Origin of the sequence: Salinigranum halophilum (genome assembly GCF_007004735.1) — an archaeon.
Lineage (GTDB): Archaea > Halobacteriota > Halobacteria > Halobacteriales > Haloferacaceae > Salinigranum > Salinigranum halophilum.
The window spans coordinates 52,660-272,863 of sequence record NZ_SSNL01000003.1; the positions used below are offsets into that span (position 1 = coordinate 52,660).

The following is a 220,204-nucleotide window of genomic DNA, read 5'->3' on the forward strand; positions in this document are numbered from 1 at the left end:
GCTGTACCGGTTCGACGGGTGATTACTTTCGCTCTACGGGTTTATTTCACATACTGTTCACCACTTGCGGGCGCATGGACTCTGTATTTGATCCTAAATCGAAAGGAGAACGCATTGAGGCTGTTATACTTGCAGAACTCGTCCACAGAGGACTAACTGTACTGACTCCATTTGGCGAAAACCACCGATACGATTTCGTAATCGAAACAAGCCAAGGCTTCAATAGGCTCCAGTGCAAGTCCGCTCGCGACGAAGGAGAAGTTATCCGATTTAGCACTAGAAGCACTCGGCCAAGAGCTAACGGATACGATACTGCTGATTACGACCGAGACATCGATTATTTTATCACGACTGTTGGACTTGGGTCGGATGTGTATCTCGTTCCTATCGAGGACGCCTCGAAGAACGAGATGGTGCTTCGCAAAGAGCCACCAGCAAACAACCAGTCAAAGGGTATAAACTGGGCTGATGAATATCGGCTGGATGCGCACATTGACCGGCTTCGAGGGCACGTAGCTCAGCCTGGATAGAGCGTCGGACTTCTATCTCCGTCGGTACTCCGTCGGAGGAAGACATCCGATGGTCGTGGGTTCAAATCCCATCGTGCTCGTCACTTCTCCGCGAACGACAGCGAGTAGTAGTGACGAGTCCACGTGGGAGTTGAATCAGGGAGCGGGCGGTGAGCGAGCGAACGGGGGTCGCGTGTACAGAGGGCGATGGGTCCGCGCCCGCGCTCGCGTCTCGACGCCGACTACCCGTCCGCCGCCGGGAGTCGCACCGTGAGCATCGACGCCCCGTCCCCGTCGGCCAACTGGACGTCACCCCCGAGGCGAGTGACCACCCACTCGACGAGCCACGTGTTGAGTCCCGAAGCGTGTTCCAGCGGCGTCTCGCGCCCCGTTCTGACCGGGGTCCACTCGTTCGTCACCGTCTCCTCGAGACGGAACCGCAGTTCGACCTCGTCCTCCGTGTTCCGAATCGTCACCGTCGGGCCCGCCCGGTCGTCCGCGGAGCCGACCGCCGCATCGAGGAGTTCTCGGAGGGCGACGGCGAGCGTCGCGTCGGCGGCGACCGGGGCGGTGTCGGGGCCGTCGATGTCGAGCCCGTGCACCCCATCGTCGACGACCCGCGTCCACTGCTGGTCGAGGAGTTCTCGGAGGTCGACGACCCACCGGTCGGCTTCGGCGGGTTCGAGCGTGAACTCCGCGTCCGTCGCTCGCTCGCTGAGGTCGTGGAGTTCCGTCGTCGCTCGCTGGATCGCTTCGGCCGAAGCCACGCCTCTGTCGTCGCCTCGTTCGGACAGTCGCCTGCACAGTTCGTCCGCGTGGCCCGCGATGACGTTCAGCTCGTTCCGAAGGTTGTGCCGGAGGACGCGGTGGAGTACTTGCAGTACCTGCTGTTGAATCCGCTCGTCGGTCACGTCCTCCTGGATGGCGACGAACCCATCGACACGGTCCTCGTCGTAGATGGGCGCGATGGTCTGTCTGGCGTGGTAGAGTTCGCCGTTCGCTCGGCGGTCGACGATGGCCTCCCGCCACACCTCGCCCCCGTTGATGGTTCGGTACATCTCGTCGTAGTAGGCGTCGGACATCCGCCCCGAGTTGAGGAGGATGGGTTTCTCTCCGATCACCTCCGTGACGGAGTGTCCGGTAATCCGCTCGAACGACGGGTTGGCGTAGGTGATGGTTCCCGTGACGTCGGTGACGTAGATCGCCGGGGCAGCGTGTTCGACGGCCCGTGAGAGGTGTCTGACCTCTCGCTCGCGACGCTCTCGCTCGGTCACGTCGAGGAGGACGCCGGCGATGGCCACACCGCCGTCGACCCTGACGCCGCTCCCGCTGGTTTCGACCTCGATTCGCGTCCCATCGGCGCACAACCCGCTGAAGACGTAGTGTGCCCGCTCTCGATGTCCCTGTTCTCGGACCTCGAGGTACCGACGGACCCTGCTGCGGTCCTCGGGCGCGACGAACGACATGACGGGCCGCCCTTCCATGGCCGCCGGCGTCGTCCGGAAGACGTCGGCCAGCCGGGGGCTGACGTAGCTGAACGCCCGGTCCTCGATGACGTATATCCCGACGATGTTCTGTTCGACGAGTCGCTGGTACCAGCGGCTGTGGAGTGTGTTCCCGTCGTCGAGCGGGACTCGCTCGGTGGCTCTGTTTCTCGCTTCGACGCCGCGGTTCCCGTCGACGAGCGCGTCGACGCTCCGTGCGAGTAGTTCGTCCGCGAGGGCGTCCGACGTCCGGGGCCGAACGTCGGCCACGTCGTACGCCGCGACGGCCTCGCTGACCGCCGCGAGGTCGGCGTCGGTGAACAGCACGACAGGAACCGACGGCCGCCGCGCTCTGAGCGCCGCGAGAAACGAGTCGCCCGAGTCGCTCGCCTCGTCCGTGTCCGTCCACGGGGCGACGACGCAGACGACCGCATCGTCTTCGACCGCCGAGAGCGCCACCGCATTCGCCTCCCTGGTCGAGACGGAGACGCCCGGCAGCGCCCGCTCGACGGCACGTCCCGCTCGCACCGTCCGCGCGTCGTCACCCACGAACAGGACGACCGAGTCGCGGTCCGGGTCGTTCACGGCCGTCCTCCACGTCTCACGTAGACGAGGCTGTCGGTCTCACGCCCCGGCGACCGTCGAGACGACTTCATGCACCCGACACCCGTCCCCGACATATACGTCTATCTCCGGGAGATTCGACGGTGAGAATCCGGGCACGCGGTCTCTTCAGTGCCTCGCGGGTGCTGTTGTTCGCGGTCGGCAAAAGAACGGAGCAGTGTCGGTCGAACGGCGGTGCAACGGGTCAGGGGGATGGGTGAGTGAGTCCACCCGAGGGGCTCACTCTCGCGGGTGGCGTACTGCGCTCACGGGGAGCGAGGCTCCCCGTTCGCTTCGAGGCTTCCCTTCGGTCAGCCTCGCTCGCTCCCCGCTCGTTCCAGAGGTTCTTACAGAACCTCGCTTACATCGCGCCGCCCATACCGCCCATGCCGCCCATGCCGCCCATGCCGCCCATGCCACCGCCGCCCGGCGGCATCTCGTCGTCGCCGTCGTCGTCGGTGGAGCCACCCTTGAGGTCGCCCGCGGCGATGACGTCGTCGATGCGGAGGATCATGACGGCCGCCTCGGTGGCCGACTCGATGGCCTGCGTCTTGACGCGGAGCGGCTCGACGACGCCCTCGGCCTCCATGTCGATGACCTCGCCCGTGTAGGCGTCGAGACCAGCGGAGAACTGGCCGGCGTCGTGCTTCGAGCGCAGGTCGACGAGCGAGTCGATGGGGTCGAGCCCGGCGTTCTCGGCGAGCGTGCGCGGGACGATGTCGAGCGCGTCGGCGAACGCCTCGATGGCGAGCTGCTCGCGGCCGCCGACGGAGCCAGCGAAGTCGCGCAGCTGCAGCGAGAGCTCGGTCTCGGGGGCACCGCCACCGGGCAGGACCTTCCCGTCCTCGAGGGTCGTGCGGACGACACCGAGGGAGTCCTCGATGGCGCGCTCGACCTCGTCGACGACGTGCTCGGTCCCACCGCGGAGGACGAGCGTCACGGACTTGGCGTCCTCGACGTCCTCGACGAAGAGGCGCTCGTCGCCGCCGATGTCCTTCTGGGCGATGGAGCCGGCGAAGCCGATGTCGTCCTCGTCGAGGTCGTCGACGCTGCCGACGACCTTGCCGCCCGTCGAGCGGGCGATGCGCTTGAGGTCCGAGGACTTCACGCGACGGGCGGCGATGATGCCGGCCTTCGCGAGGTAGTGCTGGGCCATGTCGTCGATGCCGTCACCGACGAAGACGGCGTCGACGCCGGCGTCGACGAGCTTGTCGACCATCTGCTTCAGCTCTTCTTCCTCGCGGTCGAGGAACTGCTGAAGCTGGTCGGGGTCCGTGACGTTGACCTCGGCGTCGATCTCCGTCTCGCGCACCTCGAGCGCCCCGTCGATGACCGCCACGTTGGCGTCCTCGACCATGTAGGGCATGTTCTCGTCGACGCGCTCCTTGTCGACGACGACGCCCTCGATGAGCTCGGAGTTGTCGATGGAGCCACCGACGACCTTCTCGACGCTGACGTTGTCCGTGTCGATGCTGTCCTCGTCCTGGACTGCGAGGACCGCGTCGACGACGAGTTCGGCGAGGAGGTCCTTCGCGGACTCCGCGCCCTTGCCCGTCATCGCCGTCGAGGCGATCTTGATGAGCGTCTCGCGGTCGTCCGCGGAGACATCGATTGCGTTGTCCTCCAGCACTTCCTTGGCCTTCTCGGCGGCCTGTCGGAAGCCCTGCGCGATGGTGGTGGCGTGGACGTCCTGCTCGATGAGTTCCTCGGCCTGGTCGAGGAGTTCACCGGCGATGACGACGGCCGTCGTGGTGCCGTCGCCGACCTCGTCTTCCTGGGTCTCGGAGACCTCGACGATCATGTTGGCCGCGGGGTGGTCGATGTCCATCTCCTTGAGGATGGTGACGCCGTCGTTCGTGACGACGACTCCACCCGAGGAGTCGACGAGCATCTTGTCCATCCCTTTCGGGCCGAGCGTCGTGCGTACGGACTCGGCCACGGCCTTGCCGGCCGTGATGTTCATCGACTGCGCATCTTTCCCCTGTGTGCGCTGGGAGTCTTCGCCGAGAATGATCATCGGCTGTCCCTGCTGCATGCGCTGACTCATAGTACACCAGCGGATTGTTTGTGATTCTATATAAACGTTTCGTTAGTGGTGCTGCCGAATCGCCACACGGGGACGAGATGTGTCACGTGAAGTGTTAGCATGCTACGGCCGTTTTTATACGAACCGCTCGCGGCTCGAATCGAGTGACTGCCGTCCGAGACGGGGGTGACCGTCGAGTCGCCGTCCTCGCTCTCATCGACGTGTAACGGGCCGAAGAAGCCGGTTCCCGAGTGACACACCGACCCACCTCGGCCGGCGGTCCCGGACTCGACGCCGCTTACGACTTGACGTCGAACCCGCGGGTGAGTTCGTTGTGCTTCCGTTCGAGGAAAGAGTAGACGGCCCCGTGGGGAGCCCCGTCGAGGATCATCTTCGTCGCCCGGCGAACGGCCTCGACCTCTTCGGGTTGGCCGATGATACCCAGTGTGGAGCCGTAGATGACGACCTCCGCGCCGGTGAGTTCCTCCATCAGCTCCCTCGTCCGCCCGTTCTCGCCGATGAGCCGGCCCTTCTGGCGCTGGAGGTCGTTCTTGTTTCTGGTGTACTCTGCGAGGTCGATGAGTTCGAACATGCGCAGGTCGTCGTCGAGAAGCGACAGCGCGGCGTCGGGCTTGAACCCTCTCCCGACGGCGCGGACGATGTCGGGTGCCACCATCCCGGAGACGGGGTCGCCGACGGAGTCGACGGCGACGCTGCCGCTCTCGGAGTCGATGTCGAGACGGACCTCCGCGCGACGTTCGATCTCGCGCATGGTCTCGCCTCCTTCACCGATGAGGACACCGATGCGGTCCTGCGGCACCTTCACGTGCTGCATGGTCCAGGATATCCGACGGAGCGGTTTAAGCGTTCCTTCGTGGCCGTACGTCCGTGTCACCTGTCGACGTCGACCGTCCGGTCGGGCGCGGACAGGGGCCGAGCCGACAGCTGGTCGCGGAGCCACCGACGGTCATCCCCCATTCCCGTCGCGACGATGCGGCCCGCGGCGAGCTCGTGGACGAACGTCCAGCGAGCCTCGACCCGCCGGCCGCTCGGTTCGATGCCCTCGAACGGCGCGCGGTGACAGCCCGTCATGACCGCGCGGACGACGACACGGTCGCCTTCTGCCACCACGTCCCGGACGCTGACGCGGAGGTCGGGGAACGCGTCCCGGTAGGACTGGACGAACGCGACGTACTCGTCGCGTCCCTCGACGTCGTCGCCAGTCCGACGGAAGACGTGGTCGGGAGCGACGAGTTCGCGCGCGACGGCGGCGGTCCGGCGGTCGTCGCCCCAGAGCTGTTCGGCGTGGCGGACAGCAACCTCCCGCGCCTCCGCCGCACTGTCCATGTCGGAGACGACGGGTGTCGCTGTCGCCGCCGGCGTCGCGGGACCGTCGGTCGTGTCGGCCACCGACCGCAGCCCGCCGTCGTCCACCGTGAGCCACGACTCGGCGACGACCGGGTCGCCGTCACGCTCGACGACGCGGGCGATTTCGACGCCACGAATCGTGACGTCCTCGTCCGAGGGCTCTCGTCCGAAGAGCCGCCCCGTGTGACGGCCACGTGCGACCCACACCAGTGCCACCCGGTCGCCTTCGGCCAGGTCCGTCTCGACGTCGAGTTCGAGCCCATCGAGTGCGCTCTTGACTCGTTCGACGTACGCCTCGTACGCCGCCGGCCCCCGGCCGGTCCCGGCTTCGGTGGCGTGGAGCTCGAAGTCGTCGGCGAGGTAGACTCCCGCGGCGGGACTCTCGGTGTTCCACAGCGCCTCGACGGTGCCGCGGACGAGCCGCCGGTTCCGCTCGGCGTCGAGGAAGGCGGTGGCTGCGCGCCCCCCCTCGCGGCGCAACCCGTCGAGGAACGCCGGTCGGCAGTCGAGCTTCGAGGCTGCCGTCAACGGCGCGTCCGCGAGTCGGTCCTCGTCGAGGCCGATGCACCGGACAGCGACCTGCTGGTAGGGCGCCGAGAGCGCGCCCTCCGCGACCCACTCGTTGACCCGCCTGATGAACGCCAACTCCTGGTTGACGGAGAGGTTCCCACCCAGTTCGTTTCGCCGGTCGGCGATGGACGTCAGCGTGGTCGGGACCCCCTCGCGGCGCTGTGGATTGATCCGTACCAGCCAGATTTCCTCGGGCTTCCGCTCCGTCGACACCCCCGCCAGGAGGTCGCGAACGGGTGGGTTCTGTGAGAACAGGCCGTCCCAGTACCGTCGCTCTTCACTCTCGCCTTCGACGCTGACGGCGCTGAACAGTGTCGGGACGGCCGCCGACGCGAGCACCGCATCGATGGTGACCTCCCGCTCGGTGAACGTCCGGAACGTCCCTCGCTCGACGTCGACGGCACCGAGGTGGAGCGTCGGTGCCGTCTCGGGCAGCGTCGCGACGACCCGTGCCAGTTCCTCGGGCGGCACCGCCCGCTCGAGCGCCCGCCGGAGGTACCACGACGTCCACACGGATACTGCCGAGTCGTCGGGGCTCACCACCGGCAGCGGCAGGCCGCCGTCCCGGGCGTGTGCCCACCACACACCGACCCGGTTCGTCGCCGCCACCATCGGGTCCGTCGCCGCGATGTCGTCCCACACCTGTGCGAGGAGGGCCCGTGCCCGTTCGCGACCCGCTTCCTCGCTCGCCTCGCTCACCAGCCCGTACCACGCGAGGAACGCACAGATTCCACCGCCGGACGTCCCCGTCAGCCCCACGATTTCGGCGGCGTCCGGTTCGGTTAGCAGGCGGTCGAGGACCCCCGCGGTGAACGCGGTGTGACTTCCTCCACCCTGACAGGCGACGGCGACACGCCGCCGACTCTCCTCGGTCATGTCTGCTGAGGAAGGTTTCCGAACGGATAGCCCTATCTACGGCCCGTGAGACAGTCTCGGCGGCTGAGACGACGGGGACCTCTCGGAACCGGAACGAGATTCACGACCGCTCGCCCGTCACGTAGTCGTACAGGTCGTCGGGGCTCGTCTCGAGCCCCTGCCGCGTGAAGAAGTTCGCCACGTTTCGGCAGTCGCGTCTGAGGAACTCGTCGGCGTTGCGGTGGTGGACCGTCACGGCCTGGCCGAGGTCGATGACGACGAGTTCGCCGTCGTGGATGATGAGGTTGTACTCCGAGAGGTCGCCGTGGACGAGCCCCGCGGTGTGGAGCCGTCGCATGTACTCGCTCACCACCTCGTACGCCGTCTCGGGGTTCTCGACGTTGACCTCGGCGAGCCGTCGCGCACGGTCTTCGACCAGCCCCACGAGTTCCATGACGAGGACGTTCCGCTCGACGGCGATGGGTTTCGGCACGCGGACGCCGGCCTTCCGGGCGCGTTCGAGGTTCGCGAACTCCTTGCGCGTCCACGCGAGGACGATCTTCGACTTGTCGTTCCCGATGCCCTCGAAGCGTGGGTCGCCGTCGAGGTAGTCGCGCATGTGCTGAAAGTCCGAGGCGTTGATGCGGTAGATCTTGACCGCGATATCGCCGTCTTCGCCGAGCGCCTCGTAGACGTTCGCTTCCTTGCCGGTGGAGATGGGCCCGCCGAAGGCATCGATGTGGCCGTCCTGGACGAGTTTGTAGATGGCGGCGAAGGTGGCGTCGTCGAACACCGACTGCTCGACCTTGAACTGGTCGGCGTCCTTCAGCCGCTTGCGAAACTCGTCGAACTCGCGGTCCCGTTTGCGGGCGATGCGGTCGGCGTCGGTGTCGGAGACGTCGATCTCCTCCCACTCGTCGCCGAACCCCTCCCCCTCGCCCTCCTCGGGTGCGATCAGGCCGAACTCCTCTGTCATCTCCTTCGAGATAGGAGGAGGAACGTGAAAAGCGTGGGTATCGGCGTCAGGGATACCATCGCGCTTCGACGGCGAAACGCACCGCTCCTCGGCGGTGGTCGTCCCGAAAAGCAGCCGTCGACTACTGGATGTGGCCTTCTTCGCGCAACTGGTCCGCCTCGCTCTTCTCGTAGCGCCAGGCGATGTCGCCCTTCTCGTCCTGCCAGTCCCACGGCTCGACGAGCACGACGTCGTCTTCGCGGATCCAGATGCGCTTTTGCATCCGGCCCGGGATGCGAGCGGTGCGCTCGACGCCGTCGGCACAGCGGACCTTCACGCGGTTGGCTCCGAGCATGTCCGTCACGACGGCGAACACCTCGTCCTCGTCGGGCATCCGGAGGTCGCGTCGCGTCTCGTCTCCGTCTTTCGCCATATTTCCGAGTTGGTGAGCATTCGGTTTAAACCCGCCGTTCGCCCGTCAGGTCGGGTGTGGACGCCGCTCACGAAACCGATAGGCAGCGCCGGCCCGGCTGGGTCCGGTCACGACGGCGGTCCAGGTCGGTCCTCAGCGCTGTGTCTCCAGCACCTCGCGGCCGGGCGCGATGAGCTCGTCGAGGTAGTCCGCGAGCGCGCCCTTCGCGTCGGCCGGGTGGAGTTCACCCGACTCGAGGTCCGCCTCCAGCGCCTCGTAGCTCTCGTACGTGAGATTCCCGCCGTACTTCTCGGGTCGCTCGACCACGACTTCGGTGAACCGGGGGAAGACGTGGTACTGGAATATCTGTAAGACGGGGTTCTCGCGCTCGTTCCCCTCGTCGTCGGGGTCGGGAGTCGCCGTCTGTGGGCAGTACGCGCTGTTGACCTTGTCGACGAGGTCCGCGGCGGAGTCTTCCATCGAGATGGTGACGCCCTCCGACGAGGACATCTTGCCGACGCCGGTCGTCAGGTCGGCGAGGATGGGGGTGTGCAGCGCCGGTCGCGACTCGTACCCCACCGAGGGGAGTTCCTCGCGGGCGAGCATGTGGACCTTCCGCTGGTCTAACCCCCCGACGGCGAGGTCGAGGTCGAGGTACTCGATGTCGAGCGCCTGCATCAGCGGGTAGACCATCTGCGACACCTTCGCGTGCTCGCCCCGCTGGATCTCCGCCATCGCCCGCTGGGCCCGTGCAACCGTCGTCTCCAGTTCGAGCGCGTGCAGGTCGAGGACGTACTCCTCGTCGAGCTGGTACTCCGAGCCGAGGACGAACTCCGTCTGCGCCTCGTCGAGGCCGTACGCGATGAACTGCTGTTTCATCTTCTCCGCCGTGGCGCGGATCTCCTCGAACGTCCCCTTGTCGTTGAGGTACGCGTGGACGTCGGCGAGCAGGATGACGACCTCGAAGCCTTCCTCCTGGAGGTCGATGAGTTTGTTCGCCGTCAGCATGTGGCCGATGTGGAGGACGCCGGAGGGTTCGTATCCGACGTACGCCCGCTTTCCGTCGGGGTCATCGCTCAGCGCACGTACCTCCTCCTCGGTGACCACCTCGGACGTGTTCCGGGTGATCCGTTCGTAGGCGTCCATACGCGTGGGGAATCGACGATACGGGATATGACTTCTGGAACCGCTCGCACGCGGCGCTCCTCCACGTTCGCTCCGTGACCGCCGCAACCGACAGTCTGATTCGCGCTCCGCCGTACCTCATCACGAGACGATGGCTTCGCTCCGCTCCCCCCTCGCCCTGTTCGTCGGCTTCTTCGTCTTCGTCAGCATCCCGCTCGTCGCCATGTGGGTCTCCGTCGGCGACCCGGCCCTCCTCCTCCCGCTGCTCGGTTTCGTCGTCTACTTCCTCGTCGCGCACGTCGTCGTCCCCGGGTGGGTCTACCTCGACGCCAAGAGCGCGAGGAACGACTACGCCGTCGCCTGGACCGTCCTGAGCTTCTTCGTCCCGCTCGTCGGGGCACTGGTCTACCTGTTGCTCGTGCGCAGCCGCCGGGACGTGGCGTCGAGCGGCTAGCCGAACCACGGCCTGACGCATCGTGTACGCTCCGCACTGTCCGTTCCTCCTGTAGATATCTTCATCATCGTTCGTGTCGTTCGAAGTATCGGTGAACTACACTATGACAACGAAAGCTGCAGAGAGTGGCGACGCGCTCGCACGGTACTTCGGCCTCCGCGGCAAGTATCTAGCGCAGTTGAGCGAACACGGCTTCCTCGCCCAGAACGGGCGGATCAGCGCCGCAGTGCTCGGGAGCGTCTTCCAGCCGGCCCCGGGCGGGGAAGCGGAGTGGGAGAAACACTGCCGCGAACACCCGCGCGACCCGCTCTGTCTCCTCGGCGCCCGTGCCGATATCCGACTCGACGAACTGTTCGAGATACGTGACGACTACCTCAACGCCATCACGGAAGCCGGACTGACCGACGTCCAGCGCGGCGTCTCGGACATGGTCGCGAGCGGCGTCGGTGTCGGCGTCGCCGTCGGCGGGAACGCCGGACTCGTCTCCCCCGACCAGCCGAACGCCGACGACATCATCAACAACCCGATAATCGGGCCGCGGGCGCGCGAGTTCGCCGTCCGGATGATGTTCTGATACCGTCGGCTGTAAGCTGGCGAACGGGTTCGGCACCCCGGGTGCCCGACGGGTTTTTCGACGATGTCACGACCGACAGTGTGGGCGTCGCTCTCGGCCGACGCCGGATTTCATTGTCGTGTCGGGGCGTATCGCGCCACCGACCCACGCGTTACTCTCTGCTTTCCGCCCGGGACTCCGCGCGGTGTTCGGAGATGATCTGGTCGACCATGCTCGACTTCTGCTCCTTCCGCCGCTCCTCCGCCCGTACTTCCCAGTCGTCGATGGCCGCCCCGACCTCCGACTCGCGGGCGACGGCCAACTCGTCCACCTCCTGGATGGTCACGTCCTCTACGGGCGCGACGGGGACACCGTGGTCGAACAACACCTGGTCGGCCACCTGCGAGAGGCCCCCTCGGCGAATGACGACGCGGGGTTCGAGGTCGGCGAGTCGCTCGGCCGTCGACCGGCCCGCGCCGGAGGCGTCTCTCAGGTAGACCACGTCGCCCGCGGCGATGCCGTACTGCTCGACCGTCTGCTCGATGGCGTCGCGGGTGAACTGCTCGACCACCTTCACGGGGACGAGGTTCTTCTCCGTGTTGACGTCCGCGAAGTTCGAGTGGTCGAGCTTCCACAGCGCCTTCAGCCGCTCGAGCTTCCCGTCGAGTTCCTCGCTCCGCGCTCGCTCCTGTGAGAGTTCGCGTTCGAGCCGGCTCTTCTCGCGCTCCAGCCGGGAGACCTCCTGGCGCTCGCGCGCCTTCCGCCGCTCCTCGCGTCGCGCATCCGAGAGTTCCTCGCGGTACTCCTCGATGGTGGCCTCCTTCTCTTCGACGGTCGCTTCGAGGTCTTCGACCTGCGACTCCAGCCGTGCGGCCCGGTCGCGCAGTCGGCGGAGCTCTCTTTCCTCCTCCGTGAGTTCGCGCTCTTGATGCTCGTGGGTCTCTTCTTCTTCGTTCTCGTCTTCGGTGAGGTCGCGCAGGACGCTCTCGACGCTCTCGTCGTTGCCGAGGACGCGCGAGATGACGAGCCCTCGCTCGACGTTCGGTGGGACCTTCCGTGAGATGCGCTCGAACTGGTCCTCGTGGTCGTCGAACGCGAACAGTGCCGCCGCCAGCGCGTCCCGCTCGTGGTCGTTGTCGTACTCGACCGCTCGGGTGCGGTGGAGCTTCTCGTCGACCGGGAGGTCTTTCGGTGGTGTCCACCCGGCGGCGTCGAAGCTCCGCCGGAACTTCTCGACGGTCTCGGGAATCGGCGTCACGTCCGCCGCGACGAGCAGCGGCCGGCCCCGCTCGATGAGCCACTCGATGACGCCCGCGGTGTCTTCGGTCCGTGTGGAGAAGACGTCAAGGACCGAGCCGTCCAGCCCCACGACCGCGGCGGCCGTCGTCGTCCCCGGGTCGATGCCGACGATGACGTAGTCGCGGCGCTTCACCAGCGGTTCGAACTCGATGCCGTCGCGCCGTTCTCGTTCGACTTCGACCCTGGTGTCGCCCGAGCGTCGCGAGGAGACCGGAATGTCACCGGGGGGAGCCTCGACGGTGAAGACGGCGTTGGCGTAGCCGCCGTACTTCTCGGTGACGTCCCGTTCGTACGCCAGCCCCGCCTCTTTCAGCTTGGACTCGACCTGCCGCGTGGTTCGCTTCACCGAGCCGTGGATACGCCGCGTGTAGCGGTCGGCGCTCCATCCGCCCTTCCCCGTCGAGCGTCCGCGCGAGACTTTGACAGTGGTGGTGTTCTCGAACGCCGACACCTCGTAGCCGACGTTCGCCGCGGCCAGTCGAGCCGCCGCTTCGGCCTCCTTCATCGGCTTCTTCCCGTAGGGGACGCCGTGTCTCGACGCCACCCGTGAGAGGGGCTCGGGGCGCTCGGCACCGGTCACCTGGACGAGCTTCGTCCCGGACGGGAGTGCCCGCAGGAACCGGACCAGGTCGTCCTTGTCGGCCGCGAGCTCGTACATGTTGTCGGTGGCGACGATGGCGGGGGTCTCCCGCTCGATGAGCCGCCGGAGCTTGCGGTGCGACACGACATCGCGGTCGACCTGCTCGCCGTCGAAGGCGACGACGGCGTACGACGGCGTGTCCCCACGGACGTCACCGCTCTGGATGTCGACGCCGAACACGAGCGAGTCGAGCGCGCTCGTCCTGTCGTTCACACCCGCGATAGGGACGGTACGAATATATACTCCACGCCGCGGCCGGAATCGACACCAGCGACGCTGACTTTCACGACCGAAGTTTCTATACTATCGAATTCGAAGCCAGAGACGAAACGGAGGCTCATCAGATGACAACGTGTTCACGAAGCCGCTGTGTCTGTCCCGACGGTGACCTGATGGACGTGCTCGCGAGCCGGTACACGATGCAGCTCGTCTGTATCGTCGACGCCCACGGCACCGTCCGATTCTCCGAACTCGAGTCACACCTGCCCGACGCGAGTACGTCGACGCTGTCCACTCGACTGACTCGTCTCGTCGAGGCGGGGATTCTCGACCGACAGAAGTACGACGAGGTGCCGCCGCGCGTCGAGTACGAACTCACGCGTGACGGCCGCGGCCTCGCCCGCCGCACCCGTTCGCTCCTCTCGTGGGTCGACCGTCACGACTGAACCGCGCTCACTCGTCGGGGTAAGTGACCTCGACCTCGAGGCCGTCGTGGGCGACGAACGACTCACCGTCGAACGCCCGTGCGGCCTCCGAGGCGATTTCGGAGGCGTCACCCGCATAGCGCGAGGAGATGTGGGTCAGTGCGAGGCGTCGCACCCCCACCTGCTGGGCGAGTTCGCCCGCCTCTCTCCCGGTCGTGTGGCCCGTCGAACGGGCCCGGGCGGCCTCGTCGCTCGCGAAGGTCGCCTCGTGGATGAGGAGGTCGGCGTCCTGGGCGACCTCGGCCGTCGAGTTCACCGGCCGCGTGTCGCCGGTGTACACCAGCTTCCGTCCGGGTCGTGGCTCGCCGACGACCTGTTCGGGTTCGACGACGCGCCCGTCGTCGAGTTCGACGGCCTCCCCATCGTGGAGTCGGCCGAACTTCGGGCCGACAGGCACCCCGAGTTCCTCGGCGCGCTCGCGGTCGAACCGCCCGCGACGGTCGTCTTCGACCAGCGCCCAGCCCACAGAGCGTGTGCGGTGTTCGGTTCTGAACGCCCGTACTTCGAAGTCCTCGCCGTCGAGGGCGACGTTCCCCGGTGAGACCTCGTTCACCCGAATCGGGAACCCGGGCTGGTGCCCACCGGCGTGCAGCAACGACTCGACGTGTTTGCGTGACCCCGGCGGCGCGTGGATCGCCAGCGGCTCCTCCCGGTCGTTGAAATCCCACGTCTGGACCAGTCCTGGAATCCCGAGGACGTGGTCGCCGTGGAGGTGCGTGACGAAGAGGTGTGAGACCGAAAAGCCGGTCCCGAAGCGCATCATCTGGCGTTGGGTGCCCTCACCGCAGTCGAAGAGGTACCGCTCGCCCTCTCGGTTGCAGAAGACGGCCGAGGGGGCTCGCTCGGTCGTCGGCACGGCCCCGCTCGTCCCGAGAAACGTCACGCGCATCGACATTCACTCTCTCTCATTCAGGCGGCGGTAAACGGCTGTCGAATCGCTACGCTCGTCTGTGCCCTCGCTCGCGTCGGTACTCGACCTCGTTCACCCGCCCGCGCCACGCGTGGAGGTCACCGTCGTCGAGATGCCACACGACCTCACCTTCTGTTGGCACGCGCCTCCCGTCTCGCTCCTCGTACTCGCGCCACAGGCCCGTCCACGGCGTCGGCTCGAACCCATCTCCCACTGCTCGATATCGGCGCTCCGTATGAACGCGTTCGACGACCGTCTCGCCCCCGTCGCCGTCGGCAGTCGAGAAGTGAAAGGTCAACGACGCCGTCGTTTTGCCGGCCTCGAGGGTCGCTCTGGCGGTCTGCTCGTCGATTCCCTCCCACGACACGCCGTTCTCGGGGCGGAGCGCCGCCGGGTACCAGACCGCCTCCGCGAGATACCGCTGGAGGGCGGCTTCGGTCAGTTCTGGACTTCCCGTCTCGCCACCGAGCGAGAGCGCGCCGAACAGCGCGACGCGAGCCGACCCCTCCCCACCGACGAAGGCGTCGCGGACGCGAACCGACACGAAGGGCGCGAACGTCACCGTCGCGTTCCAGACGAACCCCGGGGAGTGGACCGTCGCGTGGTGCGTCGCGGTAAACGGCTTCCACGGACTCTCGCGACCGCCGACGCGAAGTGTTCCCTCCTGTTCGATACGAACTGACCGCGGTCGGTGTGGGTCGCCGGAGAACGCTGTCTCGAAGTACTGCTGAACGGGCTCTGGGAGGTCGACACGGGCGTCCGTCCCGTCTCGTCTCTGCTCATTCGCGGCTCCCTCATCGAGCAGTCGGTCGACGACCCGTTCTGTCGCTCGTGTCTCTCGGTGTCTCGCCAGACCGACGAGGCCCAGAACGGTGACGAGGACAGCGAGCAGCAGCGAGCGACGCGTGAGAACACGGTCGAGCATACCCATATCAGGGGTTCTCTCTCGCCGCGGGCATCAAACTCAGTATTTCGCATCACTGCCTCAATCCTTTTCTCGCTCGCAGTCGCCCTCTTCGTATGCGTCCTCTTCGGTCCCGGCACCGCAACCGGGCGACGGGCATCGCCTCGTTGCTCGTCCTCGGGGTCGGTCTCACCGCGCTGTTCCTCGGATTCGACTGGTTCTGGGTCGTGTTCGCCGTCGGCTTCGCTGTCGTCGTTCCCATCGTGAGCATACTCGCGGGTGAGGACGAATCGGAGACCGACGAGTTCCCGACCCCTCCGTCGGAACCAACCACCGACGACCCGCTCGAGACCCTCCGTCGGCGGTACGCCGCGGGTGAACTCACGGAAGAACAGTTCGAGCGCAAACTCGAGGCGCTCTTAGAGACCGAGACCATGGAGGCCGTCGAAGACCGCGCTCGGCGTCGCGGTCGGACTCCCGCAGACGACTCCGTGGACGACCCGGAAACGGAGCGCGAGACGAGCTGACTGCGGACCCCTTGACCGACCGATTCTTAGCCCCTGACCGACACGTACGGGGTATGGACGCGCCGCTCTGGACAGAGACACACGCGCCGGCGCTCTCGGAACTCCCCCAACCGGAGGTCCGCGACCGACTCCGGCGGACCGTCGACGAACCTATGAACCTCGTGCTACAGGGGCCGCCGGGCGTCGGTAAGACGGCTGCCGTTCGGGCACTCGCACGCGAGACACACGACGACCCCGACACCGACCTCGTCGAACTCAACGTCGCCGACTTCTTCGACCGCTCGAAGAAACAGATTCGCGAGGACCCGCGCTTCGAACACTTCCTGCAGGGACAGACGGAGTTCTCGAAGCAGTACCGCCGGGGGAGCGGGTCGAACAAGTACAAGCGCGACTGGTCGAAACGCGACATGCTCCGGCACGTCATCCAGGAGTACGCGGGCTACTCACCGACCAGCGGTGAGTACAAGACCATCTTGCTCGATAACGCCGAAGCCATCCGCGAGGACTTCCAGCACGCGCTCCGTCGCGTGATGGAACGGAACCACCAGACGACGCAGTTCGTCATCGCCACCCGCCAGCCCTCCCGACTCATCCCGCCCATCCGCTCGCGCTGTTTCGTCGTCCCCGTCCGCAAGCCGACGACGGACGAACTCCGCGACGTGCTGGAACACGTCGTCGAGGCCGAGGACGTCGCGTACGACGCCGCCGGCTTAGAGTTCATCGCGGGCTACGCCAACGGGAACGTCCGTCGCGCCGTGCTGAGCGCACAGACGACGGCCACCGAGGCTGGAGAGATAACCATGGACGCCGCCCACCGCGCTATCAAGGAGGCCGGCCGCGACGACGAACTCAAGGAGATCCTCGCAGACGCACGCGCCGGCGACTACCGCGACGCCCGGAAAGCCCTCGGGACGCTCCTCGACGACGAGGGGTACGAGGGCGGCGACCTGCTCCAGGCGCTCCTCAGCGTGGCCCGTCGGAGCGACATCGGCGGCGACGACCTCGCCCGCCTCCACCGCATCGCCGGCGAGGTCGACCACGACCTCGTCACCGGGACGGACGACCGCCTCCATCTGACGCATCTCCTCACCGCCTGGGGAGCGGAGGCCCACGCGTGAACTTCGCACCCGGCGCCCGCAAGTGGGCGCTCCCGCCGCTCGTCGGCGCGATGATTTTCGCGTTCCTCCTCCCACCGCTGGCCGTCGTCCTCCTCGGGTTCGGCCTGTTCGCCCTCTGGAACTTCCGCGACCCCGAACGCTACCCACCGACCGTGGGTATCGTCGCGCCCGCCGACGGGACGGTGTCGGTCGTGCGCGAAGAGGACGACCAGTTCCGCGTCGGCGTCTACATGAGCCCACTCGACGTCCACGTCGTCCGCGCGCCGAAGAAGGGCTACGTCGACGGCGTCGACCACTCCCCGGGCGCGAACAAGCCGGCGTTCTCGAAGGACTCCGAGAAGAACGAGCGCGTCGACGTCGACTTCGGGCTCTTCGAGGTGTCGCTCATCGCGGGCTGGTTCGCCCGTCGCATCGCGCCGTACGTCCACGACGGCGACTCGGTCGCCAAGGGCGACCGCCTCGGTCACATCGCGTTCGGCTCCCGCGCGGACGTCCTCCTCCCACCCTCCATCGACCGCGACCACCTCCTCGTCGAGGAGGGTGATTCGGTCAGAGCCGGCGAGACGGTCATCGCCGAGGTCCCGGACGACGACGACGTCTGAGCGGGCTGAGCTTCCTCTCTCGAACTCGACCACACGCTCGCTGGGCTCTCTCCCCCCGGCCGGGCTCACTTCCGCAGGACGTGAACGTGCCGCGTCAACGACCCGTGGACGTACCGCTCGAACCGGTCGTCGACCGTCCAGCCCACCGCTTCGGCTTCCGTCTCCCACGAGCGGTCGGCGACGACGACCGCTCGCGGCGCGATGCGGGCCGCCTCGGACAGTGCGCCCGAGACCAGTTCGGACAGCGTGTGCGTCGCCACCTTCGACTGCCGTCCGTAGGGGACGTCGACGACGACGCCGTCGGCGCTGTCGTCTCTCAGCGGGAGCGCGGTCGCATCTCCCCTGAGGACCTCGAACTCGTCGTCGAGGTAGGCTGTGAGGTTCTCTCTCGACCCCCGGGTCATTTTCCACTGTGCGTCGAGACCGACCACCTCGCTCCCGACGAGGCCGGCCTCGATGAGGAAGCCGCCGGTCCCACACATCGGGTCGACGAGTCTCGTCCCCTCCCCCGCGCCGGCGACGTTGACGGCCCAGCGGGCGTCGAGGGGGTCCATGCTCCCCGGCTGGAAAAAGGGTCGATCAGTCGGCTGTCTGGTCGAGAAGTCGCGGACGCTTTCGGCCACCTGCCACCCGAGCAGGCAGCGAGTACCGGAGAACCACGCACAGAGGACGTGGTCTGGGTCGTCGAGGTCGACCGAGAACCCGCGCTCTGTGAGGACGCTTCCGAGTTCGACTTCGGCCTCCCGCGTCGAGACGCCGGTCGCCGACCGGACGTCGCGCGCCCGGACGGCGACGCTTCCCGTCCGGTCGATGCCGGCCGCCGCGAGGAGCGCCTTCGCGCTCTCGACACTCGCGTCGGTTCGGCCGACGAGTTCGGCCGCCCGGTGGGTGTACGCCAGGTTCCGAACGCGTGCGGTGTCGACGCCACGGGCGACGGCTAGCCCCGGGGCCTCGACGGTCACGTCGCTCGCGGCCACCCGTGCCTCGCACGCCGCGTAGGCGTCGTCGGTCCCGGCGAGTTCCAGCCCGTACACGCAATCGACTCCACGCTGCCGGCGAAAGAGCGTGTCGGTCCGGTCTCTCCCTTCCTTTCGCGGTGCCGACCGCTGCACCAACCTTTTTAAATCGTACAGACGAGGTTCAACCCGATATATGAGGGACCCAAAGGAGACCATCAACATCGAGAACGTGGTCGCGTCGACGGGCATCGGGCAGGAACTCGACCTGCAGAGCGTCGCGATGGACCTCGAAGGTGCCGACTACGACCCCGAGCAGTTCCCCGGTCTCGTCTATCGGACACAGAACCCCAAATCTGCGGCGCTCATCTTCCGCTCCGGCAAGATCGTCTGCACCGGTGCCAAGAGCACCGACGCGGTCCACGAGAGTCTCGAGATCGTCTTCGACAAGCTCCGCGAACTGGAGATTCCTGTCGAGGACGCCCCCGAGATTACCGTCCAGAATATCGTCACCTCCGCGGACCTCGGTGTGAGCCTTAACCTCAACGCCATCGCCATCGGCCTCGGGCTGGAGAACATCGAGTACGAACCCGAGCAGTTCCCCGGCCTCGTCTACCGCATCTCCGACCCGAGCGTCGTCGCGTTGCTCTTCGGCTCCGGTAAACTCGTCATCACCGGCGGGAAGGAACCCTCGGACGCCGAGGAAGCCGTCGACAACATCGTCTCCCGGCTCGACGAACTCGGTCTCCTCGCCGAATAGCCCGCCGTTCTCGCACCTCGTCCCTCCACCGGCCGCTGCGCTCGACCCCCGTCCGTGACGGCTGTCACAGCCACGACCGCGCGAGATAGTCGGACCTAAGGCCCTCTCGCCCGACGAGTCCGGTATGGTCGTTCTCCAGACCGTACCCTCTGGCAGCCCGGCACAGGTGGCCGGCACATTCGCCCTCTTCGCGCTCTTTTTCACCGTCACGGCGCACCTCGCCGCCAGGAACGTCCTCGGCGACGTCGAGGTCAAGCGGGCGTTCGCCGTCGGGCCGGCCATCCCGGCGATCAGCTTCGTCTTCGTCGCGCTCTCGTGGCCGGCCGCGCTCGCCTTGCCGCTCGCGCTCGCGGCCGACTTCGGCCTCTTCCGGTACGTCTACGGCCGGTCGAACCGACTCACGGCGTATCTGACGCTCATCCACGTCGTCGTGAGCATCATCCTCGGGGTCATCGTCTTCGGGCTGTTGGCGCTCGTTCAGAGCGCGCCCGGGTGACGACCCGAACTCGCCCTGTCTCGGTCCGCGCGCCGCGACTCCACGGCGGCAGACGACGAAACCCTCCCGACTGGTTTCTCGCGACGGCACCGCTCGGCCGAGCGGACACGAGCGCGGCACACGGGCGCGTCGCCTCCCACTCGTCTCGGCCGCCTGCGTCTCTCGGGCCTCCGTGCCCGTTCGCCCCTGCGACCGAGCACCGACACGACGCCCCTGTCGCCCGAGACCGTGTACTGAAGTGACTGTCGGACACACCGTCGAGACGATGGGTTCCCCTCTCGCCCTCGTGAGACGGCTCCTCTGGAACGCCGACGAGCGCCGCCCACGCGCACCGTGGCGACTCCTCGCCGGCGTCGTCGTCATCGTCCTCTCGCTCGTCGGGACGGCGCTCGCTCTCCGGCCGCTCCGCCCGATGCTCTCGCCGCTTCTCGTCGAGAGCCTCTCTGCCGTCGCGGTCGTCACCATCGTCACCAGCGTGGTGAGTGCCGGCGCGATCGCGTTCGTCGGGTGGTTCGTCGACCGCCGCCGGCTCTCGGACTTCGGTCTCGGTCTCGACCGCGACTGGTGGCTCGACCTCGGATTCGGGCTCGCGCTCGGCGCGGGCCTCATGACGCTCGTCTTCGCCCTCGAACTCGCGCTCGGCTGGGTCGTCGTCACCGGGACGTTCACCGCGTCGGGGAGCTTCGCCTCGGCCTTTACCGCCGTCGTCGTCCTCTTCCTCGTCGTCGGCGTCCAGGAGGAACTCCTCGCGCGAGGCTACCTCCTGACCAACGTCTGCGAGGGGCTCGCGGGCTGGCTCGGTGACCGCGGCGCGACGGCCGTCGCCGTCTTTTCGTCCTCGGTCGTGTTCGGCGCGCTCCACCTCGGCAACCCGAACGCGACGCTCGTCTCGGCGCTCTCTATCTCCTTCGCGGGCGTGATGCTCGCGCTCGGCTACGTCCTCACCGACGAACTTGCCATCCCCATCGGGCTTCACATCACGTGGAACCTCTTTCAGGGCGGCGTCTACGGCTTTCCCGTCTCGGGCCTGGGCCTCGACGCCGCGGTCATCGCCGTCTCCCAGCGCGGTCCTGCGGTGTGGACCGGCGGCGCGTTCGGCCCCGAGGCCGGCCTGCTGGGTGTCGGTGCTATCGCGCTCGGCACGCTCGCCATCGTCGGCTACGTCCGCTTCCGATACCAGTTCCTCGCGGTCCACCCGTCACTCACCGTCCCCGACCTGCGGTGGCGCGACTGACCGCCCGGGCGACGAGGCGGCCTACTCGACCAGCCGCTCGATTTCGGTGACGAGGATGCCGCTCGCGCCGACGTTCTTCAGTTCGTTCACGACCTCGTACACCTCCCGCTCGTTCACGACCACGTGGACCGCCACCCGGTCGTCACCCGCGATGTCCATCACGGTCGGGCCGCCCAGTCCAGGGATGACCTCGCGGACCTCGTCGAGGCGCTCTCGCGGCGCGTTCATCATGAGGTAGCGTTTGCCCTCCGCGGAGAGCACCGAGCGGAGCGCCATCACCAGCTGCTGGACCTTCTCGTCGTCGGCGTGGTCGGGGTGGGCGAACAGCCGCGCCGACGACGAGAGCACCTCGTCCACGACGGCGAGGCGGTTGACCGCGAGCGTCGTCCCCGTGGAGGTGATGTCGATGATGGCGTCGGCCATGTCCACGTGCGGGGTGAGCTCCGTCGCGCCCGTCACCTCCACCACCTCGGCGTCGATACCCTCCCGCCGGAAGTAGTCGCGGGCGATGGTCGGAAACTCCGTGGCGACCGTCCGCCCGGAGACGTCTGCGGCCGTCTCGATGTCGCCGTCCTCGGGGGCCGCGAGGACGAGCCGGCACTTCCCGAACTCGAGGTCGACCAGTTCGGTCAGGTCGTGACCGGACTCGCGCACCTGGTCGTAGCCGGTGACGCCAACCGCGGCAGCGCCGTCCCACACGTACTCGGGGATGTCGGCGGCGCGGGCGAACAGTACCGTCACGTCGGGGTCGACCGTTCCGGCGTACAGTTTGCGGTCCGCGCCGTTGTCGAGGTGGAGCCCGGCGCGTTCGAGCAGGTTCAGCGTCGGGTCGTGGAGACGACCCTTGTTGGGAACGGCGATGCGCATACTCACCCCTGACGCCGTCGGGTGAACTGCCTTTCGCCCCACGCGGTGGCGGGTCGAAGATAACGCTTTTAGCTCTCTCGGTACTGGTGCGACCTACTGTGGCTGGAAACCGTATCAGCGGACGGCGACGCTTCCTCGGCACGGTCGGTGCGGCCGCTGTCACGGGGCTCGCCGGGTGTGCCGGTGGCGGGGGGAGTGGTGACACGTCCGGTGGTAGCTCCGGCGACGGCACCGTCGAGGGCGACGGGAGCACGTCGCCGACGACCGACGCCGGCGCTGGCTCTGGCTCTGGCTCCGGCTCTGCCGACGCCTCCATCGGCGTCCTCCTCCCGTTCACCGGCGAGTACGACTGGGTCGGCGGGAACGTCCTGCCCGTCGTCGAGATGCTGGTCGACGCGCTCAACAGTTCGGGCGGTATCGACGGCACCCAGGTCCGGGTCGTCCAGGCGGACACCGAAGCGACCGTCGACGCGAGCGTCTCGGCCGCCCAGAAGCTCATCAACGTCGACAGCGTCGACCTGATCGTCGGGCCGACGAGCCTCACGTTCACCGGCGTGATCGACCTCATCCGGGAGAACGGGGTCCCCGTCGTCACGCCCACGGCCGGCACGACGGCGCTCGACTCCGTCGGCGGCGAGTACATCTTCCGCACCGTCCCCTCCGACTCGCTCGGCGGCCGCGCCATCTCGCGGGCCGCGCGGAACCAGGAGTTCAACACCGCCGCCTCCTACGAGAACATGGGACTGATGGTCGGGAACGCCCCGGCGCTCCAGTCGTTCAAGGAGCCCATCAGCTCCTCGTTCGAGGAGTACGGCGGGACCCTCACGTCGGTCCTCGACTACGCGACCGGCAAGTCGTCGTACCAGTCGGAGGTGTCGAAGATGCTCTCGTCGGACCCCGAACTCGTCACGCTCGTCGGCACGCCCGAAGACAGCGCGAAAATCCTCCGTGCGGCCTTTCAGGCCGGCTACGAGGGCAACTGGTTCGTCACCCAGGACCAGACCAACGCCGACTTCCTCGAACTCACCGACGACCGCGTGACCGAGGGCATCCTGGGTCTCGTCGAGGCCGACTCCCCCGCCGCGGTCGAGGCCGGCCGCGTCGAACAGTTCGCCGCCGACTTCCAGTCGTACGCGGGCCGAGAGCCCGGCATCTTCGCGAAGAACACGTTCGACGCGGTGAACATCGGCGCGCTGGCGATGAAGGCCGCCCTCGCCGCCGACGGCGAACTCACCCGCGACGGCATCGCCGCTCAGATTCGCCCCGTCGCGACGCCCGGCGGCGAGACCGTCACCAACTACGCCGAGGGCGCGGCGGCGCTCGACGCCGGGAGCGAGGTCAACTACGAGGGGCTCGTCGGCCCCTGTGACTTCGACGAGAACGGCGACATCGCCTCGCCGTTCGCCGTCATGAAAGCCAGCGGCGGCGCGTGGGAGCAGGTGGCGACCCTCCCGGCCGACGAACTGTAAGATGGTCACCGAGGCGCTCCTCGGCGTCGTTCAGACCGTCGTCTACGGCCTCGTCAACGGGAGCGTCATCGCCGTCGGTGCCGTCGGGTTGACGCTCTCGTACGGCGTTACACGGTTCATCAACTTCGCCTACGGGGAGTTCCTCACCCTCGGTGCCTACGTCGCGCTCCTCGTCGTCGGTCTCGGCCTCGGCGTTCCCGTCGCGGCCCTCGTCGCGCTCCTCGTCGTCGGCCTGCTCGGCGTGGGACTCGCGCGCGTCTTCTACGACCCGCTCTCCGACCGGGGGCCGCTTCCGTTGCTCATCACGAGTATCGGCCTCGCGTTCGTGCTCAGGAACTCGGTCCGCGCCGTCGCCGGGACCGAGGCCAGACAGTTGCCGGTGCCGCTGGTGCGGCCGTGGACGGTTTTCGGGGTGCGGCTCACCCCTGTCGAGGCCGGTCTCCTGCTCACCGCGCTGGCGACGATGCTCACCGTCCACCTCCTCCTCCAGCGGACGATGCTCGGCAAGCAGATGCGTGCGACGAGCGGGAATCGTCGCCTCGCGGCCATCGCCGGCATCGACACCGACAGCGTGGTCCGCCGCACCTGGTTCCTCTCGAGCGTCGTCGGCGCGCTCTCGGGCGTCCTCCTCGCCATCCAGTTCTCGCCGTTCCGTCCCACGATGGGCTGGGACTTCCTCATCGTCGTCTTCGCCGCGACCCTGCTGGGTGGGATCGGTAAGCCCTACGGCGCGATGGTCGGTTCGCTCGTCGTCGGCGTCGCCATGAGCCTCGGGACGCGGTATCTCGCCACCGAGTACACGATGGCGTACGCGTTCGTCATCCTGGTCGGCGTGCTCCTCCTGAAACCCGAGGGAGTCGCCGGGGGTGCGCGCTGATGGTCGAAGTCGCCGGCGTCGCGGCGGCGCTGCTCAGCATCGGGACCATCGCGCTCATCTACGCGATGCTCACGATGGGGCTGAACGTCCACTACGGGTACACCGGCCTCCTCAACTTCGGGCACGTCGCGTTCTTCGCCGCGGGGGCGTACACCGCGGCCATCCTGACGATGCCGCCGCCGGGCCCCACCGCGAACTACACCGTCGCCTTCGCGCTCCCGATGCCGTGGGCGCTCCCGCTCAGCCTCATCGCCGCGGCGCTGGTCGGCGGCCTGCTCGCGACCCTCATCGGGCTCACCAGCGTCCGACTCGGGACACACTACCTCGCCGTCGCGACGTTCGCCCTCGCGGGCATCTTCGAGGACGTCCTCGTCAACGAGGCGTGGCTCACCGCGGGGACGTTCGGGCTCAACAGCGTCCCGCGACCGGGGCGGGCACTCCTCGGGCCGGGGACGTGGCAACTGGGTTATTTCGTATTCGCGCTCGTGCTCACCGCCGGCGTGTATCTGGTCGTCGAGCGCCTGGGCGACGCGCCGTTCGGCAGACTGCTCAGGGGTGTTCGCGAGTCCGAGGACGCCGCCGAGGCACTCGGCAAAGACACCACCCGGGTGAAGCTGAAGTCGTTCGCCATCGGCGGGATGATCGCCGGCCTCGCGGGTGCGGTGTACGCCCACTACATCGGCAGCGTCGTCGCCGTCACGTTCGTCGCGCTCATCACCTTCCTCGTGTGGGTGGCGTTGCTCATGGGCGGCGCGGGTTCGAACCTCGGCGCTATCGTCGGCGCCGTCGTCCTCGTCGGCTTCCGCGAGGGGACGCGCTACCTCCCGGACGTCGGCGGGTCGGCGACGCTCCTCCCCTCGCTCCGGTTCGTCGTCATCGGCCTCCTCCTCGTCCTCGTCGTCCGCTTCCGCCCCGCCGGCCTCTTCGGGAACCCGAACGAACTCGTCCTGGCAGGTGACGAGGAGTGACCGCCTCGCCCGCGCGCCCGCCGGCACTCGCCGTCGACCACCTCGTCAAGACGTTCGGCGGCATCACCGCCGTCGACGGCGCTTCGTTCACCGTCCCCGAGGGGTCGGTCACGGGCCTCATCGGGCCGAACGGCGCGGGGAAGTCGACCCTGTTCGACCTCGTCACGGGCGTGTTCACGCCCGATTCGGGCACGATTCGCCTCCAGGGCGAGCCCGTCGTCGGCCGCGCCCCACACGAGGTCGCCGCCGCCGGCGTCGGCCGGACGTTCCAGACGCCGAAGATATTCGCGGGCATGACCGTCGCCGACAACCTCGCCTTCGCGGCCACCGGCCAGAGCGGCGAATCGGCGCTCAACGCCCTGTTCAGAGCCGGGACCGTCGCCGACGAGGAGCGCGCGCTCGACGCACGCGTGGCGGAGACGCTGGACTTCCTCGACCTCGCCCCCCTCGCCGACGAGTACGCCCGCGGGCTCTCGGGGGGCCAGCGCAAACTCCTCGAACTCGGCCGCGTCCTGATGCTCGACCCGTCGCTCCTCATGCTCGACGAACCCGCCGCCGGCGTGAATCCCGCGCTCACGGACCGACTCCTCGAACGCGTCCGCGCACTCAACGACGAGGGCCGCACTGTGGTCTTGATTGAACACGACGTCGACCTCGTCATGCGCGAGTGCGACCACGTCGTCGTCATGCACAACGGGTCGACGCTCGCGACGGGGCCACCCGAGGAGATTCAGGCGAACGACCGCGTCATCGACGCCTATCTGGGGGGCGTCTGAGATGGTCGACGAGCCGCTCGACGCAATCGCCCGCGTGGACGACGCGCTCCTCTCGGTCCGCGGCGTCGAGACCGGCTACGGCGACCTGCAGGTGCTCCACGGCGTCGACGTCGACGTTCGCGAAGCGGAGGTGGTCGTCGTGTTCGGGCCGAACGGCGCGGGGAAGTCGACGCTCATGCGCGCCATCTACCGGCTGTTGCCGCTGTGGGCGGGGACCGTCACCGTCGGCGGGACCGACGTCTCGGCGGTCGAGACGGACGACCTCGTCGACTACGGCATCGGCTACGTCCCCCAGACCGAGAACGTCTTTCCCAACCTGACCGTCTCGGAGAACCTCGACATCGGGGGAGCATCCGTCTCGGAGCCCGCACGGCGTCGCGCCGAACTGTACGACCTGTTCCCACGGCTCGAAGAGCGACTCTCCCAGCGGGCGTCGACCCTCTCCGGCGGCGAGCGACAGATGCTCGCGATGGCCCGAGCGCTGATGCCCGACCCCGACGTGTTGCTCGTCGACGAACCGTCGGCGGGGCTGGCACCCCAGCTGGTCGAGCGAGCGTTCGACCACGTCCAGCGGGTCCGAGCGTCCGGCACGGCCGTCCTGATGGTCGAACAGAACGTCCGCGCCGCACTCGCCGTCGCCGACCGCGGCTACGTCCTCGACATGGGCGAGAACCGCTTCGAGGGGAGCGCGGACCGACTCGCCGCGAGCGACGCGATTCGCGACCTCTACTTGGGCGTGCGCGGGGACTGAGGCGGCCCCCTGACCGGGACCGACGGGGTTTTCGCCGGAGCGGACGGACCCGAGCACATGCCAACACTCTGCGTCGCCGGCGGACAGGTCCTCCGCCCCGACGGCTCCGTGACGACGGCGGACGTGCTCGTCGACCAGGCGAGTGGCGACATCATCGACGTCGGTCCCGAACTCGGCGGCGAGGCCGACGAGGTGCTCGACGCGGCCGGGTCGGTCGTGATGCCGGGCCTCGTCAACGCCCACACGCACGCCGCGATGACGCTCCTCCGGGGCTACGCCGACGACAAACCGCTCGACGCGTGGCTCCGCGAGGACATCTGGCCCGCCGAGGCCACGCTCGAACCCGTCGACGTCCGCGCCGGCACCGACCTCGCCCTCCTGGAGATGATTCGCTCGGGAACCACGGCGTTCGGCGACATGTACTTTCACGTCCCCGACGTGGTCGCGGCCGTCGACGACGCCGGCCTCCGCGCCCGCGTCGGCCACGGCATCGTCACCGTCGGGAAGGACACCGAGACGGCGCACGACGACGTCGACGAGAGCCTCAACGTGGCGCGCGAGTACGACGGTGCCGCCGAGGGCCGGATTCGAACGGCCGTGATGCCGCACTCGCTGACCACTGTCTCCAGCGAGGCGTTCGAGCGGTGCGTCGAGGTCGCCCGTGACATCGGGGTGCCCCTGCACCTCCACGCGAACGAGACGCGGGACGAGGTCGACCCGCTCGTCGACGAGTACGGCACGGACCCGCTCCAGTACGCCGACTCGCTGGGCGTCCTCGACTCGAGCACGTTCCTCGCCCACGGCGTCCACGTCTCCGAGACCGAAATCGACCTCCTCGTCGAGCGGGGCAGTAGCGTCGTCCACTGCCCGGCGTCGAACATGAAGCTCGCCTCGGGGATGGCACCGGTCCAGCAGTACCTCGACGCGGGCGTGACCGTCGCGCTCGGTACCGACGGTGCGGCCTCGAACAACGACCTCGACCTCTTCGACGAGATGCGCGACGCGGCGATGCTCGGTAAACTCGCCGCCGACCGCGCGGACGCCGTCGCCGCCCCCGACGTCGTGCGGATGGCCACGGCAGGCGGGGCCGACGCGCTCGGTCTCCCCGGCGGGCGTCTCGAACCCGGCGCGGCCGCGGACCTCGCGGTCGTCGACCTCGACGCCCCCCATCTGACTCCGGTCCACGACGTCGTCTCCCACCTCGTCTACGCCGCCCGCGGCGCGGACGTCCGCCACACGATGTGCGCTGGGCAGGTGCTCATGCGCGACCGCGAGGTGCTGACGATGGACGCCGAACGAGTGAAACAACGGGCCCGCGAACGGGCCGCGGTGATGGCCGACCGCGCCGGCTGACACTGCTCCCCCGAGGCGGCGGCTCGGTCCTCGTTATCGCTCGTCCGCCACCGCGTTCGCCAGCGCGAAACTCGTCACCGAGACGGCGTCGCCGATACCGACCGTGCTCGCGGGGTTGTCGACGACCCGGTTCGCCACGGCGACGACACCCGGCGACGCGATGGCCCCGTCCACGCTCGGGACGTCCAGATGGGCCGCGAGCCGGCCCACGGCGTCGACCCCCTCCGCGGCGCGTTCGAACCGCGTCGCGTCCCCGAGGTCGGCCGCGCCGGTCACCAGCCCGTCTTCGGCCTTCGCGGCCGCGACGCACGCGGCGAAGTCGAACCCCTCCTTGACCGCCGTCGGCGGGAGGTACCCGTCGTCGAACGTCGCGAGGAAGTACGATTTCGCGTGAAACGAGAGTGCGTCGACGCCGAGTCGCTCTCGGACCCGGTCGAGCGTCTCGTACCGGCGGGTGACCGCGTGGTCGTGGCGCTCCTGCGTCGAGAGTCCGAGGTCGTCACGGAGCTGGTCGAGTTCGCGGCTGTCGAGGCTCACCACGTCGGCCTCCGGGACGACGACCTCGCGCAGCCGCCGACGGACGTCGGGGTCGTGGGTCACGCCGAGTTCGACCTGGACCCGGGCGTTCCGTCCCACCGCGCGGACGAACGCCGCCGCGTTGTCGAGACACGTCTCGAACGTCTCCGCGTTCTCGTACTCGCGATTGACGCTGTGAAACCCCGAGAGGACCGCACAGCCGACCCGTTCGCCGAGTTCGACGGCGTGGTCGTCGACGGGGGTGTGGAGGTCGAACTCGTCGGGCCGGGAGGCCGCGATGAACCGCGAGGCGTCGGTCGCCGTCGTCCCGCAGCACGTGTCGCCGTCGTCGAACTCGAAGATCCAGTTGAGCTTCGTCCGGTCGGCGGTGGGCGCGTCGTCGAGCGGGCGGAGCGCGAGTCTGCCCTCCTCGACGACGGGGAACCGGATACCGTCGGCGTGGATGAACTGTGCGCGCTGGCGCTCCGAGAGGAGGTAGGTGTACAACACCGGTGCCCCGCCGAGCGACGAGAGCACGTCGGACATGATGCCGGCCTGTCCGCCGAGGCGCTGTTCGTCGGCGGTGAGCGACGATTCGAGGTCGGCCGCGAACGCACTGGTCATGGCGCGCTCGTCGCCGCTCCCGTCCGCCATCGTCGCCGCGATGGCCGCCGCGAGTTCGCCCCGAGAGTCGAGTCGTCCGTTCGGGCTCTCCCCTGGAGGGCCGAGAAACGTTTCGAGGTCGGTGTCGACGCGCCGGATGGCGTCGACGTTCGCGTTGTACGCACACAGGACTGGATAGTCCGTGAGCGTGTCCAGCGCGGTCTGGAGGTCCATACCGGCGTGTCAGCACCCCGACTGTTAGGCGTTCTGTTCACCGGCGAGCGACTCGTCTGGTCGCCGTCCGGTCGCGATGTCCTGGCGGGGTCCGACTGTCCCGACCGGCCGCTCACCGCTCCTCGACGCGGACGTTCCGGAACGCCGATTCGACAGCACCACCGCCGTCCTCGTCGTTGACGAACACAAGTTTCGAGACGTCCCCCTGGAACGTCTCACCGACGGGTATCTCGTAGCGCGTCCAGCCGTCCCCGTCGGCGTAGGTATCGTACGTCCCGTTGAAGTTGTACGCGCCGGTGCTCCCCACACTCTGTGTCCCGTACAGCTTGTACAGCGGCTGTGACCCCTGGTTGTCCGTGCCGAGGCCGACGGCGTGTAGTTCCCCCTCCGCGGTGCTGTTGAACTCGAAGACCAGCACGGTGTCGGTCGTGACGGTGTAGTCGAAGTCGACCTCCTTCCACGTGTTCCCCGACAGCCGGTAGGTGCCGTCCGTGACCGTCAGCGACCCGCCTCCGTCCTGTCCGCCGGCCGAGTAGCTGGCGACCGCCGCGGAGGGGTCCGGCGTCGTCCCGACGACGGGGACGTCGAACTCGTCGCGGGCGAGGACGCTCCCGCTCGGGCGGTGGACGACTCTGACCGTGGCCTCGCCCCCACTGAGGCCGTGGCCGGCGACGAACGTCTCACCGGCGGTGAACGACCCGTCACCGTCCCCCTGTCGCGTCGCCGCGTCCAGCGCGAGTCGCGCCGACTCCCCTTCGCCCTGGACGACGAGGTCGACGTCGCTCGTGGCGAGTTCGTCTCCCGACTCGTGGGTGACGGTGACGTTCCGCCCATCGACGTCCGTCGTCACTGCCGCCGAGACGGGCTCTCTCTGCGCACCGGTGACGACCTCGTTCCCCGCGTAGGCGACGCTCCCGCCGACGACGAAGATGACGGCGACCAAGAAGACGGTCGCGACTGTCGTCGACTGTCCGCGATTCATTACACGCCGGTCCCGCTCACCTCGGGTTAACCTTTCCGCCGCGGTCTCACGGCTGATACTCCCGCCCGTGCTCTCCGTCCGGTGACACTCCCTTCGGTAGGGTTTTGCCGGCGCTCCCGCAACCGCTACCTATGAGTCAGCCGTCTATCACAGCCCGCCTCGACGACCCCGAGGCGGCACGCGAGGAGGGTCGGCGCAAGATGGACTGGGCGATGCAGCATATGCCCATCTTACAGTCGCTCTCCGAGGAGTTCGCGAGCGAACGACCCCTGGACGGGGAGGTCGTCGGCATGGCCATGCACGTCGAGGCGAAGACGGCTAACCTCGTCGAACTTCTCGCGGAGGGTGGCGCGGAGGTGGCCATCACGGGCTGTAACCCGCTGTCGACGCACGACGACGTGAGTGCGGCGCTCGACGCCCACCCACAGATTACCTCTTACGCCGAGCGCGGCGTCGACGACGAGCAGTACTACGCCGACATCGAGGCGGTCATCGGCCACGAGCCGACCATCACCGTCGACGACGGGATGGACATGGTCGCGGCCATCCACGAGTCCCACGCCGAACTCATCGAGACCATCGTCGGCGGCTGTGAGGAGACGACGACGGGTGTCCACCGCCTCCGCGCGATGGACGCCGACGGCGAACTGAACTACCCCGTGTTCGCCGTCAACGACACGCCGATGAAGACGCTGTTCGACAACGTCCACGGCACGGGCGAGTCGGCGCTCGCCACCATCGCCATGACGACGAACCTCTCGTGGGCGTCGAAGACCGTCGTCGTCGCCGGCTACGGCTACTGTGGGAAGGGCGTCGCGAAGAAGGCCGCCGGCCAGAACGCCAACGTCGTCGTCACCGAGGTCGAACCCCGCCGGGCGCTGGAAGCGCACATGGAAGGGTACGACGTCATGCCGATGGCCGAGGCAGCGAAGGAAGGCGACGTCTTCATCACCACCACCGGAAATCGAGACGTCATCACCCGCGAGCACTTCGAGGCCATGCAGGACGGCGTCCTCCTCGCGAACGCCGGTCACTTCGACGTCGAGGTCAACCTCGACCACCTCTCGGACCTCGCCGTCGACCAGTACGAGGCACGCGACGGCGTCGAGGCGTACGAGCTGGCCGACGGCCGACGCCTGAACGTCCTCGCCGAGGGGAGGTTGGTGAACCTCGCCGCCCCCATCGCGCTCGGCCACCCGGTCGAGGTGATGGACCAGTCGTTCGGTGTCCAGGCGGTCTGCGTGCGCGAACTCGTCGAGAACGGCGAAGCGTACGACCCCGGCGTCCACGACGTCCCGGACGACCTCGACCGTGAGGTGGCGGAGATCAAACTCGCCGCCGAGGGCGTCGAGTTCGACTCGCTCTCCGACGCCCAGGCCGAGTACATGAACTCCTGGGACCACGGGACGTAAGCGGTCTCACCACCCCGTCACGCGGTGCGGCCGATTTAAGTACGGCCGACGACGACTGCGCGCTGTGTCTTCGAACCGCAAGGGCGACCGCCGGGAGCGCGAACTCGTCAATCTGCTCGACGAGGCCGGGTTCGCCGTCATGCGCGCGCCCGCGTCCGGCAGCGCCACCACCCGCGAACTCCCCGACGTGCTCGCCGGCAACGGCGACGTCTTCTACGCCATCGAAGCCAAATCGAGCGCCGGCGACCCCATCTACCTCACCGGCGAGGAGGTCGAGGCGCTCATCTACTTCGCACAGAACTTCGGCGCCAAGGCCCGCATCGCCGTCCGTTTCGACCGTGAGGACTGGTACTTCTTCCACCCGGGCGACCTCTACGTCACCGACGGTGGCAACTACCGGGTGAAAAAAGAGACCGCACTGGCGGAGGGTGAGGACTTCGACGAGTTCGTCGGTCGCTCGAAACGGACGACGCTCGACGACGTCGAGTGAGGTCAGGCGGTCGATTCGACCCCGGCGGACGTCTCACCTTCGACCCGCAGTTCTCCACGCGGGGCGGCGGTTCCGCTCGCCCTTCGCCGCCGAGTGTTCGCCGAGTCTCCGCTCGTGTCCTCGTCCGTCCCTGCTTTCGAGCGCGGCGGTCGTTCCCCCCTGCCGTCCGTGGTCGTCTCCTGTCGGCGGAGGCGCGATGCCGGGAACCGGTACCGCTTCCGCGGCGCTCGGTCCTCGAGGTAGACCGCGTCGACGACGGGCTCGTGTCCGCCGTAGTGGCGGTTGGACTCGTAGTCGGCGATGAGCCGTCCCTCGGCGGTCTCGACGGCGTCCGCCCGGTCCGTCGTGACGCCGACGACCAGGAGGGTCGACTCCGTCTCGCGGTCGGTGACGACGTCGCCGGGGTGGTGCCTGTGACGGTCACAGAGCCGTGCGCCCGTCGAATCGAACGGGACGAACGTCTCGCGGCCACAGACCGCACAGACGCCGGGCCGTTCGTCCGGGGCGGGGACGCGTCGCTCGGTGACCTCGATGGCCACGCGACGGAGGTGTTTGCACCTGGCACCGCGGATGACGTGGTCGGGGCAGGTGCACGTCCGCCGCTCGATGTCGACGACGTACGTTCCACCGTCGGTCTCGACGACGTATCGCCTGTCGCGGAGGGGGCGGACGGTCATCGGTTCAGTGCGGGCACGGAGCGCGCGGCCCGTGGTGCCCGCCGAGGGCAGTCGCGTGTGCTGTGACGCGGGTGTGTGTGCTGGGTGCGTCATGGTCGTGAGAACCGAGTCGAGGACCGGTTTCTCGCGCGTCGATAGGTACCGAACGGGCGTAAGTCTTCGTCCCCCTGGCCCGAATCGGCCGATTCCGACACTCTCGGCCCCTCGTTCGCTCTCGCTTCGAAGCACTTTTCAGAACGTCGGGGGTAGCGACAGCAGACAATGGCTCTCGAAGCGGAGATGCGCCGGAAGATCGTCGTCTCCATCGTCACCGTTCTCGTCTTTATCGGCATTATGATCGGTATCGGCGTGACGTTCAACGACGGCGGCCTCGGGAGTACCGGCGGTCTCGCCCTCATCGGGAGTATCGTCCTGTTCGTCCTCCTGATGGCCGGCGTCGGCCTCTTCCTCTCGCGGTAACTCCGTCCGAGTCGGCTCTCGTCGCGGTCTCGCTCCTCTTGCCGGTCCCCGTTCTCACCGCTTCGCGGTCGTTCTCCCCTGACCTCCCGCGTTCGTCGACCGCCTCAGCGTTCGTCGCTCGCCTCGGCGGTTTCTACCGGGCCGGCAGCGCCGGCGTCGTTCGCCTCGATGGCGGTCTTGTAGTACGACAGGGGATGGGTGATGCGCTCACAGCGGTCGTCGCGGTTCACGCAGTCGCCGTACGCCTGCATCGTCGCACACGAGGGCGAGGGGTACTGCACCCCCTCTCTGTCCCGGAGGAACTCGACCTGCGTCGTCGCCGCTTCCTCGTCGACCCCCGCGACGGACGCGATGGTCTCGCCGTCGAGGCCGATGGCGACGAGGAACGCCGTGAGCGCGAAGCGTGACTCCGGCGAGAGCCGTTCGCCACCGCGACTCCGTTCGAGGAGTGCCTTGACGCAGGGGGGGAACAGCGAGGGCTCGACGACGCCGACCCCCGACGTCGGCGCGTGTCCCGCCGTGAGTAACTGCCGAACCGACGCCAGCGTGGGTTCGAGCGCGTCAGCCAGGTCGGGGTTGCGCTCGCGCACGTCGAACGGGAGGCCCTCGGCGACTCGTCGCCGGACGGCCTCCTCGACGAGCCGGTCGAGTTCGGCCTGCTCGATTCGGACCCTTCCGGCGGCGACCTCGCGGTTGACGAGCCGCCAGTCGTCACCCCAGTCGGGGTCCGAGTAAGTGAGATACGTCTCCAAAGCGACCCGGTACCAGCCGCGTCCGCGACTCGCGCGCCGCCGCTCGGATTCGAGCTCGGGCTCGGCGTCGATTCCGAACTCCTCGAGTACTTCCTCGCGAGTGACGCCCACGCGTTCGACGCTCCGAAGGCCGTCGTCGTCGGACGCGAAGTCCGTCTCGAACCGTTCGGCCGCCGTCGCCGCCTCCGCGGCCGCGTACTTCTTCACGGCCGTGCCGTCGTCCAGGAGCGAGACGAGGATACGTGCGATGGGGTACGAGAGCAAGTCGTCGGTGGGGTCCCACCGGTCGGGCTCCTCGGGTGCGGTTGTTCCGGCGGTGAGCGCCCGCTCGACGCGCTCGCGCGCCCGCTCGACGGCCGGCGCATCGCGGTCGACGAGCCCGAAGAGCGACAGGTCGGCCGCTCGCACGGCCTCTCTCGCCGCGCTGAAGAACGGGTATCGGGCGTGGCGCACCTCCCGTGACATCTGATGCGTCTTGCGCCCCGCCTCGAATAAACACGGCGGTCCGCGCCTTCGCTCCCACTCCGTGGAGACTATACTGGCGTCTGCGCGACTCCTCGTATGGACCTCTCGGCTCCGCCCACCGTTCTCCTCCTCGCGTTCTTGCCGGCCATCATGTGGGGGTTCACCCCCGTCATCGAGAAACGGGCGCTCTCCGGCGGCGGGACGCCGCTCCAGGCGGCGGTCACCGTCGTCGTCGTCGACTCGACCGTCTATCTGGTCGCCCTCGCGCTGTTTCAGCCGGACCCCTTCGGTGACCTCACGCTCGGGACGCTCGCCATCTTCGCCGCCGCGGGGGCCGTCGGGACCGCCCTGGGCCGACTGGCCATCTTCGCCGGGAACGCGCGGGTCGGCGCGAGCATCTCGAGTGCGGTCGTCAGCGCCCGTCCGCTGTTCGCGACGACGCTCGCCGTCGGCTTCCTCGGCGAACCGCTCACGCTCCCGACGGGTGTGGGTATCGTCGTCCTCGTGGTCGGTCTCGGCGTCCTCTCGGTCGCGAAGGGCGGTGACCTCGGCGGGTGGTCGCGCCGTGACCTCCTCGTCCCGCTCGCCGCCGCCGGGTTCTTCGCCGTTGGCAACGTCGCGCGGCGCTGGGGCCTGTCGGCCGCGGAAGCGACGCCGCTCGAAGCGGTCGCGGTCAACGAACTCGCCGCGTTCGTCACGCTCGGCGCGTACGTCGCCGTCGCCGGCCGTGACCGAGTGCTCGGCCGCCCGCGGAAGTCGTATCTGGTGTTCGCCGCGAGCGGTCTCATCACCGCCGTCGCCCTCCTCTCGATGTTCACGGCGCTCTCACACCCGGCAGGCAGAATCGCCGTCGTCGACCCACTCGTCGCGACGGCACCGCTTTTCACCGTGGTGTTCTCCTGGTGGCTTCTCGGCGACCTCGAACGGGTCACGCGCGGGGTCGTCGTCGGCGCACTCCTCGTCGTCGCCGGTGCGGCGCTCGTGACCGGCGGTCCCGCGCTCGTCGCCGGACTGTCGATTACTCCGTGACGTCTCCTCCGAAGCCTCAAATACGAGCCCGCGGCCACCCCCGGTATCCGCTGACTGTCGCGGAGGGCGTCTCGCGATTGTGCGGCACACCGTCCTCCGAATCGGACCTGCCGCCTGTTCGCCCTCGCTCCGCCCCGTACGTCTCCCTTGCACGCCGACCACGGGACATATTACGGGTGGATGCCAAGCGGGTGGCGTGCCGCGCTTCACCTACCCCTGTCCGGCCTGTCGGAGCACGAACAGCCTCCACGGCACCGACTGCCGGTTCGAAGGGACGCCGTGGGCCGAGGTGGAGCGCGCCTACATCGACGTCCTCTCTCGGCTCTCCGCGTCGCCGCTCCGCGAGGACGCCCTCCGAGACGAGGTCGAGTGGTCGGCGCTCCACGAGGCGGCACTCCGCCAGCTGAAACACGAGGACCGCCTCACCGAACGGAACGGCGTTCTCCGGCTCCGAACGGCCGAGGAGTATCGCGAAGAGGTCTCCGAGCCGACAGTCGAACCGCTCCGAACGATCTACCAACAGGGGTCGGTCCCCGGCTGTCACGACAACGCCGTCTTCGCGATGATCGCCTGGTACGAGATGGTCGGCCTCTCGTGGGCCGAGACGAAAGAGAACGTCGTCGCCTGGCTCGAAGAGAGCGGGACGTGGGGCCGCGGCGGCTTCGAGGAGACCTCGCCGGGTGAACTCGTCGAGAAGAAACGCCACGTCTACGAGGCCGGCTACGGCTGGAAGGAGAAGGCCGAGTCGGCAAAGCGCGTCATCGACCGTCACCTGGGGTAGGTGGACCGACAGGCCGAAGCACCTCCCCCTGCTCGGAGAGGTATGGCTGTCCCCGAGGCGTCAACGGCTTCGCTCACCACGCCCCGTCGCGCACTCGCCACCGTCATCTTCGTCGTCTTCTTGGACCTCGTCGGCTTCGGCGTCGTCATCCCCATTCTCCCCTTCTACGTCCGCAGCTTCGGCGTCAGCGACGTCTTCATCGGCCTCCTCGCGGCGTCGTACTCGCTCATGCAGTTCGTCTTCGCGCCCCTCCTGGGCCGCATCTCCGACACTCACGGCCGGCGACCGGTGCTCATGCTCTCGCTCGTCGGGAGCACCGTCGCCTGGACGGTGTTCGGTCTCGCGGGCGAAGTGCTCGCCGCCGCGGGTCTCGTCGCCGGCGTCGCGACACTGTTCGCGTCACGGATGCTCGCCGGCGCGATGGGCGGTAACATCGCGACGGCACAGGCGTACGTCGCGGACGTGACGCCGCTCGAACGTCGCGCCGCCTCGCTCGGACTCATCGGTGCCTCGTTCAGCCTCGGCTTCATCTTCGGCCCCGCGCTGGGTGGGCTCCTCGCCAGCGACGCCGTCGTCGCGCTCGCCCGTGACCTCCTTCCCGCGTTCGTCCCGACCACCCGCTTCTCGCTCCCGTCGTTCGGCGCTGCCGGACTCAGCCTCCTCGCGCTCGGGTCGGCGGCGCTGTTCCTCCCCGAACCCGAACGCACCCGTGGGCCGGCCCAGCGTGTGACGCTCGTCGGAGGGTTCGTCGAGGCGCTCTCGAACCTCCGCCTCCGAGGGCTCGTCGTCTCCTTCTTCCTCCTCTCGCTCGCCTTCTCGGGCGTCCAGGTGATGTTCATCCCCTTCGCGGCCGACGTCTACGGCTACGACGCCACCCAGACGGCCTTCTTTCTCACCTACATCGGCTTTCTGGGTGCGGTCAACCAGGGCGTCCTCGTCGGTCGGCTCTCGGCGCGATTCCCGGGCGACCGGCTCGCCGTCGTCGGCGCGCTCTTCCTCCTCGTCTCGCTCGTCTTGCTTCCCTTCTCGCCGGACGTCGGTCGACTCCTCCCACCCCTCGGCGGCCCTCCGTGGTTCACCCGCGAACTGTTCGTCCTGCTCGTCGACGGCGCGCTCCTCTCGTTCGGGAACAGCCTCCTGAACGTCTCGCTCGCCACGCTGGTCTCGACCCGCGCGAGCGCCGACCGCCAGGGCAACGCGTTCGGTGTCACCCAGGGGGCCGGGAGCCTCGGACGCACTGTCGGCCCGCCGGCGATGGCCGCGCTCTACGTCGTCGGCTTCCCGCTGCCGTTCCTCGTCGGCGCGGTCATCCTCGTTCCCATCGTGTACATCCTGGCACGGTCGCCGCACGTGACGCTCGGCCACACCGCTGGCTGACTGGGCCGTCGGCTCCGAGGTGACTTTCCGGTCGCATCCCCTCCGGACCGTCGCCTCGTGTGCATTGTCACATCTGATTATCACCCGTGAATCCTTTTGACGGTCCACCCGAGAGTGCCGGCATGCTCCCGGGCGTCTCACCGCTGGTCGTCGGGTCCTTGCTGGCCGGTGGTACCTCGCTCTCGCTCGCGCTGTACGCCCGGTCCGAGCAGGCCGAGCCGGGGTCGACCGCCTTCGCCCTCCTGATGCTCGGGGCGACGGTGTGGTCGTTCTCGTACGCGGTCGCCCTCGGCGTCTTCGAACCGTCCCTGCGCGTCCTGATGGAGGTCCCCATCGAGGTCGGAAAGGCACTCGTCGCACCCGCCTGGCTGGCGTTCGCGCTCGGCTACACCGGCCGCGCGGAGTACCTCACTCGACGCACCGTCGCCGCGCTCGCGGCCTTTCCGATCGCGACCTTACTCGTCGTCGCCCTGCCCGAACTCAGACCGCTCATCTGGACGAACTACCACCTCACCCCGACGCTCGGCGCGGCGACGGTGTCGTACGACCCGGCGCTCTGGCACTACGCCCACGCCGCGTACGGGTACGTCCTCGTCGGCGCGGGGATGGCGCTCCTCGTCGACACGCTGGCCTCACACGGCGCGCTGTACCGCGACCAGACACTCGCGCTCGTCGTCGGGTCGCTCTTCCCGACCGTCGCCCACGTCAAGCGCACCTTCCAGTTCGGCCCGGTGGTCGCCGTCGACTTCACACCGATGGCACTCGCGATAACGGGGCTCACCTTCGGTTACGCGCTCTTCCGGTTCGACCTGTTCGACCTCGTTCCGGCGACCAGCTATCGGGGGCGTCGGACCGCCATCGACGACCTCGGCGTCGGCGTCGTCATCGTCACGAACGACGACCGAATCGTCGAACTCAACCGGGAGGCCCGACGGCTGTTCGGTGTCACCGACGCCGCGGGCGACCCGCTCTCGACACTCGTCCCCGCCCACGCGTTCGACGGCGGGACGTTCGACGTCGTCGTCGAGGGTCATCGCCGCACGCTCGAAGTCGTCCCGTCCCGAATCGACCATCCGCACGGGACCGCCGCCGGTCGGACCATCGCCCTACACGACATCACCGACCGCGAGGCCCGCCGTCAGCGACTCGAGGTGCTCAACCGCGTCCTCAGACACAACCTCCGGAACGAGATGACGGTCGTCATGGGCTACGCCGACCTCCTCGCGGAGTCGCTCTCGGGTGACGACGCGGCGTACGCGAGAAAGATTGAGTCGCGCTCGACGGCCCTCGCCGAACTGGGCCAGAAGGCCCACGACTTCGAGTCGGTGCTCGAATCAGCGCCCGACGCCACTCCATCGTCCGTCGACCTCGACACGGTCGTCACGGACGTCACGGCCGACTTTGCCGACGACGCCGACGTCGAACTGGACGTCCCGCCCGACCTGACTGTCGAGACCAACGAGCGCGTGCTCCGGATGGTGCTCGTGACCGTCGTCGAGAACGCCGTCGAACACAACGACAGCACCGACCCCTGGGTCGCGGTGACGGCCCGCACAGCTCGTCTCGACGGTGGCGACACCGACGGCGGCGATGCCGTCGTCATCAAAATTGCGGACGACGGTCCCGGCATCCCCGAGTACGAACTCGGTGTCGTCACAGCGGGCGAGGAGACGCCGCTCGAACACGGGAGCGGACTCGGCCTGTGGATTCTCCAGTGGGGGAGTCGGTGGCTGGGTGCCGACGTCGACTTCGAGACCGGCGACCGGGGGACGACGGTCCGCCTCCGGCTCTGAGGGCGGTCTCAGTCGGTCAGCAGCCTCGTCACCGAGTCGACGGGGACGGAGACCCCCATGTCCCGCCACGTTTCCAACGCCGTGTCGGCCGCGTCGGTCGAGAGTGCGTCTCGTTCGACGGCGCGGGCGACCAGGCCGACGGACCCCGTGGTCGGGACGCCGTACGTCGTGGCGACGGTGCGGACGTCTCGGTCGTCCGTCGCCAGGGGGACGCCGGCAGCCCACGCCTGATAGAGCACCGACGCCTCTCCCGCGGCGAGGCGGTCGAGGAGTTCGGGCTTCCGCTGGCGGACGAGCGACCCCGCGACGGTGATTCCGCCCCCGGCCGATTCGTCGAGCGGGTCCGAGAGCCCGGTGAGCGCCCGCGAGAGGCTGTCGAACCCCGCGGTGACGCCCGCGTTGAGTTCGGCGCGAACCGCGTACGAGGTGCGGGGGTTGTCGACCGTCTCGGGGATGACGCCGACGATATCGGCGGCAGCGAAGTTCGCGAGGACCGTCGTGTCGAGGTAGAGCCGGTCGTACGACGGCCGTGACTCGCTGGCGGGAGTCATCTGACCGTGCGGGCGACGTCGAGTTCACGCCGTGCCGCCTCGCGCTCTGTGACTCCGAGGCGGAGGTCGACGCTCGACGACCGGAGCGTCTCGGCCAACTCGAACCGCGAACAGTTCGCTCGCTCCGCCGCCTGCCCGAGTGTCGACTCGCCCAGCGCGTACTGCCCGACGGCCGCGGCGAGCCACTCGTCCGTCTCGTTCGGACCCGAGTCTGTCATTCCCGGGGACGTACTCGGCCGTTCAGTATGAAAGTACGGTTCGGCGGTCTCGAGAGGCGCGTCGCCTCCGTCTCGACGCTCAGTTGCTCTGGATGCGCGGCGCGAGCATGTACGTGACCTGCCCCTGCCCCTCCGCGATGGCGTAGTGGAGTTTGACCGGGAACTCCTCGCCGAGTTCGACGGTCACCTCGGCGTCCTTGGGGATGGCTTTGTTCATGTCCTTGAGGTAGTCGAGCGAGAACAGCGAACTGGCCGGGCCGGCGGAGAGCGAGATGAGGTCGGCTTTCGTGAGCGTGAGGTCGACGTCGTCGGTGTCGCCCTCGGCCTCGATGTGGAAGGTCTCTTCTTCCTCGTCGACGCGCAGGGAGATGTGGTCCGAGACCATGTCGGCGGCCTTGATACCGCGGTCCAACTGCGCGCCCTCCAGGACGATACCGGCGGGGAGGTCGAGGTCGGGGATGTCGGGCTCTTTCCTGATGGAGTCGGGGTCGATGAGCGCCAGCGTGTACGACAGCTTCGAGTCGGCGGTGTCGATCTGGATGTGGAGTTTGCGGGTCTCCTCGTTGAGTTCGAGGTGCACGAGGTCGTCGGCGTTCGCCATCTTCGCGATCTCTTCGAGGCGGTTGAGGTTGACGCCGATGACGCCGCCGTCGGCCTCGTAGGACTCGAACGCGGCCGCCTCCAGCGTGAGGTCGACCATCCCGACGTTCGCGGGGTCGACGGCGGTAATCGAGAGGTCGTCTTCGTTCAACCGAATCTTGCACTCCTCGACGAGGACGCTCACTGAGTCGAGCGCGTCGCGGAGCGTCGCGGCGCTCACGATGGCGTTGAACATGTACTCGCAGGTACGACAGCGGTCTTAAAAATACTCCTGATTTAGTGTCTCTCGTGCGCGTCGCGTGTGCGACGGCAGGCCGTGTCGCTCACGACCCACGTCCACTGACGCTCCGGAGCGTCTCCCCCGTGTCGCCTCCGGCGTCTCGGTGTCGCTCGGCCGACACTCTCCGATTCTTAAAATAATTTGAAGTACTCCCCCGTGCAACTCCGCCTGTCCTGTTGGACCACAGGACGCGCTCGGATGGTTTCGTCGTCACCCTCCCCGGGTACTGGGACCATCTGACCTCTCCTCTCCCTTTCGACCCGCTGAGGCTGCCCGAAGCCGCCGCCACCGCCTCCCGACTCGACTCTCGATTCGGCACCCCTTTCAGCCTCGGCGGCGTCGAGACGGCTATGAAACACGGCTCGCACGACGGTGTCTCACGACCACTCGCTGAGGTGCCCTGACCATGCCACGTAAAGACGAGTACTACAACCGGGCCAAGCAGGAGGGCTACCGCGCTCGCTCGGCGTACAAGCTCAAACAGCTCGACCGCGACGCCGGCCTGTTCGGTCCCGGCAACACGGTCGTCGACCTCGGTGCCGCTCCGGGCGGGTGGCTCCAGGTGGCCGCCGAGGCGGTCGGCCCGCAGGGACGCGTGGTCGGCGTCGACCTCCAGCGCATCAAGCCGCTGGACGACCACGACAACGTCGAGACCGTCCGCGGCGACATGACCGACGAGGAGACCCGTGCTCGTATCACGGAACTCGTCGGCGAGGAGGGTGCGGACGTCGTCATCTCGGACATGGCACCGAACATGACCGGCGAGTACTCACTGGACCACGCCCGCTCCGTCCACCTCGCGCGACAGGCGTTCGAGACCGCGTTGGCAGTGCTCGCGACCGGCGGCGACCTCGCCGTGAAGGTGTTCGACGGCCCCGACGTCGCCGACCTCCGAAGCGAGATGGACGCGGAGTTCCAGTACGTCCGGTCGATTCGCCCCGCCGCCTCTCGCGACGCCTCCTCGGAGCAGTATCTCGTCGGCAAGCATCGCATCACGGCACCGGTCCGCGAGGGGGACGAACTCGCGGTCGACATCGAGGACGTCGGCAGTGAGGGCGACGGTATCGCCAAGGTGGACGGCTTCACGCTGTTCGTGCCCGGCACCGAGACGGGCGAGACGCTCCGCGTGCGGGTGACGGACGTGAAACCGCGGTTCGCCTTCGCGGAACGGCTGGACTAACCGTTCTCTCTCGGGCCGTGGCCGGGTTCGATGATGAGGTCGAGCCCCAACTGTGTCGAACACTCGCCCCGCCACGCCCCGCGACACCGACCGGTCGCGACGATGTCGGTAAACGACGTGTAGCTTCCGCAGTTCGGGCACCGTACTCCCCGCTCCATCGCGTCGTCCTCGGAGAGACGGATTCTGCGGCAGTCGGGCATACGTGGGCTACGTTAGCACTGGTGATAAACTAGCCCGGCGTTTCGGTCGGAGACGCGACGACGGAACGCCGTAGCGACCCGCTCTCTCGGGAGGCGGTCACTCCACCGTCCACGGGTTGGCCGGCTCTTCGTCCGTCCCGTCGCTCACGAACCGCACGACTGCGTAGACGAACGGCGTGTCGACGAGCGCGATGAGTAGCTTCAGGAGGTACTGACCGACGACGAGCGCGACCAGCACCGAGACCGGGAGCGCCTGGCCCGTTCCGAGCAGGGTCGGGGCGGCGAAGAAGGCGATGGAGACGAACAGCACGGTGTCGATGGCCTGCGAGGTCGCCGTCGACCCGATGTTCCGCAGCCACAGGTAGCTCCCCTCCGTGCGGTCTCTGAGCGCGTGGAACACGAGGACGTCCCAGTTCTGGCTCACGACGTACGCGAGCAAGCTCCCGGCGACGATGTTGGTGCTCGCGCCGAGGACGGTGGCGAACTGTCCGGGGTCGACGCTCGTCGGCGCGGCGGGCGCGAGGATGGTGCTCCACACCAGCGCGAGGAGCACGAAGTTCATCACGAAGCCGACGTTGACGAGCACCTGCGCGTCGCGCTTCCCGTACAGTTCCGCGTAGCAGTCGGAGGCGAAGAAGGTGAGCGCGTACGCGAGTGCGGCCCCGGGGAGGAACACCGTCGACCCGACGGGACCGACGGAGACGGGCAGCGGGACCGCGAGCACCTTCGAAGCCGTGAGCTGAGCGGTGACGAGCGCCGTGACGAACAGCGCGACGAGCGCCGTCCGGGCCGTCCGCCGCCTACTCATCGTCGATTCGTCCGTGTCGTTCGTCGATCTCGTCGAGGAGGTCCAGCGTCTTCCGAATCGACGCCCGGATGGCGTCGGAGCGGTTGACGAACTTCTTGTCGTCGCCGACGTGTTCGTCGAGGTCCGCGAGCAACTCGTCGGGCACTTCGACGCTTATCTTGGCCATACTCGCGGATTCGCACGCGAATACTTACGGGCTTCGCACCGCGGCTAGACCTCTGCTGTCCGCGGCTTCGCCAGGTTCCGCCGCCCACCGAGGGTGATGACGTAGAGGATTCCCAGCCCCGCGCCGTACGCCGCCATCAGAGGGACCGTGACGAGGAACATCGTGATGATGTCTGCGGGGGTAAACAGCGCCGCGAAGGTGAGGATGCCCACTGTCACTTCGCGCCACCGCTCTCGCATCATCCGGTAGCTGATGCCGGCGGTGTTCAGAAGCACCATCAACACGGGGATGTCCGCCAGCAGGCCGATGCCGGCGGTGGTGAAGAAGATGAGCCAGAAGAAGTTGGTGATGCGGTAGGCGATGATCATGTTCGACTGGACGGCGTCGGCGACGAGGAACGAGATGATGGTCGGCGCGACGTAGCCGTAGCCGAGTGCGAACCCACCCAGGAGCCCGGCGGTGAGCGCGCCGGCCCAGCCGAAGATGACGCGCCGGCGTCGGCGGACGATGTTCCGCTCGCGCAGGGCGGGCCACGCGTAGTACGCGATGACCGGGAGTGTCACGAGGGCGGCGATGAGCGTCGAGAACTTCACCTGGAAGATGAGCGCCTCCATCGGGTGGAGGGCGACGACGGTGATGCTCTGGTCCGGCTGCACCGCTGCCGGCAGTTGCGACAGGAACTGGTCGAAGACCTCACCGATGCCGCCCGTGTAGAGCCAGCCGAACACCGCCGCGAGGGTGATGCCGAAGACGGCGGCGATGCGGAACGACCGGGAGGTGATGGAGTCGAAGACGAACGCGATCTCGTCGTAGTAGCCGCCGACGTCGTCCTCGTCTTTCTCCCCCTCGGTGAGTTCCGAGAGGAACGTCCCCGTCGCACGCGAGGTGCGGTCGGTCACGTCTTCGACGGGGTCCGACTCCGGTTCCGCCGCGTCCTCACCGGCGTCTTGCTCCGCTTCGGCGTCGTCGAAGCGGTCGAGGATGGCGCGCGCCTTGTCCTTGTCGCCCGCTTCCATCGCCTGGCTCGACAGTCTGAGCGCCTCGGACTCTTCCATCTCGGCGAACGCCTCCGGCGGCGCGGCACGGACGCCCATCGCGTCGAGTTCCGAGAGGTCGATGTCCGCCGGGTCGCCGACGCGTCCGGGGGTAGCGCTCCCGGCGAGGGCGGTGATGTCGGTGTAGACGAAGTACATCGCGGCGAGCACGAGCGCGACGAGGCCGGCGGCGACGACGGACGCGTACAGCAGCGTCGTCTCGGGGGCCACGGCTCGGTAGTCGGAGCCGGCGGCGACGAGCAGGTCGTTCGCCGCGGTGATGCCTCCGTAAGTGAAGAAGCCGTAGGCGGCGACCCCGCCGAGGACGGCGACGCCCGCGAGCAGGTTCCACCGGGTCGTGAGCGTCCGTCTGAGGTCGAGGCGGTCCGAGCCGCGGCGGGCGGTCACGACGACCTTCGCGAGGTACAGCGAGAAGCCGTACAGCACGATGACGGGCGTCGCCCAGAGCACCTGCGTGAAGGGGTCCGGCGGGGTGAATAGCGCGCCGGCGAGGAAGATACCGGCGACGGCGTGGCGCCACTTGTCCCTGAACGTCTCGTAGGGGACGATTTCGGTGTACGACAGGCCTGTCATCACCAGTGGAAGCTGCGTGGCGAGGCCGAACGAGACGGTCAGGAGGAAGATGAACTGCGCCCACTTGACGATGGAGTACGTCGGTGCGAACCCCGCGGCGATGGCGTTGTTCGCGAGGAACGCGAAGGTAAAGGGGAAGAACACCAGGTAGCCGTAGGCAACGCCGAGGACGAACAGCACGACCATCGCCGCGAGGATGGTGACGAGTTTCCAGGCGGGCACCGGAGACGAGGGCCAGAGGTTGCGGTCGCGGAGGGCGTCTCGCGAGAAGTAGATGAACGGCGGGATGCCGAAGAGGACGCCGACGACCAGCCCGATTTTCGCCTGGAGGAGGATGACGTCGAACGGTGTCTGGGCGATGATCTCGACGCTCTCGGCCGTCAGCGAGTTCATCTTCGCCTCGGTGACTCCCTTGAAGAAGTCCCAGATGTACAGCCGGAGCGCGTAGAACGTCCCGAGGAAGCCGACGAGGAAGACGATGAACACCTTCTGGAGGTCCTTCTGCGCCGCTCGCAGCATCGCACCCGCCGTCTCCCGTCCCTGTGCGATGGTCTGGCGAGTGTCCTCGTCGAGCGCGCTAGACATAGGTGTTGGAAGTAAGTTGGCCGTTATCAACCTTTTTCATCATGACGGCTCACCCGCGAGCCGATGGAAAAAGGCCTATAACCGCCCGGTGGCCTACTCCGAATGAATGGGTGACGATTCGGAGTCGCACGGGTCCCGACCCGACCAGGAGGGCGACTCGGCGGCCGACACTGACGCGGTGGTCGAAGCCGACCCCGCGTCGCAGGCCGACCCCGAGGAGCGCTCGGACTCGGTATCCGAACCCACAGACGACACGCCCGATGCCACCGATGGCGAGTCGGTGACCGACGAGAGGGCCGACGAGGCGCTCGACGGTGTCGACGACTCCGACGACGGCTCGAACGGCACCGACTGGACCACCTACGCGGCCGGCGACCGCGACGAGGACGGAATGCCGAACCCGACGCCGCCACCGGCCGACTTTTCGGAGCCGGTCGACGCCACCGAGGACGGCGACACCGACGCCAACAACGCCAACGCCAACAACGCCGACTTCGACTTCGGCGCGCCGCAGGTCGACGACCGCGTCGAGGCGGACGAGGAGGGGGTCGACGCGTCGGCCCCCGCGGCCGCCGAGACGCCGCCCGTCGTCGAATCGGACGGGACTGCCGACGCTCGGGACGCTCCGGCGTCGGGCGCTGCGGTCGCCGACCCCACCGGGACCGAGGTGGAACCCGCATACGACCCGACCCCTGCGGACGAGGACGACGACTTCTTCGACGGTCCAGACTCGGACGTGGAGATGCCGCTCGCGGACCACGTCGAGGAGATGGTCCGACGGCTGGGAATCGTCTTCCTCATCGCGGGCGTCGTCGGCGTCGTCGTCTTCCCCATCGCCGACGACCTCGTCAACTTCCTCTGGAACACTCACATCCCCGGCGCGACGACAATCGAGTCCCGACGGCCGCGGCTGTACGGTCCGCTGGAACTCATCCTCACCGAACTGAAGGTCGCCGGCCTCGCCGGGTTCGTCGTCGGTCTCCCCGTCTTCGTCTATCAGACGTATCGGTTCATGCGCCCCGGGCTCTACCCCAAAGAGCGGAAGTACTACCTCGCGGCCGTCCCCACGAGCCTCATTCTCGCGTTCATCGGCGTCGCCTTCGCGCACTTCGTCGTCCTTCCGGCCATCTTCGCGTACTTCACGTCGTACACCATCGGAACCGCCGTCATCGCCTTCGGCCTCAAGGAGACCTTCGGACTCATCCTCGTGCTGATGGGCTACATGGCGCTCGTCTTCCAGATTCCGCTGTTCATCATGCTCGCCATCATGATGAACCTCGTCACGCGACAGTGGCTCGCCGAGAAGCGCCTGCTCTTCTGGGGTGGGTTCCTCGGCCTCTCGTTCCTGGTCTCGCCGGACCCGACCGGGATGGCACCCATCATCGTCGCGGCGACGATGATTACGCTGTTCGAGGGAACGCTCCTGCTCTTGCGCTGGGTCGACCGCTGACCCTTCCGTTCTCTCCGCTATCGGGGCCAGCGCGTTCGCTCGTCACCGGCGAGCGTTTATATACGATGTCGCGGCCACCGGTGAGCGTGCGCTGACCGACGCCACAGGGTGCTCCGCGGCCGTGCGGCACACCGCCCTGTGTCGAGTGCCCGTGCCGCCTGTTCGCTTCTGTCGTCACGTGGTCGTCTGTCCGTGACCTACACCCGCTCTGGTGTCGCGCGCTCCGGCCGCTCCCTCGACGCGGCGCTTCAACGCTACGTTCATCGCCTCGAACCCGCGCTGGGTCCCTGCGCGCACGACTCGCCCGGCGAGCGGCGAGAGCACCCCCGTGAACACCTCCGCGTGAGTCAGCGCCGTCCGGTTCCCACCGTCGAGTGGTTCGAGGACGAACCGGTGTTCACCGTCGAATACGCCCGGCCGGAGGAGGTGACCGAGCCACCGGAGGTCACGGCCGGGTTCGACCCGCGTCACCGTCGGTCTGAACCGCATCGTCCGGCCGCCAGGGGGCGTGAGTTCGACGTGGAGCCGTGCGTTCTGCGTCGGGCGCCCCGCGACCCGTGCGAACGGGTTCCACTCGTGGTAGTGGTCGAAGTCGGTGAGGACCTCCCACACGCGTTCGGGCGGCGCGTCGATATCGATGTGCGTGACGAGTTCCATACGTTCTCAATCGACGTCTCAGGACGTGAAGCTGCCGTCTGTGGTGACCGTGGGACGCCTCGTCGTCGCCGACTCGTCGCACGGAAACGCTCATCGCACTCCGTGTCATAGGCCGCCACATGGCTACGGTACTCCTCGTCCGCCACGGCGAGACGACGTGGAACCGGAGCGGGCGCGTCCAGGGGTGGGCGCCGACGCCGCTCACGGAGCGGGGGCACGAGCAGGCCGCCGCGCTCGGTGCGCACCTCGCCTCGACAGTCGACGTCGACCGACTCGTCTCGTCGGACCTCAGGCGGGCTCAGGAGACCGCACGATACGTCGCCCGCGAGACCGAGAGCGAACTCACCACCGACGCCGCCTGGCGCGAGCGCGACTTCGGGTTCCTGCAGGGCTTCTCACCCGCGGAGGTCTTCGAACAGTATCCGGAGTACGCCCTCTCGGTCTCGGGTGCGGCGGCGGCGACCGCCCGTCCCGACAGTGGTGAGACGCTCGTCGAGGTGCGCGACAGGGTACTCGACGGGTGGGAGCGGTTACGGGTCGACCTGACCTCGGACGAGACTGTCGTCGTGGTCGCTCACGGTGGCCCGAACCGTCTGCTCCTCGGGTCGTTGTTGGGCTACGACGTCGTCGGCTCCGTTCTCGACATCGACCAGCACAACTGCGCGATAAACGAGATATACGCCTCCGACCCGCGCGTGGTCCGCCGGAACGACACTCGCTATCTCCCCGATGGGCTCGCGGTCGGCTCGGAGACCGTCGCGTAGCGCTCCTGCTCTCAGTCGTCCGAGGGGTACTCCTGTGCGAACACGTCCTCGACGAGTGGCTCGTCCTCGCTTTCGGGACTCACGCTCCCCGTCCGGTACCCTTCGAGGTCGAGGGTCACGTGGTCGAAGCCGAGTTCGGAGAGGTGTTCGTTCGCCGCCTGCGCGAAGTCCGGGTCGAGCGCTCTGTCGAGTTCGTCCGTCCCGATCTCGATACGGGCGAGGCCGTCGTGGTCGCGAACGCGGAACTGCGAGAAGCCCCACTCGCGCAGGAGCGCCTCGGCACGTTCGACGCGCGTGAGGCGCTCCTCGGTGACCTCGAGGCCAGTCGGGATGCGCGAGGAGAGACAGGCCATCGCCGGCTTGTCGGCCACCGACAGTCCGTAGGTGTCGGCGATGGCGCGTACCTCCTCTTTGGTGATTTCGTGAGCCAGCAGCGGCGAGAACACCTCTAACTCCTCGACGGCACGGAGACCCGGCCGGTGTCCCTCGCCGGGGTCCGAGGCGTTCGTCCCGTCGCAGACGGTGTCGATGCCGAGGTCGCGGGCGGCGTCGTACATTCGCCCGAGGCGCATCGTCCGGCAGTGGTAACAGCGGTCACCGTCGTTCTTCACGAAGTCCGGGTTGTCGAGTTCGGAGAACTCGACGACTTCGTGGCGGATACCGATCTCGTCGGCGACCCGCCGCGCTTCGTCCAGCTCGGCGTCGGGGAGGGTCTCGCTCTTGGCCGTACACGCCACGGCGTCGTCGCCGAGTGCGTCGCGTGCGAGCGCGGCGACCACGCTGGAGTCGACACCGCCCGAGAAGGCGACGAGGACGCCCGCTCGCTCTGCGAGCGCGGCCCGCACCGAATCGGCCTTCGCTTCCGTCGCGGCCGTTGTCATGCCCTCCCGTACCTGGCCGAGCGTCAAAAGCGACGCGACTCGTTCCCTCCTGAGCGACCCGCAAGGTTTTGTCGGCCGGGGCGATACCACCACGCGAATGGACCTCACGGCGATCTCGGGCATCGGCGAGAAGACCGCGACGGCGCTCGCCGAACTCGACGACCCCGAGCGAGCGCTCCGCGCCGGCGACGTCGCGACACTCGCCGAGGCCCCGGGTATCTCCGAGGGGCGTGCCGCCCGCATCGCCCGCGCGGCGATCCGCCACGAACACGGCGACGACGGCGGTTTTCTCGCGACCGACAACGCCGCCGCCGTCTACCGCGACGTCCTCTCGCTCTTGAAACGTCGGACCGTGACGGACTACGCCGCGAAGCGCGTCGAGACGTTCTTCCCGACCGCCTCTCGGTCCCGCATCGACGAGGTTCGCGCCTTCGTCGCCGAGGCGGTCGACCGAACGCCCGACGACGCCGTCCTCGATGCGCTCTCCGACGTCCGACCCCTGCACTCGCCCGCACCGGTCCGCGTCCGCGAGCGCTGTCTCGCCACCCTCGATGCGGAACGATACGCCGAGGCGAACGACGCGTTCCCCGAACTCTCCGTCGAAGTCGTCGACGACGCCCGCGGCCTCGCGGAACTCGCCCGGTCGTACTCGACGGTCGTCGCACTCGACGAGACGTTCGCCGGCGTCGACGTCACCGGCGACGTCCGCGTCCGTCCCGACGCGTTCGAGTGTCCCGACGAAATCGTCCCCGAGCGCGTGCTCTCGGTCTTCGCCGCGAACCGCGAGTCCATCTTGGCCGCCGCGGCCGTCCACGAGGCGGCCGACGAGACCCCACCCTGTGACCTCGACCGACTCCGCGCGGCGCTGGACCGCCTCGACGAGGACGGCACCCCGGCCGGCGACGCGGAACTCGACCGCCTCGTCCGTGCCGTCGACGACCTCGACGCGTCCGTCTCGACGGCGAAGTCGGTCGCCAACGACCGCCTCCGGGACGCTATCCGCGAACGCGACGTCACCATCGAGGGGACGGACTTCCTCTCGCTCGTCGAGCAGGGTGCCCGCATCGACTCGCTGCTCTCGCGTGAACTGGCCGACGAGTACGACGCGGCCGTCGACGCCGCCCGCGACCACCTCGTCGACGCCCTCTCCCTCGACGAGAACGAGGCCGAACTCGCCCGGCGCGCCTTCGGCGGTGACCCCACGTTTCCCGTCGAACGGCGCGACGACGCCGTCTCTCGGCTCCGAACGGAGCTGACGGCCGCCCGCGATCAGCGCGCCGAGCGGTTGAAACGCGACCTCTCGAGCGACCTCTCGGACCTCCGCGACCCCGTCGAGACCCTGGTTCGAGACGCGCTCGAACTCGACGTCGAACTCGCCATCTCGCGCTTCTCCCGCGACTTCGACTGTACGGTCCCCGAGTTCTGTGCGTCGGGGTTCGCCATCGAGGGCGGCCGCTCCCCGCTGCTCGACGTCGCCTTCGACGACGTCGACCCCGTCGACTACGGCGTCGAGGGCGTGACGCTCCTCTCGGGGGTGAACTCCGGGGGGAAGACGTCGACGCTCGACCTCGTCGCGCTCGTCGTCGTCCTCGCACAGATGGGCTTTCCCGTCCCGGCCGAGTCGGTCCGCCTCTCCCGCTTTTCCGAACTGCACTACTACGCGAAGTCGCAGGGGACGCTCGACGCGGGCGCGTTCGAGTCGACGCTCCGCGACTTCGCCGGGGTCGTCGACGGCGCGTCGGACCGGCTGGTGCTCGTCGACGAACTCGAATCCATCACGGAACCCGGCGCGTCGGCGAAGATCATCGCCGGCATCCTCGAAGCCCTCGACGAACAGGGGTCGACGGCCGTCTTCGTCTCCCATCTGGCGAGCGAAATCCGCGACGCCGCCACCTTCGACGTCGCCGTCGACGGCATCGAGGCGGTCGGCCTCGTCGACGGGGACCTCGTGGTGAACCGCTCGCCGGTGAAAGACCACCTCGCCCGGTCGACGCCCGAACTCATCGTGGAGAAACTCGCCGGAAACGACGAGACGGGCTTCTACGCGCGACTGCTGGAGAAGTTCTGAGTCGGCGGTTCAGGTGCCGCTGGTCCGTCCGCCCGACGCCACGTGGAGCGAGTAGGTGATGAGCGAGAGGCCGGCGAGCTGGAGCAGCCGGACGACGAGCCGAAACACGCTCTGGAACGACAGCGAGACGACGTGGAAGGCGATCATCCCCTGCCCGACGATGGCCAGGAGGTAGGTGACGCCGAACAGGAGGACCATCCCGGCCGAGAGGTACCGCATCGCCGGCTCGTCGTTGCGGCGGAGGCCGCGGTACGCCTGGTAGCCGATGTAGAGGCCGACGAGCGCCGACCCCGTCGACGCCGCTCCTGCGAGCAGACCGACGAGCGACTCGTTCCCGAGCATCAGCGTCAGCATCGGAATCGGCATCAGAACTTCCCCCACAGGCGCGTCAGTTCGTCGGCGACGTCCGTCTCGGTGCGCTCGACTGACCAGTGCAAGTCGCCGTCTCGGACCGACAGTTCGAACCGTTCGAGCGCCGTCACGTACACCGTTTCGTGGTGGCCGTCGCTCCGCGGGCGGGTCCGCTCGCGGAGTAGGTCGGCGTCGACGAGGCGGTTCGTCCGGCGGTAGATGGCCGACACCGACACGTCACACCGCTCTGCGAGTTCCGCCGCCGACAGGGGCTCGTCGCTCGTCGCGACCAGTATCGACCGGACGTGGTCGTCGTCGAACAGGCTGACGAGGGTCCCGAGCTCCGGCTCTTCCGCCACGGGTTCATCGCTCATGGCACGGTGAAATAAATCGTCCGCCGACGGCAGCCACACCTCTCGTTCCGTCGTGGTTCGTCGGCTGGCGGCTCCGACGCGGGCCGGGACGGTCATCGGGCCCCCCCCAAGCCGACGCTGAACAGGCCCCGACCCGTCGTCGACGTCGACCCGGGGGCGAACGCGAGGACCAGCCTGGTCGCCGGTCGGCGCTCGCCCGCCTCGGCGGGGTCGGCCGCGTCGTCGACGTCGTCGGGGTCGAACACCACGACGTCGGGGACGTCACGCACGTCCACGGTCACGGTGTCGCCGGGAGCGAGTCGCTCACGCTCGGTGGGGAGCGACCGGTCCACCGGCCGCGTCCACCGGTCGTCCACGTCCGCGTCGAACCGGAGCGCGAGCGCGGCGGTCGGAACCGACTCGCCGGCCTCGTGCCGGAGCCGGACGGTCCCGGACTCGCTGTCGCGGCCGTACCCCCACGTGACCTGCGGCGGGTACGGCGGGTCGACGTCCGCCGGCTGGATTCCTGCTTCCGGTGGGATTCGACCTTCGACGGTGACGAGTCGGCCGTCGACCCGGAAGTCCGTGTTCTCTACCTCCCGCGTGAGGACCGTCCCGGTCTTGCTCCGGCGGCGAAGCTCCGCCTCGGGTGGCGTCTCACCGTCGGGGTAGCGGAACGTCCGGACGTGGTACGCCACCGCACCGTCGAAGCGGAACCCCTCGCAACTCGCCCACGTCCGTTCGTCGTTCGGGGGGACGTACTCCACCATCCGGCTCTCGCCGACCGCGTCGGTCACCTGTCCGAACGTCCCGCTTTCCTCGTGGTAGCGGGGGAGGCGTCCGTCGTGCGCGTCGACGAGCGCCTCGACGTTCGGCCGGTCGTGGACGCGGTGACTCGCCCAGACGAGCGCGCCGTCGGTCACCACCGCGCGTCGCCGGACGTCCGACCGGACGAACACGTCGCCGCCCTCGTGCGTCCCGTCCCGTCGGTAGCCGCTCTCGGTGAGTGTCACCTCCGCCGCCGCCGGGTCGACACCTTCGAGCACCGTCCCGAACGGCGTCCTGAGCAGCCGGTCGTAGTTCGCGTAACCGACACCGAAGGAGTCGAGTTCGGTCGGCCGTCTGAGGAGGAACGCGTAGTGTGCGTCGTCGAGGCCGACGGCGGCCGGCGCGGGGAGCCAGCGACGATATGTCGGTGCCGACGCGGGCGGAACGTCGACGCGGCCGAACCGCTGTGCGGAACCGAGCGGCGGGACCGCCGACGTGCACCCGGCAACGAGCGTCGTGAGGCCGGCGGTGAACGCGCCGGCACCCTGTCGGAGCAGGGCACGGCGCGTCGTGTCGTGCGTGGAGGGAGCGTCGTCGGGAACCATCGTCACCACACCCTACTGGTGCCGCCAGTATCAGGGTGGGTGATGGACCGCACCGTCGCGCAGGCCGGCGAAACGTTGATATACGTCCTCGGAGGCTTCGCAAGCGGCCGTCCGCACGTCCCGCCGCGTCGTCCACTGTCAGGGCCTGGCAAACGGTTAAGTAGCCACCGAAGCGAGGTGAAAGTGATGAGGGACGACCCCGACGAGGGGATGCTGTCGTGGGACGAGACGGTGTTCCGCGACGAACACGTCTTCGAGATCGACCACGTCCCGGAGACGTTCGACCACCGCGAGAGCCAGTTGGAGAGCCTGAAGTACGCGCTCCGGCCGGCGGTCAGAGGGTCGCGTCCGCTGAACACCATCGTCCGCGGGCCGCCCGGTACCGGGAAGACCACCGCCGTCCAGAAGCTGTTCGGCGAACTCCGCGGGCAGTCGAGCGTCCGCGCCGTCCACGTCAACTGCCAGATGAACTCGACGCGGTACGCCGTCTTCTCCCGCGTCTTCGAGGACCTCTTCGAGTACGAACCGCCGTCGTCGGGAATCTCGTTCAAGAAGCTCTTCTCGCAGATTTCCGACCGACTCGTCGAGGACGACGAGGTCCTGGTGGTGGCGCTCGACGACGTGAACTACCTCTTCTACGAGAACGAGGCTTCCGACGTGCTCTACTCGCTCCTCCGGGCACACGAGACGCACGCCGGGGCCCGAATCGGCGTCATCGTCGTCTCCTCGGACCTCTCGCTTGACGTCATCGACGAACTCGACGGGCGCGTCCAGTCGGTGTTCCGCCCCGAGGAGGTGTTTTTCCCCCGCTACGACCAGAGCGAGATCGTCGACATTCTGGGCGAACGCGCGAAGCGTGGCTTCCACGAGGGCGTGCTGAACACGACGGGACTGGACCGGGTCGCGGAACTCACCGCCGAGAGCGGCGACCTCCGGGTGGGAATCGACCTCCTCCGGCGGGCCGGTCTCCACGCCGAGATGCGTGCCTCGCGGACCATCGAACCCGAGGACGTCGAGGCTGCTTACGACAAGTCGAAACACGTCCACCTCTCGCGGTCGCTTCGAGGGCTGTCGGACTCGGAGCGCGCGCTCGTCCGCGTCATCGCCGACCACTCCGGCGAGCAGGCCGGTGCGGTCTACGAGGCGTTCCACGAGGAGACCGACTTGGGCTACACGAGATACTCCGAAATCGTCAACAAGCTCGACCAGCTCGGCCTTATCGACGCCGAGTACGCCGAGGTCGACGGCCGCGGTCGGTCGCGGTCGCTCACGCTCACGTACGACGCCGACGCGGTGAGAGAGCGGCTGTGAACGACGGTCGGAGCGCCCGCGACGACCGCCCCTACGGTCTCGCGGGGGCGTGACGCTCGCGGCTCCGTCCGCGAGCACACGCGAGGGACGAGGAGCACAGTGACCGAGCGAAGCGAGGGCACGAGCACCGCAGTCGGTTGGGGAGGCTCGTGGCTTCAGCGCCCTGGCGGCCGCCTCCCTCCTCCGTCTCCGATGTGCTCGCCGACGACATCTCGACCCTCTCCACGACGACACATCGACCCTCTCCACGACGACACACCGACTGTCTCTTCCGACACTCCCGCGCTCTCAGAACTCCTCGACGTGCGGCCGGAGGTCCAGCTCCAGCGTCCACGCGCTCCGGTCCTGCTCGACGAGGTGCCAGTACGAGTCGGCGACGGCGTCGGGGTCGAGATACTCCGCCGGCCGTTCGACCTCCTGCCCCGGCGGCAGGATGCCGCCGTCGATGACGACGTGGGCGACGTGTACCCCCTGCGGCCCGAACTCCCGCGCCATCGACTCCGCCAGCCCCCGCACGGCGAACTTCGCGCTGGAGAACGCGGCCGCGCCACCCCGCCCCCGGACGGAGGAGGTGGCCCCGGTGAAGACGATGGTCCCGCCCGTTCCCCCCTCGCCGAGCATGTCGTCGAGCGCCTCCTGTGCGCACTGCAACCCCGCGCGGGCACCGACCTGCCAGGCGTGTTCGAACTCGTCGAGCGACACCTCCCGAACGCCCTTCCACGACCCGCCGCTGGCGTGGTTGACGAGGACGTCGACAGGCCCCAGTTCGGTCCGGACCGTCTCGAACGCCGATTCGACCTCGTCGGGGGCGGTGAGGTCCGTCGGGACGGCGACCACCCCGTCGCCGAAGTCGTCGGCGAGTCCCTCGACGTACGAGGCGGTTCGCGCCAGGAGCGCGACCCGACACCCCTCTTCGACGAACCGTCGGGCGAGCGACTCTCCGAGACCGGGACCGACGCCGGCGATGACGACCGTGTGTGTCATACTTCGCCGTGGAAGGCGAGCGGCAAAACCGTTCCCGCCGTGACGCTCACGACACGAGCGCCGCGGCGGCCCGGTCGAGCGCCACGTCGAGGGCGGCGAAGACGACACCCACTACCGCACCGACGAGCGGCGCGAGGAGGCCGCCGGCGACGAGGACGAGGGCGGCGAACGTGGGGTTCGTCGCGACGAACGCCGCGACGACGACACAGCCGAGGAGCGGCAGGCCGGTCACCGCCCCCCACCGCGCGCCCACAGCGAGCGTCCTGCCGGCGTCCGCGAACGCACACGCCGCGAGATACCGACGGTTCGTCCACCAGGTCGCCCCCCAGAGGACGAGGAAGAGCGCGAGGCCGACGAGCGTGTCGAGGCCGGCGAGAAGGTCCCCGAGCGCGTCCGGGGCGACGACGTGGGCGAGCGTGAGCGGGACGAGGAGGAGGGTGGCGGCGTGGAACGTCGCGAGCGCCCACGCGGAGAGCGCCGCGTCTCCCTCTCGGCCGTCGTCTCCCGGTCGCGTCCTCTCACCACCCTGTCGTGTCGTCTCAGCCATGCGCCAGCACCTCCGCGAGCGTGAGCACAGCGACCAGTCCGAGCGCCGTCGCGCCGTACGCCCGCCGGAGCAGTCGCATCGGGACGCCGCCCGCCGAGCGACGAACCCGCACCAGGAGCCGCGTCCGCACGGCGGACCCGACGAGGACGACGACCACGAGCGCGAGTTTCGCGTCGAGCGTCGTCCGCCACGTTCCGCCGGGGAGGGTGGGCGCGAACGCGCCGAGGTTGCCGACGCCGGTCATCACGAGCGTCCCGACGGCGGCCCAGAAGAGCCACTCGTAGGCGCGGGCGAGACGGACGGCGTCGCGTCCCTCACCGTCAAACGGTTCGACCCGGAACCGGAGCCACGTCAGGACGCCACCACCGACGGCGACAGTCGCCGCGAGGACGTGGAGCCAGCGGACGCCGAGGGTCGTCACTGCGAGCGGCCGGGGAGGCGGGAGGGGGACCATACGCCCGCTACTCCCGTCGAAGTGATGAGTTTCGGGGTCGGGGTCGCGAGCTTTTTTACCGGTTCAGTGCGCGCGGAGGTGTATGAAGACGACCGGCGGGAGCGACGAGGCGAAGCGACGGGCGGGCGAGTCGGCCGCCGCGCTCGTCGACTCGGGGATGACAGTCGGCCTCGGCACGGGGAGCACCGCCGCCCACGCCATCCGACGCCTCGGCGAGCGCGTCGAAGACGGCCTCACCGTCCAGGGCGTCCCCACGTCGTTCGACGCCCGCCAGCGCGCCCGCGAGGCTGGGATTCCGCTCCGGGCACTCGACGACGTCGACCGCATCGACCTCGCCATCGACGGGGCCGACCAGGTCGCGGCCTTCGAACTCGTCAAGGGCGGCGGAGCGGCGCACGCCCGCGAGAAACTCGTCGACACGATGGCCGACCGGTTCGTCGTCGTCGTCGACCCCTCGAAGCAGGCGGACGTCCTCTCACACCCGGTTCCCGTCGAGGTCCTCCCAGTGGGCCACAGCGCCGTCGCCCGGTCGGTCCGCGAGGCCGGCGGCGACCCGACGCTCCGGCGCGCCGAACGCAAGGACGGCCCGGTCGTGACCGACAACGGAAACCTCGTTCTCGACTGTGACTTCGGGGCGGTCGACGACCCCGCAGCGCTCGCACGGACGCTCTCGGAGACGCCCGGCGCCGTCGAACACGGCCTGTTCGTCGGCAGCGCGGACGAGGTCCACGTCGGGACGGACTCCGGTGTGACGGTCCTCGAACGCGAGTGAGTCGCCGCTCGAACCAGTCGACATCGCTGACGCTCGCGGTGGACCTACCTGTACCAGCGACGAAAAAATCGAGAAGTGAGTGACGGCGACTTACAGGTCGCGGGGCTGGACGGTCTTCCGGTCGTTATCCTCGGCTCGACGAGCGGCGTCCTCGAGCAGCTCTTTCACTTCCGCGTCCAGCGCGTCGTAGAAGTCGGAGGCTACGTTCTTGTCGCTGAGCGCTTCTTTGACGGCTGCCTTGACAATGAGGTCTGCCATACGAGACATAGTACTAGCCCCTTATTAATAAGATTTCCCCAAACGACGGTCTCTGCCGGTGTATCGGGCGAATTCCGGTTTTCGGGGGACTGGATTTATATACTATGCCCGATAACGGCGGTGTCAGTCCTCATTCAACGCTGATATCGGGGTATGGACGTGGCCATCGAGTCGCCCCATGTCAGTCTCTGTGCCTCGCTCCTCGTCGCCTGGCGAGACGTCTCCCGCTCGGCACGGCGGAACGACACCTATGTGACCGACGAGGCTCGACAGTGCGGTATGCGAGACATCCTCGACGCGGTCGCTGCGGGCGACCTCTCCCCCGAGGCAGCAGAGGCACGGTTACGCGGCTACGCGACGACGGAGGCGGGACGCTTCGACGCCGCACGCGAGACGCGACGCGGCGTTCCAGAGGCCATCCTCGCGGCGGGAAAGACGCCGGCTGAGACGGCCGACCTGGCCGCGACGAGCGTCGAGACGACGGGCCGCGCCGTCGTCACCCGCGCCGACGACGAGACCGCCCGAACCGTCGACGACGGACTGCCCGAGGTCGTCGCCGTCGACTACGACGCGCGCGCCCGGACCCTCGTCGCTCACGCCCCCGACTTCGAACCCCCCGCGCTCGATGCGACTGTCGCGGTCGTCACCGCGGGCACCTCGGACGCGCCCGTCGCGGGCGAGGCGGCCGCCATCGCTCGCGAGATGGGGGCCGAGGTGGAGTGGCTCGAGGACGTCGGCGTCGCCCACCTCGGCCGCATCCTCGACGTCCTCGACCCCATCCGTGGCGCGGACGTCGTCGTCGTTGCCGCGGGACGCGAGGGCGCACTCCCGACGGTCGTCGCCGGACTCGTCGACACGCCGGTCATCGGCCTCCCGGTTTCGACGGGCTACGGCTTCGGTGGCGACGGCGAGGCGGCCCTCTCGGGGATGCTCCAGTCTTGTACCGTCCTCTCGACGGTCAACGTCGACGCCGGCTTCGTCGCGGGCGCGCAGGCGGGACTCGTCGCTCGCGCCGTCGACGGCCGCTCACGACCCGACTGACCTCGCTCACTAGTCGTTCACTCCTCCCTCACGCGTCCGCCGGTTCGGTTCACAACGTGTGTTCTCAGCCGAGAAGAGTGGACGAACGGTCACGCTTCGCGCGTGCGCGCGAAGCCCTATTACGCCGCAGGCCAAAGGCATATTACCGGCACCGGTGGTTGCCGGGCGCACACGATGCCACGCTGCGACCATTGCGGGTCGCACATCTCCGAGCGCTTCGCGCGCGTGTTCGCCGACGAAGTCGGGCGAGTCCTCGCCTGTCCAAACTGTTCGGCGAACGCGGGTATCGCGGAGGTCGCACGGGACCGGACCCGCAACGCATGACCGCTGAGTCGCGGACGACCACCACGCGAAGCCACTTTCTGCCACCCTGTCGACACCGGTGAGAAAGCTTGACGAGCCTCCCGCCCGCGCTCTCGACCGTGCACTACGCGTACCTCCTCCGGTGTGCGGACGGGACGTACTACGCGGGATACACGACCGACCCTCGCCGTCGCGAAGCGGAACACGACGCGGGTGAGGGGGCGAAGTACACCCGCGGGCGGACGCCCGTCGAACTCGTCCACGTCGAGGCGTTCGACTCGCGGTCCGCGGCGATGTCCCGCGAGTACGCCCTCAAACAGCTCTCGCACGACCGGAAGGCGCGGCTCGCCGCCGAGACCGACGTCGACGACGTCGTCGGGGAGTCGACGGCGTAGCGGTCCGCCCCCTCGTTCACCGTCGAAACCGCTCCGCGTAGTCGACGACCTGGTCGACGAGGGCGTCGAGTCGGTCGGCGATTCCCTCGTCCGTGAGTTCGCCGTCGGCGAACTTCGTCCGGGCACTTCGAACGCCGACCTGTCGGGGGACGACGAGGCCGTGGACGCCGCGCACCGTCGACCGCATGTGGTCGAGTGTGCTCCCGTACGACCCGCCCCCCGCGACGGCGACCAGGCCGACGACCGTCTCGTCGTACTCGTCGGAGCCGCAATAGTCGTGGAAGTTCTTGAACGTCGACGAGTACGAGCCGTGGTAGACGGGCGACCCGAGGACGACGGCGTCGGCCTCCCGCACCAGTCGCAGGACGGCGACGGCGTCACCGCGCTCGGACGCCGAGCGGTCCGGGTGATAGAGGGGCAGGTCGACGGACCCGAGGTCGAGCAGGGTGGCCTCGACCCCTCCGCTTCGCACCCTGGCGAGGACGTGCTCGAGGACCTGTCTGGTGTAGCTACCGTCGCGACGACTGCCGCTGACGGCGACGAGCCGGGTTGGCATCGACCGTCGTTGGCACGAGCCGGAGAAAAACGCACCGTACGCGTCGCCGTGGTGTCGACTGCCATACTTTTTAGGTCGGTCCTGTGGAGTGGTCCGTATGGACGCGATCTCCTTCGGCACCGATGGCTGGCGCGCCACGCTCGACACGTTCACCGACGACCGCGTACGAATCGTCGGACAGGCCGTCGCGGACTACCTCCGTGACGAGGGCTTCGACGACCCGGTGCTCGTCGGCTACGACGCCCGGGAATCGTCGCCCGGGTTCGCCGAATCGCTCGCGGAGGTCCTCTCCGGAAACGGGTTCGACGTCATCCTGCCCGAGCGGGACTGCCCGACGCCCGTCACGGCGTACAACATCGTCGACCGCGGCTGTTCGGGCGCGCTCATGCTGACGGCGTCGCACAACCCGCCCGAGTACAACGGCGTGAAGTTCATCCCGAGCGACGGCGCGCCCGCCCTGCCCGAGGTCACAGAGCAGATCGAGGCGAACCTCCGCGAACCGGAGTACCTCCCCAAAGAGGGACGCGGAGAGATCAGACGGGAGGACCTCGTCTCCGTCCACGCCGAGCACGCCCGCTCGCTCGTCGACGCCGACCTCTCCGGCGTGACCGTGGTGTACGACGCCATCCACGGCTCCGGCCGTGGCGTCACGGACGCCCTGCTCGAATCGGCCGGCGCTGAAGTCATCCGTCTCCGCTGTGCGGACGACCCGACGTTCGGCGGCGCACACCCCGAACCGAGCGCGGAGAACCTCGTCGGACTCGAGGAGGCCGTCGAGGAGCACGACGCAGACCTCGGCGTGGCGAACGACGGCGACGCCGACCGGGTCGCGTTCGTCACACCCGAGCGCGGCAAACTGGACGAGAACCTCTTTTTCGCCGCGCTGTACGACTACCTGCTCGAGTCGGACGCCGGCCCCGCGGTCCGCACGGTGTCGACGACGTTCCTCATCGACCGCATCGCCGAGGCCCACGGCGAAGAGGTGTTCGAGACGCCCGTCGGCTTCAAATGGGTCGCTCAAGGGATGAAAGAGCACGACGCCCTGGTGGGTGGCGAGGAGTCCGGCGGCTTCTCCATCCGCGGCCACATCCGCGAGAAAGACGGCGTCCTCATGGGTCTGTTAGGTGCTGCCATCGCCAGCGAGGACCCCTTCGACGCCCGCGTCGACCGCCTGCTCGAAGAGCACGGCGACATCGTCGCGGACAAGGTCTCCGTCGACTGCCCCGACTCCGAGAAGGAACGCGTCCTCTCGGACCTCGAGAGCGAACTCCCCGAGACTGTCGCCGGTCAGGGCATCGCCAAGGTCGTCACGCTCGATGGCTTCAAACTCCTCCTCGACGACGGCTCGTGGCTCCTCGTCCGCCCCTCGGGAACTGAACCGGTGCTCCGCGTGTACGCCGAGGCGGGAAGTCACGAGCGCATCGAGAAACTCCTCGAGGCCGGTCGCGACCTGGTCGAACCGCTCGTCTGACGCCCTCGTCGCGGCTGCTGTTCGGGTTCTGCACCTCCCGTCGGACCACGAACACACTCACCGCTCGCGTTCGCCCCACAGCCGCGTCTCACCCGCTCGTTCCCGGATATCGAACCCCAGCGACTCGTAGAAGGGCCGCACCTCCTCGCGGAACTCGGCCGTCAACCGACCGGTCTCGGCCAGCGCCCGCTCGACGAGCAGGCTCCCGATTCCCCTCCCGCGCCGGTCCGGGTGGACGGCGATGGCCTCGACGTGGTCGCCGTCGCGGACGAGGGCACCGACGACTCTCCCCTCGTGGGCGGCGACGAGCACCTCGTCCGACTCGGTCCGCCGGCGCACCTGGTTCGCCCCCATCTCGAGCATCGCCCCCTCGACGATCCGAAGGACTGCGAGGAGGTCACCCTCGCGTCCGCGGCGAACTGTCGGGTCGGCGTCGGCGGGCGGGTCGTCGCTCACGTCTCCGGGTTCGTTCGGCCGACAGAAATATGCGTGGACTCGGCTCAGGGCTCGAGGACGGCTCGGAAGCGCGCCTCGTTCTCCATCATCCGGTCGTAGGCGGCTTCGGCCTCCTCCAGTGGGTACGTCTCCACCGTCGGGGTGACGTCACGGAGGGCGCTGAACTCGAGGGTGTCCTGGGAGTCACGGGCGTGGCCCGAGGCCCACCCCTCGACGGCACTCCGACTCATCACGAGTTGCTGGACGTCGATCTCCGCGGCCTCGTGGGGGACGCCGACGACGACGAGTTCGCCGTCGATGCCCAGCCCGCCGACGACGGACTCGATGGCGCTGGCCGACGGGGCCGTCCCGAGGACGACGCGCGCCCCGCCGAGTTCCTGCAGCGCGTCGGCGGCGTCCTCCGCCGACGCGTCGACGAAGTGGTCCGCGCCGAGTTCGAGCGCCAGGTCGCGCTTGTCGGGGCTGCGCGAGAGCGCGACGGTCTCGAACCCCGCCGCGTGGGCGTACTGGAGGCCCAGGTGTCCCAGGCCGCCGATCCCCTGGACCGCGACGAGGTCGCCGGGTTGCGCCCCGCTGTTCCGCAGGGCGTTGAACGTCGTGACGCCCGCACAGAGCAGGGGCGCGGCGTCGACGGCGTCGAGGTCGTCGGGGATGCGCGCGAGCGCCTCCGCCGGGACCGTCGCGTACTCGGCGTACCCCCCGTCGAAGGTCAGGCCCGTTATCTCCGCGTTCTCACACTGGAGGAACTGCCCGCGTCGGCACGGGTCACAGGTGAAACAGTGCCCACCGTGCCAGCCAGCGCCCACCCTGTCACCCTCGCTCCAGGCGGTGACGTTCTCGCCGACGCTGTCGACGTGGCCGGCGACCTCGTGGCCCGGGACGCGGGGATATTCGAGACCGGGAAACCCCCCGGCCTTCACGTAGCTATCACTGTGGCAGATGCCACAGGCGTCGACGGCGACGCGAACCTCGTCCGGTCCGGGGTCGGGAACGTCCCGCTCGACGACTTCGAAGTCCGCGCCGGGTTCGGTGACGACGACCGCCCGCATGCTGTCGGACATACGGATAGTGCCTCGGCCTCCGTCGGCAAAACCGGTTCGGCCGGCGCGTGTTCGTCGACGACAGCGTCCGAGCATCGGCCAGCGTCGACACCTACATCCGTCGCGCCTCGAATACGAGACCGATGCGCCGCCGTTCGGTTCTCCGCGCCCTCTTCGGGACTGCCGGCGTGAGCGGACTCGCCGGATGCAACGCCTTCTCGGACACCGATTCGACGGCCACGCCGTCCGCGGCGGCCCCGTCCGAGTCGCCAGGGTCGACTCGGGCGAGCGACCCCTCGGAAGGGGGGCCCGGGTCGAACGGCACCGGACCGGCCGCGCAGGAACCGTACCGCGCCACCGGTGTGCCCCCGCTCGAACGCCCGCGCGGGGTCAACGTCCGTAACCTCGGCTCGACGGAGCGCTTCCTGACCGTCGTCGTTCGCGACGGTGAGACGGAGGTGTTCGCCGCCAGCACCGCCGTCCCCGCCGGCGAGACGGCGTCGTTCCGGCGGCTCCTCGCCAGCGAAGGCCGGTACGACGTGCTCGTCGAGACGGCCGACGGTGCCCGCGACAGCTACCGGTGGGACCTCCGCGCCGACCTCGACGACCTCTGGGTCGACCTCGTCCCGGCGCTCTCGTTCCGCCGTCCCGTCGTCTGTCTCACCGACTGCCCGTTCGTCGTCGACGCCGCCGACCAGTCCGTCGCGTACGACGTCCCCGACGACGTCGACGTCGCCGCGGCGCTCGGACGGACACCCGCCGTCGCACTCGACAACGACGGGCCCGCGCGTCGACGGGTGACGCTCCACGTCTGGGACGGCGGTCGACTCCACTTCGCCTCGGAGTTCGACCTCCCGCCGGACGTGCGCCTGCTCGTCCCGACACTCCCCGCCAGCCAGCGGTACGGTGTCGTGGTCCGCACGCCGGACGGCGAGGCGATATACGACTGGCTGCCGGCCGTCAGAGGGACGCTCTACGCCTCGGTCGCCGCCGCCCCCGAGTTCCGCTGTGGCTACGCCGACCACGACGTACAGGTCCGAAACGAGACCGACCAGCCCCGGGCGGTTCGCGTCCGGGTGTTCACCGGAGAGGAGACGCTGTTCGAGCGGACGTTCGAACTCGACTCACGCGCGGTCGAGACGGTCCCGTCGGCCGTCGACCCGGCCGGTCCCCTCCGGTTCGAGGTCGAGACCGACGGCGCGGTCGAGCGGTACAACTGGGTCCGGTGTGCGCCGAACGGCCCCATCACCGTCGCCGTGAGCGACGACGGGGTCTCGGTCTCCGTCCGTCCCACGACCGAGTCGTCGTGACGTTCCGCTAGGCGAGTTCGGCCGTAACGTCCGTCGACGAGACCATCCCGACGTAGTCGTCGCCGTCGACGACCGGGAGGTGTTTGATGCCGAGGCTCGTCATCATCGCGGCCACCTCCTCGATGAGGAGGTCCGGCGGGACGGACTCGACCCCGGCGGTCATGACGTCCTCGACGGTCGTCGCGGCGGGGTCGCGACCGTCGGCGACGACGTGGAGGACGTCCGTGCTCGTGACGATTCCGGGCGCACTGCTCCTCACGACGAGGGCGCTGATGCCGCCGTCGCGCATCACCTGTGCGGCCTCGACGACCGACGCTGACGCGGAGATGGTCTCCAGCGGCGTCGACATCACTTCCTCGACGCGGGTTCGCTTGTCGCGGTTCATACCGGTCGAACGACTGCCCTCGGTATTGTCCTTTTGACTGCGGCACGGTGCGGGGTGTCCGACGCGCAGTGACGACGTGTTCGACATCCCGCCGTCGACGACGAGCGACTCGCCGGTGACGTCGTCGTCGAGGGTCGACGCGAGGACGCGGGCGGCGCGCACGCTGTCGTTACCCACCCTTCACGAGCCGCAGCACGCGAACGTCCGTCCGCTCGTCGTCGACCGCGCGGTCCTCGGGCACGGGCTGACCGTCGACGAGAACGGTCACCTCGTGGACGCTGTAGCCGACCGCTCGGACGAGGTCGGCGTACGTCGCCCCCTCGTCGAGGGCGACTGTCTGGCTCCCTTCGCCGACGACGTCGACCGTGAGGTGCATACGCTCACCTCGCGGAGGACCGAGAAATCGGCTTCGGCTCTCTCCCGTCTCGGGGAGTTTATGAGGCGACACCCCCCTCCATTGGACATGAGCGAGGCCTCTCAGGATTCGAGTTCGAGTTCGCCGCCGGGCCGCGAGATCTGGATCGAGAAGTACCGCCCCCAGACGCTTTCGGACATCTACGGGCAGGAAGACACCATCGAGCGCCTCCAGTCGTACGTCGACCGCGACGACCTCCCGCACCTCATGTTCGCCGGGCCCGCCGGCGTCGGGAAGACGACCGCCGCGACGGCCATCGCCCGCGAACTCTACGGCGACGACTGGCGGGGGAACTTCCTCGAACTCAACGCGTCGGACGAGCGTGGTATCGACGTCGTCCGTGACCGTATCAAGGGGTTCGCACGCTCGCAGATGACTCGAGACCACGATTATCGATTGATCTTCCTCGACGAGGCCGACTCGCTGACCGACGACGCCCAGTCCGCGCTCCGTCGGACGATGGAGCAGTTCTCCGACACCACTCGCTTCATCCTCTCGTGTAACTACTCCTCGAAGATCATCGACCCCATCCAGTCTCGCTGTGCGGTGTTCCGCTTCTCGCCCCTCTCGGACGACGCCGTCCGACACCAGGTCGAGGACATCGCCGCCGCCGAGGGCATCGAGATGACTCCCGATGGTATCGACGCGCTCGTCTACTACGCCGACGGCGACATGCGCCGCGCCATCAACGCCCTGCAGGCCGCGGCGACGACGGGCGAGGTCGTCGACGAGGAGGGGGTCTTCACCGTCACCTCCACGGCCCGCCCCGAAGACATCCGCGAGATGGTCGGTGCCGCCGTCGACGGCGACTTCCCGGCCGCGCGGGCGAAACTCGCGACGCTCCTCGACGACGTCGGCATGGCCGGCGGCGACATCATCGACCAACTCCACCGGTCGGTGTGGGACTTCGACCTCACCGACCGGGAGGCGGCCCGGCTGATGGAACGCATCGGCGAGGCCGACTACCGTATCGCCGAGGGTGCGAACGAACGCGTCCAGCTCGAAGCGCTCTTGGCGTCGCTCGCACTCGACCGCTGAGTCCCGCCGACGCGTCGGACCCGTGTGAACGCCGCAGACCCCGTCCCCGACGCGGGCCGTTCCGGCTCAGTCGTCGTCCACGTCGACGCCGGTGAACTCGAACCGCGCCCCGCCCTCGGTCCCGTCCACGACTCGCACCGACCAGTCGTGTTCGGCGGCGATGTCGGCGACGATACGCAGACCCAGTCCGGTGCCCTCCGCGCTCGTCGAGTGCCCCGCGTCGAACACCGCATCGACCTGTCCCGGCGGGATGCCGACGCCGTCGTCCTCGACGGCGAACCCCGCCGGCAGGTCGCAGACGGTCACGGTGAGCGGCCCCGCATCCGCGCTCACCCCGTGTTCCACCGCGTTCCGGAACAGGTTCTCGAAGAGCTGCCGGAGCCGGCTCTCGTCGGCCAACACGCGCCGCGTCGTCTCGACGGCGAGAGACGCGTCTGCGGTCTCGACGCTCTCCCACGACGCGGTCGCGGCGGTCGCCAGGTCGAGCCGGGCCCGCTCGTGCCCGGTCTCGCCTTCGACCGCCAGCTGCAGGAGGCCCTCGATGAGGCGGTCCATCCGGGCGTGTGCGTTGGCGACGGCTTCGAACTGCTCCTCGTCGCCGGTCCGTCGCGCGAGCTCCAGCCGGCCGCGGGCCACGCTCAGTGGGTTGCGGAGGTCGTGTGAGACGATGCTCGCGAAGCGCGACAGCCGCTCGTTCTGCTGTTCGAGCCGCTGCTCGCGCCGCCGGAGCCGCTGTTCTCGCTCGACGCGGTCCATCGCGGCCGTCAGAGAGGCTACGAGGATGTCGACGAGCGCCCGGTCCGTCTCGTCGTACGCGTCCGCGACCGGTGAGGAGACGATGAACAGGCCGTGGTGGCCGACCGGGTGGAGCAACACACTCTGTGCGGGTGACTGCTCCGATAGCGGGTCGCACGCTTCGACGTCGGGAATGTACCGCGGCTCGCCGCGCTCGAACACCTCCCAGGCGATGGCGGCGCGGGTCCCCGGCGCAGCGTCCCTGTCGTAGCACGGCGTCGCCGGGAACTGTTCTGCGACGGACCCCGCCATCACGCCGGGTTCGAGTCGGTCGCCGTCGCCGTTCAGTCGGTGGAAGCCGCTCAGTGGCGCGTCGATGACCTCCTGTGCCGCGTCGACGGCGACCCGGGCCGTCTCCTCGATCGTCTCCGTGTGCATCAGCGCCTGCGACCGCTCGCGCAGCTGGTCCAGCTTCCGTTCGTGCTCGACGCGCGCCGTGACGTTCTGCGTGACGGCCATGCCCGCCGTGACCGTCCCGTCGGCGTCTCGGAGCGGGAGCGTCTGGAGGTGATAGTGGGTCCCGCTCGCCTCGTACTCGAACGAGCGTGTCTCGCCCGCCAGCGCCGCCCGGTAGTGTGTCTCCAGGTACGTCGTCCCCTCCGGGCTGAGGTTGTCCCGAAGCGGCTCCCCGACGGACTCGTCGGGGTTCCAACTCGCCCGCTCGAACTCGGTCCCGCCGCCGGCGATGACCCGGAGGTCGTGGTCGAAGAGGACGACCCCGCCGGGGAAGTTGTCGATGAGCGTCTGGTAGAACTCCTTGCTCTCTTTTAGCTCCCGCTCGCGCTCGACGTGCTCGGTGATGTTCTGGGCGACGGCCATGCCCGAGATGACCTCTCCCGCCTCGTTGCGGAGCGGAATCGTCTGGACCTGATAGTGTCGGCCCTGGTAGCTGTCCTCGAACGAGCGCGTCTCGCCCGCCAGCGCCGCGCGGTAGCTCTCGGTCAGGAGCGCCGCGTTCGCCGGCGGGAACACGTCCGAGGGGGTCCGGCCGACCATCCCCTCCGCCGTCAGCCCGCCTTTGAGGAGTTCGTCCCCGCCGACCATCGTGTACCGGAGGGATTCGTCGAAGAGGAAGACACCGCCGTTGGGGAAGGCGTCGACGAGCGCCCGATACCGCTCGCGCGAGCGCTGTAGCTCCCGCTCGCGTTCGTTCTTCTCCGTCACGTCGCGGGCGAACCCCTGGACGAACTCGACGTCGCCGTCGTGACGGACGGGGCTCGCGCTCACCTCGACGTCGAAGGGGTCGCCCTCGTCGTCGACGAGCGTCAGCGCCAGCCCGCGGACCACTTCGCCGTCGATGACCCGTCCGATTCCCTCCCGGGCCGCTCCGTGGCTCCCGTCGGCGACGACCCGCCCGAACGGCGTGCCGACGAGGTCGTCGGCCGACCGCCCGAGCAACGCTTCGCTCGCGGGCGAGACGTAGGTGAAGACGCCGTCGACGTCCGTCCGGAAGATGCCGTCGGGGCTGAGTTCGGCGATTTCACGGAAGCGTGACTCGCTCTCGCGGAGCCGCGTCTCCGCTCGCTGTCTGTCGATGGCGGCCGCGAGGACGTTCGCGACGTTCTGGACGAACGTGACGTCTTGGTCGGTGAACTCGCGACGACTGGCCGTGTGGACCCCCAGGACGCCCCACGGCGCTTCGACGGACCCGACGGCGACGCTGATTCCGCTCACGACGCCGTGGTCGACGAGGAGGTCGGGACCGCCGAAGCGGGTCTCCTCCGCGAGGTCGTCGACGACGACGGGTTCCGCGCACGCGAGCGTGTAGCCCGCCTGCGAGTCGGCTCCCCCCGGAACGCACATCCGCCCACGAACCGCTTCCGACCAGCCGACGCCCGCACGGAGGTCGAACGCCGCTCGCTCCGGTCGCCACTCGAGGATTTTCGCGTAGTCGCCGTCGAGGCCGTCGGCGACGAGGCCGACCGCGGTGTCGAACAGCGACGCGAGGTCGTCGGCCGCGAGCGCGTCGCGCCCGAGCGTGGCGAGCGCCTCCTGCTGGGTTATCCGCCGCTCCAGGTCCACCTCGGTCCAGTACTTCTCCGTGGCGTTGACGACCCGGTTCGCCAGCACGGTGTACTGGTCGACGCCCGCCTCTTTCTGGAGGTAGTCCGTCACGCCCGCCGACACCGCATCGCTGGCTACCTCCTCGCTCCCCTTGCCCGTGAAGAGGATGAACGGCAGCCGAGCGTCCCGCTCGCGCACGCGCTCGAGGAAGCTGATGCCGGTTCCCCCCGGCATGTCGTAGTCGGAGACGATACAGTCGACCTGCTCGTCGGCCAGTAACTCGAGTCCGGCGCTGGCGCTCGTCGCCGTGAGGACCTCCAGTCGCGGCTCGACGGCTTCGAGCAGTTCGGCAGTCACCGTGCCGAACATCTCGTCGTCGTCGACGTGGAGCGTCCGGATGGTTGCCCGCCCCGTGAGCGCTTGCATCGCGCTCGCCCTCATCGGGGGCTCCACGTCGGCGGCGGCCCGCGTTCTCGCACCGACCCGTCCCGGCCGACCGGAGCGCTCGTCGACTCGTCGCTTCGCCGCCCCCTCACGTCCCTCGACGTGTATCTCTGCGTGACTCTCATACGTTCAGGCGCGTTCGTTGCAACGTTCCCGCGTCACGTCGACCGACAAGTCGCGTCCGCCGTCCCCGCTCCGTCCCGACTGCGGACGCCTCCCCGCACGCGCGTGTCTTGCTTCTCATACAAGCCACTCGACTGTAAATAACTGTCGCCGACCCGTCGAGACCGAGTACGCCGCCGGCGGGGCGTCTCGCCGCCGGGGGCCTCAGAACGTGACCTCGAACCGCGCGCCACCGTCTCTGGCGTCGGTGACCGACAGCGACCAGCCGTGCGCCTCGACGATGCGCTTGACGATGGCGAGGCCGTAGCCGATGCCGGCGGTGCTGGTCGTCTCGCCCGGTTCGAACACCGTGTCGCGCTTCGCTTCGGGGATGCCGGGGCCGTCGTCGGCGACGGCGAAGCCGTCGACCGCCCCATCCGGCCCCGCGAGCGCCTCGACGCGAACGGTCACGGCCTCCCCGGCGTGTTCGATGGCGTTCCGAAACAGGTTCTCGAACAGTTCGATCAGCCGTCCCTCGTCTCCCTCCACGGGGAGCGAGTCGGGCCGCTCGAGCGTCGCGTCGAGCGTCCGCACGCCGGCCCACGCCTGCGTCGCGACCGTCGCGAGGTCGAGCGGCGACGGTTCGCCGACCACCTGCCCCTTTCGCGCCAGCGACAGGAGGTCCTCGACGAGGCGGTCCATCCGGTCGAGCGACGCTTCGACCCGCTCGAACGCCGCCGGGTCGCCCGTCTCGGCCGCGAGGTCGAGGTAGCCCGAGGCGACGGCGAGCGGGTTCCGCAGGTCGTGTGAGATGATGTTGGCGAACTCCTCGAGCCGTTCGTTCTGGCGGCGGAGTTCGCGCTCCCGTTCCTGTCTGTCCGTGATGTCGGTGTAGATGGCGAAGCCGGCGACGTTCTCCTGGCCGAGTTCGAGCGGGACGACCTGCAGTATGAACGTTCGGAGCCCCCCTTCGGTCTGTCGCTGGCACTCGGCGCGAACGCTCTCGCCGGCCCTGAGTCGGTCGTTCAGCCGTCGGGCCTCCGCGCGCTTCTCGTCGTCGTCGGCGATGACGTACTCGTCGAGGTTCTCCCCGACGAGGTGCTCGCTCGTGAAGCCGAAGACGCGCTCGAACGCCGGGTTCACCGCCTCGACGTGCGGTTCGTCGTCGACCAGCCGGTACGAGACGGCCGCGTCGGGGATGTTCTCGAACAGCGCGCTGAGGCGGTCGCGCTGGCTGCGGAGTTCGGCCTCCGCGCGGAGGCGCTCGCGGTTCGCCGTCACGTGCGAGGCGAGGAGCTCGGCGAGTTCGAGGTCGAACTCGCCGAACGTGTCGGGGTTGCGCGAGACCGCCTGGAAGACGGCGTCGTCACCCAGCGCGACGCTGATTCCACCGCCGGCGCTCGTCTGGAGCGGCTCCGCGGCCTCGGCCGTCGAGACGTCGCGGACGAGCCGCGACTGCCCGCTCCGGTAGGTCTCGCTCGCGACGCCGTGGTCCAGCGGGACCGGCCGGACCGGGTCGTGGTCCTCGTGGGTCACCTGGGCGACGGGGACGAACTGGTCGTCTCCGGCGACGAAGATGTAGGCCGTGTCGAAGCCCAGCACCGACCGGGCCGTCGCGATGGCCCGCTCGTACAGTTCGGCCACGTCGTGACAGCTCACCAGCTCGACGGTGGCCGCGTGGAGCTGCGCCACCCGTCCGCGCTGTTCGCCGAGGTCCGCCTCCGCGCGAACCCGCGAGAACGTCCCTGTGAGGTGGTCGGCCAACAGCTCGGCGAGTTCGAGGTCGTTGGTGTCGAAGGCGGCCTCGGCCGTCGAGACCGCCTGGAAGACGCCCTGGTCACCCAGCGGGACGCTGATACCCGAACGGTACGTGTCCTTCGTGGGCTCGGCGTCCGACCCGTCGACACGGTCGACGAGTTGCGGCTCGCCCGTTCGGAGGGTCTTGCCGACGAGGCCCTCCGAGAGCGTCATCGGGCGGACAGCGTCGGCCGGCGCTCCCGACGACACCGCGTACGGCACGACCGTGTCTCCCTCGCGAACCCCGACGTAGCAGGTGTCGAACGAGAGGATTCGTTCGGCGAGTTCGACGGCGACGGCCGCGGCGGCTTCGAGCGTCGTCACCGCCGCCAGCGCCGCCGTCCCGTCGTGGAGCGTCTCGATGAGTTCGCGCCGCTCCTGGATGGCCTCGGCCGACTGGATGCGTGCGAGCGTCCCCTCGGTGTACCGGACGAGCAGTTCGGCGAGTCCGCGGTCGGCCCCGGTGAAGGCGTCCGGCTCGTCCGCGATGACGACGAAGACGCCGTCTTCCCCGAGGGGAACGGCGATTCCCGACCGGTGTGAGGGGCGGGCCGGGTCGGCCTCCGGGTGGGCGTAGGTGTCCTGTACCAGATGCGTCACACCGGTCTGATAGCTGTCACCGACGAGTCCGTGGTCGACCGAGAGCGACTCGTCGCTCACGTCGCCGACGCCCGCCTGCTTGACGAGGACGTCGCCCTCGGCGATGGCGATGTAACAGCTGTTGAACTCCAGCAGCCGGCTCGCGATGTCGACCGTCCGCTCGAACAGGTCGGTCGGCGTCGTCGCCTGGATGAGGCTCACGGTCCCCTCGTGAAGCGTCTCCAGTCGGGCGTCGTCGCGCACCCGCTCGGTGTGCGCCGCACGCTGTGTTGGCTCCCTCGCGACGGCCCAGCGGAGCTGGTCACAGAGCGCGTCGACGTCACCCGTTCGGGCGTACCCCGCGAATCGGGTCGGGTCGCTGACCGCCGTCGGAGCCGGCGCGTACAGGACGACAGGGTCCCCGTCAGGCCGCCTGCGTTCCGTGGCCGTTCCCTCGGTGTCGACGACCAGACAGTCGACGTCGGTCGGACGCTCGTGGTCGCCCGCCGACGTCGCGTCGACGACGACGAAGCCTCGGCTGGTGAGCGCCGCGGCTAGCCCCTCGTCGGCGTCGCCGTGAAGCCGAACGCGGGGCGCGTCCGGCGTCGACCTCTCGGCTGACCGCTGTTCTGGTTCGTTCGACACTGATGCTCCACCGTGTGCCTGTCTGACGAGACACACGCGGTGTTCGGTCTGCCCTTGTGACGGGGATACTAAAGCCGTATCGCCGACAGACTCGGAGTTGATAGCCTCCGGGACCGCTTCCCGGAACTGTTTTACCCGGTCCTCAGCCAACAAGAGAACAATGAGCGAACTCGAAGAGGAGTACCGCCTCGAGTACTTCGAGGAGGAGGGATTCTATCGGCGGCAGTGTCCGGTGACGGACGTCTGGTTCTGGACACGGGACCCAGAGCGCGAGACCTGCGGCGAACCACCGGCCGACGACTACTCGTTCATCGACAACCCCGGGTTCGACCGCGAGTACAGCTTAGAGGAGATGCGCGAGGAGTTCCTCTCGTTCTTCGAGGAGCGCGGCCACGAACGCATCGACCCGTACCCGGTGGCGGCGAACCGCTGGCGTGACGACGTTCTCTTGACCCAGGCTTCTATCTACGACTTCCAGCCGCTCGTCACGTCGGGGCAGACGCCCCCGCCGGCGAACCCGCTCACCATCTCTCAGCCCTGCATCCGGATGCAGGACATCGACAACGTCGGGCGGACGGGCCGGCACACGATGGCGTTCGAGATGATGGCCCACCACGCGTTCAACACCCGCGAGGACGCCGAAGACGAGTACGCCTACGAGGGTGAGGTGTACTGGAAGAACGAGACGGTGAAGTACTGCGACGAGTTCTTCGCCTCGCTCGGCGCGAACCTCGACGAGATAACCTACATCGAGGACCCGTGGGTCGGCGGCGGTAACGCCGGGCCCGCCATCGAGGTTCTGTACAGAGGAGCCGAACTCGCCACGCTCGTCTTCATGTCGATGGAGCAGGACCCCGACGGCGAGTACGAGATGAAAGACGGCAACACGTACTCGAAGATGGACACCTACATCGTCGACACCGGCTACGGGCTCGAACGGTGGACGTGGGTGTCGCAGGGGACGCCGACGGTGTACGAGGCGGTCTACCCCGAGATGATCGAGTTCCTGAAGGAGAACGCCGGCATCTCGCTGTCAGACGAGGAGCGAGCACTCGTCCACCGCGCCGCGAAGCTCTCGGGCTACCTCGACATCGACGAGATCGACGACCTGCGGGGTGCGCGTGCGGAGGTCGCCGACGAACTCGACGTCGACGCCGACGAACTCACCGACCTCCTCCGGCCGCTCGAAGACATCTACGCCATCGCGGACCACTGCCGAGCGCTCGCGTACATGTTCGGCGACGGCATCGTCCCCTCGAACGTCGGCACGGGCTACCTCGCTCGGATGGTCCTCCGGCGGACGAAGCGGCTCGTCGACGGTGTCGGCGTGGACGCCCCGCTCGACGAACTCGTCGACATGCAGGCCGCCCGACTGGAGTACCAGAACCGAGACACCATCCGCGACATCGTTCGCACCGAGGAGCGCAAGTACAGAGAGACGCTCGAACGCGGGTCGCGAAAGGTCGAACAGCTGGCGCGGGAGTACGCCGACCGCGGGGAACCCATCCCGACCGACACCCTCATCGAACTGTACGACTCCCACGGCATCCAGCCCGACATGGTCCGAGACATCGCGGCCGAACAGGGTGCCGACGTCGCCGTCCCGGACGACTTCTACTCGCTCGTCGCCGAGCGGCACGAGGACGCCGGCGAGGCCGACGTCGTCACCGAGCGCGACGAGCGCCTCGCGAACCTCCCCGAGACGGACAAACTCTACTACGAGGACCAAGAGCGGACGGAGTTCGAGGCGGTCGTCCTCGACGTCTTCGAGCGCGAGTCGGGCTACGACGTCGTGCTCGACCAGACGATGTTCTACCCCGAGGGCGGCGGCCAGCCCGCGGACCACGGGACGCTCTCGTCGGACGACGTCACCGTCGAGGTCGAAGACGTGCAGGTCCACGACGGCGTGGTCCTCCACCGAACCGACGAGAGCCCGGGGAAAGGCGAGTTCGTCCGCGGACAGCTCGACGTCGACCGCCGTCGCCGGCTGATGCGCCACCACACCGCCACTCACATCATCGGCTACGCGGCTCGCCAGGTCCTCGGCGAGCACGTCCGACAGGCCGGGGCCCAGAAGGGAACCCGACGCGCCCGCCTCGACGTTCGCCACTACGAGCGCATCACACGCGAGGAAGTCAAGCAGATCGAACGGGTCGCAAACGACCTCGTCACGCGGAACGTGAAGGTGAAACAGGAGTGGCCCAACCGCCACGAGGCCGAGGAGAAACACGGGTTCGATCTCTACCAGGGCGGCATCCCCCCGGGGAAGAATATCCGACTCATCCACGTCGCCGACGACGTCCAGGCGTGCGGTGGCACCCACGTCAACCGCACGGGCGACATCGGCGCGATCAAGGTGCTCTCGACTGAGCCCGTTCAGGACGGTGTCGAACGCATCGCCTTCGCGGCCGGCGAGGCCGCCATCGAGGCGACCCAGCGCACCGAGGACGCCCTCTACGAGGCCGCGGACGTCCTCGACGTCTCGCCCCCGGACGTCCCCGAGACGGCCGAACGCTTCTTCGAGGAGTGGAAAGCCCGGGGGAAGACCGTCGACCGCCTGAAGCGCGAACTCGCGGAGGCCCGCGCCGCTGCCGAGAGCGAGGAACTCGACATCGACGGTACGCCGGCCGTCGTCCAGCGACTCGACGGCGACGCCGACGAACTGCGAGCGACCGCGAACGCGCTCGTCGACAGCGGGAAAGTCGCCGTCCTCGGCTCCGCGGCGGGCGGGAGCGCCCAGTTCGTCGTCGGCGTCCCCGACGGCGTGGGGCTGAACGCCGGTGAGGTCGTCGGCGTCCTCGCCGCCAAAGTCGGCGGCGGCGGCGGTGGCCCGCCGGACTTCGCTCAGGGCGGCGGCCCGGACGTGGAGAAACTCGACGCGGTCCTCGACGACGCGCCCGACGTCCTCAGAAACGTTCTGGACGCCTGAACGGTCGCCGTCGCCGAACCACGCTCACGACACGCCGCCGTCGAGGCGGCCCCGACGCCGCTCGAACTCCTCGTCGTCGACCTCGCCACGGGCGTAGCGCCGCTTGAGTACGGCCAGCGCGTCGTCGTCACGGCTGTCTTCTGTCCGAATTCGCGTCGATAGGAGGTACGCCACCCCGACGATGACCGCGGCGAGCAGCAGCAAGAGTACGAGCGTCAGGACGAATCCGCCGCCCACTCCCCAGGTTCCCCCCGCCATCCCCGTCCCGAATCCACCGCCGCCGCCCGGTCCCATCGGTGCGTGTGGGCCGGGATGCGGGCCGGGGTGAGGCCCCCACTGTGCGAGGGCGGTGAGTGTGTCGAGTGAGTACATGAGCGTGTCACCTCTATTCACTACTGACCGCTGTCAGAAGGTAAGTCCCGAGCGTGTTTCCAACAGTCTGGGAATCGGCCGGGTACCTGCCGTTGTCCTCTCTCGCCGACCGGGACCGGAACGTAGAGACGCGTCCGGTCCGTACCGACGCTCATGCCCTTCGCGCACAACGGTGACGTCTCCCTCTACTACCAGGCGACGGGAGCCGGTGACGACACCGTCGTGTTCGTCGGCGACGTCGGCTTCGGCTCCTGGCAGTGGGGCTGGCAGCACCGCGCCGTCGTCGGGCCCTTCGAATCGATCGTCTTCGACCACCGCGGTGTCGGACGCTCTGACGCGCCACCGGGACCGTACTCCGTGGCCGACCTCGCGGCCGACCTCGAAGCAGTCCTTGCCGCGGCCGACGTCTCCCGTGCCCATCTCGTCGGTGCCGGCCTGGGTGGGGTCGTCTCGCTCGCGCTCGCTCACGACTCGGGGCGAGTCCGAAGCCTCACGGCCGTCGGTTCCGGCCTCACGGGAGCACCGATGGACGCCTTCGCGGCCCCCGACGACCGGGCGGCGCTTCGCGCGTCGACAGAGCGGCTCCTCTCGGAGGCGTTCCGTGCGGAGCAGCCGGAGGTGATCGAACAGATCGGTACGTGGCGTGCCCAAGAAGACGCCCCCGAACGCGTGTGGCGGGCACAGACCGCGGCGCTGGAGGGGTACGAACCACCGCCGCTGTACGAGGTGACGACGCCGACACTCGTCGTCCACGGCACCGCAGACGCACAGTGGCCCGTCGACGGCGCGCGCTCGCTCGCCGAGGACCTCCCCCGTGGGGAGTTCGTCGCGTACGAGGAGGCCGGCCACCTCGTCGGCGTCGAGCGGTCACGCCTCGTCAACGACCGGCTCGTCGGGCACGTCGAAGCTCACTCGGACTCCTGAGCCCGCGTGACTGAGAGCACGGCAAAGGTCAGTCCGAGCGCAACCTCTTTTTGAGTCGCTCACGTTGAAATGAACGATTGATGGACAGACCGCGCTTCGCACTCCTCGACGCCTCTCACGGCGAGCCGCACACCCGCCGGAACTTCCGACGTGAACTCGACGCCTCCCTCGCGGAGTTCGACGTCACGCAGTGCGAACTGCCGGAGACGTTCGACTACGACGGCGTCGTCATCACCGGTTCGCGCGCCTCCGTCTACTGGGACGAGCCGTGGATCGGCTCGCTCCTCGACTGGGCGGCCGAGGCCGCCCGTCGTGACCTCCCGATGCTCGGCGTCTGTTACGGCCACCAGGTGCTCGCGGAGGCCCTCGGCGGTCGCGTTGCCGACATGGGCGAGTACGAAATCGGCTACCGAGAGATACAACTCGTCGACGGCAGTCACCTCTTCGACGGCGTCTCCGAGTCGTTCACCGCCTTCACGACCCACTCGGACCACGTCGTCGAACTCCCGCCCGGAGCGGCGCTCCTCGCGGAGAACGACTACGGCATCCACGCCTTCCGGAAGGGTCACGCCTTCGGTGTGCAGTTCCACCCGGAGTACGACCCCGCGACTGCCGAATCTGTGACCCGCGGGAAGGACGGACAGCTCTCCGACGAGCGTATCCGCGCCGTCGTCGACGGCATCACCGACGAACGGTACGCCGCGGCGTGTGAGGCGAAACAGCTCTTCGAGAACTTCGTCGCCTACGTGCGCGGCGTCCGTGACGGTCCGCCGGCAGCCGCGGACTGAGCGGCCGCGCCGGCTGTCTCGTCACCGTCGACTGGCGAACTGGCGGTGCGGTTCGAGCGCAGGGCGGCACACCGCACTCTCGCGAATCGCCCTGCGGTACACCTCAGCGCATGCACTGCGGTGGTTCCGTTCTCGTACATGAACCCTCGGTAGTGCCGACGACCGCTCGCCGAGGGTGGCGGGACAGAGCCGGAGCGGCCGCTTACAGGGGTGCGACCGAACCGCCGGTGGAACGAGTCGCGCGCAGCGCCACTGCGCTCGGCCTCGTGCCGGACCGCCCTCGACGACCGCGAGACAGACCGCCCGGATGACACGACCGCCACGAAAGCTTTTGACCTGAGCCTGCAGACACCCAGTATGCTCGATTACGTCGACCTGGAGGCTGACCTTGACGAAGAAGAGCGGATGATTCGCGACACGGCTCGTCGATTCGTCGACGAGCAGGTGCGCCCCGACATCGGTGAGCACTTCGAGAACGGCACGTTCCCGACAGAACTCATCAACGAGATGGGCGAACTCGGCTTCTTCGCGCCCAACCTGGAAGGGTACGGCCTCCCCGGCGTGAGCGAGACCGCGTACGGCCTGTTGATGCAGGAGCTGGAGGCCGGCGACTCGGGGGTCCGGTCGGCGGCGAGCGTCCAGGGCGCGCTCGTGATGTATCCCATCCACGCCTACGGGTCCGACGAACAGAAAGAGCGGTGGCTTCCGGACCTGGGGACGGGCGAGGCAGTCGGCTGCTTCGGGCTCACCGAACCCGAGCACGGGTCGGACCCGTCGAGCATGGAGACCCGAGCGGAACGAGACGGTGACGGCTACCGACTCCAGGGTTCGAAGACGTGGATCACGAACTCACCGATTGCGGACGTCGCCGTCGTGTGGGCACGCGACACCTCCGCGGAGGGCACCCCTGTGCGCGGCTTCCTCGTCGAGACCGACCGCGACGGCGTCACGACGAACAAGATCGACGAGAAACTCTCGATGCGTGCGTCGATCACGGGCGAAATCGGCCTCTCGAACGTCTGGGTCCCCGAGGAAGACGTCCTCCCGGGGGTCGAGGGGATGAAAGGCCCGTTGTCGTGTCTGACGCAGGCGCGGTACGGTATCGCCTGGGGGGCCGTCGGCGTGGCCCGCGACTGCTTCGAGACGGCCCGCGAGTACGCCCTGGACAGAGAGCAGTTCGGCGGACCGATCGCGCGGTTCCAGCTCCAGCAGGAGAAACTCGCGACCATGGCGACCGACATCACCACCGCCCAGTTGCTCGCGTACCGTCTGGCAGAGCTGAAAGAGCGCGGTGACCTCACCCCCGCGCAGGTGTCGATGGCGAAACGCAACAACGTCGCGATGGCCCGCGACGCCTCCCGGACGGCCCGCGAGATGCTCGGCGGCAACGGCATCACGCGCGACTACTCGCCGATGCGCCACTTGGCGAACATCGAGACCGTGTACACGTACGAGGGCACCCACGACATCCACTCGCTCATCGTCGGGCACGAACTCACCGGAATCGCAGCCTTCGAGTAAGTTCGGTTCCGGCCCGCCGCAACCGCGGTGAGCACGCGGGACGGCGGCCTTCGAGACACGCGGTCACGGCGCGTCTCGACCACCGTCCGGCTTCGGCCGCCGCTCCCCGCCCCCTCCCGTCGAGCCTCCGGTCGCTGCTGTGCCGCTCGTGGCCGGCAGAACACGCAACCGCTCGCCGATACCGAAACATAATTCACCCCAACTCACAATGTTCGAAACGAGGAGCTGCGTGGGAACTCCCCCCCCCCTCTCCCCCCACGTCTCAGTTCCTCCTTTTCACACAAGCGGTCGTCTCCCCCCATCGCTCGTCAGCGCCGGCCCTGGCGGGCTTCACTCTTCCCCCTCCCAGTAGTCGACCGCCGCATCGCGCGGATAGTACCCGTCGACGACCCGCTCGCTCGAGTCGCCGCCGGGTGCGGCCCCGGCGAAGAGGCCGAGTTTCTCCGAGTCCGGGTAGACTGTGACGTCGGGGTCGTTCATCGTCGAGACGGCGAGATACCGCAGCGGTGGCCTGTCGTCGTCCGGGTCGTCTCCGGCCGCGTCCACGTCGGCGTTCGTCACCTGGTGGGCGCTCTCTGCGCCGGCCGGTAGGGCCACGTAGTCGCCCGCTGTCAGTTGGTAGCGCGTCCACTCGTCCTCGCCGCCGACGCGGAGCGTCCCCTCGCCGGAGAGGACGTAGATGGCCTCCTCGTTGCCGGTGTGGTAGTGGTACGGCCACGAGCGCGCTCCCCCCGGGAGTTCGTAGAGGCTGGCCCCGAGCTGCTCGCCGCCGGCCGCCCGGCCGAGTTGCTTTCGGCGGAAGGCCGTCGCCCCGCGGTCGGTCTCGCTCCACTCGAGTGAGTCCTCGTCGACTGGTTCCATGGGCGGACGTCGGCGACGACCAGTAAAGGTCCGTCGGGGCTGTCGTGTGTCTCCTCGGCGCTCACGGCACTCGCGGCGCTCAGGCCGGCGACGATTCCCGCGCCGAACCCCACCGATACTGTGACTGTCTCGACCACGCGAACGCCTCCAACGCTGCCGCCGTCCGTACCTTCTTGTCGGCAGCGAACGATGTTAAGGTATGTCCGAAGAGGTTACCCGACTTCTCCGCAAGGCGTACCAGGACGAACACGAGACCGTCATGAACTACATGACGAACGCTATCGTCCTCGACGGCGTCCGCGCAGAGGAGATCAAGGAGTCGCTCCAGACCGACATCCAAGAGGAACTCGGTCACGCCGAGCAGCTTGGTCAGCGGCTGAAGCAGCTCGACGAGCGCCCGCCCGCGTCGGCCGAGTTCGAGGCGAACCAGCACTCACTCCAGCCGCCGGAAGACTCCACCGACGTCCTCTCGGTCATCGAGGGCGTCCTCGACGCCGAGGAAGACGCTATCACCACCTACCGCGCCCTCATCACGGCCGCGGAGGACGCCGACGACCCCGTGACCGAGGACCTCGCCGTGACCATCCTCGCCGACGAGGAGGCACACCGGACCGAGTTCCGCGGATACAAGAAAGAGTACCAGCGCGAGTAGCGTACCTCTGCGCCGCTGACCGCTCTCACGTCACCGACTTTTCTCACCGCTCCTCCCGACGACCCAACACACTCGCGTGACTGCCGCCGCCCGCATACATGACAATTATTTATGTATTCCCATAATGCTTACCTAGAAACATAATTATTTACCATCTCAGACGTAGCCAACAGTCGCGATGCAAGCAGTCGTACTAGAGCAATTCCAGGAACCGTTAGGAGTCCAGGAGGTCGACCGCCCAGAGCCCGAGCCACACGGCGCTGTGGCCGAGGTCATCGGCTGTGGGGTCTGTCGGTCCGACTGGCACTGCTGGCAGGGTGACTGGGACTGGTTCGGTTATCGGCCCGACCCGCCTCACATCCTCGGGCACGAACCCACAGGCCGCATCGTCGCCGTCGGTGACGAGGTCGAGAACGTCGAGGAAGGACAGGAGGTCGCTATCCCGTTCAACTTCGCGCGTGGCACCTGTGACCTCTGTCGGAACGGACGTGAGAACATCTGTGAGAACCACGTCGGACTCGGCTTCATGAATCAGGCACCCGGCGCGTTCGCCGAGGAGGTCCACATCCCGAACGCGGACATCAACGCCGTGCCGCTGCCCGACAGCATCGACGCGGCCGCCGCCGCCGGCTGTGGCTGTCGGTTCATGACCTCGTTCCACGCGATGGCCCACCGCGCACCCGTGAGCGCGGGTGACGACGTCGTCATCCACGGCTGTGGCGGTATCGGCCTCTCCGCGGTGCACATCGCGAACGCGCTCGGCGGGAACGTCATCGGCGTCGACCTGATGGACGAGAAACTCGACCGGGCCGAGGAACTCGGCGCGGTGGCGACGGTCAACGCGAACGAGGTGGACGACCCCGCCAAGGAGGTACGCGACATCACGAACGGCGGGGCCGACGTCTCCGCCGACGCGCTCGGCATCGCGGTGACGTGTCAGAACGCGGTGAACAGCCTGCGGAAGGGCGGGACTCACGTCCAGATCGGCCTCACGACGAGCGAGGAGCAGGGCATGGTGTCGCTCCCGACCGACGAGTTCGTCGCCAAGGAGATCGATTTCAAGGGCTCGCTCGGCCTCCAGCCCTCGCGGTACAGCGAGATGCTCGACATGATCGAATCCAGCAAGCTCGACCCGACCGCGCTCGTCGAGGACACCATCGACATCCACCAAGTGCCCGACGAACTCGCGGCCATGAGCGACTACGACACCATCGGCATCCCGGTCTGCACCGAGTTCTCGAACTGACCGCCCGCGGTCCGCGGTCCCGAGGACGACGCTGCCACCACCGTCCCGGTCATCTTTTGAAACGTCCGCCAGACGGTGGGTACTCGCCAGCGACGCGGCCGTCGGGACCACGGCGGCCACGGGGTGTCTCGACACCACCGGTGCGGTCGGGAGAACCGCCGTCGAGTCGTCGTGGCGCTCGCTCCGCCCCGACCCCGTCTCACCGGGTCGAGTAGCGGTGGCCGTCGTTGGACTCGTCGTCCGTCTCGTCTGGCTCGGCGGTCGCGCCCGTCTCCGTGTCAGCGTCAGCATCGGTATCCACGTCGGCGTCGACATCGGTCTCCGCGTCGGCGTCAGCGTCCGTGGCCGACTCCGCCGTCGGTTCGACCGTCGCCGGGGTGAGTGTTGCGGGCGTCGGCACCGGCACGAGTCGCGCGGATATCTTCGCCGTCGTGTCGATCTCGCCGTAGTACCGCCGCTGGTGGTGGGCCTCGCGCGTGTCGGCGCGGAGCCGCGACCTCCCCGTCTCGTCCGCCGTGTCGGTCCCGCCGACGGCGAACGAGAGGTCGAACGCCACGTCGACGGTCGCCTCGCTGAACTGGTAGCGTGTCGGCGTGAGCCCGAGATCGAGCAGCGAGCGCTTCGCCCGCTTCGTCGAGTCGTAGGTGACGGTCCCGTCCTCCGCGATGGTCCGCGTGACCTGCGGCACCACGTCCACCTCGGTCTCGGCGAATTCGACCATCGTCGCCGCCAGGTTCCGGTCGAGTTCGACCTGCGCCTCGGAGACGCTCTCGGCCATCCCGTAGATGAGGTCGCGGAAGTCGACCTCGTCGATTCGGCGGAGGAGTTCTCGGGGGTTCTCGTCGGCCGACATCGGCCTCAGTCACCCCCCGGGAACCCGACCGTCACGGCTACCCGCGCTGCCGTCGCTGCTTCAGTCATCCTCCTCCGGCTCGTCCTCGTCTTTCTCGCGGAGGTCGATGGTCTCGAACTCCGGTTCGATCCGCTCCGGCGGCGGCACCGGGACGAGTTTCGTCACGAGGTGGCTGGTGCCGTTGACCTCCTTCCCGAACTTGCGGTTGTGTTCGACGTCGGTCTTGATGCTGGCGCTGTACAGCCCCCACCCGGCCTTCGCCTCCGCGCCGACGCTGACGCGCGTGTCCGTCTGTGTCGTCGTCTTGATGTCCATCTTCACGTCGATGGTCGCCTCGCTGAACTGGTAGAACGCCGGCATCAGCCCCAGTTGGAACGGCGTCATCTCGCTCGTGTGTTCGACGAAGTTGATTTTGGGCTTCTTCTTACCCTTATCGTCCTCTTCCTCCTCGATGGTCTTCACGACGTTGGTGACGACGGAGACCGGATCGGCACCTGCCATCGCCGCCAGCGTCTGTATCGAGTTGTCGTCGAGCGCGCGCTGTGCGTCCGCGATACCCAGTCCGAGTTTGGCCACCATCGACGGGAGCGGCACGTCGAGGAGCTCTTGTCCGACTGACATTATTCGTTACCTCGCACTCTGTATGTCAGGTGTACACATATCTGTTCTTACGACATACGAGACGATACCAATTTTCGAAACATCATGTCCTGCGAGAAACACCGCCTCGCCGACATCCACTGGACGGACGCTCCGGCTACTGGTGGCTCTCGGTCTCGTCGAGTCTCTCGACCGTCGGTGTCGGTAGTCGCGCCGGGTCGACCGTCACGCCGCCGACGTGGTCGACCATCGGGTGTCCGCGGAGCGCCTGTGCGGTCTCGTACGCCGTCGCGACGACCAGATAGCCGCCAGGCGCGTCTAGCCGGACGTGCTCCGGCCCACCGACGGCCGTCGCCACGGTCCGCCGGAACACCGCGTGGTCGACCCACGGCCGGCGGAACACGAGGAAGAGTCCGACCCCGGCGGCTGTGGTCGAGACGTCGACCGTCGCGCCGAACCGGTCGGCGAACTCCACCTACGAGGCCTCCTCGTCGTCGACGATGACGACGACGCTCGACCCCTTCGGCGCGACCGCGAACGCTCGTGGCCACTGCTCGACGACCGTGCCGTCGCCCGCGCTCTCGTCCTCCGTGTGGACGTCGAACCCCGCCGCGCGGAGTTCCGCCACGGCTTCCTCGGCCGACAGACCGAGCACGGTCGGCACCTCGACGGGCGGGCCGCTCGGCACCGGTGCCTCGTCTGTGCTCGACGGGTCGGTCGTCATGAAGCCACCTCCCGCACCCCGCGTCAGCGCGCCCGCCCCCCCGTAGTGACGGAACCGTCCGCGTCGGCCGACGCTGAACGAGACCGTGCTCAGTCGGTCGGGGTCGACCTCCTCGTCGGGGTCGACGAGGCGGAGGCTGAGGCTGTCTGTGGTCCCCCCGCCGGAGACGTCCGCACGGAGCGTGACGTCGAGGTCGCCGACGGCGACGTCCTGTCCCTCGAGGTCCGCGTTCGCCCGTCTGAACGACCGGCCGACGCTCGCGAGCAACGCGTCGAACGCGAACTGCCGTTCCCGGTACGCCTCGTTCTCCGAACTGAGCGCCCGTTCCGTCGTCTCGAGTTCCTCGACCCGGTCTTGGAGTCGTTCGACCTCCGCTTGCAGGTCCTCCGTCTCGCCCTCGGCCTGCCTGAGCTGTCGCCTGAGCGACCGGATTCGTTCGTCCCGACCGGGGAACAGTCGGGAGAACCACCCGCCTCCGCCGTCGTCACGGCCGTCGTCGTCGTTCTCGTCGCTCCCGTCGTCGACGCCCTCGCCGGTACCACCGTCGGTCCGCCGCTCCACTGGACAGGCGAGCGTGTCGCGACCGCTCATCCCGTCACCGTCTCCTGGTTCTCGTCGTCGGTCGTGTCGCGCTGGACGGTGGCCGGCGGTGTGACGGGGACGATGCGGAAGTGGATTCGGCTCGCTCCGCCCGTCTCGTGCTCGGAGAGCGTCGACCCCGACGGCGTCGCCGGGGTGGCGGTCAGGCCGTACCGGGGCGGTCTCTCCGCGACGTTCCTCCTCTCCTCGACGACCTGTCGCATCCGGTCCGACGCCCCGTCCAGGCCCTCCTCCTCTTCGTGCGTGTAAACGTACAGCTGGAGGTCGACCTCGACCTCCGCGAAGCGGTACCACGGGGTCCCCCAGTCCAGCACCCCGTCGTCGCCCTCCCGGCGGTACGTCCTGTCGAGCGCCTCGTCGAGCGCCTGCTGCCCCTCGGCGACTGCCAGCCCCACGTCACGAACGACGTTCCCGAGCGGGCGCGTAATCCGTTCTACACCGTCCGGCATGTCAATTCAATTAACGTACGTGGGCATAACCCTACCGTCGGCGTGTTTCGCCGTTCACGCGTCGGTGAGGTCCCGTGGCGGTTCCACGTCACCTCTCGAAGGGGACCGTCGGGGTCGGGTCAGTCCGCCGCCGAGGGCGTCGTCCCTGCACTGCTCGCGCCCGCCCGCGCGTCGAGCGCCTCGACGACGAGTTCCGACACGTCGACGATTTCCAACTCGTCTTCGAAGCCACCGGTCTTCCGCCCGTCCTCGTACATCGTCGCACACATCGGGCAGGCGACGACGAACTGTTCGGGCACGCGCTCCGTGTCCTCGGTCGCCTCCCGCAGGCGCTCCTCGCTCGGTTTCGTGTGTTCGTCCTGGTCGAGCCAGAGGCCGCCGCCGCCGCCACCACAGCAGAACGAGTCCTTGCGGTTGCGCGGCATCTCGACGAGGTCCGCGCCGGTCGCCCGGACGACGTCCCGCGGCGTCTCGAAGACGCCGTTGTACCGCCCGAGGTGACAGGGGTCGTGGTAGGTGACGGTCCGGTCCACCGAGCCGAGGTTCAGCCGACCGTCCCCGACGAGCGTCTGGAGTACCTGCGTGTAGTGGAAGACGGGGTAGTCGAACTCGACGCCGAGTTCGGCTGCCATCTCCGGGTATTCGTTCTCGAACGTGTTGTACGAGTGGGGGTCGGTGCAGACGATCTTCTCGAAGTCGCAGTCGGCCATCGCCCCCGCGTTGTCCTCGACGAGCATCTCGTACAGGCCCTCTTCGCCCACCCGCCGGACGTCGTTCCCGTCGTTGGCTTCGTCCTCGTAGAGGATGCCGTAGGAGACACCGGATTCGTGGAAGATACGCGCCAGCGCCTTCGCCACCCGCTGGTTGCGCTCGTCGTAGGAGGGGTAGTCGCCGACGTACCAGAGGAACTCCACCGACTCCTCGCGGGCGTCGGGTACCTCGAAGTCGAGGTCAGAGACCCAGTCGGGGCGCTTCCGTGCGGGGTCGCCGAAGGCGTTGCCGTTCTGGAAGACGTTCATCATCGCCTCCTGGACCTGTTCCGGTTGCTGGCCCGTCTCGGTGAGTCGGCGGTTCATCTCCGTGAAGTGCGTCAGGTGCTCGATGTCGACCGGGCAGGCGTCCATACAGGCCATGCAGGACATACAGGACCGCATCGACTCCGACGCGATGACCGAGGTGCCGCCGTCGGCGATGATGTCCACCTCCTCGCCGCCGGCGTCGACCGACTCACGATAGGCTTTCAGGTCGAGGATGACGTCGCGCGGGTCGAGGTTCCGGCCCGACGCCTTCGCGGGACACGCCGACGAACACCGCCCGCACTTGGTGCAGGCGTCCATATCGAGCATCTGTCGCCACGAGAAGTCCGCCGCGGAGGTGTACCCGATCTCATCGGGCGCGAGGTGTTCGGGCACCTTCGGGAGTCGCAGCCCCGCCTTCTCGTCGTGGGTGACGATGTTGGCGAACGACGAGAGCATGTGGAACGGCTTCGCGTAGGGGATGGCGGCGACGAACACGAGCGCCAAGATGGCGTGCGACCACCACGCCCAGGTGTAGAGCGTCTCCGCCAGTCCGGCAGACATCCCTCCGGCCGCGAAGACGCCCGCGACGAAGTAGCCGACGAACGAGACGGTCTCGAACGGCGGGAAGTCTGTGCCGACGATGCGGAGCGCCTCGGTGACGTAGCCGCCGACGCCGAGTGCGAAGAGGGTCCAGACGAACGCGTCGTCCTCGAAGCCGGTGTGCTTGCCCCAGAGTCGCTCTTCTCTCACTCTGTACCGCCGGTAGATGGCCATGCCGACGCCGACGACGAACAGCAGCCCCAGCGCGTCCATCACCAGCGAGTACGAGAGGTAGAAGTCGCCGACGAAGAACGACTCGCCGGTGACCCGCCGATAGATGTCGATGTCGATGGCGAGGATGGTCGTCCCGATGAGGAGCGTGAGAAAGCCCCAGACGATGAACGCGTGCATCACGCCCGCGTAGATGTCGCGGTCGAACTGCGCCTCGTTCGAGACGAGCAGCCGCGACGCGCGTCTGATTCGGGCGGGGAGGTCGTCGAGGCGTTCGAAGGGGTCGGCGGTCCCCTTCGTGTACCGCGCGAACCGCTCGTACACCCCGTAGGAGAACACGAGCACCGCGACGGCAGCGAGGAAGTAAAAGACGGCCTCGCCGACCGGGCCGATGGTCCAGAACGTCTCACGGGTCACCGTCTGGAGTAGCATACCAAATCCCGGGTCCGGAGGTGTGTTAACCGTTGTGCTGCGTCGGGTGGCTCACAGCAGCGCCGTCGACGCCAACAGGAGCGAGAGGACCAACACGGGGTAGTCACGTCGGGTGAACGCGAGCGGTGGCAGCGTCGGGTTCCACGAGAAACAGCGGGCGCGCAGCGCCAACGAGAGGCGGTCCGCGCGCAGGAACACCCGCTGGAGCCCCGTCACGCCCACGAGGCGGACCCGGTCGTACAGCGAGCGCTGGTCGCCGAGGCGGGCGGCCATCGCGCTCCGAATCGTCCGCAGGTCGTGACGCATCAGCGGGAGGTATCGGAGGACGAGGCCGACGCCCGCGCCCAGCAGCACGCCGAGGCGGCCCGGCAGGAGGTGCTGGATGGCCGCGCGGGACTCGCGGACGGGTGTGGTGCGGATGTACGCTGTCGACACCAAGAGGAGCAAGACGACGCGGTAGGAGGCCAGCGCGGGTCTGACCGCGTCGTCGACCACGACCCACGGCGCGCCGAGCGTCAGCGCCTCCACGACGGGCGCGGCGACCAGGAAGGGGAGGAAAGCGCGGTACGACCGGAGGCTCGCTACGACGGGCGTCGACGCGAGGCGGAGGAACAGCAGGGTGACGGCCGAGAGGGCCAGCAGTCCCTCCGGTGTCGTGTGGGCGACGGCGGCGACGGCGAAGCCCGCCTGGACCGCGAGCTTCGTCCGGGGGTCGAGTCTGTGGGCGAGCGAGTCGCCCGCGACGTACGAGAGGCTCATCCGAGGGTGGTGTCAGGGCGGGCGGACGCCCAGTTCGGTCAGGCGCTCCGGGTCGGGGGTCGGCGAATCGAGGGCGACCCGTCCCCCGGAGAGGACGACGACTCTGTCGGCCAACGCCGCGACGTCGCGGAGGTCGTGCGTGACGACGACGACGCTCCGTCCCGACTCGTGGAGGGCCTCGAGGCGCTCCAGCACCGCCTGTCGGGCCGGCCAGTCCAGTCCCGTGAACGGCTCGTCGAGGACGAGGTGGTCGGGGTCCATCGCGAGCGCGCCCGCGATGGCGACCCGTTCGCGCTCACCGCCCGAGAGCGTCTCGATGCGGGCGTCGTGTTTCCCGTCTAACCGGACGGCGGCCAGCGCGTCGTCCACTCGGCGCTCGACCGCCGCGCGGTCGAGGCCGAGGTTCTCGGGACCGAACGCCACGTCGGCACCGACGGTGGCGGCGACGAAGCCGTCCCGCGGGTCCTGGAACACCATCCCCACCGCCGTTCGCGCGGCGACGACGTCGTCCGTCACGGGGCGACCGTTCACCGCGACGCTCCCCGAGTCGGGGTCGAGAAGGCCGTTGAAGTGTCGAACTAGTGTCGTCTTCCCCGAGCCGTTCGGCCCCGCGAGGACGAGGAACTCCCCGTCGTCGACGGTGAGCGAGACGTCGTCGACCGCCGTCACCGACCCGTCGCCGTAGCGGTGGGTGAGGCTTCGGACCTGAATCACGGTGTCACCGTGCGATGATGGCGTCGCTGCGGACGATGGCGACCGTGGCGGCCATCTTCAGCGCCGCGACGGGTAGGAAGGGGACGACGACGGCCGAGACGCTCGCGAGGAGGCCGACGCTCTGGACGAGCGAGAAGCCGACGGCACCGGCGGCGTAGACGACGGCGCTCCCGACGACGAGGCCAGCGACCATCCGGCTGATGGGGACCTGCGAGAGCGGGTCGATACCGTCGAACCCGTGGATGACGACGCCGATAGTCACGGCGGCGAGCGGGAAGCCGACGAGGAAGCCACCGGTGGGGCCGAGGAGAACACCGAGGCCGGCGTTCGCGCCGGCGAAGACGGGCAGGCCGATGAGCCCCGCGAGGATGTAGAGCACGAAGGCGAACCCGGCCCAGATCGGCCCCAGCACGATGCCCGAGAGGTAGACCCAGAGCGTCTGGAGGGTGATCGGCACGTTCGGTGCGAGCGGGTGGACGAGGTCGACGGGCGCCGTCGCCGCGGTGGCGGCGGCGAAGAGGACCGCCCGCGCGACGTTCCCGACGACCTCGTCGCCGACCAGTTCGACAGACTCTGTGTTCGCCGACATCTGTGTGCGACGATGCCTCGTAAACCTCTTGAATAGTTCGGTTGACACAGTGCCGACTCACAGGCGGACGGCGACAGCAGGCTTTTGGCCGCGCCGCCTGTATCTCCCCCCCGATGGACGAGAAGACCGAGGAACTCCGCGACCTCTTCGTCGAGGCGACGGGTGCCGACACTGTCACCGAGCGCCAGGAGGCGGGACGCGGGTCGATTACGGGTGCGGAGCGCGACGCCTCCGACGAGCGACTCGCGTCCCTCGTCGAGACGATGCGCGAGCGGTTCTCGTTCCGGTCGTCGCTCGGAACCAGCGCGCTGGTGACGGTCCTCAGGGGCTTTTTCGCCGACGCTACGGACGCCGACCTGGCGAGCGACCTCGACGTCACCGAGGACGAGGTGTTCACGGCGCGCATGGACCTCCACCTCGTCACCGACGCCGACCGGACGCCGGTCGACAACCGGGTTCACCGGCTCGTCGTCGCGGACGCCTCGCTCGACGAGTGCCTCACGGCCGTCGACGCCGACCCGACGGTCGTCCGACAGTCGTATCTCGCCCAGACGAGTCGGGTCGCCGCGACACGCGCGAGTCACCGGTTCCGCGACGAGTTCGCCGAACTCCTGACCGACGAGGACCTCTCGACCCGTCTCGCCTCCGACGCGCGGCGTGACGGGCTGAAAGACGCGACGGAGGACCTCGAGACGGACGTCTCCTTCTAGTCTCGCCGCAGCGTCCAGCGGGACGCCGACGACGCTGTCGTGACCGTACACCGCCACGACGTCGACGACCGTCGCCACGATACCGAGGGGGCGACCGGCCGTCAGGACGAACGTCGTCGCGTGACCCGTACGCTGCCGTCGCGACGATGTGTGTTACCACGCCTCTCTTACTCTCCCCTGCCCGAGCCCTGCGGTGCGAATCGAAAGCGGGGTTGGCTTGCGACAACCCGGGCCCTATGGGTGCGTATCCGTACCCCATCGTACGATGGATTCACAGGTGATTCTCACCCTCGTCATGGGAGCGCTCCTCGTCGGCGTCGCGGCGTGGGTCTCCCGCCTCGAGAACTGGCGCTCGGCGTCGTCGAGCGGAGCGGCCGGGAGCGGCCGCGTCTCGGAGACGTACTCGTCAGAGAAACCGTCCGGACTCCTGCGGTGGCTCACGACGGTCGACCACAAGGACATCGGCATCCTCTACGGCGTCTATTCCGTGGCCATCTTCGGGTGGGCCGGCGGCGCGGCGATGGTCATGCGCGTCGAACTCCTCGACGGGCAGATGACGTTGCTGTCGAACACGTTCTACAACTCGTTGCTCACGAGCCACGGCATCGCGATGCTCATCCTGTTCGGGACGCCCATCCTCGCGGCCTTTGCGAACTATCTCATCCCGCTCATCATCGGCGCGGACGACATGGCGTTCCCGCGCATCAACGCCATCGCCTTCTGGCTCCTCCCGCCCTCTGCGGTTCTCGTCTTCGCCGGCTTCCTTCCCATCCCGGACCTCATTCCGGCACAGACCGCGTGGACGATGTACACGCCGCTGTCGTCGGGCGTCGGGTCGGGTAACCAGGCCAACGCCGGCGTCGACCTGATGCTGCTCGGCTTACACCTCTCGGGCGTCTCGGTCACGATGGGTGCGATCAACTTCATCGCGACCATCTTCACCGAGCGCGCCGAGGAGGTCTCCTGGGCGAACCTCGACATCTTCTCGTGGACGGTCCTCACGCAGTCCGGTCTCGTCCTCTTCGCGTTCCCGCTGCTCGGCAGCGCCATCCTCATGCTACTCATGGACCGCAACTTCGGCACGACGTTCTTCTCCGTCGAGGGTGGGTACATCCTCTGGCAGCACCTCTTCTGGTTCTGGGGCCACCCCGAGGTGTACATCCTCATCCTGCCCGCGATGGGGCTCGTGAGCCTCATCATGCCACGCTTTGCGGGCCGGCGGCTGTTCGGGTTCAAGTTCGTCGTCTACTCGACGCTCGCCATCGGCGTGCTCTCGTTCGGCGTCTGGGCGCACCACATGTTCGCGACGGGTATCGACCCGCGCCTCCGCGCCTCGTTCATGACCGTCTCACTGGCGATTGCGATACCCACCGCGGTGAAGACGTTCAACTGGATCACGACGCTGTGGAACGGGAAGATCAGACTGACGACGCCGATGCTGTTCTGTATCGGCTTCGTCTCGAACGTCATCATCGGGGGCGTGACGGGCGTCTTCCTCGCCTCCATCCCGGTGGACATCCTCCTCCACGACACCTACTACGTGGTCGGTCACTTCCACTACTTCCTCATGGGCGGGACGGTGTTCGCCGTCTTCGCCGGCATCTACTACTGGTTCCCGCTGGCGACGGGGCGGATGTACCAGAAGACGCTCGGGAAGGCGCACTTCTGGCTCTCGATGGTCGGGACGAACGTGACGTTCTTCGCGATGATCCTGCTCGGCTACGGCGGCATGCCGCGGCGCTATGCGACCTACCTCCCCGAGTTCGCCACGCTCCACCAGGCCGCCACGCTGGGTGCGGTCTTCATCACCGTCGCCCAACTCGTCTGGCTGTTCAACATGGTCCAGTCGTACACCGAGGGGCGGCGCATCGAGGACGGCGACCCGTGGAACCTCGCTGACTACGGCCTCAAGACGGCCGAGTGGGAGTGGCTCGAACGCCGGCGCGCGACGGCCCTCGCCGACGGCGGCGAGGACAGAGACGACGCGGCCTGAGCGGCCTCGACTTACTCGCCGGTCTCGATGGGCGCGCGGATCATGTTCCCCCATTCGGTCCACGACCCGTCGTAGTTCTGCACTCGTTCGTACCCGAGCAGTTCGTGGAGGACGAACCACGTAATCGAGGAGCGCTCGCCGATGCGACAGTAGGTGATGACCGGGTCGTCCGGCGCGAGTCCGTGTCCTTCGTACAGCTCCGCGAGCGCGGCGGGTGATTTGAACCGTCGGTCGGGGCCGACGTTGTCGGCCCACAGGACGTTGAGCGCGCCCGGGATGTGACCGCCGCGTCGGGCCGTCTCGTCCATCCCCGGGGGTGCGATGAGTTCGCCGCGGTACTCCTCGGGCATCCGCACGTCGATGAGTGTCGTGTCCTCGGAGTCGCTGTCGTCGGCGTCGTCGAGCACCTCGTACACGTCGTGGCGGAACGCCCGGACCGACTCGTCCGGCTCGGCGACGGTGTACTCGACAGACGAGAACGAGGGAACCTCGTCGGTCGTCGGGAAGTCGTGCTCCAGCCAGTACTCGCGGCCGCCGTCCATCACCCGGACGTCGTCGTGTCCGTAGATGCTGAACTGCCAGTACAGGTGGGTGGCGAACCAGTTGGCGTTGTCGCCGTAGACGACGACGGTGGTGTCGTTCGCGATGCCGTGGTCGCCCATGACCCGGGCGAACTCCTCCGGCGTCGGGATGTCGCGCCAGCGCCCGCTCTGGAGGTCAGTCTGCCAGTCGAGGCCGACGGCCCCGGGGGCGTGTCGTTCGGCGTAGAAGGAGGGGTTGACGTCGACTTCGACGAGGCGGTAGTCGGGTGTGTCGCGCTCGAACTCGTCGAGTCGGTCGGCGACCCACTCGGGCGAGACGAGGACGTCCGCTGGGTGGGAGGGTTCGTGTGCGTTCATCGGTTCGGTGTGGTGTCGCGTGCGGTCGTCCGCTGTCGGTGCGTCGGCCTCGGTGGTGTGTCTTGCGGTGTCATCCTCGGTAGGGCTCTTCGACGAAGTCTTTCGCGAGCTCTGCTGTCGCCCGACGCAGCCGATACGAGACCGTCGACCGCGGGACGCCGAGCTGGTCGGCGAGATCGTCGAGCGTCACCTCGCGAGGCGTCTCGAAGTAGCCGCGGTCGACGGCGAGTTCGAGCACCTCGCGCTGTTCGCTCCGGAGCGACTGCGACGAGAGGAGGCTCCCGTGCCAGCCCGTCACCTCCTCTAGGTGGCCGAACTCGAACCGGAGCCCGTCGGCGAGTTGCGCGCCGAGCGTGTCGTACAGCATGCCGACCTTCTCGTCGTGCTGCATCATGATCCGCCAGCGGGCGGTGTCGTCCTCGCGAACGACCTGGTAGACGACGCCCCCGTCGAGATACTGCGCGGCGATGAACGGAACCGCGTCGCAGTGGGCGACCTCCGCGAGATGCGTGTAGACGATGCGGTGGCGTCGTCCCTCTTCGAGGAGACTATGCGTCCGCTCGCCCTGACACTCCCGCGCGCTGATCGACTCTCGGTCGAGCGACTCGTCGACCAACAGCGGCTCGACCCGTTCGAGTGCCTCGGGCTCGCCGGTGACCAACTCCAGCCGCCACAGTTCGCTCGGTCCGAGTGCCGAGACGGTCGCCTCCGACCGGAGCGAGCCGTGTTCGATGAAGGCGTCCATGTACCGGTCGACGCCCGGGGAGTATCTGAGAGAAAAGCAGAACTCGCGCATTACTCTCTGTTGTAACCGACAGCGAATAACTGTTTCAGTTCAACCCGGGTCGTCGACGGGGCCGCGCCGTGTGTCTTGCCTGTTCGATACTATACTCGCTCCGCGAGAGTGGGCGTGGTTTTCGAGATGACCGCGTCCCGACCGGACACGTGACGGCGCTGTGCCGCCTCTTCGCGTGCCCCGACAGCTCCGGAGAAACGGGCTGAAAAGGCGACAAACGCGGCTGTGTGGGGCTGGCGCGTCTACCCGGCCTGCCCGCTGGCGGTCGACACACCCCTCGCTGATACTGTATTGTATCCAGTGCGCAATATTTATTAGAGTGTGCAATATACGTGTAATCGAAGATGGACGCAGACGACTTCCCGACGCCGGACGTCACCGTTGACAGCATCGCCCCCGCCGAACTCAAGCAGCAGGTCGACGCGGGCGAGGACGTGACGATCCTCGACGCACGGATGCAGAGCGATTTCGAGGAGTGGCGCATCGACGGCGACGCGGTCGAGATCGTGAACATCCCGTACTACGAGTTCCTCGACGAGGTCGACGACGACCTCCTGGCGCGCGTGCCCGAGGGCGAGCCTCTGGTCGTCCTGTGTGCGAAGGGCGGTGCCAGTGAGTACGTCGCGGGCGTGCTGAAGGAGGCGGGCCGTGACGTGGTCCACCTCGACGAGGGGATGAACGGCTGGGCTCGCCTGTACGACCTGGTCGAGGTCGAAGGCTACGACGGCCCCGGTGCCGTCTACCAGTACCAGCGCCCCTCGTCCGGCTGCCTGGCCTACCTGGTCGTCGACGGCGACGAGGCGGCGGTCATCGACCCGCTTCGCGCCTTCACCGACCGCTACCTCGCCGACGCCGAGGAGATGGGCGTGACGCTGAAGTACGCCATCGACACGCACATCCACGCCGACCACATCAGCGGCGTCCGCGAACTCGACGACGAGGGCGTCAGGGGCGTCATCCCCGCCGCCGCCGTCGACCGGGGTGTGACCTACGCCGACGTCCTCGAGACCGTCGACGACGGCGACGTGCTCTCGGTGGGCGACGTCGACATCGAGGTCGTCGCCACGCCCGGCCACACGACCGGGATGACTTCCTATCTCGTCGGCGACAGCCTGCTGGCGACGGGTGACGGCCTCTTCATCGAGAGCGTCGCCCGCCCCGACCTCGAAGAGGGTGACGAGGGTGCGCCCGACGCCGCCCGGATGCTGTACGAGTCCCTCCAAGAGCGCGTGCTCACGCTCCCCGACGAGACGCTCGTCGCCGGCGCACACTTCAGCGACGCCGCGACGCCCGCCGAAGACGGCACCTACACCGCGCCGCTCGGCGACCTGGTGGCGAAGATGGACGCGCTGACGATGGACGAAGACGAGTTCGTCGAACTCGTCCTGTCGGACATGCCGCCCCGTCCCGGCAACTACGAGGACATCATCGCGACCAACCTCGGCCAGCAGTCGGCGGACGACGACGAGGCGTTCGAACTCGAACTCGGCCCGAACAACTGCGCCGCCAGCCAGGAGTCGCTGGCCGGCGACTGAGCGGCCGACCGAACACCCGACCGACTCGCGGCTCTTTTCGCCGACGCCTGCCGTGGCCAGTCACCCGACTGCGGCGGCTCACCGGTCTGTCATCCTCGATACCGCTGGTTGTCCTGCGGCAACTGAACCCGTATACCGCTCCACCAGCTAGTCGTGAACGTCATGGACCGGTCAACGCTGCTCACCCGGCTTCGCTCGGTACGCATCAACCGACACCTCGCGCTCGCCGCGGCGGTGGCCATCTCGTTCGCGACGGCCGCCGTGGTGTACGGTATCCTCCACGACGACGTCGTCACCGCCATCTCGGCGCTCCCGTTCGTGCCCGCGGCGTTCTTACTCATCGCCATCGGCCTCTCGTTCGACCGCCCCGACGAGCGGCAGTCCGGCCCCGGCGGCACCGTCTGAGCCGGCCGAGACACGCGACACCGACGAGTCCCGAACCCCGACCGACGTCCGACCACCACTCGACACACCCGCCGTCACTTCCGATGAACGAAGCCGAACTTCAGGCGCTTCTCGACCAGGAGACGCTCGTCGACCGAATCGACCGCGGTGCGATGCCCGACTGGGTCGAATCGCACTGGCGAACCTTCCGCGAGGGTCTCACGGGCACGCGGAACGGCACGCCGTTCCCGTGTTTCTTCGGGGCCGAGTCGGTCAGAGGGGGTGACCCGCTCTACACGGTGGTCCCGTCGACGACCGACAAGGACGCGCTGCTCGGCCTCCGCGACGCCCTTGTCGAGTATCTCGACGTCTGGACCGACCACAGCGACCGTGCGTCGCTGGTCGTCTTCTTCAGGCCGCCGGACGAACCGCTGTCGGAGGCCGCGTACCACGAGACGCTGTGGCACGTCCTGCAGTTCCTCCACGTCCACGACCCCGAGCCGTGGCCCGAGGACATCCCGACCGACCCCGACGACCCGTACTGGGAGTTCTCCTTCGGCGGCGAGCCGATGTTCCCGACCTGTCGCGCGCCCTTCTACGACGAGCGCAAGAGCCGGTACTGCCCCATCGGGTTGGAGGTCACGTTCCAGCCCCGGCAGCTGTTTGAGTCGCTCGACGTCACCGCCGACACCGAGGCCGGACAGCACGCTCGTGAGGTCATCCAGGACCGACTCACCGAGTACGACGGGGTCTGTCCGCACGCCGACCTCGGCGACTACGGCGTCGAGACCGACCGCGAGTGGACGCAGTACCTGTTCGAGTCCGACCCCACACAGTCGCCCGACGTGTGTCCGCTCCGGGTGACGCGCGAGCACCCCAAGGTCGACCCGGCGGTCGACCCCGGCATCGCCGTCGACGGTTCGTGAAACACGGTGCTGTCGGAACGCTCGGTGACCGGAAGAATGGGCCTGCCGCATAGGGCGGTCCCATACCGTCGCTCGAGAGAAGGGTTTGAGACGGTTCACCTCCTATGTGGGTGTATGGACACAGATCGACTGAAGGAACTCGCCCCACACTACGCCGCGATGTTCCTGCTGGTGTTTGTCGTCCTCACAATCGTGCAACTGGCTGTGGGTGAAATCGGGTTCTGGATCGAATTAGCGATCGTCGTCGTCGTCGTCTTCGCCTATCGCCCGCTCGCGATACGGCTCGGTATCGCCCCCAGCGGGTGGCGGTAAGGCTGTCACGTGCTCGACTGACGCTCTGTCTGTCTGCGCGGTCGCGCAGAACCGCGCACCAGCCGCAGGGCTCGAGAACGGCGTGAAAAACAACTGCTCGGTTCGTCGCGTCGCCTTACTGTTCTGTCGTCTTCGACCGCGTCTGTCCGACCCGCTCCGCCACGGTGAGGGCGGTGCCGAGCGAGCGGCGCACGTCGTCGTCTCGGAGCGCCGAGACGAGACCGAACAGGCCGACCTCCCTGTCGGTGTCCGCGGCGAGGCCGTCCGCGCCCGCGCTCACCACGTCGAGGACGGCGGGATCGCTCGCCTGTTCGGCCACGTCGAGCGCGTAGCCGAGCCGCTCGCCCAGTTCGTAGTACTCCTGTGGCGTCCGGTCGGCCGCGTCACCGAACCCTTCGAGGAGGTGGCCGAGGCCGACGAGTGTCTCCATGTTCTCCCCGAGCGATTCGACCGCCCGCACCGTGGGCTCGCGCTCGAACGCCGCTTCGAGCCGCTCGATATCGGCACGGAGGGCAGCGAGTTCAGCGTCGTTGGTCGGTGTCACGTCGCCGACGACGTCGCCGGTCATCTCCAAGAGCGTGAGCAGGTCGCAGAACGTGTCGGTGTTGTGGCCGAGTCGCCGGAGCAGCGTCAGCGTCTCCTCGCGCTCGAAGGCGAGTCGGAGCGCCTCGAGTTCGCTCCGGTTCTCGACGGCCACCGTCTTCAACTCGGGGCCGAGTTCCGCCGCGAGGTCGCGCGTCACGTCGAGCAGGTCCAGCAGGTCCGAAAGCGCCTCCGCGTTGTCGCCGACCCGCCGGAGCAACACGAGCGTCTCCTCCCGTTCGAGCGACGTCCGGAGGTCCGAAAGCGGCTCGCGGTTCTCCGCGACGGCCGTCCGGGCTTCCGGGACCAGGTCGGCGCTCAGCCCCCGAACCGCGACGAGTAGGTCCAGCAGCGCGAGCAGGTCGTCGGCGTTCGCCGCGACCCGCGAGCGGAGGCGTTCGAGGTCCGCCTCCTCGCTGGTGTGTCCGTTCGACATCGACGAGGTGTGTTCGTTCATCTCGTTCACCTCACGGGACCGGGTCGTAGCCGCGCATCCAGACGTTCCAGTACAGCGAGGGGATGACGTTGACGTCGAGGATCCAGTTGAGCCGGCTGACGACCGGCGCGGAGATGGACGACTCGTAGTCGAACTCGGCGATCATCGCCTTCCCCTTCTCGACGAGGATGGGACAGGCGGTGTAGCCGTCGTACCCCGGGTCGAGGTCGCGGCCCGCGAGCATCCGCTCGAGGTTGTCGGCGACGACGTGCGTCTGCTTTCTCGCTGCAGAGGCCGTCCGAGAGGTCGGCACGTCGGCGCAGTCACCGACCGCGAACACGTCGTCGTACTCCTCGTGCTGGAGGGTGTGGTCGTCGACGGCGACGTACTCCCCGCCGTTCGTGAGCGGGGAGTGTTCGACGAGGAAGTCGTGGCCGTGCTGTGGCGGCACGGGCGCGTAGAGGTCGTACGCGACCTCGTCGCCCTCCGCAGAGTGGACGACGCCGGCCTCGTAGTCGACGGTGTCGACCGTGAAGTTCGGGACGAACGTGATGTCGCGCTCGGCCCAGATCTCCTCGATGCGTTCCTGATAGGGCGCTTTCGGACCGGTCCCGAACACGTCCGGGCCGGGTTTGGTCATCACCACCTCCGTCTCCTCGCGGACGCCGCGCTTCCGGAGGTACTCCTCCATCAGCATGGTGAGCTTCAGCGGCGCACCCCCACACTTGATGGGCGTGTCCGGGACCGTCACGAGGAACGTCCCGCCGTCGAAGTCGTCGACGGCCGTGCCGAGCGCGTCGGCCGCCGCGGCGTCGTAGAAGGGGAACACCGAGTCGGTCCGTTCCCACCCCTCGACCATCCCGTCGATGCGGTCCGGGCGGAGGCTGTTCCCGACGGCGACGACGAGGGAGTCGTAGTCGTAGCTGCCGGCCTCGCCGCGGACGGTCCGCTCGTCGGGGTCGATGCCGGTCACGGTGTCCTCGACGAACCGAACCTCGTCGTGGAGGAGCGTCCGGACGTCCCGTGTCTGGTCCTCGAGGTCCATGTAGTCGAACGGGACGAGGTAGTACGACGGCTGGTAGTGGTGGGTGTGACTCCGGTCGACGACGGTCACGTCGACGTCGAGCGTGCGCCTGAGGACGTTCGCGGTCATCGTCCCGCCGGCCCCGGCACCCAGGACGAGCACGTGCGGTCGCGTCATCGGTTCACCCCCTCCGTCCGGCTTCCGACTCCGCGCGCGGCGGCGACGAGGAATCCCATCCCGGCCTGGACCTCCGGGTCGCGCAGCGCCCGGGCGAGGCCGAGTGGGCCGAGCGGCTCGGGCTCGCCCTGCGCGGCGTCGCCGACGCCGTCGAGGAGCCGTTCGAGTCCCCGGCGCACGTCGTCGTCGGCCGCTCGGGTCGCCATCTCGCCCAGCGCGGTGCCGCGCGAGACGACCGACTCGACCATCTCGTCGTCGGCCGCGTCGGTGACGAGCGCGAGCGCGTCGGCGACCTCGAACAGGCGGTCGAGCGTCCCCGTCCGCTCCAGCGCCGCGACCCGCTCGGCGGCGGCCGCGAGTTCGGCCCCGTTCGCCCCGACCGCACCGCCCAGTTCGACGGTCCCGTCGTCGGCGAGCGCCGTCGCCGCCAGTCCGAGCGTCGTCGCGTCCGCCGTCAGACTCTCGACCATCCGGTCGTCCAAGGCGTCGGTCGCGAGCGCGAGTGCGTCGAGGAGCGTCCCGAGTTGGCCCGACCGCTCGAGTAGTTCGGCCACCGCCTCGGGGTTCTGCTCGATGGCGTCGACCACTTCGGACGGGACCTCCCCGTCCGCTTCGGCGGTGCTCATCTCACAACACCCCGCGCGCGGTGAGCCAGTACGACTGGTTGTAGCCGAGTTTCGACCAGTGGATGAGCTTCGAGGGCTCCTTCGGGACCGGTGACTCGTCGTAGTCGAAGGCGATGTAGGTCGCCTCGTCGGTCCCGCTCTCGATGAAACAGACCGTCTTCCCGTCGTACTCGGCGGTCGGACGCTCGCCCCGAGCGACGCTCGCGAGTCGGTCCGCGAGCGCGCCGGCCGCGTAGTGGGCGGCGCTGCCCGCCTTGCTCGTCGGGAGGTCGGCGACGTCGCCCAGCGCGTACACGTCGTCGGCACCTCGCGCTTCGAGCGTGTTCGGGTCGACGTCGACCCAGCCGTCGTCGCCGAGCCCCGCGTCGCGGACGAGGTCGCTCCCGTCGTGCGGCGGGATGGCGACGAGGAGGTCGTAGTCGAGGTCTCGCCCCTCGACCGTGTGGATGACCTCGTCGTCGGGGTCGACCCGCTCGGCGTTGAAGAACGTCTCGACGGTGATGTCGCGCTCGTCCATGAGCGGCCCCGCCCACTCCGCGACGGCCTCGATGCCGTGTGCGCGACCGATGGGGTAGGTGTAGGTGAGTTCAACGTCGTCGCGGAGGCCGTGGTCGCGGAACCACGCGTCGGCGATGAGCGCGAACTCCAGCGGCGCGACCGGACACATGTGTGGAACGCCGACGACGGAGACGACGAGGTGCCCCTCGGTGAAGTCGGAGAGCTCCTCGCGCAGCGCCGTCGCCCCCGCGGGGCCGTAGAAGTGGTGGCCGCCCTCGGCCAGCCCGGGCGTCTCCTCGGGGGTCACCTGTGCGCCCATCGCGAGCACGAGGTGGTCGTACGGGCGCGTCTCCGCGCGCGAGACGAGCGAGACGGCCTTCGACTCGGTGTCGACGTCGTCGACCCGGTCGATGACCAGCGTGACCCGGTCGTCGACGAGCGGCGCGAGCGGCCGGGTCGCGTCCGCGGGCGTCTTCTCTCCGAACGGGACGTACAGCCACGTCGGCTTGTAGACGTGTTCCTCGGTGTCGTTGACGAGTTCGACCGCCACGTCGCCGGCGTCGATCTCGTCGGCGAGTTCGTCGGCCAGGTTGTTCGCGAGGACGATGCCTGCGGTCCCCGCTCCGACGATGACGATACGTTCGGTCATGACTTTCGGACGTAGAACGCCTGGTGGTCGTCGCGGTCGACGGCCCCGAGGTACTCGTACCCCGACTGCTCTGTCCACTCGACCAGGTCGTCCTCGGTCCCCTCGTTGGAACTCAACAGCTCCACGACGGTCCCGGAGTCGACCGATTTCATCTTGCCGATCAGGTCCATCAGCGGCCCCGGACACGACGATCCCACTGCGTCCACCGTGACGTCCGCACGCACGTCTGTCTCGGACATACGCCAACGTACGAGTACCGCCGTCAATGTATGTACGTTTGGCGCAAGACAACCCGGCGTCTTCGACGCCAACCGACGCGTCCTATCGAACGCGTGAGGCGCGCGTACGTGTGCGCGAGGCGGACCACCCGCCCGAGGTTCGTCCGAGCGGTGCGGCGACGGCGTGCTCGGCGTCCGGAGCCGTGTGACCGAAGCAAACCCACTCATAACGTATACATCACCATCGGTCGGTTAGCGGAATATAGTATTGCACAGAAAACCCAAAACCGTTATGACCGTGCCCAGTGTAGTGACTCCTGTGCAAGCATCCGCAATGAGTGCAATATCGCAACGAGGTGAGTGGTGATGTTCGGTATCGAGACGCTCTCGGGAAACGCGCTGGCGGCCGCGCTCGTCGGCCTCGTCCTCGTAGAGGCAGCTATCCTCTACGTCGGTTACGGCGCGCTCGAACAGCTCGTCGGAAAGTACGTCGTCCGCATGCTACGGGGTGAGTGACGATGCCGATGGAACTCATGGGGGTGAGCGTCGCCCTGCTCGCGATGTTCGCCGGCTTCGGCCTCCTCATCGGTATCCTGTTCGGCTTCTTCGGGATGGGTGGGTCGTTCCTGGTCACGCCCGCCCTCCTGGTGCTGGGGTACGAGCCGAACGTCGCGGTCGGGTCCGGCCTGGCATTCGTCTTCGGGACCAGCGTCATCGCGACGTTGAAGCACCGTGACCTCGGGCAGGTCGACTACAAACTCGGCGTCTCGATGATCATCGGAACGACGCTCGGTATCGAGGTCGGGAGACTCGGTCTGGAGTATCTCCTGCACATCGGCCTGGCCGACAGCATCGTCAGCGTCGCCTACGTCGCCCTCCTGGGTGGCATCGGCGCGTTCGTCACGCGCGAGGCGCTCCGTGGCGGCGGCGGTGGCATCAGCCACGACGTCGACGAGAACGACGACGACGACCACGACATCCCCGACATCGCGAAGAAGATCCAGTCGTACCACATCCCGCCGATGATTTCGCTCCGCGGCGGCATCACCGTCTCGCTGTGGATGGTGTTGATCGTGGCGTTCTTCACGGGACTGCTCTCGGGCTTCCTCGGCGTCGGCGGTGGGTTCATCCGCATGCCCGCGCTGTTCTACGCCATCGGCGTGCCCGTCCCTGTCGCCGTCGGGACCGACCTCTTCGAGATCGTCTTCTCGGGCGGTATCGGGTCGTTCCTCTACGCGCAGTCGGGCGCGGTCGACCTCTCTATCGTCGCTCCCCTGCTGGCCGGAAGTGCCCTCGGCGCGCGTCTCGGTGCGGCCGCGACGAGCCTCGTCGACGAGGAGGGTATCAAGGTCTACTTCGGCGTGATGCTCCTGTTAGGCGCGTTCGCCGTCGCCATCCGCCAGGTCGGTAACTTCCTCGGCATCGACGTCCTCAACACGGTCAGTCTGGTCGTCATCGTCGGCGCGGCACTGCTCGTGGCCGGCGCGGTCGTCCTCAGCAGTATCCGCGAACTCCGCACCGCCTCGGACGGAACGGTCCACTCGACGGCCGACTGATCTCTCACGCTCCGTCGAACGCGCGCTGTCTCTCGCCCTGTCGGCCGGACTGGTTTCGAGGACTGTTTTCACGATACTCGGCACCTCGCGTCCCGACACTCGTCACGGACGTCCCGTCGACAGTATCAGTCTTCGACCTGCGTCCGAATCGTCGTGACCGGAATCGGTGACCGACGGACCAGCGTCTCGGCGGCGCTTCCCAAGAGGAACTCCTCGAGGAGCGGCCGACCGTGGGTCCCGACGACGACGAGGTCGGCCCCGTACTCCTCGGCGGCCTCGATGGTCATCCGCGCCACGGGGCCGACGGCGACGCCGGTCTGGAGCGTCACGTCGTACTCGTCGGCGACGGCCTGCGCAGTCGCGAACAGCTCCCGCGCGTGGTCGCGCCGGTCTTCGAGCCACTCCTCCCACTCGCCGGGGTGGTCGCCCCAGCCGATGGCGGCTGTCTCGTCGGTCCCCTTGTCGATGACGTAGAGGACGGTGACGGTGCGGTCACCGAACTCCGTGCAGGCGTATCTCACCGCCTCCTCCGAGAGCGGCGAACCGTCGAACGGGACGAGGACGTGGGTCGGCATGTGTGGGGAGACGACGACCAGCGTATTATATTCACCCACTTGACACCACCGCCCGAGAGCCCACAGCGCGCTCCCGAGCGCGAGCAGCCCGACCCCGGCGACTGCACTGCACACCGCGTCGGCGGAGGCGGCACCCAGGCCCAGACGACGCCCGACCGTCGTCCGTTAGAACGCGTCCGCTGGATACACAACACCCCAATCGGGCCCACGGGGGCCGCGATGGCGACCCCGAGGACGATGCCACGGACGAGGTTGTCGGGCGGTGTCAGGGTTCATAGACGTCACTTCCCGGACGGCGTGAGGCGGCCTGTCGGTATACCCCTCGCCCGTCGGCGTCAGCGGCGTCCGAGCGACGACGGCGTGTCGAACAGGTAGCCGGTTCCGCCGTCGTTCCCGGCGACTGGGAACCTGCACGATGCTTTTGCGCCCGAACCACAATACTTCCCCAATGAACAACCCCGACCTGAACAACCCCGACCTGAACAACCCCGACCTGAACAACCCCGACCTGAACAACCCCGACCTGAACGACCCCGACCTGAACGACCCCGACCTGAACGACCCCGACCTGAACGACCCCGACCTGTCTCTGACGCGCGACCCCGGCTGTGAGCGGCTCCTCCACTGTCTCGACGGGCACGACGCGCTCGACGAGTCGGTGTACGACGAACTCGTCGACAGCGACTACCCGCTCACCGTCGACGACCTCGCCCGCCACACCGACCGCGGCAGGTCGGCGGTGTACGACTCGGTCAGTCGGCTCACCGACGGCGGCCTCGTCACGCGAACGCGGATGGCCTACGGGGAAGACGGGCACTCGACCGTCTACGACGCCGTCGACCCCGAGCGTGTCGCGGCGGCCCTCTCTCGGGCGCTCGACGACCAGGGCGGCACGATGGCCCGCCTCGTCGCCACGTACCGCGACGCGTACGTCGACGACGGGCCGGTCGCCACCGAGCGCTGAGCGCCCCGCTCGTTACTCGCTCGCTGCCGACAGTCGCGCGGTGACGTGCCTGTCGACGTTGTAGAAGACTACCGCGACCGTCAGGAGGGTCGTCGCGAAGAAGACGACGAACTGTGGCGGGCCGGACGTCGAGCCGGCGAGCGCGGCACCGGCGAACCCGACGAGGGTGAGTTCGACCCACGTGACGAAGACGCGCGAGAGCAGCAGCGTCCGCCGTCGTCGAGTCCGGACCGTGTCCGTCGCCGACTGCTCTGCGGCCGACTCGTCCGGTGCCGAGGCGTCTGCCGACATCGCTCAGTACGACTCCGTCGGCTGTGCCGGCCCGCTGAACGCGCTGTACAGGACCGCGAAGTACGTCACGACCAGCGGCAGGAGGAACGCCGACGCGACCGACATGATGTTCAGCGGGAGCGTCGACACGATGGCCTCCGAGACCAGCAGGTCGGTGCCGGGGTCGACGACCGGGAAGAGCAGCAACGCGACGACCGCGACGAGCCCGTAGGTGAGCAGCCCGCTGGCCGCGAGCGCGAGCAGGTCCTGGTCTCGGCGAAGCGCGGCGGCGTAGCCGGCGGCGAGGACGACAGAGAGCACGACGAGGGCGAGCACCGGTGCCGTCGCCACCGCCGCGGCGAGCCGCGGCGTCGAGCCGAACAGCAGGGCCAGCGAGACGACGACGAGCGCGAGGTACGCGACGAGGGCACGCTCGCCGTACCGCCGCACGCCGTCTCGGAGGTCACCCGTCGTCTTCAGGCGGACGAACGCGGTCCCCGAGACGATAGTGAGCGCGACGAGGGCCAGCCCCACCGCGACGCCGACCGGCGTGACCAGCGCGCCGCTCCCGGTGAGCCAGTTCGCGGTGAAGACGCCGAGGAGGAACGGGGCGAGCACGCTCCCGGCGACGAACGAACGGCCCCACCACCGCTGCCACGCGGCGTCGTGGCGCTGTTCGTACATCTCCGGAGCCAGCCCGCGGAGGATGAGCGCACCGAGCACGCCGAACAGCAGGAGGTAGTTCCGGCTGAAGAGGTTCGCGTAGACGGCCGGGAAGGCGGCGAAGAGCGCGCCGCCGAAGACGACGAGCCAGACCTCGTTGCCGTCCCAGAACGGGCCGATGGCGGCGAGAATCGTCTCACGCTCCTCGTCGTCCTCGCGGGTCGCAAAGAGCACCCCCGCCCCGAAGTCGAAGCCGTCGAGGAAGAGGAACGTGCCGAGGATGGCGAAGACCAGCGCGAACCACAGCTCGGGGAGGGGGAGCCCGAACAGCGGCTCGGTGGCGAACGCGCCGTAGTCAGTCATCGCCGGGCACCCCCCGGGGTGCCTCCGACTCGACCGTCCGCGTCCGCAGCTCTTCGGCCCCGGGCGGCCCCGCTCGGATGATGCGCGCGACGACGTAGCTGTACAGGGCCAACAGCGTCGTGTAGACGAGGGCGAAGGCCACGAGCGTCAGCGTCGCCTCCGCGCCGGTGAGCCCGGGTGAGACGCCGTCAGCCGTCTTCAACACGCCCTGGACGACCCACGGCTGGCGGCCGACCTCGGTCACGACCCAGCCGAGTTCGACGGCCAAGATTCCGAGGAGGCTCGACGCCATCAGCGCCTTGTGCAGCAGGTCGTCCTCCAGCAGTTCGCCGCGCCACCAGCGGTAGCCGCCCCAGAACGCGAGCAGGATGAACCAGAAGCCGAGCCCGACCATCGCGCGGAACGACCAGAAGACGATGGCCACCGGCGGGGCCTCCGTCTCGAAGGAGTTCAACCCACGTATGGTCGCCTGTGGGTCACCGCCGCTGGCGAGCCACGACGCCCCGCCGGGGATACCGAGGCCGAACAGCTCCTTCGCGCGCGGGTTCGTCAGGTCCTCCATGCTCGTCGGGAACGCGATGAGATACTCCGGCACGTAGGAGTCGGTCTCCCAGACGGCCTCCATCGCGGCGAACTTCTGGGGCTGCGTCTCGTTGACGTGGCGGGCGTACATGTCGCCGTGGAGCACCTGCAGCGGCGCGGTGATGAGGAGCGCGACGAGCGCGATCTTCAGCGTCGTCTCCCAGAAGTCGACCTCCTGGACCGGGTACCCCCAGACGTAGTGTTTGAAGATGTGGTACGCGGCGACGCCGGCCATGAACAGCGCGACCGACTCGACCGCGGCGTTCTGCATGTGGACGTACATGAACATGAACCGCGGGTTCAGGTACGCCGCCACCGGGTCGGTGAGGTGGACCACCGTCTGCCCGCCCTTCTCGGCCAGTTCGTAGCCGCGGGGCAGCTGCATCCACGAGTTGGCGATGAGAATCCAGACCGCAGAGAGCCACGTCCCTGCGGCGACCGCGAGACTCGACACGAAGTAGAGGCGGTCGGAGACACGCTCGCGACCGAAGACGAAGACGCCGAGGAACGTCGCCTCAAGCATGAACGCCATCATCCCTTCGGTGGCGAGCGGGCCGCCGAACAGCTCGCCGGCGAACGTCGAGAAGGCCGCGAAGTTGGTCCCGAACTCGAACTCGAGGACGATGCCGGTGACGGTCCCGACGACGAAGCTGATGGCGAAAATCTTCGTCCAGAAGCGTCGGAGCTGTTCGTAGACGGCGTCGCCGCCGCGGATCTCCTTCCAGGTGAAGTAGACGAGGAAGGGCGCGAGCCCCATGCTCATCACCGGGAAGATGATGTGGACGATTGTCGTGAGTGCGAACTGGAGCCGGCTTGCGATGACTGGGTCGACCATGGTGTGAACCTCCTGCAGTGAACGGCGTCGCTGCGAGTCGTTCTTCGTATACACGGTTCCAGACGCAGCGGCCTAAGCCCCTGTTTGGCGAGCGACAACCGTCGAGGACGGCCGAGTGTGTTGCACAAAACACACAATATTATGTTCCTGGGGAGCCAAGAGGGAGGTATGCGCATCATCTTCGCAACGGACCTCTCGGACGCGAACGAGGCGGCCATGCGGTCGCGGACGTGCATCGAGTGCCTCAAGCGAATCGGCGTCACCGAGGTGCATCTGGTCACGGTCGTCCCCGACAACGTCTCGAGCGGGCTTCCCGGGATGGACGTCGCCTCGAACCGTCACGAGGCGCTCCGCACACAGCGTGAGTTCTTCGAGTCGGAGGGGTTCACGGTCGACACGCACGTCGCCCGCGGCACGCCGCATCGGCGTATCAACGGGTTCGCCGAGCGCCTCCACGCCGACATGGTCGTCGTCGGCTCCCGCGGTCAGAGTCCCCTCCAGAACCGCCTCATCGGGAGCACGGCCCGAAACGTCGCCCGGACGGCCGTGCGACCACTCCTGGTCGAACGCATCACGAAGGAGGGCGACACCCACACCGTCGCCAAGGAGCACCTGTTCCAGGACGTGCTGTTCGCGACGGACTTCTCGGCGAACGCCGACCGGGCGTTCGAGTTCATCCCCCAGTTACAGGGCGCGACGAAGCGCGCGACCCTGCTGCACGTCCGCGGCCACGAGCGGGAGGTCGAAGACGAGACGACGGCTCGCGACCGACTCGCCGAACTCGCCGACGACCTCGAGACCCGCATGGGCATCGAGGTCCAGACGAACGTCCGCGAGGGTGGCGTCGTCGACGAGATTCTGGCCGAGGAAGCGCGCGTGGGTGCGACGGTGACGATTCTCGGGTCGCGGGGACAGAGTCGGCTCCGCCGACTGCTCCTCGGAAGCACCTCCGAGTCGGTCGTCGCGCAGGGACACAACAACGTGTTGCTCGTCCCGCCCGAGGCGGCGTCGCGGTGACGGGGCGGGGCTCTGCTCGTCTCGTCTGACCGCGGCTACCCCCTGGTCTCTCGGCTTCCCGACGCCGGTTCCAGCATCGTGACTCCCGACGAAATGCTTTTGTATAGTTTTTACAATACTACACACGAACACTGAGATGATACGCACCCTGCTCACCGGACTCAAACGACACCTCATCTACGTGGTCGTCGGCTCGCTCGTCGCCGGACTCGTCTTCGGACAGGTCGCCGACGCCGGCGTCAAGAGCCTGCTGAAGGCCGCCGTCGTGCCCGTGTTGTTCCTGATGGTCTACCCGATGATGATCAACATCGACCTCGGTGAGGTGCTCAACGCCCGCGAGCACGCCCGGCCGGTGGCACTGAGCCTGCTGGTGAACTTCGGGCTGACGCCGCTTCTGGCCGTCGCACTCAGCCGGGTGTTCTTCGCCGGTAACGTCGACTACGCCATCGGGTTGTACTTCATCGCACTCGTCCCCACGTCGGGGATGACCGCCGCCTGGACGGGGCTCGCGAAGGGCGACCTCGAGTCCGCGCTGGTCGCGATGGCGGTGAACCTGCTCGTCGCGGTCGCCGTCCTCCCGGCGTACCTCTCGGTGCTCGTCCCGGGCAGCATCGGCTTCGAACCGGCCACGCTGTACCGTCAACTCGCGGTCGTCGTCGTGACGCCGATGGTCGCGGGGACGCTCACCCGGCGACTCCTCCTCCGACAGTACGGCCCCCAGACGTTCAAACGACTCAAGCCCAGCCTCGGCGGGCTGAGTTCACTCGGGGTGATGCTCATCGTCTTCATCGCGATGACGATGCGTTCGGGGAGCATCCTCGCCGACCCGGTCGCCTCTGCGACGGTGGTCGTCCCGCTGGTGGCCTTCTACGCCGTCGTCCTGGTCGTCGGGACGTCGCTCGGCCGCCTGCTGCTGCCGGACGCCCAGGCGACCGCGTTCGTGTACGCGACCAGCATGCGGAACCTCTCTATCGCTCTGGCGATTGTCGTCGCGGCCGACTCCCTGCCCTCGGCGGCTGTCCTCCCCATCGCGCTGGCGTACGTCCTCCAGCCGCCACTGGGAGCGGTCTACATGCACTACCGGCGTGACGTCGTCGGCGAGGGGTCGAGCCTGCGCGACGTCCTCGTCTCGCTCGTCTCGCGCCACTTCCGCACGGGCTGACTCCCGCACGCGGTCGTTCATGCGGACACCCGCGCTTCCGGACGGTTGTCGCACGACGACCACAGTGTTAGGTGGCTTCCATCGCTCGATTCAGGTGGGCGCGCGGCCGATGCCCGCCAGCGGCCCCGTGCTGTGCGCCCTCGTTAGCAACCTTCACTCCGTCTCTCTGTCGCGGGCCCACTTCCGGTAGAATCCCACGCCGAACGCCGAGAGCAACAGCCCGATTCCGAGATATCTGAAGAACGTCCCGGTGTCGCCGTGCAACACGACGTGTAAGACGCCGATGGTGATGAGGAACGTGATGACGAGGCCGAACAGGCCGCCCATCGCCACCCGGATGTCGAGCAGTCGCGATTCGGTCACGACTGCACCCCCTGCCCGTGGCGGCTCTCGTCCCACCCGTCCCGACCGGTACGCCTCCTCCACCGGGACGCGGCCCCTGCGCCCCGTCGCGTCCACCACGTCCTGTCGCCCGGTGACCGTGACGTCATCATGTGTGGAACGAGGGCCTCCGGCCGGTTCGCTCCCGTGTTGGCGTGTGCTAACTGTCGCGACCGCGACCGTGGTGACAGGGTGCTGAGTCCTCGGTGCGTTTACCTCGTCGGGGTGCGATGTGCCTGTATGACTCGTTCGACGGCAAGCGCGCTCGACCAGACCGGAATCGACGCGTTCCTCGACACCCAGTCGACCGGGACGCTCTCGCTCGCGAAGGCGGACGACGCCTACGCGATTCCCGTCGCGTTCACCTACGCTCCCGAGAGCAGGGACTTCTACTTCCGACTCGGATACGCGCCGGGGAGCCGAAAGCGCGAGTACATCGAGGCCACCGACGACGCGACGTTCGTCGTCGCCAGCGAGACCGACGACGGGTGGACGAGCGTCGTCGCGCGCGGACGACTCGAACACCGGAACACGGTCGAGGACCTCTCGCGGCATCGACTTCCCGGCGAGGACGTCAGCCAGGCCGACCGCGAACTCCGGATTCCGTTCTACCACGTCTTCGAGGCGCCGTCGGAGATGGTGTTCGCGCTCGTCCGCCTCGACGTCACTGAACTCACTGGTGTCGTCGAAGCGTCCGGCGACTGACCGCGGCGAGAAAACGTCCGTACTCGCGTCTCAGCTCAGACGAGGAGCTGGATGTCCGCGTCGACCATCTCCTGGAAGGCAGTGGCCGCGCCGACGCCGACCGTCACGCCGGAGAAGAAGTCGTCCTCGTCGTAGCCGAGGAGGTCGATGGTCATCTGACACGCCTGGAGGTCGACGCCGCTGTCGAGGGCGGTCTGGATGAGCTCCTCGACGGTGGCGACGTCGTTGTCGGCGATGCGCTTGCGCATCATGCGCGAGGTCACCTCGTCCATGCCCGGAAGCGCCGCAATCGCGTTCGGCATCGGCATGTTGGGGTTGCCGACCGAACTCAGCTTCAGCTTCGAGGCGTGGTCCTTGTGGAGGATCTCGAGCCCCCAGAACGTGTGGAAGACGGTGACGTCGTACCCGAAGGCCGCGGCCGTCGACGCGAGGATGAGCGGCGGGTACGCCATGTCGAGCGTCCCCTTCGTCGCGATGATGACCATCTTCTTGGGGCGGTCGCGGACCTCGCTCTTGAGGTCGGCGAGCTCGGACTCGAGCTCGTCGATGCGGGCGTGTACGTCGGCTTCGCCCCGCGGGGCGTCGTCCGTCTGCGAGGGGGTGTCCGTACTCATTGCTTACTCCGTCTTGCGGATGTAGTGCGTGTAGACCCCGTCACCTTCGACCTGGTCGACGAGCTCGGCGTCCGCAGCGGAGTCGGCCCAGCCCTTGATGTCGCTCATGCTCCCCGAGTCCGTGGAGACGACCTCGAGAACCTCGTCGGCTGCGAGGTCGTCCATCGCCTGCTTCGTCTTGATGACCGGCATCGGGCAGTTCTGTCCTTTCACGTCCAGCGTCTCGGTGACGTCGATGTTCGAACTCATCTGTGGGTTCCTCACCCTCCTGTACCGGGGGCGGACGCAAAAGTCTATCGATTGTTGTGCCCAATACAAACACAACCAACTTCGCGAGTGACGGTCGTACCGAACGGCCGGGGAAACTCTGTTGATGGCCTTCAAACGGATGATGTGCGCGTTTGAGTGGCCGCCCTGGTACTCTATCTAGCGACACCACGTTGTGAGATATCCGAATGCTTATTGCATTTCGTGTGCAAGACATCATCGAATGATGGACATCGTATCGACGCGCACCGGCAGGCGAAGCGCACGGACCGAACAGGAGACGCGATGACCGGCCTCGCGCTCCAGCTCGCGGCCGAACTGTTCCCCCGCGGCGTCACCCAGTACGCGGTCGGCGGGGTCATGGTCGCCGCCGGCATCGCCGTCATCTACCTCGGGACCGCCATCATCCCCGGGAACAGCACGTTCCTCGAGACGACACTCTCGTACGTCTCGAACCGCTCGCGGTTCAACCAGCCGAAGTACCTCGCTTCGCGCGACTGGCGGGTCGTCTTCGCGCTCAGTATCGTCGCGGGCGCGGCGGTCTGGGGACTGCTGCTCGACCCCGGCGCGTTCACCACCGAGGTCCAGCCCTGGCGGCTGTTCGGCGGCGGCATCCTCGTGGGTATCGGGACGCGGATCGGGAAGGGCTGTACGGCCGGTCACGGCGTCTGCGGGCTCGGTTCTGCGTCCAGAACGTCGCTCGTGAACGTCGTCCTCTTCGTGGGTGTCGCCATCGTCACCGCGACCGTCGTCGCGGCACTGGGGGTGACGCCATGAGCGTCAAGCGACACCCGCTGTTCATGCCGCTCGTCGTCCTCGGCGGCCTCATCCAGGGGTTCGGCCTCGCGTACAGCGGGATGGCCCGCCCGGAGGTCGTCCTCGACTTCCTCCAGTTCGACGACCTCGGCCTCGTCCTCGTCATGGGCGGTGCGGCCGTGGTCTCGGGAATCACGTTCTTCGTCGCCACCCGCTTCCTCGACCGCGCGCCGCTGACCGGCGACACGTACGGCCGGCGCGTGAAGTCGATGGACCGCAACGTCGCTGTCGGCGGCGTGGTCTTCGGTGTCGGCTGGGGCCTCTCGGGTATCTGTCCCGGGGCCGCCTACGCCAGCGTCGGCATCGGCAACCTCCCCATCCTCTGGGCCATCGCCGGGATGTTCATCGGCGCGTACGCACAGGGGTACTGGCGCTCCCGCAACGAGGCCGTCTCGGGCGAGACGGTCACGGCGGACGACTGACCCTGCGGACGCCACCGATTCTGCGGACGCTGTCGTTACCGACGCCGTGAACTCTCATCTGTATTGTTTGTATTGTACACTATCAAAACACTTTTCGACGGCAAGCCGGTACTAGTCCCTGTGAGCTCTGACACCGACCCGGACGACGGCCAACAGTCGGCCGAGCGTCCCGTCTCCGACCCGGACCCCCGCGTCGGCACGGGCCTGCTCGACGCCGAGATGGGGCCGAGTTCGGCGCTCGCCCACCTGTACCGGGGCGAACTCCACCGGATGAAGCTGTGGCGCGAGCGACTCGACCGCACGACAAACTGGGCGGTCTTGCTCCTGGCGGCACTGTTGACCTGGGCGTTCTCGAACGAGACGAACCCCCACTACGTCGTCCTCGTCGGCAACCTCGCGGTCGGCCTGTTCTTGAGTATCGAGGCGCGTCGGTACCGTGCCTACGACACCTGGCGGAGCCGCGTTCGCTCGCTCCAGCAGAACGTCTGGGCACCCGGACTCGACCCGACCCGTGACCTCGCCGACGAGGGGTGGCGACGGGTGCTCGCCGCCGACTACGCCCGGCCGACGCTCAAGATCACGACGGAGGAGGCGCTCGCCCACCGGCTCCGCCGGGTGTATCTCCCGTTGTTCGCCATCCTGAACGGGGCGTGGGTGCTCCGCGTGACTGCCTTCACCGACGCTACCTGGCCCGCGAGCGCGCAGGTCGGTCCCGTCTCGGGCGTCGCCGTCACCGCGCTCGTCGGCGTGTTCATGCTCGGTGCGCTCGTCATCGCCGTCCGCCCGCGGACGTGGCACGCGAGCGACGAACTCCGGGAGGAGGCCCTCCGCCGTGACGGCGAGACGCCCCGGACGTGAGGCTCTGGGGCAGATGCTCCGACCACGGACGCGCGGAGTGAATAAAGTGCTACATGCACAATCTCCACCCGGGTGTGGCTCCTCTCTCGTGTGACTTTCCTCGGTGTCTCACACTCCGAGACGCGCCGAACGCTCGGTCAGAGACCGCCCGACCTCCGTCTGGACGTCGGTGCAGTCCACCCAGCCCACGGCGGTGAGCCGTCCCGCGCCCGTACAGTTGTTCGTGCTTTGCGCAACACTTTTTCGCTCCGGGTCCGTATCTGGTGACACGATGCCGGATTCCATGAGCGACCAACTGGCCCAGGACCTGACGTGTGAGAGCCTCCTCGAGTGTTTTCACGGACTCAAGACGCTCGACAGGGCGGTGTTCGGCGTGCTCGCTCGCACCGACGAGCCTCTCACCGTCGACGAGATCGCCGACGCCGTCGACCGCGAACGTTCGACGGCGTACCGGTCGGTCCAGCGCCTCCGCGACGCGGGCTTCGTCCGGAGCGAACAGGTGAACTACGCCGATGGCGGCTACTACCACGTCTTCGAACCCGTCGACGCCGACGTCGTCGCCGACGAGATGCAGCGGATGCTCAACGACTGGTACGCCAAGATGGGCCAGCTCATCGACCAGTACCGTCAGCAGTACGAGGACATCTCGGCACAGCCCGTCGCCGCAGAGCGGTGACGACGACGACCCGGTGCCGTGACGATTCTTGGCGCACGACGACACCACCTCTATGCGGCCGGCACGACTCGGCACGAACGGGCGTGTCTCTCCTGACAGGACGACTCCTTCGCTGTACACGCCCGCTTTCTCTTTCTCGGAGGAACTGACGGTTCGCTCGCCGCCCGTCCGGACACGAGACGGCCTACGCTGCTCGTTCTTCCTCGAGTGCGCACAGTATCTCGTACGCGTCGACCGCGTACGTCATCGCCGGACCGCCACCCATGACGACGGCGATTTTCAGTGCGTCGACGACCTCCTCGTGGGTCGCGCCCGCCTCCAGCGCCGCGTCGGTGTGCCAGAGGATGCAGTGCTCACACCGGACGGCGACGCCGATGGCCAGCGAGATGAGTTCCTTCGTCTTGTTGTCGAGGACGTCCGTCGCCTCCGCGGAGTGGATGAACCCCGCGAACTGTTCTAGTTCCGGCGCCTCCTCGATGAGTTCGCCCAGCGTGCCTTTGAACTCGCTCAGTTGAGTGGAATACGGCATCAACCGGACGTTCGAGCGGTGACACAATGAACCCGCAGGGCGGTCCTCAGTTCCTAAGAACGGTCCGGTGTCTCGTTTACTCCCCGTGGCCGGGGAAGTCGCGTTCGCCCGCCTCGACAGCCACGTCGAGCCAGTTCTCCATCGGGACGAGCGGACACTCGTAGGCGGGGTTGTACGCGCACGTCGGGTTGTACGCTCGGTTGAAGTCCAGCACCCACTGCCCCTCGTCGGTCCGGTGATGGTCGGGTTCGAGGTCGAGATAGCGTCCCGCGCCGTACGTCTCCTCGCCGCTCGTCTCGTCGCGGAACGGGACCCACAGCCGGTCGCTTCCGTCCGTGGGGCGGTACGCCTGGAGCGTCACCGCCTCACCGTCGACCTCGAACCGGAACTCCCCGTATCGCAGGTAGGTCTGCTCGCCCTCCGCGGACGTCCCGACCGTCACCTCCTCGACGTCGTCGTGTCCGTGCAGTTCGAGTTCGTACCGGTACGCGGGGTCGGGGTCGTAGTAGTCCAACCCCGGGAACGACTCGCCCGTGAACTCCGGCGGCAGCGGCGAGCGCGGCCCCTCACGGAAGAACCGCGCTTTCTTGGCCCGCTCCTGTTCGACGGCGTCTCGCCAGCCTGCTGGTGTGTCGGTGGCGCTCATGGTCGTACAATGGTGTGTCGAACGATATCAGTCGTTTGCCTGGGAAGTGACCTCGCTCTCCCCTGTTATTATTGTCTGTTGTTCACACTACAATCTTTCGGGAGTGCGGCTGCCCCCACAGACGATTGTTTCTGAGATGGGGAGAGGTCGGGCTAGAGGCGCGGCGGAAGCACGGTCGTGCCGAGAGACGACAACGGCTCAGTATTGCTCATACTTCGACATACTAATGGACGACGAAGACGTACTGTCGGGTATGTTCGGACGCACGAACTGTCGGACGCTCGGAGCGGTCTGGGCTCTCGTACAGGGGTTGTTCGCTCTCGTCGCCCCGCGCCGGAGCGCCGAGGTCACGAAGCGGCTGCTGGAGCTGAACTACGAGAACGTGGACGAACTCGAACCACGCCCGGCGTACCTGCGACAGGTGCGTGCGCTCGGTATCGGGCTGGCCGCGGCCGGTCTCGCCGGGGTCGCGATGGAGGCCGTCGCCGACCGCCAGACGGACGACGAGCCGGACGAATAGCCGGTCCGGACGGCCGGGCGTCGACCGACTCGGTCGTCCTGTTTTGCTGACTGTCATCCACCGTGTGATTGGGACGAGTAGGCCGTGTGCGATGGCCCCGTCGGCGTCGACGACGACCCCGTTCGGACGGGCACCGACCGCGCGCTCGACGACCGCGTCCGTCTCAGCCGACGAGTCCCACGAGGCCGAGCACCCACCGACCCACCTCGGAGGCGGCGAACAGCCCGCCCTCCGGGCGCGAGAGTTGTCGCCCCGTCCACAGCGCCCCGACGACCAGCACCGCGACGACCAGCAGCCAGGCGACGCTCTCGAGCAGGACCGCCTCGAACGTGAGTGGCCGGACGAGGCTCGCCACGCCGAGGATACCGAGCATATTGAACACGTTGCTGCCGACCACGTTGCCGACGGAGACGCCGAGGCGTCCCCGGCGGATCGCCACCAGCGACACGGCGAACTCCGGCGTCGAGGTACCCGCCGCGACGATGGTCCCGCCGACGACGGACTCGGAGACGCCAGCCCCCCGCGCCAGCGTCGACGCCGTCGACACCATCAGGTCACCGCTGACCAGGACGACGGCGAGTCCGACAAGCAACAAGAGCGCGTCGCGCCCCTGGAACGAGACCCGCTCCGTCAGTCCCGTCGGGACGGCCGGTTCCGCCTCCGACGCGTCCGACGCCGTCCCAGACGAGGGGGTTGCGGTCCCCGTCCCGTCCCCGACGCTCGTCCGGAGCAGGTACGCCGTGTAGACGACGAACAGGACGAGGAGGACGCCGCCTTCCACCCGCGAGCTCGTCAGGTCGAACAGCACTCCGGCTCCGACGAACGTGCTCGCGACCAGGACGAGGCCGTCACGATGCACCAGCGACCGCTCGATCGGGACGACACGGAGCAGCGAGACGACGCCCAGGATGAACGCGAGGTTGTAGATGTTCGAGCCGACGACGTTCCCCACGGCAATCGCGCCGAGCCCCTTCAGCGCCGCATCGGCGGAGACCACGAGTTCCGGCGTGGAGGTCCCCGCAGCGACGACCGTGAGGCCGATGACGAGTTCGGAGAGGCCGAACCGGCGGGCGAGGCGGACCACGCTGTCGACGAGGAACCGCGCTCCGAGCCAGAGCCCTGCCACTGACGCGACGAGGAGACCGACCTGGACAGCCGTACCGCCACTGACCATCGCCTGTCGTGTCCCTCCGCGAACACGCGCATAAAACCTGGCATCGGCTCGTCACGGCTCCCGGTCTCGACGCCCACGCCGTCAGCGAGGAACACGGGGCGGCCGCCGACCGAGCAGCCCCACGAGTATCCGGACGGACGCTGTCGCCACCACCCCGACGGCGGTCTTTATTTTCCCTCCCCGAGGAGGAGGGACGAGTGAGTTCAGGTGTCTCCCTCGCCCCGGTTCCGGCTGTTCACGCTCGCCGTCGCTCTCGTCGTCGTGAGCGCCATCGTCGCCGCGCCGACACCGGCCTCGCTGACGCTCACCGGCAAGTTCGCGCTCGCAACGATGGCGTTCGCAGCCATCCTCTGGATTACCGGTGCCCTCCCGCTCGCGCTCACGGCGCTCTGTATCCCGCTGTTGCTCACGGCCCTCGGCGTCTACCCCTCGTTCGGCGACGCCGTCGCGGGCTTTGCGGACCCGGTCATCTTCCTCCTGCTGGCGGGGTTCGTCCTCGCCGAGGCGCTCAGCCACCACGGCGTCGACCGCCGCCTCGCCTTGCTTCTCATCGTCCGCTTCGGCACCTCACCCCGGGGGCTGGTCCTCGGGGCGATGGTCGCGACGGCACTCCTCTCGATGGTCGTCTCGAACACCGCGACCGTCGCGATGATGGTCCCGGTCGTCGTCGGCGTGGTCGCGAGCGTCACCCCCGTCGTCGAGGCCGACGACGGCGACGGCGACGGTGAGAGCGACGCCTCGAACTTCCAGGTCGCCATGCTCCTCGGCGTCGCGTACGCGGCGAGCCTCGGCGGGGTCGGGACGCTCGTCGGTACCCCGCCGAACGCCATCGTGGTCGGGCAACTGCGGGAGCTACTGGGCGTGGAGATAAGCTTCGTCGAGTGGCTCGTCGTCGGCCTCCCGCTGGTCGTCATCACCCTCCCCGTCGCGTGGGTGCTTCTCACCTACGTCGTCTACCCGCCTGCCGCGTACGACGTGACAGAAGCGCGCGCGGACGCGGCGGCGCAACTCGACGCCCTGGGCCCGCTGTCGGCGCGCGCACGACGGACCGTCGTCGTCTTCGCGGCGACCGCCGTCCTGTGGCTCCTCGGCGGGTTCGAGTTCCTGCTCGCCGACTTCCTCCCCCCGGTCTGGCGTGTCACGCTCTTCGGCGGCGCGGCCACCAGCGCACTCGGGACCGCCGGTCACCAGGGGCTGTTGTTCTACGTCTTCGTCGGGTTGCTCGCCGTCCCGACCCTGGTCGTCACCGACGCCGTCGCGTGGGACGACGTCGTCGACATCGACTGGGGGACGCTCATCCTCCTGGGCGGCGGCATCTCGCTGGCGAACGCGCTCGCCGACACGGCGGCGACGACGTGGCTCGCCGAGGTGACGCTGGGCGCGCTCGCGGGCGCACCGCTCGTCGTCGTTCTCCTCGCCATCGTCGCCGGGACCGTCCTCGTCGGCGAACTGGCCTCGAACACGGCGATGGCGGCCATCCTCGCACCGCTCCTCATCAACGTCGGGCCCGCCTACGCCGACGCGCTGGGGACCTCGGCCACGTCGGCGTCGGTGATGCTCGCCGTGACCGGCGCCGTCGCCGCCAGCTACGGCTTCGCGCTCCCCGTCGCGACCCCGCCGAACGCCATCGTCTTCGGCGCGGGTTATCTGAACCGCGAACACATGCTCCGCGCCGGCAGCCTGCTCGACGGGGTCGTCATCCTCCTGACGACGCTCGTCGCGCTCGTGCTCGTCCGGTTCGTCTGGCCGGTCGTGCTGGGCTGACGCCTAGTCGAGTTTCCCCGCGAGCACCTTCGCCGCCGTCAGCACGGGGTCCCACACCGGGCTGTACGGCGGCGCGTACGCGAGGTCGTAGTACGACAGATCCTCGACCGTGGCTCCCTCGTGGAGTGCCGCCGCGACGGTGTCGATGCGCTTTGCGACGCCCTCGCGGCCGACCATCGTCGCGCCCAGCAGTCGCCTCGACTCCCGGTCGCCGAACATCGTGATAGTGATGTCCTCGGCACCGGGGTAGTAGTGCGCCCGCGAGGCGGCGGTGATGGTGACCGAGACGGGGTCGAAGCCCGCGTCGCTCGCGCGCTCCTCGTCGATTACGCCGGTGCGCGCCGCCGTGAGGTCGAACGCCTTCACGACCGCGGACCCGGCGATGTCGCCGACCGGCGTCTCGTCGCCGGCCATCGTCTGGCCGATGGCCCGCCCCGCGCGGTTGGCGGTCAGCGCCAGGGGGACGTGGTCCGGGTCGCCGGTGACGACGTTCCGCGCCTCGGCGACGTCGCCCGCGGCGAACACGCCGTCGACGTTCGTCCGGCCGTACGCGTCGGTCGCGACGGCACCCGTCTCCCCGAGGTCGACACCGGCGGCCTCCGCGAGGTCGGTGTTCGGGGCGACGCCGACGCCGACGAGCGCCAGGTCGACGTCGACCACCCCGTCGCCGACGTCGACACCCGTCACGGCCTCGTCGCCGACGAACCGTTCGACGGCGGTGTTCAGGTGGAGGTCGACTCCTCGCTCGCGGAGGTGGTCTTCGACCGCCTCGGCGACGGTCTCGCCGAACGGTGCCATGACGTGCGGCAGCATCTCGAAGAGGTGGACCGTCACGCCGTGTTCGTCGAAGGCCTCGGCCATCTCGATGCCGACGTACCCCCCGCCGACGACCGCGACGGCGTCGGGCTCTTCCGCCGCGAGGTAGTCGCGGACGGCCTCGGCCTCGGGCAGCGAGTGCATGGTGAACACGCCGTCGAGGTCCATCCCCTCGAACGGGGGGACGACCGCGTGCGCACCCGTCGCGACGAGGAGCTGGTCGTACGACTGGGTGACGTGGCCGTCGGGCCCCTCGACTGCGACCTCACGCGCGTCGGGGTCGATGTCCACGACCTCGTGGTGGAGTCGGAGGTCGATGCCGCGCTCTTCGATGAACTGCTCGGGCGTGACGGTGAGGAGGTCCTCGAGTGACTCGACGGCTCCCTTCACGTAGTACGGCATCCCGCAGGCGGCGTAGGAGACGTACTCGCCCTTCTCGAAGACGACGACCTCACGCTCGGGACGCTCGCGCTTGAACTTGCTCGCCGCGCTCATCCCGGCCGCGTCGCCGCCGACGATGACGATCGGGTCCATGCTCGAGCGTACTCACGCGAGCCGCAAATAGATTGTGCAGGGTGTACAATATCGAGAACGGGCCTGCCGTCCCGACGTCTCCGCTCAGTTCGCCAGCGAGTCGATGACCGAGGTCAACGCCTCTTTGCCCTGGACGCCGACGACCCGCTTTTGGGGTTCGCCGTCGGCGAAGAAGACGAGGTTCGGCACACCCTGAACACCGAAGCGAACCGCGAGTTCCTGGTGGACGTCGATGTCGACCTTCGCCACCACGGCGTCCGTCTCCGCCGCGACCTCCGCGACGGTCGGTTCGAGCATCTTACAGGGGCCGCACCACTCCGCGTGGAAGTCGACGAGGACGACGCCGTCTCGTCCGACCACCTCCTCGAAGTGGTCGACTGATTCGATCGCTACTGGTTCGTCCGTCGCCTCGGTCACTGCGTCCGTCATACACCAGCAGTTACGCGCGAGCGGGCTTAATAGTTGTGTATGTATTGTACACTACACTAGTTCGAAACCTCGCGTGGCGTGCTGATTCGGCGCGCGATGGCGAGGAAGTTGTCGAACACCCGCGTCGCCTGCGCCGTCTGTGCGTGTCGCTCGGCGGTGACCGTCTCGAGCACGGCGTCGACCGTCTCGTCGTCGAGCCAGCCGCGCTTGTTCTCGGTGACCCACCGGGCGGTGTCGCGGTCGTACTCCGGATGGAACTGGACGCCCCAGGCGTTCTCGACGCGGAACGCTTGCAGCGCTCGTTCGGTCTCGGCGAGCGGCGTCGCCGCGGACGGTAGCGCCGTCACCTCGTCCGTGTGCGTCTCGAACGCGACGAACGACGAGTCGACGCCGTCGAACAGCGGGTCGCTCGTTTCGAGTCGCTCGACCGTCGTGTATCCGAGTTCCCCGATGCCGCCCATCGGGTCGACCTCGCCGCCGACCGCCCGCGCCAGGAGCTGGTGGCCCCAGCAGACGCCGAGCAGTGGCACGCCGGCCTTGACGGCTTCGCGGACCCACGCTGCCGTCGCCGCAATCCACGGCTCCTCGTCGTACACCGACGTCTGCGACCCGGAGACGACGACGGCGTCGAACGGCCGCTCGCTCGCGTCGACGCGGGGCGGGAACTCCCCCTCGCTCACCTTGTACGTCCGTACCTCGGCGTCGAGTTCGCGGGTGAAGTTCCGTTCGGCCGGTGTCTCGCCCACCGAGGCGTCCAGAAGTGCGACGCGAACCCTCCTCGAGACAGTATTGTTCATATTGTAAACTACGGACAACAATAGTATCAATCCAGTGGTCGTGCACCGGCCCTGCGCAGCCGCCCGACGGTCGCCGCACTCGACCCCGCCTCGACTGAGCGGACGACTGTCGAACCACTTCCGCCGCGGTAGCCAAGACTCTTTAGTCGAGTACGCACAATGACTGTGCGATGGCGCAGGCCCCGCAGAATCAGGAACTGACAGAACGGTTCATCCAGTTCTACCGCAACTACTACCGCGACGAGATCGGCCGTCTCGCCCAGCGGTATCCCAACGAGCAGCGCTCGCTCTACGTCGACTACAACGACCTCTACACCTTCGACCCCGACCTCGCCGAGGACTACCTCGCGAAGCCCGACCAGCTCCAGCGGTACGCCGAAGAGGCGCTCAGACTGTACGACTTACCTGCCGATGTGAGTCTCGGACAGGCACACGTCCGCCTCACGAACATCCCCGACTCCATCGACATTCGGAACATCCGGGTCCACGACGACCACATCGGGAAGCTCGTCTCGGTGCAGGGTATCGTCCGCAAGGCCACGGACGTCCGCCCGAAGATCACCGAAGCCGCCTTCGAGTGCCAGCGCTGTGGGACGATGACGTACATCCCACAACAGGACAGCGGCTTCCAGGAGCCGCACGAGTGTCAGGGCTGTGAGCGCCAGGGGCCGTTCAGAGTCAACTTCGACCAGAGTGAGTTCGTCGACTCGCAGAAGATTCGCGTTCAGGAGTCGCCCGAGGACCTCAGGGGCGGAGAGACACCACAGAGCATCGACATCAACATCGAGGACGACATCACCGGCAAAGTCACCGCGGGCGACCACGTCACACTCAACGGTGTCCTCCACATCGAACAGCAGACCTCGAACAACGAGAAGACGCCCATCTTCGACCTCTACATGGACGGCGTCTCCATCATCATCGAAGACGAGGAGTTCGAGGACATGGAGATCACCGACGAGGACAAACAGGAGATCATCGAACTCTCCTCGCATCCGGACATCTACGACGAGATGGTCGCCTCCGTCGCCCCCTCCATCTACGGCTACGACCAGGAGAAGCTCTCGATGATTCTGCAGTTGTTCTCCGGCGTCACGAAGCGGCTCCCGGACGGTTCTCGTATCAGAGGAGACTTACACATGCTCCTCATCGGGGACCCTGGAACTGGCAAATCTCAGTTATTATCATATATCAGGCACATTGCCCCTCGTTCCGTCTACACCTCCGGGAAAGGCTCCAGTGCGGCCGGGCTCACTGCTGCGGCCGTCCGAGACGATTTCGGCGACGGCCAGCAGTGGACACTGGAGGCAGGGGCGCTCGTCCTCGCCGACAAGGGCATCGCGGCGGTGGACGAACTCGATAAGATGCGCTGTGTGACGGGTGATACGCTGGTACACCTCGCCAGTGGCGAGGTTCAGCGTATCGGCGAACTCGCCCGCACAGCAGCGGAGTCAGGAACTATCGAAGAACTGAGTAACGGCCGGACGATTCGTGACTTCGATGCGGACTTCGCCGCGTGGACGATGACCGACGACGGAACGCTCGCCAAACGGCCTGTCACGGCAGTTCACGAGTACGAGGCTCCCGGCGACCTGACCGAAATCCGACTCCAGTCTGGTGAGTGCCTCACTTCGACACACGACCATCCGTACTTCGTTTTCGAGGACGGGGAGCGAGTCGAACGTGCGGCAAGCGAGCTTACTGAGGGTGACTGGGTGTACGTCCCGCGTGAACTCCCCCACTCTGAGACAGACGGTGGGCAGGTGGTGGAAAACGCGCCAAGTGTTCGTCCCGGTGGGGATGTGGTTTGTCGTCCGGTTTCGGACGTGAAGACGGTTCCTTCGACGAACTCTGCGGACAGCACAAATGGAAAGCGACGCCAGACGAACGTCTACGACCTCACAGTGGATGGAACGCACAACTTCGTCGCCAACGGGATAATCGTCCACAACTCGGAAGACCGCTCGGCGATGCACGAAGCGCTCGAGCAGCAGTCGTACCACCCAGACACCGAGATCCTGCTCTCAGACGGTCGCCGCGTGCGTATCGGCAAATTCGTCGATGCGCAGATGAGCGCTCACCCCGACGAGGTCGTCGACGGTGTCGACTGTGAGATTCTCCCTGTCGATGATGCCGGCGTGCACTCGGTCGACTTCGAGACGAACGAGACGACGAAGCTCCCCATCGACCGGGTGAGTCGTCACGAGGCTCCCGACGAGTTCGTCCGAGTCGAGTTCTCCAACGGGCGGTCGGTCACCGTCACACCTGAACACCCGATGTTCGTCGATTCCAGTGGTGAGGTCGGCGTCGTCGACGCTCGCGACATCGAGGAAGGGGCGTTTGTCCCCGCCCCACGGAAACTCCCGAACTCGGGTGCTGCCGTCGCGTTCGACGACGAACCCCACGTCGGCAAGGAGCGCGACGTTGACCTCCCGAACGAACTGACCGAAGGCCTGGCCGAGGCGCTGGGGTTTCTCGTTGCTGAGGGGCACTCGTATGCTGGTTCGTCTCACGAAGTCGGGTTCTCCAACCAAGACGAGCGGCTTCTCACGCGGATGGACCAGTTGATGACCGATGCGTTTGGACTCACGAGTACGGACACGACCAATGCCGCTGGGACCGTCACGAAGCGATGGGTGTCCACGGAGCTCTACCGATGGTTCGAGCGAAACGTCCCAGAGATGATGGCGACCGCCCGCGAGAAACGTATCCCTGCTCGGGTACTCGGTGCTTCTGAAGAACACATCCGGCGGTTCCTCGTCGGTGCGTTCGCCGGTGATGGTGGCGTCGAAAGCGAAGCGATGGCACTCTCGACGAGTTCGCGTGGACTCGCGGACGACTACGCTGACGCCCTCGCGAAAATCGGTGTCGCGTCACGGATTCACTACAACTCTACCGAGGACTCGTGGAAGACTTATGTGATGGGTGATTCGACCGAGCAGTTCGTCGAAGCCGTCGTTGAGCCTGCTGACGAACGGCACCAGAAGGCGATGGAGTTCGTCGACCGCAGCAATGGCTGTCGGCGTCATCACGACGTGCTTCCGACGAGTGCTGCCCGCGAGATTCGAGAACTCCGGAAGCTAGTCGGTCTCAGACTCACTGGACAGTTCCGGCCGAACCTCGACGAGGAGTTCGGTGTTCGGATAGAAACCGTCGAGACACAACTCGCTGCGATTCATAACCGTATCGAGACGGTTCGTGACGGACTCGAAGACGCGGACGACCTGGAATCGCTCCGGTCGGTCGTTGGGTGGTCCGGTCGCCAACTCGCTGAGCGTGTCGACGGCATGACGACCAGCTCTGTCCACTACGCGGAGGCCGGTGGATACAACCCAGAGGAGCGAGGTGAGATGTTACGCGAGGCGTCTAGTGCTGTCCTCGAAGCGCTCGACGAAGCTGAACGTCGTTCTGATGCGCTCGAGAAACGGTGTGACCTGCGTTTCTATCGAGTGACGAACGTCGAAACCGTGCCGAACACGGGTGAACACGAAACAGAGTGGGTGTACGACGTCACGGTCGAGCCCACGAACACGTTCGTCAGTCAGGGCGTCGTCCTTCACAACTCTATCTCCATCTCGAAGGCCGGCATCAACGCCACCCTCAAATCCCGCTGTTCGCTCCTCGGCGCGGCGAACCCGAAATACGGCAGATTCGACCAGTACGAACCCATCGGGGAACAGATAGATCTCGAACCCGCGCTCATCTCGCGGTTCGACCTCATCTTCACCGTCACCGACCAGCCCGACCCCGAGAAGGACGGCGACCTCGCCGACCACATCCTCCAGACGAACTACGCGGGCGAGCTGAACACCCAGCGGACGCGGATGACGAACTCGAACTTCACGCAGGAGGAGGTCGACGCGGCGACCGAAGAGGTCGAGCCGGCCATCGAGCCCGAACTCCTGCGGAAGTACATCGCCCACGCGAAACGCAACTGCTATCCGACGATGACCGACGAGGCGCGGGCGGCCATCCGCGAGTTCTACGTCGACCTGCGGGCGAAGGGTGCCGACGAGGACGCCCCGGTCCCCGTCACGGCCCGGAAACTCGAGGCGCTCGTCCGCCTCGCCGAGGCCTCCGCCCGCGTCCGCCTCTCCGATACGGTCGAAGCGGAGGACGCCGAACGCGTCATCGCCATCGTGCGCTCCTGTCTGGAGGCCATCGGCGTCGACCCCGAAACCGGCGAATTCGACGCCGACGTCATCGAGACCGGACGGTCGAAGACCCAGCGCGACCGCATCAAGAACCTCAAAGGCCTCATCTCGGAACTCGAGAGCGAGTACGAGGAGGGCGCACCGCTCGACGAGGTGCTCGACCGCGCCGAGGTCGACCTCGGCCTCGACCGGTCGAAGGCCGAGGACGAACTCGAGAAGCTCCGGCGCAAGGGCGAGGTGTACGAGCCGCAGCAGAACCACCTGCGGACGACCTGAGCGACCCTCGCCGCAAGGGGCTTGGGCCGGCGGACGCTAGCTATATGCCCTCATAGTACCATCTGGTCTGACATATGGTGGACGAACGAACGGTCGACGACGTGGCGGAGAAGGTCAGACACCGCGTCGAAGACGGCCTCGTCGACGGGGTCTCCGACACCGACCTCGAACAGATCATCGGCGAGACGCTCGCGGTGTTGGAGGAGGAGCCTCCGGCCACGTTCGACCCGGGAGACCGGGACGAGGACGTCGAAGAGAAGGGACTCGACCCGGGGAACGGTAACGGCGACGAGGACTATGTGTAGCTCGCGGGTGCGGACGTTCGCACTCACACCGGCGTTTTGAGCCTCATGCAACTCGACCTCCTCGGGCAGTTACTCGGCGGTGAACTCCTGTTCCTTCTGGCGCTCCTCCCGGGGTTCATCGCGACCCAGCTGTTCATCTGGCAGAGCGGCGTCCGCGTCCGCGAGGGGACGCTCGAACGCGTCGCCTGGAGCCTCGGTGTCGGCGTCGTCTCCGCTCCGTTCCTGCTGGTCGTCGCTCCCTTGCTGGTCGCTGGGATTCCCATCCCGCCGGTCGTCCGGGTCGCCGGCGGGGTGCTCCTCTACGGCCTCGTGCTGGGCGTGGCCGCCCTCGTGGGCCTCACGCTCGGCCAGCGGTACCGCGAGGAGTTCCACGAGCGGTACGACGCGCACCCATCGCTCGAGACCGCCTGGGCGTTCCTCCACCTCCGGACACCGCGCGGCTTCGCCCGCGTTCGCACCAAGAGCGGCGAGGAGTTCGTCGGACAGGTCCGTTTCGTCGGGAAGGCCCTCCCGAACGACGATATCGACGCGCGCGACATCCTCCTCTCGTCGCCGCGCCGACTGGACGTCACCGACGAGTCACCCGCGATTCCGTACGCCACGCGCCTCGGCGAGTACCTCTATCTCACCGGTAGCGACATCCACCGCCTGCACGTCGACGCCGACCTCCGGTACCCCTCGGACACGTCGGTGCTCGCGTGGCTGGTCGACATCCTCACCGACGAGGAGGATGAGTCCGACGAGGGGTGTGATGACGGCGAGCGCGACGCCTCCGAGACGGGCCGAGCCGACGCCGGTGACGCCGCCGCTCCCCCGTCCGAACCGCACGTCGTCGTCGGCCCCGACCCGCCGACACTGGTCGAGCAAGAGGGGGGACGCGCCGCCGAGGTGACTGTCACGAACGACGGCGACGCGGCCGCACGGGCCGTCGAGGTCCACGTCCGACTCGTCGACGACGCCGGGTTGCTGCGCGGGATGAGCCACCGGGCGTTCGACGAACTCGTCCCAGGCGCGTCGCAGCGCTTCCGACTCACCTTCGCGGGCGAGAGTCGGGCCTCCCTCCGGCCGGTGGTCGACGTCACACTCCGGTCGACGCTCCAGATTCTCGCCCCGCCGACGCTCTCACAGGAGGGCGAGTGGTGGTGCGCCACCGCGACGGTCCGCAACGTCTCCGGTCACCACGTCCGATACGGCGAACTCGTCGTCCGTTTCTACACCGCGGACGGGACCTCGCTGGGGCGCGCCCGCGGCTACGTCGAAGACGTACGAATCGGTGACCAGGCGCGGATTCGCGTTCCGACCCGCGTCTCGGGCGGGGGGACTGTAACCCACTGCCGTTACGGTATCGGACGCGTCTGGACCGCCTCGTCGGCGTCGTCGTGAGACGGTCCTCGCGCCGCTGTCGTGTCTGACCGGGCCGTCTCGTCGGCTTGCCACTGGCTATTTATGCTCGCGCACGGTGAGGTGGGGTGACGATGGACCGCATCTCCGCGCTTCGGAACATCGAGGACGCGCTCCGGGCGTTCGAGCGCGGCGACGTCGACCTCGCCGCGACGGAACGACAGGTGGTGAACGTCCTGCGCACCTACGCGACCGACTTCGAGGGGGAAGACGACCTGGCCGCGTACCGCTCTAGCGGCGACGAGCGTGCGGACGGACTCGTCGTCGTCGCCACGTCCGCCGCAGAGGCCGAAGCTCGCGTCAGAGACCTCCTCGACGCGGGTGAGGAACTGGCGGTCACCGTCGAGCGACTCGGCTGACTCCCTCGTTATCTGTCGCGATACTCGCGGCGCGAACGTTTTGACCGCGTCCATACATTCGACGTCCTGTGCTGCTCGTGGTGACCTACTCACACCCGGCCCGAACGTCGCTCCGCAACGTGTGTCGGACTCACGACGAGACCGTCGTCCGCCGGTTCGGCCGCGCGGCGCTCTTCGACGACACCCACTTCGGTGCGTTCCTCGCGCTCCGCCTCGTCGAGAAACACGGCGTGGACGTCCACGTCGAACTGACCCGTCCGTTGAACGAGTTCGCCGACGTTCCAGACGTGGTGCGCGAGGCCGCCTGCGCGTACGAGAACCGTGACTCGCCGAGCACGCCGTACCACGCGTTCGCCCGCGACACCGAGCACCCGTCGCCGTCGGCGCTCCGCGAGCGAGAGCTGTGAGCTTCGTCCCGACACGGGTTCCCGCCCCGCCGCGTCGCCCCGGCACCGTCGCCGTGACCGTCGGTGACGTCTCGCACCGCGGGCGGGCGGTCGACCTTCGCGGGACAGGCGTCTCACCCGAGGAACTCGTCGCCGCCGTTCACACGGCGTCGACCCCCGGCGCGACCGTTCGCCGACCGGAACTGCCGGTCGACTGTGAGCGCGCTGGACCCGTTCACGCGCACGTCTCTCGGATTCCACCCCGCTCGTTCGACCTCCGAGACGCGCTCGTCGCCGCCGCCCGCTCGCACGGACTCGTCCCGTCCGCCGCCCGCCCACTCGAACGCGCTCGCGCGGAACTCGCCGCGGCGTCGGCCGACCTCGACACCGTCGACCTGTCGTCGGCGAAGCGGCGCGTCGCCGACGCCGGGACGAGAGCGCGCCGGCTCGACGAGCGAGTCGCGACGCTTCGTGGCCGGCTGGAGGCGCTCAGAGAGGTCGGTGCCGACACGTCGGTCGTCGAGGCCGACCTCGCCGAGGCGGTGGCGTCGCTCACCGAGGTCGAGACCGAGCGCATCGCCGCCGACCAGCGACTCGCACAGGTCGAACGTGCTGCCCGCGCCGCACGCGACGGCAGGGAACGACGTCTCCACCTCGCCGACCACGTCGCGAACCTGCGACGACGGGCCCGTCGCGAACTCGTCTCCGCGGTGTTCGACGACTTCGCCGTCGCGCTCGCCACGCTCCCGGGCGACGCCGAGGTGGGTGACGACCCGGCATCGTACCGGGGGGATGCTACCACCGCCGCACTCGCAGTCGCACGCCTCGCTCGCGTCGCGGCCCCGCTCGTGGTCTCCGCCGACCGCTTCGGCTCGCCGGCCGAGGCTGCCACACGACTCGACGCGCCGGTCATCCGGGTGTGAACGACCGCTGATTCATATGGGGGGAGGCAGCCAGGTGGTGTATGACTCATCCGTCGGATCCGACGCCGGTGACGGACCCCGCCGGCGACAGACTGCCTGCCGACGCCGACACGGTCGACCGCGACACGTGCGGTTCGCTCCGTGCCGGCCTCCTCACGGCCGAGTGGCACGTCTCCCGCGCCGCGGACGCGACGCTCGTGACCGTTCGCGTGCACAACACGCACACGGCACCTCGCGAGGTCCGTCTCGAGAACCGCCTCGATGTCCCGGTGCGTCCGCCGCGTCGTCACGGCGTCGCCGAAGCGGGGTGGGACGACGACGGGGTCACGCGGCGCGTCCCCGGTGGCGCGAGCGTGTCGCTCGGATACGCGTGCCACGCCCCACCGGAGACGCCACCGGTCGCCGTCGACGACCGGCCCGTCGGTGATTCGGACGACGCATCCCCGGTCGACCGGGCGCTCCGGTCGCTCGGCGACCACGCGCCACCGCGAGCCGTCGTCCTGTCGCAGTCGGTCGACGAGGTCGACCCCCCCGGCGACCAGCCGTCGACGGCGTCGCCCGGAGACAGCGTCGACACGGGTGACCGTTCGGCTCGACGCTCGACGGAGACCAGTCCCCGCAGCGTCGACGAGCGCGCGGCCGAGTCGAAGGGGCAAGCGACCGCTCGGGGCTCCGGGACGTCCGACTCACCGGAGCACTCCGTTCCGACGGTCGTCGCGGCGTGGTTCCGAGCCGTCGAGGCTCGCCTGGAGACCGCCGACAGGCTCGCCGGTACCGTCCCCGAGGCGACACCGGTCGTCGCCGCCGTCGGCGGTCGTGCCGGAATCGACGTGCTCGAGACGACGCTCGAGGCCGACGCTGCCGCGCTCGCTCGGGTCGCGGCTCGCGCGGACGACCTCGCGGCTCGCATCGACGCGACGGACGTACCCGATCTGGGGGAACCGCGGTGATCCTCGCCGTGGCCGGCGGGAAAGGCGGTGTCGGCAAGTCGACCGTCGCGTACAACCTCGGTGCCGCCCTCTCGGAGCCGGACTCGGCGTCGACCGAGGCCCACCGAGCGGTCGTCGTCGACGCCGACCTCGGCATGGCGAACCTCCCGTTCGGACGCGGGCCGGACCTCCACGACGTCCTCGCCAGCCGCGCGTGCCCGCTCGAGGCGGTCCGTCACGGTGCCGTCTCGGTCCTGCCGTGCGGGCGCTCGCTCGCCGGTGCCCGGGCGGTCGACCTGCGACGCCTCGCCGACGCCGCTCGTGCGGTCGAGCGGGAGTACGGTGACGTCGTCATCGACTGCCCCGCGGGGATGCGCTCCGACGCCGGCGTCCCGCTGGCCGTCGCCGACGCCTGTCTCCTGGTCACTACTCCCGACCCGTTCGCTGTCGCCGACGTGGTTCGGACGCGCGAACTCGCCCGCGAACTCGACTGTGGGCTCGTCGCCGTGGTTCTCAACCGTGCCGCCGACGCCACCGGGCGAACCGTCGAGACGTTCGAGCGACTCCTCGGCGCACCGGTCACGCGACTGCCGACCGACGCGGCGCTCGCGCAGTCGCTGGACGGGGGTCGCCCGCCCGCCGCCGACGGGGCGCACCCGCTCGCCGACCGGTTCGCTCGGCTCGCCGAGGCTGTCGACGCGGTTCGGTGCTGACTCGGCACGTGCCGTTCGGCGACGCGGCGTGAGCGCGAGACGAGTGGCTCGACGACGCAACGGACGTGAGAAATCGGGTGTCGACCAGCGCTCGCAACCGCTCGCTCTCGTGTCTACTCGTCTCGGAGGTCGGTGTAGGTGTTCCGAACGGTCACCGGCGTGACGTCGGCGACCTCTGCGGCAGCCGCCTGCGTCACGTCACCCCCGCATTCACGCGCGGCCGTGTACAGGCAGGCGGCGGCGACACCGCTGGGGTTCCGCCCCGAGTCGAGGCCCCGCTCGCGGCACGTCACCGCGTACTCGCGGGCCCGCCGTTCGACCGCCGGGCCGACGTCGAGTGCCGTCGCGTACCGCGGGATGTACTCGGCCGGGTCGATCGGCCCGGTCGGCAGCCCGAGTTCGCGGTTCAGTGCCCCGTACGCCGCTCGCAGTTCGGCCCGGTCCGCCCGTGCCTCGGCGACGACCTCCTCGACCGTCCGCGACACCCGCTGGGTCCGACACGCGGCGTAGACGCACGCGGCCGCGAACCCCTCGAGCGACCGTCCTCTGACGATGTCTTCCGACTGCGCCGACCGGAAGAGCGTCGACGCCATTTCGCGGATGTGCGTCGGGAGCGAGAGCCGCGAGGTCACACGCCGAATCTCGGTGAAGACGTACACCTGGTTCCGCTCGCGCTTGGTCGATATCTGAGCACGGTTGTGTTGCACCCGCATGCGGGCCAGCCGACGGCGCTTGCGCCCCTTGATACGCGTCGACCGGCCGATCTCCGTCGAGAGTCCACGGTCGTGCCGCGACCGGGTCAGCGGCGCGCCGGTCCGCTCGCGCGAGGGACCGTCCTGGAACGACCGCCACTCCGGCCCGTGGTCGATGTGGTCCGCCGCGACGACCAGCCCGCACTCCGCACACACCGTCTCGGTCGCGTCCGTGTTCAGTCGCCCGTCGCACTCGGGACAGCCCGCCTGGTTTCTCGTGCTCATATTCGAATATCGGGCGCGATCGAATATTTAAACACGTGAGGAACTGCCGATTCGACGCCGCTGCGCGCCGGGATAACGTACCGGTCACCGGTACGTCCCTTCGACAAGACAGTCTCGAATACGAGAATTTATTATCGATACCGCGAGAGAGTCTCGCATGACACTGTCGGACATCGCGGCCGGCATCGAGGTCACGACGAAGCAGCGCGAGCGCGGCGTCCCGACCGTCGACGGTACCGAGACGGACCTCACAGACCGGCTCACGGCGTTCGCGGACGTGCTGCCGTGTGCCCCGACGGCCGCGGCCACAGTGCTCGAGCGCTACGCGAGCGGCACGAGCGTCGGCGACGTCGCTCGCGCCGCTCACGTCGCGCCGATGACGGCCGCGAAGACGCTTCACCTCTGTGGCGAGGCGGGTGTCTCGCCGCTCGGTCCGGTCGGCAGAGACGTCGTCCGCGACTGGCTCGCGGGTGAGTTGTCCCGCGCGGACGCGACCACGCTCACCGGCGCGACCTCGGCGGAGTTCGCGCTCGCCGCCTACGTCGAGACACACGACCCCGTTCCCGACCTCGTCGAGGCGGCAGAGGCGGCGCTCACACCCACGCACAGCGCGAGCGTCGCGAAACGCGAGGCGCTCGCCGAGACGATGACCGACCCTGCCGATTTCGTCTGAGACCGACAGGCGGGCCCCGCCGGTGGCCTTACCGCCGCACTCGTTCTGCGACGCCGTCGAAGAGGCCGCCCGTCTCGCCGACTGCCGTGACCTCGCGGTCGACGAGTCGAGCGACGAGCGCGGCGACCGCCCGTCCGTACGTGTCGTCCGAGAGTACCGCGGGCAGCGGCGTCTCGGTCGACGGGAGGACGACGTCGGCCGCACCCCACTCGTCGTCGCCTCGGACCGCCGCGACGACGTCGACGGCTGTCCCGACGTCGGCGACCCGCTCTCGGAGTCGGTTCGTCGCGTCGGCACCGCGGTCACCGCCCGGTGTGACGAGACAGACCCGTTCGCAGGCCGTCGTCGCGGCGACGGCCTGGTTCGCCGCGACCGGGGGGACGTCGACGAGGACGTGGTCGACCGTCGTCGCCGCCTCCTCGATTCGGCGCTCGAACGCCCGTGCGGCCTCGACCGACTTCGCGCGGGCCAGCCGCGTGAACGGCGCGTCGACCGGGCAGCAGACGACGTCACCCGGCGTCTCGGCGTCCAGTTCGACTAGCCCGGCCGCGAGCGGGTCGTCGGTTCGGTCAGTCACCAGCGCCGTGAGGTCCGGTTCGAGGCGGCCGGAGAGGTACCCTCCCATCCCCTGTGTCGCGTACGCCGCGTCGAGCACGGCCACGTCGGCTCCGTCGGCAGCGAGCGCGACGGCGGCCTCGAGCGCCGTCCGAGTCGTCCCAGCGCCGCCGGTCGCGCCGACGAACGCCACGGTCCTGCAGGTCATGCCACCGGTGTCGCGTCTATCGTGAAAAACGCTCCCTCACGACTCTCGCTCCTGATAGCGGCGGCCGTGGCTCCTCGCCGGTCGCGCCACCGACGCCCTGATACCGACGCCACGCGACGGGTCCGCCACGGAGCCACCGACTCGATGCCGACCACGCACACCATCCCGACCGACCGCAACGAGGCACTCGCCGCCGTCCACCACGCCCCCGACTCGCCCGCCCACGACGCGTGGCTCGTCTGCTGTCACGGCTTCGTCAGCGACAAGTCCGGGAGTTACGAGGCACGGTGTCGGCGCGCCGTCGACGAAGGCTACCACGCGGTTCGCTTCGACTTCAGGGGGTGCGGCGCGTCGGACGGCGCGTTCGTCGACCAGACGCTCTCGGCCAAAATCGCTGACCTCCGTGCCGTCCTCGCGTACTTCGACGCCCCGGCGTACGTGCTGTTCGGGTCGAGTTTCGGGGCGAAGACGGCGTTCCACACGGCCGTCGAGGCCGACCGGCGAATCGAGGCCGTCGCGGGCCGAGCCCCGCTGACGGACAACCGCGCGTTCGACGGGATGCGCGCCGTCGTTGACTCCGAGGGTCGGTTCGTCTACGAGACCGGCCACACCGTCGACGAGCGGTTCTTCGCCGACTTCGAGCGGTACTCGTTCGAGGACGTGACCGCCGGACTCGACGTCCCGGTCGCCCTGTTCCACGGCGCGGCCGACGAGTCGGTCGCCCTCCGGGACAGCCTCGACGCGACGGCGGCGTTCGACGTCGACGTGTCGCTCCACGTGTACTCGGACGAGGGTCACCGGTTCTCCCGTTCGGCGGAGACACGCTTCAGACGACAGCTGTTCGACTGGCTCGCCGTCGCCCTGTCCGCGTGAGGTCGCACGCGAGACCGCAACGTCCATGCCGTCGCTTGTGAAAGGGCGCGTGTGAGCGTCGCGACGCAACTCGGCTACATGCTCGTCCTCCTCGCCGTCGGTGTCGGTGCCCGGGCCGTCGGCGTCCTGACTCCGGCCCGCCGCGACGCGCTCACGTCGGCGGCCTTCTACGTCGCGCTCCCCGCGCTCGTCTTCGAATCGACCGTCGGCCGGCCGCTCTCGGAGGTGCTCGTCTGGCGCCTCGTCGTCGGCGTCACCGTCGTCCTCCTGGCGGTCGCCGGGGTGAGTTGGCTGGTCCATCGCCGCCGCTCGAACCCCGCGCGCCGCGGCGTCGCCGTCGTCCAGTCGTACCACTGTAATCTGGGCTTTCTCGGGTTACCGTTCGTCGCGGCGACGTTCGGCGGTGTCACCGCTGGGAAGGCGAGCGTCGTCCTCGGCATCGGCTCGCTCGTGCAGGTGACGCTCACGGTGCTTCTGTTGACCCGCATCACCAGCGCCGACGCCGACGTCGCCGACGAACTGCGCGGTGTCACCCACAATCCGGTCCTCATCGCGCTCGGACTGGGGCTCGTCGGTGCCGCCGTCGGCGTCGAACTCCCGGCGCTCGCCCGCGACGCGCTCGGCTTCGTCGGCACGTTCGCGCTGCCTATCGCACTGCTCGCCGTCGGCGCGTCGCTCACCGCCGAGGACGGCTTCGTCGACCCGCCGACGGTCGGTGCGGTCGCGGCGGTGAAGCTCCTCGTCATGCCCGTCGTCGCGATGGCCGTGTTCGCCGTCCTCGCCGCCTCGCCGACGACGGTCCGCGCGGGCGTCCTCATGCTCGCGATGCCGACGGCCGTCTCGACGTACATCTACTCGAGCGAACTCGGCGGCGACGGCGACCTCGCCTCGGCGACCATCCTCGCGACGACAGTCGCTGCGGCGGCGACGCTGTTCGGTGTCGTCCAGTTGCTCGGTGTGGTCGCCCACTAGAGCCGCGGGGACGCCGCGGCGCGAGCGGGACACAGACTTTCGTGCTTCGAGCCGGTCGACCCACGTATGGACCGAATCGACACGACGCGCCTGGACGGTCTCTTCGACGTGGTCGGCGGCACCGACCGCTCGCAGGCGGCGACGATGGTCCTCGCGCCCGGACAGTCGACTGGCGGCCCGGAGAGCGCCCACGCCGCGAGCGACCAGTGGCTCTACGTCGTCTCGGGTGACGGAACTGCGACGGTCGAGGGAGACACCGTCGACCTCGCGGCGGGCACGCTGCTTCTCGTCGAACCCGGTGAGACACACGAGATAACGAACACCGGCACGGTCCCCCTGGAGACGGTCAACGTGTACGCGCCGCCGGAGTACTGAGTCGGCTCCGGGCGACCGGCCGCGCCGAGTCGATGCGTCCGCGCCGCGGGCGACCAGCCCTAGAAGAGGCTGTCCGTCGTCACCGCGCCGACGACACTGAACACCGAGGCGACGCTGATGGCCTGGAACGTGACGTAGAACCGGTCGGGGCGCTGGAGGTCGCCGAGAAAGAGGTCCGGCGCGGTGACGGCGAACGCGAGCAGGGTCACGGAGCCGAACGCGACGAGCATCACCGAGATGAACCGGACGGGAACCCCGACGAACACGGCCTCGCGGGAGGGGTCGCGGTCGTTGTCAGCGCCGTACAGGCCGCCGTATCCGATGGTCATGATCGCGCCGACGAGGAACAGGCTGTGAAAGAGGGTCATGTTCCGCGCCAGCATCCACACCTCCTGGGTGACGACGAACGGGCCAGCGAGTAAGAACCCGCCGACGATTTGCTGAGCCGTGTCCGCGAGCTTGTGCTTTCGGCGTTCGTTCATACGACGGTCATGTCTGGTGGAGGAAGATACCTGTTTGGGCGGGCCCTCGTCCGAGGGCCAGCGTCCCGTCCGTCACGCCTCGTCGTCCTGTCGCTCGAAGCCCGGCGGGAGGCCGAGATGCTTCAGCCCCGTCCGCGTCTCGATGTCGAAGCGGTAGAGTTGCGTCGCCTCCGCCGCGCTCGCGCGCTCGAACACGTCCGGTCGCCACGCGTCGTTCAGCGCCTCACGCGCGGCGGCGCGCTCCCCGTCGGGAACCTCGCTCATCCGACCGGTGAGGAGGACGCTCCGCCAGTTGAACGGCGTCTCGGCGCTGTAGACGAGAAAGCGCGCCTCTCGTGCATCCGTGCTCAACTCGGCCTTCCGGCTCTCACCGCCCAGCACGTACAGGAAGTACAGCCGCGCGTCGCCGTCGAACCCGAACGACATCGGGCGCAGGCTCGGCGCGCCCTCCGCCGGGAGCCCGAGCACCCCGACGCGCTGACTCGCGAGGTAGCCGGTGATCTCCTCGTCGGTCATCCGGACCATCCCGTACTCGTCGAGTTCGTCGAGTGTCATGTTCGGAGAGAGGCGGAGACACCGGATAGCTATCGCGCCGATTCTCCGCGCGTGGGAACCGGGACCAACGCGTGCGACCGCCGGCAGGGTCAGTGCTCGCTGCGAATCGCGGCCGCGACCGCGTCCAGTTCCTCGTCCGAGAGCGCCGGTCGGCTCCCGAACAGGCGGTGGATGGGACCGTTACCGTCACCCTCGAACCGGGGGACGATGTGGACGTGGGTGTGTGGGACCTCCTGTCCCGCGGCCTCGCCGTTGTTCACCGCGACGGTCGTCGCGTCGGCGTCGACGGCCGCTTCGACCCGGGGCGTGACGGCGCTGACCGCCTCGAACACCGCGCCCGCGGCCCCCGGCGGCAGGTCCCCCACGGTCTCGTAGTGGTCTCTCGGGACGACGAGCGTGTGCCCCGCTGTGAGGGGGTTCGCGTCGAGGAACGCGAGCGCCTCGTCGCTCTCGTACACGGTTCGACTCGGGAGGTCGCCGTCGACGATGCGGCAGAAGATACAGCTCATCCCGGTTCGAAAGCGAGCAGCGGCGTGGAAAAATCCCCCCGGTGTGGGGGACGACCCGGCATCTCGTGCGTCGCCGTCCCGCCGGACGCTCCGTCTTACTCGTCCGTTCCGTACACCGTCGTCGCGAGGTGTGCCCGACCCAGATAGCGCCGTCCGACCGTCACGGCGACGAGCACGGAGACGCAGACGAACACGACGTCCTGCGTGAGCGGGACGGTCGCCGTCGTCTCCCACGGGTAGGTGAGGTTCGTCAGCCAGTGAAACCCCACCGCGAGCGGGACGCTCCCTCCCGAGCCGTTGTAGACGACGGTGACCACGATGGAGGTCGCGACGAGCGTGACGAACAGACGGACCAGGCCCGGGACCAGCGGACCGGCGCGGGCGAACTCGGCCGTCGAGATGACGAGCGCGGGCGCGTGCCAGAGCGCCCAGACCGTCCCGAGGAGCACGCCCGAGACGAGGCCGCTGTAGCGTCGTTGTAGGAGCGGCAGCGCGAACCCGCGCCAGCCGATCTCCTCGACGGGACCCTGGGTCAACCGGCGGAGCGACACGGCGAGGAACGCGCCGAACCACCCTGACTCGAGCGCGAGCGGCGGGCCGCCCGTCGTGCTCGCGACGACTGCCGAGAGGAGGTAGGCAGCGGGGACGCCCAGGAGGACGGCGCCGTACCAGCGCGCCCGGCCACGGAACGCGGTGACGTGCCGGAGGTACGCTCGGAGGCCCGCCCGTCCGTCGACGAGTCCCACGACGACGAACGCCGCGATGGCCGGAGCCCACACCGCGAGGTACGCCAGCGGGGAGTACCCCGAGACGGTTGCGCTCCGCCCGACCAGCGGTGCCGCGGCGAGCGCGACCAGGGGGACTCCCCACGACAGTGCGAACGTCAGCCCGAAGAACCCCGCGAGACGATGCCGACGGAGCCACCCGTCTCCGACCCCTCCGGATGTTGCCATAGCCGACGTACGACGCGCGGCACCGAAAACAGCCGCGGCCGGCCCCGCGCGGAGACCGTCCTCGGCTGTCGCGGAGACGTGAGAGGACACCCCCGGTCACCGTGCTCGAACCGGGGAACACGCGACTCGGCGTGTGGTGGGCCGAAGCGGGAGCGTCGAGGGAGTCAGCGTCGGTGTAAGCGGAGCCCCCCGATGACGGCGAGCGCCCCGGCGAACAGGAGCGCGCCGACGAGCGGAGCGGCCTGCCCCTCCGGTTCGAGCATCTCCCGCGTCGGTCGCTCCGTCGTCGCCTCCGCCACCGAGTCGGGCACGGTGGGAGTCGCGTCCGTCCCGACGTACGTGGCGAGCCACTCGTCGCGGGGTTCACCGACCGTCTCCTCGACGAGCGTCGCGAACGTCTCGTCCGTCACCGTCCCGTCGTGGGCGTTCACAGCGGCGAACACGTCCTGGAGCGTCCTGTCGCCGTCGCTCGCTTCTCTGACCTCGACGTCGAGCGCCGCGAGCACGCGCATCCCCTTGAAGTAGCTCGCGCGGTCGGTGACGCTCCGGCTCTCGCGAAGCACCGCGTCGTTCGTCTCGTCGGTGCGGACGTACTCGACGAACGCCGCCTCCGAGACGTGACCACCCTCCGAGGCGAGCCGCGCCGCGTAATACTCCGCGCTGGCGTCGTCGAACCACCGCATCCCCGACCCGGCCTCGTACGCCTGGCGGCTGTGGACGTACTCGTGGAACCACGCGTTGTCCGCCGTCTCGAGCGGCCGGTCGGCACCGACGTACATGTCCTGTCGGCCGTCGACCTGCGCTCGCGACAGCTTCCCGGGCGCGTCGATGGGTGTCGGCGCGACGAAGACGGTCAGCCGCTCGTTCCGCGCGCCGACGCGCAGGTCGTCGGAGGCACCGGCGAGGGCGTCGGCGACGGCGTCGGGCGACGAGACCATGTCGGCCGCCGCCGGGACGACGAGGCGGATGGTCTCGCCGTCGACCGTCCGCGTCTCGGTCTCGTACGGGCCGAGGTAGGCGTAGCCAGGGCCGACGACGCCCTCGCCCACGGGCTCGCCACGCTCGACGACGGCCGGTTCGGGCGCGTCTGCCCTCCGACTGTAGCGCCACGCGACGTCCGCGGTGCGCCAGTTGAACAGCGCCCAGTCGCCCGTGCTCGTCGCCTCGAGCGTGCCCTCGTCGCGCCGGTCGACGTCCGCGACGTAGGTGATGGTCGGCCGGTCGACGGCCGACGCCGCGCCGTCCCACGTCCACGTTCCGTCCGTGGTCTGTTCGTAGCCGGTGGTCTCGACCACGTCGGCTCCGTCGGGCGGCGAGACAGAGACGCCCGTCACCGAGTCGGGAACCGCCGTCTCGACCGTCACCCGGACCGTCCCTTCCCGGTCGGGCAGGCGCTCGAACGCGTGCGTGAACGTCAGCACGTTCTCGCCCTGGGTCGCCGTCGCAGTCTCTGCCGCTCCGCTCGGCGACGCAGCCGCGGGGACGGGGCCAGCCGTCGCCACGACGAGGAGCACCAGTGCCACGGCGACGACCGCCGGCCGCGTCTCCGTGCCGAGGGGGCTCATTCGCGCTCGTCTCCGAAGACGCCCGTGAGGCCGAACGCCTCCACGCAGAGCCTGCCGACGAAGCCGACGGCGACGAGGACGAACAGCGCCGTGAACACCGGGAACCCGACGAGGAGCGCACCCGTGAGCAGCGCCCCGCTCGTCAGCCCGCCCCCGATGGTCGAGAGCCGCCGCCGGACGAGGCGCTCCGACCCGGTCCGCTCGACCGTCGTCTCCGCTCCGTCGGTGGTCTCGTCGGCGTCTTCGTCGGTCGCTCTCCCCTCGCGGTTCGCGTCGGTGTTCGCTGGACCGACGGCGTCCGCCGCGTCCACAGCGTCCGCTTCACCCGTCCTCTGGGTGGGTTCGACCGCCGTTCCGACGGAGTCGACGGCCGCTGTCGTCTGGCTCTCGTGCAGGGCGTCCGCGTCCGGAAGCGCTTCGGCGGCGTAGCCGGCCGCGTCCCACTCCTGGGCGAGTTCGATCTTCCGTTCGGCAGGCAGATACTCGTACTCCGCGGGGAGCGACTCGACGAACTCCAGCCGCCGGAAGAGTCCGTCTCCGGTGGTGTTCTGGATGCCCAGGCCGGGCCGGACGTTCACCTCCAGCACCTTCGGGACGTCCCCTTCGGTCAGCACCACGTCGACACCGGTGTAGCCCAGGCCGGAGGCGGCCGCCGCCTCGACGGCGGTCTCGACGACCCCGTCCCAGTTCGGCAGCCGGAAGTCCGTCAGCGACGCGCCCGTGTCGGGGTGGGCGTCGAGTTCCCTGTCGCGGGACTGCTGGAACGCGCCGAGCGGCGTGCCGTCGGCGACGTTCAGGCCGACGCCCACGGCCCCCAGGTGGAGGTTCGCCGCGCCGTCGGATGCCTGGGTTGGGAGCCGTGTCATCGCCATCACCGGGTACCCACGGAAGACGATGACGCGGACGTCGGCGACGCCATCACCGTGGAGGTCACGCATGAACGCCGCGGGGGTCAGCTTCTCCTCGAGAATTGCCTTCCCGTCCGATTCGAGGCCGCTGTACTGCCCGTCGACGATGCGTCGGACGTGGTCGACGAGGTCGCGTTCGGTCATCGGCCCCTTCGAGGTCCGATACTCGTCGCCGTCGCGGCCGGAGACGACGACGATTCCCTCGCCGCCGTACCCCTTGCTGGGCTTGACGACGAACTCGTCGCGCTCTGTGACGACGCGGCTCGCGACGTCGAGGTCGGTGCTGTCGTCGACGACCGCGTACGTCCTGGGGGACTCGACGCCGAGGCCCGTGAAGCGGCGGTTGACGTGCGCCTTCTCGTCCGCGCTCGGTCGGAGATGCGGTGGGTTGTACTCCTCGATGTACTGGTTGCGGCGCTTCATCGCGAGCACTTCCGTCTCCTCGAGTTCGGGCTCGTCGACGTCGCGGCCGGCGAGCCGAGCCAGTCTGCGTCCGTACCGCGCCAGGCGCAGTCGAAGCCGAAGTACGCCGACCGACACCGGCCCGCGTCTGCCGTCGAAGTGGCCGCCGAAGCGGCGGAGCTCCGAGAGCCGGAAGGTCGGACGCGAGCCGAGATACGCCACCAGGAGTAGCGTCACGCCCCACGCGACCGGCGTCGTCATGAACCAGTCGACGAGCGCGTCGGTCGAGATGACCAGATACGCGACGACGATGGCGACGAGCGTCCCCAGGAGACGCTTCGCGGGTGCGGTCCAGCCGCGCTCTTCGATGTCGGAGGCCGCACGGTCGGCGTACCACGCGCTGATGATGGTCGGGAAGAACACCTCCTGTGAGTTCGTGAGTGGCGGCAGGAGGCCGACGTCGCTGGCGACGAACGCTAGCGCCGTTGCGATTCCCGCGACAGAGAGCAACACGGCGACGCGCGGTGCGGTTCCGAGCTTCAGTGGCTGCAGCGCGCGGTAGCTGAGAAGCGTCACCACCAGCACGTTCACGAACAGTATCGCGCCCCAGACCGGACCCGCGCCGACCATGATGAACGCGATGACGACCGGCGCGAACAGGCCGTACGTCCGCAGGCCGACCTCGTTTCTGACGACGGCCATCACCGCGCCGGCGAGCACGATCTGGAAGAAGATTCGCGACCGGTCGAGTGCGACCGAGAGGCCGACCGTCTGGCCGACCAGCACGCCGGCGGCGCTGAGCAGGCTCGCGAGGAGGACGAGTGGGCCGAACGTCCGTGCCTGCTCTCCGAGCCACGCACTCGCGGCGTTCCGGTGGGTGCCCGAATCGCCTCCACCGGGTGGTTCGTGTTCGAGACTGCCGTCGGTTCGTCTGCCCGCGTCGTGGGCCATGGCTCGACGTTCGACTGGGGTATAAAGGGGTCTCTCACAAACGCGTCCAAAGGGTGTGTGACCGACGCCGCCCGTGGCGTCTCCGAGCGGCTAGTGGCGGCGGTAGACCCGGTCGAGAGCGACGGTAGCGACGGGAGAGAACGCGTTGACGGACCGGTGGCCGACGGAGTGCGACGGGGGTCGAGGGTCCGGGCGTCTCGTTCACCGGGCGGCCTCACGGCTGTCTGTTCGCCCCGACGAATACGTCGCGGCCACGCCCGACGGTCCTGCCGAGTCGAACGTCGACGCCAGCGGGGAGTGCCCGCAGCGAGAACTCCGCACGCGTCCACTCGCGGACGTCTTCGAGTCGTCCGTGGACGGGACGCTGGTCGCAGTCGTCCGGGAGAGCGTTGACGAACCGGAGCCGGCGGAACAGCCCGCTCTCCCTCGTGTCCTGCAGCGCCAGTCCGGGACGGCTGTCGACGGCCAGCACCACCGGGTCGTCGCCCGCGGCCAGCGTGACGTCGACGACGTAACAGATGCCGGGCGTGTCGACGGCGCGCGTCGCCGCTCCGACGACCGCTTCCCAGTTCGGTATCCGGACGCCGGTCAGCGGCACACCCGTATCGGGGTGCCTGGCTACCGTCTCCGGCGATACGAGGCGGCACGCCCCGTCCGCCGCCCCGTCGGATACGGAGAGCCGAACGCCGAGCGCCCCGTGGTAGAGGCTCACGGACCCGCTCGACGCCTCGGTCGGCACCCGCGCCAGCGCCACGACGGGGTAGCCACGGTAGACGACGAGACGGATGTCCGCAACACCGCTTGGGTGGAAGCCGGCCACGAACGCCGCTGGCTCCGGGGGCTCACAGCCGTGTGCCGTGTCCGCGGGTTCGTGTTCTTTCGCCGTGAACGTCTCCCAGTCCATACAGTCAGGCCTATCAGAGAGAGAAAAGGGTCTCTCGCAAACGCATCCAAAGGGTGATGCGTGGGTCACAGCGGGACGTCCGTCCCCGCTTACTCGCGTGCCGACCGTCGCACGCCACTGTGCGACCACGCTACGCTTGCTCCTGTCGTCCGACGCACGGGGACGGAGTCCCCGTGTCAGAGCCGCTTCCGGCCGTCTCGGCGCTCGTCTCGACCGGGATAACTCTCCGGAACACATTAGACACGTCAGTCCTACCGCGAAACTGACCAGTCTTCCATGCGCGCCACTCCTGCCCTCGTGGTCGTCGCTTTGCTCGTATTCGCGCCGACCCTCGCGGCTGCAACACCCGACGCCTCGACCGGTGACGCTGCCCCGCTCACGAGTGGCCCCGTCACCGACTTCTCGGCAGAGAGTGACAGCGATGGTGACGGTGACGGGGATTCGGGTTCGACGGACTCCGACTCGACAGACTCCGACTCGACAGACTCCGACTCGACAGACTCCGACTCGACGGATTCGGGTTCAACGGATTCCGATTCGATTGACTCTGATTCGACAGACTCCGATTCAACGGATTCCGACTCGACAGACTCCGACTCGGCGGACTCGGATTCGACGGACTCGGATTCAACGGATGGCGATGAGTCTGCAGAGACGGAGACGACCGAGACGGCTGAGGGGGAGACGGAGACGGCCGAGAGGGAGACGGAGACGGCCGAGAGGGAGACGGAGACGGCCGAGAGAGAGACGGAGACGGCCGAGAGGGAGACGGAGACGGCCGAGAGAGAGACGGAGACGGCTGAGGAGGAGACGGAGACGGCCGAGAGAGAGACGGAGACGGCTGAGGAGGAGACGGAGACGGAGACGGCTGAGGAGGAGACGGAGACGGAGACGGCTGAGAGAGAGACCGAGACGGATGCCGAGACGGGGCGGAACGAGACCGAGACACGGGCCACCGAGCGAACCGAACGCGGAACGTCGAAGACAGCGGTCGAACCCGACTCCGAGCCCGCGGAGCGGACCGAGGTCGCTGTCGCCGCCAGGAACGACGATGACGACTCGGGCGGGTCGGAGGGCGTCGACTCGACCGGCTTCGGTCCGGAGTCTGCGGGTACAGGCGTGGCCATCGGTGCCGGGGCGCTGGCGGCGGGTGCCATCGCCCGTCGCGTCGCCTTCTCGGGGTCGACGGGCGCGAGTGCGAGTGCGGCGAGCGTCGCATCGACGACGGCCACGACCGCCCCGCGCGGCCTCGCGCGTCTCGCCCGCTCGTCGCTCGTGGACCTCGCCGATCGGGTACAGGCCGTCGCCTCGGACTGGGTCGGCCGGGTTCTCGCCGCGGCGGGCTACACGAAGTGGGCGGGTAACGACCCGCTCGAACACGACACCCGCGCGGAGTTGTACGACCACGTCCAGGCTGAGCCGGGCACGTACCTCTCGGCGTTCGAGGATACTCCAGCCGTCGACGCCACCCTCGGGACGGTCCGGTACCACCTGAAGATTCTTGAGCGCGAGAGGCTCGTCACCTCCGAGAAGGTCCAGGGAAAGCGGCGGTACTACCCCATCGGTAGTTCGCCGGACGCACTTGACGTCGCCCTCGAGGGTGACTCGACCCGTGCCATCCTGGAAGCGCTCACGGCCTCGCCGGACTCGGTGTCTGGCCTCGCCGACCGGGTCGACCGCGACCCGAGCACGGTCTCACACCACCTCACCCGACTGGAAGCGCAGGGGCTCGTCGAGCGCGAGCGCGACGGGCAGGCGGTGACGAACCGGCTCACGCCGGGCGTCGAGGCACTCCTCTCTCAGGGGCCGTTCGCCGAGAGTGGACCGGGTGCCGATCGGACGGCAGCCGACGACTGACGCCGACGTGTGGCCTGCTCGTCGTTCGCCGCTTACCGTTCGCCGTTCACCACCGGTTGCGAACGACGCGACCGTCGTCGGTGCGCTCGGAGGTCGCCGTCGCCTCCTCGGTGGTGACGGTCTCGTCCGCGTCAGTGTCACGGACGGGACAGGAGAATCCGGTGCCGACGACGAGCGGATGGCCCTCGCCCGGGGCTACGCTTTTCACCCGACCCGCCCAACCCCCGGTCATGTCAATCGAATTTGAACGGCAGGTCCAGGAGGCGACCTTCTACAGCCCGCTCGAGGATTTCGAGGAGACGACCGTCGAGACCGAGGTCAGAGTGGACCCGCTCACCGGCCGGACGGCCCGGGTCGTCACGGACAACTTCCTGATGCCGGAGTCGCCAGCCATCGACGACTCGGTTCTCGACAGCGAGGGCTGTTTCTTCTGCCCCGGAACCGTCGAGGAGGCGACGCCGAAGTACCCCGACTGGATTGCCCCCGACCGGGGCAAGAGCGGCGAGGCGACGTCGTTTCCGAACCTCAACCCCTACGGCGCGTACTCGAACGTGGTCGCGCTCACCGAAGAGCACTTCGTCCCTATCGACGAGTTCACCACGGAGCAGTTCGCCGACGGCCTCTGTGCGGCCTTCCAGTACGTCCGCGACGTCTTCGACCACGACGACGACGCCCGCTTCGCGTCGGTGAACATGAACTACCTTCGACCGGCGGGGTCGAGCCTCATCCACCCACACATGCAGACGCTCGTCGACGACCGTGGGACGAACGAACAGCGCCGCGTCGCCGAGGCCGCCCGCGACTTCTACGACGCCAACGACGAGGTGTACTGGTCGGAACTGGCTATCGACGAGCGCGGCGGTGACCGCTACGTCGCGGAGATCGGTAACGTCCACTGGCTCGCGCCGTTCGCCCCGAAACACCACCGCCACCTCGTCGGCGTCGCCGCACAGATCCACTCCGGCGTCCCCGACCCGCGCGGCGACGTGACCCACGACTTCGCGGAGGGACTGGTCGACGTCCTCTCGTACTACGCCTCGCTGGGGTTGAACAGCTTCAACGTCGCGCTCTTCGTCGAACGGGACGACCCCGCTCTCCCCCCGGTCATGAACGTCACCGCCCGGTCGGTGTTCGACGAGTACTACTGGAGCGACGCGACGTTCTTCACGTCGCTGCACGACGAGGGCGTCGTCGACGTCGCTCCCGAGGTGTACGGCAAGGAGGCCCACAAGTTCTTCTGAGCGGGCTCAGCTGGGCTCGCCGACGAGTGCGGCGAGCGTCTCGCGGAGGGCGGCCTCGTACGCCCCGTCGTCGTAACCGAGTCGAGCCACCCAGACGTCCTGGTACGAGGGGTGCAGGAGGGGAAGCAGCCACGTGTCGAGAGCGGGGAGTCGCTCGGGTGTGAGCACGCGGTCGACGAAGCCGTCGAGTGAGCGCCCCTCGACGGCCAGCAGCGTCGCCGTCGCGTGCTTGCCGGTCGCCGCGACGACCGCGGGCGCGACCTCGTCGAGTTCGCGTTCGAGGTAGGGTCGGCAGTTCGCCCGCTCCTCGCTCGTCGGCTCCCGGTTCGTCCCCTCCTCGCCCTCGGGGAAGCACTTCACGGCGTTGGTGAAGTACGGCTCGTACCCGAGTCGGTCGAACAGGGCCCTGATACGGCGGCCCGAATGCCGGGTGGTGTACGCCATCCCGGTGTGGTTGCCCCCGCGCCACTGGTCGGCGTCGGGGTCGCCCGCACCCGGCGCTTCGCCCACCACGACGACGTCGGCGTCGGTGGGGCCGGTCCCCCACGAGATCCGCGTTCGACACTCGGCGAGCCCCGGACACCGCCGACAGTCGGCTTCGAGGACGGTCCGACGCGACGGGTACAGCGAGTCGCCCACGGCCGCGCTACTCCGTCAGCGGGAGCGCGATTCCGAAGACGAACGGGACCACGAGGAGGAGCACGACGCCGAGCACTTCGAGGTCGAAAAAGAGCGTGTGTTCCCACGCGGGCAGCGGGCCGAAGAACGCCGAGCCGACGACCTCACCGAGGACGCCGACGGCGAAGAGCGCCGCCCCGAGGAGCATTCCGCGTTTCGTCGTCCGAGGGTAGTCGATATCTCCGTATCGTCCTGCCATCGTTCTCGACTCTGTCGGACGAGCGTATATGCTTTTTGCGCGCGCCTCGACGGCCTACAGTACGTCCGCCACCACCGGGGCGGCGCTGACGACGCTGACGTCGCGCTCCAGCGTGTCGGTCCCGTACACCCGTTCGACGCCGGCGGCTTCGAGTTTCGTCCGCGCGGCCCGCGCGAGGAGGGGGTGGACGCAGGCGGTGAAGATGCGGTCGGCCCCACGCTCGCGGAGGACGGCCACGGACTCGGCCATCGTCGACCCCGTGGCGATGATATCGTCCGTGATGACGACGTCCCGCCCCTCGACTGGCGCGTCAGACGGCTCGATGCTCACCTCGGTCCCCGAGTGACGCGTCTTCTCGAAGTAGTCGGTGCCGCCCGCCCCGTGCGCGTCGCGGACCGCCCGCGCGAGGTCGATGGCACCGTCGTCCGGCGAGAGGAAGAGCGGGTCGTCGAGCGGCGTGTCGAGGCCGGCGAGTGGCACGGCGAGCCGGTCGGCGGCGTCGACGATGTCGACCGGGACGTCGAAGAACTCCCGCACCGCGGGTTCGTGTGGTGTGACGAGCACGACCCGGTCGGTACTGGTCGAGACCGCCCGCGCCATCGCCCGCGCGGAGATGGGCTGACCGGGCTCGAACACCTTGTCCTGGCGCGCGTACCCCATGTACGGGATGACGGTCACGAGCGATTCGACGCCCGCCTCTCGGAGGGCGTCCTGCAGCTGGAGCAGTTCGACGTAGGCGTCGTTCGAGGGCGTCGCGGCGACGACGACGGCCCGCTCGGGCGTGTCCGCCCCGGCCGCCGGCACCGCCGCGAACGTCTCCCCGTCCGGAAACCGATCAAATTCGGGGACGGCGAGGGTGTCGTCGAGCGTCGTCGCGAGCGCCGCAGCCAGCGCCTGCGACCGCGAACCTGGTACTATCATACTCGACGGTCACTCCGCGGTGAGTTAAACGCGTTTTCGTCTCCGGCTGGCCGACGGTCCGCTCCCGGTCGAACCGCACGACGATCACGTCTGGTCCGGTTCGGTCCGGTCAGGGGATGGCCACGCCGCCGACGTCGCGGAGGCCGAGCGCCTGCGTTCGCGACCCGTCGCCCGCGTCGACGAGGAACGTCCCCTCACCGGTAATCGCGCAGACGACGTCGTCACCGTACGCGAACTCGATGGGCGTCTCGTCTGTCGCGAGGTCCGTGCGGTCGACGGTGCGCCACTCGCCGCCGTCCCGCTCGGTGCGCCGTCTGATGCCGGGTGCTCCGACGGCGTGCGCGCGTCCGTCCGGTGCCGCGTCGACGACGTCCCACGCACCCGCTTCGACCACCATCCAGCCGTTCCCCAGATAGAACAGTCCCGTTCCAGTCGCGGCGAACGGCCCGGCCGCGGCCACGTCTCGGACGTCGTCGAGGCCGGCGTGGCGGAGGTCACGGTCGGAGACGCGGAAGACGCCGTCTTCGGCCGCGACGAGCCGTCCGTCGACCGCACGCGGGTCGTCGACGCTCCCGACGGTTCGCCACGACGCCCCGTCGAGGGCCGCGTCGAACCCGAGCCGACCGACTCGCCCGTCTTCGCCGACGGCGACGACCTCGTCGGCGGTGAGCCCCACCCCCACCGCCGGGCCGAACCCTGTCGCCTCGTAGCCTGGGGCGAGCAGGACGTCCTCGTCGGTGGCGACGGCGATTCGTCCGTCGCGTCCGGCGACGTCCCGCGCGGTACAGTGGTGGTCGACCCGAAAGCCGCCGACCAGGTCCCCCGAGACGTCGACCACGACACAGCCAACCCCCGCGGCGACGAACGCCTCGGTCTTACCAGCCTTCGACGAGAAGACCCGTTTCTCTTCGATGGAGAGGTCGCCGTCGGTCATACCATCGAGTCGAGCGTGCGACGAGAAAGTGCTTCCGCTCGACTCACTCTCCCGAACCGGTGTCGGCGCTTCGTGCGGCGTGGCGGGTCGGTGGCTGCTTCCCCTCTTGGGCGACCGACCACTCGGCGCTCACCGCCGCTCAGAGGAACTCCCTGACCTCCGAGTACCACATGTCGTGGTGGTCGACCTCCCCCAGGGCTTCGGCGACATCGACCGCCAGCGAGTGCCAGCAGCGCTCTGTCGGGTCGGACTGGTCGAGGTTGTACTCGGCGTCCTTGCAGGTGCACTGGCCCTCCTCGACGATGTACTCGTCGTCGTAGCCCACCACCACGGTGAAATCCCGGTAGCGTTTCACGCGCCCCTCCGAGACGGCCTCGATGGCCCGCTGGCCCCGTCTCTCGTGTGTCGAGATGATGGCGTCGACGATGGCGGGAGTGAGTTTCCCCCGCTCGGCGAGCGCCGCACGCCAGTCCGTCGCCGGGTCGGCCCCCCGGTCGACAGCGTCGCCCGCGTCGGCGTCGTCGCTCTCGCCGCTTTCGACCTCGGTGTCGTCGACGCCGGTCACGGCACGCGGTTCTGGCCCGGCGAGCAAAAGGTGTTCGGTCACCGCGCTCACATCCCCGTACCACAACCGCTTTGCCCGGCGCTCGGCGAGTGAGCGTATGCTCGTCAGCGAAGGGGGCGCCGCGGTCGAGGTGCCCGAAGCCCGCGACGGCGCCTCCGACGGGAGTGGCGACGGCGTCTTCTTCAACCCGACGCAGGAACTCAACCGCGACGTCACCGTCGCGGTCCTCCGCGCCTACCGCGACCGCGACCCCCGCGCGGCGTCGTACCTCGACGCGATGGCCGCCTCGGGAATCAGAGGGGTTCGTGCCGGCCTCGCCGGCTACGACGTGACCTGTGCCGACGTCGACGCCGACGCCGTCCAGTTGGCGCAGGCGAACCTCGCGCGGAACGACCTCGACGGCGCGGCGGTCCACCGCGACGTCAACGCGCTCTTGCACGACGAGGGGCCGTTCGACGTCGTCGACATCGACCCGTTCGGCACACCCATCCCCTTCGTCGACAGCGCCTTCGCCAACACCCGTGACCTCGTCTGCGTGACGGCGACGGACACCGCACCGCTCTGTGGTGCGCATTACAACTCCGGTGTGCGCAAGTACGCGACAGTCCCACAGAACACCGAATACCACGCCGAGATGGGGCTGCGCGTGCTCGTCTCGGCGCTCGTCCGCACCGCCGCCCGCTACGACACTGCCGCCGTCCCCGTCCTGTCACACGTCACCCGCCATTACGCGCGGACCTACCTCGAACTCGACCACCGCGCGACCAGCGCCGACTCGACGCTGGAGGAACTGGGCTACGTCTACCACTGCGACCAGTGTCTCCACCGCGAGCACGAGTTCGGTCTCGTCGCCCATCCGCCCGACGAGTGTGCTCACTGTGGCGCGTCGGTTCGCACGGCCGGCCCCATCTGGCTCGGGGCGGTTCGAGACGCGGCGTTCACCCACACTGTTCACGACGCGGTGACCGACGACATGGGCGAGGCGAAGGCGGCGCGGTCGCTCCTGGAGACGCTCGCCGCCGAGGTCGAGACGCCGACTCACTACGACCAGCACAAACTCTGTAAGCAGTGGGGACTCCCCGCGCCCGCGATGGACGAGTTCGTCGAGGCCCTCCGAGCGGCAGGCCACGAGGCGTCTCGTGCGCACTACCACGGCACCGCGCTCAAGACGACGGCGACGGTCGCGGAGATGCGAGCGGCGACGAGCGACCTGTTTTGAACCCCTCGCGACGCGACGGAGGCGTCGTCTTCTTGTATCGGCGGATTGAAACCTCGCGCGATGGCTACACGTTCTTCGATGGGAACCGCCCGCACCGTCTTGAACACGGTTCGTGAGAAGGAGGTGACGTTCCTCGCGGCAAGCATCTCGTACTACATCCTCGTCTCGCTCGTCCCGCTCTTGGTGCTGGCGCTCGTCGTCGCCGTCCTCGTCGGCGGCGAGCCGTTCCGGGCGCAGATCATGGCACAGGTCAACGCCAACCTCCCCGCGGGGGAGGCGCTCATCGGGCAGGCGCTCGCCGACCGGACCTCACAGGGAAGCCTCGGCGTCGTGAGCCTCTTGCTCACGGTCTGGGGGTCGCTGAAGGTGTTCCGCGGGCTCGACACGGCGTTCGGGCGAATCTACGCCGTCGCCGGTCGGGGCATCGTCGACCAGCTGAAAGACGGGGCTGCAGCGCTCGTCTCCATCGGCGTGGGCGTCGCCGGTGTCGTCGTCCTCGGGAGCCTCATCGCCCTCCTCGACTCGGCGCTCGTCGACCTCGCCGGCCCCTTCTTGCTCCTCGGCACGCTCACCGTCGCGTTCCTTCCCCTCTACTACATCCTCCCCGACGTCGACGTCTCGGTTCGAGAGGTCCTCCCGGGGACGGTGTTCGCGGCACTCGGGTGGGCCGTCCTGGGGACGGTGTTCGGTATCTACGCCCAGCAGGCCGGGGGGAGCGTCGCGGGCGCGCTCGGTGCCTTGTTGTTGTTGATGACGTGGTTCTACTTCTCGGGTATCCTCATTCTCACCGGCGCCGTCGTCAACGCGGTCACCGGCGGGCGGACGGGTGATGACCGGGACCGGCAGCTACAACACGCGGGAGGCCGACGTGACGAATCAGCAGAAATGAGCGAGGGCGAACCCGACTTCGAAGGCAGGGTCGAACCGAGCGGTGCGCCTGACATCTCCGACCTCGAACGCCAGGTGGAGGAACTCCGGGCCGACCTCGACGACTTCGAACGCGACGTGGACGAACGGACGCTCCCCAAAGCCGACGTCGAAGCCGAGCTGAAACGCTACGTCCGACGGCGGATGCGCCGGGGGAAAGCGCGCGGCTGGGGGCCGTACCTCGTGTTGCTGTACGGGACGGTGATGACGCTCGGCGCGTTCTTCTTCCTCGACGGCGTCTGGGCCATCGTCGCCATGCTCGTGCTGTTCTTGTCGACGCTCGGGCTCTACACCCTCTTCATCCTCGTCGGCGTCGGGTTCAACGCGCTCTCGGTCCCCGCGCGCGCCGCCGACGCGGTTCGCGACCGGCGGAGCTAGGGCCGTCCCCTCGCTTCCTTCACACCGCTGGCGTCCGGCTCACCGTTGCGTTGCCACCGTTGCGAGTGCCGACCCGGCTCGGCTCAGACCGCCTGCCGCCGCCGCCACCACCACGCCGCGCCGCCGAGACAGGCGACGAGGCCGACCGCGGCGAGGAGCGTCGGGCTTGACTCGGCCGCCCGCCCGAGCGGCTCGATGACGTAGTCGATCGGCGCGCGTTCACCCGCCTCGGCGTAGACGAGCCACACCAGGGCGGCGTTGTAGATGGCCCACCCGCCGAACGAGTAGACGGTGAACGTTCGGACACTCATCCGAGCGAAGCCCGCGGGGACCGAGATGGGCGTGCGGAGGACCGGGACGACCCGACCCCAGAACATCAGCCCCTCGCCCCACCGACGGAACCACGCCTTGCTCCGTTCGACCTCCGATTCGGGCACGCGCAGGACGTGTCCGTACCGCTGGAGGACACGGTCACCGTTGACGCCGAAGAGGTAGTACGCGAGCAGGCTCCCGATGACCGCACCGACCGTCCCGACCGCGACGAACAGCGCGAACTCCTCGGGAGTCGTGACCAGATACGCCGCGGCGACGGGGATGATTACCTCGGAGGGGGCGAAGTGGATGATCCACGCCGTCTCTAAGACGATGAAGACGAACAGCGCGAGGTAGCCGTACGTCTGGATGAAGCCGATGAGTGCCTGCGTGAACGCATCGACCGAGACCACTACCTCCTGAGAGGACCCACCGAGTTATATGTCTCGTGTCTCGTCTCTTTCCCTATGCGCGGACTCGGTGAACTCGCCGTCGTCTCTGAGTTTCCCCCCGTCGTCGTCGAACTGTTCGGGCTCCTCACCACCCTCGGTGACCCGTGGCCTCTCCTCGGTGGGCTCGCCCTGCTCTACGCCGTCTCCGACCGCCTCGGCCTCGACCGTCGCCGCGTCGGCTTCGTCTTCGCCACCGCCTTCGTCGCCCTCGGGGTGACGCTCGCGCTGAAATCGGCGTTCGCGCTCCCCCGTCCGCCCGGCGCGCTCGAAGACGGCTACGGCTTCCCGAGCGGCCACGCGCTCGGGGCGACCGTCGTCTGGGGGACGGCGGCGCTCGCGCTCGACACCGGCCGACGCCGCGTCCGCCTCGCGCTCGCGGCCCTCGTGGTCCCCATCGTCGCCGCCTCTCGCGTCGTCATCGGCGTCCACTACCTCGTCGACGTCGTCGTCGGCACCGTCGCGGGGGTCGCCCTCGTCGGTGCCGTCCTCGCAGCCACGTGGCGCGACCGTACCGAGCCGCCCTCACACGCTGCGGTCGACCGCGTGTTCGCTGCCGCCGCCGTCGCCGCCCTCGTCGCGCTCTTCCTGTCGGGCTCCGTGAACACGCTCTTGACCGTCGGCGCGACGCTCGGCGGGTGGGTCGGGTGGCGCGCCGTCGAACCCACGGTCGAACCCGTGGGACGGTCGCTCCCGCCACGAGGAACGGCCGTCACCGTCGTCGGCCTCCCGGTCGTTCTCGGTGGCCTCCTCTCGGTCGGTGCTGCCGCGGAGGCGGCGGCCATCTCCGACCTGCTGACGATGGGGCTCGCCGGTGGCTGCGTCGGACTGTTGTTCGTGCTGCCGCGCGTGGCCGGGCGGCTCGTCGAGTGATGGACCGGCGCGGTCTTCACCGCGTTTCTCGCCGGTGACGTGGAGTCCGCTGGCTCTCCGGTCGAGGTGGCAAAAGAAACCGGTCGTGGGCTGTGCGTCGCGCTCAGAACTTCTCGAGGTACTGGTCGAGTTCCCACTGCGAGACGTCGATGCGGAACTCGTCGTACTCGTGGGTCTTGGCCTCGACGAACTTCTCGTACACGTGAGTGCCCAGCGCCTCCTGGACGGCCTCGTCGGCCTCGAGCGCGTCGAGCGCCTCGCCGAGGTTCGACGGCAGCGTCGTGATGCCGTACTCCTCGCGCTTGGCCTCGTCGAACTCGTAGATGTTCTCGCGGATCGGGTCGGGGGCTTCGAGACCCGCCTCGATGCCGTCGAGCCCGGCGTGGATGAGCACGGCGAGCGCGAGGTAGGGGTTGCAGGACGGGTCGGGGAAGCGCGCCTCGATACGCGAGGCGGCCGGGACGCGCGCGGCCGGCTTGCGGATGAGCGCCGAGCGGTTCCGGTCGGACCAGGCGACGTAGACGGGTGCCTCGTAGCCGGGGACGAGTCGCTTGTAGCTGTTGACCGTCGGGTTGGTGATGGCGGCGAGCGCCGGGGCGTGCTCGAGGACCCCCGCGAGGAAGGAGTGAGCCGTCTCGCTCAGGTTGAACTCGTCGTCGTCGTCGTGGAACGCGTTCTCGCCGTCCTCGGTGAACAGCGAGATGTGGGTGTGCATCCCGGAGCCGTTGATGCGCGGGATGGGTTTCGGCATGAACGTCGCGTGGTAGCCGTGTTCGGCCGCGATGGCGCGGACGACCATCCGGAACGTCGCGACGTTGTCCGCCGTCGAGAGCGCATCGTCGTACTTGAAGTTGATCTCGTGTTGGCCCTCGGCGACCTCGTGGTGGCTGGCCTCCATCTCGAAGCCCATCTCTTCGAGGCCGTAGATGATGTCACGACGGACGTCACTCGCGAGGTCCTTGGGGGCGACGTCGAAGTAGCCGCCGGCGTCGTTCGTCTTCGTCGTCGCGCGGCCGTCTTCGTCCTCCTCGAACAGGAAGAACTCGGGCTCGGGTGCGGCGTTGACCTCGTAGCCCATCTCCTCGGCGCGGGCGAGCGCTTGTTTCAGGACGTAGCGCGGGTCGCCCGTGAAGGGCTCGCCGGTCGAGGTGTCGATGACGTCGCACATGAACCGGGCTGCAGAGCCCGACTCGGTGCTGCGCCACGGCAACACCGCGAACGTCGACGGGTCGGGTTTGAGCCGCATGTCGGACTCCTGGATACGGACGAACCCCTCGATGGAGGACCCGTCGAAGTAGATTCCCTCGGTGAACGCCTTCTCGGCCTGCGACGCCGGCACGGAGACGTTCTTCACGGTTCCGAGAATATCGGTGAACTGGAGTCGGAGGAAATTGACGTTCTTCTCTTCGATTTCGTCCAATACTGCTTGTGCTTCGTCAGTCAGACCGCCATCTGGTGCTGTGTGTTCGTCCGTCATCTTCTGGACACTCTACGCCTATACAGCCAGTATAAAGACCTTGTCGCTTAGTGCAAGGTCGGCGAGTGCCGGTAGAGAACTGGTCATTCATAAAATTCTAAACCCCCGGACCTCTTTTGAACTGTAATGACGTACGAAAACCTCGACGCCAAACTCATCAACGAACTGCTCGGAGACGGACGCGCCAGCCTCAGAAGCCTCGCAGAGGACCTCGACGTCTCCGTGACGACGGTCTCGAACCACCTCCGCGACCTCGAAGAGGAGGGCGTCATCGAGGGGTACACCCCCATCGTCAACTACGACGCGCTCGGCTACGACGTCACGGCGGTCATCCAGCTGAAAGTCGAAGGGAGCGCGCTCCCGGAGATTACCGACCGACTGCGCGAGCAGAACCAGATGATTTCGGTGTACGAGGTCACCGGTGACTACGACATCATCGCCATCGGGAAGTTCCGAGACACCGACGGCATGAACAAGCAGATCAAGCAGCTGTTGACCGACGCCGACATCCGCGAGTCGAACACCTCCGTCGTCCTCAACGCCGTCGTGGAGAACGAACAGTTCGAGCTGGAGATCAACGAGTAACCCGCTCGGCCGCCCCCGACGGGCGACTCACCCGAGGCTCTCGGCGACGTCGTCGATACCCTCGTGGCAGAACGGACACCGGTACCGAGTGGTAAAGCCATCGCGCTCTGTGACGGTCTTCGCCTCGAGTTCGTGCATCGCGATGTCGCGCCCACATCCCTCACAGCGGAGTGTCACCATGTGTGAGAGAGACGACTACACTCGAATAAACGTTGGGCACGGTCGCTTCGGCTCTCCGAACTGGCCGGGTGCGACGCCGCCCGTTCGGGACCCGTCACGAGAGGGAAAACGTAATGACGGCTCCCTATCAGGTCTCCCGTATGGAGGTCGTCAATCCGGCGACGAACGAGCGAATCGCCACGTACGAGGAAGACTCGACGGCGGAGGTCGAAGCCGCCCTCACGCGGGCGACCGACGCCTTCGAGCAGTGGCGCGACGTGTCGCTGCGCGAGCGCCAGGAACTCCTCGTCAGCGCCGGCGAGGTCCTGCGCGACCGCAAACGCGAGTGGGCCGAGTTGATGACCCGCGAGATGGGAAAGCCCATCTCACAGGCGGTCGCCGAGGTCGAAAAGTGCGCGTGGCTCTGTGACCACTACGCCGAGTACGCGAGCGTCTACCTGGCCGACGACCACCACCCGAGTCCACCGGGGACGACGGTCAAGACCCGGTACGACCCGCTGGGGACCGTACTGGCCGTCATGCCCTGGAACTACCCGTTCTGGCAGGTGTTCCGGTTCGCCGCGACGTCGCTCACGGCGGGCAACGTGGGGCTGTTGAAACACGCGTCGAACGTCCCCGGCTGCGCGATGGCCATCGAGGAGATCTTCCGGGAGGCGGGCTACCCCGAGGGGGTCTTCCAGTCGCTTCTCGTCCCCTCCGACCTCGTCGACGACATCGTCGAGGACGACCGGGTCCGTGCGGCGACGCTCACCGGCAGCGGCCCGGCGGGTCGCGCCGTGGCCTCGACGGCGGGTGCCACCCTCAAGAAGACGGTGCTGGAACTCGGCGGGAGCGACCCGTTCGTCGTGCTCGACGACGCGGACCTCGATGCGGCCGCCGAGACCGGCGCGTGGGCGCGCAACATGAACGGTGGCCAGTCGTGTATCGCGGCGAAGCGATTCATCGTCCACGACGCGGTGTACGACGAGTTCCTCGACCGACTCGTCTCGGAGGTCGACTCGCTGACCGTCGGCGACCCGATGGACGAGGAGACCGACGTCGGTCCGCAGGCCCGCCAGAACCTCATGGCGGAACTCCACGAGCAGGTCGAAGCGAGCGTCGCGGCGGGTGCGACCGTCCTCACGGGCGGTGAACCCCTCGACCGCGACGGTGCGTTCTACCCGCCGACGATTCTGACGGACGTCCCCGCGGACTGTCCGGCCGCCGACGAGGAACTGTTCGGTCCCGTCGCGGCCGTGTTCCGGGTCGGTGACGAGGAAGCAGCCATCGAGCAGGCCAACGACACCCGCTTCGGCCTCGGCGCGTCTATCTGGACCGAGGACCGCGAACGCGGCGAGCGGGTCGCCGGACGGGTCGACGCCGGCTGTACGTACATCAACCAGTACACCAAGTCCGACCCGCGCGTCCCCTTCGGCGGCGTCAAAGACTCCGGCTACGGTCGTGAACTCTCCGAGGCCGGCATCAAGGAGTTCGTCAACCGGAAGACGGTCTGGGTCGAGTAAGGACGCCGCAGGCCCCGCGACGCAGCGACGGAGCTACACGAACCCGTCCTCGTAGACGACCCCGCTACTCGAACCCGTCCTCGAACAGAACCTCCACGTCCCAGCTGTTCCCTCGCTCGCGCCGCTCGCTCGGCAAAACCTGGATCAAAACCACCCCGTTACTCGAACCCGTCCTCGAATACGAAGGTGCCGTCTCGCTGGACGACCTCCCCGTCCACCTCGATGACCGACTCCTCGCTCATGTCGACGATCATGTCGACGTGTTCGGCCGACTCGTTCGCCTCGTTCTCCTCGCCGACGCACTCCTCGTAGGCGGCTCCGACGGCCATGTGGACGGTGTCGCCCATCTTCTCGTCGAACAGCATGTTGTAGGTGAACTGGTCGATGCTCCGGTTCATCCCGATTCCGAGTTCGCCCAGATACCGCGCGCCCTCGTCGGTGTCGAACACGCCGTCGAGGACCTCTTCGTTCCGCTCCGCCGAGTACGAGTCGACGCGGCCGTCCTCGAACCGGACGCGGACGCCCTCTATCTCTCGTCCCTGTCGATAGAGCGGCATGTCGAAGTGGACCTCGCCTTCGACCGAGTCCCTGACGGGCGCGGTGAACACCTCCCCGCCCGGCAAGTTCTTCTCGCCGTAATCGTTCAGCGTCGTGTTGCCGGCGATGGACATCGTCACGTCCGTCTCCGCGCCCGACTTGACCCGAACCTCGTCGGCCCCGTCGAGGATGTCGACCATCTCGGCCTGGTGTTCGCGCTGTGCGTCCCAGTCGAGGCTGACGGCGTCCCAGACGAAGTTCTCGTACGCCTCCGTGCTCATCCCCGCCAGCTGGGCGTGTCCGGACGTGGGGAACTGCGTGAGACACCACCGCTTCGAGAGCCGCTCTTTCAGGACGGGCTGCATCGCCCGCCGGTACGCCGCTGTCGTCTCGGGGGCGACGTCGGACTGCTCGCTCACGTTCGCGCCGCCGCGGGCGACGACGACGACGTCGCTCGCCTCGTACAGCGCGAGCTGGTGGTCGGGCGTCTCGAACTCGCCTGCCTCCGCTTCGTCCCCGTCGGCGCGCGCCCGCAGGAACGCCCGCGACGCGCGCTCGGAGTTGTTCAGGTAGACCGGGTTCGCGCCCCGGTCGCCCACGACCTCGTGGAGGGCGACGGCGAGCTCTTCGGCCTCCCGGGGCATGGCGATGACGACGTTCTCGCCCGCCTCGATTCCGGTCGAGTGGTCGGCGATGGTCTCCGCGTGTTCGCGGATGCGTGGGTCCATGTCTCCCCCTGTTACCCTCGCCCTATGCCTCTTTCGGCGTCGACGCGGCCCATCTGCCGGTTCGCCGGACATCCTCTCCCGGCTGAAAAAGTGAGATACCCGTCCGGCACGTCCTAGCGGCACCCGCACGAGCGGGGTGGTGAAACAGATGCCGACATACATCACGTTGGCCGACTGGACCGGAGAGGGGATCGCGAACGCGAAGGAGAGCCCACGGCGCCTCCAGCAGGCACGGGAAGTCTTCTCCACACACGGCGGAGAGCTGACGGACTTCTTCATGACGATTGGTGACCACGACATGGTCGTCGTCTCGACGTTCCCGGACGACGAATCGTACGCCAAGGCGATGCTGAAAGTCGCGAGCGGCGGGGCCGTCCGGACGGAGACGCTGAAGGCGTTCACCGAGGACGAGTACCGCGACATCGTCGACGCGCTCTGAGGCGTCGCCGTCGCGTGACTTGAGCTTTTTGCGGGTCGTCGCTCGGTCGGCTTCCGGTGGTTCGTCGCGGAGTCGACCGGCGTGAACGGCGGTCCGCTCGCGCACGTCGCGCGGTCGTTACGCACTCGAACGCCCGACGCGGTACGGCACCTCTCGCGTCTCCCCGACCGGGTACTCCCCACGCTCACGAGACGCCCGACGACCCGCCCTGCCACGCTCCACCCGTTGACCACTACCTCTTTGTCGCTCCCCCGACTCCCGAGAGCCATGATAGACCTCCGCTCCGACACCGTCACCAAGCCCTCCGATGCGATGCGCGACGCCGCCCGCGACGCCGAGGTGGGCGACGACGTCTACGGCGACGACCCCTCGGTGAACGAACTCGAACGTCGCGCGGCCGACCTCGTCGGGATGGAGGCGGCGCTGTTCGTCCCGAGCGGCACCATGGGTAATCAGGTCGCCATCCGCACACACACCGAGCGCGGACAGGAACTCGTCGTCGACGACGAGGCCCACGTCGTCAAGTGGGAACTCGGCGGCGTCGCCGACCTCTCGGGCGTCCAGGCTCGGATGGTCGACTGCGGCCCGCGGGCCGTTCCCACGGTCGAACAGGTCCGGGCGGCCTACGTCGAGGAGTCGCTGCACCGCCCCGGGACCGGACTGCTCTGTCTGGAGAACACCCACAACAGCCGCGGCGGAGTCGCCGTCGGCGTCGACGCCATCGAGGAGGCCTGCGAGGCCGCACACGACCTCGGGGTTCCCGTCCACCTCGACGGGGCCCGTCTCTTCAACGCCGCCGTCGCCCTCGACGTCGCGCCCGAGGCGTTGACCGGCCCGGCCGACACGGTCAACTTCTGCCTCTCGAAGGGGCTTGGCGCACCCGTCGGGTCTCTCCTCGCCGGTCCAGCGCCGTTCGTCGACCGGGCACGCCGCGTCAGGAAGCTGTTCGGTGGGGGGATGCGCCAGGCCGGTATCATCGCCGCACCGGGGCTCGTGGCGCTCGACAACGTCGGCCGGCTCGAAGCAGACCACGCGAACGCACGGGTGCTCGCCGAGGGGCTCGACGCCATCGCGGGCATCTCGGTCCAGGAACCGGACACGAACATCGTGATGATCTCCGCCGAGGAGGCCGGCGTTTCGGCGTCCGACCTCACAGCCGCTGCGGCCGACCACGGCGTCGCGTTCAACCCGACCGGCGCGTACACTGCCCGGCTCTGTACCCACCTCGACGTCTCCCGCGCCGACGTGACGGAGGCGGTCGACCGCATCGCGGCGGCCGTCGAGAGCCTGCGTCTTTGAAGAGAGACGTCACGGGCTCGGGTGCGCTCACCTTCCGCCAGCGACTACCGGGTACGGGCGCCTCTGTGGTCCGTTCAAACCTCTTCGTAGAGGTCGACGATGTCGTCGTAGTCGAGTTTCCCGTTCTCGTTGAAGTCGTACGCGTCCGCGTTCATCCTGACCGAGTCCGAGTCGAACTGCTCGAACAGGAGGACGACGTCGTCGTAGTCGACGCGCCCGTTCCCGTTGACGTCCTCGTAGCGACCGTCGTCGTCGAGGTCCGTCGGCGCGGCTCCCGAGCGGCCGACCGACGACGGGCCAGTGATGACGACTCCGTTCTGCGTCGCCGCGTCGACTGTCTCGCCCGCGTCGCTGTCGAACGCCTCGACCTCGACGACGAGGTCGGTCGTGCCCGCACCGACGCTGGTGAGGTCGATAGTCGCGAGGGGGACGTTTGTCGCGCCCGACTCGACGGCTCTCTCGGTGTCGACGATCTCCAGTTCGACCGACGAACCGCCGTCGCCGACCGTCGGTGCCTGCGTGAGTCCGAACGCGTCGTTGTAGCTCGCGCTCACGATCTCTGCGACGTCGGTGTCGGCGACCGAGACGGTCAGTCGGCCGCCGGAGAAGCCGTCCCTCGCCGACAGCAGCGAGAGGTCGACACTGCCGGACGCGCCGTTTCTGACAGCGAGCGAGTCGATACCGACGACGCTGGTCGCCACGCGGAAGATCACCGTCGTCCCGCTGACCTCGTGGCCCACGAAGACGAGGGGTTCGTCGATCGGGCTCTCTGCCGCAGTCGCGAAGGCCAGCCCCTCTGGGCCGAGGTCGCCGGCGGCGCTCGCGGGGGCGTCACCGTCTTCGATCTCCGCCTCGATGTCGACCGAGAAGTCCCGCTCGTTAATGTACTGAACGAACGCGGGCGATTCGGGGTCGGTGATGTCGTACACCATCACCCCGCCGATACGCTCGAGACCGATGAACGCGTAGTGGCGGTCGCCGACCTGACCGAGCGCGATTCCCTCGGGTTCGGGACCCTTATTATCACTGCGGCCGTCAGGGTCGCTCTCGTCGTTGTCGTTGTTGAACTGGTCGGGGAACCGTTCGGCAGTGATTCGCTCGAAGTCGCTCCCGCTGTCGAACACCCGTTCGCCGTCGGTGTTGAAGATGCTGAACGACCGCCCGCCGAAGACGTAGATCTCCTCGTAGAGACCGTCGCCGTCGGTGTCACCGAGCGTCGTCGTCACGCCCTTCGCGCCGAGGTTTTCGGGCCGTTGGAGCTCCTCGACGCTGTCGATTCCCTCGATCGAGTCGAAGTCGAACGCCTCGGGGTCGAGGTCGAGGTCGGCGACCTCCCTCTCCTCGCTGAACCCGTCGTAGTCGCGGCCGTCGCCCTCGTTTGCCGTGACGATGTACGTCTCGTCACCGACGCTGTACGAGCCAATCGCGTCGGGCTGAAGGATGCCGTTGATCGGCCAGTTCCGGATGTTGACCCCACCGTCCTCGTTACTGGCGTCGAGTTCGTTCCCCGCGAGACTGTAGTCTTTGAAACCCAGCGGAAGCAGCTTCGTGACAGTTGCGCTCTCGATGTCGATCTCGGCGATGGCGTTGTTCTCCTGCAGCGAGACCCACGCGGTCGTCGAGTCGTCGCTCACAGTGACGTACTCCGGCTCGAAGTCCTGTGAGGCGCTCGCACCCGGCCCGAAGATCCTGATTCCTCGGTCTCGCAGTTCCCCTTCCATACCGTCGAACTGGGCGAAGCCAGCCGTGCTGACGGTCGCTGCGTCCGCGCCCGCAGAGATGTCGACGACACTGACCGACCCCCGGGGATCGACGGTGTACTCCTCGTTCGGCTCACCCTCGTTGGCGACGAGCGCCTTCTGTCCGTCGGGGGTGAACGTCACCTTGTCGGGCAGCGGCCCGACCGTGGCCGTCCCAAGGAGATCGAGCGTTTCGGGGTCGTAGAAGCCGACCTGTCCCGGCTCCTGTGCGTTCTCAGCCTCGATCGCGACGGCGACGGTGGCCGTGGACGCCGAGACGCTGTTCGCGCTGCTCACGCCCGCGAGTTCCCCCGCCACGTCGAGCGCGGCGAGCTTTGTCGGGTCGGTCGGATCCGAGACGTCGAGCACGTCGACGCCGCCGAGGTCCGAGTTGATCACGAACAGTCGCTGGGTGGGCGGGTGGTAGTCGACAATCTCGGCTCCGCCCTCGTCGAACAGTCCCGACTCGTATCGGCCGATTGCCTCGAGACGAACGCCCCCGTGCTGCGGGACCGCCCCTCCCTCGACCTGGTGGACAGTCCGTCCATCTGTCGCCGTCCCGTCGGTCTTCGCCGTTGCCGGTGCGCCCAGTAGTGCGAGTGCGGTGCTCCCGGAGAGGCCGAGAAACGCCCGGCGTCCGAACCGTGTACGCTGTTGTGAATCTCTCACACAGAGTGGTTACAGATGTTAAACTTATTTCTGACTATCATTTTTTATTTTTTCACATATAGTCTCTATACGGCTGTGACGTCCCAAAATACGAACCGAGACATCAGACCGTACGATAGTGTTCTGTCCTCTCTCTGTGGGTACGTGTCACAGCGTCCCGTACGTGAGACGACTGACCCGTAGAGCCGACTGCTCACACCTCTGGCTCGATGTAGACCATCCCGACTCGGTCGTCGACGCGTCTGAGCTTCTCCTCGATGGCAACGATGTCGTCGTCGAGGTCGTGGGTGTCGTTGCCGGCCGCGAAGCTCACGTCGGCGGTGACGAGGGCGTTCTGCGGGCCGAAGAACACCGTTCGGAGGCGGTCGACGTGGACCACCCCGTCGTGACCGCGAATCGCCTCGCGGAGCCGCTCTTCGACCTCGTCCGGGAGCGACTCGCCGATGAGCAGCCGCTTGTTCTCCCACCCCAGCGCGAGCGCGAAGCCCATCAGGAGGAGCCCGATGACCACCGCCGAGACCGAGTCGTAGAGCGGGTTCCCCGTCACTCGCGTGAGGACGATGCCGACGAGGGCGATGGTGGCCCCGCCGAGTGCGATGGCGTCCTCGGTGAAGGCCGTCAGGGTCGTGACGTCGCTCGTCCGCTTGAACGCCTCGACGATGCCCGACCACCCGTACTCCGTGATCTGTCGCTGGAGTTCGGCGTTTGCCTTGACGAACGCGTACGTCTCGAAGCCGATGGCGCCCAGGAGCACGACGACGTTCACGAAGAAGGGGTCGACGCTCGTCCCGAACAGCGTGAAGGTCGAACCACCGCCGCCGTGGGCCGGGTGGAGGACGGCGTCGTACCCGTGTTTCAACGACTCCCACCCCGCGATGCCGAACAGCAGGACGGAGACGAGAAAGGCGTAGAAGAACTGTGCCTTGCCGTAGCCGAACGGGTGGCCGCGGTCGGCCGCTTGGCCGCTGTAGCGGATGCCGATGAGCAAGAAGACCTGGTTGCCGGTGTCGGAGATGGAGTGGTACGTCTCCGAGAGCATCGACGGACTCCCCGTGAGGAGGAAGCCGCCGAACTTCATGATCGCGATGGCACCGTTCGCGACGAGGGCGGCGAGGACGACGGAGGTGCTACTACCCATACACCCGGATGACGCCGACCCGCGTTATACCCTTGGTGCGAGGCGGTAGCTTCCTGTAGCCCTCGCTCTTAGCTCGACCATGCTCGTCGTCGTCTCCGACACCCACTCGCGCTCGGGTCACAAACTCACCGGACGGACGCTCGAGGCCGTCCGCGAGGCCGACGTGGTCGTCCACGCGGGCGACTTCAACCGCGAGCCCGTCCTCGACGCCTTCCACGAGGTCGCGAGCGAACTCCACGGTGTCTACGGTAACACCGACAGCGCGGCCATCCGCGACCGCCTCCCTGTCGCGCGAACCCTCGAGTACCAGGGTCGCCGCTTCGCGGTCACTCACACCCGCGAGGGCGGACCGACGGCGCTGTCGCTGTTCGGCCGCGAGCGCGGCGCCGACGTGGTCCTGTTCGGTCACTCACACCGACCGACGCTCGACGTCTCGGGGCCGGTGACGCTGCTCAACCCCGGCAGCCACGCCCAGCCCCGTGGCAACCGACCCGGTCACGCCGAACTCGAACCCGTCCCGGACGGACTTCGCTGTCGGCTGGTGACACCAGAGGGTGAGGTGTTCGAAGAGCACGTCGTCTGAGGAGGGAAGAAACAGGAGCCCGCACCCGGCCGGTCGTCACGGGAGTGGGGAGGGCAGACTGGCATCAGCGGGGACCGAACCGGGCGCACTCTCGTGTAGGACGTTCTGGCTCAAGAGGGCATCTAAGAGTCAAAGACCGGTTTTACCTTTCGGACTGGTAGCACTTCGCACGCCCGTCGGCGTCCCGTGCGACCCTCACCGGCGGACCAGCCAGAACACGAACCCACCGAGCAGGACCGTCGTCCCGCCGAGGAAGAAGAGCAGGCCCGGAGAGGCCGCGGCACCCCCGAGCACGCCCGGTTGCGCCGCCGTGGCGGCAGCGGTCGCCTCGACGGTCGCGTCGGCGACCGGCGTCGGAACCGGTGTCGCGGTTCCCGTCGGCGTCGTCTCCGGCAGCGCCGTCGCGACGGGCGTCGCCGTCTGCGTCGCCGTCGGCGCGGGTGTCGCCGTCATCGCGGCGGTCGTGTCGGCCACCGCCGTGGCCTCTGTCGGGCCCGTCGCGGTCGTCGTCGCCTCGGCGATCTGGAACCCGCCTCCCCCCGTCGTGGTCTCGACTGCCGTTCTCGTCGTGGTTTCGGTCGCGACCTCGGTCGCCGTCTGTTCGGGTGTCGGGGCCGCCGCACCGCCGCCGCTCACACTGCCGTCTCCCGCTCCCGTCGTCGACGGTGCGCCCCCGCCGTCGGCACCTCCACCCTCCGCTCCCCCGGCACTCGTCCCGAAGCCCACAGAGCGCCCCTCCCGCGCGAGTCGGTCGACGACGACGCTGGCGAGGCCGAGGACGCCCACCCCACCCAGGAGGCGCGCGAGGGCGGCCTTCAGCCCCGTCGTCTCCTCCTGTCGGCCGGCGACGACGACGAGCGCGCGGTCGGCGGGGACGTAGACGTTCATCTCTCGACCCTTCTCGGAGTAGACCGTGTCACCCACCTCGACGAGACCGGCGTCCTCGAGTTTCCGGAGGTGGTACTGGACGTTCTGGAGCGAGGTGTCGACCCGGCTGGCTACCTCCGACGCCGACGCGGGTTCCTCGTGGAGGGCAGCGAGGACCGCGCGCGTTGTCGACGACGACAGGGCGTCGATGAGTTCGTCCGCGTCGTCGGAGTCGAGGCCGACGACCCGGGGTTCCTCGTTCGGGTCGATGTCGGGCTTGGAGGGCAGGAGACCGGCCATCGCCGCTCGTGTTCCCGCCCGCGACGTATGAGTGTTCTCACTTCGCCATCGCGACCCCGAAACGGCTTTACCCGCGCCACCGGTACCGCGGTACATGCTCCCTGTCGCACCCGCGACTGGAGTCGTCGACACGCTCACGGGTGACCCCATCCTGCTCGTGCTCGTTGTCGGCCTTCTCCTGATCGTGTTCTTCGCGTATCTCTACGTTCGGCGGACGCTGATGAACCTCCGCGACGGGTACGAAGACGCCTACCGCGGGAAGTAGTCCGGATGGTCACCGCAGCGACCCTCGGGACCTTCGCCGTCGCCGCCCTCGCCTCCCTGTTCATGGCGTGGGCTATCGGCGCGGGGTCGTCGGGGTCGACGCCGTTCGCCGCGGCCGTCGGCGCCAATGCCATCTCCGTGATGCGCGCCGGATTCGTCGTCGGCATGCTCGGCTTCCTCGGTGCGGTCCTCCAGGGCGCGAACGTCACCGAGGCGGTCGGTACCGAACTCGTCGCTGGCGCGACGCTCACCGCCCCAGCCGTCATCGTCGCGCTCCTCGTCGCCGCCACGCTCGTCGCGCTCGGGGTCTTCGCGGGCTACCCCATCGCCACGGCGTTCACGGTCACCGGGGCCGTCGTCGGCGCGGGTCTCGCGCTCGGCGGCGACCCCGCCTGGGGGAAGTACCAGGAGATCGGGGCGCTCTGGGTGCTCACGCCCTTCGTCGGCGGCGGCATCGCTTACTCGACCGCCAGAGCGCTCCGAAACGAACGCATCCCCGAGCGCCTCGCCGTCCCGATCCTCGCGGGGGTGGTCGGTGCCATCGTCACCAACATCGAGTTCGCCGTGCTCCCCGGGCCCGACGGGAGCGGCTCCATCGCCGGCACCCTCGCGGGTGCGGGACTCCTCCCGACAGGGCCGCTCGTCGCCCGACTCGTCTTCACGCTCGTCCTCTCCGTCCTCGTCTCCCTCGCGCTCGCCCGCGAGATGGCCGACGACCAGGCGCGCGGTCAGCAGCGTTTCCTCCTCGTCCTCGGCGCGCTCGTCGCCTTCTCGGCTGGCGGGTCGCAGGTCGGCCTCGCCATCGGGCCGCTCGTTCCCCTGTTGAGCGACTTCTCGGTTCCGCTCCCGGCCGTCCTGGCCGGCGGCGGGCTGGGCCTCCTCGTCGGGTCGTGGACGGGTGCGCCGCGGATGATAAAGGCGCTCGCGCAGGACTACTCCTCGCTGGGCCCGCGGCGCTCCATCGCGGCGATGATTCCCTCGTTCGCCATCGCCCAGACCGCGGTGGCGTTCGGGATTCCGGTCTCGTTCAACGAGATTATCGTCAGCGCCATCATCGGCTCGGGCTACGCCGCCGCGAGCGAGGGTGGCGGCGGCGTCAGCGCCGCGAAGATGGGTTACACCGTCCTCGCGTGGCTCGGGTCGCTCGCGCTCGCGTTCGGTCTCTCGTACGGCGTGTTCACCGCTGTCGACCTCCTACTCCTCGGGTGACTCGAAAGAGTTCTCGGCCGCGGTGGCGTCGCTGGCGAGTCGGTCGGCCGCGTCGGCGAGTCGCTCGTGCGCGCGGACGAACCGCCACGCGAGGTAGACGACGAACCCCCACAGGGAGAGCGCGACGACTGCGAGGAGTTGCTGGACGACGAGGACGCTGTAGAGGAAGACGACGAGGAGCGCCACGGCGGCGACGATCATCAAGAGCGAGTCGCGGTCGACGCCGTCGACGGGAGAGGGCTCGGACATCGGTTCTGTGGCTCTCGACACGCTGGCAAAAGCGTTCGTGTCCGGGCGGTCGCGCTACCCCTCGACTTCCGCCTCTGTCTCGTCGGCGTCCTCGTCGGCCGCTTCGACCGGACGCGTGGAGAGGCGCGCCTTCATGATGCGGGTGTTGTCGACCTGTTCGATGCGGATGAGGACGTTCTCGTAGGCGATCTCTTCTCCCTCCTCGACGAGGCGGCCGGCGCGGTTGAAGATGAAGCCCGCAAGCGTCTCGAACTCCTCGCCCTCGGGTAGTTCGAGGTCGAGCACGTCGTTGACCTCGTCGATGTTCACCTCGCCGCGGACGAGGCAGTCGCCGTCCTCGAGGAACTCGAACGACTCTTCCTCGTCGCTCTCGAGGATGTCGCCGACGATCTCCTCGACCATGTCCTCCATGGTGATGAGCCCCTCCGTCGTCCCGAACTCGTCGATGACGACGACCATCTGCATCCGTTCGTTCTGTATCTCTTGGAGGAGTTCGTCGACGTTCTTCGACTCGGGGACGTGCAGCGTCGGCTGGACGAGGTCGGTGAGGCTCGCCGTCCCCTCGCCGTAGTGTTTCTCGCGGACGAGGTCGCGGATGTTGACGATGCCGATGACGTTGTCGAGGTTGCCGTCGTAGACCGGCACGCGCTCGTGGTCGGACTGGACGCACGTCTCGATGGCCTCGTCGAGCGTCGCGCCCTTCGGGACGGCTGTCATGTCGAGTCGGGGCGTCATCACCTCCTTGGCGATGGTGTTGTTGAAGCGGAAGATGCGGTCGAGCATCTCGCGTTCGTCCTCCTCGATGACGCCCTCGCGCTCGCCGGTCTCGATCATGTTCTGAATCTCGTCGCGGGTGACGTACGTCGTCTCTATCGCGGAGCGCCCCCCCGTCACGCGGTTGATGACCCGCGTGAGATAGTCGAAGACGACGATGAGCGGGAAGAGCACGTACTCCGAGAGCTTCAACGGCCGGGCGATGCGCAGCGCCCACGACTCGGTGTTCTCGACCGCGTACGACTTCGGTGCGGACTCGCCGAAGAGGAGCACCAAGGCGGTGATGCCGAACGTCGAGGCGATGACGGCAAGCCCCTGGTTGTCGAGGAGGACGGCGAGCAGTCCCGTCGCGATGGAGGTCATCGCGATGTTGACCAGGTTGTTGCCGACGAGGATCGTCACGAGCAACCGGTGGGGGTCGTCTTTCAGCTCTTTGACCGTCGCCGCCCCCGGCACGCCCTCCTCGACCATGTTGTCGACCCGGTGTTTCGCGAGCGAGAACATCGCGATCTCCGAGGAGGAGAAGAACGCGGAGAGGCCGATGAGGAAGACGATCGCGATGGCCCCGCCGATGGTCACTGTCGTGTCGGTTATCGGTAACGCCTCGGTGACCTGGCCGGCGGTAGTCTGTGTGACTGTGGCCATCGATTGCAGCGGCAAACCCATATAACACCAGAGATTGTCGGGGCGCGGAATTAAGAGTTGTCCATCCACGACCACGTCGTCACGTTGCGACACGCTTAGGCCGAACACTCCCCAACGGTCACGTATGACCGATTCGGCCATCACGCTGTACCGACTCCAGGCGTGTCCGTACTGTGAGCGCGTCGTCCGGAAACTCGACGAGTACGGCCTCGAGTACACCTCCCGATTCGTCGAGCCGATGCACGGGGACCGCGACGTCGTCAAGCGTGTCTCGGGCAAGCGGACCGTCCCGGCCCTCGTCGACGACACGACGGGCGTGACGATGTCCGAGTCGGCCAACATCGTCGACTACCTCGAGAAGACTTACGGGGAGGGGTCGTAGATGGTCGACTTCGATGTCGTCGAACTCCACGAGGCGGACCACGTCGACGTTGGCGACACCGCCCCCGACTTCACCCGTCCGCTCGTGACCGAGGAGTACTGGGAGGACGTCTCTCTCGCCGACCTCACCGCCGAGGGTCCGGTCTGTCTCGTCTTCTCGACGATGGACGGTGCCTTCCCGGCGACGTACATGTGGAACGAGATTCGCGACCGCCAGTGGGGCGACTCGCTCACCGTCGTCGGCGTCTCCATCTCCACGCCCTACGAGCACAAGACGTTCATCGCCGAGCGGGAGATGGACTACCGCCTCTTCTCGGACCCCGCGAACGGCGTCGCCCGGGAGTACGGCATCCCCAATCCGATGGACGGAATGACCGGCATCGAAGAGCCGCGGCCGGCCGTGTTCCTCATCGACGGCGACCGCACGATACAGTACGCGTGGGTCGCGAGCGAGTGGCCCGACTTCCCCGACTACGACGAGGTCGAAGCGGCCATCGCGGACCTCGCCTGACCACCAGCACACGTGACTACCGACAGCCCCACCCCCACTGCCGACCAGCTCGCGGCCGCAGCCGCAGCCATCGCCGACGACGAACTGGTCGTCTACCCGACGGAGACGGTGTACGGGCTCGGTGCGGACGCGTCTAGCGCGGCGGCGGTCGAACGTGTCTTCGCCTGTAAGGGCCGCAGCCGTGACAAACCGCTCTCGCTCGGCGTCCCCGACGTCGAGACCGCCCGACGGTACACGCGGCTCACTGCGCTCGACGAACGCTTCATCGAGGCGTTCCTTCCCGGTCCCGTGACCGTGGTCGTTGAGGTCGACCCCGCCCTCCCCGACGAACTCACCGCCGGTCGCGACCGCGTCGGCCTCCGCATCCCGGACCACGAGGTCGCGCTCGCGTTCTACCGGGCCGCGAAGCCGCTGCCGGTGACGGCCACGAGCGCCAACGTCTCGGGGAGCGGGAGCGTCCGCCGGGTCGCCGACCTCGCCTCCGACATCCGGGACGCCTGCGCCGTCGTCCTCGACGGGGGAGAGACGCTCGGCTCGGAGAGCACTGTCGTCGACCCCGGTCGTGGCGTCGTCCACCGCCGCGGCGCTCACGCCGACGCCGTGACGGCGTGGCTGGCCGAACACACCGACGCGACGACCTGACGGTGTGCCACTGTGACGGCGTGACCGCCTGATTCAAGCGCGGCGGTGCCGCCGAACGCGCGTCGCGGCTCTCGTCTCCCGACCCCGCCCCTCCGGTTCTCACCTCCCGGCTCCCGTCGAGTTCATTTATATCTCTCGACATGCTAGCTGATAGCATGGGGGGAGTCGACAGGCAGAAACGGCGGTTCGTAACGCTTCTCGGTGCGATCGGTCTCGGTAGCCTCGCTGGTTGTACCGGCGGGACCGGTGGTGAGAGTGAGTCGACGCCGACGCCGACACCGGCCGAGATGGCCGACACCCGAAGCGAAGACGGGACGGGAGGGGAACCCGAAGAGGCACCCCCACCGGGCGTGTCGATGGAGGAGTTCGTCCACGGACCGGTGCCCGAGGTGTACCGAACGGCGCGCTCACAGGCCGGCGAACGACGCGACCCGGAGAACCTGCGGACGAAGGAGGCGGTCCGGTTCGCCGAGGCCGACGAGAGCGAGTACGCGGGGCCCGACCAGAACTGCGGGAACTGCGCGGAGTACATCCCCGACGTGAACGGCGACGGCTTCGGGGCCTGCGCGAAGGTCGAAGGCTACGTCGACCCCGAGGACTGGTGTACGATCTGGGAATCCATCGAGGAACACGAGGCCGAAGCGGGTGAGGGCGGTGAGTAGTCACCGGCCGAGAAGTGACCGCATCGAGCGCGTTCGGACCCCACAGCGGTCCCGGTACGAACAGGCGCGACAGCGAGCGGAATCGCGCAGTCGCGGCGGTGGCCCGTCGAGCGACCGCACCGCACGGAGCGCTCGTCGGTACGCCGCCTTCGCCCGCGTGGTCAGCCTGACGGTTCGGACGACGCCGTGTGTGGGGTACTCGACGAGTGCGTGCGGTGTCGCCGTCTCGCGCTCCCAAGACAGCGCCTTCGCCGCGGCGACCGCCCGCACCTGTTGTGGCTCCCAGACGCCTCGTTCGGGCGGCGTTCCGGGTGAGACGAACGTCGGCACCGTTCCGTCGGCGGTGTCGAGCAGTTTGTGGACGCGGCCGCGACAGTCCTTGCCGGTGAGAAAGACGTCCGTCGCGGTCGGCCGACAGAGCGCCGCCCAGTCGTCACGCTCGGCCAGTCGGTCCAGCGCCGCCCGATACGCGCCCGGCGAGTGGGCGATTGGCAGGTCGCGCAACTGCGCATCACTGGCGTCACGGAGTTCGTCGTACTCGAACGCGAGTCGCTGTCGGCGGCGGTCTTGGGGGTCGGGGCCGTCGTCGCCGTCTCGACGCGCGTAGTACAGTTGCCGGGGACAGTACGCCGCCTGCGACACCTCGGTGAAGGTCGGCATCTACGGACGGGAGGCCGCCCGGTCGTATTTGAACGTTCGGGGCGACCGCCGTCCGCTGTGGGCGCAGCGAGAGACGTTTCATCACGCAGAAAGGTATATCGGGTCGAACAGCGTATCGTGAAGTAACAGGCATCTGTCTCATGGTCGAGCTAAGCATCATCATCCCAACGATCAAACCGGCGTCGGAGATCGACTGCCTCCGCTATCTCGAGACGCAGGACTTCGACGACTACGAGGTCGTGATTCGCTCCGACCCCGGCGCGTCCAAAGCGCGGAACGAGGCCATCAAGCGAGCGAACGCCGAGAAACTCGTGTTCCTCGACGACGACTCGATGCCGCGTCCGGGCTACCTCCAGGCGGTGAGTGATGCGCTCGACGAACACGACGTGGTCGCGGGCCGGGTGTTCCAGCCCGACGACGCCGTCATCACGTACAAACAGTTGCCGTGGTACGACCAGGGTGACGAGGGGAAGCACACCGACCTCATCGTCGGCTGTAACATGGCGATGCGGAAGTCGGTTCTCGACGCCGTCGGCGGGTTCAACGAGACGTTCTTCCACGGGCACGAGGAGACGGAACTCGGCCGTCGAATCAGCGAGCAGTTCGACATCTGGTACGAGCCCAGCATGGTCGTCGAGCACTACTACGCGTTCTCGGTTCGGCAGTACTGGGAGAAGTCGTACCGCCACGGAAAAGCCGACGCCGACTGGTGGGTCGTCGACGACGTTCCCCTCTCCACCCGTCTCCGGAAGTGTCTGCCGACGGACGTGCTCCGCCGCCAACCGATCGAGACGGTCGCGATGCTCGTCCTCACGTTCGGTCGCGTCCGTCGGCTCACCGCCCAGTTGCTCGGACTCGTCGACATCCCCGAGCAGCGACACCCGAGCGACCACTCGACTCCGTCGGCGTCCGCGTCCCTCCGCGACTCGTCCGAGGGTATCTCCCCGCTCTCGTCAGGCCGGGACTAACACCCCGGTAGCGTGCGGGTGCCGGTCCGCACGCCCCCCGTTAGTGACTGCTTGTTTATGTGTCCGTCCGGTGTACTGCGGGTACCATGACCTACACTGTCGCGTTCATCGGCACCGGTCCCGACCCGAAGAACCCGAGTACCGACGGGTTCGCGATGGCGTACCGCCACGCCCCTGGCTACCAGCGCCTCGACGACTGTGAACTCGTCGCCTGTGCGGACATCGTCCGGGAGAACGCCGAGGCGTTCGCCCGAACCCACGACATCCCGCTCGAGCACGTCTACACCGACTACGAGGAGATGCTCTCGGAGACCCGCCCCGACATCGTGAGCATCTGTACTCCCCCGTCCGTCCACGCACCGCTCGTCATCGGCACGGCGAAGAGCGGCGTGGTGACGGCCATCCACTGCGAGAAGCCCATGGCGCTCACCTGGGGTGACGCGCAGGAGATGGCTCGCGTCTGTGACGCCGAGGGCGTCCAGCTGACCATCAACCACCAGAAGCGCTTCGGCAAGCCGGTCCGACAGGCGAAGACGCTCGTCTCCGAGGGTCGCATCGGCGACGTCGAACGGGTGGAGTTCGGTGCGGAGACGCTCTACGACATGGGGACGCACTTCTTCGACATCTGCAACTACCTCAACGACGGGTCGCCCGTCGAGTGGGTCCTCGCCAACATCGACTACACCGAGGAGAACGTCCTCTTCGGGACGCACAACGAGAACCAGGCCATCTCGCAGTGGCGCTACGCCAACGGGGTCGACGGCCTCGCGTCGACGGGCCGTGCCGCCGACTTCGTCGGCTGTCAGCTCCGCGTCGTCGGCTCGAAGGGGGTCATCGAACTCGGCACCGACGAGGCCGAACTCCGGTACCGCGTCGACGGCGCGGACTGGACCGTCGTCGACACCGGGCTCGACACCGTCCACAAGCCCGTTCCCGGCCGGATGCGGTCGGGCCTGACGACCGTGGCGAGTCGGCTCCCTGCGACGCTCTCGTCGAAACTGACCGACCAGCTCTCGACGACGAGCTACGAGGCGCGGGCAATCGAGGAACTCGTCGCGGCCCTTCGCGAGGGCACCGAATCGGAGCTCTCGGCGAGGCACGCGCTCGCGGCCGAGGAGCTCATCTTCGCCAGCTGGGAGTCCGCGCGCCGCCGTGGCCGCGTCGACCTGCCGCTCGACATCGAGGACAACCCGCTCGAATCGATGGTCGAGACGGGCGACCTCGTCCTCACGTCGCCGCCCGCCTGAGCTGTCGGGCGACGCGGTCGCGCTCCGACCTCACACCACTGCCGTCGTCGCCTCCGCTGCCTCGCTGTCGACGCGTTCGTGCGTCGCTACGAGTGTCAGCGTGAGTGTCGGCGTCTGCGTCGGCCGCTTTCTCTCTCTTTATCGGTTCCACGCTTCGCGACGACGGTTCGGGTGGTCCGCCGTGTCGACTCACCGAGCGCCGCGCAACGAAACGTTTTACCGGCCCGCTCGTCCACTATCGAGTACGGGACCGTGGGTTAGCCTGGTATACTTCGGGCCTTGGGTGCCCGTGACCCCGGTTCGAATCCGGGCGGTCCCACTCTACTTTCTGCTCGGTCGCTTCGCTCCCTCGCAAAAACTTGTGGAAAAACCGCAGGAGCGGAGTCGAGCCCTGCAAGACGACCGACACGATTTGGCCCCGGTTCGAATCCGGGTGACCCGAGTGCATGTCTTCGTCGTCGCTTCATCCTGCTCGCCGTGCAATCACGTGTCCGCTCCCGCGAGTTATTAACTGAGTACCGATAACATACTAGAAATTATCGAGCAGGACCGCTTTTGTAGCAGCCAAGTTAATACGACCGCGGACAGTACGATTCACCAATGGAATCGTCCGAGACGCGTCGGCACGAGGACGGGAACCCGTCGTCGGAGACCCCCGACGACGGGAACCACGCCGAGTCCATCGCAGCCGGGCCCGAGGACGCCGAAGTCAGCCTCTCGGTGCCGGGGATGGACTGTGCGTCGTGTGCCGGAAAGGTCGAGAGCAGCCTGCGCCGGGTCGACGGCGTCAGGTCCTACGAGACGCAGCCGACCACCGGTCGCGTCGTGGTGCGGTACGATTCCGCGGCCGCGAGCGATACGGACCTCGTCGGCGCGATCGAGGGTGCGGGGTACGAGGTGACCGAACGCGACGGCGGCACGTCCGACGGCCACGACGCCAGCGACGACGCGAACGAGAGCGCGTGGCGGAGTCGCCGGGCGGTCAAGACGGGTGTCGGCGGCGTCTTCCTCGCCGTCGGCCTGCTCTTGGAGTTCCTGGTGACCGGTGTGAACGCCCCGGTCGCGAGCGTCGTCGGCGAGCCGTTGTTCGTCGCCGACGTCCTCTTTCTCGCCGCCGTCGCGGTCAGCGGGCAGGCTATCGTTCGGAACGGCTACTACTCGGCGCGGAACCTGAACCTCGACATCGACTTCCTGATGTCCGTCGCGATTCTCGGAGCGCTGGCGGCCAGCCTCGCGTTCGGCGAGGCGCTGTACTTCGAGGCCGCGACCCTCGCCGTGCTGTTCAGCGTCGCCGAACTGCTCGAACGCGCGTCGATGGACCGCGCCCGCGACTCCCTGCAGGAACTGATGGACCTCTCGCCCGACGTGGCGACGGTCAGACGAGGCGACCGAGCCGAGACCGTCCCCGTCGAAGACGTCGCCGTCGGCGACGTGGTCGTCGTCAGGCCCGGCGAGAAGGTCCCGATGGACGGCGAGGTCGTCGCCGGCGACAGCGCCGTCAACCAGGCCCCCATCACGGGCGAGAGCGTGCCCGTCGACAAGACGGTCGGCGACGAGGTGTACGCCGGGACGATCAACGAGGAGGGGTACCTCGAGTTCAGCGTCACCTCCGCCGCCGGCGACGACACGCTCTCGCGCATCGTCTCCATGGTCGAGGACGCCCAGTCGAACCGGACCGAACGCGAGCAGTTCGTCGAGCGGTTCGCCGCCTTCTACACACCCGTCGTCGTCGGGTTCGCCGTCCTGGTCACCGTCGGGGGGCCGTTCGTCCTCGGGACGACGTGGCCGCAGGCGGTGGTCAACGGCCTGACGCTCCTCGTGCTCGCCTGTCCGTGTGCCTTCGTCATCTCGACGCCCGTCTCCGTCGTCTCGGGCGTCACGAGCGCCGCGAAGAACGGCGTCCTCATCAAAGGCGGGACGCATCTGGAGGCGATGGGCGCGGTCGAGGCCGTCGCGTTCGACAAGACCGGGACGCTCACCAAGGGAGAACTCACCGTGACGGACGTCGTCCCGCTCAACGGGAACACCGAAGCGGACGTGCTCCGGTGTGCTCGCGGGCTGGAGAAGCGGAGCGAGCACCCCATCGGCACGGCCATCGTGGGGCGGGCCGAAGAGGGCGACGTCGGTGGCCGCGAGGTGACGGCGTTCGAGAGCATCACCGGCAAGGGCGTGCGCGCCACGCTCGACGGCACCCCTCACTACGCTGGCAAGCCCGGGCTGTTCGAGGAACTCGGCTTTGACCTCTCACACGTCCACGCGACGACCGACGGTGGCGTCGTCACACAGACGAGTACGCAGCTCTGTGAGCGCCACGACTGTCTGGACCTCCTCTCCGAGACCGTCCCCGCCCTCCAGTCGGAGGGAAAGACCGTCGTCCTCGTCGGGACCGACGACGAACTCGAGGGCCTCATCGCCGTCGCGGACGAGGTCCGCCCCGAAGCGAGATGGGCCGTCGAACGGCTCCGAGAACTCGGCGTCGAGCGGACGGTCATGCTCACCGGCGACAACGAGCGCACGGCCCGCGCCATCGCCCACCAGGTCGGTGTCGACGACTACCGCGCCGAACTGCTCCCCGACGACAAGGTCGCGGCCGTGGAGGAACTCGTCGCCGAGTACGACGGCGGCGTCGCGATGGTCGGCGACGGCATCAACGACGCGCCGGCGATGGCGACCGCGACGGTCGGCGTGGCGATGGGTGCCGCGGGCACCGACACGGCGCTGGAGACGGCCGACGTGGCCCTGATGGGTGACGACCTCTCGAAGCTGCCGTACCTCTACGACCTCGCGGGCGACGCGAACCGCGTCATCCGACAGAACATCGTGGCCAGCCTCGCCGTCAAGGCCGGTCTCGCCCTCGCCGTGCCGTTCCAGCTCGTCCCGATCTGGCTCGCGGTACTGGCGGGCGACGCGGGTATGACTGTCGGCGTCACGGGCAACGCGATGCGACTCTCGCGGGTGCAAGCCGACGACGGAACGGACGACGCCACTCCCCGGAGCGACTAGCGGCCGCGGTGGCGCGGCACGGGTCGCTCACAGGCCGAAGAAGAACACGATACCGAGGGTCGTCGTCGCGGCGAACAGCAGTTGCATCGGGCCGCCGACACGGATGTAGTCGGTGAACCGGTAGCCGCCGGGCCCGTAGACGAACAGGTTCGTCTGATACCCCACCGGGGTCATGAACGCGGTGGACGCCGCGAAGGTGACGGCGAGCACGAACGAGAACGCGTTCGCGCCGAGCGCCGTCGCGGCCTCGACGGCGACGGGGATCATCAGGACGACGCTCGCGTTGTTCGAGATGACGTTCGTCAGAAGCGCCGTCACGACGTAAAAGAGCGCGAGCACGCCGACCAGCGGCAGGAGGGTCGCACTCGTGACGACGAAGTCGGCGAGGAGGCCCGCAGCCCCCGTCCGCTCCATGGCGATGCCCAGCGGGATGACACCCGCGAGGAGGAAGATGACGTCCCACTGGACGGCGTCGTATATCTCGGTGGGGCGCAGACAGCGGGTCGCAACCATCGCCACCGCGCCGGCGAGCGCGCTCACGACGATAGGGACGAAATCTATCGCCGCGAGCGCGACGACGACGGCGACGATTCCGACGGCGACGGGAATCTTCGACGCGCGGAAGTCGTGACGTTCGACCTCCTGGGCGACGATGAAGTCGCGGTTCTGGTCCATCCGCTCGATACTCTCGGTCGCGGCCTGCACCAGCAGGGTGTCCCCGACGCGGAACTGGACGCTGTCGAGGCGCTTGCGGACGAGTTCGCCACCGCGGCGGAGCGCGAGGACCGTCGCGTCGTAGCGCTGACGGAACCGCGAACTCGAGAGCGACTCGCCGACGAGCGACGACCCGGGCGCGATGACCACCTCGACGAGGTTCTGCCCCTCGCCGGCGGCTTCGAGTTCGGCTTCGTCCACGGTGACCGGCACGACGTCGAGCCCTTCCGCGTCGAGGAAGCCGACGAGGGTGTCGCGGTCGGTCCGCAGGGCGAACACGTCGCCGACCTGTATCTCCTTCGGACCGAGCGGTTCGAGGAACACCTGGTTGTGGCGAATCAACTGCAAGAGGTCGACGTCGAAGTCCGTCTCCACGAGCGCCTCCGACACCCGCATGCCCACGAGCGGTGAGTCCTCACGCACCCGCACCTCGGTCAGGTAGTCGGCCATCTCGAACTCCTCGGTGAGGTCGACACGTGGTTTGATGCGCTCGGGGGTCAGGACGCGACCGACCGTGAGGAGGTAGACCGTGCCGACGAGGCTCACGACGATTCCCAGCTGGGTGAACTCGAACATCCCGAACGGGTGTCCGAGCAGCCTGTCGGACAGTTCCGAGGCGAGGATGTTCGTCGAGGTGCCGATGAGGGTGAGCATCCCGCCGAACATCGACGCGTACGAGAGCGGCAAGAGGAGCTTCGAAGGGGAGGTCCCCCCGCGCTCGGCCAGGTCGGTCACCATGGGGAGGAGGATGGCGACGGCGGCGGTGTTGTTGATGAATCCCGAGATGGGACCGACGACGCCGATGGTCGCCCCGAGTTGGCGACTCTCGCTGTCGGCGGTGTACCGCGAGATGAACGCGCCCAGCTTCTGGACGATTCCCGTCCGCTGGACGCCTTCGCTCAGGATGAACATCGCCAGCACCGTGAGCGTCGCGGCGTTGGCGAACCCCGACAGCCCCTCCTCGGGAGAGACCATCGGAACGGGGGCGTCGAGGACACCGATGCCGACGAAGAACCCCGAGACCGGTTCGACGAGCATCAGCGTGACCATCACCCCGATGGCTGTCACGTCCACCGGCACCGGTTCGGTCGCGAACAGCACCAGGGCCGCGAGGACGAGCGCGAAGACGATGACGATGCCCGGGCTGAGAGCGACCACGACCCGACGTTGCCACCGGCGGGCAAAAGTATGCTGGATGAGGGTACCGCAGTGCGCGTGTTTCGCGACGCTCCGAACCTCCGGCTATCCGGGCCGCTTACGGATCGACTCGTGGATGGGCCTCGGCGCCGGGGTCCTCGCCGTATCCGCCGACGCCGAAGTCCTGGTACCCGTAGCCGTAGGGGAACCGGAGCGACGACCCCGCGAACGCGGTCATGACGATGACGAGGAGGTGTCGACGCTGGAGCGACGCGGCTCTCAGTTCGGTAGACAGCCGACACGACGAACACGGCTCGTCCGGAGCGTCGTCCGGGGAGTCGCCGCTCATGTTTCTCCGTAGCAGAATACAGTGGCTCTGATTGATGAATCTGTTGTCACGAGCAGGCCCTGTCGCACAGCTGTGCGCCGCCGGGTAACACGCCGTCTTCCGGAGCACTGGAGAAACAGACCGCACTGCGTGGGGTGTGACCAAGCCGAGCGTCGGGTGTGTGGGTCGGTCCCCGGCCGACCGGCGCGTTCAGTCCGCGCTCGCCCCTCCCGACAGGACACCCGCTCGTCGCGCGCGGGCGACGATGCGCTGTGCCATCTTGTTCGTCGCCTCGTCGACCATCTCGCCGTCGACGCTCACTGCACCCTTCCCCGCGTCCATCGCCCGCTCGTACTCGGTGACGATGCGCTCGGCGCGCTCGGCTTCTTCCTGAGACGGGGCGAACACCTCGTTCGCGGGTTCGATCTGTGAGGGGTGGATGGCCCACTTGCCGTCGCAGCCCAGAAGCGAGGCGTGTCGACAGGAGTCGCGGAATCCCTCGGCGTCGTCGATATCCGCGTAGGGGCCGTCGACGACCTGCAGACCCTCGGCCTTCGCGGCGTGGGCGATGCGGGCGAGCTGGTAGTGCCAGTAGTGGCCCGGGTAGCCCTCGCCCGAGCCGATGGTGAGCCCCGCGGCACCGACGCTCGCGGTGTAGTCACCGGGACCGAACACCAGCGACTCGATGCGGTCGGAGGCGCGAGCGACCTCGGCGACGTTGGTCATCCCTGCCGCGGACTCGATCTGACACTGGAGGCCGATTCGTCCCACTTCGAGACCGGCGTTGTGTTCGACCTGCGTGAGGAGGTCGTCGACGGTCTGAACGTAGGAGGCGTCGTGACACATCGGCACCATGATGGTGTCGAGATACTCGCCCGCCTCCCGCACCACCTCGATGACGTCGTCGTACCACCACTCGGTCTCGACGCCGTTCATGCGGAAGCAGGGTTTCGTCTCCGACCAGTCGTACTCGCGGAGCCCCTGGATGACGTTGTCTCTCGCGGCCACCTTCTCCGAGGGTGCGACGCTGTCTTCGAGGTCGAGGAAGGCCTCGTCGGCACCCGAATCCGGTGCCCGTGCGATCATCTTCGGGTCGCTGCCGGGCGTGGCGAGCTGTGACCGGCGGAGCGTGACCTCTTCAGTCATCGTCACTCTCGGCGCCGGGTGCGGTCTCGCCCTCGCTGGTCAGGGGTTCGCTCTGCTCTTCGGAGAAGCCTGCCGAGCCTTCGATGCGCTCGCGCGCCGCGGCGTCGAACTCCATCTCGATGTCCTGGTACCGCGAGACGAACGAGAGTTCGTGGTGGGACTCCGTCGGGTGGTCGAGGTAGCGCCCTTCGAGGTCGAACTGCGCCTCCTCGGCGTCGGTCGCGAGCCTGCGGAAGTCCTCGTAGGCGGCGTGGGCACCCGAGTGGAGTCCGAAGAGCGTGATGAAGATGTACTTGTAGCCCATCTCACCGAGTTCCTGGAACGTGAGCGGGTCCTCCTCTTGGGACCACGCGAACGACGACGAGTAGTTGAACGCGAGGTCGAGGTCGGGATGCGTCTCGTGGATGGTCTCGGCGTAGTCGATGGCGTCCTCCCGGCTGGGGTCGGGCATCTCCGGCCAGACCAGGTCGACCCCGGCGTCGGCGTAGATACGCCCGCGTTCGAGGTGCTCCTCCCAGTCGCCGTTCGCCGAGCCGTAGGCGTCGGTTCGCGCGATGACGACCGTGTCCTCGGACTGCTTCGCGTCGACGGCGGCCTCGAAGCGCGAGCGGGCCTCCTCGCGGGAGACGATCTGCTTGCCCGCGATGTGGCCGCAGCGCTTCGGCGACGTCTGGTCCTCGATGTGAACCGCGGCGACGCCGGCCTTCTCGTACTCGCGCACGGCCCGGCGGACGTTGTGGACGCCACCGTAGCCCGTGTCGCAGTCCGCGATCACGGGGATGTTACACGCCTCGACGATGCGCTTTGCGTTCTCGACCATCTCGGTCATCGTCACCATCTCCAGGTCGGGGAAGCCGAACTGGCCCAGCACGGTCGAGTACCCCGACATGTACGCGGCGTCGTGGCCCGTCATCTCGGCGAGTCGGGCGTCGAGCGCGTGGTAGAGCCCGGGGGCGAACACGTACGTCTGCTCGTCGAACTTCCGGCGGAGTTCGCGCGCCATCGGGTTGTCGACGTCGCGGGTGAACGTGTCCGAGTCCATCTCGGTCGGCTCGAGGGGCGCGTCGCTCATCGGTCGGCCTCCAGGCGACGCTCGATGCGGTCGAGTTGCTCGCGCATCGCGTGGAGTTCACGGCGGAGTCTGGCGGTAGAATCGGTCCCGTTCCGTCCCAGGTCGGGACAGAGCGGCGCTTCGGTCTCGAGTTCTTCGCGGTTGGTTCGCGCGTCGGTGCGTCGGGTCGTGTCCGGGTTCGTGCTCATGTTAGGGTCGTGTGGGTGGCGTCGGTGGGTCGGGCGATTCGGTCGTGGGGCGGTCCGGTGCTTTGGATACGTGTACGGTCGACATCGGCAGTTCGGGACACTCGACACCACCGAATAAAGTTTATGATTTATAATGATAATATTCTATAATGCTATTTTACTATTCAGAACGATTTTAGGTGTATAAATGTTTGTCATTGTCTATCACGCTCCCGACGAAAGTCGAGTCTCACCGGTCTGACCCGCATCAGAGCGTTTGCTCTGTTCGAAACAGCCTCTCGTTCGTGTCGTTCGTATCGTTCTCCGAGGAGCCACGCCTCCGGCGGTCAGTCGCCCGACACGCCGACGGCTCGCTGTCCGGCGCGTTCGGCTCCCTCACAACCGTACGTCACACGCTTGCACCGCTCATCCGTCGAATCATGTCGTCGGCCTTAATCGGCTTCGCCCCCGGTGTTCGAACATAGTGACATCTGCCATCGAGGTCGAGAACCTTCAGAAGCAGTACGGCGACGTGAAGGCGCTGAGAGGCGTCGACCTGACCGTTCCCGAGGGTTCCTTCTTCGGTCTCCTGGGGCCGAACGGCGCGGGCAAGACGACGTTCATCAACATCCTCGTGGGCCTCGTCCGCAAGACCGGCGGCCGCGCGGCGGTGTTCGGCCACGACGTCGAGACTGACTACCAAGCCGCACGCGACTGCATCGGACTCGCCCCCCAGGAGTTCAACGTCGACCAGTTCTTCCCCATCCGCGACATCCTCGTGCACAAGGCGGGCTACCACGGCATTCCCCGCGCCGAGGCCCGAGAGCGCGCCGAGGACGCACTGAAGCAGGTCGGTATCTGGGAGAAGCGCGACACGCGCTTCAACTGGCTCTCCGGCGGCATGAAGCGACGCTTCGTCCTCGCACGCGCCCTAGTGACGGAGCCGGACCTGCTCATCCTCGACGAGCCGACCGCGGGCGTCGACGTCCAGCTCCGACGCGACCTCTGGGAGCTCATCACCGAACTCAACGACCGCGGTACCACCATCCTCCTCACCACACACTACATCGAGGAGGCCGAACGGCTCTGTGACGAGGTGGCCATCCTCGACGAGGGCCGAGTGGTCGAGGTGGCGAGCCCCGACGAACTGATGAACCGCGGCACCGACCGCGTCCGCGTCACCCTGCGGAACCCGCCGACCGAGGTACCCGACATCGTCGCCGGCAACGGCCAGGTCGAGGCCGTCGAACTCGTCGACTCGGATATCGTCGTCACCACCCGTGAGGGCGGCCTGCTCGCGCCCGACCTCCTCCGTGAACTCGACCGCAAGGGCTTCGAGATCGTCGACCTCGACATCTCGCGGACCTCTCTCGAAGAGGTGTTCGTCGAGATGACCCACTCACAGGAGACGATTCCCGCGGGAGGGGTCGAGTAGATGTCGCTCCTCTCTGTCGTCCTCGCGCTCGTCTCGCAGGTCTCGACCGTCGGCTTCCGGACGGTCGCTCGTCGTGAGGTCGAGCGCTTCCTCCGCCGGCCGAAGAACACCTTCGCTCCTCCCCTGATTACGAACGTCCTCTACTTCTCGGTGTTCGGGGTCATCCTCGGCCAGCGGATCAACAGTATCAACGACGTGCCGTACATCCTCTTCATCCTCCCGGGGCTCGTGGTGCTCGGGGCCATCTCGAACGCGTTCGAGAACGCCTCCTTCTCTATCTTCCACGGCCGGTGGAACCGCTACATCGAGGAGGCGTTGACCTCGCCGCTCTCGTACTCGACGATGGTGGCCGGCTACACCGTCGCCGGAGTCGTTCGGGGACTGCTCGTCGGGTTCCTCATCGCCGTCGTCGGCGCGGTGTTCACGAGCGTCGGCGTCGCCAGACCGTTCTACCTGGTCGCCTTCGGCCTCGTCATCACCTTCCTGTTCGCCTCTATCGGCATCGTCGGCGGCCTCTGGGCCGACGACTGGGACGACCTGACGATGATGAACCAGTTCATCGTCCGCCCGCTGGTGTTCTTCGGCGGCGTCTTCTACTCGATTGCCGAACTCCCGCCGCTTCTCCGCGACATCTCGCTCCTCAACCCGATGGTGTACATGGTGAACGGGGTTCGGTTCGGCTTCCTCGGCCAGAGCGAGGTCGACCCGAACGTCTCGCTCGTCGTCCTCACGGGGCTCACCGTGGCCCTCGTCGGGCTGAACATCACGCTGTTCAAGCGCGGCTACGGCCTCACCGAGTAGACTCGACTCGATTCGATTCGACTTGATTCGGACCACCGGGCTGCTCGACGGGCTCGACAGCCGATACGTCTTTGTCCCGCCCCGTTTTCGGAGGCGACATGCCGACCGTGTTCGTGACCGGTGCCGCCTCCGGAATCGGCCGTGCCACCGTGCTCCGCCTCGCCGGACGCGGCCACCGCATCCACGCGTTCGACGTCGACGCCGACGGCCTCTCGTCGCTCCCCGCTACGGTAGAGACCCACGTCGGCGACGTCACCGACGAGGAACGCGTCCGTGCGGTCCTCCCGACGGACCTCGACGCCCTCGTCAACTGCGCCGCGACGTACGAACTCGGCGCGGTGGAGGACGCCGACTGGGACGACGTTGAGGACCAGTTCCGCGTCAACGTGTTCGGGACGCTCGCGGTCACCCGGACGGCGCTCCCCGTCCTCCGAGCGAACGACGGCCGCGTCGTCACGCTCTCCTCGGTGCTGGGTCGCGCCTCGCTCCCACTGCACGGCGTCTACGCCGGGACGAAACACGCCCTCGAAGGCGTCTTCGACGCGCTCCGCGCGGAGCAGGACGACGTCGACGTCGTGCTCGTCGAACCCGGGGCGGTGAAGACGGGATTCAACGAGCGAGCGAAGGCCGGACTGGACGACGAGCAGTCGCCACACCGCGACCTGTACGACCGCGTGTCCGACCACTACGACCCCGGTGGCGTCCCGCCAGAACGGGTCGCCCGCGTCGTCGTCGAGGCGGTCGAATCCCCGACGCCGAAGGCACGATACCCCGTCACCGGGCAGGCGTGGCTCCTGCTCGCCTGTCGCACACTCTTGCCCGAACGCCTCTACGACCGGGTCGTGCTCGCGCGGGTTCGCAACCGGAGCGTCTTCCGGGCCTCGCTGGAACTGGTCACGAGCGCCGTCTCTCAGCGGTTCGTGCGCGCGCTCGGCCGCCGGAGGTAGTCGTCGCCGCGGTGCTGGGTCGATGTCACGGTCGTACTTCGTCTCCAACGCTCACAGGTCGCCCCTCGACGAAGCGTCCGGTCTTTTTGACCCCTACCCGTGAAGGACCCGTATGCCAGCACCCGACCTCGACCGCTTCACCTCCCGACGGTCGACCGTCTACGGCTCCCGAGGGGTGGTCGCGACCAGCCAACCGCTCGCCGCCGAAGCCGGCGTCGAACTCCTCCGAGAGGGTGGCAACGCCTTCGACGCGGCCGTCGCGGCCGCCGCGGCCCTGAACGTCGTCGAGCCGACGAGCACTGGCCTGGGCGGAGACGTCTTCGCGCTGTACCGGACCGCCGACGGCGACGTCGGCGCGCTCCGCTCGTGCGGCGGTGCGCCCGCGTCGGCGACGCTCGACGCGGTTCGAGCGGCGGTCGGTGACGACGGCACACGAGACGACGAGGTCGAGATGCCGTTCCGCGGCCCCCACACCGTCACCGTCCCCGGTACGGCCCGGGGCTGGGAGACGACCGTCGAGGCGCTCGGGCGACTGACGCTGGCCGACTGTCTCGCCCCGAGTGTCAGATACGCCACCGAGGGGTACCCGGTGAGTGAGGTCGTCGCCGCCCAGTGGGAACACGGCGAGGAGGTGTTCGAGGCGGTGAACGCCCGCGAGACGTACCTCTTCGACGGCCGCGCACCCGACGTGGGGCAGTGGGTCACCCTCCCACGCCTCGGTCGCACGCTCGAACGTCTCGGCGAGCAGGGAGCCGACCTCGTGTACGAGGGCGACGTCGGCGAGGCCATCGTCGAGACGGTCCGGTCGGCGGGGGGCTTCCTCTCGATGGACGACCTCTCGTCGTTCACCCCCGAGTTCGTCGACCCCGTCTCCACCCGATACGGTGGGTGTGAGGTGTACGAACTCCCGCCGAACAACCAGGGGCTCATCGCGCTGGAGGCGCTGAACGTCGCGAGCGAGGCGGGCGCGCGGGACGCGTCGGGAGTCGAACGGCTCCACCTGCTCGCCGAGGCCACCAAACGCGCGTTCCACGACGGCCACCGGTATATCACCGACGACGAGTTCGCGGAGATTCCTCCGCTGAACTCCCGCGAGTGGGCGCGGCGACGCGCGGCAGAGATCGGGCCCGACGCGTCCGACGACGTCTCCTTTCGGCCCGACACCAACGCCGAGGACGCCGACACCGTCCTCGTCTGTGTCGCCGACCGGGAGGGGAACGTCGTCTCGTACATCAACTCCCGCTTTGCGGGCTTCGGCTCGGGGCTCGTCGCGGGCGAGACGGGCATCGCCCTGCAGAACCGCGGTGCGTCGTTCTCGCTCGACCCGACCCACCCCAACCGGCTCGAACCGACGAAGAAGCCGTTTCACACCCTCATCCCAGGACTGTTAGATTTCGCGCCCGACGAGACGAGAGACGACTGGGCCGCCTTCGGTGTCATGGGCGGGTTCATGCAGCCGCAGGGACACGTACAGGTGGTCTCGAACCTCGTCGACCGCGACCTCCCGATTCAGCGCGCCCTCGACGAACCGCGGTGGCGCTACCGCGAGGACGGCACGCTGGCCGTCGAGGAACGACTCGAGTCTCAGACGGCACTCGCCCGCCGCGGACACGACGTCCGCGTACTCCCGGCGTCACTGTTCGGCGGGGCCCAACTCGTCCGGCGCTCGGGGACGGTCCTCTCGGGGGCGACCGAACCCCGAAAGGACGGTACCGTCGCCGCGTACTGAGCGAGCGCTATCGGACGCGGAAGCCAACGGCGTCCGCCGTCGTCTCCAGTCCGGTCACGCGGTCGGTGACGTGAGCCGTCGCGGCGTACCGTCCCGGACTGAGCCCCGGTTCGCCGAACCGGACGGGGAGTTCGGCGAGGGTCGCGTCGGGGTCGAGGAACAGTCGGACGGTGCGGTCGTTCCGGGCCACCCGCTCGCCGTCGGCGTCGGTCAGTTCGACCCCGAGCGAGACGTCTACCCGCCCGGTCGAGGTACCCCGAATCGGATACGTGAAGCTCACCGCGACGGTCAGCGGGTCGCCCGCCGTGACGTCGTCGACGCTTCGGACGACCACGTCGCCGGCGCGCTCCCACCCGTCCACCAGCGAGACCGCGTTGATTCGTGGCCCTTCGAGCCGTCTTCGGAGCGTCTCGACCTCCCGTTCGAGTTCGGCGATACGCGCCTCGCGTGCGTCGACGGTCGCCTCCAGTTCGGCGAGGCGGACCCGTCGCTCGGAGACGGTCTCGCGCTCGACGAGGTCGTATCCGAGACAGCCGCTGACGCCGGCGAGCCCACAGAGCGCGAGCAGTTCCCGTCTGTGCATGGTCGACCCAGGCGCGTCGCCGGCATGAATCCCGCCCCCGCTCGGGTGGCAACCGGCGCGACTCAGACGACGCTGAACCGCGTCGCGACCGGTCGCGACTCGACGCCAGCGACGGCGTCTCGGACGTGCGCCTCGGCGACGTACTCGCCGACCGAGAGCCCGCCTGTGTCGAACAGCAGCGGCGTCTCCCCCAGTCGCCCCGTCTCGACGAAGTAGCGCAACTCGCGCTCGCGCGTTTCGACCACGCGTCCGTCTCCGTCCAGCAGTGTCACCGAGACCGTCGTCAGTCGTCGTGCCGCCTCCGCTTGCGCTCCCTGGCCGGACTCACCCCCGACGACCGGGGTGGTGAAGTTCACCGCGACGACGGCGAGTCCGCCGCGTTCGACGCCCGAGACCGCCCGGTGTACGACGTCGCCGAGGCGGTTCCACTCCGAGACGAGCGCGACGTCGTTCACCCGCGGCCCGTCCACCTGTCGCGCCAGCGCGTCGCGACTGGCTTCGATGTCGGCGAGCCGTGTCTCGCGCGTCTCGAGGGCCGCCTCGAGTTCGGCGATGCGCTCCTCGCGCGCTTCGACCGTCGCCTCGAGTTCTGCGAGGCGGACCCGCTGTTCGGCGACCCGCTCTGTCTCTTGGAGTTCGTAGCCGAGGCATCCGGTGAGCGTCGCCAGCGCGCCCACCGCGAGCAGGTCGCGTCTGTTCATGCCCCGAAGAGGCTCCCCGCGGTCATGAACTGTCCACTCTCGCCCACCTGCACCGACAGACCGAAAGCGCCGACACCCGTACACCGGCCGATGGGTGGGTCCGACGCCGCCGACCGGCCAGACCGCTTCGGGTTCGACGAGAACCGCAGCGCCGTCTCCGACTTCCTCGCCCGGTTCGTCCCACAGCCGGTGGCCCGCCGCGCGCTCACCGTCGGCGTCGAGACCGACCGCGCCACGTACGCCGTCGGCGACGACATCACCTTCCGCATCAGCTTCCGGAACCGACTCCCGCTCCCCGTCGTCGTCGAGACGCCCGACAGACGGCTCTGGGGGTGGACCGTCGACGGCGAACTGGAGGCCTCGGACGAGCCGCGCTTCTCGGACCCGACGCGGGAGACGCCCGGCACCTTCGCCTTCCGCGGCGGGGAGCGCAAGGTCGTCTCGCGGACCTGGCACGGACGCGTCCGCCGCGTGGGTAACGACGGACCGACCCGGTGGGTCGACCTCGAACCGGGACGGCACGAACTCGGCGTCTTCCTCGCGTACGAGGGTGGTGCCCGCGCGACGACGTCGTTCGAGGTGCGCGAGTGACGCTCACACCCAGACCCAGACGCGTTCGCCGTGGCCGGTCGCCGGGAGGCCGATGTCGATGTTGGCACCGACGAACCAGATGGGGTCCGACAGGTGGACCGCGGCGGTGTTGACGACGACGCCTTCGACGGCGTGGGTGTGGGTCGTGCCGTCGGCCTCACGGACCCGCACCGAGTAGTGGTCGGGACCCTCGGGCGTGATGACCGTCTGAACGTCGTCGTAGCGCGTGGTCCCGTCAGCGAACCGAGCGGGCGTCGTCTGGCTGGTGTCGGACATCGTCTCGTCTCCTCGTACACTGTTCGCACTCGACGTACTTCATCACGCGCTGCCTATCGTCGTCCTAACTCGTGGTTTATCCCGTGGTCCGGCGTCGTGTGCCGCACGGACATCGCGCCGCAGTCGTTCGATAACGACTCGTTATCGGCTCACCGATGCAGGTGGCAGGCCGCGAAGTGCCGCCCGGTGCCGACCGTCGACTCGACGTCGTACGCGGGCTCTTCGCGGGCGCAGACGCTCTGCTCGGCGAACGTCTCGGTGAGCACCTCGTCGGCGCGGGCGACGTCGTCGTCGAGAACCGCGTCGAGCGCCTCCGCGACGGCGTCGCCCGCCTCCCCCGTGGGGGTCCCGTCCGGGAAGTACTCCGCTCGAAGCGCTCGCTCGCCGTCGTCGAGCGCGAGTGTCCGCCGAGAGACCGCACGCATGAACCGCCGAACCTGCTCCCACTCGGTGTCTCTCATCTCCATCTCCGGCGCGATGAGCTTCGGACATCTCGTCCGGAACCGGCAGCCCGAGGGCGGGTCGATGGGCGAGGGGACGTCGCCCGCGAGGACGCCACGCGCCCCCGTCGCCCGGGGGTCCGGCACGGGAATCGACTGCAACAGCGCGTCGGTGTACGGGTGCTGTGGGTTCTCGAACAGCTCGTCCGTCTCGGCGAGTTCGACCAGTTGCCCCAGATACATCACGGCGACGCGGTCGGAGATGTGTCTGATGACGCTCAGGTCGTGGCTGATGAACAGGTAGGTGAGGCCGAACTCGCGCTGGAGCTGCTTCATCGTGTTGAGCACCTGCGCCTGGATGGACGCGTCGAGTGCGCTCGTCGGCTCGTCACAGACGATGAAGTCGGGGTTCACCGCGAGGGCGCGAGCGAGGTTCACCCGCTGGCGCTGTCCTCCGGAGAACTGGTGGGGGTAGCGGTTGTAGTGTTGTGGGTCCAGGCCGACCTTGTTCAGGAGCATCCGCGCGCGCTCCTCGCGCTCGCCCGCGTACAGCCCGTGGGCCTTCATCGGCTCCTCGACGATGGGGCCCACCTTCATCCGCGGGTCCAGCGAGGACTGAGGGTCCTGAAAGATCATCTGCATGTCCTGGCGCTGCTGTCGGAGCCGCTCGCCCGACATCGCCGCGAGGTCGACCCCCTTGAAGTACACCGAGCCCTCGGTGGGGGCCAAGAGGCGGAGGACGGTCCGCGCGAGCGTCGACTTCCCACAGCCGGACTCGCCGACCAGCCCGAGCGTCTCCCCGCGCTGGATGTCGAAGCTGACGTCCTCGACGGCCTTCACCGTCTCCGTCCCGAAGACGCTCGAGAGGAGTCCCTCGCCCTGGGTGAAGTGCTTCGTGAGTCCCTCGACGCGCAGGAGCGTGTCGTCGCTCGCCCCCCGGTCGGCGTCGACCGCCTCGCTCATCGGCTCCCCCCGTCGGTCTCGGCTTCCTCGTCGAGGAGTCCGCTCGCCGCGAAGGCGTTCGTCGCCTCGGTGTCGAGCGGTGTCGACTCGTCGTACCCCACGTCCTCGTACTTGACGCAGGAGACGTGGTGGTCCGTCTCGACCTCCTGATACGCGGGCTCGACGCGGGGACAGACCTCCCGCGCCTCCGGGCAACGGGTGTGGAACCGACAGCCGGAGGGTGGGTTGATGGCCTCGGGCATCACGCCCGTGATGGGTTCGAGTTCGTCGACCCGCCGGTCGGGCCGGGGAATCGACCGCAAGAGCGCCTCCGTGTAGGGGTGTTTCGTCTCGTAGAACAGGTCGTCGACGGGTGCCTGTTCGATGATCTCGCCGAGGTACATCACGTTGACGCGGTCACACACCTCCGCGACGACGCCCATGTCGTGGGTCACCCAGATGAACGCCGTGTCGTACTTCGCCTGGAGGTCGTCGACGAGGTCGAGTATCTGTCCCTCGACGGTCACGTCGAGCGCTGTCGTCGGCTCGTCGGCGATGATGAGCGCGGGTTCACACGACAGCGCCATCGCGATGAGGACGCGCTGGCGCATCCCGCCCGAGAACTGGTGGGGGTAGCTCTCGTATCGGCTCTCGGGCTCGGGGATGCCCACCTCGTGGAGCATGTCGATGGCGATCTCTTTCGCCGCCGCCTTCGAGACGTTGCGGTTGATCTCGATGAACTCTCGCAACTGGGCTCCCACGGTGAAGACGGGGTTGAGCGCCTCCATCGGGTCCTGGAAGATGATGGCGATCTCGCGACCGCGGATGCGCGTGCGCATCTCGCGTTCGGAGAGCATCGCGTCGGAGCGGCGTCTCTCTCCGCCCTCTTCGACGATGTCGACGATGGGTTCGCCCTTGAACTCGACGCGGCCGCCGACGATCTCGCCCGGTTCCTCGACGAGCCGCATGATCGACGAGGTGGCGACGGACTTGCCGGCACCCGATTCGCCGACGAGGCCGACGATCTCGCCCCCGTGGACGTCGAAGGAGACGCCGTCGACGGCGCGGACGACGCCCTCCTCGGTGTAAAAGCGGGTCTGTAGGTTCTCGACGCGGAGCAGTGGGTCTGAGGCGGTCATCGGTTAGTTGTTGATTCGGGGGTCGAGTGCGTCTCGCAGGCCGTCGCCGAGCAGGTTGAAGCCGACCACGGTCACGAGGATGGCGATGCCGGGCCAGATGCTGAACCAGGGGTTGGGGAGCATGTAGTTACGCGACGCCGAGAGCATCTGTCCCCACGACGGCGTCGGCGGCTGGGCCCCGTAGCCGAGAAACGAGAGGCCGGCGATGATGAGGATGTTGATACCGACCTGGAGTGTGGCCTGCACGAGAACGGGCGCGAAGCTGTTCGGGATGACGTGTCTGAGGATGATGTTCCGGTCTCGGACTCCGGCGGCGCGGGCGGCCTCGACGAAGTCCTCCTCTCTGACGCTCAGCACGCGCGAGCGGATGAGCCGCGCGAACGTCGGAATCGTGGCGATACCGACGCCGACCATCGCGAAGGTGAGGTTGCGGCCGAACGCCGTCATGAACGCGATGACGAGCACGAGGAAGGGGATGGCGAAGAGCACCTCCGCGGCGCGCATGAGCGCGTCGTCGATTCGGCCGCCGTAGTACCCCGCGACGGCTCCGACGAGCGTTCCGAGTACCATCGCGATACCCGTCGAGACGATTCCGACGGTGATGGCGATGCGCGTCCCGTAGAACAGACGCGCGAGGATGTCGCGGCCGCGGTGGTCCGTCCCCAGGGGGTGTGCGAGTGTCCCCGGCTGGTTCGGGTAGAGTTCGTTCGTCAGGCCGTACGGTGGGAGCAGTATCTCGGCGTTGTCCGGGTCGTTGACGGGGTTGATCCAGACCGCCTCGACGAGGACGTACTGTCTCACGCCGAGGTCGGCGAAGAACGCGACGTCGGCGAGGACGTCGAAGACGATGCTGTCGACGAACGCGACCAGCGCCACGGTGGTCATGAAGGCGATGATGCCGAGACCCAAGAGTGCAGTCGGGTCGCGCCGGACCTGCGACAGCGTGTAGCGGAGGCCGACGCGCGCTTCGGGTTGGTTCGCCGCGTCGAACCCGTCGTCGCTCACGTCGCCCTGCCACGACTGTTGGGTGCGGTTCGAGGTCGAGGTCGAAGATGAGGTGTCCTGTGCCATGGTTCAGTCGGTCTCGTCGAACGACACGCGCGGGTCGACGTACGCGTACGACAGGTCGGTGATGATGACGCCGATGACGAACACGAGGCCGAACATGAGCGTCGTCCCCATGACGAGCTGGAAGTCCTGGTTCTGTATCGCGGTGATGATGAGTCGACCCATCCCGTTGATGGAGAAGACCGTCTCCGTGAGCACCGCCCCGCCGAGTGCCTGCGTCAACTGGAGGCCGACGATGGTGATGAGCGGGAGCTGCGCGTTGCGGAACGCGTGCTTGCGGACGATGGTCGACTCCTTGACACCGTACGCTCGCGCCAGCTTGACGTACTCCTGATTGAGCACCTCGAGCATCGACGACCGCTCGATGCGGGTGAACGCCGCCATCTGGAGCGTCCCGAGCGTGATGGTCGGGAGGATGAGGTGTTCGATGGCCGTCGTCACCACCCCGAGCCGCGTCTCAGCCCCCTCGACGTTCGCGGGCGACGCCCACGGCATGATGAGGTTCGTCGCCGGGAGGAGGTTCAGCTGGAAGGCGAAGATGATGATGAGCATCAGCCCGATCCAGAACGACGGCGTCGACACCCCGAGCAGCGCCACGACACGCGAGACGTGGTCGGTCGGCTTGTTCCGTCGCTTCGCGGAGATGATGCCCAGTGGGACCGCCGTCACGAGCGCGAACGTGAAACTCGAGAGCAAGAGCAGCAGCGTCACCGGGAGCCGCTCCATGATCTTCTCCGTGACGGGGACGCCGTAGTAGAGACTCGTCCCGAGGTCGCCGCGGACCACGTCGAGGAGGTAGTTCAGATAGCGGATGTGCAGCGGCTGGTCGAGGCCGAACTTCGCCCGGATGGCTGCGGCCTGCTGGGCGCTCGGTGACGGGCCGAGCATGATCTGGACGGGGTCGCCGGGGATGGCGTCGGTGAGAAAGAACGTGATGGTGATGATCCCGAGGATGACCGGAATCGACTGCAGCACCCGGTTGATCGTGTACCGGAGTCGACTCACGCTCTCGCCCCCCGGCGGTGTCGCTGCCGGCGCATCTCTCTCTGGGACGTGCCTGCGGCGGGTTCGTACATAAATGTGACTGGGGTTTCGCGTCGACTACCTGTCGACGGAGACGTTGTTGTGGTTGGTCGCGATGTGGAAGCTGTCGACCGGGTGCGACGTGAAGTCGTTGACGTACTCCTTCACGCCGAAGCTGTTCTTCAGGTTGTACGCAGGCAGGTGCGCGCGCTCTTCGAGCGCGGTCGTGATGCCCTCGATGTAGAGCTGCCGGCGCTCCTCGTAGTCGGGAGACTCCCGAGCCGTGACGAACTTCTGTGCGGCCTCCTGGCCGACGTCGCTGTTGGCTCCCCAGTAGGTGCCGTTGGTCTGGCCGAGCACGTCGTCGGTCCGACCGAGCAGGTAGTAGGTGAACGCGTCGGGGTCGGGCGTGCCGGACCAGCCGAGCGTGTACATGTTGTAGTCGCTCTCGCTACCGGTCACGTACTTGTCCAGGAACGCCCCCCAGTCGAGGCGCTGGACGGAGACGTTGTCGAAGCCGGCCTCCTTGAGGCCGTTCGAGACGCTGATACCGATCTGTTCGCGCTTGTCGTCCGGCGGGACGATGATGCGCCACTGGTAATCCATCGGCACGCCGGCCTCGTCGAACAGCGCCTGCGCCTCCTCGATGTTCTTCTCGTGGGGGATCTGCTCCCACTCGTCGAGCGGCATGTCCCAGTCCTCGGCGAGCGACCGCGGAAGCGGGCTGTACTGGCGCACGCCGGTCGGTTCGACGTAACTCGACACCGCCTGGTCCATGCTGAAGCAGTAGTCGACCGCCTCGCGGACCATCGGGTCCGCCGTCGGTCCCTCGTTGCAGTTGAACGCGAGGTAGAAGTAGCCGATTCCGGGGACCTCGTCGATGCTCGCGTCGGAGATGCCGCGCACCGTGGAGTACAGCTTCGGGGGAATCTCCTCGATGACGTCGTTCTCGCCGTTGCGGAGCGTCGTCACCCGAGTGGTCGCCTCCTCGACGGGCACCAGTTCGAGTTCCGCGAGGTTCGGCATCGGCTCACCCCAGTAGTCGTCGTTCCGCTGCAGGCGGACGTAGTTGCCCTCCTGCCAGTCGACGAACTCGAACGGGCCGGAGCCGACGGGGCTCTGGGTGTTGAACGCGTCCCGGTCCGACTCGCGGACGGACTGCGGGACGATTCCGAGCGTGCTCCCGGTGAGCGCGTGCTGGAACGGCCCGAACGGGTACGAGAGGTCGAACTGAACCGTCGTCTCGTCGACGACGGTGATCGACTCGATCATGTTCACCTCGGGGGCGTTCTCGGTCTCTTCGTTCACCGGGGCTTCGTAGGTGTACTTGACGTCCTCGGCGGTCAGCGGGTCGCCGTTGTGGAAGGTGGCGTCGCCGGTCATCTCGACGACCCATCGGGTCCCGCCGTTCGAGACCTCCGGCGAGCCCGTCGCGAGCTGGGGGACGAAACCGGTCCCGGCGTCGTACTCGTAGAGGCCGTCGTAGATGTTCTGGGTCACCTGCGCCGACGGGACGTCGTTCAGGATGATGGGGTCGAACTCCAGCGGGCTCTTGACGAGCGCGATGCGGAGTCTCCCGCCGGACATCTCACTCGACGACGAGTCCGAGCCGGTCTCGGTCGCCGTCGAGTCGCCGCCGCCGGGCGCTTCCGTCCCGGTGGAGTCCCCGTCACCACCGGCACAGCCAGCGAGTCCGGCGAGGCCGGCCGCGCCGAGACCGAGGACCCGCCGCCGATTCAGTACGTTCCAATCAGGGCTGTCGTCTTGCATATGACTCACACCTCGTCTCGGAGGATAGTCGAATCAACGTCGGGCGAAGTAAATACCTAACGAAAAGGCACCTATTCCGGTAAATTTGTCCTACGGCGGCTGTACTCGCTGATATGCGCAATTTACACACAATAAACTCACGTATAATTCTTCGGTATGCTCCAACTTCATCGCCGTTCCGAGCGACGCTTGGGTACTGAATGTCTTATTCTACGAACGTATAGACGATTCTTCGCTCTCGGTTCGATTCCCGCTCCAGTCGTTCAATTAACATGAATATTTGTTACGTATCTCCCGTCCGTGCCGGACAGGTCGGACGAGTGGACAGAACAAAGTCCGTCGGCCGGCAGGGAGACGTATGCGACAGTTCGTGGTCACGGGACACGACGCGCCCACGACCTCCGATTTCAGCCTCGACGACCTCCCCAGCGGTGGTGGACGACTGGACGTCCTCTGCCGCTGTGTCAACGCCGCGTTCTTCCTCTCGCACGCCATCCGCGAGGACGTCCGCGTCCACCTCGTCCTCGCGGACGCGTTCACGGTCTCGGTCGACGGCCGCGAGGTCCGGCGGCTGAACCCCGACGAGCGGAGCACCGCCGCACGGATCCGCGACGCGCTCGACCAACGCGAGGAGGCCATCGGTCACATCCCGGCCGAGGCTAGCCCCGGGGTGTCTATTCGACGCGTCGGCTTCGAGCAGACGCTTCGGGACGTCGCCGACGAGTCGGCCGTCGTCGAACTCCACGAGGCGGGAACGCCGGTGGTCGACGTCGACCCGCCCGAGGACCCGGCGTTCGTCCTCTCGGACCACCACGACTTCACCGACGCGGAGGCCACCCTCCTCGAGGAGGTGGCCGACGAACGCGTCAGGCTCGGCCCCCACGCCATGCACGCCGACCACGCCATCACCGTCGCACACAACTACCTCGACACGGCGGGCTACACGCGGTACTGACAGCCTCTCCCGCGGAGACCGCTAATCACAACTGTTAAACACGGCTACGCCATGAGTCAGAGGTGCGGGCCGGTGGGGTAGCTTGGTATCCTTCGGCCTTCGGGTGGCCGTAACCGCAGTTCGAATCTGCGCCGGCCCATTCCTGCCCGCGTTTCACACTACTGCAAGCGAAGCGAGCAGTCTGAAACGCGGGCGGAAGTCGTCAAGCGGATTCGAGCAGGGAAGTCGCAGCGCGAACACAGTGAGCGACCGTCTTCCAGTGTTCGATATCTGCGCCGGCCGATTTTACCCCCACTTCGCGATACGATGAGCGTCAGCGACGAGTGTCCGTAACGGGTGTGAAATACACGCCACGCAGATTCGAGCCAGCGAGCTTCGCTGTCTCGAACGACGCTCAGTCGCTGGCAAAAGCTGTCTCTGCGAGCCGCGTGAGTAAGGGCTCGGAAGACGAACGAAGCGACTCTTCCGGCGGAGCAAAAGCACTGCGTCGGCCCCTTCGGGGCCTCCTTGGCCCGCTCGCTCACTGCGTTCACTCGCGGTCCGTGCACAATCACTCCGTACAGTGTTCACAGCACCCACGCCCTCATCGTCCTCGGTGACGCCCACTACGCCGCGTTCGGAGCGGTTATTCTCCCTCGCCCCCTCACCTCGTCAGTGGCAGACTCTCTCGACTCGCTCCTCGAAACCGCCGACGTCGCCGACCGGCGCGACGAGGTCGTCGCCGGTGTCCGCGAGCACGCTGGGCGCATCGCTCGCGAACTCGCCCTCCTCCAGGGCGGCGACTACGGCTCTCGCGACTTCGACACTGATTCGGGGACGTGGACGGTCAAGTACGAGGGTGGCGCGCTCCAGTATCTCCGGTACGACGGCGGACGCGAGGACGTGTACGTCGTCTCGGCGCACAGCCCGCCGGACCCCGAGGCACTCGCCGAGGCGCTGCGCGACTACGCGGCGTTCGTTGAGACGTACAACGCCTACGTCGAGAGCCTGGAGGGCGTGCTCGACGACGTCGACACCGACTTCCCGGCCGTCGCCTCCACCGAGTCGGTCGCCGCCGAGCGCGACCGGGTCCTCGACCGGATTCGGGCGGTCAGTGGGGAGATGGCGGGCCAACTCCACCGCGCCGAAGGAACCGACTACGGCACGTTTTCGGCTCGCGTCGATGGGTCCCGGTGGGAACTCAAGCGCGAACGCGACCAGGTGTCGTACCTCCGCGTCGGCGGTGAGGGCGGAATCTACCTCCTCTCGCAGTACGGGAACCCGCCGGCGACGGACGTGCGGGAACTCGTCGGAAGCGTTCCGGCGTTCGTCGAAGCGTTCAACGAGCGTGTCGCCGACCTTGACGCCGGGCTGTCGCGCGTCGAGCTCTGAGGGGACGCCGCGTTCTCAGCCGGGAGAATCCGTCTCGGGGCACCACGGCAGAACCCAGTTGTTCGACGCCGGCTCTCGTCCACGTATGGTCACGGACCTCCCCGACGACGTTCCCCCCGAGTGGTGCCCCGACTGCGGCGAGCGACTCGCGCTCACCGGGGTCCAGCAGGCCGGTATCGCCCAGTTCTTCTGTGAGACGTGTCGGTATCGACACGACCGCTACGTGGGCCAGTCGGACGCGAGCGCGTAGCGGGCCTCGGTGTCGGTCGACGGACCGGCGCACGGGGTCGTTTCTCACCGGGCTGGAGCCGGCGAAATCATCAATATCCCCGTGGGTGAATACGCGACCGTAATGACACGTATCCTCGTCGCCATCGACGGCTCGGAACCCTCGGAGAAGGCGCTCGACTTCGCGCTCGACCGGCACGCCGACGCGGACCTCGTCGCCGTCTCGGTGCTCGACCCGACGTCGTACGTCCAGGGCTCCGCCGACCTCATCCTCCCGGACACCGAGGCCTGGCGGGACGACGCGAAGGCTGAGGTCGAGGCGGTGCTCGAATCGGCTGTGGACAAGGCCGGAACTCACGGCATCGACCTGGAGACCGACCTCGTCTACGGCGCGCCCGCCCGCTCGGTCGTCGAGTACGCCGCCGAGAACGATATCGACCAGATTATCGTCGGAAGCCACGGACGGGACGGGGTCTCTCGCGTGCTCCTCGGGAGCGTCGCGGAGACCGTCGTTCGACGCTCGTCGGTCCCCGTGACGGTCGTCCGATAACACAGACGGTCCGGCTTCCACGCGGCCGACTTTTTCGGCGGTGACGCGCATCCGACGCCGACCGCGGCAGCCGCGCCCTTCTCGGCGATTCCCGGTCCCCTCGGCTCACACCGGGACGGCGAACCGCACGACCCAGAGGGCGACGAGCCCGACGACGATGGTCGCCGTGACGTCCTCGGTGTACCAGGCGACGACGGCCGCCAGTCCGCCGGCGATGACCCTGTCGGCGGTGAGCGTTTCGACCGCCGTGGGTTCGATGGTGACGACGGACGGGACGACGAGCGCGGCGAGCACGGCTGCCGGGACGTACCGGAGCGCCCGGGTCACCCGCGGCGGAACGGTGTCGATGCGACCGAACAGGTAGATGAACGAGAGTCGGATGCAGAACGTCGCGATGCCGACGGCGACGATGGCGGTCCACACACCCACAGGGCCGTAGCTGGTCTGAGCGACGACTCCGGTCATCAGTCACGCACCTCCTCGACGGCGAGGCCGACGCCGACGCCGACGACCGCGGCGAGCGGCAGCCCGAGTTCGTACGGAATCCCCACCCCGGCGAGCGCGACGAGTCCGGCGATGCCTCCGGCGGCGGCCGTCGGTCCGTCCTCGATACGCGGGACGAGAAGCGCCAGGAAGACCAGCGGCACGGCGAAGTCGAGCCCCCACGAGTCGGGGAGCCCGCGGCCGAGCCCGACCCCGACCGCCGTCGAGACGACCCAGACCACCCAGAGGCTCGCGGCGACGCCGAAGTAGAACCGGTCGCGCCCCGCTCCGCCCTCCGAACCGCCGCCGTCAGCTTCGGCGTCGTCGCCTTCGTCGTCGCCGCCCGACTCCGTGCCCGACTCGAACCGGGCGATAGAGACCGCGTACGCCTGGTCGGTCAGGAGGTACGCGAGGACCGCCTTCCACCGCGAGCGGTACCGCTGGAAGTACGGGGCGATGGACGCCGAGTACATCAGCATTCGGAGGTTGATGACGATGCCGGTGAGGACGACGACGGGAACGGCCGCGTCACTCCGGAGGAGTTCGATGACGGCGAGCTGGGAGGCACCGGCGAAGACGACGACGGACATCCCGAGAGCGGCGACGGGAGAGAGGCCGGCGTCGATGGCGGCGACCCCCGCGACGAGACCGAACGGGACGATGCCGACGAGGAGCGGGAGCGACGCCCGCACGCCCGCTCGAACGGTTGGCGGCAGACGGGGCATGCTATACTCACTCGACGACGGCGGGGAGAGAAACCGCTTTCCGTTCGCCCGTCCCGACGCGGACGCTATTCGACGCCCACGACCGCCGCGCTCCGGATGTCGAGTGCGCTCTCGAACTCCTCGCGGCGGCCCGTCTCGGTCCCGACCCGCCTGAGCTGTTCTTCGTGTGCCCGACGGACCGCCTCGCACTCGCGGGCCGTCAGTCCGAGTCGCTCGCCCACCGTGTCCCAGTGGTCGAGCGGGACGAGGAACACCCACCGCTCCGGTGACTCCGCGACGGCCTCGTACGTCCGCCGATACGTCTCGAGCCGTGGGCCGAGGTCGGCCTGTACCTGGTCGACGAGTTCGGGCAGGCGCTCGGCGGGGACGCTCGCCTTCGCCGCCGCGAGGACCAGCACCTGCCCGTCGAGTGGGTCACCGCGGGTCATCACCCACCGGCGCGCATCGCCTTCTGGGCGAATCGCTCGACGAGCGGTTCGAGCGTCTCCTCGCCCCCCTCGAAGACCACGTCGACCTCGTTGAGCGTGAGCGTCGGACCGACCGTCGTCTTCGACTCGGACAGTGACGCTTCCCAGTCGTCGCCGACGACCTGTCCGGGTTCGACCTCTCTGCCGCCGAGGTTCGTCAGGTAGTGCGTCGCGAGGCGCTGTGAGATGCCGCGAAACGACCGCTCGACCCTCATCGACACCCCCCGGCGACCGGCGGGAAGACGCTCAGCGTGTCGCCCTCTTCCAGCCGTGTCTCGATGCCCTCCATGTGGAGCACCTCGCGGCCGTTCTTCAGGACGTTGATCTGCGGTTTGAGGTCCCCGTCGACGAGCAGTTCGCCCACCAGGTCGTCGTACTCCGATTCGAGGGCCGACAGCACCTCGCCGACCGTCACTCCGTCTTCGAACTCACGGTCGATGGTCTTCGACCCGACGATCTCCCGGAAGGTGGCGAAGAACTTCAGCGTCACGTGCATGTGCTGTGGGTTCGCTCCCACAGGTAAAAACATACGCCGAGTGTGGTCGTCGCCGCGGACGACCGGTCGCACGGACGACCGACCCGACCCTACCGCTTCCCGAAGCGGATGCCGTCCTCGACGAGACGGTGGTTGCGCTCGCGGTCGATGTGGCCCGAGAGCCAGTCGTGTTCGTTGATCTGGAGGATGAGGTCGGCCTGGAGGTTGCGCCAGGCGATGGCGTAGATGGGCGACTGCCCCCACGCGCGGAGTTCGGGGACGAACTCGTCGTACCGCTCGAGATGTTCTTCGAGCCGTTCGAGCACGTCGACGGCGTATCCCGCGGCCTCCGACTCCGACTCGGCCGAGTCGATGGCGCGGTTCAGCCGCGTCTCCAGTCCCGCGACGGCCTGTTTCATGTCCTGTGCGGCGTCCCCTTCGCTGTCGGGCAGCGAGTCGAGAATCTGCTGTGGTACGCCGATTTCGACGTGTTGGTCGACCATACCCGTGGGAGGTGCGAGAGCGACAAAAAGGTGGGTATCCCCCACACGCTCACCCGTTCTCGCTGCCGTCCCCGTCGCCCGCGAGGAACGCCCGGAGGTCGGCACTGCAGGCGCGACAGACGAGCGTTCGGAGTCGTCCCTCCGCGTCGAGGACGTCGACAGCGCCGTAGACGTCGCCGGGGTCGATGGCCGCGCCACAGCGCCGGCAGTAGTGTGTCCGACGGACCACACGGGGTCGTCGCGCGCGAGCGTGAAAAAGAGCGCCGTCCCCTCACCCGTCGAGCAGGTCAACCGCGGCGTCGACGGGGTCGTCCCCGTAGTGCGACCGGGCGGCCGCTTCGGTCACCTTCTCCAGTCTGAGGTCCGCGGCCAGCAACGACGGGTCCCGTTCCTCGGGCGGTCCGTACCCGCCCGCACCGGGCGTCCGGAGGCTCACGGTCGTCCCGGCGGGGAGGTCGTGGGTCGACTTCCCCGCCAGCCGCGTCGTTCCCGCTGCGTCGAGTCGGTAGGCTGCCCCCGGTTCGCCGTCCTCGCCGCCGGCGAGCCCGTACGGGGCGTGTCGCTGTCGGTCGGCCAGGAGCGAGAACGTCGCCGTGTGGCCCCGCACGGAGATGTCGCGACGGAGGCCGAGGCCCCCGCGGTACTGTCCCGCACCCCCCGAGTCGGGCCGCAGTTCGTACCGCTCGACCCTGAGGGGGTACGCCGTCTCCAACACCTCGATTGGCGTGTTCATCGTGTTCGACATGTGGACGTGGACGCCGTCCATCCCGTCTTTGCCGTCTCTCCCGCCGAAGCCACCACCCTGCGTCTCGTAGAAGGCGTACGGACGCTCGGTTCGCGGGTCGGTCCCGCCGAAGGTGACGTTGTTCATCGTCCCCTGCGACCCCGCGAGCACGCGCGAGACGTCGGCCTCGGCGAACGCCCCGAGGACGACGTCCGTCACCCGCTGGGAGGTCTCGAGGTTGCCGCCGACGACGGCCGCGGGCGGTTCGGGGTCGACGAGACTCCGCTCGGGCGTCTCGATGGTGATGGGGCGGTAACAGCCGTGGTTCGGCGGTATCTCGGGGTCGGTCACACAGCGCACGGCGTAGTACGTCGCCGACGCGGTGACCGCGAAGACGGCGTTGACGGGGCCGGCCGTCTGTGGGGCCGTGCCCGCGAAGTCGACGGTCACCTCGTCGCCGTCGACCGTCACGGCCGCCCGGACGGGCAGGTCCTCGTTCCCCCGGCCGTCGTCGTCGAGGACGTCCTCGAAGGCGTACGTCCCGTCCGGGAGCGACTCGATTTCGGTGCGCATCCGCCGTTCTGAGTAGTCTTTCACCGCCTCGAGTGCCGGCGCGAGCGTGTCGCCGTACTTCTCGGCGAGGGCGGTGAACCGACGTCGACCGGTCGCGTTGGCGGCCTCCTGCGCCCGGAGGTCGCCGCGACGCTCGTCAGGGGTCCGAACGTTCGCGAGGATCATCGAGAGCACGTCCTCGTTCACGTCTCCACCCGAGGCGAACTTCACGGGCGGGATGCGGAGGCCCTCCTGGTAGATTTCGGTCGAGTCGGCCGCGACCGACCCCGCTCGAGCGCCGCCGATGTCGGCGTGGTGCGCCCGGTTCGCCGCGTACGCGACGACCGCGCCGTCGACGAACACCGGCGAGACGAGCGTGAGGTCCGGGAGGTGTGCGCCGCCGCGGAACGGGTCGTTCAGGAGCACCGAGTCGCCCGGTTCCAGTGTCTCGGGCGGGAACTGCTCGACCGCGGCGGCGACCGAAAACGGCATCGCCCCCAGGTGGACGGGCATGTTCTCCGCCTGTGATATCATCTCGCCCCCCGCGTCGAAGAGCGCGCACGAGCAGTCGCGGCGCTCTTTGATGTTCGGCGAGTAGCCCGTCCGGATGAGGTTGGCGTTCATCTCCTCGGCGACGGCGATGCAGGCGTTGCGGACGACTTCCAGAGTGACGGGGTCGACTCCACCCTCGGATTCGCTCATTCGCCGGCCCCCTCCGTCTCCACGACGAGGTTGCCGTCCGAATCGACCTCGACGCGCTGTCCGGGGTGGACGACGGTCGTCGACTCGCGCCCTTCGACGACGGCCGGCCCGTCGAACGTCGCCCCGGAGGGCAGGCGCGTCCGGTCGTACACCGGCGTGTCGAACGGGTCGCCGTCGTACACGACCGACCGCGTCGCTCTCTCGGCGTCGTCGACCGTCCCCTCGACCCGCGCTGCCCCGAGGTCCGGCGTCTCGACCACGCCTCTGGCCCGGAGCCTGAGCGTGACGAGTTCGACCGGCTCCTCGGGGTAGGCGTGCCCGTACCGCTGTCGGTGTCGCTCGTGGAAGCGTTCGCGGAGCGTCGACGGGGTCGACGCGTCTATCTCGCGGGGGACGGGCACCGAGAGCTCGAACGACTGGCCCACGTATCTGAGGTCCACCGAGGGTTCGAACCGCATCGCCTCCTCGGCGAGGGTCTCCGCTCCGAGCTGTGCCCGCCCCTCGTCGACGAACGAGTCGAACGCCGCGGCGAGGTCGGCGGGGTCGACGGCGTCGAGGCGGCGCACTCGCGAGGTGGAGTGGTCGTAGAGCGTATCGCTGATGAGGAGCCCCAGCGCGGAGAGCACGCCCGCGGTCCGGGGGACGATGACCCGCGGGATGTCGAGTTCCGCGGCCAGTCTCGGCGCGTGGAGCGGGCCCGCGCCGCCGAAGGCGACGAGGCCGAACTCGCGAGGGTCGTAGCCGCGCTCGACGCTCACGACGCGGAGCGCGCGCTCCATCGTGGCGTTCGCGACGTCGAGGATGCCCTGCGCGGCCGTCTCGACGTCGACCCCGAGGTCGTCCGCGACGTGCGTCTCGACCGCCCGTTCGACCGCCTCACCATCCGCATCGAGCGCGTCCGGGAGAAACGAAGTGGGGTCGATCCGTCCCAACACGGCGTGCGCGTCCGTGATGGTCGGGCGTGTCCCCCCGCGACCGTAACACACCGGCCCGGGGTCGGCACCCGCCGACTTCGGTCCGACGCGGAGCGCCCCGCCCTCGTCGACCCACGCGATGGACCCCCCGCCGGACCCGACGGTGTGGATGTCGATCATCGGCACCGAGACGGGGTAGTCGCCCACTTCGACGTCCGTGGTGACGAGCGGGTCGCCGCCGTCGACGAGCGAGACGTCGCAGGACGTCCCGCCCATGTCCATCGTGATGACGTTCTCGTTTCCCGCGCGCGACGCGACGTACGTCGCACCCTGGACGCCCGCCGCCGGCCCCGAGAGGAGCGTGTTCACCGGGCGCTCGCGGGCGGCGCGGGCGCTGATGATTCCGCCGTTCGACTGCATGATGCGCAGCGGGGCGTCGACATCCTCGTCTCGGACCGCCGTCTCGAGATCGCCGAGATAGCGGTCGATCACCGGTTTGAGCGCGGCGTTCAGCGCCGTCGTGAGGGTCCGCTCGTACTCCCGTATCTCGGGGAGCACCGTCGACGACAGGGAGAACGCGGCGTCGACGCCTTCCTCCCGCAGCAACTCGCGGACGCGCCGTTCGTGAGTGTCGTTCTCGAAGGGGAACAGCAGCGAGACCGCGACGCTGTCGACCGCCTCCAGTTCGTCCGCCAGCGCGCGGACCGCGCCTTCGTCGAGTGGCTTCACCACCCGGCCGCGCTCGTCGAGTCGCTCCGGCACCTCGAACCGGCGGTGGCGCTCGACGATGGGCGTCGGCTTCTGCGCCTGGAAGTCGTAGAGGTCCGGTCGGGCCTGTCGCCCGATTTCGAGGACGTCGCGGAACCCCTCGGTGGTGACGAGGGCGGTGTCGGCCCACTCCCCCTCGAGGACGGCGTTCGTCGCGACGGTCGTGCCGTGGCCGAAGAAGCCGATGGCCTCGGGCGCGAGTCCGTCGCGCTCGGTCTGTGCGAGCGCGTCGACGACGCCCCGTTCTGGTGCGTCGGGCGTCGACGGCGTCTTCGCGACCTGGAGTTCCCCGCCGCGGATGGTGACGAGGTCGGTGAACGTCCCGCCGATGTCGACGCCGACGCGGGCGTTCGCGGTCATCGCCGCACCTCGGCAGAGTCGGACGTGTCGGTTCGGTACGCGGTGTCCGTGACGGTCGCGTGTCCGAGGGGTCCACTCGTCCGCTGGTTCGCCATGGGCCGACAACCGCTGACGGGGGTAAATAGTTCACGCCGGACGGGGTCGTGCTGTCAGCCTGCGGCGGAACACCACCGCGCCCCCGAGCGCGAGGAGGTTCAGCCCTGCGAGCGCGAGAAAGCCGACGCCGTAGCCGCCGGTGAGGTCGCGCGCGGCACCCGTCGCGGCGGGGAGGACGATCGAGCCGACGTTCCCGGCCGCGACGACGACCGCGAGAGCGGCCCCGTCGCGTGGCGTCGCCCGGGCCGCGACAGCGTACACCGCGCCGAACGGGAGCGACACCGCGACCATCGCCACCAGCGGAAAGACGAGCACGACCGCGGTCGGCAGCGGTGCCGCGAGCGCGGCGAAGCCGACGACAGCGACGGCCGTGCCCCCGAGGATGACCGTCGCGTCCGTCAGCCACTCGTTCGCGACGGCCAGGCCGCCGACCCACCGACCCGCGGTGGCGACGACGAGCACCAGCGCGCTCAGCGGCCCGGCGATGCCGAGGTCGGTGTAGTACGCCGTCACGAACGTCGACAGCGTCACGAACGAGCCGATGATGGCGACGTAGACGAACGCCGCCAGGAGGACGACGGGGTTCGTGAGGACCGACACTCGCTCGTCACTCGACTGGCTCGTCTCGTCTCCCGTCTTCTCCGGTGGCCGCGTCGTCTCGTCACCGCGGCTCGAGAGCAAGAGCCCGAGTGCCGGCAGCGCGAGCAGTGCACCGGGGGCGTGAATCGGCCCGATTCCGGGTGTCGCCGCCGCGACTTCGGCGAGTCGAGGCGTGACGAGAAAGCCCACGGCACCGCCGAGTGTGAGCAACGCCCCGTAGACGCCCTGTTGTCGGGTCGTCGCCGAGCCGCGATGTAGTCGTGCGAGCTGTGTCGCGCCGACGCTCAGGACGAACCCACCGACGACGCCCCAGGCGGCCCGTAAGGCGAGCAGGGTCGAGAAGGAGGTGACGAAGTCGAGACCGACGGCGAGGACGACGTGCAGGAGGAGCGCCCACCGGAGGAGCCGTGCCGTCGGCTGAGTGTCGGTCAGGCGCGACGCGATGGGTTGTGAGACAACGAACGCGCCGAGCGCGGCGCTCGTCAGGAGCCCGAAGGACGCGAAGTCGATGCTCAGGCGTGTGGTGAGCGACCCCGGCACCGCCGCGTACGCGAAGATGACGTAGCCGAGCGAGACGGCCGCCGCGTGCGGGGCGAGTTCGAGCCGGCGCGTCTCTCCGCCGCGTCGACCCACCTACGTCTCCTCGACGTGTCGCACCTCGACGGCGATTCCCCTCGAAGAGCCGCACATCTCCGGGCCGGACATCTCCGCACGACCCACGCCGAACGCCTTCGGCCCGGTGACGACCACCTCGTCGCCGACTCTGATGTCCGCCGAGGCGTCGACGACGCCGGGTGCGAGGACCGACCCGTGCGGGACGAAGCTGTCGATTTCGACGGTCTTGGTCGGCGCGTCGCTCTCGACCCAGCGCCGCGCGCCGGCGAGGGTAAAGGCGAGCATGCCGTACTGGGGCACCATCGTCGCCCACTGCTCGCCCTCCGTCCCCCGCACCTGGAGCTTCGGGTACCGCGCCGTCGTCTGGAACGTCCCGGACGGGAACACCTCGTCGCCCGCGCCGTCGCCGAACATGTAGTCCGCGATGGCGCGGACGGTGCTGTGTTCTCTCGTGCGTTTCCGGTAGCTCATCTCGCCGTCGAGCGCGTCACGGAGGTTCGCGAGGGAGTCGTCGGTGGTGGGGTGGTCGACGACGGTGTACTCGAAGTCGAGGCCGAGTGACGCCTCGACGCGCTCGCAGACCTCGCGATACCCTTCGTCGGGGACGTGGGCGACGATCTTCGGGTAGTCGTTCCGCTCGAGGTAGCGCTCGAGCACCCGTGCGACGAAGCCGATCTCGTCCTCGCTCCATCGCCCCGTCACCACCGAATCGTAGTGCTGGGCGGGGTAGGTGAGTTCGAGTTCCTGCGGGACGACACCGATGGGTGACGTCATCGACACGAGGTGCGCGCGGAAGTTGATGGCGTCGTGGAACTGCGCGTGCGACTGGGACTCGCTGTAGGGCTTTCGGGCGGAACAGGGGACTAAGACGAGCGGCCGGTCGAAGCGGTTCCGGTACCGCGAGGTCACCCGGTCGGCGAAACGCTGAATCTCGACGCGCCGAAGGGTGTCCTCCGTCGCCGAGAGCAGTTCCGCGTCGCGGATGACGGGCGTCCGTTCCTCGACGAAGCCGTACTGCTGGTCCAGCGTCCGGAAGGCGGCGGTACACCACGCCTCGTGGCGCGCCTGTCCCTCGACGTAGTCGCGGAGGCGGCCGTCGCGGATGCGTCGACGGACCCGCGCGAGTTCGGCGGCGAGTGCGTTGACGTTGTGGGTCGCACAGTCCCCGCGGGTGAACGACTCGCGGCCGCTCTGACACGCCGGACACGCACAGGGGAGTTCGTCGAGGTCCTCGAGGAAGTACTCGCCGTCGCTCGCGAGATACCGACCCTGTCGGCCCTTGATGCGGGCGAATTTCCCGTCGACGAGGTCGACGCCGCAGTACGCCAGGGTCGCGACGTTCGCGGGCGTGGCGACGCCGGCGAGGTAGAGGGCGGTGTCGGCGGGCGTCGCGTCCCTGACCGCCCGAACGGCGTCGACGAACGCCGAGGCGTGGCCGACGACGCCCACCGCGTCGGCGAGTACGTACGCGTCCGCGCCGTAGTCCGCCGCCGTCTCGGCGGTGACGACCGCCGCGCTCGGGAAGTCGACGTCGGGGTAGTCGACGGCGAACGACTCCTGGACCGCTTCTCGCGTTCCGGCCGGGAACGCCCGGTGGGGAAGCACGGTGAGGGCTTCCTCGCTGCCCTCGGGCGTCGTGCGGGCCTCGCTCCACAGGCTCCCCGCGTCCTCGACGACGTCGTCGCCGAGCGCGGGGGTCGTCAGGGGAGCAGACAGACGGAGTTCGCCGATGCGCGCCGCCCCGTCGCGCGCGTGAACCTCGAAGTAGTCGGTCATAGTCGCCGTCCGATGCGGAGAGAGAACTATCTTTTCTTCTGGTCGCTCGGTCGGCCGAGTCGGTCGTCCGTGCCTCCGCTCCTGCGCGTGGTGTCTGCACGCCCGAGACTGTCCGCAGGCGCGACGCCACGCGCCACCGGCTGCTCGCCGCCGTTCCTCCGCCGTCTCTACGCCGCCGCCCCGCGGTTCAACTCGACCGCCCCGTCCTGCGCGATGAACACGTCGAGCTGGTTGAACCACGTCTCGGGGCGGAACTCCCGCGCGAGCCGAACCGCACCGTCGACCTGCACGGTCACCCGGTAGGGGTCGCCGCTCCCGTCGTCGGGCGAGAGCTCAGCAATGCGCTCGAACTCGCCGGGGTCGACCTCGACCGTCTCGGCGACCCGGAGGCGGTCGCCCCGGACGACCCAGACGGTGACCGTGTGTGAGACGTCGTGCTCGTTGACCGCGAGCATCGTCACCGCGTCGCCGCGGCCGCCCGTACAGCCCGCGAGGGGACCGCCGAGTGCGAGGAGACCGCAGACGCGAAGGGACTGACGGCGTTTCACGCGAAGGCTGTCGGCCGCGTCGGTGAAAAATGGCTCCGTCAGCGTCCTTCGAGACGACAGCCGCGCGGGGATGGTGAACACGGGGCGCGTCTCGGTCACGGTCGGTCGTCGTGGACTCCGACCGCCTATCGCTCACTCGGCCGTTTCGTGACGGTGAACCCGGCTCTCCGCGTCACCTGATTCGCCCCCGTGAGAGAGCAGGTAACGGCGAACTCGTATGCCCCGTCTTCGAGGTCTGCCACGACGTACGTCGTCTCTTCCGTGTACGGTGTCGGGTGTGGTGTGAGGCTCAACGACCACTGGTGCGTTTCACCGCCGTCGAGTGTCCGTTCGCTGGCCCCGCCGTCGCCACGCGCGACGGGGTCTCCGTTCGCTCTCTCGCCTTCGATTCGCCACGCGTCGGGGTCGACAGTCACCGAACAGGACGTTCGATTCCGGAGTGTGAACGTGAGCGTCTCGACGGTGTCGCCACCGGTTTCGATCACGAACTCGTCGGTTTCCGCCGTCAGGGAGAGACCATCACCCCCGGCACAGGCAGACGACCCACCGTCACGTACCGGCGCTTCGAGACACCCCAACGCGGGAAGCATCGCCGTGCCAAGGACTGTCAGAACGAATCGGCGTTCCATACGAACGCTCACCGGTCAGGCCAACAAATGCGTTTTAGACGGTCAAACGTCCGTTTGTGTGACTGACCAACGCTACGGGCCGCCGTTGCCACGGGCTCTGTTCCACGCACTTCCCGAGGGCACGCAGACGACCGCTGTGACTACCCGAACGCGACCCACCCGAAGTACAGCCCCAGCGTGACCAGCGCCACGCCGAGTCCCCGCACGAGCCACCGAGCGCGCGCCGAGACGCCCGCATCGTCGCCGTACTCACCGCCCCTGTCGGAGGGGAGCCGACCGGCCGTCTGTACGCGAATCACACTCCCGGGTGCAGCGACGAACAGGAGGCCGACGCCGACGCCGAGCACGGCCGCGAGCAGGGTGCGGAGGTCGACCGCCATCGCGATTTCAGGCGCGCAGCCGCTCGATCCGCTTCTCGACCGGCGGGTGGGTCGCAAAGAGCTTCGCGAGCCCCCGCTTCTCGCCGAAGATACAGAGCGCGTTCACCTGGGCGTCGACCGCGGTGTCGTCGGCGCGCTCCGACCGCCGGCTGATCTTCTCCAGCGCGGTCGCCAGCGGTTCGCCGCCGCCGACCTCCTCGGCGGCGTCCGCGTCGGCGACGTACTCGCGGTAGCGAGAGATGGCGAAGACGAACAGCATCACCAGGAGCTGGGTAATCTGGCCGACGACGATGGCGAGGAAGAAGTCCGCGAGGTCGTTGTCGCCGGTCAGGAGGACGGCCCACTGGGCGACGATGGCGACGATGGAGGCGACGCCCTGCCCCAGTACCATCATCACCACGTCGCGGTTGCGGATGTGGGCGAGTTCGTGTGCGAGGACCGCCTCGACCTCGTCGGGTTCGAGCCGGTGCAGGAGTTCCTCGCTGACGACGACCGTCCCGTTCCCCTTCCGCCCGACGGCGAACGCGTTGGGGACGCCCATCCGCGCGACCATCAGCCGCGGCTTGTCGATACCCATCTCCCGCGAGAGGGCATCGACGCGGCGGTGGATGTCCGAGAAGCGGTCCTCGGGGAGGTCCTCGGCGCCGACGCTCCGCAGCGCCATCCACTTACCGAGTTTGTACTGGACGCCGACGAAGCCGACGCTGCCGACGAGGACGAGCGGGAGCGACAGCCCGAACACGCCCATCGCGACGACGGCCGCGACGGCGTAGAAGACGAACAACACCGAGCCGACGAGCGCCATCCGCGCTTTGAGACCGAGGTGTCGCATCTGTGGTGGGGGTCGGATATCGCGACACTAAGGCTCGGTGGTCTCGCTCGGGGATGGGAACTCTTGTCGTTCGAGCGCCTCCCCTCACGTATGCTGCCGCCGCTGCTCCGCCGGTGTCCGGACTGTGGGTTCGTCGGTCTGCGCCGGCGGTTCGTCACGACGGACCCCGGCGTCGTCACCTGTCCCGTCTGTGGCTTCCGGTTCGAGCCGGTCGACCGCCCGTGGCTCCAGTGACCGTGCGCCGGCCCCCGGTGCTTTTGCGTGCTCCGTCACACCACCGAGTATGAAACTCACGGGGACCTGGAACAGGGAGGAGGTCGACGACTTTCTGACGACGACGGTCCCGATTCGCCTCTCGTGTCGCACTCCCGCCGACCACCTCTGGATGCTCTCGCTGTGGTATCTCTGGGAGGACGACGCACTGTGGTGTGCCACCGGCGCGGACGCGGACGTGGTTCGCTACCTCCGCGCGAACGACGAGGTCGCCTTCGAGGTGTCGACGAACGACCCACCCTATCGCGGGGTTCGCGGCCGCGGCCACGCCAGCATCGACGTCGACGAAGAAAAGACGCTCCTCCGCCGACTCCTCCAGCGCTACCTCGGGGGAACCGACTCCACACTCGCCCGACGGCTGCTCGCCCCCGAGCGCGACGAAGTCCGAATCAGGGTCGACCCCGCCCGCCTCCACAGCTGGGACTACTCCGACCGGATGCAAGACAGCTGACCCCGGACCTCAGCGTTCGGCGCGGCGGTTCCGGAGCGTCACCGCGTCGGGCACGAGCGCGAGCGCAGCGGCGTCCCAGTCGTCGTGTGCGAGGGTGAACTCCGCGTCGGGGTTGCCCTCGACGAGCCGCCGTACGCCGTGGGCCGCCATCTCCTGTGCCGCGCGGTCGACCCGGTCTGGCGTCTCGGCCGTGAACGGGTACGCGTCGGAGAGTTCGCGCGGGAACGGACCGAAGGGCGGGAGGACGCGCCAGACGTCGTCGTACACGTCGGCACCGCCCTTGCCCTCGGTGAGGAGCACCTCGCCAGCGACGGGGAGGCGGTCGAGCCGCGCGTGGTGGCGACGCACCTCGGGTCGCCGGGCGCTCTCGGTCGAGAGGTAGAAGAAGGCGTCCTTCGAGACGTGGTCTGCTCGCTCTAACTGGTCGGCGTGGTCCAAGAGCGCCCGGTAGCCGTCGAGCATCGCCGGATGGCCGCGGGCGCGCGCCTCGACGAGTTCGAGGAGGTTCCCCCTTCGAATCGCCTGTTTCACCCGCCGAAGCTCCCCGTAGGAGACGTGGAGGTTGTGCTCGGCCAGCAGGCGCTCGCGCTCGGCGTCGTCCTGCCTGCGAATCTCCGCGGGCGAGTGGCTCGCACAGACCGGACACTCACAGGGCAGGTAGTCGAGGTCGGCCAACTGCTCGGTCCCTCGCACGGTGAGATAGCGGTCGTCGCGCGCGTACAGCGCGTACGCGGCCGAATCGAACAGGTCACACCCCATCGCCGCGGCGAGCGCGAACATCATCGGGTGTCCGGCACCGAAGAGGTGGACGGGCGCGTCGACGCCGAGGCCGCGTTTCGCCCCGGCGACGACGTCGACCATCTCTGCATATCGGTAGGAGTTCATCAGCGGGACCACTGCCCCGACGGGGAAGACGTCGAGGTCGGTCGCGTAGGCGGCGCGAGCGGCTTCCTCGCGGAGGTCGGGGTAGGTCGACCCCTGGACCGGCGCGTTGACGAGCATGTCACCCACCTCGACCGCCTCGGCGTCCGCGAGCGCCTGCTTCGTCTCGTCGAGTTCGCGCTCGGCTTGCTCGCGGGAGACGTCCGGGGGTGTCGGGATATCCACTGGGGTCCCGACGTCGGAGCCGATGTCGCGCTGGAACTCGACGATCTCCCGCGTCGTCACGTCGATCTCGCCGTACTCGGCGAGCTGGAACGACCCCGAGTCGGTGACGATCGCGCCCGAGAAGTCCAGCATCTCGTGAAGGCCCTCGTCGAGGGCGCGCTCGCGGAGGTCGGGGGTCGAACGGATGATGTAGGAGTTGGTGATGAGCACCTGTGCGCCGAACTCCGACTCGAGGCGGGACGGGGCGATGGTCTCGATGTTCGGGTTGATGACCGGCATGAGCGCCGGCGTCTCGACTGTCACGCCCGCGCGGGGAACGGTCAGTTCGCCGATTCGCCCCGCGGCGTCGACGTGCCGGAGTTCGAAGTGCTCGCGCATCTGGTCTCGATTCGGCCGGTGGCGGGTGTAAGCGTTGTGTTCCGCCGATCGGTCGATGTCCGTAGCTCCGCTCGCCCGGAGCGTATCGATGGGGTCAGTCCGTTGTCCCTACCGTACACACTCACAGCGAACGGTCTCGAATGCCAGGGCGGTGAGGCCACAGCCTCCCCAACCGATTCCTTCGCGGCCTCGCTACACTCGTCCGCTCAGTCATCCCTCGCACGAGTCACTCGTTCACGTTCGTTCACTCGTTCCCGCGCGCCGACTGCCACAGTACGGTGCGGTGGCGCGACGGCCGCGGCCTCCGTGCCGCGAGGACACGCGAGGGATGAGGGCCGAGTGACCGAAGGGAACGAGGTCCGAATCGGCTGGGGAGGGCGTGGCTTACGCCACCCTAGCGGCCGCACGGTTCTCCGCCCTGACGGACACATCCGCGATTCAACGTTAGATATGAGAACACGAAGTCCCGTCTCGATGTCCACTCACCTCACATCGGCTGTGCGCCGCCGAACTGGATGGCGACGTACAGCAGGGTGAAGAGCGTCGCGTTGTAGATTCCATGCACTAACGCCGGCACGACGAGGTTCTTCGAGAACTCGTAGACGGCACCGAACACCAGGCTCGGGAAGAAGAGGACGACGATTGAGACGAGTCGCGCCCCCGCCCCGCCCGAGAGGGCGACGAAGTGGATGGCGGCGAAGATGGCGCTCGCGATGACGATGCCCGGGACGGCGTCGAACGTCTCGCGCAGGCGGTTCTGGACCACGCCCCGGAAGAGGAGTTCCTCGCCCGGACCGATGATGAGGATGGAGGCCGGAATGAGGAGCAAGAGGACTTCGGGGTTCTCCGCGCCGAGTTCGGCGGCCTGGTTCGACCCGGCCTGGACGCCGGCGACACTGACGACGATGGCTCCGGTGATGGCGACACCGATGGCGACGACGTAGCCGACGACGACGGCGCCCACTTCGGGGAGTGAGGGGACGCGGACCCCGAGGTAGTCCCTCGTGAGGCCGCGGTACCGCAGATAGCCGAGGGCGACCCCACCGAAGGCGACGCCCTGGAGGAGGACGAGCGAGGCGACGATGAACCCCAGCGGCGTGACGCGGACGCCGCTGGCCTGGATTGCGGTGAGCGAGCCGAGCACCAGCGCGGTTCCGACGACGATGCCGACGACGGCGACGGCGACGGCCACGCCGACGGAGCGCAACGGGGACGACGCCTCACCCGTGGAGACGGACATACACCCCCTCTGGTCTCCGTGGACAAAACACGACTGGTCGCGGGACGGGGTCTGGTTCGCCGTCACGGGCTCGGCGGCGCGGCGGCCTGTCCTTCACTCGTGATGGTGGGCGTACGCGAACAGTCCGAGCAGCGTCCGGCCGTCCCTGAGCTCGCCGCTGAGCGCCCGGGCGAAGAGGTCGTCGTACGGCGTCGTCGAGACGCGGATGCTCTCGTTGAAGTCGAGGTCCTGTTCGCCCGTCGGCGTGCACCCGCGGGCGACGAAGTAGTGGTGGACGGCGTTGGCGACGCCGTTTATCGGCTCCGAACTGAGGAGCGGTTCGACGCTGTCGGCCTCGTACCCCGTCTCCTCGGCGAGTTCGCGCCGGGCGGCCTCGGTGAGGTCGTCGTCGTCCGGTTCCGTGGTTCCCGCCGGGAGCCCGTGGCTCACCCGCCCGACCGCCTGTCGCCACTCCTCGATGACGACCAGTTCCTCACGCCCCTCGTCCCTGGCGACGAACGGGAGCACGACCACCGCGGGCGGTTCGTCGACGTAGTGATAGTCCGTCTCGGTGCCGTCGGGGAGTCGGACGTCGTCGCGACGGACGTCGAAGCCCGGGCAGGAGTAGTCGATGGCGGAGCCGAGCAGTTCCCACGCGAGGTCGTCGTCGGCCGTCTCTGTGCTGTCGCTTCGTCCCTCACGGTCCATACTCGATGGGGGGACGGTGTCGGCAAAGGCGTGTCCATCCGCGGGGCGGAGACGACACCCCGACGTCTTCAGCCGCGGCTCCGACCGACCCACGTCTTCAGGTGGAGGCCGCCGCCGGCGAGCCCCGAGAGGACGGCGAGCAGTGTCGTCGCGACGTGGAGTTCGGAGACCCAGAACGGGATGGGGACGCTCGTCCGGATAATCTGGAGCAGGGCGGTGAGGACCGGCACTTCTCCCGCGGTGGTCGTGTCGCCGGGAGTCCCGTACAGCGTCGCCCCCACCGTCTCACCCTCCGGGAGGCGCTCTGCCTCGTAGGGGATGAGCGGCGTCCGGTAGCTCCACACCGTCTCGCCCGACTCGTTCACCTCGACGATGCGCTGGTTCGCCGAGTCGGTGATAAGCGTATTCCCGTTCGAGAGGCGGTCGGCGTCGCGCGGCCAGGAGAAGGCCACGCCCTCGGCCTGTCGGAGCACCCACGCCTCCTCCCACTCGCCGTCCTCGGTGCGGTGGAGTTCGACGACCCGGTTGTTCTCCGAGTCGGCGACCAAGACCGCGCCGTCGCCGAGCCACTGCGGGTTGTGCTGGTGGTCCAGGAGGTCGGGGTCGCCACAGCGGACGTCGCCGTCGCCGTCGGCGTCTTCGAGCTGGTCGAACTGGGTGCAGTCACTGTCGTCGTCGTCGTCGGTGTCCTCGTTGACGACCTCGACGACGCCCGACCCGCGCTCGACGATGACGAGCTGGTTGGCGTTGCGGACCGAGACGAGGAAGCGGTCATCTCCCAGATAGTCGACGTCGTTGATGTGGAGCCAGTCGCGCCGGGTGGGGTCGTCGGGCGCGTCGTAGAACTCGCTCGCCCGCCACTCCCAGGTCTCCTCGCCGGCCTCGTTCACGGTGAAGATACGCTCGTGTTCCATGTCGCTCAGGACGAGTTCGCCCGAGGGGAGCGGCTCCACGTCGTGCACCTCGCTGTTCTTCCGCGTCCGAACCGGGAAGGAGTACTCCGATTCGACGGTCGGGGTCTCGCCCGACGGGTCGATGACACGGTAGCCGGTGTGGGTACACGGCGACTCGTAGGGGCCACAGTCGGTGTAGCCCGAGTGCATGAACCCCGCGAGGACGCGCTCTTCGGAGACGTGCGTCACGTCGAAGTACGAGTCGGCCGACGCTTCCGTCCAGACGACGTCCGACCCGGCGAGCAAGTAGACGCTTCCGTCCTCGTGGAGGCCGGGACCGCCACCCTGTGAGCCGACGAGCGTCCGCGGGGGGCCGTCGCTCCCGTCGACGGTGTCGGTGGCACCGATGGTCGGCGCTGTCACGGCACTTCCCACGAGGGGGACCACGAGGACGACGCAGGCCGCGACCAGGAGGAGGTTCGCTGTTCGAGTCGAGCGGGTCATCTCGTATCACGCCCTCTGCGTATCGAACTGTAAGCCTTCCCATCCCGCACCGGCCGCACGCTGCTCGACGAAACACCAGTACTGATTCTTTTCACCCAGATACTGTCGCCGTGTTCCCCATCGATTACGAGCTGTGATAGCTAGGGGCGAACAGTATTGTGGGAGGAGTCTGTACCGGGGGCATGGACGCGAACCAGGCCGACGAGAACCTCCTCCTCGGGTTGTACCGACGGTACGTCGGGCCGCCGGAGGCCGAACGCACCGTGTACGGGGGATTCGGGCTGTTCTTCGGTGGCATCGCCCTGGCACTCATCGGCATCGTCGTCTTCCTCGCGAGCGCGACGGTGTCGCCCGACGACCTCTTCCGGTACACGCTGCGCGAACTCGCCGGGGTCGCCGGTGCCGTCGGCTTGCCGGCGCTCCTGCTCGGCGTGACGGTGCTCCTCCCGGTCGACCGCAAGGCGCTCTACGCCGCGGCGGCCGGCACCGCCGTGTGTCTCGTCGGCGTCGGCCTCTTCTCCGTGTCGTACCCGTACGCCTGGAACGTCGTCGGCTCCGACCGGAGCGGGCAGGTCGTGGCCGTCTACGCGCTGGGCATCGTCGTCGTCATCGGCGCGACGGGGGCCGCGCTGGTCGGCCACCACATCCACCGCGCCTCGACGACGGAGCGGGTCGTCGAACGGGGGGTCGGCGAGTCGGCGGTGGGCGGTGGAACGAGCGCAGATGAGGCCGTCACGGACGAACAGGTCCGCCGGGACATCGACGAGGCGATGGCCGACTCCGAACTCTCGTGGGGTGGCGTCGACACGATGAAGACCACGCGACTGACGCTGAACACCGACGCCTTCGACGACATCGACCACTCGAACGTCGCCGACGTCGAGGCGAAGACCGTCCGGAGTTCGGGCCGTAACGTCGACGACGCGGTCAACGCGATGCGGGGCCTCCGCGGTGGCGACACCAAGGAGGCCCGCAGCACCCAGACGACGGACGACCAGACCGCCGCGCTTCGAGCGCTCCGCGAGCAGCGCGCGGCCGAGGACCTCTCGACGGACGACGACGGTGTCGTCGACCGCCTGCGGAACATGTTCTCCTGACGGTACCCGACGTGACCGTCCGACTGCTCGGTGTCACGAGACTCGCGTCTGATTCTCGCTCGCGAGACGGGAGGCGTACGGCCGATTTCGACGGACGGTTTACAAATTAGCCATCCGTGGTGCACACAAGAAGCTTCTCATCCTTGATACTGGGAGAGTACCATTTATCACGATTCCTCGAAGTGTGAGTGCATGGCAAAGGGCCTCGACGTCGGCACGATGAACATCATCTCTGGACAGCAGGACGAGGCAGAGACGGTGTTCGTCCAGCAGCGCAACTCCTTCGTGGAGATCGAGTACAGCGATATGGCGGAACAGATGCTCTCTCGGAGCGACGTCCTCCACATCCGAAAGGGCGACCAGGTGTACGTCGTCGGCGACGACGCGTTGAACTTCGCCAACATCTTCAACCGCGAGACGCGGCGGCCGATGAGCCAGGGTATCCTCTCGTCCGACGAGTCCTCGGCGATTCCGATGATCAAGCTCATCACCGAACAGGTCGTCGGCCAGCCGAGCCACCCCGGCGAGCGGCTGTTCTTCTCCTCGCCCGCAGACCCCATCGACTCGGACCTCAACACGCTCTACCACGAGAAGACGCTCGAATCGATGCTCGGCGACATCGGCTACAACCCCGAACCCATCAACGAGGGGATGGCGGTCATCTACTCCGAACTCGCCGATCACAACTTCACGGGCCTCGGCGTCTCCTTCGGTGCGGGGATGACGAACGTCTGTCTCTCGTACTACGCGGTCCCCGTGATGAAGTTCTCCATCGCGCGCGGCGGTGACTGGATCGACGAACAGACCGCCAATGCGACCGGCACGCCCGTCGACAAGGTCACCTCCATCAAGGAGGACGGCTTCGAACTCGACTTCACGACCGACGTCGGCGGCGTCGAGGGGGCGCTCGCCATCTACTACGAGAACCTCCTCGACTACGTCATCAAGAACATCTCACAGGAGGTCGACGACGAGGACGTCGAGGAGGGGCTCGACGTGCCCGTGGTCGTCACCGGCGGCACCTCGTCGCCCCGCGGCTTCGAGAAACTCTTCGCGGACCACCTCGGCGACGCGCCGATTCCGTTCTCCATCAGCGACGTCCGCTCGCCGGACGAACCGCTCTACAGCGTCGCCCGTGGGGCGCTCGTCGCCGCCCGGTCCGAGGAAGAGCAGACCGCGGCCGTCCCCAGCGAAGACTGAACCGGCAACTCGTTCTCAATTCTCTCACGGCCACAGCCAGCGTGCGCCGACTCACTCCGACTCGGTCCGGCGCACCACCGGCGTCCCGTCGAACGCCACCACCGTCGGCGTCGTTCCGCGTGCAGAGGGGTCGGCCCGGTCGTCGCCGGTTCCGGTCGCCGCTGTCGGCGTCGCGTCGCCGTAGAAGCGTTCGAGCGCCTCGGTCCACGTTTCGGCGCGTTGACGCGGCGAGGGGTCGTCCCAGTCGGCCGCCCGGACGGGACTCGTCGAACCTCCCGCGTATCCCTGCCCGTAGAAGCGTTCGAGCGCCTCGGTCCACGTCTCCATTCGCGCCCGCGCGGCGCGGTGTTCGGCCTCGATGCCGACGTGCCCGCACTGCTCGCAGACGGACGCCTCCCGGTCGGCGAGGCGGTACGTCGTGAGCGGAGTCCCGCACTCGGGGCAGTCCATACGCTCCGTTCGCTCGGCGGACACATATAGACTGTCTCGCCCGGGGCGACGGTGAGACCCACGCCCGTCGCCACTCACGTGGCAAACGACTATGGTGTGTGTCCACTTACCGCGGATATGTCGATTTCGAGACACCGTTCCGGACCGGGTGCGGCCCTGCAGGCGCTCGTCTCACAGGTCCACCCGGTGTTCATGCTCCCGCCGCTGGCCGCGAGTGCGTTCGGCGCGGTGCTCGCGCGGGAGGCCGTCGGTTCGCTCGCGTTCGTCCACCTGTTCGTCGTCTTCTGCGGGCTATACACGGCGCACGTGAAAGACGGCTACGTCGACTTCCACGTCCGAGGGGAGGACGACGACCACCCGCTCACCGCAGGCGGGTGTCGGGTCGCGCTCGCCCTCGCGACGTTCGGGTTCGCCGTCGGCACCACCCTCCTCGGCCTCGCCGTCGACGTCGTCGCCGTCGCGCTCTGTCTCCCCGGTTGGCTCGTCGGCTACCTCCACGCCCCGCAACTCGACACGAACCCCGTGACAGCGACCCTCGGCTACCCCGTCGGTATCGGCTTCGCGCTCCTCGGGGGCCACTACGTCCAGTCCCGGACGCTCTCTCTCACCGTGGTGGCGTTCGCCGTCGTCTTCGTCGTCATCCTCGCCGGCATCAAGGTGATCGACGACGCGACGGATTACGCGTACGACAGGCGCATCGACAAACGGACTGTCGCCGTCGTCCTCGGCCGCCGGCGGGCACGACGGGCCGCCTACGGCCTGATGGTCGCCGGCCTCGGCGGCGTCGTCGCGTTCGCTCTCGCCGGTGTCTTCCCGCCGTCGTCCGTCGGTGCCGTGGTCGCGTTCGGCGCTGTCGCGTGGGTCGCCCGACGGGCTGGCTCGGACGACCGCCTCGCGACGATGCTCCTCATCAGAGCGTCGTACCTCTTCCTCGCGGTACTCGTCGTCGCCGTCTGGTTCCGGCCGCTCGTGGGGGACGCATGACCCCGGACATCGGTGTCCTCGGCCCTTACACCTACCTGGCGACGGAGGTCCTCTGGGGGGCCGTCGCGCTGTGCTTGCTGTGGTACGCCGACGCGTTCCGCGCGGCCGCCCGGACGACGCTCGTCCTCTACCCCTTCGCGTACCTCTGGGACTGGTACACGCTCGAGGTGGGGGTGTTCGCGATTCCGCTTCGGACGGGCGTCGAGTTCCTGGGCATCCCGGTCGAAGAGCACCTGTTCATGCTCGTCGTCCCGGCGATGGTCGTCGGCACGCACGAGTCGCTCCGTCGATACACGGGGGAGGACGACGGGTAGAGACTTTTGTGTCTGGTGGGCGTACTGTCACCATGGTGCCCCTCGACCACGGGACGTTCCGGACCTGGCTCGACGAGTACACGACCGCGTGGGAGACTGGCGACGCCGACGCGGCCGCGGCGTTGTTCGCCTCGGACGCGACCTACCACGAGACGCCCTTCACCGACCCGCTCGACGGGCGGGACGCCATCCGGACGTACTGGGCGCAGACGACCGCCACGCAGGAGGCCACGGACGTCGACACCACCATCGAAGCCATCAACCGGGCGACGGGGCTCGCGCAGTTCGAGACGACGTTCGTCCGCGACGGCTCGCTCGTCACGGTCGACGGGGTCCTCTCCGCACGGTTCGTCGCGGGCGACTGCGTCGAGTTCCGCGAGTGGTGGCACCGGAAGGGCTGATTCGCCTCCCCGGGCCCCCGACGTCCCGACGGCGGCGACGAACCGGCCGGGTGACCGCGAGCGAGCCGAACCCGAGCGAGTGAACGACTCACCGTCCGGCCGCTTTTCCCCGCACACTCCGTCCTCACACCATGGACCGCACGACCATCCTCCGACCTCTCGCTCGTGCCGAACGCGTCGCCGACCCACTCGCTCGGGTGGGGCTCGGCGTCGTCATCCTCCTCGCGGGCGTCCACAAACTGTTCGCGCCCGAGGCCTGGGCCGTCTACCTCGTCCCGCCGTTCGACCGGTTCGTCGTCCTCTCGCCCGTGCAGTTCATGCTCCTGAACGGCGTGCTCGAACCCCCGTTCGCGCTCGCGCTCGTCTTCGACCGGTACACGGTGTTCGCGGCCGCGTTCGTGACCGTCTCGCTCTCGGTCACCGTCTGTTAT

235 protein-coding genes, 3 tRNA genes and 1 pseudogene (2 of these 239 running past the window's edge) are annotated in these 220,204 nt (G+C 68.2%); 111 read left to right on the forward strand and 128 right to left on the reverse strand.

The features are described 5' to 3' along the window. From E6N53_RS04785 to E6N53_RS04790, 3 genes are all read left to right on the forward strand, one after another. A protein-coding gene (locus E6N53_RS04785; RefSeq protein ID WP_136592324.1) for a YccF domain-containing protein crosses the window boundary here: on the forward strand, positions 1–22 show its final stretch. The gene continues 359 nt to the left of window position 1, outside the view; only the last 22 of its 381 coding nucleotides appear in the window; the start codon falls outside the window, past its left edge; it ends in the stop codon at positions 20–22. 52 nt (positions 23–74) lie between these two features. Then, entirely contained in the window at positions 75–530 is a 456-nt protein-coding gene (locus tag E6N53_RS21600; RefSeq protein WP_161596535.1) for a group I intron-associated PD-(D/E)XK endonuclease, read from the forward strand. Next, positions 507–610: transfer RNA gene (locus tag E6N53_RS04790), tRNA-Arg, on the forward strand. Before E6N53_RS21600 ends, E6N53_RS04790 begins: the two co-directional genes overlap by 24 nt. A gap of 141 nt (positions 611–751) precedes the next feature. Here E6N53_RS04790 and E6N53_RS21220 read toward each other — a convergent pair. The 7 genes from E6N53_RS21220 to E6N53_RS04825 form a co-directional block, all read right to left on the reverse strand. Beyond that, positions 752–2,578: a PAS domain S-box protein gene (locus tag E6N53_RS21220; protein ID WP_142857365.1), complete on the reverse strand. Its 1,827-nt coding sequence runs from the start codon at positions 2,576–2,578 to the stop codon at positions 752–754. 379 nt (positions 2,579–2,957) lie between these two features. Then, positions 2,958–4,613, reverse strand: a complete 1,656-nt coding sequence (thsA, locus tag E6N53_RS04800; RefSeq protein ID WP_142858452.1) for a thermosome subunit alpha — start codon at positions 4,611–4,613, stop codon at positions 2,958–2,960. A 307-nt stretch (positions 4,614–4,920) separates the two neighbouring features. Beyond that, positions 4,921–5,457 (reverse strand): KH domain-containing protein, encoded by a 537-nt coding sequence (locus E6N53_RS04805; protein ID WP_136589922.1) that lies wholly within the window; start codon positions 5,455–5,457, stop codon positions 4,921–4,923. A gap of 56 nt (positions 5,458–5,513) precedes the next feature. After that, on the reverse strand, positions 5,514–7,436 hold the full coding sequence (locus E6N53_RS04810) for an ester cyclase (protein ID WP_142857367.1): 1,923 nt from the start codon (positions 7,434–7,436) through the stop codon (positions 5,514–5,516). A gap of 100 nt (positions 7,437–7,536) precedes the next feature. Further along, positions 7,537–8,391 carry a serine/threonine-protein kinase Rio1 gene (gene rio1, locus E6N53_RS04815; RefSeq protein ID WP_136600641.1) on the reverse strand — a complete coding sequence of 285 codons (855 nt, stop codon included), beginning with the start codon at positions 8,389–8,391 and terminating at the stop codon, positions 7,537–7,539. 121 nt (positions 8,392–8,512) lie between these two features. Continuing rightward, a complete protein-coding gene (gene eif1A / locus E6N53_RS04820) occupies positions 8,513–8,803 on the reverse strand; it encodes a translation initiation factor eIF-1A (RefSeq protein WP_136589919.1) in 291 nt (96 codons plus the stop codon). Positions 8,804–8,935: 132 nt separating this feature from the next. After that, positions 8,936–9,928: a tyrosine--tRNA ligase gene (locus tag E6N53_RS04825; RefSeq protein WP_142857369.1), complete on the reverse strand. Its 993-nt coding sequence runs from the start codon at positions 9,926–9,928 to the stop codon at positions 8,936–8,938. Positions 9,929–10,058: 130 nt separating this feature from the next. Here E6N53_RS04825 and E6N53_RS04830 point away from each other — a divergent pair, with 130 nt between their 5' ends. Both E6N53_RS04830 and E6N53_RS04835 read left to right on the forward strand, forming a co-directional pair. Further along, complete coding sequence (locus E6N53_RS04830; RefSeq protein ID WP_136589917.1) at positions 10,059–10,361, forward strand: PLDc N-terminal domain-containing protein; 303 nt, start codon at positions 10,059–10,061, stop codon at positions 10,359–10,361. Positions 10,362–10,464: 103 nt separating this feature from the next. Next, positions 10,465–10,935, forward strand: a complete 471-nt coding sequence (locus E6N53_RS04835; protein WP_136589916.1) for a hypothetical protein — start codon at positions 10,465–10,467, stop codon at positions 10,933–10,935. A gap of 151 nt (positions 10,936–11,086) precedes the next feature. Here E6N53_RS04835 and E6N53_RS04840 read toward each other — a convergent pair whose 3' ends face one another. Then, positions 11,087–13,066, reverse strand: a complete 1,980-nt coding sequence (locus tag E6N53_RS04840) for a DUF460 domain-containing protein (protein WP_142857371.1) — start codon at positions 13,064–13,066, stop codon at positions 11,087–11,089. Between the two features lie 131 nt (positions 13,067–13,197). Between E6N53_RS04840 and E6N53_RS04845 the strand changes: the two genes are divergently transcribed. Then, positions 13,198–13,518, forward strand: coding sequence for a winged helix-turn-helix transcriptional regulator (locus E6N53_RS04845; protein WP_142857373.1), 321 nt, complete (start codon positions 13,198–13,200; stop codon positions 13,516–13,518). 7 nt (positions 13,519–13,525) lie between these two features. On the opposite strand, the gene rnz is transcribed toward E6N53_RS04845, so the two are convergent. After that, positions 13,526–14,446, reverse strand: a complete 921-nt coding sequence (rnz, locus tag E6N53_RS04850; protein ID WP_394344746.1) for a ribonuclease Z — start codon at positions 14,444–14,446, stop codon at positions 13,526–13,528. Positions 14,447–14,495: 49 nt separating this feature from the next. Further along, complete coding sequence (locus E6N53_RS04855; protein WP_201741078.1) at positions 14,496–15,398, reverse strand: DUF6920 family protein; 903 nt, start codon at positions 15,396–15,398, stop codon at positions 14,496–14,498. An 89-nt stretch (positions 15,399–15,487) separates the two neighbouring features. On the opposite strand from E6N53_RS04855, the gene E6N53_RS04860 reads away from it, so the two are divergent. From E6N53_RS04860 to E6N53_RS04870, 3 genes are read left to right on the forward strand one after another with little or no spacing between them, the layout of a single operon-like run. Then, positions 15,488–15,898, forward strand: a complete 411-nt coding sequence (locus E6N53_RS04860; protein ID WP_142857377.1) for an SHOCT domain-containing protein — start codon at positions 15,488–15,490, stop codon at positions 15,896–15,898. A gap of 53 nt (positions 15,899–15,951) precedes the next feature. Further along, positions 15,952–17,016 carry an AAA family ATPase gene (locus tag E6N53_RS04865; RefSeq protein ID WP_142857379.1) on the forward strand — a complete coding sequence of 355 codons (1,065 nt, stop codon included), beginning with the start codon at positions 15,952–15,954 and terminating at the stop codon, positions 17,014–17,016. Beyond that, a complete protein-coding gene (locus tag E6N53_RS04870; protein ID WP_136589910.1) occupies positions 17,013–17,618 on the forward strand; it encodes a protein sorting system archaetidylserine decarboxylase in 606 nt (201 codons plus the stop codon). The genes E6N53_RS04865 and E6N53_RS04870 overlap by 4 nt, the downstream gene beginning before the upstream one ends. A 65-nt stretch (positions 17,619–17,683) precedes the next feature. On the opposite strand, the gene E6N53_RS04875 is transcribed toward E6N53_RS04870, so the two are convergent. Next, the gene (locus tag E6N53_RS04875; protein ID WP_142857381.1) at positions 17,684–18,652 is read right to left on the reverse strand and encodes a methyltransferase domain-containing protein; all 969 of its coding nucleotides are present in this window, start codon (positions 18,650–18,652) and stop codon (positions 17,684–17,686) included. A 118-nt stretch (positions 18,653–18,770) separates the two neighbouring features. On the opposite strand from E6N53_RS04875, the gene E6N53_RS04880 reads away from it, so the two are divergent. From E6N53_RS04880 to E6N53_RS04890, 3 genes are all read left to right on the forward strand, one after another. Then, positions 18,771–19,334, forward strand: a complete 564-nt coding sequence (locus tag E6N53_RS04880) for a TATA-box-binding protein (protein ID WP_136589908.1) — start codon at positions 18,771–18,773, stop codon at positions 19,332–19,334. A 124-nt stretch (positions 19,335–19,458) separates the two neighbouring features. Continuing rightward, positions 19,459–19,830, forward strand: a complete 372-nt coding sequence (locus E6N53_RS04885; protein ID WP_142857383.1) for a DUF7473 family protein — start codon at positions 19,459–19,461, stop codon at positions 19,828–19,830. Positions 19,831–20,095: 265 nt separating this feature from the next. Then, a complete protein-coding gene (locus E6N53_RS04890) occupies positions 20,096–21,064 on the forward strand; it encodes a CPBP family intramembrane glutamic endopeptidase (protein ID WP_142857385.1) in 969 nt (322 codons plus the stop codon). 21 nt (positions 21,065–21,085) lie between these two features. Here E6N53_RS04890 and hisG read toward each other — a convergent pair whose 3' ends face one another. Further along, a complete protein-coding gene (gene hisG / locus E6N53_RS04895) occupies positions 21,086–21,931 on the reverse strand; it encodes an ATP phosphoribosyltransferase (protein ID WP_136589905.1) in 846 nt (281 codons plus the stop codon). Positions 21,932–22,029: 98 nt separating this feature from the next. Here hisG and E6N53_RS04900 point away from each other — a divergent pair, with 98 nt between their 5' ends. Genes E6N53_RS04900 through E6N53_RS04925 form a run of 6 tightly spaced genes read left to right on the forward strand, consistent with a single transcriptional unit; the run spans position 22,030 to position 28,125 of the window. Further along, positions 22,030–23,400 carry an ABC transporter substrate-binding protein gene (locus tag E6N53_RS04900; RefSeq protein WP_236642305.1) on the forward strand — a complete coding sequence of 457 codons (1,371 nt, stop codon included), beginning with the start codon at positions 22,030–22,032 and terminating at the stop codon, positions 23,398–23,400. 1 nt (position 23,401) lies between these two features. Further along, positions 23,402–24,277 carry a branched-chain amino acid ABC transporter permease gene (locus tag E6N53_RS04905; RefSeq protein ID WP_142857387.1) on the forward strand — a complete coding sequence of 292 codons (876 nt, stop codon included), beginning with the start codon at positions 23,402–23,404 and terminating at the stop codon, positions 24,275–24,277. Next, a complete protein-coding gene (locus E6N53_RS04910; RefSeq protein ID WP_142857389.1) occupies positions 24,277–25,245 on the forward strand; it encodes a branched-chain amino acid ABC transporter permease in 969 nt (322 codons plus the stop codon). The genes E6N53_RS04905 and E6N53_RS04910 overlap by 1 nt, the downstream gene beginning before the upstream one ends. After that, positions 25,242–26,021, forward strand: a complete 780-nt coding sequence (locus tag E6N53_RS04915) for an ABC transporter ATP-binding protein (protein ID WP_142857391.1) — start codon at positions 25,242–25,244, stop codon at positions 26,019–26,021. Before E6N53_RS04910 ends, E6N53_RS04915 begins: the two co-directional genes overlap by 4 nt. 1 nt (position 26,022) lies before the next feature. Beyond that, positions 26,023–26,772 (forward strand): ABC transporter ATP-binding protein, encoded by a 750-nt coding sequence (locus tag E6N53_RS04920; RefSeq protein ID WP_142857393.1) that lies wholly within the window; start codon positions 26,023–26,025, stop codon positions 26,770–26,772. 57 nt (positions 26,773–26,829) lie between these two features. Further along, the gene (locus E6N53_RS04925) at positions 26,830–28,125 is read left to right on the forward strand and encodes an amidohydrolase (protein ID WP_142857396.1); all 1,296 of its coding nucleotides are present in this window, start codon (positions 26,830–26,832) and stop codon (positions 28,123–28,125) included. 33 nt (positions 28,126–28,158) lie between these two features. Here E6N53_RS04925 and E6N53_RS04930 read toward each other — a convergent pair whose 3' ends face one another. Beyond that, the gene (locus tag E6N53_RS04930) at positions 28,159–29,478 is read right to left on the reverse strand and encodes an ADP-dependent glucokinase/phosphofructokinase (protein WP_142857398.1); all 1,320 of its coding nucleotides are present in this window, start codon (positions 29,476–29,478) and stop codon (positions 28,159–28,161) included. Between the two features lie 112 nt (positions 29,479–29,590). Then, entirely contained in the window at positions 29,591–30,460 is an 870-nt protein-coding gene (locus tag E6N53_RS04935) for a hypothetical protein (RefSeq protein ID WP_142857399.1), read from the reverse strand. Between the two features lie 131 nt (positions 30,461–30,591). On the opposite strand from E6N53_RS04935, the gene E6N53_RS04940 reads away from it, so the two are divergent. Further along, a complete protein-coding gene (locus E6N53_RS04940; protein WP_142857401.1) occupies positions 30,592–31,872 on the forward strand; it encodes an adenosylhomocysteinase in 1,281 nt (426 codons plus the stop codon). A 64-nt stretch (positions 31,873–31,936) separates the two neighbouring features. Beyond that, a complete protein-coding gene (gene hjc / locus E6N53_RS04945; protein ID WP_136589896.1) occupies positions 31,937–32,362 on the forward strand; it encodes a Holliday junction resolvase Hjc in 426 nt (141 codons plus the stop codon). Positions 32,363–32,364: 2 nt separating this feature from the next. Here the strand turns inward: hjc and E6N53_RS04950 are convergent, their stop codons facing one another. After that, positions 32,365–33,132 carry an SWIM zinc finger family protein gene (locus E6N53_RS04950; protein WP_142857404.1) on the reverse strand — a complete coding sequence of 256 codons (768 nt, stop codon included), beginning with the start codon at positions 33,130–33,132 and terminating at the stop codon, positions 32,365–32,367. A gap of 168 nt (positions 33,133–33,300) precedes the next feature. On the opposite strand from E6N53_RS04950, the gene E6N53_RS04955 reads away from it, so the two are divergent. After that, positions 33,301–33,498 carry a DUF7472 family protein gene (locus E6N53_RS04955; RefSeq protein WP_142857406.1) on the forward strand — a complete coding sequence of 66 codons (198 nt, stop codon included), beginning with the start codon at positions 33,301–33,303 and terminating at the stop codon, positions 33,496–33,498. Between the two features lie 104 nt (positions 33,499–33,602). Here E6N53_RS04955 and E6N53_RS04960 read toward each other — a convergent pair whose 3' ends face one another. Continuing rightward, positions 33,603–34,715 (reverse strand): DNA primase large subunit PriL, encoded by a 1,113-nt coding sequence (locus E6N53_RS04960; RefSeq protein ID WP_142857408.1) that lies wholly within the window; start codon positions 34,713–34,715, stop codon positions 33,603–33,605. Positions 34,716–34,811: 96 nt separating this feature from the next. Between E6N53_RS04960 and E6N53_RS04965 the strand changes: the two genes are divergently transcribed. From E6N53_RS04965 to E6N53_RS04980, 4 genes are all read left to right on the forward strand, one after another. After that, positions 34,812–35,744 carry a DMT family transporter gene (locus tag E6N53_RS04965; protein ID WP_136600662.1) on the forward strand — a complete coding sequence of 311 codons (933 nt, stop codon included), beginning with the start codon at positions 34,812–34,814 and terminating at the stop codon, positions 35,742–35,744. Between the two features lie 196 nt (positions 35,745–35,940). Continuing rightward, entirely contained in the window at positions 35,941–36,525 is a 585-nt protein-coding gene (locus E6N53_RS04970) for a DUF7474 family protein (RefSeq protein ID WP_136589891.1), read from the forward strand. A gap of 42 nt (positions 36,526–36,567) precedes the next feature. After that, entirely contained in the window at positions 36,568–37,902 is a 1,335-nt protein-coding gene (locus tag E6N53_RS04975) for an MFS transporter (protein ID WP_142857410.1), read from the forward strand. Positions 37,903–38,024: 122 nt separating this feature from the next. Beyond that, on the forward strand, positions 38,025–39,695 hold the full coding sequence (locus tag E6N53_RS04980) for a sensor histidine kinase (RefSeq protein ID WP_142857412.1): 1,671 nt from the start codon (positions 38,025–38,027) through the stop codon (positions 39,693–39,695). A gap of 8 nt (positions 39,696–39,703) precedes the next feature. On the opposite strand, the gene E6N53_RS04985 is transcribed toward E6N53_RS04980, so the two are convergent. The 3 genes from E6N53_RS04985 to E6N53_RS04995 all read right to left on the reverse strand — a co-directional run bounded on the left by E6N53_RS04985 (position 39,704) and on the right by E6N53_RS04995 (position 41,299). Continuing rightward, a complete protein-coding gene (locus E6N53_RS04985; RefSeq protein WP_142857414.1) occupies positions 39,704–40,246 on the reverse strand; it encodes a PIN domain-containing protein in 543 nt (180 codons plus the stop codon). After that, positions 40,243–40,464, reverse strand: a complete 222-nt coding sequence (locus tag E6N53_RS04990; RefSeq protein WP_136589887.1) for a hypothetical protein — start codon at positions 40,462–40,464, stop codon at positions 40,243–40,245. The genes E6N53_RS04985 and E6N53_RS04990 overlap by 4 nt, the downstream gene beginning before the upstream one ends. Before the next feature lie 79 nt (positions 40,465–40,543). Further along, entirely contained in the window at positions 40,544–41,299 is a 756-nt protein-coding gene (locus E6N53_RS04995) for a DNA polymerase sliding clamp (RefSeq protein WP_136589886.1), read from the reverse strand. Positions 41,300–41,750: 451 nt separating this feature from the next. On the opposite strand from E6N53_RS04995, the gene E6N53_RS05000 reads away from it, so the two are divergent. Beyond that, a complete protein-coding gene (locus E6N53_RS05000) occupies positions 41,751–42,524 on the forward strand; it encodes a 23S rRNA (uridine(2552)-2'-O)-methyltransferase (RefSeq protein WP_142857416.1) in 774 nt (257 codons plus the stop codon). Here E6N53_RS05000 and E6N53_RS05005 read toward each other — a convergent pair. From E6N53_RS05005 to tatC, 4 genes are all read right to left on the reverse strand, one after another. Beyond that, positions 42,521–42,724, reverse strand: coding sequence for a hypothetical protein (locus tag E6N53_RS05005; protein WP_136589884.1), 204 nt, complete (start codon positions 42,722–42,724; stop codon positions 42,521–42,523). The genes E6N53_RS05000 and E6N53_RS05005 overlap by 4 nt on opposite strands. Positions 42,725–42,821: 97 nt before the next feature. Then, positions 42,822–43,532, reverse strand: a complete 711-nt coding sequence (locus tag E6N53_RS05010) for a queuosine precursor transporter (RefSeq protein ID WP_136589883.1) — start codon at positions 43,530–43,532, stop codon at positions 42,822–42,824. Continuing rightward, positions 43,525–43,698: a ribbon-helix-helix domain-containing protein gene (locus tag E6N53_RS05015; RefSeq protein ID WP_136589882.1), complete on the reverse strand. Its 174-nt coding sequence runs from the start codon at positions 43,696–43,698 to the stop codon at positions 43,525–43,527. The genes E6N53_RS05010 and E6N53_RS05015 overlap by 8 nt, the downstream gene beginning before the upstream one ends. A gap of 44 nt (positions 43,699–43,742) precedes the next feature. Then, on the reverse strand, positions 43,743–45,911 hold the full coding sequence (tatC, locus tag E6N53_RS05020; protein ID WP_142857418.1) for a twin-arginine translocase subunit TatC: 2,169 nt from the start codon (positions 45,909–45,911) through the stop codon (positions 43,743–43,745). Positions 45,912–46,017: 106 nt separating this feature from the next. On the opposite strand from tatC, the gene E6N53_RS05025 reads away from it, so the two are divergent. Next, positions 46,018–47,361, forward strand: a complete 1,344-nt coding sequence (locus E6N53_RS05025) for a twin-arginine translocase subunit TatC (protein WP_142857420.1) — start codon at positions 46,018–46,020, stop codon at positions 47,359–47,361. A gap of 174 nt (positions 47,362–47,535) precedes the next feature. On the opposite strand, the gene E6N53_RS05030 is transcribed toward E6N53_RS05025, so the two are convergent. Beyond that, positions 47,536–48,018, reverse strand: a complete 483-nt coding sequence (locus tag E6N53_RS05030) for an SRPBCC domain-containing protein (RefSeq protein ID WP_142857422.1) — start codon at positions 48,016–48,018, stop codon at positions 47,536–47,538. Between the two features lie 119 nt (positions 48,019–48,137). On the opposite strand from E6N53_RS05030, the gene E6N53_RS05035 reads away from it, so the two are divergent. After that, positions 48,138–48,782: a histidine phosphatase family protein gene (locus E6N53_RS05035; protein ID WP_142857424.1), complete on the forward strand. Its 645-nt coding sequence runs from the start codon at positions 48,138–48,140 to the stop codon at positions 48,780–48,782. 11 nt (positions 48,783–48,793) lie between these two features. On the opposite strand, the gene larE is transcribed toward E6N53_RS05035, so the two are convergent. Then, complete coding sequence (gene larE, locus E6N53_RS05040; protein WP_142857426.1) at positions 48,794–49,663, reverse strand: ATP-dependent sacrificial sulfur transferase LarE; 870 nt, start codon at positions 49,661–49,663, stop codon at positions 48,794–48,796. Positions 49,664–49,760: 97 nt separating this feature from the next. On the opposite strand from larE, the gene E6N53_RS05045 reads away from it, so the two are divergent. After that, positions 49,761–51,731: a helix-hairpin-helix domain-containing protein gene (locus E6N53_RS05045; protein ID WP_142857428.1), complete on the forward strand. Its 1,971-nt coding sequence runs from the start codon at positions 49,761–49,763 to the stop codon at positions 51,729–51,731. A gap of 9 nt (positions 51,732–51,740) precedes the next feature. Here the strand turns inward: E6N53_RS05045 and E6N53_RS05050 are convergent, their stop codons facing one another. From E6N53_RS05050 to E6N53_RS05060, 3 genes are all read right to left on the reverse strand, one after another. Next, complete coding sequence (locus E6N53_RS05050) at positions 51,741–52,097, reverse strand: DUF7521 family protein (protein WP_236642306.1); 357 nt, start codon at positions 52,095–52,097, stop codon at positions 51,741–51,743. After that, the gene (locus E6N53_RS05055; protein WP_142857430.1) at positions 52,097–52,456 is read right to left on the reverse strand and encodes a winged helix-turn-helix domain-containing protein; all 360 of its coding nucleotides are present in this window, start codon (positions 52,454–52,456) and stop codon (positions 52,097–52,099) included. The genes E6N53_RS05050 and E6N53_RS05055 overlap by 1 nt, the downstream gene beginning before the upstream one ends. A 92-nt stretch (positions 52,457–52,548) precedes the next feature. After that, positions 52,549–53,808 (reverse strand): hypothetical protein, encoded by a 1,260-nt coding sequence (locus tag E6N53_RS05060; protein WP_142857432.1) that lies wholly within the window; start codon positions 53,806–53,808, stop codon positions 52,549–52,551. A gap of 186 nt (positions 53,809–53,994) precedes the next feature. Here E6N53_RS05060 and E6N53_RS05065 point away from each other — a divergent pair, with 186 nt between their 5' ends. Further along, positions 53,995–55,119 carry an ORC1-type DNA replication protein gene (locus E6N53_RS05065; RefSeq protein ID WP_136589873.1) on the forward strand — a complete coding sequence of 375 codons (1,125 nt, stop codon included), beginning with the start codon at positions 53,995–53,997 and terminating at the stop codon, positions 55,117–55,119. Between the two features lie 288 nt (positions 55,120–55,407). Here E6N53_RS05065 and E6N53_RS05070 read toward each other — a convergent pair whose 3' ends face one another. Genes E6N53_RS05070 through E6N53_RS05080 form a run of 3 tightly spaced genes read right to left on the reverse strand, consistent with a single transcriptional unit; the run spans position 55,408 to position 57,104 of the window. Beyond that, positions 55,408–56,103, reverse strand: a complete 696-nt coding sequence (locus tag E6N53_RS05070; protein ID WP_142857435.1) for an SDR family NAD(P)-dependent oxidoreductase — start codon at positions 56,101–56,103, stop codon at positions 55,408–55,410. 46 nt (positions 56,104–56,149) lie between these two features. Beyond that, positions 56,150–56,650 carry a DUF7965 family protein gene (locus E6N53_RS05075; protein WP_142857437.1) on the reverse strand — a complete coding sequence of 167 codons (501 nt, stop codon included), beginning with the start codon at positions 56,648–56,650 and terminating at the stop codon, positions 56,150–56,152. Next, positions 56,643–57,104, reverse strand: coding sequence for a hypothetical protein (locus tag E6N53_RS05080; RefSeq protein ID WP_142857439.1), 462 nt, complete (start codon positions 57,102–57,104; stop codon positions 56,643–56,645). Before E6N53_RS05080 ends, E6N53_RS05075 begins: the two co-directional genes overlap by 8 nt. 82 nt (positions 57,105–57,186) lie before the next feature. On the opposite strand from E6N53_RS05080, the gene rpiA reads away from it, so the two are divergent. Continuing rightward, on the forward strand, positions 57,187–57,876 hold the full coding sequence (gene rpiA / locus E6N53_RS05085) for a ribose-5-phosphate isomerase RpiA (RefSeq protein WP_142857441.1): 690 nt from the start codon (positions 57,187–57,189) through the stop codon (positions 57,874–57,876). A gap of 90 nt (positions 57,877–57,966) precedes the next feature. On the opposite strand, the gene E6N53_RS05090 is transcribed toward rpiA, so the two are convergent. Next, the gene (locus E6N53_RS05090; RefSeq protein WP_136589868.1) at positions 57,967–58,134 is read right to left on the reverse strand and encodes a DUF1931 family protein; all 168 of its coding nucleotides are present in this window, start codon (positions 58,132–58,134) and stop codon (positions 57,967–57,969) included. Between the two features lie 279 nt (positions 58,135–58,413). On the opposite strand from E6N53_RS05090, the gene larB reads away from it, so the two are divergent. The 3 genes from larB to E6N53_RS05100 all read left to right on the forward strand — a co-directional run bounded on the left by larB (position 58,414) and on the right by E6N53_RS05100 (position 59,873). Beyond that, complete coding sequence (larB, locus tag E6N53_RS05095) at positions 58,414–59,175, forward strand: nickel pincer cofactor biosynthesis protein LarB (protein WP_136589867.1); 762 nt, start codon at positions 58,414–58,416, stop codon at positions 59,173–59,175. A gap of 174 nt (positions 59,176–59,349) precedes the next feature. Next, positions 59,350–59,499: a DUF7563 family protein gene (locus E6N53_RS20950; protein WP_201741079.1), complete on the forward strand. Its 150-nt coding sequence runs from the start codon at positions 59,350–59,352 to the stop codon at positions 59,497–59,499. A gap of 68 nt (positions 59,500–59,567) precedes the next feature. Continuing rightward, positions 59,568–59,873: a GIY-YIG nuclease family protein gene (locus tag E6N53_RS05100; protein WP_136589866.1), complete on the forward strand. Its 306-nt coding sequence runs from the start codon at positions 59,568–59,570 to the stop codon at positions 59,871–59,873. Between the two features lie 16 nt (positions 59,874–59,889). Here the strand turns inward: E6N53_RS05100 and E6N53_RS05105 are convergent, their stop codons facing one another. Continuing rightward, the gene (locus tag E6N53_RS05105; protein ID WP_142857443.1) at positions 59,890–60,429 is read right to left on the reverse strand and encodes an NADPH-dependent FMN reductase; all 540 of its coding nucleotides are present in this window, start codon (positions 60,427–60,429) and stop codon (positions 59,890–59,892) included. Between the two features lie 97 nt (positions 60,430–60,526). Between E6N53_RS05105 and E6N53_RS05110 the strand changes: the two genes are divergently transcribed. After that, positions 60,527–61,900 carry a phosphoglucomutase/phosphomannomutase family protein gene (locus E6N53_RS05110; protein WP_136600677.1) on the forward strand — a complete coding sequence of 458 codons (1,374 nt, stop codon included), beginning with the start codon at positions 60,527–60,529 and terminating at the stop codon, positions 61,898–61,900. Positions 61,901–61,957: 57 nt separating this feature from the next. On the opposite strand, the gene E6N53_RS05115 is transcribed toward E6N53_RS05110, so the two are convergent. Then, positions 61,958–62,356: a GNAT family N-acetyltransferase gene (locus tag E6N53_RS05115; RefSeq protein WP_236639819.1), complete on the reverse strand. Its 399-nt coding sequence runs from the start codon at positions 62,354–62,356 to the stop codon at positions 61,958–61,960. Between the two features lie 44 nt (positions 62,357–62,400). Next, on the reverse strand, positions 62,401–63,405 hold the full coding sequence (locus E6N53_RS05120; RefSeq protein WP_142858461.1) for an alcohol dehydrogenase: 1,005 nt from the start codon (positions 63,403–63,405) through the stop codon (positions 62,401–62,403). A gap of 134 nt (positions 63,406–63,539) precedes the next feature. Here E6N53_RS05120 and E6N53_RS05125 point away from each other — a divergent pair, with 134 nt between their 5' ends. Further along, positions 63,540–64,706 (forward strand): Ig-like domain-containing protein, encoded by a 1,167-nt coding sequence (locus E6N53_RS05125; RefSeq protein WP_142857445.1) that lies wholly within the window; start codon positions 63,540–63,542, stop codon positions 64,704–64,706. Positions 64,707–64,713: 7 nt separating this feature from the next. On the opposite strand, the gene E6N53_RS05130 is transcribed toward E6N53_RS05125, so the two are convergent. Continuing rightward, a complete protein-coding gene (locus E6N53_RS05130) occupies positions 64,714–65,091 on the reverse strand; it encodes a CBS domain-containing protein (protein WP_136589959.1) in 378 nt (125 codons plus the stop codon). Positions 65,092–65,260: 169 nt separating this feature from the next. After that, positions 65,261–65,467 (reverse strand): ubiquitin-like small modifier protein SAMP2, encoded by a 207-nt coding sequence (gene samp2, locus E6N53_RS05135; RefSeq protein ID WP_136589862.1) that lies wholly within the window; start codon positions 65,465–65,467, stop codon positions 65,261–65,263. Between the two features lie 87 nt (positions 65,468–65,554). On the opposite strand from samp2, the gene E6N53_RS05140 reads away from it, so the two are divergent. Beyond that, complete coding sequence (locus E6N53_RS05140; RefSeq protein WP_136589861.1) at positions 65,555–66,544, forward strand: replication factor C small subunit; 990 nt, start codon at positions 65,555–65,557, stop codon at positions 66,542–66,544. Positions 66,545–66,610: 66 nt separating this feature from the next. Here the strand turns inward: E6N53_RS05140 and E6N53_RS05145 are convergent, their stop codons facing one another. Together E6N53_RS05145 and E6N53_RS05150 are read right to left on the reverse strand one after the other, a co-directional pair. Then, complete coding sequence (locus E6N53_RS05145; protein WP_161596513.1) at positions 66,611–69,784, reverse strand: PAS domain-containing protein; 3,174 nt, start codon at positions 69,782–69,784, stop codon at positions 66,611–66,613. 330 nt (positions 69,785–70,114) lie between these two features. After that, complete coding sequence (locus tag E6N53_RS05150) at positions 70,115–72,910, reverse strand: GAF domain-containing sensor histidine kinase (protein WP_142857449.1); 2,796 nt, start codon at positions 72,908–72,910, stop codon at positions 70,115–70,117. A gap of 160 nt (positions 72,911–73,070) precedes the next feature. On the opposite strand from E6N53_RS05150, the gene alaS reads away from it, so the two are divergent. Continuing rightward, on the forward strand, positions 73,071–75,839 hold the full coding sequence (gene alaS, locus E6N53_RS05155; protein WP_142857451.1) for an alanine--tRNA ligase: 2,769 nt from the start codon (positions 73,071–73,073) through the stop codon (positions 75,837–75,839). 24 nt (positions 75,840–75,863) lie between these two features. Here alaS and E6N53_RS05160 read toward each other — a convergent pair whose 3' ends face one another. Continuing rightward, on the reverse strand, positions 75,864–76,211 hold the full coding sequence (locus tag E6N53_RS05160; protein WP_142857454.1) for an SHOCT domain-containing protein: 348 nt from the start codon (positions 76,209–76,211) through the stop codon (positions 75,864–75,866). A gap of 153 nt (positions 76,212–76,364) precedes the next feature. On the opposite strand from E6N53_RS05160, the gene E6N53_RS05165 reads away from it, so the two are divergent. From E6N53_RS05165 to E6N53_RS05175, 3 genes are all read left to right on the forward strand, one after another. Then, positions 76,365–77,135, forward strand: coding sequence for an alpha/beta fold hydrolase (locus E6N53_RS05165; RefSeq protein ID WP_142857457.1), 771 nt, complete (start codon positions 76,365–76,367; stop codon positions 77,133–77,135). Between the two features lie 80 nt (positions 77,136–77,215). Beyond that, the gene (locus E6N53_RS05170; RefSeq protein WP_142857459.1) at positions 77,216–77,923 is read left to right on the forward strand and encodes a type 1 glutamine amidotransferase; all 708 of its coding nucleotides are present in this window, start codon (positions 77,216–77,218) and stop codon (positions 77,921–77,923) included. Between the two features lie 357 nt (positions 77,924–78,280). Continuing rightward, positions 78,281–79,444, forward strand: a complete 1,164-nt coding sequence (locus E6N53_RS05175) for an acyl-CoA dehydrogenase family protein (protein ID WP_142857461.1) — start codon at positions 78,281–78,283, stop codon at positions 79,442–79,444. Positions 79,445–79,774: 330 nt separating this feature from the next. Here E6N53_RS05175 and E6N53_RS05180 read toward each other — a convergent pair whose 3' ends face one another. Then, positions 79,775–80,305 carry a cupin domain-containing protein gene (locus tag E6N53_RS05180; RefSeq protein WP_142857464.1) on the reverse strand — a complete coding sequence of 177 codons (531 nt, stop codon included), beginning with the start codon at positions 80,303–80,305 and terminating at the stop codon, positions 79,775–79,777. A gap of 199 nt (positions 80,306–80,504) precedes the next feature. Between E6N53_RS05180 and E6N53_RS05185 the strand changes: the two genes are divergently transcribed. After that, the gene (locus E6N53_RS05185; protein ID WP_142857466.1) at positions 80,505–80,957 is read left to right on the forward strand and encodes a ferritin-like domain-containing protein; all 453 of its coding nucleotides are present in this window, start codon (positions 80,505–80,507) and stop codon (positions 80,955–80,957) included. A gap of 178 nt (positions 80,958–81,135) precedes the next feature. Beyond that, a complete protein-coding gene (locus E6N53_RS05190) occupies positions 81,136–82,203 on the forward strand; it encodes a zinc-dependent alcohol dehydrogenase family protein (RefSeq protein WP_142857468.1) in 1,068 nt (355 codons plus the stop codon). 199 nt (positions 82,204–82,402) lie between these two features. On the opposite strand, the gene E6N53_RS05195 is transcribed toward E6N53_RS05190, so the two are convergent. The 9 genes from E6N53_RS05195 to E6N53_RS05235 form a co-directional block, all read right to left on the reverse strand. Further along, the gene (locus E6N53_RS05195; RefSeq protein ID WP_142857470.1) at positions 82,403–83,056 is read right to left on the reverse strand and encodes a hypothetical protein; all 654 of its coding nucleotides are present in this window, start codon (positions 83,054–83,056) and stop codon (positions 82,403–82,405) included. Positions 83,057–83,116: 60 nt separating this feature from the next. Next, the gene (locus tag E6N53_RS05200; RefSeq protein WP_201741080.1) at positions 83,117–83,677 is read right to left on the reverse strand and encodes a hypothetical protein; all 561 of its coding nucleotides are present in this window, start codon (positions 83,675–83,677) and stop codon (positions 83,117–83,119) included. 136 nt (positions 83,678–83,813) lie between these two features. Next, on the reverse strand, positions 83,814–84,131 hold the full coding sequence (locus E6N53_RS05205; RefSeq protein WP_142857475.1) for a hypothetical protein: 318 nt from the start codon (positions 84,129–84,131) through the stop codon (positions 83,814–83,816). Next, positions 84,132–84,971 carry a PASTA domain-containing protein gene (locus E6N53_RS05210; RefSeq protein WP_142857477.1) on the reverse strand — a complete coding sequence of 280 codons (840 nt, stop codon included), beginning with the start codon at positions 84,969–84,971 and terminating at the stop codon, positions 84,132–84,134. Beyond that, positions 84,968–85,429 carry a hypothetical protein gene (locus E6N53_RS05215; protein WP_142857479.1) on the reverse strand — a complete coding sequence of 154 codons (462 nt, stop codon included), beginning with the start codon at positions 85,427–85,429 and terminating at the stop codon, positions 84,968–84,970. Before E6N53_RS05215 ends, E6N53_RS05210 begins: the two co-directional genes overlap by 4 nt. A 119-nt stretch (positions 85,430–85,548) precedes the next feature. Next, positions 85,549–87,651, reverse strand: a complete 2,103-nt coding sequence (locus E6N53_RS05220) for a (Fe-S)-binding protein (protein ID WP_142857482.1) — start codon at positions 87,649–87,651, stop codon at positions 85,549–85,551. A gap of 51 nt (positions 87,652–87,702) precedes the next feature. Continuing rightward, on the reverse strand, positions 87,703–88,410 hold the full coding sequence (locus tag E6N53_RS05225; protein WP_142857485.1) for an energy-coupling factor transporter transmembrane component T family protein: 708 nt from the start codon (positions 88,408–88,410) through the stop codon (positions 87,703–87,705). Positions 88,411–88,422: 12 nt separating this feature from the next. Beyond that, entirely contained in the window at positions 88,423–89,124 is a 702-nt protein-coding gene (locus tag E6N53_RS05230; protein ID WP_142857487.1) for an energy-coupling factor ABC transporter ATP-binding protein, read from the reverse strand. A 4-nt stretch (positions 89,125–89,128) separates the two neighbouring features. Then, a complete protein-coding gene (locus E6N53_RS05235) occupies positions 89,129–89,713 on the reverse strand; it encodes a biotin transporter BioY (RefSeq protein WP_142857489.1) in 585 nt (194 codons plus the stop codon). Positions 89,714–89,826: 113 nt separating this feature from the next. On the opposite strand from E6N53_RS05235, the gene E6N53_RS05240 reads away from it, so the two are divergent. After that, entirely contained in the window at positions 89,827–90,423 is a 597-nt protein-coding gene (locus E6N53_RS05240) for a conditioned medium-induced protein 4 (protein ID WP_142857491.1), read from the forward strand. Positions 90,424–90,718: 295 nt separating this feature from the next. Further along, a complete protein-coding gene (locus tag E6N53_RS05245) occupies positions 90,719–92,416 on the forward strand; it encodes a cbb3-type cytochrome c oxidase subunit I (RefSeq protein ID WP_142858463.1) in 1,698 nt (565 codons plus the stop codon). 11 nt (positions 92,417–92,427) lie between these two features. Here E6N53_RS05245 and E6N53_RS05250 read toward each other — a convergent pair whose 3' ends face one another. Continuing rightward, entirely contained in the window at positions 92,428–93,315 is an 888-nt protein-coding gene (locus E6N53_RS05250) for a sulfurtransferase (RefSeq protein WP_142857493.1), read from the reverse strand. Between the two features lie 70 nt (positions 93,316–93,385). Further along, a complete protein-coding gene (locus tag E6N53_RS05255; protein WP_142857495.1) occupies positions 93,386–94,111 on the reverse strand; it encodes a helix-turn-helix domain-containing protein in 726 nt (241 codons plus the stop codon). 344 nt (positions 94,112–94,455) lie between these two features. On the opposite strand from E6N53_RS05255, the gene E6N53_RS05260 reads away from it, so the two are divergent. The 4 genes from E6N53_RS05260 to E6N53_RS05275 all read left to right on the forward strand — a co-directional run bounded on the left by E6N53_RS05260 (position 94,456) and on the right by E6N53_RS05275 (position 97,268). Next, positions 94,456–95,646 carry an MBL fold metallo-hydrolase gene (locus E6N53_RS05260; RefSeq protein ID WP_136600697.1) on the forward strand — a complete coding sequence of 397 codons (1,191 nt, stop codon included), beginning with the start codon at positions 94,456–94,458 and terminating at the stop codon, positions 95,644–95,646. A gap of 162 nt (positions 95,647–95,808) precedes the next feature. Next, complete coding sequence (locus E6N53_RS05265) at positions 95,809–96,051, forward strand: hypothetical protein (RefSeq protein WP_136589837.1); 243 nt, start codon at positions 95,809–95,811, stop codon at positions 96,049–96,051. Positions 96,052–96,134: 83 nt separating this feature from the next. Next, positions 96,135–96,956 carry a YqcI/YcgG family protein gene (locus E6N53_RS05270; protein ID WP_142857497.1) on the forward strand — a complete coding sequence of 274 codons (822 nt, stop codon included), beginning with the start codon at positions 96,135–96,137 and terminating at the stop codon, positions 96,954–96,956. Between the two features lie 114 nt (positions 96,957–97,070). Continuing rightward, positions 97,071–97,268 (forward strand): hypothetical protein, encoded by a 198-nt coding sequence (locus E6N53_RS05275; protein ID WP_136589835.1) that lies wholly within the window; start codon positions 97,071–97,073, stop codon positions 97,266–97,268. Between the two features lie 115 nt (positions 97,269–97,383). Here E6N53_RS05275 and E6N53_RS05280 read toward each other — a convergent pair whose 3' ends face one another. The 5 genes from E6N53_RS05280 to E6N53_RS05300 are packed head-to-tail and all read right to left on the reverse strand — an operon-like array spanning position 97,384 to position 101,499. Further along, positions 97,384–98,307, reverse strand: coding sequence for a DUF1641 domain-containing protein (locus E6N53_RS05280; protein ID WP_142857499.1), 924 nt, complete (start codon positions 98,305–98,307; stop codon positions 97,384–97,386). A 10-nt stretch (positions 98,308–98,317) separates the two neighbouring features. Then, a complete protein-coding gene (locus tag E6N53_RS05285; RefSeq protein WP_142857501.1) occupies positions 98,318–99,487 on the reverse strand; it encodes an NAD(P)/FAD-dependent oxidoreductase in 1,170 nt (389 codons plus the stop codon). Continuing rightward, complete coding sequence (locus E6N53_RS05290) at positions 99,484–100,113, reverse strand: helical membrane plugin domain-containing protein (protein ID WP_142857503.1); 630 nt, start codon at positions 100,111–100,113, stop codon at positions 99,484–99,486. The genes E6N53_RS05285 and E6N53_RS05290 overlap by 4 nt, the downstream gene beginning before the upstream one ends. A 1-nt stretch (position 100,114) precedes the next feature. Then, complete coding sequence (locus tag E6N53_RS05295; protein WP_142857505.1) at positions 100,115–101,260, reverse strand: NAD(P)/FAD-dependent oxidoreductase; 1,146 nt, start codon at positions 101,258–101,260, stop codon at positions 100,115–100,117. Further along, positions 101,257–101,499 (reverse strand): sulfurtransferase TusA family protein, encoded by a 243-nt coding sequence (locus E6N53_RS05300; protein ID WP_142857507.1) that lies wholly within the window; start codon positions 101,497–101,499, stop codon positions 101,257–101,259. The genes E6N53_RS05295 and E6N53_RS05300 overlap by 4 nt, the downstream gene beginning before the upstream one ends. Before the next feature lie 345 nt (positions 101,500–101,844). Here E6N53_RS05300 and E6N53_RS20955 point away from each other — a divergent pair, with 345 nt between their 5' ends. Next, positions 101,845–101,994 carry a DUF7512 family protein gene (locus E6N53_RS20955; protein WP_201740146.1) on the forward strand — a complete coding sequence of 50 codons (150 nt, stop codon included), beginning with the start codon at positions 101,845–101,847 and terminating at the stop codon, positions 101,992–101,994. An 8-nt stretch (positions 101,995–102,002) separates the two neighbouring features. Continuing rightward, entirely contained in the window at positions 102,003–103,034 is a 1,032-nt protein-coding gene (locus E6N53_RS05305; protein ID WP_142858465.1) for a sulfite exporter TauE/SafE family protein, read from the forward strand. Between the two features lie 125 nt (positions 103,035–103,159). Here E6N53_RS05305 and E6N53_RS05310 read toward each other — a convergent pair whose 3' ends face one another. Then, the gene (locus E6N53_RS05310) at positions 103,160–103,609 is read right to left on the reverse strand and encodes a universal stress protein (RefSeq protein WP_142857509.1); all 450 of its coding nucleotides are present in this window, start codon (positions 103,607–103,609) and stop codon (positions 103,160–103,162) included. A 448-nt stretch (positions 103,610–104,057) separates the two neighbouring features. On the opposite strand from E6N53_RS05310, the gene E6N53_RS05315 reads away from it, so the two are divergent. Continuing rightward, positions 104,058–104,573 (forward strand): helix-turn-helix domain-containing protein, encoded by a 516-nt coding sequence (locus E6N53_RS05315; protein ID WP_142857511.1) that lies wholly within the window; start codon positions 104,058–104,060, stop codon positions 104,571–104,573. A 12-nt stretch (positions 104,574–104,585) separates the two neighbouring features. Here E6N53_RS05315 and E6N53_RS05320 read toward each other — a convergent pair whose 3' ends face one another. Genes E6N53_RS05320 through E6N53_RS05330 form a run of 3 tightly spaced genes read right to left on the reverse strand, consistent with a single transcriptional unit; the run spans position 104,586 to position 107,286 of the window. Beyond that, positions 104,586–104,864, reverse strand: coding sequence for a hypothetical protein (locus E6N53_RS05320; protein ID WP_236639567.1), 279 nt, complete (start codon positions 104,862–104,864; stop codon positions 104,586–104,588). 3 nt (positions 104,865–104,867) lie between these two features. Continuing rightward, positions 104,868–105,869, reverse strand: coding sequence for a cytochrome d ubiquinol oxidase subunit II (cydB, locus tag E6N53_RS05325; protein ID WP_142857513.1), 1,002 nt, complete (start codon positions 105,867–105,869; stop codon positions 104,868–104,870). Then, positions 105,862–107,286: a cytochrome ubiquinol oxidase subunit I gene (locus tag E6N53_RS05330; protein WP_136600705.1), complete on the reverse strand. Its 1,425-nt coding sequence runs from the start codon at positions 107,284–107,286 to the stop codon at positions 105,862–105,864. The genes cydB and E6N53_RS05330 overlap by 8 nt, the downstream gene beginning before the upstream one ends. A 168-nt stretch (positions 107,287–107,454) precedes the next feature. On the opposite strand from E6N53_RS05330, the gene E6N53_RS05335 reads away from it, so the two are divergent. Further along, positions 107,455–108,303, forward strand: a complete 849-nt coding sequence (locus E6N53_RS05335) for a universal stress protein (RefSeq protein WP_136600706.1) — start codon at positions 107,455–107,457, stop codon at positions 108,301–108,303. 136 nt (positions 108,304–108,439) lie between these two features. Next, positions 108,440–109,465 (forward strand): arsenic resistance protein, encoded by a 1,026-nt coding sequence (locus E6N53_RS05340; RefSeq protein ID WP_136589824.1) that lies wholly within the window; start codon positions 108,440–108,442, stop codon positions 109,463–109,465. A 153-nt stretch (positions 109,466–109,618) separates the two neighbouring features. On the opposite strand, the gene E6N53_RS05345 is transcribed toward E6N53_RS05340, so the two are convergent. Further along, on the reverse strand, positions 109,619–109,828 hold the full coding sequence (locus tag E6N53_RS05345) for an intracellular growth attenuator family protein (RefSeq protein WP_136589823.1): 210 nt from the start codon (positions 109,826–109,828) through the stop codon (positions 109,619–109,621). 258 nt (positions 109,829–110,086) lie between these two features. Between E6N53_RS05345 and E6N53_RS05350 the strand changes: the two genes are divergently transcribed. Next, entirely contained in the window at positions 110,087–110,551 is a 465-nt protein-coding gene (locus E6N53_RS05350) for a pyridoxamine 5'-phosphate oxidase family protein (RefSeq protein ID WP_161569890.1), read from the forward strand. A 35-nt stretch (positions 110,552–110,586) separates the two neighbouring features. Here E6N53_RS05350 and E6N53_RS05355 read toward each other — a convergent pair whose 3' ends face one another. Together E6N53_RS05355 and E6N53_RS05360 are read right to left on the reverse strand one after the other, a co-directional pair. After that, a complete protein-coding gene (locus tag E6N53_RS05355; protein ID WP_142857517.1) occupies positions 110,587–111,165 on the reverse strand; it encodes a DsrE/DsrF/DrsH-like family protein in 579 nt (192 codons plus the stop codon). 3 nt (positions 111,166–111,168) lie between these two features. Continuing rightward, positions 111,169–111,414 carry a sulfurtransferase TusA family protein gene (locus E6N53_RS05360; protein WP_136589820.1) on the reverse strand — a complete coding sequence of 82 codons (246 nt, stop codon included), beginning with the start codon at positions 111,412–111,414 and terminating at the stop codon, positions 111,169–111,171. A gap of 303 nt (positions 111,415–111,717) precedes the next feature. Here E6N53_RS05360 and E6N53_RS05365 point away from each other — a divergent pair, with 303 nt between their 5' ends. The 4 genes from E6N53_RS05365 (at position 111,718) to E6N53_RS05380 (ending at position 114,204) form a co-directional block, all read left to right on the forward strand. Continuing rightward, positions 111,718–112,209: a YeeE/YedE thiosulfate transporter family protein gene (locus tag E6N53_RS05365; RefSeq protein ID WP_142857519.1), complete on the forward strand. Its 492-nt coding sequence runs from the start codon at positions 111,718–111,720 to the stop codon at positions 112,207–112,209. Further along, complete coding sequence (locus tag E6N53_RS05370; protein ID WP_142857521.1) at positions 112,206–112,670, forward strand: DUF6691 family protein; 465 nt, start codon at positions 112,206–112,208, stop codon at positions 112,668–112,670. The genes E6N53_RS05365 and E6N53_RS05370 overlap by 4 nt, the downstream gene beginning before the upstream one ends. 204 nt (positions 112,671–112,874) lie before the next feature. Further along, the gene (locus tag E6N53_RS05375; RefSeq protein WP_394344747.1) at positions 112,875–113,528 is read left to right on the forward strand and encodes a DUF2270 domain-containing protein; all 654 of its coding nucleotides are present in this window, start codon (positions 112,875–112,877) and stop codon (positions 113,526–113,528) included. Positions 113,529–113,799: 271 nt separating this feature from the next. After that, positions 113,800–114,204 (forward strand): helix-turn-helix domain-containing protein, encoded by a 405-nt coding sequence (locus E6N53_RS05380; protein ID WP_136589817.1) that lies wholly within the window; start codon positions 113,800–113,802, stop codon positions 114,202–114,204. Between the two features lie 184 nt (positions 114,205–114,388). Here the strand turns inward: E6N53_RS05380 and E6N53_RS05385 are convergent, their stop codons facing one another. Next, positions 114,389–114,733: a carboxymuconolactone decarboxylase family protein gene (locus E6N53_RS05385; RefSeq protein WP_142857523.1), complete on the reverse strand. Its 345-nt coding sequence runs from the start codon at positions 114,731–114,733 to the stop codon at positions 114,389–114,391. A 76-nt stretch (positions 114,734–114,809) separates the two neighbouring features. Beyond that, positions 114,810–115,379, reverse strand: a complete 570-nt coding sequence (locus E6N53_RS05390; protein ID WP_142857525.1) for a DUF1684 domain-containing protein — start codon at positions 115,377–115,379, stop codon at positions 114,810–114,812. 226 nt (positions 115,380–115,605) lie between these two features. On the opposite strand from E6N53_RS05390, the gene E6N53_RS05395 reads away from it, so the two are divergent. Continuing rightward, positions 115,606–115,899, forward strand: a complete 294-nt coding sequence (locus tag E6N53_RS05395) for a DUF6199 family natural product biosynthesis protein (protein WP_142857527.1) — start codon at positions 115,606–115,608, stop codon at positions 115,897–115,899. 163 nt (positions 115,900–116,062) lie between these two features. On the opposite strand, the gene E6N53_RS05400 is transcribed toward E6N53_RS05395, so the two are convergent. Beyond that, positions 116,063–117,073, reverse strand: a complete 1,011-nt coding sequence (locus tag E6N53_RS05400; protein WP_142857529.1) for a calcium/sodium antiporter — start codon at positions 117,071–117,073, stop codon at positions 116,063–116,065. 207 nt (positions 117,074–117,280) lie between these two features. Between E6N53_RS05400 and E6N53_RS05405 the strand changes: the two genes are divergently transcribed. Then, a complete protein-coding gene (locus E6N53_RS05405) occupies positions 117,281–118,837 on the forward strand; it encodes an SLC13 family permease (protein WP_142857531.1) in 1,557 nt (518 codons plus the stop codon). 3 nt (positions 118,838–118,840) lie between these two features. Here the strand turns inward: E6N53_RS05405 and E6N53_RS05410 are convergent, their stop codons facing one another. The 3 genes from E6N53_RS05410 to E6N53_RS05420 form a co-directional block, all read right to left on the reverse strand. Next, positions 118,841–120,187, reverse strand: coding sequence for an FAD-dependent oxidoreductase (locus E6N53_RS05410; protein ID WP_142857533.1), 1,347 nt, complete (start codon positions 120,185–120,187; stop codon positions 118,841–118,843). 84 nt (positions 120,188–120,271) lie between these two features. Further along, a complete protein-coding gene (trxA, locus tag E6N53_RS05415; protein ID WP_136589810.1) occupies positions 120,272–120,616 on the reverse strand; it encodes a thioredoxin in 345 nt (114 codons plus the stop codon). A gap of 56 nt (positions 120,617–120,672) precedes the next feature. Next, on the reverse strand, positions 120,673–121,413 hold the full coding sequence (locus E6N53_RS05420) for a type 1 glutamine amidotransferase (RefSeq protein ID WP_142857535.1): 741 nt from the start codon (positions 121,411–121,413) through the stop codon (positions 120,673–120,675). Positions 121,414–121,583: 170 nt separating this feature from the next. Here E6N53_RS05420 and E6N53_RS05425 point away from each other — a divergent pair, with 170 nt between their 5' ends. From E6N53_RS05425 to E6N53_RS05460, 8 genes are all read left to right on the forward strand, one after another. Then, a complete protein-coding gene (locus E6N53_RS05425) occupies positions 121,584–125,843 on the forward strand; it encodes an LAGLIDADG family homing endonuclease (RefSeq protein ID WP_142857537.1) in 4,260 nt (1,419 codons plus the stop codon). Positions 125,844–125,917: 74 nt separating this feature from the next. Beyond that, positions 125,918–126,148 (forward strand): hypothetical protein, encoded by a 231-nt coding sequence (locus E6N53_RS05430; RefSeq protein ID WP_136589807.1) that lies wholly within the window; start codon positions 125,918–125,920, stop codon positions 126,146–126,148. 45 nt (positions 126,149–126,193) lie between these two features. Continuing rightward, positions 126,194–127,531, forward strand: coding sequence for a DUF6338 family protein (locus E6N53_RS05435; RefSeq protein ID WP_142857539.1), 1,338 nt, complete (start codon positions 126,194–126,196; stop codon positions 127,529–127,531). A gap of 92 nt (positions 127,532–127,623) precedes the next feature. Then, on the forward strand, positions 127,624–127,908 hold the full coding sequence (locus E6N53_RS05440; RefSeq protein ID WP_136600719.1) for a DUF7854 family protein: 285 nt from the start codon (positions 127,624–127,626) through the stop codon (positions 127,906–127,908). A gap of 68 nt (positions 127,909–127,976) precedes the next feature. Next, positions 127,977–128,315, forward strand: a complete 339-nt coding sequence (locus tag E6N53_RS05445) for a DUF7855 family protein (protein ID WP_136589804.1) — start codon at positions 127,977–127,979, stop codon at positions 128,313–128,315. Further along, the gene (locus E6N53_RS05450) at positions 128,312–129,217 is read left to right on the forward strand and encodes a DUF7856 family protein (protein WP_142857541.1); all 906 of its coding nucleotides are present in this window, start codon (positions 128,312–128,314) and stop codon (positions 129,215–129,217) included. The genes E6N53_RS05445 and E6N53_RS05450 overlap by 4 nt, the downstream gene beginning before the upstream one ends. A gap of 41 nt (positions 129,218–129,258) precedes the next feature. Continuing rightward, positions 129,259–130,167 (forward strand): DUF7857 domain-containing protein, encoded by a 909-nt coding sequence (locus E6N53_RS05455; protein WP_142857543.1) that lies wholly within the window; start codon positions 129,259–129,261, stop codon positions 130,165–130,167. Further along, positions 130,164–130,859 (forward strand): MinD/ParA family ATP-binding protein, encoded by a 696-nt coding sequence (locus E6N53_RS05460; protein WP_142857545.1) that lies wholly within the window; start codon positions 130,164–130,166, stop codon positions 130,857–130,859. The genes E6N53_RS05455 and E6N53_RS05460 overlap by 4 nt, the downstream gene beginning before the upstream one ends. Before the next feature lie 113 nt (positions 130,860–130,972). Here the strand turns inward: E6N53_RS05460 and E6N53_RS05465 are convergent, their stop codons facing one another. Beyond that, positions 130,973–131,836 (reverse strand): transcription initiation factor IIB, encoded by an 864-nt coding sequence (locus E6N53_RS05465; RefSeq protein ID WP_142857547.1) that lies wholly within the window; start codon positions 131,834–131,836, stop codon positions 130,973–130,975. A gap of 157 nt (positions 131,837–131,993) precedes the next feature. Between E6N53_RS05465 and E6N53_RS05470 the strand changes: the two genes are divergently transcribed. Then, entirely contained in the window at positions 131,994–132,509 is a 516-nt protein-coding gene (locus E6N53_RS05470; protein WP_142857550.1) for a DUF7858 family protein, read from the forward strand. Between the two features lie 28 nt (positions 132,510–132,537). On the opposite strand, the gene E6N53_RS05475 is transcribed toward E6N53_RS05470, so the two are convergent. After that, positions 132,538–133,272 carry a division plane positioning ATPase MipZ gene (locus tag E6N53_RS05475; protein WP_142857552.1) on the reverse strand — a complete coding sequence of 245 codons (735 nt, stop codon included), beginning with the start codon at positions 133,270–133,272 and terminating at the stop codon, positions 132,538–132,540. A gap of 144 nt (positions 133,273–133,416) precedes the next feature. Between E6N53_RS05475 and E6N53_RS05480 the strand changes: the two genes are divergently transcribed. From E6N53_RS05480 to E6N53_RS05490, 3 genes are all read left to right on the forward strand, one after another. Then, positions 133,417–134,145, forward strand: a complete 729-nt coding sequence (locus E6N53_RS05480) for an alpha/beta hydrolase family protein (RefSeq protein WP_142857554.1) — start codon at positions 133,417–133,419, stop codon at positions 134,143–134,145. Positions 134,146–134,196: 51 nt separating this feature from the next. Then, on the forward strand, positions 134,197–135,117 hold the full coding sequence (locus E6N53_RS05485; RefSeq protein ID WP_136589796.1) for an AEC family transporter: 921 nt from the start codon (positions 134,197–134,199) through the stop codon (positions 135,115–135,117). Positions 135,118–135,183: 66 nt separating this feature from the next. Next, on the forward strand, positions 135,184–135,492 hold the full coding sequence (locus E6N53_RS05490) for a cupin domain-containing protein (protein WP_142857556.1): 309 nt from the start codon (positions 135,184–135,186) through the stop codon (positions 135,490–135,492). A gap of 59 nt (positions 135,493–135,551) precedes the next feature. Here E6N53_RS05490 and E6N53_RS05495 read toward each other — a convergent pair. The 7 genes and pseudogenes from E6N53_RS05495 to E6N53_RS05525 form a co-directional block, all read right to left on the reverse strand. Beyond that, positions 135,552–136,046 (reverse strand): annotated as a pseudogene (locus E6N53_RS05495) (DUF2391 family protein); the annotation flags it as partial. Beyond that, a complete protein-coding gene (locus E6N53_RS05500; protein ID WP_136589793.1) occupies positions 136,047–136,529 on the reverse strand; it encodes a pyridoxamine 5'-phosphate oxidase family protein in 483 nt (160 codons plus the stop codon). Between the two features lie 89 nt (positions 136,530–136,618). Next, positions 136,619–137,038: an HIT family protein gene (locus E6N53_RS05505; RefSeq protein ID WP_142857559.1), complete on the reverse strand. Its 420-nt coding sequence runs from the start codon at positions 137,036–137,038 to the stop codon at positions 136,619–136,621. A gap of 95 nt (positions 137,039–137,133) precedes the next feature. Next, a complete protein-coding gene (locus E6N53_RS05510) occupies positions 137,134–137,991 on the reverse strand; it encodes a type II CAAX endopeptidase family protein (protein WP_142857561.1) in 858 nt (285 codons plus the stop codon). A 164-nt stretch (positions 137,992–138,155) separates the two neighbouring features. Further along, entirely contained in the window at positions 138,156–139,556 is a 1,401-nt protein-coding gene (locus tag E6N53_RS05515) for a hypothetical protein (RefSeq protein ID WP_142857563.1), read from the reverse strand. After that, a complete protein-coding gene (locus E6N53_RS05520; RefSeq protein WP_142857565.1) occupies positions 139,553–141,817 on the reverse strand; it encodes a sugar-transfer associated ATP-grasp domain-containing protein in 2,265 nt (754 codons plus the stop codon). Before E6N53_RS05520 ends, E6N53_RS05515 begins: the two co-directional genes overlap by 4 nt. 214 nt (positions 141,818–142,031) lie before the next feature. After that, the gene (locus E6N53_RS05525) at positions 142,032–142,721 is read right to left on the reverse strand and encodes a sugar-transfer associated ATP-grasp domain-containing protein (RefSeq protein WP_161596514.1); all 690 of its coding nucleotides are present in this window, start codon (positions 142,719–142,721) and stop codon (positions 142,032–142,034) included. Between the two features lie 276 nt (positions 142,722–142,997). On the opposite strand from E6N53_RS05525, the gene E6N53_RS20960 reads away from it, so the two are divergent. Beyond that, entirely contained in the window at positions 142,998–144,578 is a 1,581-nt protein-coding gene (locus E6N53_RS20960; RefSeq protein WP_201741082.1) for a winged helix-turn-helix transcriptional regulator, read from the forward strand. Between the two features lie 46 nt (positions 144,579–144,624). Here E6N53_RS20960 and E6N53_RS20640 read toward each other — a convergent pair whose 3' ends face one another. Further along, complete coding sequence (locus E6N53_RS20640; protein WP_161569887.1) at positions 144,625–144,786, reverse strand: hypothetical protein; 162 nt, start codon at positions 144,784–144,786, stop codon at positions 144,625–144,627. A gap of 22 nt (positions 144,787–144,808) precedes the next feature. Between E6N53_RS20640 and E6N53_RS05535 the strand changes: the two genes are divergently transcribed. Further along, positions 144,809–145,819, forward strand: a complete 1,011-nt coding sequence (locus E6N53_RS05535) for a hypothetical protein (RefSeq protein WP_142857568.1) — start codon at positions 144,809–144,811, stop codon at positions 145,817–145,819. Between the two features lie 6 nt (positions 145,820–145,825). Here E6N53_RS05535 and E6N53_RS05540 read toward each other — a convergent pair whose 3' ends face one another. The 5 genes from E6N53_RS05540 to E6N53_RS05560 form a co-directional block, all read right to left on the reverse strand. Continuing rightward, the gene (locus E6N53_RS05540) at positions 145,826–146,458 is read right to left on the reverse strand and encodes a uracil-DNA glycosylase (RefSeq protein WP_201741083.1); all 633 of its coding nucleotides are present in this window, start codon (positions 146,456–146,458) and stop codon (positions 145,826–145,828) included. Between the two features lie 7 nt (positions 146,459–146,465). Then, positions 146,466–146,696 (reverse strand): DUF7860 family protein, encoded by a 231-nt coding sequence (locus tag E6N53_RS05545; RefSeq protein ID WP_142857569.1) that lies wholly within the window; start codon positions 146,694–146,696, stop codon positions 146,466–146,468. Between the two features lie 54 nt (positions 146,697–146,750). Next, positions 146,751–147,617 carry a ribose-phosphate diphosphokinase gene (locus tag E6N53_RS05550; RefSeq protein WP_142857570.1) on the reverse strand — a complete coding sequence of 289 codons (867 nt, stop codon included), beginning with the start codon at positions 147,615–147,617 and terminating at the stop codon, positions 146,751–146,753. 109 nt (positions 147,618–147,726) lie between these two features. After that, entirely contained in the window at positions 147,727–148,551 is an 825-nt protein-coding gene (locus E6N53_RS05555; RefSeq protein WP_142857572.1) for an HVO_0234 family beta-propeller protein, read from the reverse strand. A gap of 139 nt (positions 148,552–148,690) precedes the next feature. After that, complete coding sequence (locus E6N53_RS05560) at positions 148,691–148,978, reverse strand: hypothetical protein (protein ID WP_136589953.1); 288 nt, start codon at positions 148,976–148,978, stop codon at positions 148,691–148,693. A gap of 235 nt (positions 148,979–149,213) precedes the next feature. Here E6N53_RS05560 and E6N53_RS05565 point away from each other — a divergent pair, with 235 nt between their 5' ends. Together E6N53_RS05565 and E6N53_RS05570 are read left to right on the forward strand one after the other, a co-directional pair. Beyond that, positions 149,214–150,335 (forward strand): tRNA (guanine(26)-N(2))-dimethyltransferase, encoded by a 1,122-nt coding sequence (locus E6N53_RS05565; protein ID WP_142857574.1) that lies wholly within the window; start codon positions 149,214–149,216, stop codon positions 150,333–150,335. 60 nt (positions 150,336–150,395) lie between these two features. Continuing rightward, the gene (locus tag E6N53_RS05570; RefSeq protein WP_142857576.1) at positions 150,396–151,640 is read left to right on the forward strand and encodes a YihY/virulence factor BrkB family protein; all 1,245 of its coding nucleotides are present in this window, start codon (positions 150,396–150,398) and stop codon (positions 151,638–151,640) included. A gap of 83 nt (positions 151,641–151,723) precedes the next feature. Here the strand turns inward: E6N53_RS05570 and E6N53_RS05575 are convergent, their stop codons facing one another. Beyond that, positions 151,724–152,365, reverse strand: a complete 642-nt coding sequence (locus E6N53_RS05575; protein ID WP_142857578.1) for a DedA family protein — start codon at positions 152,363–152,365, stop codon at positions 151,724–151,726. A gap of 54 nt (positions 152,366–152,419) precedes the next feature. On the opposite strand from E6N53_RS05575, the gene E6N53_RS05580 reads away from it, so the two are divergent. After that, complete coding sequence (locus E6N53_RS05580) at positions 152,420–153,274, forward strand: phosphatase PAP2 family protein (protein WP_136600738.1); 855 nt, start codon at positions 152,420–152,422, stop codon at positions 153,272–153,274. Positions 153,275–153,377: 103 nt separating this feature from the next. On the opposite strand, the gene glnA is transcribed toward E6N53_RS05580, so the two are convergent. After that, positions 153,378–154,751, reverse strand: a complete 1,374-nt coding sequence (glnA, locus tag E6N53_RS05585; RefSeq protein WP_136600739.1) for a type I glutamate--ammonia ligase — start codon at positions 154,749–154,751, stop codon at positions 153,378–153,380. Positions 154,752–154,877: 126 nt separating this feature from the next. Here glnA and lrp point away from each other — a divergent pair, with 126 nt between their 5' ends. After that, positions 154,878–155,336, forward strand: coding sequence for an HTH-type transcriptional regulator Lrp (lrp, locus tag E6N53_RS05590; RefSeq protein ID WP_136600740.1), 459 nt, complete (start codon positions 154,878–154,880; stop codon positions 155,334–155,336). Positions 155,337–155,363: 27 nt separating this feature from the next. On the opposite strand, the gene E6N53_RS20645 is transcribed toward lrp, so the two are convergent. Then, positions 155,364–155,516, reverse strand: a complete 153-nt coding sequence (locus tag E6N53_RS20645) for a hypothetical protein (protein ID WP_161569886.1) — start codon at positions 155,514–155,516, stop codon at positions 155,364–155,366. Positions 155,517–155,656: 140 nt separating this feature from the next. On the opposite strand from E6N53_RS20645, the gene E6N53_RS05595 reads away from it, so the two are divergent. Beyond that, on the forward strand, positions 155,657–157,018 hold the full coding sequence (locus E6N53_RS05595; RefSeq protein WP_142857580.1) for an NAD-dependent succinate-semialdehyde dehydrogenase: 1,362 nt from the start codon (positions 155,657–155,659) through the stop codon (positions 157,016–157,018). Positions 157,019–157,176: 158 nt separating this feature from the next. Here E6N53_RS05595 and E6N53_RS05600 read toward each other — a convergent pair whose 3' ends face one another. Then, the gene (locus E6N53_RS05600; RefSeq protein ID WP_136600742.1) at positions 157,177–158,283 is read right to left on the reverse strand and encodes an aminopeptidase; all 1,107 of its coding nucleotides are present in this window, start codon (positions 158,281–158,283) and stop codon (positions 157,177–157,179) included. Positions 158,284–158,431: 148 nt separating this feature from the next. Between E6N53_RS05600 and E6N53_RS05605 the strand changes: the two genes are divergently transcribed. Next, positions 158,432–158,722, forward strand: a complete 291-nt coding sequence (locus E6N53_RS05605) for a GYD domain-containing protein (RefSeq protein WP_142857582.1) — start codon at positions 158,432–158,434, stop codon at positions 158,720–158,722. Positions 158,723–158,989: 267 nt separating this feature from the next. Then, complete coding sequence (gene ltaE, locus E6N53_RS05610) at positions 158,990–160,021, forward strand: low-specificity L-threonine aldolase (RefSeq protein ID WP_142857584.1); 1,032 nt, start codon at positions 158,990–158,992, stop codon at positions 160,019–160,021. A 74-nt stretch (positions 160,022–160,095) separates the two neighbouring features. Here ltaE and E6N53_RS05615 read toward each other — a convergent pair whose 3' ends face one another. After that, positions 160,096–162,429 (reverse strand): choice-of-anchor I family protein, encoded by a 2,334-nt coding sequence (locus E6N53_RS05615; protein ID WP_236642307.1) that lies wholly within the window; start codon positions 162,427–162,429, stop codon positions 160,096–160,098. Between the two features lie 193 nt (positions 162,430–162,622). After that, complete coding sequence (locus E6N53_RS05620) at positions 162,623–163,567, reverse strand: cation diffusion facilitator family transporter (RefSeq protein ID WP_142857586.1); 945 nt, start codon at positions 163,565–163,567, stop codon at positions 162,623–162,625. A gap of 79 nt (positions 163,568–163,646) precedes the next feature. Here E6N53_RS05620 and E6N53_RS05625 point away from each other — a divergent pair, with 79 nt between their 5' ends. Next, positions 163,647–164,150, forward strand: coding sequence for a metallophosphoesterase (locus E6N53_RS05625; protein ID WP_142857588.1), 504 nt, complete (start codon positions 163,647–163,649; stop codon positions 164,148–164,150). Positions 164,151–164,345: 195 nt separating this feature from the next. On the opposite strand, the gene E6N53_RS05630 is transcribed toward E6N53_RS05625, so the two are convergent. Further along, complete coding sequence (locus E6N53_RS05630) at positions 164,346–165,317, reverse strand: ArsR/SmtB family transcription factor (protein ID WP_142857590.1); 972 nt, start codon at positions 165,315–165,317, stop codon at positions 164,346–164,348. 94 nt (positions 165,318–165,411) lie between these two features. Between E6N53_RS05630 and E6N53_RS20965 the strand changes: the two genes are divergently transcribed. Next, entirely contained in the window at positions 165,412–165,582 is a 171-nt protein-coding gene (locus tag E6N53_RS20965; protein ID WP_201740143.1) for a DUF7859 family protein, read from the forward strand. A 5-nt stretch (positions 165,583–165,587) separates the two neighbouring features. Then, positions 165,588–166,790 (forward strand): inorganic phosphate transporter, encoded by a 1,203-nt coding sequence (locus E6N53_RS05635; protein WP_142857592.1) that lies wholly within the window; start codon positions 165,588–165,590, stop codon positions 166,788–166,790. Here E6N53_RS05635 and E6N53_RS05640 read toward each other — a convergent pair. Both E6N53_RS05640 and E6N53_RS05645 read right to left on the reverse strand, forming a co-directional pair. Next, the gene (locus E6N53_RS05640) at positions 166,776–167,039 is read right to left on the reverse strand and encodes a DUF8066 domain-containing protein (RefSeq protein WP_201741084.1); all 264 of its coding nucleotides are present in this window, start codon (positions 167,037–167,039) and stop codon (positions 166,776–166,778) included. The genes E6N53_RS05635 and E6N53_RS05640 overlap by 15 nt on opposite strands. 54 nt (positions 167,040–167,093) lie before the next feature. Beyond that, positions 167,094–168,479 carry a hemolysin family protein gene (locus tag E6N53_RS05645; protein WP_136600750.1) on the reverse strand — a complete coding sequence of 462 codons (1,386 nt, stop codon included), beginning with the start codon at positions 168,477–168,479 and terminating at the stop codon, positions 167,094–167,096. A 103-nt stretch (positions 168,480–168,582) separates the two neighbouring features. Between E6N53_RS05645 and E6N53_RS05650 the strand changes: the two genes are divergently transcribed. The 4 genes from E6N53_RS05650 to E6N53_RS05665 all read left to right on the forward strand — a co-directional run bounded on the left by E6N53_RS05650 (position 168,583) and on the right by E6N53_RS05665 (position 170,654). Next, positions 168,583–168,840, forward strand: a complete 258-nt coding sequence (locus tag E6N53_RS05650; RefSeq protein WP_136600751.1) for a glutaredoxin family protein — start codon at positions 168,583–168,585, stop codon at positions 168,838–168,840. Continuing rightward, complete coding sequence (locus tag E6N53_RS05655) at positions 168,841–169,350, forward strand: redoxin domain-containing protein (RefSeq protein ID WP_142857594.1); 510 nt, start codon at positions 168,841–168,843, stop codon at positions 169,348–169,350. A gap of 12 nt (positions 169,351–169,362) precedes the next feature. Beyond that, positions 169,363–169,992, forward strand: coding sequence for an L-threonylcarbamoyladenylate synthase (locus tag E6N53_RS05660; RefSeq protein ID WP_142857596.1), 630 nt, complete (start codon positions 169,363–169,365; stop codon positions 169,990–169,992). A 155-nt stretch (positions 169,993–170,147) separates the two neighbouring features. Then, positions 170,148–170,654, forward strand: coding sequence for a high-potential iron-sulfur protein (locus E6N53_RS05665; RefSeq protein ID WP_142857599.1), 507 nt, complete (start codon positions 170,148–170,150; stop codon positions 170,652–170,654). Here the strand turns inward: E6N53_RS05665 and E6N53_RS05670 are convergent, their stop codons facing one another. After that, positions 170,655–171,314 (reverse strand): CRISPR-associated protein Cas4, encoded by a 660-nt coding sequence (locus tag E6N53_RS05670; protein WP_142857601.1) that lies wholly within the window; start codon positions 171,312–171,314, stop codon positions 170,655–170,657. A gap of 140 nt (positions 171,315–171,454) precedes the next feature. Here E6N53_RS05670 and E6N53_RS05675 point away from each other — a divergent pair, with 140 nt between their 5' ends. The 4 genes from E6N53_RS05675 to E6N53_RS05695 all read left to right on the forward strand — a co-directional run bounded on the left by E6N53_RS05675 (position 171,455) and on the right by E6N53_RS05695 (position 176,532). Further along, entirely contained in the window at positions 171,455–172,282 is an 828-nt protein-coding gene (locus tag E6N53_RS05675; RefSeq protein WP_142857604.1) for a glycosyltransferase family 2 protein, read from the forward strand. A gap of 86 nt (positions 172,283–172,368) precedes the next feature. Then, entirely contained in the window at positions 172,369–173,529 is a 1,161-nt protein-coding gene (locus E6N53_RS05680) for a Gfo/Idh/MocA family protein (RefSeq protein WP_136589758.1), read from the forward strand. Positions 173,530–173,775: 246 nt separating this feature from the next. Further along, positions 173,776–173,848: transfer RNA gene (locus E6N53_RS05685), tRNA-Pro, on the forward strand. A gap of 281 nt (positions 173,849–174,129) precedes the next feature. Then, on the forward strand, positions 174,130–176,532 hold the full coding sequence (locus tag E6N53_RS05695) for a heavy metal translocating P-type ATPase (RefSeq protein WP_142857606.1): 2,403 nt from the start codon (positions 174,130–174,132) through the stop codon (positions 176,530–176,532). A gap of 27 nt (positions 176,533–176,559) precedes the next feature. On the opposite strand, the gene E6N53_RS05700 is transcribed toward E6N53_RS05695, so the two are convergent. From E6N53_RS05700 to E6N53_RS05720, 5 genes are all read right to left on the reverse strand, one after another. Then, positions 176,560–178,404 (reverse strand): SLC13 family permease, encoded by a 1,845-nt coding sequence (locus tag E6N53_RS05700; RefSeq protein WP_142857608.1) that lies wholly within the window; start codon positions 178,402–178,404, stop codon positions 176,560–176,562. A 97-nt stretch (positions 178,405–178,501) separates the two neighbouring features. After that, positions 178,502–178,732, reverse strand: a complete 231-nt coding sequence (locus E6N53_RS05705) for a hypothetical protein (protein WP_136589745.1) — start codon at positions 178,730–178,732, stop codon at positions 178,502–178,504. Positions 178,733–178,921: 189 nt separating this feature from the next. Next, positions 178,922–179,857 carry an HpcH/HpaI aldolase/citrate lyase family protein gene (locus tag E6N53_RS05710; protein WP_394344743.1) on the reverse strand — a complete coding sequence of 312 codons (936 nt, stop codon included), beginning with the start codon at positions 179,855–179,857 and terminating at the stop codon, positions 178,922–178,924. After that, complete coding sequence (gene aceA, locus E6N53_RS05715; protein ID WP_142857612.1) at positions 179,850–180,929, reverse strand: isocitrate lyase; 1,080 nt, start codon at positions 180,927–180,929, stop codon at positions 179,850–179,852. The genes E6N53_RS05710 and aceA overlap by 8 nt, the downstream gene beginning before the upstream one ends. Continuing rightward, positions 180,926–181,117, reverse strand: a complete 192-nt coding sequence (locus tag E6N53_RS05720) for a hypothetical protein (RefSeq protein WP_136589742.1) — start codon at positions 181,115–181,117, stop codon at positions 180,926–180,928. The genes aceA and E6N53_RS05720 overlap by 4 nt, the downstream gene beginning before the upstream one ends. Positions 181,118–181,580: 463 nt before the next feature. Between E6N53_RS05720 and E6N53_RS05725 the strand changes: the two genes are divergently transcribed. The 4 genes from E6N53_RS05725 (at position 181,581) to E6N53_RS05740 (ending at position 186,008) form a co-directional block, all read left to right on the forward strand. Continuing rightward, on the forward strand, positions 181,581–182,531 hold the full coding sequence (locus E6N53_RS05725; RefSeq protein ID WP_142857614.1) for an ABC transporter ATP-binding protein: 951 nt from the start codon (positions 181,581–181,583) through the stop codon (positions 182,529–182,531). After that, complete coding sequence (locus E6N53_RS05730) at positions 182,532–183,332, forward strand: ABC transporter permease (protein WP_136589740.1); 801 nt, start codon at positions 182,532–182,534, stop codon at positions 183,330–183,332. 98 nt (positions 183,333–183,430) lie between these two features. Beyond that, positions 183,431–184,279 (forward strand): SDR family NAD(P)-dependent oxidoreductase, encoded by an 849-nt coding sequence (locus tag E6N53_RS05735; protein WP_142857616.1) that lies wholly within the window; start codon positions 183,431–183,433, stop codon positions 184,277–184,279. Positions 184,280–184,391: 112 nt separating this feature from the next. Then, a complete protein-coding gene (locus E6N53_RS05740; RefSeq protein WP_142857618.1) occupies positions 184,392–186,008 on the forward strand; it encodes a gamma-glutamyltransferase family protein in 1,617 nt (538 codons plus the stop codon). 7 nt (positions 186,009–186,015) lie between these two features. On the opposite strand, the gene E6N53_RS05745 is transcribed toward E6N53_RS05740, so the two are convergent. Both E6N53_RS05745 and E6N53_RS05750 read right to left on the reverse strand, forming a co-directional pair. Continuing rightward, positions 186,016–186,591, reverse strand: coding sequence for a TMF family protein (locus E6N53_RS05745; RefSeq protein WP_142857620.1), 576 nt, complete (start codon positions 186,589–186,591; stop codon positions 186,016–186,018). Between the two features lie 62 nt (positions 186,592–186,653). After that, the gene (locus tag E6N53_RS05750; RefSeq protein ID WP_142857622.1) at positions 186,654–187,292 is read right to left on the reverse strand and encodes a coiled-coil domain-containing protein; all 639 of its coding nucleotides are present in this window, start codon (positions 187,290–187,292) and stop codon (positions 186,654–186,656) included. 24 nt (positions 187,293–187,316) lie between these two features. Between E6N53_RS05750 and E6N53_RS05755 the strand changes: the two genes are divergently transcribed. Then, on the forward strand, positions 187,317–187,883 hold the full coding sequence (locus E6N53_RS05755; protein WP_236642309.1) for a DUF7974 family protein: 567 nt from the start codon (positions 187,317–187,319) through the stop codon (positions 187,881–187,883). Positions 187,884–187,886: 3 nt separating this feature from the next. On the opposite strand, the gene E6N53_RS05760 is transcribed toward E6N53_RS05755, so the two are convergent. The 6 genes from E6N53_RS05760 to E6N53_RS05785 all read right to left on the reverse strand — a co-directional run bounded on the left by E6N53_RS05760 (position 187,887) and on the right by E6N53_RS05785 (position 194,541). After that, positions 187,887–188,159: a hypothetical protein gene (locus E6N53_RS05760; RefSeq protein WP_136589734.1), complete on the reverse strand. Its 273-nt coding sequence runs from the start codon at positions 188,157–188,159 to the stop codon at positions 187,887–187,889. A 149-nt stretch (positions 188,160–188,308) separates the two neighbouring features. Further along, positions 188,309–189,562 (reverse strand): ABC transporter ATP-binding protein, encoded by a 1,254-nt coding sequence (locus E6N53_RS05765; RefSeq protein ID WP_136589733.1) that lies wholly within the window; start codon positions 189,560–189,562, stop codon positions 188,309–188,311. Next, complete coding sequence (locus E6N53_RS05770) at positions 189,559–190,680, reverse strand: ABC transporter ATP-binding protein (RefSeq protein ID WP_142857625.1); 1,122 nt, start codon at positions 190,678–190,680, stop codon at positions 189,559–189,561. The genes E6N53_RS05765 and E6N53_RS05770 overlap by 4 nt, the downstream gene beginning before the upstream one ends. A gap of 3 nt (positions 190,681–190,683) precedes the next feature. After that, positions 190,684–191,751 carry an ABC transporter permease gene (locus E6N53_RS05775; protein ID WP_136600775.1) on the reverse strand — a complete coding sequence of 356 codons (1,068 nt, stop codon included), beginning with the start codon at positions 191,749–191,751 and terminating at the stop codon, positions 190,684–190,686. 3 nt (positions 191,752–191,754) lie between these two features. Beyond that, positions 191,755–192,753 carry an ABC transporter permease gene (locus E6N53_RS05780; RefSeq protein ID WP_136589730.1) on the reverse strand — a complete coding sequence of 333 codons (999 nt, stop codon included), beginning with the start codon at positions 192,751–192,753 and terminating at the stop codon, positions 191,755–191,757. A 96-nt stretch (positions 192,754–192,849) separates the two neighbouring features. Continuing rightward, positions 192,850–194,541, reverse strand: coding sequence for an ABC transporter substrate-binding protein (locus tag E6N53_RS05785; protein ID WP_136600776.1), 1,692 nt, complete (start codon positions 194,539–194,541; stop codon positions 192,850–192,852). 358 nt (positions 194,542–194,899) lie between these two features. Here E6N53_RS05785 and trmY point away from each other — a divergent pair, with 358 nt between their 5' ends. The 5 genes from trmY to E6N53_RS05810 all read left to right on the forward strand — a co-directional run bounded on the left by trmY (position 194,900) and on the right by E6N53_RS05810 (position 197,645). Continuing rightward, positions 194,900–195,496, forward strand: a complete 597-nt coding sequence (trmY, locus tag E6N53_RS05790; protein WP_142857627.1) for a tRNA (pseudouridine(54)-N(1))-methyltransferase TrmY — start codon at positions 194,900–194,902, stop codon at positions 195,494–195,496. A 66-nt stretch (positions 195,497–195,562) separates the two neighbouring features. Next, a tRNA-Pro gene (locus E6N53_RS05795) sits at positions 195,563–195,635 on the forward strand. 515 nt (positions 195,636–196,150) lie between these two features. Beyond that, positions 196,151–196,867: a profilin-fold protein gene (locus tag E6N53_RS05805; RefSeq protein WP_142857631.1), complete on the forward strand. Its 717-nt coding sequence runs from the start codon at positions 196,151–196,153 to the stop codon at positions 196,865–196,867. A gap of 85 nt (positions 196,868–196,952) precedes the next feature. Next, positions 196,953–197,117, forward strand: a complete 165-nt coding sequence (locus E6N53_RS20970; protein ID WP_201741085.1) for an HVO_2142 family zinc finger protein — start codon at positions 196,953–196,955, stop codon at positions 197,115–197,117. A gap of 102 nt (positions 197,118–197,219) precedes the next feature. Continuing rightward, entirely contained in the window at positions 197,220–197,645 is a 426-nt protein-coding gene (locus E6N53_RS05810) for a universal stress protein (protein ID WP_142857633.1), read from the forward strand. 105 nt (positions 197,646–197,750) lie between these two features. On the opposite strand, the gene E6N53_RS05815 is transcribed toward E6N53_RS05810, so the two are convergent. From E6N53_RS05815 to E6N53_RS05885, 15 genes are all read right to left on the reverse strand, one after another. Beyond that, on the reverse strand, positions 197,751–198,110 hold the full coding sequence (locus E6N53_RS05815; protein ID WP_142857635.1) for an AzlD domain-containing protein: 360 nt from the start codon (positions 198,108–198,110) through the stop codon (positions 197,751–197,753). Next, positions 198,110–198,853 carry an AzlC family ABC transporter permease gene (locus E6N53_RS05820; RefSeq protein WP_142857637.1) on the reverse strand — a complete coding sequence of 248 codons (744 nt, stop codon included), beginning with the start codon at positions 198,851–198,853 and terminating at the stop codon, positions 198,110–198,112. Before E6N53_RS05820 ends, E6N53_RS05815 begins: the two co-directional genes overlap by 1 nt. Before the next feature lie 65 nt (positions 198,854–198,918). Beyond that, positions 198,919–199,281 (reverse strand): DUF8048 family protein, encoded by a 363-nt coding sequence (locus tag E6N53_RS05825; RefSeq protein WP_142857639.1) that lies wholly within the window; start codon positions 199,279–199,281, stop codon positions 198,919–198,921. Then, positions 199,281–199,535 carry a MoaD-like domain-containing protein gene (locus E6N53_RS05830; RefSeq protein WP_136600782.1) on the reverse strand — a complete coding sequence of 85 codons (255 nt, stop codon included), beginning with the start codon at positions 199,533–199,535 and terminating at the stop codon, positions 199,281–199,283. Before E6N53_RS05830 ends, E6N53_RS05825 begins: the two co-directional genes overlap by 1 nt. Beyond that, the gene (locus tag E6N53_RS05835) at positions 199,532–199,816 is read right to left on the reverse strand and encodes a ubiquitin-like small modifier protein 1 (protein ID WP_142857641.1); all 285 of its coding nucleotides are present in this window, start codon (positions 199,814–199,816) and stop codon (positions 199,532–199,534) included. The genes E6N53_RS05830 and E6N53_RS05835 overlap by 4 nt, the downstream gene beginning before the upstream one ends. 89 nt (positions 199,817–199,905) lie before the next feature. After that, entirely contained in the window at positions 199,906–200,298 is a 393-nt protein-coding gene (locus tag E6N53_RS05840; protein ID WP_136589719.1) for a DUF7971 family protein, read from the reverse strand. 49 nt (positions 200,299–200,347) lie between these two features. Beyond that, positions 200,348–200,527, reverse strand: coding sequence for a hypothetical protein (locus tag E6N53_RS05845; protein WP_142857643.1), 180 nt, complete (start codon positions 200,525–200,527; stop codon positions 200,348–200,350). Between the two features lie 42 nt (positions 200,528–200,569). Beyond that, on the reverse strand, positions 200,570–202,276 hold the full coding sequence (locus E6N53_RS05850; RefSeq protein WP_142857645.1) for a hydantoinase B/oxoprolinase family protein: 1,707 nt from the start codon (positions 202,274–202,276) through the stop codon (positions 200,570–200,572). Then, positions 202,273–204,318 carry a hydantoinase/oxoprolinase family protein gene (locus E6N53_RS05855; protein WP_142857647.1) on the reverse strand — a complete coding sequence of 682 codons (2,046 nt, stop codon included), beginning with the start codon at positions 204,316–204,318 and terminating at the stop codon, positions 202,273–202,275. The genes E6N53_RS05850 and E6N53_RS05855 overlap by 4 nt, the downstream gene beginning before the upstream one ends. A gap of 126 nt (positions 204,319–204,444) precedes the next feature. Continuing rightward, positions 204,445–205,647, reverse strand: a complete 1,203-nt coding sequence (locus E6N53_RS05860; RefSeq protein ID WP_142857649.1) for an MFS transporter — start codon at positions 205,645–205,647, stop codon at positions 204,445–204,447. Next, positions 205,648–207,405, reverse strand: coding sequence for an archaeosine synthase subunit alpha (gene arcS, locus E6N53_RS05865; RefSeq protein ID WP_142857651.1), 1,758 nt, complete (start codon positions 207,403–207,405; stop codon positions 205,648–205,650). It abuts the gene before it with no gap. A gap of 167 nt (positions 207,406–207,572) precedes the next feature. Next, on the reverse strand, positions 207,573–208,052 hold the full coding sequence (locus E6N53_RS05870) for an Ig-like domain-containing protein (protein WP_142857653.1): 480 nt from the start codon (positions 208,050–208,052) through the stop codon (positions 207,573–207,575). Between the two features lie 26 nt (positions 208,053–208,078). Then, positions 208,079–208,582, reverse strand: a complete 504-nt coding sequence (locus E6N53_RS05875; protein WP_142857655.1) for a hypothetical protein — start codon at positions 208,580–208,582, stop codon at positions 208,079–208,081. Between the two features lie 140 nt (positions 208,583–208,722). Beyond that, positions 208,723–208,962 (reverse strand): hypothetical protein, encoded by a 240-nt coding sequence (locus tag E6N53_RS05880; RefSeq protein WP_142857657.1) that lies wholly within the window; start codon positions 208,960–208,962, stop codon positions 208,723–208,725. Positions 208,963–208,969: 7 nt separating this feature from the next. After that, entirely contained in the window at positions 208,970–209,794 is an 825-nt protein-coding gene (locus tag E6N53_RS05885; protein ID WP_142857659.1) for a M48 family metallopeptidase, read from the reverse strand. A gap of 90 nt (positions 209,795–209,884) precedes the next feature. On the opposite strand from E6N53_RS05885, the gene E6N53_RS20975 reads away from it, so the two are divergent. Both E6N53_RS20975 and E6N53_RS05890 read left to right on the forward strand, forming a co-directional pair. Beyond that, complete coding sequence (locus tag E6N53_RS20975; protein ID WP_201740139.1) at positions 209,885–210,028, forward strand: hypothetical protein; 144 nt, start codon at positions 209,885–209,887, stop codon at positions 210,026–210,028. Positions 210,029–210,077: 49 nt separating this feature from the next. Then, positions 210,078–210,518, forward strand: coding sequence for a pyridoxamine 5'-phosphate oxidase family protein (locus E6N53_RS05890; RefSeq protein WP_142857661.1), 441 nt, complete (start codon positions 210,078–210,080; stop codon positions 210,516–210,518). A gap of 9 nt (positions 210,519–210,527) precedes the next feature. Here E6N53_RS05890 and tgtA read toward each other — a convergent pair whose 3' ends face one another. The 4 genes from tgtA to E6N53_RS05910 form a co-directional block, all read right to left on the reverse strand. After that, positions 210,528–212,003 (reverse strand): tRNA guanosine(15) transglycosylase TgtA, encoded by a 1,476-nt coding sequence (gene tgtA / locus E6N53_RS05895; RefSeq protein ID WP_142857663.1) that lies wholly within the window; start codon positions 212,001–212,003, stop codon positions 210,528–210,530. Between the two features lie 487 nt (positions 212,004–212,490). Next, complete coding sequence (locus E6N53_RS05900; protein ID WP_136589707.1) at positions 212,491–213,243, reverse strand: CPBP family intramembrane glutamic endopeptidase; 753 nt, start codon at positions 213,241–213,243, stop codon at positions 212,491–212,493. A gap of 93 nt (positions 213,244–213,336) precedes the next feature. Continuing rightward, a complete protein-coding gene (locus E6N53_RS05905) occupies positions 213,337–213,930 on the reverse strand; it encodes an NUDIX hydrolase (protein ID WP_142857665.1) in 594 nt (197 codons plus the stop codon). 68 nt (positions 213,931–213,998) lie between these two features. Next, entirely contained in the window at positions 213,999–215,327 is a 1,329-nt protein-coding gene (locus tag E6N53_RS05910; RefSeq protein WP_142857668.1) for an aryl-sulfate sulfotransferase, read from the reverse strand. A gap of 182 nt (positions 215,328–215,509) precedes the next feature. On the opposite strand from E6N53_RS05910, the gene E6N53_RS05915 reads away from it, so the two are divergent. Together E6N53_RS05915 and E6N53_RS05920 are read left to right on the forward strand one after the other, a co-directional pair. Beyond that, positions 215,510–216,424, forward strand: coding sequence for a cell division protein CdpA domain-containing protein (locus tag E6N53_RS05915; RefSeq protein ID WP_142857670.1), 915 nt, complete (start codon positions 215,510–215,512; stop codon positions 216,422–216,424). 192 nt (positions 216,425–216,616) lie between these two features. Beyond that, on the forward strand, positions 216,617–217,624 hold the full coding sequence (locus E6N53_RS05920; protein ID WP_142857672.1) for a disk-shape morphogenesis protein volactin: 1,008 nt from the start codon (positions 216,617–216,619) through the stop codon (positions 217,622–217,624). Between the two features lie 51 nt (positions 217,625–217,675). Here E6N53_RS05920 and E6N53_RS05925 read toward each other — a convergent pair whose 3' ends face one another. Further along, entirely contained in the window at positions 217,676–218,074 is a 399-nt protein-coding gene (locus E6N53_RS05925) for a TFIIB-type zinc ribbon-containing protein (RefSeq protein ID WP_142857674.1), read from the reverse strand. 117 nt (positions 218,075–218,191) lie between these two features. On the opposite strand from E6N53_RS05925, the gene E6N53_RS05930 reads away from it, so the two are divergent. From E6N53_RS05930 to E6N53_RS05945, 4 genes are all read left to right on the forward strand, one after another. Further along, complete coding sequence (locus tag E6N53_RS05930; RefSeq protein ID WP_142857676.1) at positions 218,192–219,058, forward strand: UbiA family prenyltransferase; 867 nt, start codon at positions 218,192–218,194, stop codon at positions 219,056–219,058. Then, entirely contained in the window at positions 219,055–219,372 is a 318-nt protein-coding gene (locus E6N53_RS21545; protein ID WP_136589700.1) for a lycopene cyclase domain-containing protein, read from the forward strand. Before E6N53_RS05930 ends, E6N53_RS21545 begins: the two co-directional genes overlap by 4 nt. Positions 219,373–219,404: 32 nt before the next feature. After that, entirely contained in the window at positions 219,405–219,773 is a 369-nt protein-coding gene (locus E6N53_RS05940; protein ID WP_142857678.1) for a nuclear transport factor 2 family protein, read from the forward strand. Positions 219,774–219,904: 131 nt separating this feature from the next. Next, positions 219,905–220,204, forward strand: partial view of a DoxX family membrane protein gene (locus E6N53_RS05945; RefSeq protein WP_142857680.1) — the 5' portion only. It continues 123 nt past the right edge of the window; 300 of the gene's 423 nt are visible here — the first part of the coding sequence; it begins with the start codon at positions 219,905–219,907; the stop codon falls past the right edge of the window.

Excerpts from the sequence above, each read along its gene's own strand:
- E6N53_RS05750 (WP_142857622.1), bottom strand. The coding sequence starts at position 187,292 with ATGAACAGACGCGACCTGCTCGCGGTGGGCGCGCTGGCGACGCTCACC.
- E6N53_RS04995 (WP_136589886.1), bottom strand. The coding sequence starts at position 41,299 with ATGTTCAACGCCATCGTGAGCGCCGCGACGCTCCGCGACGCGCTCGAC.
- E6N53_RS05940 (WP_142857678.1), top strand. The coding sequence starts at position 219,405 with ATGGTGCCCCTCGACCACGGGACGTTCCGGACCTGGCTCGACGAGTAC.
- lrp (WP_136600740.1), top strand. The coding sequence starts at position 154,878 with ATGACGTACGAAAACCTCGACGCCAAACTCATCAACGAACTGCTCGGA.
- E6N53_RS05310 (WP_142857509.1), bottom strand. The coding sequence starts at position 103,609 with ATGCCGACCCACGTCCTCGTCCCGTTCGACGGTTCGCCGCTCTCGGAG.
- E6N53_RS05760 (WP_136589734.1), bottom strand. The coding sequence starts at position 188,159 with ATGTCCGACACCAGCCAGACGACGCCCGCTCGGTTCGCTGACGGGACC.
- E6N53_RS05160 (WP_142857454.1), bottom strand. The coding sequence starts at position 76,211 with ATGTACTCACTCGACACACTCACCGCCCTCGCACAGTGGGGGCCTCAC.
- E6N53_RS05165 (WP_142857457.1), top strand. The coding sequence starts at position 76,365 with ATGCCCTTCGCGCACAACGGTGACGTCTCCCTCTACTACCAGGCGACG.
- E6N53_RS05315 (WP_142857511.1), top strand. The coding sequence starts at position 104,058 with ATGAACAACCCCGACCTGAACAACCCCGACCTGAACAACCCCGACCTG.
- E6N53_RS05885 (WP_142857659.1), bottom strand. The coding sequence starts at position 209,794 with ATGCGACACCTCGGTCTCAAAGCGCGGATGGCGCTCGTCGGCTCGGTG.
- glnA (WP_136600739.1), bottom strand. The coding sequence starts at position 154,751 with ATGACGGACGAACACACAGCACCAGATGGCGGTCTGACTGACGAAGCA.
- E6N53_RS21545 (WP_136589700.1), top strand. The coding sequence starts at position 219,055 with ATGACCCCGGACATCGGTGTCCTCGGCCCTTACACCTACCTGGCGACG.
- E6N53_RS05855 (WP_142857647.1), bottom strand. The coding sequence starts at position 204,318 with ATGACCGCGAACGCCCGCGTCGGCGTCGACATCGGCGGGACGTTCACC.
- E6N53_RS05140 (WP_136589861.1), top strand. The coding sequence starts at position 65,555 with ATGAGCGAGGCCTCTCAGGATTCGAGTTCGAGTTCGCCGCCGGGCCGC.
- E6N53_RS05900 (WP_136589707.1), bottom strand. The coding sequence starts at position 213,243 with ATGTCCGTCTCCACGGGTGAGGCGTCGTCCCCGTTGCGCTCCGTCGGC.
- E6N53_RS04825 (WP_142857369.1), bottom strand. The coding sequence starts at position 9,928 with ATGGACGCCTACGAACGGATCACCCGGAACACGTCCGAGGTGGTCACC.
- E6N53_RS04810 (WP_142857367.1), bottom strand. The coding sequence starts at position 7,436 with ATGACCGAGGAGAGTCGGCGGCGTGTCGCCGTCGCCTGTCAGGGTGGA.
- E6N53_RS04925 (WP_142857396.1), top strand. The coding sequence starts at position 26,830 with ATGCCAACACTCTGCGTCGCCGGCGGACAGGTCCTCCGCCCCGACGGC.
- E6N53_RS05465 (WP_142857547.1), bottom strand. The coding sequence starts at position 131,836 with ATGAGCACGAGAAACCAGGCGGGCTGTCCCGAGTGCGACGGGCGACTG.
- E6N53_RS05400 (WP_142857529.1), bottom strand. The coding sequence starts at position 117,073 with ATGGTCAGTGGCGGTACGGCTGTCCAGGTCGGTCTCCTCGTCGCGTCA.
- E6N53_RS04860 (WP_142857377.1), top strand. The coding sequence starts at position 15,488 with ATGCGTCCTCTTCGGTCCCGGCACCGCAACCGGGCGACGGGCATCGCC.
- E6N53_RS05110 (WP_136600677.1), top strand. The coding sequence starts at position 60,527 with ATGGACGCGATCTCCTTCGGCACCGATGGCTGGCGCGCCACGCTCGAC.
- E6N53_RS05905 (WP_142857665.1), bottom strand. The coding sequence starts at position 213,930 with ATGGACCGTGAGGGACGAAGCGACAGCACAGAGACGGCCGACGACGAC.
- E6N53_RS20950 (WP_201741079.1), top strand. The coding sequence starts at position 59,350 with ATGCCACGCTGCGACCATTGCGGGTCGCACATCTCCGAGCGCTTCGCG.
- E6N53_RS20960 (WP_201741082.1), top strand. The coding sequence starts at position 142,998 with ATGCGCGCCACTCCTGCCCTCGTGGTCGTCGCTTTGCTCGTATTCGCG.
- E6N53_RS05665 (WP_142857599.1), top strand. The coding sequence starts at position 170,148 with ATGGGGGGAGTCGACAGGCAGAAACGGCGGTTCGTAACGCTTCTCGGT.
- aceA (WP_142857612.1), bottom strand. The coding sequence starts at position 180,929 with ATGAGCGACGCGCCCCTCGAGCCGACCGAGATGGACTCGGACACGTTC.
- E6N53_RS04830 (WP_136589917.1), top strand. The coding sequence starts at position 10,059 with ATGGCTTCGCTCCGCTCCCCCCTCGCCCTGTTCGTCGGCTTCTTCGTC.
- E6N53_RS05195 (WP_142857470.1), bottom strand. The coding sequence starts at position 83,056 with ATGTCGGCCGACGAGAACCCCCGAGAACTCCTCCGCCGAATCGACGAG.
- E6N53_RS05250 (WP_142857493.1), bottom strand. The coding sequence starts at position 93,315 with ATGAACGCACACGAACCCTCCCACCCAGCGGACGTCCTCGTCTCGCCC.
- E6N53_RS05425 (WP_142857537.1), top strand. The coding sequence starts at position 121,584 with ATGGCGCAGGCCCCGCAGAATCAGGAACTGACAGAACGGTTCATCCAG.
- E6N53_RS05170 (WP_142857459.1), top strand. The coding sequence starts at position 77,216 with ATGGACAGACCGCGCTTCGCACTCCTCGACGCCTCTCACGGCGAGCCG.
- E6N53_RS05270 (WP_142857497.1), top strand. The coding sequence starts at position 96,135 with ATGAACGAAGCCGAACTTCAGGCGCTTCTCGACCAGGAGACGCTCGTC.
- E6N53_RS05595 (WP_142857580.1), top strand. The coding sequence starts at position 155,657 with ATGGAGGTCGTCAATCCGGCGACGAACGAGCGAATCGCCACGTACGAG.
- E6N53_RS05880 (WP_142857657.1), bottom strand. The coding sequence starts at position 208,962 with ATGGCGGTCGACCTCCGCACCCTGCTCGCGGCCGTGCTCGGCGTCGGC.
- E6N53_RS05710 (WP_394344743.1), bottom strand. The coding sequence starts at position 179,857 with ATGACTGAAGAGGTCACGCTCCGCCGGTCACAGCTCGCCACGCCCGGC.
- E6N53_RS05705 (WP_136589745.1), bottom strand. The coding sequence starts at position 178,732 with ATGAGCGGCGACTCCCCGGACGACGCTCCGGACGAGCCGTGTTCGTCG.
- E6N53_RS20955 (WP_201740146.1), top strand. The coding sequence starts at position 101,845 with ATGTTCGGTATCGAGACGCTCTCGGGAAACGCGCTGGCGGCCGCGCTC.
- E6N53_RS05190 (WP_142857468.1), top strand. The coding sequence starts at position 81,136 with ATGCAAGCAGTCGTACTAGAGCAATTCCAGGAACCGTTAGGAGTCCAG.
- E6N53_RS05080 (WP_142857439.1), bottom strand. The coding sequence starts at position 57,104 with ATGGTCCCCCTCCCGCCTCCCCGGCCGCTCGCAGTGACGACCCTCGGC.
- E6N53_RS05360 (WP_136589820.1), bottom strand. The coding sequence starts at position 111,414 with ATGAGTTCGAACATCGACGTCACCGAGACGCTGGACGTGAAAGGACAG.
- E6N53_RS05455 (WP_142857543.1), top strand. The coding sequence starts at position 129,259 with ATGACTCATCCGTCGGATCCGACGCCGGTGACGGACCCCGCCGGCGAC.
- arcS (WP_142857651.1), bottom strand. The coding sequence starts at position 207,405 with ATGACCGACTACTTCGAGGTTCACGCGCGCGACGGGGCGGCGCGCATC.
- E6N53_RS05390 (WP_142857525.1), bottom strand. The coding sequence starts at position 115,379 with ATGAGCGCCACCGACACACCAGCAGGCTGGCGAGACGCCGTCGAACAG.
- E6N53_RS05235 (WP_142857489.1), bottom strand. The coding sequence starts at position 89,713 with ATGTCGGCGAACACAGAGTCTGTCGAACTGGTCGGCGACGAGGTCGTC.
- tatC (WP_142857418.1), bottom strand. The coding sequence starts at position 45,911 with ATGTCTAGCGCGCTCGACGAGGACACTCGCCAGACCATCGCACAGGGA.
- E6N53_RS05890 (WP_142857661.1), top strand. The coding sequence starts at position 210,078 with ATGAAACTCACGGGGACCTGGAACAGGGAGGAGGTCGACGACTTTCTG.
- E6N53_RS05920 (WP_142857672.1), top strand. The coding sequence starts at position 216,617 with ATGGCAAAGGGCCTCGACGTCGGCACGATGAACATCATCTCTGGACAG.
- E6N53_RS05125 (WP_142857445.1), top strand. The coding sequence starts at position 63,540 with ATGCGCCGCCGTTCGGTTCTCCGCGCCCTCTTCGGGACTGCCGGCGTG.
- E6N53_RS04930 (WP_142857398.1), bottom strand. The coding sequence starts at position 29,478 with ATGGACCTCCAGACCGCGCTGGACACGCTCACGGACTATCCAGTCCTG.
- E6N53_RS05265 (WP_136589837.1), top strand. The coding sequence starts at position 95,809 with ATGGACCGGTCAACGCTGCTCACCCGGCTTCGCTCGGTACGCATCAAC.
- E6N53_RS05070 (WP_142857435.1), bottom strand. The coding sequence starts at position 56,103 with ATGACACACACGGTCGTCATCGCCGGCGTCGGTCCCGGTCTCGGAGAG.
- E6N53_RS05260 (WP_136600697.1), top strand. The coding sequence starts at position 94,456 with ATGGACGCAGACGACTTCCCGACGCCGGACGTCACCGTTGACAGCATC.
- E6N53_RS05740 (WP_142857618.1), top strand. The coding sequence starts at position 184,392 with ATGCCAGCACCCGACCTCGACCGCTTCACCTCCCGACGGTCGACCGTC.
- E6N53_RS04805 (WP_136589922.1), bottom strand. The coding sequence starts at position 5,457 with ATGCAGCACGTGAAGGTGCCGCAGGACCGCATCGGTGTCCTCATCGGT.
- E6N53_RS05675 (WP_142857604.1), top strand. The coding sequence starts at position 171,455 with ATGGTCGAGCTAAGCATCATCATCCCAACGATCAAACCGGCGTCGGAG.
- E6N53_RS05410 (WP_142857533.1), bottom strand. The coding sequence starts at position 120,187 with ATGGACCCGATCGTCATCGTCGGCGGCGACGCGGCCGGGATGAGCGCG.
- E6N53_RS05555 (WP_142857572.1), bottom strand. The coding sequence starts at position 148,551 with ATGACCGACGGCGACCTCTCCATCGAAGAGAAACGGGTCTTCTCGTCG.
- ltaE (WP_142857584.1), top strand. The coding sequence starts at position 158,990 with ATGATAGACCTCCGCTCCGACACCGTCACCAAGCCCTCCGATGCGATG.
- E6N53_RS05765 (WP_136589733.1), bottom strand. The coding sequence starts at position 189,562 with ATGAGCGAGGCGGTCGACGCCGACCGGGGGGCGAGCGACGACACGCTC.
- E6N53_RS04920 (WP_142857393.1), top strand. The coding sequence starts at position 26,023 with ATGGTCGACGAGCCGCTCGACGCAATCGCCCGCGTGGACGACGCGCTC.
- E6N53_RS05350 (WP_161569890.1), top strand. The coding sequence starts at position 110,087 with ATGACTCGTTCGACGGCAAGCGCGCTCGACCAGACCGGAATCGACGCG.
- E6N53_RS05245 (WP_142858463.1), top strand. The coding sequence starts at position 90,719 with ATGGGAGCGCTCCTCGTCGGCGTCGCGGCGTGGGTCTCCCGCCTCGAG.
- E6N53_RS04855 (WP_201741078.1), bottom strand. The coding sequence starts at position 15,398 with ATGGGTATGCTCGACCGTGTTCTCACGCGTCGCTCGCTGCTGCTCGCT.
- E6N53_RS05505 (WP_142857559.1), bottom strand. The coding sequence starts at position 137,038 with ATGAGCTGTATCTTCTGCCGCATCGTCGACGGCGACCTCCCGAGTCGA.
- E6N53_RS05050 (WP_236642306.1), bottom strand. The coding sequence starts at position 52,097 with ATGCCGATTCCGATGCTGACGCTGATGCTCGGGAACGAGTCGCTCGTC.
- E6N53_RS05620 (WP_142857586.1), bottom strand. The coding sequence starts at position 163,567 with ATGGGTAGTAGCACCTCCGTCGTCCTCGCCGCCCTCGTCGCGAACGGT.
- E6N53_RS04845 (WP_142857373.1), top strand. The coding sequence starts at position 13,198 with ATGACAACGTGTTCACGAAGCCGCTGTGTCTGTCCCGACGGTGACCTG.
- E6N53_RS05045 (WP_142857428.1), top strand. The coding sequence starts at position 49,761 with ATGGACCTCACGGCGATCTCGGGCATCGGCGAGAAGACCGCGACGGCG.
- E6N53_RS05030 (WP_142857422.1), bottom strand. The coding sequence starts at position 48,018 with ATGGAACTCGTCACGCACATCGATATCGACGCGCCGCCCGAACGCGTG.
- E6N53_RS05290 (WP_142857503.1), bottom strand. The coding sequence starts at position 100,113 with ATGAGCACCGCCGAAGCGGACGGGGAGGTCCCGTCCGAAGTGGTCGAC.
- E6N53_RS05385 (WP_142857523.1), bottom strand. The coding sequence starts at position 114,733 with ATGCCGTATTCCACTCAACTGAGCGAGTTCAAAGGCACGCTGGGCGAA.
- E6N53_RS05645 (WP_136600750.1), bottom strand. The coding sequence starts at position 168,479 with ATGGGTTTGCCGCTGCAATCGATGGCCACAGTCACACAGACTACCGCC.
- E6N53_RS05075 (WP_142857437.1), bottom strand. The coding sequence starts at position 56,650 with ATGGCTGAGACGACACGACAGGGTGGTGAGAGGACGCGACCGGGAGAC.
- hisG (WP_136589905.1), bottom strand. The coding sequence starts at position 21,931 with ATGCGCATCGCCGTTCCCAACAAGGGTCGTCTCCACGACCCGACGCTG.
- samp2 (WP_136589862.1), bottom strand. The coding sequence starts at position 65,467 with ATGCACCTCACGGTCGACGTCGTCGGCGAAGGGAGCCAGACAGTCGCC.
- E6N53_RS05380 (WP_136589817.1), top strand. The coding sequence starts at position 113,800 with ATGCCGGATTCCATGAGCGACCAACTGGCCCAGGACCTGACGTGTGAG.
- E6N53_RS05695 (WP_142857606.1), top strand. The coding sequence starts at position 174,130 with ATGGAATCGTCCGAGACGCGTCGGCACGAGGACGGGAACCCGTCGTCG.
- E6N53_RS05670 (WP_142857601.1), bottom strand. The coding sequence starts at position 171,314 with ATGCCGACCTTCACCGAGGTGTCGCAGGCGGCGTACTGTCCCCGGCAA.
- E6N53_RS04885 (WP_142857383.1), top strand. The coding sequence starts at position 19,459 with ATGGTCGTTCTCCAGACCGTACCCTCTGGCAGCCCGGCACAGGTGGCC.
- E6N53_RS05175 (WP_142857461.1), top strand. The coding sequence starts at position 78,281 with ATGCTCGATTACGTCGACCTGGAGGCTGACCTTGACGAAGAAGAGCGG.
- E6N53_RS05785 (WP_136600776.1), bottom strand. The coding sequence starts at position 194,541 with ATGCAAGACGACAGCCCTGATTGGAACGTACTGAATCGGCGGCGGGTC.
- E6N53_RS05255 (WP_142857495.1), bottom strand. The coding sequence starts at position 94,111 with ATGCGCGAGTTCTGCTTTTCTCTCAGATACTCCCCGGGCGTCGACCGG.
- E6N53_RS04935 (WP_142857399.1), bottom strand. The coding sequence starts at position 30,460 with ATGAATCGCGGACAGTCGACGACAGTCGCGACCGTCTTCTTGGTCGCC.
- E6N53_RS05060 (WP_142857432.1), bottom strand. The coding sequence starts at position 53,808 with ATGGTTCCCGACGACGCTCCCTCCACGCACGACACGACGCGCCGTGCC.
- E6N53_RS05775 (WP_136600775.1), bottom strand. The coding sequence starts at position 191,751 with ATGGCACAGGACACCTCATCTTCGACCTCGACCTCGAACCGCACCCAA.
- E6N53_RS05130 (WP_136589959.1), bottom strand. The coding sequence starts at position 65,091 with ATGAACCGCGACAAGCGAACCCGCGTCGAGGAAGTGATGTCGACGCCG.
- E6N53_RS04955 (WP_142857406.1), top strand. The coding sequence starts at position 33,301 with ATGGCTCTCGAAGCGGAGATGCGCCGGAAGATCGTCGTCTCCATCGTC.
- E6N53_RS05910 (WP_142857668.1), bottom strand. The coding sequence starts at position 215,327 with ATGACCCGCTCGACTCGAACAGCGAACCTCCTCCTGGTCGCGGCCTGC.
- E6N53_RS05435 (WP_142857539.1), top strand. The coding sequence starts at position 126,194 with ATGCAACTCGACCTCCTCGGGCAGTTACTCGGCGGTGAACTCCTGTTC.
- E6N53_RS05655 (WP_142857594.1), top strand. The coding sequence starts at position 168,841 with ATGGTCGACTTCGATGTCGTCGAACTCCACGAGGCGGACCACGTCGAC.
- E6N53_RS05440 (WP_136600719.1), top strand. The coding sequence starts at position 127,624 with ATGGACCGCATCTCCGCGCTTCGGAACATCGAGGACGCGCTCCGGGCG.
- tgtA (WP_142857663.1), bottom strand. The coding sequence starts at position 212,003 with ATGCGCGAGCACTTCGAACTCCGGCACGTCGACGCCGCGGGGCGAATC.
- E6N53_RS05185 (WP_142857466.1), top strand. The coding sequence starts at position 80,505 with ATGTCCGAAGAGGTTACCCGACTTCTCCGCAAGGCGTACCAGGACGAA.
- E6N53_RS05000 (WP_142857416.1), top strand. The coding sequence starts at position 41,751 with ATGCCACGTAAAGACGAGTACTACAACCGGGCCAAGCAGGAGGGCTAC.
- E6N53_RS05275 (WP_136589835.1), top strand. The coding sequence starts at position 97,071 with ATGGACACAGATCGACTGAAGGAACTCGCCCCACACTACGCCGCGATG.
- E6N53_RS05025 (WP_142857420.1), top strand. The coding sequence starts at position 46,018 with ATGGGTGACGATTCGGAGTCGCACGGGTCCCGACCCGACCAGGAGGGC.
- E6N53_RS05510 (WP_142857561.1), bottom strand. The coding sequence starts at position 137,991 with ATGGCAACATCCGGAGGGGTCGGAGACGGGTGGCTCCGTCGGCATCGT.
- E6N53_RS05500 (WP_136589793.1), bottom strand. The coding sequence starts at position 136,529 with ATGACACTCGACGAACTCGACGAGTACGGGATGGTCCGGATGACCGAC.
- rio1 (WP_136600641.1), bottom strand. The coding sequence starts at position 8,391 with ATGACAGAGGAGTTCGGCCTGATCGCACCCGAGGAGGGCGAGGGGGAG.
- E6N53_RS05825 (WP_142857639.1), bottom strand. The coding sequence starts at position 199,281 with ATGACCCGCGGTGACCCACTCGACGGGCAGGTGCTGGTCCTCGCGGCG.
- E6N53_RS05550 (WP_142857570.1), bottom strand. The coding sequence starts at position 147,617 with ATGATAGTACCAGGTTCGCGGTCGCAGGCGCTGGCTGCGGCGCTCGCG.
- E6N53_RS05650 (WP_136600751.1), top strand. The coding sequence starts at position 168,583 with ATGACCGATTCGGCCATCACGCTGTACCGACTCCAGGCGTGTCCGTAC.
- E6N53_RS05605 (WP_142857582.1), top strand. The coding sequence starts at position 158,432 with ATGCCGACATACATCACGTTGGCCGACTGGACCGGAGAGGGGATCGCG.
- thsA (WP_142858452.1), bottom strand. The coding sequence starts at position 4,613 with ATGATCATTCTCGGCGAAGACTCCCAGCGCACACAGGGGAAAGATGCG.
- E6N53_RS05580 (WP_136600738.1), top strand. The coding sequence starts at position 152,420 with ATGCGCGGACTCGGTGAACTCGCCGTCGTCTCTGAGTTTCCCCCCGTC.
- E6N53_RS05545 (WP_142857569.1), bottom strand. The coding sequence starts at position 146,696 with ATGGCAGGACGATACGGAGATATCGACTACCCTCGGACGACGAAACGC.
- E6N53_RS05340 (WP_136589824.1), top strand. The coding sequence starts at position 108,440 with ATGATACGCACCCTGCTCACCGGACTCAAACGACACCTCATCTACGTG.
- E6N53_RS05320 (WP_236639567.1), bottom strand. The coding sequence starts at position 104,864 with ATGTCGGCAGACGCCTCGGCACCGGACGAGTCGGCCGCAGAGCAGTCG.
- E6N53_RS05835 (WP_142857641.1), bottom strand. The coding sequence starts at position 199,816 with ATGCACGTGACGCTGAAGTTCTTCGCCACCTTCCGGGAGATCGTCGGG.
- E6N53_RS05220 (WP_142857482.1), bottom strand. The coding sequence starts at position 87,651 with ATGCTACTCCAGACGGTGACCCGTGAGACGTTCTGGACCATCGGCCCG.
- E6N53_RS05490 (WP_142857556.1), top strand. The coding sequence starts at position 135,184 with ATGGACCGAATCGACACGACGCGCCTGGACGGTCTCTTCGACGTGGTC.
- E6N53_RS04950 (WP_142857404.1), bottom strand. The coding sequence starts at position 33,132 with ATGACGCACCCAGCACACACACCCGCGTCACAGCACACGCGACTGCCC.
- E6N53_RS04905 (WP_142857387.1), top strand. The coding sequence starts at position 23,402 with ATGGTCACCGAGGCGCTCCTCGGCGTCGTTCAGACCGTCGTCTACGGC.
- E6N53_RS04965 (WP_136600662.1), top strand. The coding sequence starts at position 34,812 with ATGGACCTCTCGGCTCCGCCCACCGTTCTCCTCCTCGCGTTCTTGCCG.
- E6N53_RS05035 (WP_142857424.1), top strand. The coding sequence starts at position 48,138 with ATGGCTACGGTACTCCTCGTCCGCCACGGCGAGACGACGTGGAACCGG.
- E6N53_RS05730 (WP_136589740.1), top strand. The coding sequence starts at position 182,532 with ATGTCGCTCCTCTCTGTCGTCCTCGCGCTCGTCTCGCAGGTCTCGACC.
- E6N53_RS05830 (WP_136600782.1), bottom strand. The coding sequence starts at position 199,535 with ATGAGGGTCGAGCGGTCGTTTCGCGGCATCTCACAGCGCCTCGCGACG.
- E6N53_RS05925 (WP_142857674.1), bottom strand. The coding sequence starts at position 218,074 with ATGGACTGCCCCGAGTGCGGGACTCCGCTCACGACGTACCGCCTCGCC.
- E6N53_RS05120 (WP_142858461.1), bottom strand. The coding sequence starts at position 63,405 with ATGCGGGCGGTCGTCGTCACCGAACCCGGCGCGGACTTCGAAGTCGTC.
- E6N53_RS05285 (WP_142857501.1), bottom strand. The coding sequence starts at position 99,487 with ATGACGCGACCGCACGTGCTCGTCCTGGGTGCCGGGGCCGGCGGGACG.
- E6N53_RS05820 (WP_142857637.1), bottom strand. The coding sequence starts at position 198,853 with ATGCCCCGTCTGCCGCCAACCGTTCGAGCGGGCGTGCGGGCGTCGCTC.
- E6N53_RS20975 (WP_201740139.1), top strand. The coding sequence starts at position 209,885 with ATGCTGCCGCCGCTGCTCCGCCGGTGTCCGGACTGTGGGTTCGTCGGT.
- E6N53_RS20965 (WP_201740143.1), top strand. The coding sequence starts at position 165,412 with ATGCTCCCTGTCGCACCCGCGACTGGAGTCGTCGACACGCTCACGGGT.
- E6N53_RS04865 (WP_142857379.1), top strand. The coding sequence starts at position 15,952 with ATGGACGCGCCGCTCTGGACAGAGACACACGCGCCGGCGCTCTCGGAA.
- E6N53_RS05295 (WP_142857505.1), bottom strand. The coding sequence starts at position 101,260 with ATGACCGAACGTATCGTCATCGTCGGAGCGGGGACCGCAGGCATCGTC.
- E6N53_RS04990 (WP_136589887.1), bottom strand. The coding sequence starts at position 40,464 with ATGACAGACTCGGGTCCGAACGAGACGGACGAGTGGCTCGCCGCGGCC.
- E6N53_RS05365 (WP_142857519.1), top strand. The coding sequence starts at position 111,718 with ATGACCGGCCTCGCGCTCCAGCTCGCGGCCGAACTGTTCCCCCGCGGC.
- E6N53_RS05570 (WP_142857576.1), top strand. The coding sequence starts at position 150,396 with ATGGCTACACGTTCTTCGATGGGAACCGCCCGCACCGTCTTGAACACG.
- E6N53_RS05005 (WP_136589884.1), bottom strand. The coding sequence starts at position 42,724 with ATGCCCGACTGCCGCAGAATCCGTCTCTCCGAGGACGACGCGATGGAG.
- rpiA (WP_142857441.1), top strand. The coding sequence starts at position 57,187 with ATGAAGACGACCGGCGGGAGCGACGAGGCGAAGCGACGGGCGGGCGAG.
- larE (WP_142857426.1), bottom strand. The coding sequence starts at position 49,663 with ATGACAACGGCCGCGACGGAAGCGAAGGCCGATTCGGTGCGGGCCGCG.
- E6N53_RS05635 (WP_142857592.1), top strand. The coding sequence starts at position 165,588 with ATGGTCACCGCAGCGACCCTCGGGACCTTCGCCGTCGCCGCCCTCGCC.
- E6N53_RS05630 (WP_142857590.1), bottom strand. The coding sequence starts at position 165,317 with ATGGCCGGTCTCCTGCCCTCCAAGCCCGACATCGACCCGAACGAGGAA.
- E6N53_RS05875 (WP_142857655.1), bottom strand. The coding sequence starts at position 208,582 with ATGGAACGCCGATTCGTTCTGACAGTCCTTGGCACGGCGATGCTTCCC.
- E6N53_RS20970 (WP_201741085.1), top strand. The coding sequence starts at position 196,953 with ATGGTCACGGACCTCCCCGACGACGTTCCCCCCGAGTGGTGCCCCGAC.
- E6N53_RS05625 (WP_142857588.1), top strand. The coding sequence starts at position 163,647 with ATGCTCGTCGTCGTCTCCGACACCCACTCGCGCTCGGGTCACAAACTC.
- E6N53_RS05565 (WP_142857574.1), top strand. The coding sequence starts at position 149,214 with ATGCTCGTCAGCGAAGGGGGCGCCGCGGTCGAGGTGCCCGAAGCCCGC.
- trmY (WP_142857627.1), top strand. The coding sequence starts at position 194,900 with ATGCGACAGTTCGTGGTCACGGGACACGACGCGCCCACGACCTCCGAT.
- E6N53_RS05420 (WP_142857535.1), bottom strand. The coding sequence starts at position 121,413 with ATGAACAATACTGTCTCGAGGAGGGTTCGCGTCGCACTTCTGGACGCC.
- E6N53_RS20645 (WP_161569886.1), bottom strand. The coding sequence starts at position 155,516 with ATGGTGACACTCCGCTGTGAGGGATGTGGGCGCGACATCGCGATGCAC.
- E6N53_RS05535 (WP_142857568.1), top strand. The coding sequence starts at position 144,809 with ATGTCAATCGAATTTGAACGGCAGGTCCAGGAGGCGACCTTCTACAGC.
- E6N53_RS05015 (WP_136589882.1), bottom strand. The coding sequence starts at position 43,698 with ATGGCCAAGATAAGCGTCGAAGTGCCCGACGAGTTGCTCGCGGACCTC.
- E6N53_RS05640 (WP_201741084.1), bottom strand. The coding sequence starts at position 167,039 with ATGTCCGAGCCCTCTCCCGTCGACGGCGTCGACCGCGACTCGCTCTTG.
- E6N53_RS05770 (WP_142857625.1), bottom strand. The coding sequence starts at position 190,680 with ATGACCGCCTCAGACCCACTGCTCCGCGTCGAGAACCTACAGACCCGC.
- cydB (WP_142857513.1), bottom strand. The coding sequence starts at position 105,869 with ATGACTGACTACGGCGCGTTCGCCACCGAGCCGCTGTTCGGGCTCCCC.
- E6N53_RS05370 (WP_142857521.1), top strand. The coding sequence starts at position 112,206 with ATGAGCGTCAAGCGACACCCGCTGTTCATGCCGCTCGTCGTCCTCGGC.
- E6N53_RS05810 (WP_142857633.1), top strand. The coding sequence starts at position 197,220 with ATGACACGTATCCTCGTCGCCATCGACGGCTCGGAACCCTCGGAGAAG.
- E6N53_RS04940 (WP_142857401.1), top strand. The coding sequence starts at position 30,592 with ATGAGTCAGCCGTCTATCACAGCCCGCCTCGACGACCCCGAGGCGGCA.
- E6N53_RS05335 (WP_136600706.1), top strand. The coding sequence starts at position 107,455 with ATGCGCATCATCTTCGCAACGGACCTCTCGGACGCGAACGAGGCGGCC.
- E6N53_RS04890 (WP_142857385.1), top strand. The coding sequence starts at position 20,096 with ATGGGTTCCCCTCTCGCCCTCGTGAGACGGCTCCTCTGGAACGCCGAC.
- E6N53_RS05215 (WP_142857479.1), bottom strand. The coding sequence starts at position 85,429 with ATGCCGGACGGTGTAGAACGGATTACGCGCCCGCTCGGGAACGTCGTT.
- E6N53_RS05280 (WP_142857499.1), bottom strand. The coding sequence starts at position 98,307 with ATGAACGAACACACCTCGTCGATGTCGAACGGACACACCAGCGAGGAG.
- E6N53_RS05915 (WP_142857670.1), top strand. The coding sequence starts at position 215,510 with ATGGACGCGAACCAGGCCGACGAGAACCTCCTCCTCGGGTTGTACCGA.
- eif1A (WP_136589919.1), bottom strand. The coding sequence starts at position 8,803 with ATGGCGAAAGACGGAGACGAGACGCGACGCGACCTCCGGATGCCCGAC.
- E6N53_RS05225 (WP_142857485.1), bottom strand. The coding sequence starts at position 88,410 with ATGAGCCTCTCGTACGTCGCGGGCGACTCGCTCGCCCACAGACTCGAC.
- larB (WP_136589867.1), top strand. The coding sequence starts at position 58,414 with ATGCGAGACATCCTCGACGCGGTCGCTGCGGGCGACCTCTCCCCCGAG.
- E6N53_RS05600 (WP_136600742.1), bottom strand. The coding sequence starts at position 158,283 with ATGGACCCACGCATCCGCGAACACGCGGAGACCATCGCCGACCACTCG.
- E6N53_RS04880 (WP_136589908.1), top strand. The coding sequence starts at position 18,771 with ATGAGGGACCCAAAGGAGACCATCAACATCGAGAACGTGGTCGCGTCG.
- trxA (WP_136589810.1), bottom strand. The coding sequence starts at position 120,616 with ATGACGGACGCAGTGACCGAGGCGACGGACGAACCAGTAGCGATCGAA.
- E6N53_RS05300 (WP_142857507.1), bottom strand. The coding sequence starts at position 101,499 with ATGTCCGAGACAGACGTGCGTGCGGACGTCACGGTGGACGCAGTGGGA.
- E6N53_RS05180 (WP_142857464.1), bottom strand. The coding sequence starts at position 80,305 with ATGGAACCAGTCGACGAGGACTCACTCGAGTGGAGCGAGACCGACCGC.
- E6N53_RS05240 (WP_142857491.1), top strand. The coding sequence starts at position 89,827 with ATGGACGAGAAGACCGAGGAACTCCGCGACCTCTTCGTCGAGGCGACG.
- E6N53_RS05755 (WP_236642309.1), top strand. The coding sequence starts at position 187,317 with ATGAACTGTCCACTCTCGCCCACCTGCACCGACAGACCGAAAGCGCCG.
- E6N53_RS05395 (WP_142857527.1), top strand. The coding sequence starts at position 115,606 with ATGGACGACGAAGACGTACTGTCGGGTATGTTCGGACGCACGAACTGT.
- E6N53_RS04835 (WP_136589916.1), top strand. The coding sequence starts at position 10,465 with ATGACAACGAAAGCTGCAGAGAGTGGCGACGCGCTCGCACGGTACTTC.
- E6N53_RS05010 (WP_136589883.1), bottom strand. The coding sequence starts at position 43,532 with ATGAGTAGGCGGCGGACGGCCCGGACGGCGCTCGTCGCGCTGTTCGTC.
- E6N53_RS05840 (WP_136589719.1), bottom strand. The coding sequence starts at position 200,298 with ATGGTCGACCAACACGTCGAAATCGGCGTACCACAGCAGATTCTCGAC.
- E6N53_RS05850 (WP_142857645.1), bottom strand. The coding sequence starts at position 202,276 with ATGAGCGAATCCGAGGGTGGAGTCGACCCCGTCACTCTGGAAGTCGTC.
- E6N53_RS05090 (WP_136589868.1), bottom strand. The coding sequence starts at position 58,134 with ATGGCAGACCTCATTGTCAAGGCAGCCGTCAAAGAAGCGCTCAGCGAC.
- E6N53_RS05200 (WP_201741080.1), bottom strand. The coding sequence starts at position 83,677 with ATGTCAGTCGGACAAGAGCTCCTCGACGTGCCGCTCCCGTCGATGGTG.
- E6N53_RS04910 (WP_142857389.1), top strand. The coding sequence starts at position 24,277 with ATGGTCGAAGTCGCCGGCGTCGCGGCGGCGCTGCTCAGCATCGGGACC.
- E6N53_RS05525 (WP_161596514.1), bottom strand. The coding sequence starts at position 142,721 with ATGGACTGGGAGACGTTCACGGCGAAAGAACACGAACCCGCGGACACG.
- rnz (WP_394344746.1), bottom strand. The coding sequence starts at position 14,446 with ATGCGCGTGACGTTTCTCGGGACGAGCGGGGCCGTGCCGACGACCGAG.
- E6N53_RS05055 (WP_142857430.1), bottom strand. The coding sequence starts at position 52,456 with ATGAGCGATGAACCCGTGGCGGAAGAGCCGGAGCTCGGGACCCTCGTC.
- E6N53_RS05735 (WP_142857616.1), top strand. The coding sequence starts at position 183,431 with ATGCCGACCGTGTTCGTGACCGGTGCCGCCTCCGGAATCGGCCGTGCC.
- E6N53_RS05145 (WP_161596513.1), bottom strand. The coding sequence starts at position 69,784 with ATGAGGGCGAGCGCGATGCAAGCGCTCACGGGGCGGGCAACCATCCGG.
- E6N53_RS04960 (WP_142857408.1), bottom strand. The coding sequence starts at position 34,715 with ATGTCACGGGAGGTGCGCCACGCCCGATACCCGTTCTTCAGCGCGGCG.
- E6N53_RS05930 (WP_142857676.1), top strand. The coding sequence starts at position 218,192 with ATGTCGATTTCGAGACACCGTTCCGGACCGGGTGCGGCCCTGCAGGCG.
- E6N53_RS05065 (WP_136589873.1), top strand. The coding sequence starts at position 53,995 with ATGAGGGACGACCCCGACGAGGGGATGCTGTCGTGGGACGAGACGGTG.
- E6N53_RS21600 (WP_161596535.1), top strand. The coding sequence starts at position 75 with ATGGACTCTGTATTTGATCCTAAATCGAAAGGAGAACGCATTGAGGCT.
- E6N53_RS05330 (WP_136600705.1), bottom strand. The coding sequence starts at position 107,286 with ATGGTCGACCCAGTCATCGCAAGCCGGCTCCAGTTCGCACTCACGACA.
- E6N53_RS05520 (WP_142857565.1), bottom strand. The coding sequence starts at position 141,817 with ATGGCCCACGACGCGGGCAGACGAACCGACGGCAGTCTCGAACACGAA.
- E6N53_RS05305 (WP_142858465.1), top strand. The coding sequence starts at position 102,003 with ATGGAACTCATGGGGGTGAGCGTCGCCCTGCTCGCGATGTTCGCCGGC.
- E6N53_RS05355 (WP_142857517.1), bottom strand. The coding sequence starts at position 111,165 with ATGAGTACGGACACCCCCTCGCAGACGGACGACGCCCCGCGGGGCGAA.
- E6N53_RS05430 (WP_136589807.1), top strand. The coding sequence starts at position 125,918 with ATGGTGGACGAACGAACGGTCGACGACGTGGCGGAGAAGGTCAGACAC.
- E6N53_RS05720 (WP_136589742.1), bottom strand. The coding sequence starts at position 181,117 with ATGAGCACGAACCCGGACACGACCCGACGCACCGACGCGCGAACCAAC.
- E6N53_RS05475 (WP_142857552.1), bottom strand. The coding sequence starts at position 133,272 with ATGACCTGCAGGACCGTGGCGTTCGTCGGCGCGACCGGCGGCGCTGGG.
- alaS (WP_142857451.1), top strand. The coding sequence starts at position 73,071 with ATGAGCGAACTCGAAGAGGAGTACCGCCTCGAGTACTTCGAGGAGGAG.
- E6N53_RS04975 (WP_142857410.1), top strand. The coding sequence starts at position 36,568 with ATGGCTGTCCCCGAGGCGTCAACGGCTTCGCTCACCACGCCCCGTCGC.
- E6N53_RS05745 (WP_142857620.1), bottom strand. The coding sequence starts at position 186,591 with ATGCACAGACGGGAACTGCTCGCGCTCTGTGGGCTCGCCGGCGTCAGC.
- E6N53_RS05815 (WP_142857635.1), bottom strand. The coding sequence starts at position 198,110 with ATGACCGGAGTCGTCGCTCAGACCAGCTACGGCCCTGTGGGTGTGTGG.
- E6N53_RS05470 (WP_142857550.1), top strand. The coding sequence starts at position 131,994 with ATGACACTGTCGGACATCGCGGCCGGCATCGAGGTCACGACGAAGCAG.
- E6N53_RS05105 (WP_142857443.1), bottom strand. The coding sequence starts at position 60,429 with ATGCCAACCCGGCTCGTCGCCGTCAGCGGCAGTCGTCGCGACGGTAGC.
- E6N53_RS05210 (WP_142857477.1), bottom strand. The coding sequence starts at position 84,971 with ATGAGCGGTCGCGACACGCTCGCCTGTCCAGTGGAGCGGCGGACCGAC.
- E6N53_RS05680 (WP_136589758.1), top strand. The coding sequence starts at position 172,369 with ATGACCTACACTGTCGCGTTCATCGGCACCGGTCCCGACCCGAAGAAC.
- E6N53_RS04985 (WP_142857414.1), bottom strand. The coding sequence starts at position 40,246 with ATGACTCCCGCCAGCGAGTCACGGCCGTCGTACGACCGGCTCTACCTC.
- E6N53_RS05480 (WP_142857554.1), top strand. The coding sequence starts at position 133,417 with ATGCCGACCACGCACACCATCCCGACCGACCGCAACGAGGCACTCGCC.
- E6N53_RS04980 (WP_142857412.1), top strand. The coding sequence starts at position 38,025 with ATGCTCCCGGGCGTCTCACCGCTGGTCGTCGGGTCCTTGCTGGCCGGT.
- E6N53_RS05515 (WP_142857563.1), bottom strand. The coding sequence starts at position 139,556 with ATGAGCCCCCTCGGCACGGAGACGCGGCCGGCGGTCGTCGCCGTGGCA.